Genomic DNA, 224,693 nt, shown 5'->3' with positions numbered 1-224,693 from the left:
CTCTTCGGCCGGGCGCAGGATCGTGCGTTCCACCTCTTCCGGGGTGGAGCCGTCGTACGGCAACTGGATGAACAGGAACGGCGCGGAAATGTCCGGCAGCGACTCCAACGGCAGCCGCACGGCCGCGATCAGGCCGATCACGAACATCGACACGAACAACATGATGGTCGTGATCGGCCGCTTGATGCTGATCTCGGCGACGCCGCTCATGTCAGTGCGCCTCGGTCAGCGGATCGTTGTCGTGGCCGATCTTGTCGGCCACCGCTTCGTCGCGGCGCCGGGCCTTGCGCACCCGTTCGCGGTAGTAGGCGTCGCCGCGGCGGTCGAGCAGGTCGTACACCACCGGGATCACCACCAGGGTCAGCAGGGTCGACACCAGCAGGCCGCCGATCACCGTGATCGCCATCGGCGAGCGCACTTCCGCGCCTTCGCCGGTGGCGATGGCCAGCGGCAGGAAGCCGAACAGGGTGCACAGCGTGGTCATGATGATCGGACGCAGGCGCGAGCGCGCGCCTTCGATCAGCGCCTCGCGCTTGGCCATGCCGTGCTCGCGCAACTGGTTGACCTTGTCGATCAGGATGATCGCGTTCTTCACCACCAGGCCGACGAGCAGGATCAGGCCGATGAACACCACCACCGACACGGTCGAGTTGGTCAGCAGCAGCGCCAGCACCGCGCCGACCAGGGCCAGCGGGATGGTGAACAGGATCACGAACGGGTGCAGCAGCGACTCGAACTGCGAGGCCATCACCAGGTACACCAGGAAGATCGCCAGCCCGAACGCGAACAGCAGCGAGTTGATCGATTGCTGCAGTTCCTCGCCCTGGCCGCCGATGTGCATGCGCACCTCCGGGCTCAGCGGCTGCTCGCGCACCATCTTCTCGACCTCGGCGATGGCGCCGCCCAGGTCGATGTCGCGCAGGTTCGAGGACACGATCGCCACCCGCACCTGGTCGGCGCGGTGGATCTCGCTGGGGCCGGTGGTGGCGATCACCTGCGCCACCGATTCCAGCGTCACCGGGCGGTTGCTGCCGGGATTGACGATCAGCCGGCGGATGCCCTCGATCGAGGCGCGGTCGGCGGCGCGCGCGCGCACCAGCACGTCGATCTTGCGGTCGCGGAAGCTGTAGCGGGTGGCGACGTCGCCGCGCACCTTCTTGACCACGATGTCGGCGATGTCGCGGGTGGCCAGGCCGAGCGCGCCGGCGCGGTCCTGGTCGAAGCGGATCTGGATCTCGGGGAAGCCCTGCTCCACCGTCGATTTGACGTCGGCGAAGTGGGCGTTGCCGCGCAGCAGCTTGGCCATGTGCTGGCCGGCGCGCTGGATGGTTTCCAGGTCCTGGCCGCGCAGCTCGATTTCCAGCGGCGTGGAGAAGCTGAAAAGCTGCGGGCGGGCGAAGTCGACCTGCGCGCCGGGATGCGCGCGCATGGTCTGGCGCAGGCGCTCGGTTTCCTCGGCCTCGACCTGCTTGCTGCCGCCGTCGGCCATCACCACGGTGATCTTGCCGATGTTCTCGCCGCTCTCGGTCGGGTTCGCGTCCAGCCGCGTGCCGCTGCCGCTGACGCCGAACCAGGCGCGGATGCCGGGGTCCTTCTCGTGCTTGGACTGGATCTCGCGCACCACCTTGTCGGTCTCGCGCAGCGGCGTGCCCGGCGGCAGCTTGACGGTCATGTCGAAGCGGTCCTGGGCCAGCTGCGGGATCAGGTCGGCGCCCAGCAAAGGCACCGCCGCGAGCGTGGCGACGAACGCCGCGCCGGCCAGGGTCAGCACCAGCCCGCGATGGGCCAGCGCCGCCGGCAGCAGCTTCAGATAACCGCGTTCGGCGCGGCCGTACGGCGCCATCGCGACGTCGCTGGCCTTGCCCATGACCGGGCCGAGCACCGCGCCGAGCAGGCGCCAGACCCGCACGATCGCCCAGGCGATGCCGAAGAACACGCTGCGCACGCCGATGGCGATGCCGCGCGGAATCCACGCCAGCGCGCGCAGCAGCCGGTTGTTCGGCTCCCAGCGCGGATGCGGCGCTTCTTCCTGGAAGCCCAGCGCCGGCCGCCCGCGCAACGCGCTGAGCATCGGGATCAGGGTCATCGACACGATCAGCGAGATGCCGATCGCCAGCGCCACCGTCAGCGCCTGGTCGCGGAACAACTGGCCGGCGATGCCTTCGACGAACACCAGCGGCAGGAACACCGCGATCGTGGTCAGGGTCGAGGCCACCACCGCCATGCTGACTTCGCGGGTGCCGGCGACGGCCGCCTCGAGCACGCCCAGGCCGCGTTCGCGCGCCTTGGCGATGGATTCCAGCACCACGATCGAGTCGTCCACCACCAGGCCGGTGGCCAGCGCCAGGCCGCCCAGCGACATCACGTTGAGGCTCAGGCCGAGCCGGTCCATGAAGAAGAACGTGGCCACGATCGACACCGGCAGCGACAGGCCGATCACGAACGTGCTCCAGCCGTCGCGCAGGAACAGGAAGATGATCAGGATCGCCAGCAGGCCGCCGATCACCGCGTCCTTCTTGACGTCGGCGATGGCGTGGCGGATGAACTGCGACTGGTCGTCGATGGTGGTCAGCTCGACGTCCGGCGGGATCTGCGTCTTGATCTGCTCCAGCCGCGCCTGCACCGCATCGGCCGTGGCCACGGTGTTGGCGTCGCCTTCCTTGTAGATCGCCAGCTCCACCGCTTCCTTGCCGCCCAGGCGGATGATCGCCTCGCGTTCCTTGTAGCCCTGGCGGACGTCGGCGATGTCCTTGAGCCGCACCGGCTTGCCGCCGGCGGGCGTGCTCTGGCTGCCGTCGTTGGCGCTCTGCACCGAGGCCGCCGCGGCCATCGCGTCGGCCGAACCCGAGGCCGCGGCCACCCGCGCCATCTCGGCGGCGGCGTCGGCGGCGGCGCTGCTGCCCTGGTTCTGGGTGGTGACCAGCATCTCGCGGATTTCCGGCACGGTCGCGAACTCGTTGACCGTGCGCACCAGATAGCGCTGCTGCCCTTCTTCCAGGCGGCCGCCGGAAATGTTGACGTTCTCGGCCTTGAGCCGCTGGATCACCGTGTCGATCGGCAGGTTGAGCTGGGAGATCTTCTGCTGGTCGATGTCGACCTGGATCTCGTCCTCGAGGCCGCCGCCGACCTTGACCGCGGCCACGCCCTCGACCGGCTCGAGCTTCTTCTTCAGGTCGTCGTCGGCGTAGCGGCGCAGCGCGGTGAGCTGGCGGATCGCCTCGGTCTCGCCGGCCGTGTCGCCCCCCTTGTTGGACAGGGCGATGCGCAGGATCGGCTCGGTCGAGGGATTGAAGCGCAGCAGCACCGGCTTCTTGGCCTCCAGCGGCAGCTGCACGATCTCCATCTTGTCGCGCACCTCCAGGCTGGCCTGGTCCATGTCGGTGCCCCAGGCGAACTCCAGCACCACGTCGCTCTGGCCGGTGCGCGAGACCGACTTGAGCTTGCGCAGGCCCTTGACCACGCCGACCGCCTCTTCCAGCGGCTCGGTGATCAGGGTCTCGATCTCGGTCGGCGCGGCGCCGGTGTATTCGGTGCGCACGGTCAGCGTGGGATAGCTGAGATCGGGCAGCAGGTTGACCTTCAGGCTGTTGAGCGCGATCACGCCGAACAGCAGGAAGGTGATGGTGACCATCGCCACGGTGACCCGGCGGCGGGTGGAAAACTCCACCAGGTTGAAGGACGTCGCGTCCGGAAGCTGAGCCACAGCCAGTCCTCAGTTTCGGTATTGGAGTTCGGTACGGACCGGCGCACGGCGCGGCCGGGGCGGCGCCGTGGCGGCAGGCGCCGCATGTCGCCTCCGCGCCGCGCCGGTCGCCCGGCGGCGGCGCGGCGGCCGCTTACTGCTTGATCGGCGCCTTCGCGGCCGGCGCGGCCGCGCTGGCGACCGGCTTGGCGTTGATCGGCAGCACTTCGCTGCCTTCGCGCAGCGCGGTCTTGCCGGCCACCACGACCTGGTCGCCGAGCTTCACGCCCTGGCGCACTTCGGCCCACGAGCCGTCGAGGTAGCCCAGCTTGACCGAGGTGCGCGCGACCTTGTTGCCGCGGACCACGAACACCGCCGGATCGCCCTCGTCGTCCAGCAGCGCCGCGCGCGGCACCACCAGCGCGTCGGCGCGGCTGTCGTAGTCGATGCGCAGGCGCCCGAACATGCCCGGCTGCAGCACGCCGCCGCCGACGAACGAGCAGATCACCCGGAAGGTGCCGCTGCCGGAATCCACCACCGGCGCGATCCGGTCGACCTTGCCCTCGAAGCTCTTGCCTGGCATCGCGTCGACCGTCATCTGCACCGGCTGGCCGGCCTTCAGCGTGGCCAGCTCGCGCTCGGGCACGTTGAGGGTGGCTTCCAGCATCGAGGTGTCGACGATGCGGATGATCGGCGAGTTGATCTGGACGAAGTTGCCGGCCTTGATCGAACGCGAGGCGACCACGCCGGAAATCGGCGCCTCGACCTTGGCGTAGGACAGTTCCAGGTTGGCCAGGCGATTGGCGGCGCGCGCGTTTTCCATGTCGTAGCGCAGCTGGTCGTTGTCGTTGGCGCTGAGCAGGCGCTGCTCGGCCAACTGGCGCGAGCGGGCGTAGTTGGCCTCGAGCTTGCGCAGGGTCGCGCCGGTCTGCGCCGCCTGCTGCTCGGCGCGGGCCGAATCCAGCCGCACCAGCACCTGCCCGGCCTTGACCTGCTGGCCTTCCACGACCATCACGTCGAGCGCCACGCCGGAGGTCTTGGCCACCACCTGCGACTCGGCGCGCGCCTCCAGCGGCGCGGTGCCGGTGTAGCTGGCGGCGATCGCGCGCCGGGTCGCCGCGGCGATCTCCACCGGTACGGCGTCCGATACCTTGTCCTTGCCTTCCTTGGCCTGCGCGTCGGCGGCGCCCGCGCCGCCCTTGCAGGCCGACAGGCCCAGCGCGCAGGCCAGCGCCAATGCAGCCACCGCTGCCGTGACGCGCACCGCCGGACCGCCCTCGCGGTTGTTGGTGAGTTGACGCATTCGAGACGACCCCAAAAGTGCTATTAAATTCGTCGGTTACCGGTCGTATGCCGGTGTTGTATATAGGTATATCACCGGCCCGGAGGAGCAACATCCGCCGAAGGTCATGATGACTGGAGCCATGGCATCGATCTGAGGCAGGGTAAGCGCGCAAGCCTTGTGGCGGTTGCGCTTGCGCCGCTTTCGCGATCCAGGTCCGGTCCTCGCCGGGGCGCCGCCGCGGTTCCGCGACCGGCGTCAGTATGGATGCATCCGGGGACGGCTTCGTTGCAATCGCCGCGCCGGCTATACTCGCGGACTTGTGCGCGGTCACGGCCGCGCAGAGCCAGCCACCACCTTTCGCTAGCCACTCGAGATTGCGGACTACGACATGATGCGACCGCTGACGATCGCCGCCTGCTTCGCCCTGACCCTGGCCGCCGCGAGCGCGGCTGCGCAAGACCCCGCCCCGGCCGCGACGGCGCCCGCCGCCGCCCCGGCCGCCGCAGCGCCCGCCGCGGCCGCGCCCAGCATCAAGGGCAATCCGCAGACCGGCCGCCAACTCACCTACACCTGCCAGGGCTGCCACGGCGTCACTGGCTACAAGAACGCCTACCCGAACTACCACGTTCCCAAGATCGTCGGCCAATCGCCGGAGTATCTGGCCAACGCGCTGAGCGAGTACAAGAAGGGCACGCGCAAGCACCCGACGATGCAGGCCCAGGCCCAGAGCTTCTCGGACCAGGACATCGCCGACATCGCCGCCTTCCTTTCCAGCGCCAAGTGAGCCGACGCCCCATGACGAATCCCAGCCTACTGCGCGGCCTCGCCATCGCCTCGCTCGCCTTCGCCCTGGCCGCCTGCTCCAACCCCGGCGACGCCCCGGCCGGCCATTCCTCGGCCGACCGCAACGAAGGCCACACCTCCTCGTCCTCGGGCCTGCCGGCCGGCACCGCGGCAGCCGGCGAGAAGCTCGCCAACACCAAGGGCCAGGCCACCGGCCAGTCCTGCGTGGACTGCCACGGCGCCAAGGGCAACGCCCCGATCGACGGGCTCACCCCGAAGCTGGCCGGCCAGTACCACGACTACATCGCCCACTCGCTGCAGATGTACCGCGACGGCGACCGCGAGCACTCGCTGATGTCGTCGCAGGCCAAGGCCCTGAACGACCAGCAGATCGCCGACCTCGCCGCCTACTTCGGCTCGATCCAGGAAGGCACCACGCTGCGCGACCTGCACGGCATCCACTGAGTCCCGCTGCCAGGCGCGAACCTCCGGACGGCCCGCGCATGCGGGCCGTTCGCGTTATGGGAAGGCGTCGGGGCCGGCGCCTTCGGCTCCCGGGCGATGCGGCTACAGAGCGAACCGATCGAACGGCGTCGGGGCTGAAGCCCCTCCCACAGCAACAGCAGACGAAGCCCGCGAGCGCTTTTGTGGGAGGGCCTTCAGGCCCGACGCTTTCGGTTCCGAGGCGACGAAGCTACCAAGGCGAACTGATCGAACAGCGTCGGGGCTGAAGCCCCTCCCACAACAACAGCAGACGAAGGTCGCGAGCGCTTTTGTGGGAGGGCCTTCAGGCCCGACGCTTTCGGTTCCGGCGCGACGAAGCTACAAGGCGAACTGATCGAACAGCGTCGGGGCTGAAGCCCCTCCCACAACGACAGCAGGCGACGGCCACAAGCACTTCTCGTGGGAGGGCCTTCAGGCCCGACGCTTTCGGCTCCGAGGCGACGAAGCTACAAGGCGAACGGATCGAACAGCTTCGGGGCTGAAGCCCCTCCCACTGCGGCCGCTGCATCGACGCGCTTGCTGCAGCCGCGCCCGCTGCGACACTTCGAAGCCAGGCCCCGCCCGCCAAACCACCCGCCCTGCCTGCGCCCTAGCCGCCCGGCGGCGGGCGCACGCTGCCGTTGTCTTCCTGCAGGTGCGGCTTGAACGGCACGTCCGGCGGCGGTCTCGCCTCGGCCGGTTGCTCGTTGAGGTTGGGGTCGCTGATGCCGCAGCCGCCGCCGAGCATCAGCAGCGCCACCGAGCACTGGATGCGCTTGCTGGTGCCCGGGATCGGGATCATCACGTTCTTGACGCTGCGCCGCACCCACTCGGCCAACAGGGTTTCGTTCGGCCGCCAGTACTTGTCCAGCGTGGTCGGCTCGTAATCGGTCGGCTTGCGCTTGAGCCAGGTGCCGGCGCGGTCGAGGTTCTTGATTTCCTCGGTGACCGTGCCCGGCGGGAAGCCCGGCGATGCCGAACCCGGCGCGTCGGCGATGCGCGGGCTGCCGTCGGCGTTGTACAGGCCCGGCCCGCCGCCGGGGCGGTTGCGCGCGGAATCGCCCCAGTCGTCGCCGCGCTTGGGCGTCGGCCAACTGCCTGGAGCCGCGGCCGGCTTGGGACCGGCGCCGGCGCTCGCCGTCGGCGGCGTCTGCGCGGCGGCGCTGGGGCCGGCCGCCGCCGGCGTGCGGGCCGCGGCCGGGCTCGAATTCGAAGGCGCCGGCGTCGCCGCCGTGGCGCTCGGCGCGGCCGGCGCGAAGGTCTGCGCGGGCGTGGCGGCCGGTTGCGCCGACGCCGCCGGGCTCGCGCTCGGCGCCGGCGGGGTCGGAATCTCGGCGACGCGCACCTGCGGCGTCGCGCTGCGCAGCTGCGGCGCCTCGACCGGCCGCTGCGGTAGCTCGCGCACGCTCGGCAGGGCCGGCGCCTGCACCGGCGCGGGCACCTCGCGCAGCGTCAGCTCGCGCTGGCGCACGTTCACGTCCGGCGCGGCGATCTGCCGTTGCGGCAGTTGCAGCGACGGCGGCTGCACCGGCGCGGGCACCTCGGCGCTGCGCAGCGGCTGCTCGGCCGCCTGGATCTGCGGCGCGCGCAGGCTCTCGTCGACGCGCTTGCGCGTCGGCGGCAGCACGAACACCTGCGGCGCGTCCGGCAGTTCCTTGCTGACCATCACCGGTTGTTCGACCGTCGGCGGCGGCACCTGCGGCTCGGGCACGTCGCGCACGGCGACGTCGGGCAACTGCGCCTGCAACTGCGGCGTCGGCGGCGCCGCCATCGCGACCTGGGCCGGCGGCGCCGGCTCGGCCTGCGCCGGCGCGGGTTCGGCCGGCGGCGCTGGCGGCGCGGGCGCCTGGCTGGACGGCTGCGGCTGTTCGCTGGGCTGCTGCGGGCCGCCGCCGGGTTCCTGCGGCGTGCCCTTACCGACGTACTCGATCATCGTCACCGTCTCGCCGCGCGGCGGCGGCTGGGTGGCGAAGTACTGCAGGTACATCAGCCACACCAGCAATCCGCCGAACAACAGGTGCCAGAACAGCGACACCACGCCCGCGCCCCAGCGCAGGCGGCGATCCTCGGGTTCCGGCGGCAGCCATTGCTGGCGCCACAAGGTGGCGAACGCCTGCCAGCGGTTCAGCGCCGGCGCGCGCCGCGGTGGCGCGGCCAGCGGACGCTCGACGAACACCGCGGTCCAGGCGTCGGAAGTCGCGCCGGTCACCGCGCCCGGACGCGCGCTCTGCGCGTCCAGCCAATGCTGCCAGCCGGCGGGAAACTGCCCGGGCTCGGGCGAATCGCGCCGCAGGCTCAGCCGCAACCGGCGCTGCAGGGCTTCGATGATCGATGCGGCGGTGGGCACAGGCGGCGCCGCGGCGGGGTCAGGCCGCGCTGTCGCGCGGGATGTACGGCGCCTGGCCGGTGTCGTGGTCGGTGGCGTCGCGCACGGCGGTCACGCCCGGCACCTTGCTCATCAAGGTGGTCTCGATGCCCTGCTTGAGGGTGACATCGGCCATGCCGCAGCCGTGGCAGCCGCCGCCGAAGCGCAGCAGCACCACGCCGTCGGCGGTGACTTCCTGCACCGACACGTGGCCGCGGTGCTGGGCCAGCTGCGGGTTGATCTCGTTCTCGACCAGCCAGTGCACGCGTTCGACCAGCGAGGCCGAATCGGCCGGCGCCTCGCCCTTGATCTTGGGCGCGCGGATCTGCAGCTGGCCGCCGGTGGCGCGGATTTCGTAATCGATCTCGGCGCCGTCGAGGTACTTCACGCTGTCGGCGCGCAGCCACAGGGTGAAGCCTTCGCAGTCGATCGCCCACTCGTCGCCGTCCAGGTCCGCCGGCTCGGCGAACTCCAGCCGCACGTCGGCGCGCGCCGTGCCGGGATGGACCGCCGACAGCCGCACGCCCAGGCCCGGCAAGGCCTCGCGTTCGATCAGCTTGCGGAAGTGCGCCTGGGCGGATTCGGAAATATTGATCATCGGGCTATTCTAACGGGGACGGCGCGGCGGGATGTCGCGCAGCACGCCTACGACCGCCGCGGATACGGTTCCGTTCACATGGGGCCGGCGCGGCCAGACGCAACGCCGCGGCGCCCGCGCCCGGCCGCCAGGAGTCCCCATGAACGACCTCATTCCCCTCGTCCAGGCCCATTGCGTGCCGCTGCGCGGCAGCGAGCACCGTCTCAGCGAAGCGCGCGTGCGCGAACTGCTGCCGCAGGTGCCCGGCTGGGAACTGGCCGAGGACGGCCACGCCCTCACCAAGACGTTCCGCTTCGACGACTACTATCGGACGATGGCGTTCGTGAACGCACTGGCGTTCATGGCCCATCGCGAGGATCATCACCCCGACCTCGGCGTGCACTACGACCGCTGCGTGGTGCGCTATTCCACCCACGACGTCGGCGGGCTGAGCGAAAACGACTTCATCTGCGCGGCCAAGGCCGAAGCCCTGATTGGTTGATCCCCTCATGAACCTCAAGCGCCGCCTGCTCGCCCCGTCCCTCGCTTTCGCCTTCGCCGCGACGGCGGCCGGCTGCGGCCAACGCGCCGCCGAGGAACCGATCGTTCCGTCCACCCCGCTGCGCGCGGTCGACACGCCGCCGCCGGACTATCCGCTGGAAATCGGCTGCGACCAGGTCGGCGGCAAGGTGGTGCTGCAGCTCACCGTCGGCCCCGAAGGCAAGCCGACCCGCGCCCGCGTGCTGACCGGCAGCGGCGTGCCCGAGCTCGATGCGGCCGCGACCAAGGGCGTGCAGCGCTGGCGCTTCGAGGCCGCGACCCGCAACGGCAAGCCGGTGGCGACCGACATCCAGGTGCCGGTGACCTTCCACGCGCCGGCCGAGCGGCCGGCGCATTGCGGGCAGGCCGGCGCCGCGGGCTGATCCGAGCCGCAGCGAAGGGTCGCCATGCAATTGCAGGAACTCGCCGCGCTGGCCGAATGGGACGACGGCGACGGCCTGGGCCGATTCGAGCGGTTCGTGCCGATGCTCGGCGAACGCGTCGGGTTCGTGCTGTTCCCGGCCCGAGGCGCCGCCATGGAAGCGACCGAAACCATGGCGCACACGGTGCGCGACATGCTGGCGCTGGGCCCGGCCGACCTCGCCGCGATCCAGGCGCTGCTGTGGGAAGAGTGCGATTTCTCGTTCCGGGTCGCCGACTACGGCGTCGACGCGCGGCCCGGCGAGAGTTCGCTCGACGCGCACCTGCGCGAATTCGCCGTGACCGGCCCGGCCGACGCGCTGGCCAGGGCGCGCCTGGGCGAGATCCATATCGACGACGGCCACAGCGCGCGCTTCGCCCGGCTGCAGTACCACACCGTCGCCGAAAACCTGATCAGCGTGATCGTCAAGGACGGCCGCATCGTCGACTATGACGACGACGGCACCCACCTGCCCTGGTTCGAACGCGACGAGCGCTACGCGCACCGGCGCCGGCGCAAGGTCCTGGGCTGAGCCGCGCTCAGCCGCCGAGCCGGTCCAGCACCTCGATCAACTCCGGCGCCAGCGGCGCGTTGAGCGAATAGCGCTCGCGCCCGCCGTCGAGGGCGAAGTCCAGGGTCGAGGCGTGCAGGAACAGCCGGCGCAGGCCGAACTGGTCGCGCAGCTTCTTGTTGACCTCGGCCTCGCCGTACTTGTCGTCGCCGGCCACCGGGTGGCCGATGTGCTGGGAATGCACGCGGATCTGGTGGGTGCGGCCGGTCTCGATCCGCACCTCGCAATACGACTGCCCGCCGCGCCGCTCCAGCACCTTGAAGTGGCTCAGCGACGCCTTGCCGTCGCGATGCACCTGGACGTGGCGTTCGCCGCCCTGGCGCAGGCCGATGTGCAGCGGCGCGTCGACGGTCATGACGCCGTCGGGCATGCGCCCGCTCAGCAGCGCCAGGTAGCGTTTGGCGATACCGCCCTCCTCGCGCATCAAGGCCTGCATCTCGGTCAGGGCCGAGCGCTTCTTGGCCACGATCAGCAGGCCCGAGGTGTCGCGGTCGAGCCGGTGCACCAGTTCCAGGGTCTGGTTCGGGCGCAGCGCGCGCAGGGTCTCGATCGCGCCGAAACTGATCCCGCTGCCGCCGTGGCTGGCCACCCCGGAGGGTTTGCTCAGGGCCAGCAGGCGCGCGTCCTCGAACACGATGGCGCGCTCCATCGCCTCCAGGAAGCCCTTCGGCGGCGCCGGCTTGTCGCCTGCCTCAGTGAGACGAACCGGCGGAATGCGCACCTCGTCGCCGGCTTCGAGCTTGCGCTCGGCCTTGGCCCGGCCCCCGTTCACGCGCACCTGGCCGGAGCGGACCAGCTTGTAGATCAAGGACCTGGGCGCACCTTTGAGTTGGCCGAGCAGGAAGTTGTCCAGGCGCTGGCCTTCGCGATCGTCGGGCACGCGCACGGTACGGGCGCCGGCATTGCCGGAGTTTGCTGATTGGGTCATCCCGAAGCGTTATCTGTTACACTCGCGACGCGAGATAAGGTTTTGATTTCGCTGGGAGTTGTACCCGACCCTCCGCCTTCGCGGCGTGCGGTCCGGTACGGGGCCGAAAGCCCCTCCCGCGATTCCGGTCCGCGTCTAACCACTGCCCACGGGGCAGCCATGTTAGCAGCGACGGACCGGCGGAGCCCGCCCTCGCCGATGGGTAACGCCATCGCGATGAACACCAGTGCGGCGCCAGAGTCCGTCCTCGAACACGAACGAGCAGACCACTCGAAGCAGCCGCCGCCCGTCCCGTGCGGCGTTCGCGCCGCCGGCCCGAAAGTTGAGTCAAAGGTATGAGAGCGCTCCCGCGGCGTGCCGTGGTGATGTAGCGCTGGTAGTGGAGGCCTCGCCGGCGCGGCGGGCGGCCCGGAAGCGGGCGCCGAACGCGACGGCGCGGACTCAGTTCCCAGATAGCGAAACGCCATGGCGTTCCGCGCGGTAGAGCGCGCGAGGAACGCAACAATGAAGCGCATGCTGATCAACGCGACGCAGGCCGAAGAACTGCGCGTGGCCATCGTCGACGGCCAGAATCTGTACGACATCGACATCGAACAGCCGTCGAAGGAACAGAAGAAGTCCAACATCTACAAGGGCCGCATCACCCGGCTCGAGCCTTCGCTGGAAGCGGCGTTCGTCGAATACGGCGGCGACCGCCACGGCTTCCTGCCGCTGAAGGAAATCTCCCGCGACTACTTCCAGCCGGGCGTCGACCACAACAAGGCCGGCCTGCGCGAACTGCTGCGCGAAGGCCAGGAAATCGTCGTCCAGGTCGACAAGGAAGAGCGCGGCAACAAGGGCGCCGCCCTGACCAGCTTCATCTCCCTGGCCGGCCGCTACATGGTGCTGATGCCGAACTCGCCCAGCGCCGGCGGCGTCTCGCGCCGGATCGAGGGCGACGACCGCGCCGCGCTCAAGGAGGCGATGGACAAGCTGACCATCCCGGCCGACATGGGCGTGATCATCCGCACCGCCGGCGTCGGCCGCGACGCCGAAGAGCTGCAGTGGGACCTGGACTACCTGGTCAGCGTCTGGACCGCGATCACCGACGAGGCGCTGGCGCCGAAGAAGCCGGCCCCGTTCCTGATCTACCAGGAATCGCGCCTGATCATCCGCGCCCTGCGCGACTACATGCGCCCGGACATCGGCGAGATCCTGATCGACACCGACGAGATGTACGCCGAGGCGCGCCAGTTCGTCGAGCAGGTGATGCCGCACAACCTGCGCAAGCTCAAGAAGTACGCCGACGACACCCCGCTGTTCAACCGCTTCCAGATCGAATCGCAGATCGAGAACGCCTACGAGCGCACCGTCCGCCTGCCGTCCGGCGGCGCCCTGGTGATCGACCAGACCGAGGCGCTGACCGCGATCGACGTCAACTCGGCGCGCGCCACCAAGGGCGGCGACATCGAGGAGACCGCGTTCAACACCAACCTGGAAGCGGCCGAGGAAGTCGCGCGCCAGATGCGCCTGCGCGACCTCGGCGGCCTGGTGGTGATCGACTTCATCGACATGTCGTCCAACCGCCACCAGCGCGAGGTCGAGAACCGCCTGTCGCACGCGCTCAAGCAGGACCGCGCGCGCGTGCAGATCGGCCGGATCTCGCGCTTCGGCCTGCTCGAACTGAGCCGCCAGCGCCTGCGCCCGTCGCTGGGCGAGTCCAGCCAGCTGGTGTGCCCGCGCTGCGAGGGCCACGGCCGCATGCGCAGCGTCGAGTCGCTGTCGCTGTCGATCCTGCGCGTGGCCGAAGAGCACGCGATGAAGGAGAACACCGGCCAGGTGCTGGTGCAGGCGCCGACCGAGATCGCCAACTACCTGCTCAACGAAAAGCGCCGCGCGCTGATGGAGATCGAGGCGCGCCACGACGCGCCGATCGTCATCGTCGCCGACGAGCATCTGGAAACCCCGCACTACGAAGTCACCCGGGTGCGCGAGAACGAGCTCGGCGAAGAGACCGCCAAGCCCAGCTACCAGCGCCACACCCAGCGCAAGCTGCCGGTGCACGCGCTGACCAAGGCCCACCTCAACGTGCCCGAGGCGCCGGCCGTCACCAACGTGCGCCCGGCCCAGCCGGCGCCGCTGCGCGAGCCGCGCGAAGTGCCGGCCGCCGCGCCGGCGCCCGCCCCGGCTCCGGCGCCCGCGCCCGTGGCCGCGCCGACCCACTCGGTCGGCCTGGTCGAACGCATCCTGCGCATCTTCCGCGGTACCCCGCAGCCGGCCCCGGCCGCGCCGGAACCGGCCGCGCGCACCCAGGACGGCCGCGGCAACGGCGGCCGCAACGAAGCGCGCGGCGAGCGCGGCAACGGCCAGCGCCGCAACGACCGCAACAACGGCAAGGGCGGCCGCGACGGCCGCCGCGACGAGTCGCGCCAGCAGGACCCGCAGCAGTCGCGCCGCGAGAAGCAGGACAAGCAGGCGCAGAACCCGCAGGGCCAGCAGCAGGCCGGCGGCCAGAGCCAGCAGCAAGGCCAGCAGAAGCAGAAGCAGGGCCAGCCGCAGAACCCGCAGTCGCCCAAGCAGGCGCAGCCGCAGCAGCCCAAGCAGGGCCAGGGTCCCGGCAAGCCGCAGGCCGCGGATGCGGCCGCCCAGGGCGGCAACGGCCAGACCGGCAACGGCCAGGCCAGCAACGTTCCGTCGCCGCGACCGCCGCGCGAGCCGAAACCGCCGCGTCCGGACGCCGACGCCGCCGCCGCGACCGTCGCTGCAGCCGCCGCGGTCGCCGCGCCGGCCGTCGCCGCTGCGAGCGCGGGCGCCGCGCCCCACGCCGAAGCGCCGCTCGACCATCCGCTGAAGAACGAAGTCGCCGACACCGTGCAGACCGATGACGTCGCCGCCGGCAACGTCGCTGCGACCGTGGGCGAAGCTGCGGCCGATGCCGCCGCGGGCGATGCCGCCGGCGAAGGCGGCGGGCGCCGCCGTCGCGGCCGTCGTGGCGGGCGCCGCCGCCGTCGCGGCAATGGCGAAGGCGCCGGCGCCGAGGGCGCCGTGGACGGCGCGCTCGACGGCGACGCCGGTTTCGACGACGAGGACGAGGCCGGCGCCGAGCCGGGCAGCGCTCCCGTCGCCGCGCACCGTTCGCAGCCGGAGTTCGACTTCGACGATGTCGTCGCGCCGCAACCGGCGCGGGCTGTCGTCGCCGAAACCGCGCCGGCCGCCGTCGCGGCCGCCGTGGTGGCGACCCAGGTCGCCGTCGGCCGGAACGAGTCCGCCGCGCCGGTCCGCAACGAAGCCGCTGCGTTCGACAACGCCGCACCGGCCCGCCGCGAAAGCGCGTTTGGCGCTGCCGCGGTCGGCGACGAGACGTCGGCGCACGCGGACCGTTCGCCCGTCGGGATCGACGCGCCTGCCCAGGAAACCCCTGCGCCGGCCGAAGTCGCGAACGACGTGGCCGACGCCGTGGCGCCGGTGAAGACCGCCGCGCCGGTCGCCGAGGCGCCCCAGCCGGCCGTCGAAGCCGTCGCGGCGCCCGCCGTCGAAGCCTCCACGGCCGACGAGGCCACCCCGGCCCAGGCGGCCGCCGAGCGCCTGGAGCCGATCCAGCCGCAGGCCGAAACTCAGGTCGAAACGCAGGCCGAAGCCAAGCCCGAAACCGCCGCACCGGTCGCCGCGACCGTGGTCGAAACCGAGGCGGTCGTCGCCGAAGTCGTGACCGCGCCGGCGCCGGTCGTCGAAACGGTCGTGGCCGAGGCCGACACCGTGCAGCCGGGCGAAGCCGAACTGGCCCAGGCCGAAGCCGCTGCCCGCGCCGCGATCGCCTCGCCGGCCGGCGAAGCCGCTCAGGCCGTGCCGGGCTTCAGCTACGCCGAGCCGCCGCAGGCCGCGCAACCGGTCGAACCCGCCGCGGCGCCGTCCGCGTTGGCCGAGACCGACGCCGCCGGCGAACCGGCTTCGCCGCTGCTGCCGCGCACCGGTGGTTTGTTCGACGGCCTGCCGCACCCGGTCGCACCGGCGCCGGTCGCCGGCGCCGCCGAGGCGGCGGTCGAGGGCGAAGCCAAGCCGGAAGACGGCGACCAGGGCGACGGCGACTCGCACGAGCGTCGCGCCTGAGTCCCCGGGCGGCGCGAGCCGCCCCCTCCGGCAACGAAAAACCGGCCGCTCGCGCGGCCGGTTTTTTTATTGCGCGCCCGATCCGCGAACCGCCTGGGCGTGGGAGGGAGGGCCTTCAGGCTCGATGCTGCTGTTCCGGTTGGCCCCGCGACCGGACCGGAAAGCGTCGGGCCTGAAGGCCCTCCCACGACAGCAAAGCACTCGGGCCTGCGGCGGGACCTTCGAGGCTTGCGTTGGCCGGTGCGAGGTCCAGACTTCATCCGCAATCGAGGCGAATTCGCCGATCGACTCGGTTCCCCACCGCCCGTTCCAGAACGGCCAGACCGAGGCACTCGTGGGAGGGCCTTCAGGCCCGATGCTCTTGTTTCAGTCCGTCGCGACCGGATCGAAAGGCGTCGGGCCTGAAGGCCCTCCCACAAGAGCAAAAAGGCCCCGGCGTGCGCCGGAGCCCTTCGCTCGATTCGATGCCCTATCCGAGGCTGCGACGGTCCGCCCCGCCTTGCAGGGCCCGAGTCTGCGTCCCCGCCCGCCTTACAGCGAATGCGCCGGATCGGCCAGGCCGTACTGCGCCGCCAGCCGCGCCAGGGCGATGGTGTCGGTGATCGTCAGCTTCTCGAACAAGCGGGTCTTGTGGGTGTTGACGGTCTTCGCGCTCAGGCTCAGGCGCTTGGCGATCTCTTCCTGGCGGAAGCCCTGCACCAGCAGCAAGGCGATCTCCAGTTCGCGCGGCGAGAGTTCGTCGAACGGCGAAGCGCCGCCGTCGAGGGTCGACAACGCCAGGTGCTGGGCGATGTTGCTGGCGAGGTAGCGCTTGCCGCGCGCCACGTCGCGGATCGCGCGCAGCAGTTCGCTGGCATCGCCGCCCTTGCCCACGTAGCCCGAGGCGCCGGCCTCGAGCAGGCGCTTGGGCATCGGCCCGTCTTCGAGCACCGAGACGATGATGACGCGGGTGCCATGGTCGCCCTTGACGATGCGCTCGGTGACCTCCAGCCCGCTCACGCCGGGCAGGTGCAGGTCGCACAGCACCACATCGGGCTTGAGCTTGCGGATCTGCGGCAAGGCTTCCTCGCCGCTTTCCACGTCGCCGAGCACTTCGATATCCGTCTCCGCCGAGAGGATCATGCGCATGCCCGTACGCACCAGCGCATGGTCGTCCACGATGAATACACGGATGGTCATACCGTCCCCAGAACTGCTTTCTTCACAAAGCCTACGCTGGCGAGGCTACGCGGCGCCCCGGGCACCGCGCAAGGCGATGCGATCCATGGGCTCAACGCCGGTGTCCGGCAATCGCACCGGGCCGGGCCCCGCGCGCGCCGAAAAGGCGCATGTCCGCGATAGCGGCGCCGGCAACCGATGAACTGGGTCACAACTTGCGAATCCCCAGGCTGAGTTGCCAGTGCAAGCGCGCGGCAATGGTATCCCAGCGGCGCGACGCTGAACGGACAAGCGGCGCAAATGGCGAAAAAAACCGCTCCCGCCGTCGCCGTGGGCGGTCGCCGACCGTGTCCGAAAACGGCCGGTCGGCGCGCGCGACGCATGCCATGCTGGGCGCCTTCCCACCGCGCAGACACCGCCATGACCCCGCAAAGCGAACGCGCCGAGCGCTTCCGCCGCCTCCACCACGACGACCCGCAGCGTCCGGGCCCGCTGCTGCTCGCCAACGCCTGGGACGCCGGCAGCGCGCGCCTGATCGAAAGCCTGGGCGCGCCCGCCGTCGCCACCACCAGCGCCGGCGTGGCCTGGGCGCACGGTTTCGCCGACGGCGACCATCTGCCGGTGCCGCGCCTGGTCGCCACCGTCGCCGACATCGTCCGCGCAGTGCGGGTGCCGCTGAGCGTGGACGTGGAAGGCGGCTACTCCGACGATCCCGACACCGTCGCCGACCACGTCGCCGGCCTGGTCGAGGTCGGCGCGGTCGGCATCAACATCGAAGACGGCGGCGGCGCGCCGGAGCTGCTGTGCGCCAAGATCGAGCGGATCCGGCGGGCGACCGCGACGCTGGGCGTGGCGCTGTTCGTTAATGCGCGCACCGACGTCTACCTGCGCGGCCTGGTCCCCGAAGCGCAGCGCGTGGACGAAACCCTGGCGCGCGCGGCGCGCTACCGCGAGGCCGGCGCCGACGGCCTGTTCGTGCCTGGACTGACCGACGAAACCCAGGTGCGCGCGATCGCCGCCGGCGCCGGCCTGCCGCTGAACCTGCTCGCGCGCGCCGCGCTGCCGCCGGCACCGCAGTTGCGCGAATGGGGCGTGCGCCGGCTCAGCGCCGGCTCCGACCTCGCCCAATCGGCGCATGCGCGGGTGCGCGCGCTGGCCGCGGACTTCCTGCGCGACGGCGATTCGCGCCCGCTGTCGGCGCAGGCCCTGCCCTACTCCGAACTCAACGCGCTGTTCTCGCCGCGCTGACCCGCGCCGCGGTCGTCGCGCCCGCCGTCGGTCGGGCGATACCGAGTCGGCCTGGCCTGAATCGGACGATGCCGCGTCGAACGCCGCGGCATCGATGAGCGCCGGCCGCCGCGCCAGCGCCCGGCGATCCGCGCGCGGCGTCAGCCCGAGCCGAGCCGTCGCGCCAGTTCGTCGAGGTCGGCGACGAACAACACCGTGCGTCCTTCGCCGCATTCGCGCACCCAGTCGCGCAAGGCCGAACTGCGTTGCAACTGCGCCTGGATGTCGCCGACCACCGCCAGGCGCAGGCGATAGTTCGCCGCCTTCTGCGCGATCTCGCCGGCCAGGCCGCTGGCGAGGCGGAAGAACGACGCGTCCAGCCGCTGCGCCGCGATCGCCAGCACCGTCGCGCCGGCGAACGAGGCTTCGCCGATCAGGTCGGTCGCCGCGCGCGCGTCGGCGATCGGCGCGCCGTCGGCCGGACACAGCAGCACCCGTTCATCGCCTAACGGCAACAGCGTGAACATCGGTGCATCGTCGGCGGCGGGATTGGCGTCGTTCATCGGCGAAGTCCTGTTCAGTCGCAGGCGCGACCATCGCCCGCGCCGCGCACCGATGCAAGCGCGCGCGTCTGCCGCGTTCTCAGGCCATGGGACGCGCGCCCGTCAAGCTCGGCGGCCATGACAACCATCACTTCGGAACCCGCGCATTCGTTGCCAGACTGCGCCGGCGCGGCCCGTGCGAGGCGCGCGCCGAACGTCGCCGGCCATCGTGAAAACGGGCGCCGGTCACGTTCGTTTCAACGCGAACGGATGCCCGTTGGTTCCGCGGCGATCGCGCCGCCCAAGCCGAGCCCCAGCCCTATTCGCCAGCGCGCCGCCATCGCGTCGCTTCCGCTTCCCGTTCACGAGTCGCCCGCGGCGACGTTGCGTGCTGTCCGTCGCCCCGCGACGCGGACGCCGGCGCGCGCCCCCGCCCGTCGATGATCCCGGAGTCCTCTGCGTTCATGCCTTCTCTCCACGATCCGCTTTCCAGCGCCGCCGCGCGCCGCGATCCCGGCCACGACGATGCGGTCGGCCTGCACCGCCTGTTCGAACGCCAGGCCGCGCGCCGGCCCGAGGCCGTCGCCCTGGTCCACGACGGCCAACGCATGCGCTACGCCGAACTCAACGCGCGCGCCAACCGGCTCGCGCAATGCCTGATCGACGCCGGCGCCGGTCCCGACCGCCTCGTCGCGTTCTGCGCGCAACGCGGCTTCGCCCTGCCGGTGGCCGCGCTGGCCGCGCTCAAGGCCGGCGCCGCCTACCTGCCGTTCGACCCCGCCCACGCGTCCGCGCGGCTGGCCTCGATGCTGGCCGACGCCGCGCCGACCCTGGCGCTGTGCGACGACAGCGGACGCCGCGCGCTCGGCGAGGCGGCGCTGGCGCGCATGCGCTGCTTCGATCCGCTGGCCGACTCCGTTTGCTCCGCCGCCGGCGACGACGACGAACCCGCCTGGGCCGCGCGCAATCCGCGCATCGCCGCGCTGCGCCCGCACCATCTGGCCTACGTCATCTACACCTCCGGCTCGACCGGCGCGCCCAAGGGCGTGATGGTCGAACACCGCAACCTGCTCTACCTCGCCGCGACCGAGACCGCCCGCTTCGGCGTGGACGCGCACAGCCGCATCGCCCAGTTCGCCTCGCCCGGCTTCGACGCCAGCGTGCTGGAGCTGGTCATGGCCCTGGCCAACGGCGCCGAACTGCACCTCGCCACGCCGGCGCAGCGCGCCAGCGCCGAAGCCTTCAACGAGTGGTTCGAACGCGAACGGCTGACCCATGCGCTGCTGCCGCCGGCGTTCCTGCAGGGCCGCGCGCTGCGCTTCGCGCATCGGCCGGTGCTGATGCTCGGCGGCGAGGCGCCGAGTCCGGCGCTGGTACGCGAACTCGCCGGGCAGGCGACCGTGATCAACGCCTACGGCCCGACCGAGATCACCGTCTGCGCGACCCAATGGATCGCGCCGCAGGCCGATGCCGGCGAATCCGCACCGGTGCCGATCGGCCGCGCGCTCGCCGGCGCCCGCGTGTACCTGCTCGACGCCGACGGCCGTCCGGTCGCGCGCGGCGAAACCGGCGAGATCCACATCGGCGGCGACGGCGTCGCGCGCGGTTATCTCGGCCGCCCCGAACTCAGCGCCGAACGCTTCCTCGCCGATCCTTTCGCCGCCGGGCGCGGCGCGCGCATGTACCGCAGCGGCGATCTCGCGCGCGAACTCGACGACGGCTCGCTGCTGTTCCTGGGCCGCAACGATCACCAACTCAAGCTGCGCGGCTACCGCATCGAACCCGGCGAGATCCAGGCGCGCCTGGGCGAGCATCCGCAGGTGCGCGAGTGCGCCGTGCTGGCGCGCGAGGGCGCGCCGGGCGAAACGCAGTTGGTCGGCTACTACACCGGCGACGCCGCGCCGGCCGCGTTGCGCGCGTTCCTCGCCGCGCGCCTGCCCGACTACATGCTGCCGGCCGCCTTCGTCGCGCTGCCGGCGCTGCCGCTGACCGGCAACGGCAAGCTCGACCGCGCCGCGTTGCCCGCGCCGGGCGAGGCCGACCGCGCGCGCGCGCGGTACCGGCCGCCGCAAGGCGAGGACGAACGCGCGCTGGCGCGGCTGTGGAGCGAGTTGCTCGGCCTGGAACGGATCGGCCGCGACGACGATTTCTTCGCCCTCGGCGGCCACTCGCTGACCGCCGCGCGGCTGCGCGTGCGCGTGCGCGAACGCCATGGCGTGGAGCTGCCGATGGCGGCGCTGTTCGATCATCCGACCCTGGCGGCGTTCGCCGCCGCGTTCGCCGGCTTGCGTGCGCAGGCGCCGGCGGACGCGCTGCCGCCGATCGAACCTGCGCCGGCCGACGCCGCGCCCGCGGTCTCCCACGCGCAACGGCGGCTGTGGTTCCTGCACCAGCTCGAACCCGATCAGGTCCGCTACAACATGCCGCTGCGCCTGGACCTGGACGGCGAACTCGACGTCGCCGCGCTGCGCCGCAGCCTCGACGCCTTGTTCGCGCGCCATCAGGCGCTGCGCACGGTGTTCGCATCCGTCGATGGCGAAGCGCAGGCGCGCTTGCTGCCGGCTCAGCCGGGGCCGGCCCTGGCTGAGCACGACTTGTGCGGCGCGGCCGACGCGGCTCAACGCTTGCACGAGCTGTGCGGCCTCGACGCGCGCACGCCGTTCGACCTGACCGCCGGGCCGCTGATCCGCGCGCGCCTGATCCGCACCGGCGAACGCGCGCATACGCTGATGCTGGTGCAGCACCACATCGTCTGCGACGGCTGGTCGCTGCATCTGCTGGGCCGCGAACTGGGCGCGCTCTACGCCGCGCACCGCGCCGGCGCGCCCGACCCGCTGCCGCCGCTGCGCGTGCAATATCCCGACTACGCCGCGTGGGAACAGCGCTGGCTGCACGGCGAGCGGCTGGCGCCGCAGGCCGATTACTGGCGCGATGCGCTCGCCGGCGCACCGGCGCTGCTGGCGCTGCCGACCGACCGGCCGCGTCCGCCGCGGCCGCCGCAAGCCGCCGGCAGCCTGCCGCTGCGCATCGACGCCGAACGCGTCGCGCGCTTGCAGGCGCTGTGCCGCGCCCACGGCTGCAGCCTGTTCATGGCCGTGGCCGCGGCCTGGTCGCTGGTGCTGGCGCGGCTGTCCGGGCAGGACGAAGTAGTCATCGGCACGCCCTCGGCCAATCGCGAACGCGCCGAGATCGAACCGCTGCTGGGTTTCTTCGTCAACACCCTGGCGCTGCGCGTCGATGTCGGCGGCGAGGCCGACGTCGCCCAACTGCTGCAGCGCGTGCGCGCCGCCGCGCTCGGCGCCCAGGCCAACCAGGACCTGCCGTTCGAGCAAGTGGTCGAAATCGCCCAGCCCGAGCGCCGGATCGACCGCACGCCGTTGTTCCAGGCGCTGCTGGCCTGGCAGAGCAACGAGACCGGACGTTTCGACCTGCCCGGCCTGCACGTGCGCGCGAGCCAGCCGTTCGCGGCGGTGCGCTTCGAGCTGGAACTGCACCTGCGCGAGCAGGACGGCGAACTGGTCGGCGAACTCGGCTATGCCAGCGAACTGTTCGATGCGGCCACCGTCGAGCGCCAGTTGCGCTATCTGCGTGCGGCGCTGGACGCGTTCTGCGCGCGGCCGCGGCAACCGGTCGCGCGCATCGACCTGATCGGCGCGGACGAACGCGCGCACCTGCTCGAACAGCTCGGCCGCGGCGAACCCGAGGCGCAGCCCCGGCCGCCCGAATGCGTGCATCGCCTGTTCGAACGCCAGGCCCGCGCGACCCCGCAGGCGACCGCGCTGATCCATGCCGGGCGACGCATGGACTACGCCGAACTCGACGCGCGCGCCGAACGCCTGGCGCGGCGGCTGCGCGCGCTCGGCACCGGTCCCGACCAGCGCGTCGGGCTGTGCGCGCGCCGTGGTTTCGGCGTCGTGGTCGGCGCGCTGGCCGCGCTCAAGGCCGGCGCCGCTTACGTGCCGCTGGACCTCGATCATCCGCGCGAACGCCTGGCCCAGGTGCTCGCCGACGCCGCGCCGGTGGCGGTGCTGGCCGACGCCGCGGGACGCGAAGCGCTGGCCGCGACGCCGGCGAACGCGACGCCGGCGCTGGACCTCGACGCGGCGTTGGCGGACGCGCTCGACGGCCACGTCGCGGAACCGGCCGAAATCGCGCCGCAGGCCGAACCCGACCCGCAACACCTCGCCTACGTGATCTACACCTCCGGCTCGACCGGCGCGCCCAAGGGCGTGGCGATGCCGCACGCGCCGCTGGCGCAGTTGCTGCACTGGCAACGCAGCGCGCTGGCGCCGGCGCGACGCGTGCTGCAGTTCGCCGCGCTCGGCTTCGACGTGGCGTTCCAGGAGATCTTCGGCGCGCTGTGCGGCGGCGCCGCGCTGGTGCTGCTCGACGCCGACCAGCGCCTGGACCTCGCCGCGCTGCCGGCGCTGTTGCGCGCGCAGCGCATCGACCGCCTGCATCTGCCCTACATCGCCGCGCAGGGACTGGCCGAAGCCGTCGAGGACGGCGGCGACGCGGCGCTGGACGCGCTGCGCGCGCACCTGCGCGAGATCGTCGTCGCCGGCGAACAGTTGCGCCTGACCCCGCAACTGCGCTGGCTGCTGCGGCAGTTGCCGGATTGCCGGCTGCACAACCACTACGGCCCGACCGAAACCCACGTCGCGGTCGCTTGCGCGCTGGGTCCCGACCTCGACGCCGAACCCGACCATGCGCCGATCGGACGGCCGGTCTCGGGCAGCCGCGTCTACCTGCTCGACCGCCACGGCCAGCCGGTGCCGCGCGGCGCCGCCGGCGAGCTGTACTTGGCCGGCGCCTGCGTGGCGCGCGGTTATCTGCACCGGCGCGAACTGGAGTCCGAGCGTTTTCTCGCCGATCCGTTCGCCGAACCGCTCGCCCAGCCGTCGGCCGGCGCGCGCATGTACCGCACCGGCGACCTCGCCCGCTTCCGCGCCGACGGGCGACTGGAGTTTCTCGGCCGCAACGACCAGCAGGTCAAGATCCGCGGCTTCCGCATCGAGCCGGGCGAAATCGAGGCGCGCTTAGCCGAACACGCGCAGGTGCGCGAATGCGCGGTGCTCGCGCGCGAACGTCCCGACGGACAGACCGCGCTGGTGGCCTATGCGGTGCCCGCCGGCGGCGAGGTCCACCACGGCGACGACAGCCGCGACTGGGCCGCCGCGCTGCGCGCGCACCTGGCCGCGCGCCTGCCCGACTACATGCTGCCTTCGGCCTTCGTCGCCGTGCCCGCGCTGCCGGTCACGCCCAACGGCAAGCTCGACGCGCGCGCTCTGCCGGCGCCGGACGCAGCCGCGTTCGCCCACGCCGCGTTCGAAGCGCCGCGCGGCGCCAGCGAAACCGCGCTGGCGAAGCTGTGGCAGGAATTGCTCGGGCTGGCCCGGGTCGGCCGCGGCGACCACTTCTTCGAACTCGGCGGCCATTCGCTGATCGCGGTGCGGCTGCTGAGCCGGATCGGCCGGACCTTCGCGATCGAGCTGCCGCTGGCCGAACTGTTCGCGCGCCCGCGCCTGGCCGATCTGGCCGCGGCCATCGACGCCCGCCTCGCCCAGGCGGCGCAAGGCGACGACGACGTACCGGGCGCGCCGTCCGAGCCGATCCTGCCGCGCGGCGAAAACGACGGCGCCGGCGACGGCGAACTGCCGCTGTCGCTGGCGCAGCAACGGTTGTGGTTCCTCTCGCGCTTCCACGGCGCCAGCGCCACTTACCACATCCCGCTGGCGCTGCGCCTGCGCGGCGCGCTCGATACCGCCGCGCTGCGCCGCGCCCTGGACCGGATCTTCGCCCGCCACGAAGGCCTGCGCAGCGTGTTTCCCGAGCGCGGCGGCATCGCCCACGCGCGCCTGCTCGATCCGCGCGGCGGCGTCGACTGGGTGCAGCGCGACCTGCGCGGCAGCGACGCTCAGGCGCGTCTGCGCGAACGCATGGACGAGGACGTCGACGCGCCGTTCGACCTCGCCCACGGGCCGCTGCTGCGCGCGCGCCTGTCGCGCCTGGACCAAGACACCCACGTGCTGTTGCTGGTGGTGCACCACATCGTCGCCGACGGCTGGTCGCTGGGCGTGCTGATGGACGAATTGAGCGCGCTCTACGCCGCCTTCGCCGCCGGCCGCGCCGATCCGCTGCCGCCGCTGCCGGTGCAGTACCCCGACTACGCGATCTGGCAACGCCGCCGGTTCGCGCCCGGGCGCCTGCGCGCGCAGGCCGACTACTGGCGCGGCGCGCTGGCCGGCGCGCCGGCGCTGCTGGAACTGCCGCTGGACCGGCCGCGCCCGCCGCAGCAATCCTTCGCCGCCGGGTTCGTGCCGCTGCGCCTGGACGCGGCGCTGACCACCGCGCTCAAGCGCGTCGCCCAACGCCACGGCGCGACCGTGTTCATGACCGTGCTGGCGGCGTGGAGCGCGGTGCTGGCGCGGCTGTCGGGCCAGGACGACGTGGTGATCGGAGCGGCCACCGCCGGCCGCAACCGCCACGAAACCGAGCCGCTGATCGGCTTCTTCGTCAACACCCTGGCGCTGCGCATCGACCTGTCCGGCGCGCCCGGCCCGGCCGCGCTGCTGGCGCGCGCGCGCAAGGCCACGCTCGACGCGCAGGCGCACCAGGACCTGCCGTTCGAGCAAGTGGTCGACGCGCTGCAATTGCCGCGCCGGCTCGACCGCACGCCGGTGTTCCAGGCGATGTTCGCCTGGCAGAGCGACGAGGACGCGTTGCCGCGCCTGCCCGGCGTGGAGGCCGGCGCCGAACCGCTGCGCCTGCACTGGGCCAAGTTCGACCTGGAACTGGTGCTGGGCGAGCGCGACGGCGGCGTCGAAGGCGGCCTCAACTACGCCTGCGCGCTGTTCGACCCGGCCAGCGTCGAGCGCCATCGCGATTACCTGCTGGCGGCGCTGGCCGCGCTCGCCGCGCAACGCCCCGATCCGGTCGCGCACTGGCCGCTGTTGCCGTCGCGCGAACGCGAGGCGCTGGTAAACGCGCGCAACCGCACCGAGATGGCGTTCGACCGCGACGGTCTGCTCGACCAGGCCTTCGCCCGCCAGGCGCGGCGCACGCCGCAGGCCGACGCCGTGGTCCACGGCGAGGCGCGGCTGAGCTACGCCGAACTCGACCGCCGCGCCGATCGTCTCGCCCACCGTCTGGTCGCGCGCGGCGTGGTCCGCGGCGACCGGGTCGCGCTGGGCGCGCAACGCGGCTTCGGCCTGATCGTCGGGATCCTCGCGATCCTCAAGGCCGGCGCGGCCTACGTGCCGTTCGATCCGGCCTATCCCTCGGCCCGGCTCGCGCGCATCCTCGCCGACGCCGCGCCGGCGCTGGCGCTGTGCGACGCCGCCGGCCGCGCCGCGCTGGAGGCTTGCGCGCGCCAGTGCGCGAGCCAAGACGCCGCGCCCGAACCCGGCGCCGCGCCGCGCGACCCGGCCTTGCCGCAGCTGGACCTCGACGACGAAACCCTGTGGTCGCAGGGCCCGACCCAGCCGCCGCAGGTCCCCGGGCGCGCGGCGTCGGACCTGGCCTATCTCATCTACACCTCCGGCTCGACCGGCGCGCCCAAGGGCGTGATGGTCGAACACCGCAACGCGATGCATCTGGCCGCGGCGCAGGCGCGGCGCCTGCGCACCGGCCGCCGCAGCCGGGTGCTGCAGTTCGCCTCGATCGGCTTCGACGCCAGCGTGTTCGACCTGCTGATGGCGTTCGGACGCGGCGGCGCGCTGTACCTGCCGGATCCGGCCGATCGCGAAAGCGCGCCGGCGCTGCTGGACTTCGTCCGCCGCCGCCGCATCACCCACGCGACCTTGCCGCCGGCGTTGCTGCAAGGCCACGCGATCGCGCCGTTCGCGCACCGCCCGACGTTCCTGCTCGGCGGCGAAGCGCCGAGCCCGGCCTTGGTGCTCGAGCTGTCGCGGCATGCGCGCGTGATCAACGCCTACGGCCCCACCGAGATCACCGTCTGCGCCAGCGCCTGGACCGCGCCGCGCGCGCAGGCGCCGCAGGTCGAAGCCGCCGACGCGCCGGTACCGATCGGCCGGCCGTTGCCGAACGTCCGCCTGTACCTGCTCGACGCGCAGCGGCAACCGGTGCCGACCGGCGCGGTCGGCGAGTTGTACATCGGCGGCGCCGGGGTCGCCCGCGGCTACTTCGGCCGCCCCGACCTCACCGCCGAACGCTTCCTCGCCGATCCCTTCGACCCGCGGCCGGGCGCGCGCATGTACCGCAGCGGCGATCTCGCCCGTTACCTGCCCGACGGCGAGCTGCTATTCCTCGGCCGCAACGACGAGCAGATCAAGCTGCGCGGCTTCCGCATCGAGCCGGCGGAAATCCAGGCCCACCTCGATGCGCATCCGGCGGTGCGCGAATGCGCGGTGATCGCGCGCCAGGACCGCGCCGGCGAGTCGTATCTGGCGGCCTACGTGGTCGCCGATCCGGATCGCGCGGAAACCGGCGATGAAGTCCTGGCCGCATCGCTGCGCGCGTACTTGAGCGAACGCCTGCCCGACTACATGCGTCCGGCCGCGTACGTGCGCGTGGACGCGCTGCCGCTGACCGCGCACGGCAAGCTCGACCGGCGCGCGCTGCCCGCGCCCGGCGGCGACCACTTCGCCCGCGCCGCCTACCAACCGCCGCGGCCCGGCGAAGAATCGCGCCTGGCCGAACTGTGGCGCGAATTGCTGGACGTGCAGCGGATCGGCCGCCACGACGATTTCTTCGAACTCGGCGGGCACTCGCTGCGCGCGGTGCAACTGGCCGCGCGGCTGGACGAGGCCTTCGGCGTGCGGGTGCCGGTGCGCGAGTTGTTCGCGCATCCACGCCTGGACGAAATGGCGGCGTTGCTGATCAGCGGCGCGCAGACGCGCGGCGGGTCCGGCGCTGCGCTCGATCTGGACGCCGAAGCGCGGCTGGAGCCGGACATCGACGGCGCCGGGCTCGCCGCGGCGACGCCGCCGGCGCGGTACCGCGAACTGCTGCTGACCGGCGCCACCGGCTTCCTCGGCGCCTTCCTGCTGCAGGCGCTGCTGCAACGCACCCAGGCGCGGGTGCATTGCCTGGTGCGCTGCGCCGATGCCGCCGACGGCCGGCGCCGGCTCGACGCCGCCCTGGCCGCGCTCGGCCTGCGCGCCAGCGACCCGACGCGCGTGGCGATCGTGCCGGGCGATCTGGCCGAACCGCGGCTCGGCCTGGACGCGCGCGACTTCGCCGCCCTGGCCGAACGCATCGACGCGATCTACCACAACGGCGCCTGGGTCAACTCGCTGCACGGTTACGCCGCGCTCAAGCCGGCCAACGTCGGCGGCACCCGCGAAGTCGTGCGTCTGGCATCGAGCGCGCGGCGCAAGCACGTGCACTACGTCTCGACCCTGAGCACCCTGCCCGCACCGGCGCAGGTGCGCGCGCTCGGCGAGCCCGCCGAGGACGAAGAAGCGCTGGCGCGCTGCTGGCGCGCGCTCGGCTCGGGCTACGCGCGCAGCAAGTGGGTCGCCGAACGCTTGCTGCGCGCCGGCGGCGAACGCGGCCTGCCGTTCACCGTCTACCGTCCCACCCATATCGCCGGCGCGGCCGACAGCGGCGCCTGCAACGCCAGCGACGCCTGGAGCCTGTTCGTGCAGGCCTGCTACCGGCTCGGCGCCGCGCCGGACATCGACCTGCGCATGAGCTCGCTGGCGGTGGACCGCATGGCCGCGGCGATCGTCGAACTGTCGCTGCGCGGCGACAGCGCCGGGCGCAGCCTCAACCTCGCCGATGCGCACGGTTACCGCCTCGCCGACTGGATCGACTGCGTGCTCGAACAACCCGGCATGGCCGCCGCCCGCCGCCCGTACGCGCAGTGGCTGCGCGATTGCGCGGCCGACCCGGCCACCGCCGCGGTCGCCTCGATCCTGCCGGCCGAACTGGCGCCCGGCGGCGGCGACGAGGACCGCGGCGACACCGTCGTCGGCAACGCCATGACCGAACTGCTCGACCCGGCCGCCAGCCCGCCGCTGGACCGCGAACACCTGCGCCGCTGCGCGCACTGGCTGTACCGCCATCGCGGCTGAGGCGCCGGGTCCCCCACCGATTCCCCCACCATCGCGACGAGACCATGGACGAGATCCGTACGAACCACCCGATTCCGGCGCCCACGGACGCCGGCCACGAAGACCCCGCCGAGCGCGGCAGCGTGCACGCGCTGTTCGAACGCCAGGCGCAACGCACACCGCATGCGCCGGCACTGGAACATGCCGGACGCACGTTGAGCTACGCCGCGCTCGACGCCTGCGCCGAGCGGCTGGCGCGGCGCTTGCGCGCGCTCGGCGTCGTCGCCGGCGACCGCGTCGCGATCTGCGCCGAGCGCGGATTCGCGCCGGTGGTGGCGATGCTGGCCACGCTCAAGGCCGGCGCCGCCTACCTGCCGCTGGACCCCGACTATCCGCGCGCACGGCTGCACCTGCTGCTGGACGATGCCGCGCCCGCTGCGCGCCTGTACGACGCAGCCGGACGGCGCGCGCTGGGCCTGGACGATGCGCGCGACGGCGACGATCGGTCCGGGATCGCCGTGGACGACTGCGCCGAACCGGCGCCCGATCCGGCACCCGCCGCGGTCGAACACGACGCCGGCTGCGCGCATAGTGACGACCCGCAACGCCCGGCCTACGTGATCTACACCTCCGGCTCGACCGGCCGCCCCAAGGGCGTGGCGATGGCGCACGCGCCACTGCTGAACCTGCTGCGCTGGCAGCGCGGCCAGTTCGGCGCGGGCTTGCGCACCTTGCAGTTCGCCGCGCTCGGTTTCGACGTCTCGTTCCAGGAAATCTTCGGCGCGCTGTGCGACGGCGCGACCCTGGTCGTCGCCGAATCCGAACTGCGCCACGACTTCGCCGCGCTCGCCCGCGCCCTGTACGAACGCAGGATCCAGCGCCTGCACCTGCCCTACCTGGCGCTGAGCGCGCTGGCCGATGCGTTGGCCGACGCCGACGACGCCACCGTCGCCGGCCTGCGCGAACACCTCGCCGAGGTGATCGTCGCCGGCGAGCAACTGCGCCTGACCCCGGCCATCCGCGCGATGTTCGCGCGCCTGCCGTCGACCCGCCTGCACAACCACTACGGCCCGACCGAGACCCACGTGGTCAGCGCGCACGTGCTCGGCCCCGGCGGCGCGCAGTCGGTCGCCGATGCGCCCGCGCACGTGCCGATCGGCCGCGCCGTCGCCGGCGTGCGGCTGTACCTGCTCGATCCGCAGCGCCGGCCGGTGCGCGACGGCGACAGCGGCGAACTGTGGATCGGCGGCGCGGCGCCGGCGCTGGGCTATCTGCACCAGGACGAACTCAGCGCGCAGCGCTTCCCCGCCGATCCCTTCGACCCGCGGCCGGGCGCGCGCATGTACCGCAGCGGCGACCTCGCCCGCCGCCTGCCCGGCGGCGAGCTGGAGTTCCTCGGCCGCAACGACGAACAGGTCAAGATCCGCGGTTTCCGGGTCGAACCCGGCGAGATCGCCGCGCAACTGGCCGCGCATCCGCGCGTGCGCGAAGCCGCGGCGGTCGCGCGCGCCGGCGCGGACGGCGCGCTGGAACTGGTCGCGTACGCCGCGCCCGCGCCCGGCGACGGCGGCGGCGCCGACTTCGCCGCCGCCTTGCGCGAACACCTGCGCGAACGCCTGCCCGAGCCGCTGCGCCCGGCCGCGATCGTCGTGGTCGCGGCGCTGCCGCGCAGCGCCCACGGCAAGCTCGACCGCGCCGCGCTGCCGCCGCCCGACGACGACGCCTACGGCCGCCGCGACTACCGCGCGCCGCGACCCGGCGGCGAAACCGAGCTTGCGCGGCTGTGGCAGGAACTGCTCGGCCGCGAACGCATCGGCCGCGACGACGATTTCTTCGCCCTCGGCGGGCATTCGCTGAGCGCGGCGCGCCTGCTCGGCCGGCTGCGCCGGCAATGGCGGGTCGAGCTGCCGGTCAGCGCGATCTGGCAACACCCGACCCTGGCCGCGCAGGCCGCCGCGCTCGACGCGCTGCGCGGCGCGGCCGCCGCTGCGGCGGAACCGCCGCAGCCCGGCGCCGGCGCCGCCGCCGCGACGCTGTCCTCGAATCAGCGCCGGCTGTGGTTCCTCAGCCAGCTCGACGGCATCGGCGGCGCGTACCACATCGCCTTGCCGCTGCGCCTGCGCGGCGCGCTCGACGTCGCCGCGCTGCGCGCCGCGCTGGACGCGCTGTCGGCGCGCCATGCCGGCCTGCGCTCGCGTTTCGTCGCCGTCGGCGGCGAACCGCGCCTGCAACTGGCGCCCGAGACGAGCGCGTTCGCGCTGCGCGAATGCGACCTGCGCGGCGCCGGCGACGCGGCATTGCGCGACGCGCTCCAACGCGAAGCCGAAACCACCTTCGATCTCGAACGCGGCCCGCCGGCGCGGGCGCTGCTGGCGCGCAGCGGCGACGACGAATTCCATCTGCTGCTGACCCTGCACCATCTGGTCGCCGACGGCGAATCGCTGCGGCCGCTGGCGCGCGACCTGAGCGCGCTGTACGCCGCCTTCGTCCAAGGCCGGTCCGATCCGCTGCCGCCGCTGCCGTGGCAGTTCCCCGACTACGCCGCCTGGCAGCAGCGCCGGCTCGACCAACGCGAGGCGGTGGATGCGCTGCAGCAGCACTGGCGCACCGCGCTGGCCGACGCGCCGGCATTGCTGGACCTGCCGACCCGACAGCCGCGCCCGCCGCTGCAGAGCTTCGACGGCGCGCTGCTGCCGCTGCGGATCGAACCGGCGCTGGCCGAGGCGTTGCGCCGGCGCGCGCGCCGCCACGGCACCAGCCTGTTCGCGCTGGTGCTCGCCGCGTGGGCGCTGGTGCTCTCGCGCCTGTCCGGACAAAGCGAGGTCGTCGTCGGCGCGCCCAACGCGCAACGCGACTGGGCCGGCAGCGAGGCGCTGATCGGCTTCTTCGTCGACACCCTGGCCCTGCGCATCGACCTGTCCGGCGAGCCCGACGCCGACGAGTTGATCGAGCGCGCGCGCCGCAGCGCGCTCGACGCGCAGGACCACGCGCTGCCGTTCGAGCGCGTGGTCGAAGCGCTGAACCCGCCGCGCCGCGCCGACCGCACGCCGCTGTTCCAGGCGGTGCTGGCCTGGCAGGGCGAGGACGAACCCGTCTTCGAGCTGCCCGGGATCGACGCGCAGGTGCTGGAGCTGGGCCTGGAATTGGGCTCGGAATTGGGCTTGGAATTGGGCGGCGCCAAGTTCGACCTGGAACTGCAACTGGGCGAACGCGCCGGCGCCGTGGTCGGCGGCTTGCGCTATGCCACCGCGCTGTTCGCGCCGGCGGCGATCGAACGCCATCGCGGCTACCTGCTCGCCGCGCTGCGCGCGCTGGCCGAGGACGCGCCCGGCCCGGTCGCCGGCTTCGAGCTGATCGGCGCGGACGAGCGCCGGCAGTTGCTGCACGACTGGAACCGCACCGACGCCGACTATCCGCGCGAAGCCTGCTTCCATCATTTGTTCGAACGGCAGGCCAAGCGCTCGCCCGAGGCGGTCGCGCTCGAACACGCCGGCGCGCGCTGGAGCTACGCCGCGCTCGACGCCGCCGCCAACCGCCTCGCCCATCGCCTGATCGCGGCCGGCGTCGGCCCCGACCGGCGCGTGGCGCTGTGCGCGCAACGCGGCGCCGACGCGATCGTCGCGATCCTGGCCGTGTTCAAGGCCGGCGGCGCCTACGTGCCGCTGGACCCGGCGCACGCCTCGGCGCGTTTCGCCCGCGTGCTCGCCGACGCCGCGCCGGTGTGCGCGCTGACCGACGAGGAAGGCCGCCGCGCCCTCACCGCGGCCGGCGCGCACGGCGATTGGCCGCTGTTCGCGCTCGACGATCCGGCCCTGGTCGAGGGCTGTGCCGACACCGCGCCGCAACGCGCCGATCTCGGTCCGCAGCATCTGGCCTACATCGTCTACACCTCCGGCTCCACCGGCGATCCCAAGGGGGTGATGGTCGAACACCGCCAGTTGGTCCAGTTCGCCCACAGCCAGGCCGAGCGCTTCGGCATCGGCGCGCACAGCCGCATCGCCCAGTTCGCCTCGCTGGGCTTCGACGCCAGCCTGATCGAGATCGGCCTGAGCCTGTCGCGCGGCGCCGCGCTGTGCGTTCCCGGCGACGACGAACGCGCCGACGCCGGCGCCTACCTGGAGTGGATCGCGCGCGAACGCATCGGCCTGAGCTACCTGCCGCCGGCGTTCCTGCAAGGGCGCGACGCCTTGCCGCGCTTCCAGACGCCGCCGCTGTTCCTGGTCGGCGGCGAAGCGGTGCCGCCGACGTTGCTGCGCATGCTGCAGCGCGGCGGCGCGCGCCCCGTGCACGTGTACGGCCCGACCGAGACCACGGTGCTGGCCACCGCCTGGGAACCGCCGCCGCACTGGTCCGGCGACGCGCCCGCACCCATCGGCCGCCCGCTCGCCAACACCCGCGCTTACGTGCTCGACGCCCAGCGCCGGCCGCTGCCGCTGGGTGCGCCGGGCGAGCTCTACCTCGGCGGCGCCGGCGTCGCGCGCGGCTACCTGGGCCGCGCCGAACTCGACGCCGAGCGCTATTTTCCCGACCCTTTCGATCCCCGTCCCGGCGCGCGCATGTACCGCAGCGGCGACACGGTGCGTTATCGCGAAGACGGCGAACTGCTGTTCCTCGGCCGCGACGATGGTCAGGTCAAGCTGCGCGGCTATCGCATCGAACTCGGCGAGATCCAGGCGCGCCTGCGCGAGCACCCGGCGGTGCGCGAAGCCGCGGTGCTGCTGCGCGAGGACGAACCCGGCCGGCCGCGCCTGGTCGCCTATGTCGTCGCCGCGGCGGATCGCGAACACGGCGAGGAATTCTTCGCCGCCGCGCTGCGCGCGCACCTGGCCGAACGCCTGCCCGACTACATGCTGCCGGCCGCGTACGTGCGGCTGCAGGCGCTGCCGCTGACCGCCGGCGGCAAGCTCGAACGCCGCGCCCTGCCCGCGCCCGCCGGCAACGCGTTCGCGCGCGGCGATTACGCGCCGCCGCAAGGCGAACTGGAAACCCTGCTCGCGCAGTGGTGGCAGGAGCTGTTGGCGGCCGAACGCATCGGCCGCGACGACGACTTCTTCGAACTCGGCGGCCACTCGTTGCTGGCCATGCGCCTGCTGGCGCGGCTGCGCGAGGAACTGGACGTCGCGGTGGCGCCGTCGCTGCTGTTCCGCCGCCCGCGCCTGGCCGGCTTCGCCGAGGCGGTGCTGGCCGCGGCGCTGCAGGACGCCGCCGCGCCGGAACAGGAGTGAGACGCCGCGATGACCACCGCCCATGAACAGCACGACCGCCGAACGGAATCGAACCGGAGCGCCGCGATGAACCCGATCAAGTCCCTGCTCGGCCGGCTCGACCCGGCCGAAACCGCGCGCCTGCGCGGCCTGCGCCGCGAACTCGGCCTGGCCGCGGGCGAGCCGGCCGCCGGCGACGAACCGCCGCTGGCGCCGCGCGCGCACGCGCCCGGCGCCGACCTGCCGCTGTCGCCGGCTCAGCAACGGCTGTGGTTCCTGGCCCAGTTGGAAGGCGTCAGCGCGACCTATCACGTACCGCTGGCGGTGCGCCTGCGCGGTGCGCTCGACCGCGCCGCGCTCGCGCGCGCGCTCGACGCGCTGTTCGCCCGCCATGAGGCCTTGCGCAGCGTGTTTCCCGCGCGCGAGGGCGAGCCCTGCGCGCGCCTGCTGCCGGCGTCGCACGGCCTGCCGTTGCGCGAGCACGACCTGCGCGACGCCGGCGACCGAGAAGCCGCGCGCGCCGCGCTCGCGGCCGAGGAACTGCACGCGCCGTTCGACCTCGCCGCCGGCCCGCTGATACGCGCGCGCCTGCTGCATCTGGCCGAAGACGACTACGAACTGCTGCTGACCCAGCACCACATCGTCTGCGACGGTTGGTCGTTGGACGTGCTGGCGCGCGAACTCAGCGCGTTTTACAACGCGTTCGCAGACCGCGACTTCGCCGCCGACGAACCCGATCGCGCCGACCCTCTGGCGCCGCTGGCACTGCAATATCCCGACTACGCCGCCTGGCAAAACCGCCTGTGCGATGGCGCGCGGCTGCGCGCGCAGGCCGACTATTGGCAACAGCGCCTGCGCGGCGCGCCGCCGCGGCTGGAACTGCCGAGCGACCGGCCGCGTCCGCCGCAGCAGTCCTTCGCCGCCGCGACCGTGCCGGTGCGGCTGGACGCGCACGCCACCGCCGCGCTCAAGCGCGTCGCCCGCGACCACGGCGCCAGCGTCTTCATGACCGTGCTGGCGGCCTGGGCGGCGGTGTTGACGCGGCTGTCGGGCCAGGACGAGGTGGTGATCGGCACGCCCGCCGCCAACCGCGGCCATGCCTTGCTGCAGCCGCTCATCGGCTTCTTCGTCAACACCCTGGCGCTGCGCATAGACGTGGCCGGCGCGACCAGCCTGGGCGGGCTGCTCGAACGCGCGCGCGACGCCGCGCTGGAAGCGCAGGACCGCCAGGAGCTGCCGTTCGAACGCGTGGTCGAGCGGCTGCAACCGCAGCGCCGGCTCGACGCCACCCCGCTGTTCCAGGCGCTGCTGGCCTGGCAGAGCAACGCGCCGCCGGCGTTCGAATTCGCCGGCCTGCGCGCCGATCCGCCGCGCCTGCACACCGACACGCTCAAGTTCGACCTGGAACTGCACCTGCACGAAGACGCCGACGGCATCGGCGGGACCTTGTACTACAGCACCGCGCTGTTCGACCAGGCCACGATGCTGCGCCAGGTCGGCTATCTGCGGGCGATGCTGCGGGCGATGATCGCCGACGCCGCGCGCGCGCCGGGCGAGGTCGAACTGGTCGATGCCGACGAACGCGAGTTGCAGCTGCGCGGTTTCCACGCGAACGCCGCGCCGCGGCCGCCGCACGAAGCCGCGCACCGCGCGTTCGAGCGGCTGGCGCGGGCGACCCCGGACGCGATCGCGGTCGCGCACGGCGAACGCCGCTGGCGCTACGACGAACTCGACCGCGCCGCGGACCGGCTGGCCGCGCGGCTGCGCGCGGCGGGCCTGCGCCGCGGCGGCATCGTGGCGCTGTGCCTGCAACGCGGCATCGGCCCGGTGGTGGCGATGCTGGCCACGCTCAAGGCCGGCGGCGCCTACCTGCCGCTGGACGCGGACTACCCGGCGGCACGGCTGGGCCAGATTCTCGACGACGCCGACGCGGCGGTGCTGCTCGCCGACGGCGCCGGCCGCGCCGCGCTGGCCGATTGCGGCGCGACGCTGCCGCCGACGCTCGATCCGGACGAGGACTCCGTGCCGACGGACGCCGTCGCCATCGATGATGTCGACAGCGATGACCCCGACATCGATGGTCCCGACATCGACGATCCCGACGCCCCGGCCTATCTGATCTACACCTCCGGCTCGACCGGCGCGCCCAAGGGCGTGCTGATGCCGCACCGCCCGCTGCTCAACCTGCTGCACTGGCAGGCGCGCGCCCTGCCCGCCGCACAGACCACGCTGCAATACGCCGCGCTCGGTTTCGACGTGGCGTTCCAGGAAATCTTCGGCTGTCTCGGCCAGGGCGGCACCCTGGTGCTGGTCGACGCGCCGCTGCGCTTCGACTTCCCGGCCCTGCTCGCGCACCTGTGCGAACACCGCGTACAGCGCCTGCACCTGCCCTACATCGCCCTGCAAGGGCTGGCCGAAACCGTCGCCGGCTGCGACCCGGCGCAGGCGCGAGCGCTCGACCGGCATCTGCGCGAGGTCGCCGTGGCCGGCGAGGCGCTGCGCATCACTCCGCAGATCCGGCGCATGTTCGAACGGCTGCCGCGCTGCCGCCTGCACAACCACTACGGCCCCAGCGAAACCCATGTCGCCACCGCGCTGACCCTGGACGGCCCGCCGCAGTCGTGGCCGGAACTGGCGTCGATCGGCCATCCCATCGACGGCGCCCGCGTGTACCTGCTCGATCCGCAGCGCCGGCCGGTGCCGCTGGGCGCAGCGGGCGAACTCTACGTCGGCGGCGCCGCGGTCGCGCACGGCTATCGCAACCAATCCCGGCTCAGCGCCGAACGTTTCCTCGCCGATCCTTTCGCCACGCCCGCCGACGGCGACGGCGACGGCACGCCGCCGCGCATGTACCGCACCGGCGATCTCGCCCGCTACCAGGCCGACGGCCGGCTGCTGTTCCTCGGCCGCAACGACCGCCAGATCAAGATCCGCGGCTTCCGGGTCGAGCCCGGCGAAATCGAGGCGCGCCTGGCCGCGCACCCGGGCGTGGCCGAAGTCGCGGTGATCGCACGCGAGGACCGTCCCGGCGAAACCCGCCTGGTCGCCTACGTGGTCGCCGCCGATCCGACGCGGCCGCACGCGCAGCTCGCCGCCGAGTTGCGCGCCGCCGCGGCCGCCGCCCTGCCCGAATACCTGCGCCCGTCGGCCTTCGTCGCGCTGCCGCGCCTGCCGCTGACGCCGAACGGCAAGCTCGACCGCGACGCGTTGCCGGCGCCGAACGGCAGCGACCTGGCCCGGCGCAGCGACGCTCCGCCGCGGCCCGGCGCCGAGAGCGAACTGGCCGCGATCTGGCGCGACCTGCTCGGCCTGCCGGACCCGCAAACGATCGGCCGCGACGATCATTTCTTCGAACTGGGCGGGCATTCGCTGCTGGCCGCGCGGCTGGCCGCGCGACTGGGCCGGCGCGCGGGCGCAGCGGTACCGGTACGCGAAGTGTTCGCGCGCCCGCTGCTGAGCGAGATGGCCGCGCTGCTGGCGCCGGCCGCACCGGCTGCCGTGCCGGCCGCGCTCGACCTGCCCGCCGAAGCGCGCCTGCCCGACGACGTGTCGGCGGCCTTGCGCGCCGCGTCGCTCGACCCGGCGCGCCGCGCCGGGCGCGAACGCGCGACGGCGGCGCCGCAGCGCGTGCTGCTGACCGGCGCCAACGGCTTCCTCGGTGCCTACCTGCTGCGCGAGCTGCTGCGGCGCACGCCCGCGCGCGTGCACTGCCTGTTGCGTTGCGACGACGCCGACCAGGGCCGCGCGCGCCTGCGCGCCGCGCTCGCCGCGTACGGGATCGAGCGCGACTGCGACCTCGAACGCGTCGAGATCGAACCCGGCGACCTGGCCTTGCCCGCGCTCGGCCTGGCCCCGGCGCGCTTCGACGCGCTCGGCGAATGCCTGGACGCGATCTACCACAACGGCGCCTGGGTCCACTCGCTGCATCCGTACCGCACGCTCAAGTCGGCGAACGTGCTCGGCACCATCGAAATCCTGCGCCTGGCCGCGCGCGGCGCGCCGAGCCGGGTGCATTACGTCTCCACCGTCGCCACCCTGCCGCCGCGCGATCCCGCCGTCGCCGGCCGCCTCGACGAGGAAACCCTGTTCGCGCGCTGGCAGGGACTGCTCACCGGTTACGCGCAGAGCAAATGGGTGGCCGAGCAGTCGCTGCGCGCGGCCGGCGCGCACGGGCTGCCGTTCGCGGTGTATCGCCCGACCCACATCAGCGGCGACAGCCGCACCGCGGCCAGCAACGACCGCGACACCTGGAGCCTGTTCGTCGACGCCTGCCTGCGCCACCGCTGTGTGCCGGAACTGGAGGAAACGCTGAACTGGCTGCCGGTGGACTGGATGAGCGCGTTCATCGTCGAACTGTCGCTGCGCGCCGATGCCGACGGACGCAGCCACAACCTGATCCATCCGCAGTCGTTCCCGCTGCGGCGGCTGACCGACGCCATCGCCGCCAGCGCCGGCGCGCCGGTACGGCGCCTGGGCTACCGCGACTGGCGCGCGCTGTGCGCGGCCGATCCGGGCAGCGCCGATATCGCCGCGATCCTGCCGGCCGAGCTCGCCGACGAACCCGGCCTCGCCGATGCCTTCGGCGAGGCGACGATCGGCAACGCGGTCAGCGAACGCATCGGCGCGCAACGCTGTCCGCCGCTCGACGACGCGCTGCTGCGCGCTTACGTCGAACGCCGCAACCGCGCGCTGGCTGCGGTACGCAGCGGTTGATGCGCGGCCGCACGCGGTCGCCGTTCGCGGCGGCCGCGCCGCGGCGACGCTCAGGCCTGCGCGCGCAACCACGCCGCCAGCAGCGCCGCCGGCGTGCCGGCGCGCGCCGGCGCCGGCGACAGCAGGAAATACGCGCTGCCGTCGGCGACGAAGCCGAACGGCGCCGCCAACACCCCGGCATCGACATCGTCGCGCACCAACTGCCACGGCCCGATCGCCACGCCGACACCGGCCGCCGCGGCCTGCAGGCTGAAATAGAAATGCTCGAAGGTCTGCGCCGGCGCGCGCGGCAAGCGGCGCCGCGCAGCGCGCGCCCACTGCGCCCAGGCGTCGGGACGGGTGGCGCTGTGCAACAACACCGCGCCCTCGCTCAACCGCGCGCCGCGGCCGGCGCCTTCGACCCGCGCATCGCGATAGGCCGGACTGCACACCGGCCCCACCCGCTCGTCGAACAGATGCTGCGCGTGCACCTCGCGGCCCCAGGAAAAATCGTTGCGGCGGATCGCCAGGTCGACCTCGCTGAACCCGACCGGGCCGCCGCCGGCGACCCATTGCAGGGCGATTTGCGGATGCGCGGCCTGGAACGCCGGCAGCCGCGGAATCAGCCAGCGCATCAGCAGGGTGGGTTCGCACGACAGCACCAGCGCCGGCTTGCGCGCAGGCTCGCGCAGTTCGCGCACGGTCGCCGCGAGCAGGTCGAACGCGGCGGCCGCGGCGTCGCGCAGGCGCTCGCCGGCCGCGGTCAGGTGCACGCGCTGGCTGCGCCGCTCGAACAGCGCCACGCCGAGCGCGTCCTCGATCGAGCGCACCGCACGGCTGATCGCGCCGTGGGTTAGATGCAGCTCCTGCGCGGCACGGGTGAAGCTGCCCAGGCGCGCGGCCGCTTCGAAGCAGCGCAGCGCGCCCAGCGGCGGCAGCGCGTCCAACGCGCGGCGCGCGGGCGACTGCTGCGAAGTTGGTGAGTCCGGCTCACCATCGTGGTGAGAATTCATCGTTTGCGGCTCCGCTGGCTTGCGCCTAATTTAGCCGCAAACCGTCCGGACTGCGCGCGCCGCCCATGCAGGAACTGTTAGCCATAGTCACCATCACCACCCTGGCGGTGATCAGCCCCGGCCCCGACTTCGCCATGGTCTCGCGCAACAGCCTGCTGCACTCGCGCCGCGCCGGCGTACTGACCGCGCTGGGGATCGCGCTGGGCGTGTGGGTACACGTCGGCTACACCCTGCTCGGGGTCGGACTGCTGATCCGCGAGTCGATCCAGCTCTATGCCGCGCTCAAGCTGCTCGGCGCGCTGTATCTGATCTGGCTCGGCGTGCGGATGCTGCGGTCGCGCGCGCACGACGCGCCGGCGCCGGACGCGCCGGTCGCCCGCGGCGACCTCGCCGCCCTGCGCGCCGGATTCCTGACCAATGCGCTCAATCCCAAGTGCACGGTGTTCGTGGTCAGCCTGTTCCTGCAGGTGGTCGGTCCCGACACCCCGCTGGCGATCAAGCTCGGCTACGGCGCGTTCGTCTCCGGCGCGCACCTGCTCTGGTTCGCCCTGGTCGCGCTGCTGTTCTCGCAGGGTGCGGTGCGGGCGCGGCTGTTGCGCTGGCGCGTCGCCATCGACCGCGCGTTCGGCGCGCTGCTGGTCGGCTTCGGCGCGGTGCTGGCGGGCTCGGCCCTGCGGCGCTGAGCCCGCCGCGCGCGCTCAGGCGGCGCGCAATTGCTCGACTTGCTCCAACGCTCCGGCGACCGCGCGCTCGGCCTGCTCTGGCCCCATCTTCAGGCCTTCGGCGCGCACGAACTCCAGTTGGGTCACGCCGAGGAAACCGAAGAACGCGCGCAGATAGTTCTCATGGTGCTCCAACGCCGCCATCGGCGTCTGCGGCGCGTACACGCCGCCGCGGCTGGAAGCGACGATCACGCGCTTGGCGCCGAGCAGCCCCTTGGGCGCGCCGTTCTCGTAGCCGAAGGTCTTGCCGGGCACCGCCAGCGCGTCGAGCCAAGCCTTGAGCGGCGCGGGAACGCTGAAGTTGTACATCGGCGCGCCGACGACGATCGCGTCGGCGGCCAACACCTGCGCCAGCGCGGCATTGAGCGCGCGCACCTCGTCGTTGTCGGCCGGCGCGGCCGGATCCAGCGCCGCGGCGTTGGCGGTGGTCAGCGCCGGCAGCGGCTCGCTGTTGAGATCGCGGTAGACCACGTCCGCGCCGGGCGCCAGCGCGCGCAGCTTGGACACGATCGCCGCCGACAGTTTGCGGCTGACCGATTGGTCCCCGAGGATGCTCGAATCGATGTGCAGTATGTTCATGGACAGGTCGCCTGATTAAGGAAGAGGGCCGCGAAAACCATGCAAACGCAGGCGTTTTCCGCTTGCCGGAAAATCTATTGGCGTATAGTGATCCTCACAAGAAGGATGATTTTCCGGACTAGGTATGCCCGACCATACTGACGACACCTGCAACGCCCACGCCGACCGCGTCGAAGAAGGCCACGCCGAAATCCGCGCCGCGTTCTCCGCGTTCGCGGGCAAATGGAAGCTGGAAATCCTGTGGTTGCTGAGCCGGCGCCTGCATCGCTTCAACGAACTCAAGCGCGCGATTCCCGGCGTGACCCAGCACATGCTGACCCAGCAACTGCGCGAGCTGGAGGCCGACGGCATGGTGCGCAGAACGGTGTATCCCGAAATCCCGCCGCGGGTGGAGTACGAGATCACCGAGGACGCGCGCCGGCTGCGTCCGGTGTTCGAGGCGATCTTCGCCTGGTCGCGCCAGCGCGGCGCAGCCGGCCGCGACACGGACGCGGCCGCCTGAAATTTGTTCTTGTGGGAGGGCCTTCAGGCCCGACGCTCTTGTTTCAGATCGAGGCGATCTGCACGAAGAGCATCGGGCCTGAAGGCCCTCCTACAAGAGCCTGGCCACCGCGCCGGCGATATTTGTATCCCAATGTATCCGCCCGTCCCCACGCCACATTAGGCGACAAAACCCCGCCTCCTCCGACACGCTGCCGATACCGCATCGCCGCGAAATAGCGCCACACCCACCGGGCGCCATTTCCAGGAGCGAATCATGCAGCCGTCCCCCGCCTCCACTCCCTTGTTCTCGCGCATCGACTCGGTCGGCGCCTGGGTCGCGCCGGCCGCGCTGCGCGCGTTGCTGGCCTGGGAGTTCATCGAATCCGGACTTGAGAAGCTACACGGCGAAAACTGGTTCGCCGAACTCGGCGATAAGTTTCCCTGGCCGTTGTCGCTGCTCGGCGCCGACGCGTCCTGGTTCGCCGCGACCTGGCTGGAGCTGATCGGCGGCGCCGCGCTGCTGCTCGGCCTGGGCACGCGCTACGCCGCGTTCGCGCTGTGGGTGCTGACCGTGGTCGCGATCTACGCCGTGCACTGGCCCGAGCAATGGTCGAGCCTGGCCGAGTTGTGGCAGGGCTATGCGATCAGCGACCAGGGCCACGGCAACTACAAGCTGCCGCTGATCTACCTGGTGATGCTGCTGCCGCTCGCGCTCGGCGGCGGCGGCCGGCTGAGCCTCGACTACGTGATCGCGCGCTGGCTCCGCAACGCCTCGCCCGACGCCGTCGCCGACGGCCGCAGCTGGGCCCTGGTCGCGCTCGGCTTCGGCCTGCCCAGCGCCTGGCTGCTGCCGTGGTTCGGCGGCGCGCTGGTCGCTCTGGCCGCGGCGCTGGCTGTCGCCGCGCTGTTGCGGCGCGACCCGTCATTGCGCAACGCCGCCGCACGGCGCGGCTGAAATCCGCGCGCCCCTCATTCGCTTCCGCGCCGTTACCCCGGCGCATTCCCCGCGGTCCGTCCGCACCTTCCCAGGAGTCACCTCATGTCGCGCAACCCCACCACCGCCCTTCCCGTCCGCACCCTCGGCCTGCTCGGCGTCGCCCTCGGCGGCGGCCTGCTGCTCGCCGGCCAGGCCTTCGCATCGCAACCGCTGGCGCAGGGCTATCTGGTCTCCGCCGGCCACGCCGCCAAGGCCGCCGAAGGCAAATGCGGCGAGGGCAAGTGCGGCGAAGAAAGCTTCGCCAAGACCGACGCCAACCACGACGGCAAGGTCTCGCGCGAGGAATTCGTCGCCCGCGCGCCCGACCGCGCCGCCGAGTTCGACGCCATCGACAAGAACCACGACGGCGCGATCTCGCTGCCCGAGGCGCTGGAATCGGTCAAGGCCGCGCGCAAGGCCGCCGGCAAGCCGGTCGGCGAAGGCAAGTGCGGCGAGGGCAAATGCGGCGGCAAGCGCTGATCGCGCGCTGACCGTCGTCCGAGCCGTACCGCCCCTTCCCTCTCCTCCCCGGGGAAGGGGCGCTTTGTCCACACGAGGCTTCGCCATGACCGCATCCCACGCTCCGCCGCGCGCCGCCGGCCTCGGCCTGCGCCGCGCGCTGATTCCGCAACTGCTGGCGATCGACGCCGGCGCCGTCGACTTCCTCGAATGCGCGCCCGACAACTGGATCGGCGTCGGCGGCCGCAACGGCGCGGCGCTGACGCAGTTGGCCGCGCGCTTCCCGCTCAGCGGCCACGGCCTGTCGTTGTCGCTGGGCGGCACCGCGCCGCTCGACCTGGAACTGCTGCGGCGCACGCGCGGGTTCCTCGACCGCTTCGACGTCGCGCTGTACAGCGAGCACCTGAGCTACTGCGCCGACGACGGCCACCTCTACGACCTGCTGCCGATCCCGTTCACCGAGGAAGCCGTGCGCCACGTCGCCGCGCGCATCCGCCAGGCCCAGGACGCGCTCGGCCGCCGCATCGCGGTCGAAAACGTCTCCTACTACGCCGCGCCGCACCAGGCGCTGGCCGAGGTCGACTTCGTCCTCGCCGTACTGGCCGAGGCCGATTGCGATCTGCTGCTCGATCTCAACAACCTCTACGTCAACGCCCACAACCACGGCTACGACGCGCGCGCGTTCCTGGCCCGGCTGCCGGCCGCGCGCATCGCCTCGATGCACATCGCCGGCCACCACGACGACGAGGGCGGACTGAAGATCGACACCCACGGCGCGCCGGTGCGCGACGACGTCTGGGCGCTGCTGGCCGAAGCCTACGCGCGCTTCGGCGTGCGCCCGACCCTGCTCGAACGCGACTTCGGTTTTCCGCCGCTGTCGGAGCTGCTCGCGGAAGTCGAACGCATCCGTTCGCTGCAAACCGCCGCCGCGCGCGCGCCGGCGCGCCCGGCCGAACGCGCGGAGCCGGCCCATGTCTGAGCGCCTGCGCCGCCAGCAGTTCGCCCTGACCCGGCACCTGCGCGACCCCAACCGCTACCCGCCGCCGCCGGGCATCGAGGAACGCCGCCTGCGGGTCTATCGCGAACTGCTGTTCGGTTCGATCGAAGGCCTGCTCGCCGGCGGCTTCCCGGTGGTGCGCGCGACTCTGGGCGAGGCCGACTGGCGCGCGCTGGTGCGCCGCTTCTATGCCGCGCACCGTTGCGCCACGCCCCTGTTTCCGCGGGTCGGCGGCGAGTTCGTCGACTTCCTGCAGCGCCCGCGCGGCTGCGTGCGCGGTGCGCCGTGGCTGGCCGAACTGGCGCATTACGAGTGGGCCGAAGCCGCGCTGCTGTCCTGCGACGACGCCGCGCCCGCGCACCGCGCCGACGGCGACCTGCTCGACGGCGTGCCGCTGCTGGCGCCGTGGGCATGGCCGCTGGCCTACCGCTGGCCGGTGCACGAGATCGGCCCCGCGCTGCGCCCGCGTCGCGCGCCGGCCGCGCCGACCTTGCTGCTGGTGCATCGCGACCGCGATGGCGATGTGCGTTTCGCCCGCTTGACGCCGCTGTCGTACCGCCTGCTCGCCGCCGTGCGCGCGCAGCCGCGCAGCGGCGCCGATCACCTGCGCGCGCTCGCCGTTGAAGCCGGCGCGCCGGCCGAGTCCTGGTTCGCCGAAGGCCGCGCCGCGCTCGCGCAATGGCGCGACCAGGGCGTGGTGCTCGGCACCGCCGCCGAAGCCGTTCCGCCTTCATCCGCCATCGCCAGGAGCCGTCCATGATCCCGTCCCGTTCCACTTTCAGCGGCTGGCCGCTGCTCGGCGTAATCGCCATCGCCGTGCTCGCCATGACCGGGCTGACCATCGCCGCGCAGGCCGACTTGGTCGACGGCGTGCACAGCGCGGTCCGCGCCACCGCGCGCAGTTCGTTCGCGCTGTTCCTGCTGGCCTTCACCGCCTCGGCCTTCGCCGTGCTGCTGCCGGGAACGGCCAGCGCGGCGCTGCTGCGCGAACGCCGCTACATCGGCCTGGGCTTCGCCTTCTCGCACCTGGTCCACGCCGTCCTCATCTACGCCTACGGCCGCCTGGCGCCGGAGTTCTGGCCCAGCCGCAGCGGCCTGGCCAACGTGCCGGGCACGATCGGTTATGCGTTCTTGCTGGCGATGACGATCACCTCGTTCAAGCCGGTCGCGCGGCGCATGAGCGCGACCGCGTGGAAGCGCCTGCACACCGCCGGCATGTGGGTGCTGGCCGCGGTGTTCGCACTGTCCTACTTCAAGCGGATTCCGATGAACCCGGCGTACGCGCTGCCGTTCGCGCTGCTGACCGCGGCGGTCGCGATCCGCGCGCTCGGCAAGCTCGCGCAGGCCAACAAGCGCCGGCAGCGCGATGCCCGCGCGCAAACCGTCGTGCTGCGTTCGTCCTGATTCCTTCGCTCATCGCTATCAACCGGAGACCAGACCATGTCCCGCACCGTCCTTGCGCAACCGCCGTTCGCGATCAAATCCCTGCTGCTCGCCCTGAGCCTGTGCCTCGGCGCGGTGGCCTGCACGCCCGGCGCCCAGGCCGAACCCGTGCAGCCTACCGCGCGCCAGCCGGCGCCGCCGGCGCCGGATTTCCAGGGCATCCACCGCTGGATCAACAGCCCGCCGCTGCGCATGAGCCAGTTGCGCGGCAAGGTGGTGCTGGTGGAATTCTGGACCTATGCCTGCATCAACTGCCTGCACGTGCAGCCGCACGTCAACCGGTGGCATGCGCGCTACCGCCACCAGGGCCTGGCCGTGGTCGGCGTGCACACGCCCGAGTACGACTACGAACACCTCACCGGCAACGTGCGCGCCGCGGTCGAGCGCCTGGGCATCGACTATCCGGTCGCGCAAGACAACGACTACGCCACCTGGAACGCCTACGGCAACCGCTTCTGGCCGGCGCTGTACCTGATCGACCGCGACGGACGCATCGTCTACAAGCACTACGGCGAGGGCGATTACGACAAGACCGAGGCGATGATCCGCGAGTTGCTGGCGGAGCGTTGAGCCGCGCGCTCGTCGGAGAACCGCGCGGGCCTGTCGAATGGCAGCCGTGCAGGACCTGCCCCGCTCCGTCGTTCCGGCGAAAGCCGGAATCCATTTTGACCTCGCTTCTCCCGGCAATCGCCATACAGCAAAAGCGACAACAAAATGGATTCCGGCTTTCGCCGGAATGATGGGGACGAGGCAAGTCAGTGCCGCCATCTCGTCCCGCCTCGCCCGCCGCGAACACCCACCCCCACCCACTTCGACGTGCATAATCGCCACGCACCGCCCCCAGGACCGGCCATGAAACCCAGCGACCACATCCTGATCGTCGACGACGACCGCGACATCCGCGACATGGTCGCCGATTACCTGCGCAAGAACGGCCTGCGCGCCAGCACCGCCGCCGACGGCCGCGAGATGCGCGCGGCGCTGGAGGCGCAGGACATCGACCTGATCGTGCTCGACCTGATGCTGCCCGGCGACGACGGCCTGGTGCTGTGCCGCAACCTGCGCGCCGGCCCGCACAAGGCGATCCCGGTGCTGATGCTGACCGCGCGCGACGACGCCACCGACCGCATCGTCGGCCTGGAAATGGGCGCCGACGACTACCTGGCCAAGCCCTTCGCGCCGCGCGAGTTGCTGGCGCGGATCAACGCGGTGATCCGGCGCACGCGCATGCTGCCGCCGAACCTGCGGGTCAGCGAGGCGACCCGGCTGATCGCGTTCGGCCACTGGCGCCTGGACACCACCGCGCGCCACCTGCTCGATCGCGACGGCACCGCCATCGCGCTCAGCGGCGCCGAGTTCCGCCTGCTGCGAGTGTTTCTCGACCATCCCCAGCGCGTGCTCAGCCGCGACCAGCTGCTCAACCTCACCCAGGGCCGCGACGCCGAGCACTTCGACCGCTCAATCGACCTGCTGGTCAGCCGCCTGCGCCAGCGCCTGCAGGACGACGCGCGCGACCAGAGCTACATCAAGACCGTGCGCAGCGAAGGCTACGTGTTCTCGCAGGCGGTCACCCTGGTCGGCGAAGACGCATGAACGCGCCGGCCGCCGTCGCCGCCAAACCCGTGCGCGGCTGGCTGCCGCGCAGCATGGCCTCGCGCCTGTACCTGATCCTGTTCGCCGGACTGGCGCTGGCGCATGCACTGTCGTTCTCGCTGCTGTTCTACGAACGCTACGTCACCGCGACCTCGATGATGCTCGGCAACCTCGAGCTCGACGTGCGCACCGCGGTGGCGGTGCTCGACCGCCTGCCCGCGGACGAGCGCGCGCAGTGGCTGCCGCAGTTCAAGCGCCGCACCTACCACTACCTGCTCGGCCCGGGCGAACCCGGCCAGGCGCGGCTCAGCGCGCGCGCCCAGGACATCGTCGGCATGGTCGGCGGCGCGCTCGGCGCGCGTTATCCGCTGCGCGCGCAAACCGTCGACACCCGGCCGGAGCGCTTCCAGATCCACCTCACCCTCAGCGACGGCCGGCCGCTGACGATCGAAGTGATCCCCTCGACCATGCCGATCGCGCAATGGCTGCCGTACGTGCTGGCCGCGCAGTTGGCGTTGCTGCTGCTGTGCGCGTGGCTGGCGGTGCGCCAGGCCGCGCGGCCGCTGGAACGGCTGGCCCAGGCCGCGCAATCGCTGAGCCCGGCCGGCGACGGCCAGCGCCTGGGCGAAACCGGCCCGACCGAAGTGGCCCAAGCCGCGGCCGCGTTCAACGCCATGCAGGACCGCATCGGCGCCTACCTGCGCGAACGCCTGCAGATCCTCGCCGCTATCTCGCACGACCTGCAGACCCCGATCACCCGCATGCGCCTGCGCACCGAAGCGATGGACGACTCGCCCGAACGCACCCGCCTGCTCGAAGACCTCGAACAGATCCAGCACCTCGTGCGCGAAGGCATCGCCTACGCTCGTAGCGCCCACGGCAGCGCCGAAAGCGCGATCAAACTCGACCTCGACGCCTTCCTCGACAGCCTGGTCTGCGACTATCAGGACACCGGCAAAGCTGTCTCCCTGAGCGGCCGCGCCGACGCCGCGCTGGTGACGCGCGCGCACGCGCTGCGGCGGGTGGCGACCAACCTCATCGACAACGCGGTCAAGTACGCCGGTGCGGCCGAAGTGCAGGTCTCGCGCGGCGTGGACGATGGTTTCCTGATCGAAGTGCTCGACCGCGGGCCGGGGATTCCGGCCGAGGAACTCGATGCGGTGATGCAGCCGTTTTATCGGCTGGAGGCTTCGCGCAATCGCGATACCGGCGGCACGGGACTTGGGTTGGCGATTGCGCAGCAACTGGCGCAGTCGTTGGGTGGGCGGTTGAGTTTGTCGCAGCGCGATGGCGGTGGGTTGCGGACGGCGTTGTGGTTGCCGGCGCAGTCCCAGAGCTGAGCCGGCGCGCGCGTCAATCCTCGCCCCGGTACAAACGCAACGGCTCCGGCGCCAGCGCCGCGAGAAAGTCCGCCGGATCGAAAGCAGCGCCGGCCGCCAGCGTTCCGCGGTCGCGGCAGCGCCCGTCGAGCAACCGCTCCATCGCCTCGACCAGCAACGGCGCGGTGACCGCATAAATATCGCGCCCGCGAGCGCCAAGCCGCCGCACGTCGCTGCCACGGCGCACCCTGGCTTCGATCGCGAACACCTGCGCCGAACGCCCGCCGGCGTCGGTCGCGACCGGTGCCGGCGTGTCCGCGTCGCGTACATCGCGCAACGAGCCCTGGTCCAGATACGCTACCGCGCTGCGCGTGCGCAGATGCCGCGACAACAACGCGATCTCGCTCATCGGCACCGCGGCGACCGCTTGCCTGCCGAACGGCTCGGGAAACGCCCAATCGCGCGACGGCGACGGGCTCGGGAGTTCGACCAAGCGTTCGTCCTCAATCACCAACCGCTTGGCCTTGTTGCGTTCGCCCGTGATGCGCGTGCCCACGGTCGGATGCCAGCGATCCAGCGCCACCGCGATCTCGACAGAATCGGCCTGGATCCAGTCGCCCAGTGCCGCGCTCGCAAGCAGATCGCCGAGGCCGCCGTAAAAGGCCATGGCCGGCACCACCGCAATGCCGGCCTCGCGCGCGGCCGCATCGTAGCGCTCGAACGCAGCCAACACCGGCTGCTGCTCGGCGGCGGTGTCGAGGTAGTGGATACCGGCGCGCAGAGCCGCTTCGATCAACGGCGCAGCGGTGTCGCAGAACGGTCCGGCGCAATTGAGCACGGCGGCGCAACCGGCCAAGGCAGCGTCGAGCGAAGCTGCATCATCGATGCTCGCCACACGAACTCCGGCACCCGGTTGAAACGCCGCGGCTTGCTCCAGCCGCAGCGCATCGCGCCCGCAAAAGCGCACGCGCCACCCGCGCTCGCGCAGGCACTCGACGACGAAGCGTCCCGTATGGCCGTAGGCGCCGAAAACGGCGACGACTCGATTGTCGATCATTACGAACAGTTCCTGTTGGATGAGAAATTCATTCCAACAGTTTCGAACGTTCGGCGCTGTCGAAATCTTATGCAATCGGAGCCGACGAGAGGACGCACACCGAAACATCGGGCCAGATGGCGCGGTAATCGCTGCTGACGCGAACAGGTTTGACCCGGCCGAGTTGTACGTACTGCTACTGGAGACCCAATTGCCACTCGCCGCTTAGAAATATGCGAAAAATAAGCGAAAGGTCATTCGCACCTTGAAGCACGCGAAGCTTACGAAAGATGCGTCGGACTTGAAAATCATGCGTAAAAAGTGATTTCACCGCACGAAAAACTGCGCAACAATGTCGCCAGAATGACAAGCACATGCATCGCGTCAGCGATGTATACTTTTCGAACGCGGACAAGGGGAAAGTGACGATGTCGCTGCGCGCAACGCTGTTTGGCGCAATATTGATTGCTGGCGCCGGGTGCGTCATCGGATGCAGCCAAGACAAAGAGGCTGTAGCTAAGCCAGTCGAAAGAGCCGGTATTTCTACTCAGAAAGAAATGACAGCAGTCGCTGCCGCATCCCCCACGGTAGAACGTCAATCTCAAAAGATCGCCCAACTGGTGGCGACGCGGAGAAAATTTTCCGATAGCTACGCAATACTAAAAGCGCAGGCAGATGCAGGAGACGCTGACGCTGCATATCAGCTGTCTCAGGACATTCACCATTGCGTATTCGCTAAAGATCGGCAGGAAATATTAGAGACGCATGCTGCGCAAGGCCAAATGTCAGTCGCAGATGTAACCAATCAAGTAGCCCAAGATCGAGCGTTGTGCGCAGGCTTGAGCGATGAACAACTGGGCACATTGGAATACTGGGTGACAAGAGCGGCCAGGCTCGGGCACACGAAAGCCCAGGTGCAATATTTCACAACCGCAACAGCCAAGTACGACACGCCCGAAAAAATAATTGCCAACTTCGACGAAATTGGACGCATCAGGGCCGAAGCGCTGACCCATCTAACGTCGGCTGCGTCCAAAAATGATCCAACAGCGATCTTCATGCTCGCGAATTCTTATCAAAGAGGAACTTTGACTAAGCGTGACCCCGTAAAGGCGTACGCATACATGCGCCTGTTGCAGCAGGAAGGGAGCGTGCGCTCATCCGCAAAAATTCTTGATACATGGCGTCGTGAAATGTCGCCCGATGAAATCAAGAGAGCCGAGGCCATGGTGGCCAGCAAAATGGAAACAGGAAGATGAAGTCGAGGGCGTTTAAGTCGAAAATGGTTGTTGGAATTCTGGCATTCGGGGTGATTGGCGCTGCTCTTGCCGCGCATTATGGCCAGTTTTTCTGCAACAATGGTTGCACTCTCCAAGGGACCAATCCCGATGGTGACACCGTTGCGTTCATTGCATCCACTGTCAATCTTGAGGTAAGTCGCTGAAATAATGGCGACACCGTAGAAATTTGTAACTCTAGCGCCTGCGTGACCTATAAAATGGTTTCGATCATGGCGAGACTCGAAGGCCTTGTAGCTGCGTCCCGGCGGGCGCGCCCCGGCGGAGGAAGCGGCGGCGGCGGCGCAGCGGGCATTGGTGGCGGGTTCAAGCCGCCCAGTGGCGGCGGCGAGGGACCGTCATCGTTGGAGAGGTTGAAATTACCAATTGAGGACGTGGGGAGTCCCCGTAAAGTGGCCTGTCATGTCCGCAGCCATGGCGCCATATCGCAGCCAGACAAACAAACAGCAAAGCCCGTTTAGGCGGGCTTTGCTGTTTGTTTTAGGCAAGCCAACTGCGCAGGTGTTTTTCAGGTATTGATAAATCCCTGTTTCCCCCCGGTCCAACGGCGGATAGCAGTTCTGCGCCAGAATTCCAGTCAGTTCGACTTCGGTGTAACTCCTGACATGATCGGTGTTCTGTGTTGACTTGTTTCCAGACACTTCGTGTTCGACATTTCACACCAGCCCTTATGCACGTTCTTCTTTCAGAACGCTTGCCAGGTCGAAAAGCGCACCGGCTACAAGCACTCGACCTTGTAAGATCGCGTCACAGCCGGATCGCGAAATATCAGGTGGCGGGTAGAGTTATGGGTAACCGCGCTCAGAAGACGAGAAAAACTTCGGCGCCAACCACCTAGAACTTAGAAGTGGCGGAGAGAGTGGGATTCGAACCCACGGAAGGTTTGACCCTTCGGCGGTTTTCAAGACCGCTGCCTTAAACCACTCGGCCATCTCTCCGTAAAAGAACCGCGAACCCGTTGGGTTCGCTAGGCCGCCATCCAAACCAAGCAGCCATCGCGCCCGGCCTTGCGCCGGGCGCGGCATTGTCTCACGCCTGGGCCGGGACGCCAGCGCCCTTGTCGGTCTTCTTGCCGGCCTTGGCGTCGCGCGCGGCGACGCTGTCCGGGCACGGTTGGCCGCCCTTGATGTCGCTGCACTGCAGGCGCGCGGATTCGACCAGCGACGGCGCCTTTTCGGCGAGGAAGTCGATGAATACCCGCACCGCCGGCAACAGGCCGCGGCGCGAGGCGAATACGGCGTGGAAGATGCCCTGCGGCAGGCGCCAGTTCGGCAGCACCACTTCCAGTTCGCCGCGGCGCACGGCTTCGGCGCAGACGGTTTCCGGCAGCAGGGTGATGCCGACGCCCTGCTCGGCCAGCGCCATCAGCATCGGGAAGTCGAAGCCCATGACCCGCGGCTTGAGTTCGACCTTGCGCACTTCGCCGTCGGGGCCGTGCAGCTCCCAGCGCTGGCGCGCGTCGTCTTCGCTGATGCTCAGGGTGACGTGCTCGGCCAGTTCGTCCGGGTTGCTCGGCCGGCCCATGCGGTTGAGGTACTTCGGGCTGGCCACCAGCAGTTCCTGGATCTGGCCGAAGCTGCGCATCACCAGGCTGCCGTCGTCGTCGAGCTTGGAGCGCACGCGCAGGGCCACGTCGACGCCTTCGTTGATGATGTCGACGCGACGGTTGCTGACGTTGAGCTGCACCCGCACCTGCGGGTACTTGGCCAGGAATTCCGGCAGCAATTTGGGAATCTGCTGCTGGGCCAGACCGACCGGGACGCTGACCCGGATCACACCGCGCGGTTCGGCGCTGAGCCGATCGACCACTTCGCGCGCGGCCTGGGCCTCGGCCAGCATCGACTGGGCGTGGCGATACACGCTGTTGCCGACCTCGGTGACGGCGAAGCGGCGGGTCGAGCGCTGCAGCAGGCGCACGCCGAGGTCGGTCTCCAGCTGACTGATGCGCCGGCTCAGGCGCGACTTGGGAATGCCCAGCGCGCGCTCGGCAGCGGCGAAACCGGCGTGGTCCACGACCATCGCGAAGTAGTACAGGTCATTCAGATCGTGCATGACGATAGTTCCAAAATTAGAACAGCGAGTGATATTGAACCAACTTTATCCCATGATCGCAACGATCCAGACTTTGCTTCAACGCGGCAAGGCCCGCATAGAACGACCCGACGAGGTCCCGACATGAAGCTTCTGCACATCGATTCAAGCGCTCTGGGCGCAAATTCCGTGACTCGCGAGCTGTCCGCGGCGGTTGCGGCGCGCTGGCAGGACGATCTGCCGGGCCTGGCGGTGGAGTACCGCGACCTCGACGCCGACCCGATCCCCCATCTTACCGGCCGTTCCCTGGCGAAGGACGATCCGGCCGAAAACGACCGATCCGAGCGTATCCTGCAACAATTCCTGCAAGCCGACGTGATCGTGATCGGCGCGCCGATGTACAACTTCGGCATTCCTTCGACGCTGAAAGCGTGGATCGACCGCATCGCGGTGGCCGGCAAGACGTTCCGCTACACCGCCGAAGGGCCGGAAGGCTTGGCCAAGGGCAAGAAGGCGATCATCGTCAGCGGTCGCGGCGGCCTGCACAGCGGCCAGCCCAGCGATTTCCAGGAGACCTATCTGCGTCACGTCCTGGGCTTCATCGGCGTGACCGATGTCGAGTTCGTGCGTGCCGAAGGTGTGTCTTACTCGCCCCAGCACCGTGCCGACGCGCTCGCCGCGGCGCACGCTTCGATTCCGCGGCCGCAGCGTCTGGCGGCCTGATCGCGATCTGAAACCGGAAGGCGCCGGCCTGGACGGCAGGCCGCCTCCGCGCGCAAGTCCGGCGCTCCCTCCCCCGCGCCGGCATTGGCCGGGCCCCGATGGGCCCGGCTTTTTTATTGCCGCGCCCGTGGCGGCCGGTGCCGGGCATCCGGGCCGCGGCGGCGAAGCCAGCCGCGATCCAGAAACCTACTCTTCGCCGGCCTCGCGCGCGGCCGGGCCGGATTCTGCAGGCGCCGGCGCGGCGCCGGGCTGCGCGCGCAACACCCAGCGGCGGGCCAGCCGGAACCCGCACACGATCGCCGCCACCGCACCGACCGGCAGCGACAGCAGGATCACGAAAAAGGCCGCATCGTCGAGTTCGCCTCCGATCGAGGCGACCGCACCCCACACCAGCGCGATCGCGGCGACGCCGGCCAATACGCCGGCACCGACGCCGAGCAGCGCGCGCGCGAACAGGCGCGCGTTCGCCAACGGCTGCGCGCGGCGGCGGTTGGCCGGGCCGAGCGCGGCGTACTGCAGCGCCGACCACAGCGCCAACGCCAGCAGGATTTTGGCGACGACCATGAACAGGAAGTACGAGTCCATGCCTCAACCCTCCGTGGTTGCCCGCTGCGCGCGGCCGCCGCGCTGTGCGCTCGCGTCCGCGCGGCTCAATTCAACTCAGTCCGCCCGGCGCCCGCGCGCTCAGGCCAGGACCTCGATCCCGCCCATGTAGCGACGCAGCGCCTCGGGCACGGCGATCGAGCCGTCGGCGTTCTGGTAGTTCTCCATCACCGCGATCATGGCCCGGCCGATGGCCACGCCGGAACCGTTGAGGGTGTGCACCGGCTCGGGCTTGCCGCTCGCCGGGTTGCGCCAGCGCGCCTGCATGCGCCGGGCCTGGAAGGATTCGCAGTTGGAGCACGAGGAGATCTCGCGGTAGCGGTTCTCGCTCGGCAGCCACACTTCCAGGTCGTAGGTCTTGGCCGCGGCGAAGCCCATGTCGCCGGTGCACAGCAGCATGCGCCGGTACGGCAGGCCGAGGGTTTCCAGCACCACTTCGGCGCAGCGGGTCATGCGCTCGTGCTCGGCGTAGCTCTCCTGCGGGCGGGAGATCGCGACCAGCTCGACCTTCTCGAACTGGTGCTGGCGGATCATGCCGCGGGTGTCGCGGCCGGCGCTGCCGGCCTCCGCGCGGAAGCACATCGAGTGCGCGGTCATGCGCAGCGGCAGCGCGGCGTCCTCGACGATCTCGTCGCGCACCACGTTGGTCAACGGCACTTCCGAGGTCGGGATCAGGTAGCGCTTGCTCGCCGCCTCGCCCTCGCCGACCACGGTCGCGAACAGGTCGTCCTCGAACTTGGGCAACTGGCCGGTGCCGCGCATCGAGTCGGCGTTGACCAGCAGCGGCACGCTGGTTTCCTGGTACTCGTGCTGTTCGACGTGCAGGTCCAGCATGAACTGGGCCAGGGCGCGGTGCAGCCGGGCCAGGCCGCCGCGCAGCACGGTGAAGCGCGCGCCCGACAGCTTGGCCGCGGTCTCGGCGTCGAGCCAGCCGTGGCGGGCGCCGAGCTCGACGTGGTCCTTGACCGCGAAATCGAACTCGCGCGGCGCGCCCCAGCGGTGTTGTTCGACGTTGCCGGCCTCGTCGGCGCCCAGCGGCACCGAGTCGTGCGGCAGGTTCGGGATCGCCAGGGCGACGGCCTCGATCTCGGCCTTGATCTCGTCCAGGCGCGCCTCGCCGCGCTTTTGCTCGTCGCCGGACGCGGACACCTGGGCCATCAGTTCGGCCACGTCCTCGCCCTTGCTCTTGCGCTTGCCGATCTCGCCGGACAGCTTGTTGCGCTGCGACTGCAGCTCCTGGGTGCGCACCTGCACCATCTTGCGTTCGGCCTCCAGCGACGCCAGCGCGTCCGCGTCCAGGGCGAAACCGCGGGTGGCGTGCAGGCGGGCGGCGACTTCGGCGGGCTGCTGGCGCAGCAGATTCGGATCGAGCATGGGGTGCCGGTATCGGGATGCGTGGCGGGAAGAACCGCAGATTATCGCGTCGCGCGGGCTTTTTCGCGAATCGCGCGCGCGCCGATGCGGCCGGCGCGCGCGATCGGGCCGGCGCGGCGCGGCGTTTCGATGCAGAATGCACGCCATCACGCATTGGACTTGCGAGCCTGCCGCCCTATGTCGACGCCCTCTCCCGCACCGCGCCGTTCCCTCAACCTCGCCGCCTGGCTGCCTTCGGGCAAGGCCTGGCTGTGGGTGGCCGGCGCGTTCGCGATCGGGCTGGCGCTGTTCGCCTGGGTCTGGCAGAGCAACCGCGGCAGCGGCGACGGCTTCTATCGCGCGCAGGGCACGCCGCCGACCAGCGAGCAACCGTTCTACGCGCCGCTGCCGGCGCCCGCGCCGGCCGACGGCAGCGCCGCCCCGGCGCCGGCGCCGCAGCAGCAATTGCCCGAAGCCGCCCAGCCGGGCGGCGACGAGCGCCCGCAACTGGTCGAGAACCCCAGCCCGCCGCCTCCGCCGCAGGCCTCGCCGAGCGCACCGGCGCCGGCTCCCGCCGCGCCGACCGGCGCCTATGTCGCCGCCGCGCCGCTGTCGGCCAATCGCGCGCCGCAGTATCCGCCCGCCTCGCTGCGCCGCGGCGAAGGCGGCACGGTGCGGGTGCAAGTGCGAGTCAACGAACAGGGCGAGGTCGACGACGCCGAAGTGGTCCAGGGCAGCGGCGTGCGCGCGCTGGACCGCGCCGCCGTGAGCGCCGTGCGCGCCTGGCGCTTCCGCCCCGCCACTCGCGGCGGCCGCCCGGCGGCGGATACGGTGATCGTGCCGATCACGTTCAATCCGAATCAGTGAAAGCGAGAAGTGAGCGTAGAGGAGTGAGGAGTGAGCGAAAGCGGCTCTTGCTCACTCCTCTACGCTCACTTCTGAATCTCTAAATCGGTGCTGAACCGAATCGACACGCCGTTCACCCACGGGTAACGCCGCCGCTCGGAAGCTCGCCCTCCACGAACCATCCCCCGGGTTCGTCGAAAGGAGGCCAGCATGAGCACTGCATCACACTCCATCGATTCCGACGCGCGCGAACACGAGGCGCCCGCCATCGCCACCGGCGAATCTCCCGGCCGCACCGGCCTGTGGCTGTTGCTGATCCTGCTCGGCGCCGCGTTCCTCGGTTGGTACTTCTACGGCAAGCGCCCGTTGCAGCAGGCGCCCGCGCCGTTGGCGCCGGTGTTGGCGCTGCCTCCGGTCGAACGCACGCCCGGCGCCGCCGCAGACCTCGACAAGGCCCAGGCCGCCGCGGCCAAGGCGGTAGCCAAGGGCGCGCGCGAGAAGTCCGCGGTCGCGGCCAAGCCGCGCGCGACCGACGCGCGCGCGCTGGCGCGCAACCCGCAACCGCAGTACCCGGCCGCGGCGCTGCGTCGCGGCGAAGGCGGCACCGTGGTGCTGCGGGTGAACGTCGGCGCCGACGGCAAGGCCGACCAGGTCGCCCTCGCCCGCCGCAGCGGCTCGCGCGATCTGGACCGCGCCGCGATGGTCGCGGTGCGCGATTGGCGCTTCAAGCCGGCCACGCGCAACGGCCGCGAGGTGGCGTCGGTGGTCGAGCAGCCGGTCGAGTTCCGGCCGATGCAGTGAAGTGAGCTTCGCGGCGATCTGAGCGCAAGGCGTCGGGACTGAAGTCCCTCCCACAGGAGCGGTCGCTTCTCTCACAACAGCGATTCTGCGTTCGCAGCCATCGGCTGTCGTGGGAGGGCCTTCAGGCCCGACGCTTTCCGGTCGGATCGCCGCGAACTGCACCGAAAGCGTCGGGATTGAAGTCCCTCCCACAGAAAAGCGGCCTTTCGGCCGCTTTTTCTTTGCCCATGGCGACGGCGGCGTCGAACCGCCGCAAGCCCGCCTCAGCCCGCGCCGACCCGCATCCCCGCCTGCGCCGCCAGCGCTTCGAAGCCCGGGAACGAGGTCGCCACATTGGCCACGTCGCCGATCCGCACCTCGCCCGACGCCAACTGCGCGGCCACCGCGAAACTCATCGCGATGCGATGGTCGCCGTGGCTCTCGACCGCGCCGCCGTTCAAGCCGCCGCCGTCGATGATCGCGCCGTCGGGCGTTTCCTCGATCGCGACGCCGAGCGCGCGCAGGCCGGCGGCCATGGTCGCGATGCGGTCGGATTCCTTGACCCGCAGCTCGGCCGCGCCGCTGACCACGGTGCGGCCCTGGGCCACCGCCGCGGCGACGAACAGCGCCGGGAACTCGTCGATCATGTCCGGGACCAGCGCCTGCGGCACCTCGATGCCGCGCAGGCGGGCGTGGCGCACGCGCAGGTCGGCGACCGGTTCGCCGCCTTCGCTGCGCGGGTTTTCCTCGACGATGTCGGCGCCCATCAAGCGCAGCGCCGACAGCAAGCCGGTGCGGCGCGGGTTCATGCCGACCGCTTCGAGCACCAACTCCGAGCCCGGCACCACGCTGGCGGCGACCAGGAAGAACGCGGCCGAGGAGAAGTCGGCCGGCACCGCGACGTCGGTCGCGCGCAGCGCGTGGCCGCCGCTCAGGCGCGCATGGCCGGGCGAGAATTCGATCGGCCAGCCGAACGCGGCGAGCATGCGCTCAGTGTAGTCGCGGGTCGGGTGCGGTTCGCGCACCACGGTCTCGCCCTGCGCGTACAAGCCGGCCAGCAGCAGCGCCGACTTCACCTGTGCGCTGGCGACCGGCAGGGTGTATTCGATTCCGCGCAGCTCGCGGCCGCCGCGGATGCGCAGCGGCGGCAGGCCGCCGTCCTCGCTGTCGATGCGCGCGCCCATCGCCGCCAGCGGCTCGGTCACGCGCCGCATCGGCCGCTTGGACAGCGACGCGTCGCCGACCAGCACGCTGTCGAACGCCTGCCCCGCCAGCGCGCCGGCGAGCAGGCGCATGCCGGTGCCGGCGTTGCCGCAATCCAGCGCCGCGTCGCTGCCGCGCAAGCCGTGCAGGCCGACGCCGTGGACGATGCGCTCGCTCGCGCTCGGCGTCTCGATGCGCACGCCCAACTGTTCGAACACGCGCGCGGTGGCGCGGGTGTCCTCGCCTTCGAGAAAACCGGTGACCCGGGTGACGCCCTGCGCCAACGCGCCGAGCATCACCGCGCGATGCGAGACCGATTTGTCGCCGGGCACGCGGATCGAACCGCGCAGGGCCGCGCCCGGACCGGCGGTCCAGGCCTGGGAGGATTCGCTCGCGCTCATGCCAGCACTTCGTCCAATGCCGCCAGCAGGCGGCGGTTCTCGTCGGCCGAACCGACGCTGATGCGGATGCAATCGGCCAGGCCGTAGCCGCCCATCGGCCGCAGGATCACCCCGCGCGCGACCAGCGCGGCCTCGACCTGCGGCGTGCGCGCGCCGAATTCGACCAGCACGAAATTGGTCTGCGACGGGAACACGCGCAGGCCGCGCCGGGCCAATGCTTCGGCCAGGGCGCCGCGTTGTTCGGCGTTGCGTGCGCAGGCCCAGCGCAGATGGTCTTCGTCGCCGAGCGCGGCCTCGCACGCGGCCAGCGCCGGGCCGTTGACGTTGAAGCTCTCGCGCAGGCGGTCCATCACCGCGATCAAGCCCGGCTGCGCGATCAGATAGCCCACGCGCAGCCCGGCCAGGCCATAGGCCTTGCTGAAGGTGCGGGTCACCGCGACGTTCGGATAGCGGTCCAGCACGTTCAGCGCGCTGGCGTAGTCCGGCGCGTCAGCCATCTCGGCGTAGGCCTCGTCCATGACCACGATGACGTGGGCCGGAATCTTGTCGAGGAAGGCGACCAGCGCGTCGCGGCCGAACCAGGTGCCGGTCGGATTGTTCGGGTTGGCGACGTACACCAGCTTGGTGTCCGCGCCCACCGCCGCGGCGATCGCGTCGAGGTCGTGCCCGCACGGCATCGCCGCCTCGCGCGGCAGCGCCTCGACGATGCGCATGCGCGCGCCGGCGGCCTGGGTCGACAGTGCGAACACGGCGAAGCCGTAGCGCGAGAACACCACCTCCTCGCTGGGTCCGGCGAACACCTGGCCGAGCTGCATCAGCAGTTCGTGCGAGCCGTTGCCGAGCAGGATCTGGCCGACCTCGACGCCGTGCTTGCGCGCCAGCGCGCGCTTGAGGTCGCCGCCGAGCGGATCGGGATAGCGGTGCAGCGCATGCAGCGAATCCAGGATCGCCGCGCGCGCGGCCGGCGACGGGCCGTACGGGTTCTCGTTGGAGCCCAGCTCGACCAGATGCGCCTCGCCGTACTGGCGGCGCAGCGCGACCAGGTCGTGACCCGGATCGTAAGCCTTGAGCCGCTGCACGCCCGGCTGGGCGCGCGCGGCGAACCAGGCTTCGTCGAACGCCGGCGCGGCGGCCAGCGGTGCCGGCTGGCTCATGCGATCGCCACCGGGTAGGAGCCGAGCACCTTGACCTCGTGGGCCAGTTCCTGCAGTTCCTCCAGCGCCTCGCGCATCGCGTCTTCCTGCACGTGGCCGCCGATATCGACGAAGAACGCGTACTGCCAGCGGCCGGTGTGGCCGGGACGCGACTCGATCCGGTTCATGCTCAGCCCGCGCTTGGCGAACGGCGAGAGCACGTTGTACAGCGCGCCGGGCTGGTCCTTGATGAAGATCAGCAGCGAAGTGCGGTCGTTGCCCGACGGCGAGAACAGTTCGCGGCCGACGACCAGGAAACGCGTCGTATTGTCCGGCCGATCCTCGATCGGCCCAGCCACGCTGCGCAGACCGTACACATTGGCCGCGGCGACGCCGGCGATGGCCGCGGCGTCGTCGGCGTTGCGCGCGCGGCGCGCGGCCTCGGCGTTGCTCGACACCGGGATCTTCTCGGCCTTGGGCAGGTACTGGCGCAGCCAGGCCTTGCACTGGGCGAAGGACTGTGGGTGCGAGTACACGCGCTCGATGTCCTCGATCCGGCCGCCGCGCGAGAGCAGGTGCTGGTGCACGCGCAGCTCGACTTCGCCGCTGATCTTGAGCTTCGAGGTCAGGAACATGTCGAGCGTGGACTGGATCGTGCCCTGGGTGGAGTTCTCCACCGGCACCACGCCGAAGTCGGCGTTGCCGGCTTCGACTTCCTGGAACACTTCCTCGATGCTCGACAGCGGCAGGCCGTGGATCGAATGGCCGAAATGCTTGTACACCGCCTGCTGCGAATGGGTGCCTTCCGGGCCGAGGAAGCCGATCTTCAGCGGCTCCTGCTGGGCCAGGCAGGCCGACATGATTTCGCGGAACAGCCGCACCAGCACTTCGTCGTTGAGCGGGCCGTCGTTGCGGTCGACGACTCGGCGCAGCACCTGCGCCTCGCGCTCGGGGCGGTAGTAGTCCACCGCCGCGGCCAGCTTGCCCTTGGCCTTGCCGACCTGGTTGGCGAACTGGGCGCGCTCGGCGATGAGCTGCTGGATGTGGCGGTCGATGCCGTCGATGCGCGTGCGCAGCGTGGCGAGGTCGGGGACGGCGGCGACGGGAGCGGCTGCCTCGACGGCGGCCTCGAGCTTGTCGGCGGCCTTCTTCTTGCCTGCGGGCTTGTCGGCGGCGGTCTTCGCGGCGGGCTTGGTCTTCGCGGCGGCCGACTTGGTCTTGGCGGGCGCGGTCTTGCTGGATTTGGTGGTCATATGCGTGTCGTTGTGTCCGAAGCAAGCGCGTTGCCGTCCATGGCGCCACTCGCTGCCTCCTCCGGATCGTCCGGCCCGGCCATCCCTGGCCGGGCGTTCGCGACCGCAGCCGATGCCGATAGGGCATCGGCTAAGCGCGGTCGCTCACCCATGTCTTTGTTGGAAGTCGCGCATGAACGAAGCCAGCGCCTGCACGCCTGCCTCCGGCATCGCGTTGTAGATCGACGCGCGCATGCCGCCGAGGGCGCGGTGGCCCTTCAGCGAGATCAGCCCGGCCGCTTCGGCCTCCTTGAGGAAGGGCTTGTCCAGCGCTTCGTCCTTGAGGAAGAACGGCACGTTCATGCGCGAGCGCGCGGCGGCGGCGACTTCGTTGCGGTAATAACCGCCGGAGTTGTCGATCACGTCGTAGAGCAGGCCGGCCTTGCGCGCGTTGCGCTGGGCGAACTCTTCCACGCCGCCCTCGGCCAGCATCCACTTGAACACCAGCCCGGCCAGGTACCAGTTCCAGGTCGGCGGGGTGTTGAGCATGGACTCGCCCTTGACGTGCGAGCGGTAGTCGAAGATGTCCGCGCGCGGCTGGCCGGCGCGTTCGAGCAGGTCGCGGCGCACGATGACGACGCTGACGCCGACCGGGCCGAGGTTCTTCTGCGCGCCGGCGTAGATCACCCCGAACTTGGACACGTCGATCGGCTCGGCGGCGATCGAGGACGAGAAATCGGCCACCAGCGGCACGTCGCCGACGTCCGGGATGTCGCGGAACTCCACACCGTGGATGGTCTCGTTGGCGGTGTAGTGGACGTAGGCCGCGTCCTTCGACAGGTTCCACTCGCTGCGCGCCGGGATGTCGCGGAAGCCGCCGGCCTCGCCGTTGGCGGCCACGTTCGCGCTGACGTAAGGCTTGACCTGCTTCAATGCGGTCTTGCCCCAGTGGCCGGTGACCACGTAGTCCACGGCCTGGCCCGGATTGGCGAAGTTCAGCGCGATCAGCGCCTGCTGCGCGGTCGCGCCGCCCTGCAGGAACAGCACGGCGTAGTCGTCGGGGATCGCCATCAGCGCGCGCAGGTCGCGCTCGGCCTCGGCGGCGACCTGGATGAACTCGGGGCCGCGGTGGCTGAGTTCGACGATCGAGGCCCCGGCGTTGTTCCACTCCAGAAGTTCCGACTGCGCCTGCAGCAGGACCGGTTCGGGCAGGGTCGCGGGACCGGCACTAAAGTTGAAAGCGCGGGACATCGGTAGCTCCGTGGCAGTTGGGGGTCGGCCCCTGAGTATGCCGCAGTGCAGCACCGTGTGTACGTGTCGTTACCCGCGCAACTTTTGCCGCGCTGGCTGCCTCTAGGGAATGAAACGGTCCGTAGTGCGTCATACGACCGTAGCCCCCTGCGCGCGCCGTCGCGCCGCCCCGCTGGACCCGTCCGGAGCCGTCCCATGTCGTTGCGCCAAGCCCTCACCCTTCCCGCCTCGCAGATCACCGACGAGGCCGTCTACCGCGAACGCCGGCGCCTGCTAGCGGCGCTGGCGATGAGCCCGGCTCTGGGCCTGGCCGGCTGCGCCGGCGCCGAGGCCCCGCCGCCCTCGGCGGCGCGGCCGGCCAGCCCGGAGCAGATCAAGGCCGGCCTGCGCACCAACGAGCCGCTGACCACCTACGCCGACGTCACCGGCTACAACAACTTCTACGAGTTCGGCACCGGCAAGGGCGACCCGTCCGCGGCCGCCAAGACCCTGCGCCTGAGCCCGTGGACGGTCGCGGTCGGCGGCGAATGCGCCAAGCCGGGCAAACTCTCGCTGGAGGACCTGATCAAGGGCCTAGCGCCGCAGGAGCGGGTCTACCGGCTGCGCTGCGTGGAGGGCTGGTCGATGGTGATCCCGTGGCTGGGGGTGCCGCTGGCGGACGTGCTCAAGCGCTTCGAGCCGACCGCCAAGGCCAAGTACGTCGCCTTCACCACCCTGGCCGACCGCAAGCAGATGCCCGGCATCGCCTATCCCTCGATCAGCTGGCCCTACCGCGAGGGCCTGCGCATCGACGAGGCCATGCACCCGCTGACCCTGCTCGCCACCGGCCTGTACGGCAAGCCGCTGCCGCAGCAGAACGGCGCGCCGCTGAGGCTGGTGGTGCCGTGGAAGTACGGCTTCAAGAGCATCAAGTCGATCGTCGCGATCACCTTCGTCGAGCGCCGCCCGGCCACCGCCTGGAATTCGCTGCAGCCCGACGAGTACGGCTTCTTCTCCAACGTCAATCCGGACGTGGACCATCCGCGCTGGAGCCAGAAGACCGAGCGCCGCATCGCCGGCACCGGCAGCAAGCTGTTCGCCGAGCGCATCCCGACCCGACTGTTCAACGGCTACGGCGAGCAGGTCGCGAGCCTGTACGCGGGCATGAACCTCAAGACCTGGTTCTGACGATGAGCGACGCCGTCCCCGCCGCGGCCGCGGCGCCCGCCGCGCGCCGCGCCGCGAGCCCGCGCAAGACGCCGCCCGGAGTCATCGCGGCCAAGGCCCTGGCCCACCTGCTGGCGCTGACCCCGGCGGCGATCCTGGGCTGGCAGGTCTGGGAGGAATTCAGCACCGGCCAGGGCGGCCTGGGCGCCGACCCGGTGGCCGAGATCGAACACCGCCTGGGCCTGTGGGCGCTGCGTTTCCTGATGATCGCGCTGGCGGTGACGCCGCTGCGCCAGCTCAGCGGACAGGCCGTGCTGCTGCGCTTCCGCCGCCTGCTCGGGCTGTACGCGTTCTTCTACGCCAGCCTGCATTTCGCCGCCTACCTGGTGCTGGACCTGCGCGGCTACTGGACCCAGGTGTTCGAGGAAATCGCCAAGCGCCCCTACATCACCGTCGGCTTCCTCGCCTGGCTGGGATTGGTGCCGCTGGCGATCACCTCCACCCAGGGCATGATGCGACGCCTGGGCCGGCTATGGGGGCGGCTGCACCAGCTCGTCTACGCCATCGCCGTGCTGGCGGTGCTGCATTTCTGGTGGCTGGTGAAATCGGACATCCGCGAGCCGGCGCTGTATGCCGGCATCCTCGCGGCGCTGCTCGGCTGGCGCGTGTGGAAGCGCCTGAGCAAGCGGCGCCCGAAGCCGTTGTAGGAGCGGCGCGAGCCGCGACCGCGAGGTGGCAGGTCGCGACGCAAGCGCAGCAGGTGCCGCAGTCGCGGCTTGCGCCGCCCTACAGCGAGCCAGCGGCCTTCAGCGCGCGCCGTAGAGCAGCAGCAGGCCAAGCAAACCGGCCATCACCACCGCCGCCAGCAACAGCCACGGCATGCGCCGCACCGAGGACGGCAGCGCCGACGGCGGAATCGGTTTGTCTTCGTTCGCCGCCTGCTCCTGCGCCAGTTGCGCCTGCAGCGCGTCGGCGGCGCTGAGCCGGCGGGTCGGCGCCTCGATCACGAAACGGTGCTGGCCGTCGAGCAGCAACTGGTCGCCCGGCTTGAGCAGCGCGTGCCGCACCGGCTGGCCGTTGACCACGCTGCCGTCGACCGAGCCGACGTCGCGCAGCACCACGCCGTCGGCATGCGCTTCCAGCCGCGCGTGGCGGTCGGCGAAGGCCGGTTCGTTGATGCGGATGTCGCAGTCGCCGGCGCGGCCGATCACCTTGGGCTGTTCCAGCGTGTAGCAACGGCCGTGGTGCACGCCGCCGACCCCGCGCACGACCATGCGCGAATCGGCCGGGATCTCGACCCCGAACGGCGGCGCCGGCTCGGGCTTGTCGGCCACCAGCAACAGTTCGACCCCGTCGATGAAGATCGCGTCGCCGGGCCGCAGCATCGCCATGCGCTTGACCGGGCGGCCGTTGACGTGCAGCCCGTGCAGGCTGTCGCGCACCTGCAGCCAGACCCCGCGGCGGTCGACGCTGAATTGCGCGATCGCGGCGTCGGCGTCGTCGACCAGCACGGTGCGGCCGGCCGCGTCGCGGCCGATGGCATGCACGCCCGGCTTCAACGCCAGGTCGCCATGCTCGCGGTTGGGGTATCGCAGTTTGAGGGCGCTCACCCGGCGGGAATCTAGCAGGTTGCAGCGCCAGGCACACCCGGCTGCGCCCGGTGGCGCATGAACGACGACAATGAGGGCGAGGCGGATGCGCGCGGCGCGCGTCCGCGCCGACGCCCGCGCAACGCCCGCAGGCTTGGATGCGCCCGCCCCTGCCCGCACAATAGCCGGCCTCCAGGGAGACCCAGACATGCCCAGCATCGACATCCGCCACCCGCACTCGCTGGCTCCGGCCAAGGCCCGCAAGGCGGTCGAGGACGTGGCCAAGAAGCTCGCCGAACGCTTCGACATCCAATACGAGTGGGACGGCGACGTGCTCAACTTCGCCCGCAGCGGCGTCGACGGCAAGATCGCGGTCTCGCCCGAGCACCTGCGCGTGACCGCCCAGCTCGGCTTCCTGCTCGGCGCGATGAAGGGCCCGATCGAGGCCGAAATCCGCCGCGTGCTGGAAGAGAAGTTCAAGTAAACCTGCGCGCGTGACCCGCGCCCGGCTGACCGAGCTCCAGCACGCCCTCGAACGCGAGGGCTGGCGGATCGACGGCGAATCCGGCGCGGACGCGTTGTTCCAGGTCGAACGCGAGCGCATCGTCTGGCACCTGCGCCGCGGCGATGCGCGCGAACGGCTCGACTTCTACCTGTTCGCGCCGCTCGGCGGCCCGACCGAACGGCTGGCCGACCTGTCCCATGTCGATGCGCTGACCAGCGGGCGCCGGTTGTATTTCGACAAGATCTTCAGCGCGCAGTGGCGCGAGGAGCTGCCGGCGTTCGTGGCCGCGCTGGGCTCTGTGTAGGAGCGGCGCGAGCCGCGACGAAGCGACGTCATGCCACATACCGTTCCGAAGCGGCATGCGCCAGGCCATGGCCTGGCTTCGGCCAGGCACGCTTTCGTTGCGTCGCTTCGGTTGGTCGCGGCTTGCGCCGCTCCTACAGGGGGCCGGTGAAACCACGCTTCAATCCAGGTCGGGAAACGGATCCGCGTCGCTATCGAACAGGCGCTGCGCGACCTCGCGTTCGTCCGAGCCGATCTCGGCGATGAACTCGCGCACATCGCCCAACTGCGCGAACGCGGCGAAGCCGCGCTCCAGGAATCCCTGCAGTTCCGCCAGTCCCGCCGCCTTGGCCGGGCCGCGCGAGAGCTTGAGCAGGGTCAGGATGCCCGGCATCCGCACCGCCTTGCCCAGGCCCAGGCCGACCGCCTCGATCAGTTCGATCTGATGCTCGCGCAGCCGCGGCAGGCCGCAGGCGCGATAGGCCTGCGCGTACAGCGGCCCGTCCAGCCGGCGCCGGCGCGGCGCCAGCGCGTGCAGCCGCTCGCTCATGCGCAGGTCGAAGGCCTGGGTCAGCAGGCCCAGTTCGATCGCATCGGCGACCGTCGCCAACAGCGGGCCGGGCAGCAGTTTCTGCATCATCGGCAAGACCCGGGCGATGTCGGCGTCGCGGCGGCTGAAATCGCGGTCGTTGTAGACGTCGCTGAGGAAGAACTGCGCCGCCGGGCGCCGGCGCGGGTCGCGCAAGAAACGGTCGAAACTCGCCTCCAGCCGCCGCGCCTGCCACTGCCGCAACTCCGGCAGCCAGCGCAGCGCGTTGCGCGGTTCGCGCGCGGGATCGTGCAGGGCCTGGTGGCGGGCCAGCAGGCAGGCCATGCGGCGGCTGAGGTCGGCGGTTCTGGACATCGGGCTCGATGATCGCGGCGGCCGCGCGCGGCCGCAAGACCGGCGCGCGCATGAGCCGCGCGCGCGAAACACTCGAGTCCGCGCACGCTCGGCGAGACCTGCCGCCGCCCCTCCAAGTCCGCAACAACCGCGCCCCTGGACCCGCACGCGCGGCGAAGCATCCGCGCCGCGCACGCTCCGGGAACTTGCCGCCATTCCAAGCCCGCCACAGCCTCATGCCCCCCACGAGAACAACGCCCCCACGAACCGCACGCGCGACGAAGCACCGGGGCCGGGGACGCTCCGGCGGGACTTGCCAAAGGCCCGGCCCGCCGGAGCGTCCCCGGCCCCGGTGCGTCCCGCCCGCCTCACATCCAACCGTCCTCCACCCTCTTCGACCTTCGTACACCCCCGCTGGACGCCCCGCCCCGCTCGGCTACACTCGGCCGACTACCGTCAGGGGCGTGCCGCCGATCACATGTTGTCACTCCATTCCGCCCGCCACCGGGCGAGCCGCAAGCCGGCGGCGAAAGGAAGCAAGAACACCGGCCCCCGCAAGAACGCCGCCCAGCGCAACGGCATCGCCGCGGACACCGCCCGGCGCGACCCGGCCGCAGCCCCGCGCATCGGCCTGGCCATCGCCGGCGGCGGCCCGATCGGCGGCATGTACGAACTCGGCGCCCTGCGCGCGCTGGACGAAGCCATCGACGGCCTCGACCTGACCCGGCTGGACTGCTACGTCGGCGTCAGCAGCGGCGCCTTCCTCGCCGCCGGCCTGGCCAACCGCATGGACACCGCCGAGATGTGCCGGATCTTCATCACCGGCGACAGCGGCGACGTGCGGTTCCGGCCCGAGACCTTCATGCGTCCGGCCTTCGTCGAATACCTCAAGCGCGCCGCCAGCTTCCCGCGCCTGGCCACCGAGTGGTGGCGCGAACTGCTGTTCTCGCCGCTGGAAGCGCGCTGGTCGGACCTGATCACCCGCTTCGGCGGCCTGATCCCCAACGGCCTGTTCGACAACAGCGAAGTCGAACGCTTCCTGCGCGAAGTGTTCACCCGCCGCGGCCGCAGCAACGACTTCCGCGAACTTGACGCCAAGCTCTACGTGGTCGCCGTCGACATCGACAGCGGCGACGCCGTGCGCTTCGGCGACGCAGGCTGGGACGACGTGCCGATCTCCAAGGCGGTGCAGGCCAGCGCCGCCCTGCCCGGCCTGTACCCGCCGGTGAACATCGAAGGCCGCCACTTCGTCGACGGCGCTCTGCGCCGCACGATGCACGCCTCGGTGGTGCTCGAACAGGGCATCGACCTGCTGATCGGCCTGAACCCGCTGGTGCCGTTCAACCACGGCCACGGCGCCGCGGTGGCCGAAGACAACAGCCTCGCCGCCGGCGGCCTGCCGGCGGTGCTGTCGCAGACCTTCCGCACCTTGCTGCAATCGCGCATGCAGGTCGGCCTGGCGCGCTACGCCCAGCAATACCCCGACATCGACCAACTGGTGTTCGAACCCAACGCCGAAGACCGCGAACTGTTCTTCACCAACGCCTTCAGCTTCTCCGCGCGCCGGCGCATCTGCGAGATCGCCTACCGCAACACCCTGGCCGACCTGCGCGCGCGCGCCGCGCAATTGGCGCCGATCCTGGCCGCGCACGGCCTGCGCCTGCGCGACGAGGTGCTGGCCGACCCCGAACGCTCGATCCTCGACGGCCTCGCCCCGCCCGCGCGCGACAGCGAGACCACCGCGCGGCTGCGGCGGGCGCTGGACGATGTGGACCGGCTGGTCGCGCGGCGGAAGGCCTGAAGCGAGGAGCGAGCGTAGAGGAGCGAGGAGTGAGCGAAAGCGCTTCTGCCTCTGCTCACTCCTCGCTCCTCTACGCTCACTCCTCGCTCCTCTGCGCTCGCCCCTCGCTCGTGCTGGTGTGAATACTCTAGACAGCGGGCCCATCGTGACGGCACAGCACTAACCCCAATCCACAGGACGTCCATGGCCGCCAAGTTCAAGAAGACCGCGAAGAAGACCTCGGGCAAGACCCGCTCCGCCGGCGCCGCCGGCAAGGGCGCGGGCGCGCAGGAACAGGCCGAGCGCCTGTCCAAGTCCCTGAGCGAATCGGCGCAGCAGATCTGGCTGGCCGGCGTCGGCGCGTTCGGCCGCGCCCAGGCCGAAGGCACCAAGCTGTTCGAAGGGCTGGTCAAGGAAGGCCTGACCCTGGAGCAGGCCACGCGCAAGTTCACCGGCGGCCAGGCCGGCGCCCTGCGCGACGCGGTCGAGTCCAAGGTCGGCCAGGCGCGCGAGCGCGCCGCCGACACCTGGGACCGCCTGGAAAAGGTGTTCGAGGAACGCGTGCAGCGCGCCCTGGTCAAGCTCGGCGTGCCGGGCCGCGAGGACCTCGCCGAACTCAGCGAACGCGTCGACGCGCTGACCGCCGAACTGCGCCGCCAGGGCGGCGCCGCTCCGGCGCGCAAGACCGCGCGCGCCGCCAAGCCCAAGGCCGCCAAGGCCGCGGACAAGCCGGCCAAGGCCAAGGCTCCGCGCAAGGCCGTGGCCAAGCCCAAGCCGCCGGTCGCGCCGTAATCCGGGTTCACGCGCCGGTCGCGCCAGCGTCCTAACCGCTGACACGAACCGGCGCTATCGATACACGTTCCAGGCCTCACCGTTGCATCGCGTCGCGCCGCCAGGCCGCGACGCCCGCTTAAGCCCGCCAGTCCGCGCTTCCGTATGCTCCCCTCCCCTTACGGTTTCGGACTGGCGGGCTTTCTTATTCCGGCGACGAGCGCTGCGCAGCGGGCAGCGGACCAGTCGCCGTCGCTTGCGCCGCAAGCGTTTCACCGCCGCGCCGCTGCCGCGTTCCCTGGTGAACGGCAGATTCCGCACACATCGATTTCGTGAATTGCGTCGCAATTCCTGCGGAATTCATGTGTCTGAAGCCGTATATCCTCAGCGTCTTTTATGGGCCTAGCGTTACATGTCGAGTTTCTCCCTGTGGGCTGCCGCCGCCGTTGCGCTGACGGTCGGGCTGGGGTCCACCGCTTACCTGTGGTCGTACCGCCGCCATCGCACTGAAGTCGCCACCGGCATCGCCGGGCTGGCCAAGATGCGCTGGCGCGAGTTCGCGCGCCTGATCGTCGAGGCGCTGCGCGAGCGCGGGTTCGAGGCCGAATCGGTGGAGGAATCGCTCGCCCGCGGTACCCAGGCCGAACTGAGACTGGTGCGCGCCGGCAAGCCCTGGCTGTTGTCGTGCAAGCTCGGCGACGGCGACTACAAGGTGCCGGCCGCGACCGTGGCCGAACTGGCCGACGCGGTGCGCTTCCACGGCGCCGCCGGCGGCCTGCTGGTCACCACCGGCCGCTTCGACACCCACTCCGACCGCGTCGCCGACGGCCTGGACCTGTACAGCGGCGAATCGCTGTGGGAACTGGTCGAGCCGCAACTGCCGGCCTCGACCCGGCACGAAATCATCGCCGCGGCGCAGAAGCGCAGCATCCAGACCATCGTCGGCGCCTGGGGCGCGGCGATCGCGCTGGCGTTGATCGCCGGCTTCGCCGTGCCGGCGCTGCTGCCGGCGCCGACGCCGGCGATCGACAGCGCACCGCGCGGCGACGAAGCCGCCGCGAACGACAGCGGCAAGGACCCGGCCGGCGACGACACCGCCGCCGCACCTGCCGCCACGCCGCCGGCCGCCGTTCCGGCGCCACCGGCGCCCGCCTCCGCCCCGCAGGCCGCCGCGCCGGTGCCATCGGCCTCCAGCGGCGATGCCGACGCCGACCGCGCCGAAGTGATCCGCACCGTCGGCGCGCTGTCGGGCACCGAACGCGCCGCCTGGTCGACCGCCTCGAACCTGCTGATCTACCGCCACACCGACGCGCAGAAACCGGACGTCGACGCGATCTGCCAGGTGCTCGAACGTTATCCCGAACTGCGCTCCTCGCGCGTGCAACTGCAACCGCCGCCGGGCAGCGACAGCCGGGTGCGGTTCTTCCAGTGCAAGGCCTACTGATTTAGCCGCAAAGCCCTGTAGGAGCGGCGCGCGCCGCGACCGCGGGGTTGCCTGGTTGCGTCGTCTGCGCGGTGACGCGGTCGCGACTTGCGTCGCTCCTACAGGGAGCCCGGCGGGATTCGCGGAGGCTGCAACGACGAAGCCCGGCGATGCCGGGCTTCGTGCTTTGGCAAGACGCAACGATGCGGCCGCAAGCCCCTGTAGGAGCGGCGCGAGCCGCGACCGGGGGTTGCCAGGTTGCGTCGTCGGCGCGGTGCCGCGGTCGCGACTTGCGTCGCCCCTACAGGGGGCACGGGCGGGATTCGCGGAGGCTGCAACGACGAAGCCCGGCGGTAGGCCGGGCTTCGTGCGTATGCGGACGGGGACCGGGGTTACCAGTGCACGCCGCGCATCAACGCCGCGAACGCGATCTGTTCGTTGCTGGCGTGCTCGTCCTTGAGCCCCTTGCGGTCGCCCTTGGCCGCGGCCGAGTCGGGGAACAGTTCGAACGCGGTGCTCATCACCACCTCGTAGGCCTTCGGCGCCACCGCGTTGACCACCGAGGCGAAGATGCCCAGGCGCGTGGCGATGCGGCTGGGCCGCTCGATGATGCCCTTGACCACCAGGTCGGCGGCCTCGTCCGGGCTCAGGGTCGGGATGCTGTCGTACATCTTGGTCGGCGCGATCATCGGCGTCTTCACCAACGGCATGTTGATCGTGGTGAAGCTGATGCCCTTGCCCGACAACTCGCCCTGCGCGCAGCGGCTGAACGCGTCCAGCGCGGCCTTCGACGCCACATAGGCCGAGAACCGCGGCGAATTGGCCAGCACGCCGATCGAGGAGATGTTGATGATGTGGCCCTTGCGGCGCTCGGTCATCTTCGGCATGAAGCCCATGATCAGGCGCAGGCTGCCGAAGTAGTTGAGCTGCATGGTGCGTTCGAAATCGTGGAAACGGTCGTAGCTGAGCTCGATCGAACGGCGGATCGAACGGCCGGCGTTGTTGACCAGGATGTCGACGTGGCCGTGCTCGGCCAGGATGGTCTTGACCAACCGGTCGCAGTCGGCCATGTCGGCCAGGTCGGCGGTGTAGGCGAACACCTTGCCGCCGGCGGCCTTCATCGCGTCGCGCGCCTTGAACAGCTCTTCCTCGCCGCGCGCGACGATGATCGTCACCGCGCCCGCCGCCGCCACCTTCTCCGCGGTCGCCAGGCCGATGCCCGAGGAACCGCCGGTGATCACCACCACCTTGTTGCGGACCTTGCCCTTGAGGGTGCGGTCGACGAACAGGTCCGGATCGAGGTGGCGCTCCCAGTAGTCCCACAGGCGCCAGGCGTAGTCGTCCAGGTGCGGCACCTTGATCCCGCTGCCGCGCAGCGCGCGCTCGGTCTCGCGGTTGTCGAAGCGGGTCGGATAGGTGATGAACTTCAGGGTTTCCTTGGGAATCTTGAAGTCGCGCAGCAGCATGCCGACGAAGCGCCGCACCGGCGGCAGGTTGCCGACCGCGCCGCGGATGCCGCTGGGCACGAACGCGAACATGCGCGCGTCGATGCGCATGGTCATCTCCGGCGTGTGGCCGGCGCGGGCGAAGGTGTTGAGCACCTCGCCGACGCGCTGCGGCTCCGGATCGGTCAGGTGGAAGCAATGCCCGTCGAGCTTGGGCTTGTGCGCGATGTGGTCCATCGCGTCGACCACGTAGTCGACCGGGATGATGTTGATCCGCCCGCCCTCGACGCCGAGCATCGGCATCCACGGCGGCAGCATTTCGCGCAGTTTCTTGAGGAAGGTGAAGAAGTAGTACGGGCCGTCGATCTTGTCCATCTCGCCGGTCTGCGAATGGCCGACGACCATGCCCGGGCGGTAGATCCGCCACTTGATCCGCTTCTCGGCGCGGACCAGGCCTTCGGAATCGTGCTTGGTGCGCAGGTAGGGATCGTCCAGGCCCTCGGCCTCGTCGAACATGTCCTCGCGGAACACGCCCGGATACATGCCCGCCGCGGCGATGGAACTGGTGTGGTGGAAGCAGCCGGCGTTGATCGCCGCGGCCAGGTCCAGCGCGTGCTGGGTGCCGTCGATGTTGGCCGCGCGCTGCGCCTGGGCGCTGGCGGTCAGGTCGTAGATCGCGCCGAGGTGGAAGAAATGCTTGATTTTCCCGCTCAACGCGCGGATCTGAGCCGCGCTCAGCCCGCACTTGGGCTGGGTCATGTCGCCCGCCACGGGGATCACCCGCTTGAGGTCCCACCCCATCTTCTTGGCCGTGGCCTCGAACTTCTTCTGCGAATCCTTGCGCACCAGCACGTGGATCGTGCCCTTGCGTTTCAGCAGGTTGCTGACGAGGAAGCGACCGATGAAACCCGTCGCGCCGGTGACGAAATAGCTCATACCCCTCTCCTGGATGGCCCCGATCGGCCGCCGTTGCGGCGGCATGACGCTACGGTGCCAGAGCGCGGGCGCGGTAACAATTCCTTTCCGTATTGACCCACCCGGGTACGCATGGTGTGATGCCGCCTCACCTAGGCGCCCAGGAGAGGCCCGCCGTGTCCGACATCCAAGCCGCATTCGAACAAGCCGCCAAGGACGTCCAGTCCCTGTCCGACCGCCCCGACAACGACACGCTGCTGCGCCTGTACGCGCTGTACAAGCAGGGCTCGGAAGGCGACGTCAACGGCCCCAAGCCCGGCTTCTTCGACTTCGTCGGCACCGCCAAGTACGAGGCCTGGGAGAAGATCAAGGGCACCGACCAGACCGAGGCCAAGAAGAAGTACGTGGACCTCGTCAAGAAACTGCGCGGCTGACGCCGCGTCCCGGCCCCGTCCCCCGCCCGGCCGCACGATGGCGAAGCAGACCCGACAGCGCATCCTCGATGCCGCGTTGATCATGTTCAACGCGCAAGGCGAGCCCAACGTCACCACCAACCACATCGCCGACGAGCTGGAGATCAGCCCCGGCAACCTGTACTACCACTTCCGCAACAAGGACGACATCATCGAGCAGCTGTTCGCTCGGTTCGAGGAGCGCATGGACGCCGCCCTGGCCGCGCCGCAGGGCCGCCTGCCGGGGCTGGAGGACATCTGGCTGCAGCTGCACCTGGTGTTCGAGTGCATCTGGGACTACCGCTTCCTGTACCGCGACCTGGTCGAGATCCTCAGCCGCAACCGCCGCCTGCGCATGCGCTTCGCCCGCATCCTCAAGCGCGCCGACGAGCAGGCCCACCTGGTCATGCGCGGGCTGTCGCAGGCCGGGGTCATGCGCGCCTCCGGCGACGAACTCGCCGCGACCGCGACCAACGTGCTGGTGATCGCGACCTTCTGGCTCAACTACGCCGCCGCGCGCGGCGACAAGGACGAGCACGCGGCGATCCGCGACGGCATCGTCCAGGTCATGATGCTGCTGTCGCCGTTCCTGCGCGACGCCGAGCGCATGCACCTGAACACGCTGATCCGCGCCTACCTCGACTGAGCGGCCGGGCCGGGACGCGGCCGGGGCGCGCGCCCGTTACGCGGCGGGCCTGAAGTCACGATCGCCCCGCCTGCGTCACAGATCGGCCGCGCGCCGCCGCGGCGGGCGCCGGTTCCGTCCTAGCCTGCGCGAACCGGCCGCGTCGCGGCCGGGCCGTGGGCCGCCGCTGCGCGCGCCCGCGCCATCACCCGCGCCACCAGGAGGGAAGCGCATGAACGCCATCGTCAACAAACTGCCGCTGCTGGCCGTACTGGCCATGAGCCTGGGCTACGCCTCGATCGTCGACGCCGCCTGCAAGCCCGATTACTGCATGCAGGTCTATCGCTACTGCGTCAGCCAGGGCGCGCCGGCGACGATCTGCGAGGGCCGGCTGCGCAAGTGCGAGCAGATGTGCGGTTTCGGCGGCTGAGGCCGGCCGGCGGCACCGCCGGCCGGCAAACGAACAGGGCGCCGCGAGGCGCCCTGTTTTCGTTCCTGTTTCGAACGCTCAGGCCTTGCGCGCGCGGCGCGCGGCCGGCTTGCGCGGGGCCCGGCGCGCGGCCGGCGCCTTACTCTTCGCCGCCGGCTTGCGGCCCTTGCGCTGCGCGCGCGGCTTGCGCTGGCCCTTCAGGCCGAGCTTGTCGAGCACCGGCGCCAGCCGCGCCTCGACCTCGGCGCTGAACTGCACCACCTTCGGCTCGACCTGGCCGCGCACGTTCTCGATCCCGTCGACGACGTTGCCGCGCGCGTCCGACGCGGCTTCGCGCACGCGCCGCTGCAGCGCCTCGACCTGCCCCGCCGCGCGGCCGGCACCGGCCAGCGCCTCGCGGCGCGCGACCGCGGCCAGGCCCAGTCCCGCCAGCCACAGGTGCCGCAGCGTCGTGGTCGGGGAGGCGGCCGGCTTCGCCGCGGCCTGCTTGTTGCGTTTGCCCACTGCCATGATTGCGCTCCGTCGACCGCCCGGAATGGACGGTTTCGCCCGCGCACTATCGCCAGCGGCCATCGAGCAATGGCACTAGCCGCTTCAGCTTGCGCACAGCGCGCGCGGCCGGCGCCGGCCCTCTTGCCAGCGTCGCGCCGCGGCGGGATGCTGCCGCTTCGATTCCCTTCCGCTCGACAAGGACAGTACATGGCCGCCAAGACCGCCTGGGCCGCGTTCCCGCACGATGCCAAGGCCTTCGCCTACGCCGGCGACGCCCTCAAGAAAGCCTGGCCCAAGCTGCACGCCGGCGATGCCGAGCCCTTCCCCGACGCCAAGCGCGCGGGCGCGCTGATCAAGGCCGCCGGCAAGGCCGCGCCCAAGGGCGTCGACGCCGACGCCTTGGCCGAAACGCTGCAGGAGGCCTGGCGCGCGTTCCATCGCGGCGACTTCAAAGCCGCCTTCGACGCTGGCGAAAAGCTCGGCCCGGTCGGCGCCTCGGTCGCGGTCAAGGCCTTGGGGATCCACGCGACCTATCTGGTCGAAGACGAAGCCGAGCAGCTCAAGCGCTACCAGCAGGCGGCCAAGCTGGCCGAAGCCGCGGTCGCCGCGCTGCCGGACGAAGCCAACAGCCACTACCGCTACGCCTTCGCCCTGGGCCGCTACAGCCAGGGCCTGAGCATCGCCAAGGCGCTCAAGGACGGCATCGCCGGCAAAGTCCGCGCGGCGCTCGACGCGACCCTGGAACGCGAGCCCAAGCACGCCGAAGCGCATACCGCGATGGCGCTGTACCACGCCGAGATCATCGACAAGATCGGCGGCATGATCGGCGGCCTCACCTACGGCGCCAAGGCCAGCGAATCGGAAAAGCACATCAAGACCGCGCTCAAGCTGACCCCGGATTCGCCCATCGCCCACATCGAGCACGGCAACGTGCTGATGCTGCTGCACGGCGACAAGCAGGAAGATGCGGCCGCGGCGGCGTACGAGAAGGCGGCCAAGCTCAAGCCGGCCGACGCGATGGAAACGCTGGACGCGGCGTACGCGAAGGCGCAGCTGGAGTAAGCGCGGCGGCGGCTCGGCAGGGTCGCTGAACCTGCCGCGGCGGCCTGTCTGCTGCGGTCTGTCTGCTGCCGCTTGGCTGCTGCGGCTTGGCTCTGGCGGGCTGGAGTCGGCGCGCGGGTTCGGCTACGATGCGCGCCCGCTTCGCCGCCGCCACGGCCGCAAGCGCCAGTCGCCGCCCCTGCCGGGCGCGCGCCGGGCGCACGGTTCGGATCGCAGCTGCGATGCGGGAGGACCGCCGCGCTCGCTACGCCGGTCCGGATCGTGGGGAACCCCTGTCGTACCGGTGTTTTCGCTTGAAAACCGGCGGCCGGGGGCTCCGGGCAACGAAGCGCCGCAAAGGCTTGTCAGCTCCCGATCTCGCGATTACAATTTGCGACCCGATTACATCGGGCGGTTAGCTCAGCGGTAGAGCATCGCCTTCACACGGCGAGGGTCGCAGGTTCGAACCCTGCACCGCCCACCAGTTGCAAGAAACGAGCCGGCGAAAGCCGGCTTTTTTCGTTGCGCGGCGCGGATTCGCCGCCGACGCATCGCGCGGCGACGCGGTTGCGCTGCACGATGCCCGCGCAGATCCGGCGCGACCTCGGCGCGAACCCGGCGCCCATCGCGGCACCCGCCGCCCCGCCTTCAGGAGCCCGCCCAATGTCCGACGCCCATCGCGCCCCTACCCGCCTCTACCACAACCCGCGCTGCTCCAAGTCGCGCGGCGCGCTGGAGTTGCTGCGCGAACGCGGCATCGAACCGGCCGTGGTCGCCTACCTGGAATCGCCGCCCGACGCGGCGGAACTGCGCGAACTGCTGGGCCTGCTCGGAATCGGCGCGCGCGAGCTGCTGCGCAGCGGCGAGGACGAATACAGGCAACTCGGGCTGGACGATGCTGCGCTGAGCGACGACGCGTTGATCACGGCGATGGTGGCGCATCCGCGCCTGATCGAGCGGCCGCTGTTCGTGCATGGCGGGCGCGCGACGATCGGGCGGCCGCCGGAGCGGGTGCTGGAGCTGTTGTGAAGCGACGGGTGTAGTACGTCGCTGCGCGGACGTACCTGCAAAGAGCGAAAGTCGAAATGGGTTCCGGCTTTCGCCGGAATGACGGGGGGCTGGGACGCTACGCAACTCCCCAACCCGTCATTCCGGCGAAAGCCGGGACCCATTTTGATCTTGCTCGCAACGATCGCCCCAAGACGTCGCGAACCGCCGCGCGCCGCCCCCCCTCAGAACGACTTGCTCGCCCGCATCGCCAGCACCCGCTCGGGCGCGGCGAAGGAATCGCTGCGCGCGCCGGCCCAGAACGACTGGAACACCGCGTGCGCCGGCACCTTGCCGAGCAGTTCGCCCGGGGCGAGGAAGTTGTACAGCGCGCCGAGCGAGCGCACTTCGGTCGGCGAGACCCGGCGCAGGATGTGCTCGGGGCCGATCTGCGAAGGATGGCTCAGGCCGGCCGCGCACAGCAGATCGCGCAATGCCTTGAGGGTGTTCTCGTGGAAGTGGAACACGCGCGTGGATTTGTCCGGCACGTCGAGCTTGTTCCAGCGGCTCGGGTCCTGGGTGGCGATGCCGGTCGGACAGCGGTCGGTGTGGCAGCTCTGCGCCTGGATGCAGCCCAGCGCGAACATGTAGCCGCGCCCGGCGTTGCACCAGTCCGCGCCCATCGCCAAGGTGCGGGCGATGTCGAACGCGCTGGTGATGCGGCCGGCGGCGCCGATCCGGATCTTGTCGCGCAGGTCCAATCCGACCAGGGTGTTGTGCACCAGCATCAACGCCTCGTGCATCGGCACGCCGACGTGGTCGATGAACTCCGCCGGCGCCGCGCCGGTGCCGCCTTCGGCGCCGTCGACGACGATGAAATCCGGCAGCAGCCCGCTTTCGTGCATGGCCTTGGCGATGCCGAACCATTCCCACGGGTGGCCAATGGCGAGCTTGAAGCCGACCGGCTTGCCGCCGGACAGCTCGCGCAGCCGCGCCACGAACTTCAGCAGGCCCAGCGGCGAATCGAACGCGGTGTGCGCGGCCGGCGAGACGCAGTCCTGGCCCATCGGCACGCCGCGCGTGGCGGAGATTTCCGCGCTGACCTTGGCCGCCGGCAACACCCCGCCGTGGCCGGGCTTGGCGCCTTGCGAGAGCTTGATCTCGATCATCTTCACTTGCGCGTCGCCGGCGTTGGCGACGAAGCGCTCTTCGCTGAAGAGCCCGCGCTCGTCGCGGCAACCGAAATAGCCCGAGCCGATTTCCCAGACCAGGTCGCCGCCGTTCTCGCGGTGATACGGCGAGATCGAGCCTTCGCCGGTGTCGTGGTAGAAGCCGCCGAGCTTGGCGCCCTTGTTGAGCGCGCGGATGGCGTTGGCCGAGAGCGAGCCGAAGCTCATCGCCGAGATGTTGAACACGCTGGCCGCGTACGGGTGGGCGGTGTTCTCGCCGATGGTCACGCGGAAGTCGTGGGCGACGTGCGCGGTCGGCGCCAGCGAATGGTTGATCCATTCGTAGTCCAGGCCGTAGACGTCGACCTGGCTGCCGAACGGACGCACGTCGTTGACCGACTTGGAGCGCTGGTAGACCAGCGCGCGCTGTTGCCGCGAGAACGGAACCTCGGCGGTGTCGGCCTCGATGAAGTACTGGCGCATTTCCGGGCCGATGGATTCCAGGCCGTAGCGGAAGTGGGCCAGCACCGGGTAGTTGCGGCGCAGGGTGCTGCGGGTCTGCAGCAGATCGGCGGTGCCCAGCGCGGCGATCGCGCCGAACGCGGCCAGGCCCCACAGCCAGTACGGGTGGTGCAGGACGACCAGGATCGCGCAGACCAGGGTCAGGACCAGGCTGGCGACGTAAGCGGCATAGCGCATCATGGCGATCGGAAGGTTCACGGGCTGGGGTCGAGCATACCCGCGGCCGCGTGCAAGGTCTGTACGGGCGCGGGCGGATCGCTGCCCTGCGAGGCTGGGTGCTGTCGTGGGAGGGGCTTCAGCCCCGATGCTTTCGTTTCCAGCGTTGCGCGGCGATCGGATCGAAAAGCGTCGGGCCTGAAGGCCCTCCCACGAACGCATCGCTTCGCATTGAGGTTCGGTGGCGCCGCCTTTGTGGGAGGGGCTTCAGCCCCGACGCTTTCCTTTCAGAAGCTGCGCAGCGAGCGGATCGAAAAGCGTCGGGCCTGAAGGCCCTCCCACGAGAACGCATCGCTTCGCCGTGAGGCTCGGTGGCGCCGCCTTTGTGGGAGGGGCTTCAGCCCCGACGCTTTCCTTTCAGAAGCTGCGCGGCGATCGGATCGAAAAGCGTCGGGCCTGCAGACCCCGCCACTACAACCGCGCGTCGACGTCTTCGCGCGGGTACAGGCTCTTGATGTCGTACAGCAAGGCGCCGGGCTTGCCGTAGGCGCGCGCACCGGCGGCGCCGAGGGTGCGGAACTGTTCGTGCGCGACCGCGATCACGACCGCGTCGTAGGCGCCGCGCTCGGGGGCCTCGACCATGTCCAGGCCGTACTCGCGCCGCGCTTCCTCGGCGTTGGCCCAGGGGTCGCAGATCTCCACCCGCGCGCGGTACTCGCCGAACTCGCGCGCCAGGTCGATCACCCGGGTGTTGCGCAGGTCGGCGCAGTTTTCCTTGAAGGTCAGGCCGAGGATGAGGATGCGCGAGCCGGCGATGGCGACGCCGCGCTGGATCATGCGCTTGATCACCTCCGCCGCGACGAAGCCGCCCATGGCGTCGTTGATGCGCCGGCACGCCAGCAGGATGTCGGGGTAGTAGCCCGCGCTCTGCGCCTTCTGGATCAGGTAGTACGGGTCCACGCCGATGCAGTGGCCGCCGACCAGGCCCGGGCGGAACGGCAGGAAGTTCCACTTGGTCCCGGCCGCTTCCAGCACTTCGGTGGTGTCGATGCCCAGGCGCTGGAAGATCAGCGCGAACTCGTTGACCAGGGCGATGTTGGCGTCGCGCTGGGTGTTCTCGATGACCTTCGAGGCCTCGGCCACGCGCAGGCTGGACGCGCGGTGGGTGCCGGCGGGAATGATGCTGCGGTAGAGCGCGTCGACCCGCTCCGCGGCGGCGGGACTGGAGCCGGAGGTGACCTTGGGGATGTCGACCAGGCGGCGCTGGCGGTCGCCCGGGTTGATCCGCTCGGGGCTGTAGCCGACGAAGAAATCGACGTTGCAGCGCAGGCCCGAGACGCGTTCCAGCTCGGGGATGCAGATCTCTTCGGTCGCGCCGGGATAGACGGTGGATTCGTAGATCACGGTGCCGCCGGCCTTGAGCACGCCGCCGAGCGCGCGGCTGGCGAGGATCAGCGGGGTGAAGTCGGGCCGCTTGTGCTCGTCCACCGGCGTGGGCACGGTCACCACGAACACGTCGCGGTCGTCCAGGTCTTCCAGCGCGGCGCTGAAGCGCAGGCGCGCGGCGGCGCGGATCTCGTCGGCGCCGTGCTCGTGGTGGCGGTCCTCGCCGGTGCTGAGCTGGGCCACGCGCACCGGGTCGATGTCGTAGCCGACGGTGTCGTAGCGCTTGCCGAATTCCAGCGCCAGCGGCAGGCCGACGTAGCCCAGGCCGATCACGCCGATGCGCGCGTGCGCGATGCTGTTGTCGTGCTGTGCCATGCCTCGCCTTGGTAGGGGGACCCAGTGCCGGCGCGGCGACGGCCGGCGGTGCTGGGATTCTAGAGAGCGGCGTCGCGCGCTGGCAAATACCGGCCGCCCGGTTGGCGCGGCGCGGGCGCCGGCCGGCGGCTCAATCGCCGGCCGGCGCCCGCGCGATCAAACCGAACGCCACGGTCGCGGCGAGGAAGTGTTCGAGCGCGCCGCCGCCGTTGGTCTGCAGCCCGGCGATGCGGTCGTCGCGATACACGATCGCGATCGCGCTGCCGTCGGCGCACCATTCCCAGACCGACAGCGACGGGAAACTCATGTTGTGCCACAGGCCCGCGGCTTCGGACACGCCGTCCAGGACCGCGTCCAACACCGCGGGCTCGTCGGCGTAGCCGTCCCAGCCGCCCGCCGGCGCCCACGAGGTCCAGTCCTCGTCCACGCCGCCGTCGCGCGGTCCCGGCGGCGCGCGCGTGGTTCGGTCGTTATCGTCGATGCTCATTCCGCCGCCTCCACCACCGCATTGCGGCCGTTTTGCTTGGCACGGTACAACGCCGCGTCGGCATGGCGCATCCACATCGTCGCGGTCAGGGTCCTGGCGCCGGTCGCGGCCACGCCGATGCTGACCGTGCAGCGCAGCTCCGGCGCCTCGTCGAAGCGCGCGTCCTCGACCGCGCAGCGCAGGCGCTCGGCGATCGCGCGGGCGCCGGCGCTGTCGATGTCCATCACGATCAGGGCGAACTCGTCGCCACCGATGCGGCTGGCGGTGTCGGTCATGCGCGCGGCGCGGTGCAGCACGTCGGCGATCCGGCGCAGCACCGCGTCGCCGACCTGGTGGCCGTGGTAATCGTTGATCTCCTTGAACCGGTCCACGTCGATCACCACCAGCGCCGCGCGCTTGTTGCTGCGCGCGCAGTGGGTCATGGTCGCGGTCGCCGAGTCGTCCCAGTGCAGGCGGTTCTGCAGCCCGGTCAGCGGGTCGGTGCGGCTGAGGTGGGCGAGCTGGCGGTTCTGCCGCACCACCTTGCGCGCCAGGCCGTAGGCGGCGCTGCTGATCGCCATCGGGTAGACGAACATGAAAGGCAGGCAGGCCAGGATCACCGTCATCGAGCTGTGCGGAGCGAAGCCGAAGCCGAGCGCGGCCCAGGCCAGCGCGCAGGCCAGGGCCTGGGCCGCGGCGGTGCGCAGCAGGAAGCGCCAGCCGCCGACGCCGATCTTGTCGGCCGAGAGCATCACCGCCAGCAGCGCGCTGGGCACCACGTTGAACTGCATGACCGCGATCCACACCCCGCCCACGGCCGAGTCGAGCAGCAGGTTGCGGTACTCGGCGTATTCGGGATCGCGGCTGCGCGAGGCGATCAGGTACGCCGCCGACGGCCACACGAAGCCGTTGCCGAACAGCGCCGCCCAGGTCCACCACGCCGCGCCCTGTTCGTAGAGCACGCCGGCGACGGCGAAGAAGCCGACCCCCAGGCCGAGGCTGCGCATGCGGTAGATGCGGCCGACGAAGCGCAGGTGTTCGCTGGCGCGGCCCGCTTCGTAGGCGCTGGGATCGGTTGCCGTCACGCACGCTCCATCGGGATCCGTAGCGACGCCGCGCGGACGCGGCGTGGGTGCGGCGCCGCGCCGCGCGCGGCGATGCTGCATACCCTGAGCCTTGGCCCGGCGCGGCGCAATATGCGCCGCGCAAACGCGGCCGGCCCGAACGCATGTGCGGCGATCCGTTCGGCCGTGCGCGCCCACCGGCATCGCCCGCGGCGGCGCCGCGCACGGCGTTGGCGGCGGCGTGCGACCGGGGCCCGCCGGCAGCGTCCAAGGGTGCGCGCGATCGCTAATCGCGCTTGTTCTCACCCGGTTCCGGCGATTTCCGGCCGCGGCCCGGGGCCGGGTCGGCGCGTATACCGCGGGGACCGCGGCGCAGGGCCGGTAACGACCGGCCGGCCCGTCTGTGCGCGCTCCGTCGCCTGCCGGAGTTGTCCCCGCCGGGCGGTTGCGTGCAGCAAATCGCTGCCCCATTCACAATTCACGCAACGCGAATCATTCGTAACGGACAACTAACGCCGTCGTGGGCTAGCTTTGCCCGCACAGGGGGTTCCCGAAGCGGAGCCAGAGCGATGACGACCACCCTGCAAGGCCGCCCCACTCCGACCACGCCCGGGCTGAGCTATTGGGCCAGCCACTATCGCGAGGCGGAGTTCTATCGCGAAGGACTGCATTTCAGCGACTACGCACCGGCGTTCTACGTCGGCATCTCCGTGCAACTCGAACACCCCGGCCGCGATTTCGACGACCCGGGGCTGGACCTGCGCGGGCGCTACCAGCGCATCCGCCTGGGTTCGGCCTTGAGCTGGGAACAGGCCCAGGGCGCCGCGCGCGCCTCCTGGGAGCGCGCGCGCGACAACGCCGCGGCGGCGCGGCAACGCATCGCCCAGCACATGGCGGAGTTGGCGGCGCAGGCTTGAACCGGCCCGACCGCAAGCGGCTTGCGCTGTCGCATGAATCCCGCGGTGCGCCGCACCGCGGGGATCGTCGCGATCCGAGGGAAAAGCATCGGGCCTGAAGACCCTCCCAGGCCGAGCCCGCTGTTGTGGGAGGGCCTTCAGGCCCGACGCTCTTCGATCCGGCCGCCACGCGACTTCAACCGGTGAACTCGACCAAGGTGTGGTCCTCACCCGCCAGCGCCTCCTCGATGATCGGCGCGATGACGCTCCAGTCGCCGCGCGCCAGCCCGGCGCCGAGCAGCGGGTAGCCGATCCGCTTGCCATGGAACTCGCGCGCGATCGCGCGCATCGCCCGGCCGATGGCCTCGTAGTCGGCGAGCACGCCCTCGCCCTGCCAATGGAACTGGGTGTAGGCGTTGACCACGACGAAGCGATGGCCGTTCTCTTCGACCTGCGCCTGGCTGTACGTGCCGAGCTTGCCGCGATCGGCCGGCACGGTGCGCCGGTCGGCTTCCCACGCGGCCGGGAAGCGTTCGCGGATGCTCAACGCGATGCCGCGGCCCATCCGGCACTGGCAGTTGCAGCCTTGCACGATCACGTCGAAACGGCCGTCGGCGGCGAGTTGCAGCAGATCGCCCTGGATGATCTTCATGCTCTTCCTTGGTTCGGGACGGTGGCGCGGGAGTTGGATCGAAAGTCGGTGGGCTCGCTGTAGGAGCGGCGCGAGCCGCGACCGCGACAACACAACTGCGCCGAAGCTTGCGCGACAGCCGCGTTGTCGCGGTCGCGGCTCGCACCGCTCCTACATAGAGCCGCAGGTTTTCAGAGTTTGAAGCGGCCGCCGTCGACGCGCAGGATTTCGCCGGTGACATAAGCCGCGTCGCGCAGGTACATCGCCGCGTCGACCACGTCATCGACCGCGCCGATGCGCCCGAGCAGGGTGCGCGCTTTGATCGCGTCTTCCTGTTCGGCGCGCTGGGCCGGATCGCGCACCGACGGCAGCACCGTGCCCGGCGCGACCGCGTTGACCCGGCACGGCGCCAGTTCGGCGGCCAGCGCGCGCACCAGGCCGGCGCCGGCGGCGCGGCTGACTTGATAAGCGGCATGGCCCGGGAACGAACGGTCCAGGTAGGTGTCGAGCAGCATCGTCACCGAGCGCAGCGGCCGCCGCGCGTTGAGCCGCACCGCCAGTTCCCACGGCGCCAGCAGGTTGACCTGCAAGTGGCGGGCGAAGCGCTCGCGTTCCTCGGCGCTGGCGCTGGCGGCGCCGCCGTCGGCCGACAGCGCGTTCCAGGCGTGGCCGCGCTCGAACAGCGAGGCGCTGAGGATCAGATGGTCGATGTCCTGCGCCGGCAGCGAATCCAGCGGCTGCAGCATGTCCCAGCACCACGCGTCCACCGGCGCGGCGAGCGGCTCCGGCACCGCGTCGGCGCTGCGCCGGTGCGCGACCACGCGCTCGCCGCGCGCCAGGCAAGCCTGCGCCAGGGCGCGGCCGATCCGGCGCGAGGCGCCGGTGACCAAGGTGGTGGTGTGCGCCTGATTCATCTGCTGGCCTCCCGTCATCAGCCGGCCTCCCGTTGCCCGGCGTCGCGCAACTGCGCGGCGCGTTCTAGCAGGTAGCGGCGCACGAAACCGACGCCGGCATAGGCGTAGAAGCCGTGCGCGTTGTCTTCGCCGCGGAAACCGCGCTGGCGCTGCAGCGCGTCCAGCGCGGCCTGCAGCGGCGCCAGCGGCAACTGGCTCAGGCCGTGGAACAGATAGCCGCGGCCGGGATCGTAGCGCGGTTGCCAGCGCGGGCCATCGGCGTCGAGCGCGCCGAGCAGGTCGATGTCCAGCGGCACCGGCATGCGCCGGCGCGGATCGCGCTGGCGGCCGAAGCCGGCTTCGATGCGCTTGAAGCGGCGCTCCAGCGCCTGCGGCTGCGGCGGGTCGCGCCAGTCCAGCGCCAGCACCAGGTTCAAGGTGGCGTCGCCGGTGTGCAGGTAGTGGCGATCGCCGTACAGCCCGGACACCGCCGCCAACGACGTGCCGGGTTCGGCCAGCAACTGCGCGCCGGCTTCGAGCAGATTCTCAGCGCGCGGGCCGTCGCTGGCGCCCAGGCAGATCAGCGCGGTCGCGCTCATGCGCGCGCTCGCGCGGCGGGCGGACGGTGTGCGGACTCGGACATGGCGGCGCTCCCTGGCATCGGCGGCTGCGTCGCCGCGGAACGGCGGCGCGCCCGGGCATTGTAGCCAGCCGCGGCCTCGCCGCCCGCGGCGACGCCCGGGCCGTCGCGATGCCCTAACCGGCCGCGGCGCGCGCCGCCGCAGGTTCACGCCACCGGATACGGCATGTCCTCGAAACGCTGCGCGTGATAGCCCTTGACCCCGACTTCGTGCGCCAGCGCGCTGCGGAAATCCAGACCGCGCTGCAGGCAATCGAGCACGTAGTCGAAACCATAGCGCGGCTCCCAGCCCAGGTCGCGGCGCGCGGCGTCGTTGACGTAGACCCGGTCCAGCCGCGGGAACAGGTTCCAGCCCTTGGCCGCGTACAGTTCGCCGCAGCGCGGGAACAGCCGCCGCACCACCGCTGCCGCATCGACGCTGAGTTCGGCCAGGTGCTCGCGCCGGAACGGCGTGGTCGCCGAGACGATGTAGCGGCCGAAGCCGAGCGCCGGCGCGCGTTCGATCGCGCACAGGTGGGCCTGGGCGACATCGTCGATGTCGGCGCGTCGGTACAGCAGTTCGTTGGCCTGGCTGTTGGCGGTGTCGTACTCGGCGCGGCGCGCCGCGTCGTCGTCGTCCTCGGGGAAGAAGCGCGAGGTGCGCAGCACCAGCACCGGCAACCGGTGGCGGCGGTGGAACAGCTCGCACAGGCCCTCGGCGGCGATCTTGGTGGTGCCGTAGATGTTCTTCGGGATCGGCGCCACGCCCTCGTCGATCCAGGCCGCCGGCTCGCCCGGCGCCGGCGTCAGCGCCGCGCCGAACGCGCTGGTGGTGCTGGTGAACACGAACGAACGCACGCCGCGTTCGTGCGCGGCCTGCAGCAGGTTCAGCGTGCCGGTGATGTTGGTGTCGACGAAATCCTGATAACGGTGGGTCGCCACATGCGGCTTGTGCAGGGTCGCGGCGTGGATCACCGCGTCCACGCCATGCATGGCCTCGGCGACGAAATCGGGATCGGCGATGGAACCGGCGAAGTCGGTGAACGCCGACGGCTTGAGGTCGAGGCCGCGCGCCGCGCGCCCCTGCGCGCGCAGCAGGCGCATCAGGCCTTCGCCGAGGTGGCCGGCGCTGCCGGTGACGAGAACGCTCATGCGGTGGACCCTGCGCTGGGAGGAAAACGCCGATGCGCCGGCGTTGCGGGCAACGTCGGCGCGGTCGGTCGCGTGTGCCGTCAGGGTACAGGCGCCCTCGCCGGCCGGCCACCGACGAATGTCACAGCGTGCTGCGCGCCAGTCGCGTGGGCCCCCCGGCAGCGATGCGCTCGAATGCCGAGTCCAGGGCCACGAACAAGGCCCAACGATCCGTCGCGCCTGCCGCCGCGGCCGCATCGATGAAGCGCTCTTCCAGTTCGCCGCGGCGCGCGCCCTTCCACAGCTTGTCGGCCAGGGCGACGGCGAGCTCCTGTAACCGGCAATCCATCGCCGCCCAGCGCGCATGCGAACGGCAGACCCGGGCCAGTTCCGGCGCGACTCCGGCCGCCAGCAGCATCGCTTCGCCGGCCGGCTCGTGTTCGCTGCCGGGCCCCTGCAGTTCGGCCGGATGCCGGATCTTGCCGGCGTCGTGCAGCACGATGCCGACGCGCACGAAGGTCTCGTCCACGACGACGCCCTGCTCGCGCAGCACGGCCAACAACGCCTCGCCCGCCTCGCCGACCAGTTCGACATGGCGTTGCAGGCGCGCGGGCGCGCCGAGGGAACGGATCAAGTCCAGGGCTTCGGCGGCGTCGGCGGGAAACATGCGCACCTCGATCGCGGGAAAGCCATCTTGACGCAAAACCGGCGCGATGCCGGCCAGGGTGTCGACCGGCCCCAACCCCCAACCCCCGCCCCCGCCCCCGCCCCCGACTGTCAAACATAGGTCATACATAGCCCATACGCTGGCAGCGAATAAGGAGGTTCGCCAATGAGGAAGATCCTCGGCCCCGCGATCGCGGCGGTGTTGCTGCTCGGCGTCGTCGCCGGCATCGTGATGTCCTTCAACGGCAAGCGCGCCGACGACCGCGCCGCCGCCGAAACGCGCAAACAGCAGGCCGACGCCGCCGCGCGGGTCAACGTGCGCGTGCTCACCGGTTCGGAGAAGCTCGAGTTCCTGCGCGATCCCGAGCTGGCCCAGGTCCTGCTCGCCGACAACATCGTGCTCGACGTGCAGAAGGCCGGTTCGCGCGAGATCGCCACCCGCCCGGACCTCAAGAGCTTCGACGCCGCCTACCCCGCCGGCACCGCCGCGGCGCGCAAGATCGCCGACGCCACCGGTTCGCGCCGCATCTACAACGGCTTCTACACGCCGATGACGGTGGCCAGCTGGAAGCCGCTGCTGCCGACGCTGGAAGCCAACGGCATCGTCGGCAAGCGCGGCGACGCCTACTTCATCGTCGACATGCGCAAGCTGGTGGCGCTGATGGAGAGCGGCGCGCGCTGGAAGGACCTGCAGCCCAACCCGAACTACGCGGTCGGCAAATCGGTGCTGATCACCAGCACCGATGTGCGCACCAGCAATTCGGCGGCGATGTACCTGGCCCTGACCAGCTACCTGGCCAACGGCGACGACGTGGTCGCCAGCGAAACCGCGGCCGATCAGGTCGCCGACCGGCTGGTGCACCTGTTCTCCAAGCAGGGCTACCAGGAATCGAGCTCGTCGGGGCCGTTCGAAGACTACGTCACCATGAAAATGGGCAAGTCGCCGCTGGTGATGATCTACGAACAGCAGTTCCTGGAGTACGCGTTCAAGCACCCGCGCGTGGACCCGGACATGGTCCTGCTGTATCCGCAGCCGACCGTGCTGACCAAGCACACCCTGGTCGCCCTCAACGACAAGGGCGCGCGCTTCGCCGAGGCCTTCGAGCGCAATCCCAAGGTGCGCGCGATCGCCGCGCGCTACGGCCTGCGCGGGCCCGACAACGCGGCGTTGTTCGCCGACGCCGGCAAGCGCGGCATCGACATGCCGCAGCAACTGGTCGATGTGGTCGATCCGCCGACCTACGACCTCCTCGAACGCATGATCGGCCGCATCGAATCGCGGCTGGGCCACTGAAGGAACGACGCCATGAGCACGACCCAAGCCCCGGGCACGACCACCCTCCTCGCCGAACCCGTCGCCCCGCTGACCCTGGACATGCCCGAGCCGGCGCTAACCGTCGCCGAGCCCGATCAGGCCGCGGCGATGATCCCGTTCAAGGACGAAACCCGCACCCAGGTGCTGAGCCAGGCCAACCAGTTCATCGCCGACCTGCTCGCGCTGGATCCGCACTCGGAGGACTTCCGCGGCCGGGTGGACAGCGCGTTCCGCCTGGGCCGCAAGGAGATCGGCGACAGCACCTTGCTGACCAACAAGTTCCTCGACCGCAACTTCGTCGCCGACGCCGACAGCCCGGCGTTCAAGGTCATGAGCGAGATGCGCATCCTGTTCGAGGACCTCAATCCGTCCAAGGAAGGCGATCTGCTGGCCGCGCACAAGCTGCTCGGGCTGATTCCGTTCGGCAACAAGCTGCGCGCCTATCTGCAGCGCTTCGACTCGGCCGGCGACTCGATCCGCAAGACCATCGACAGCCTCTACGGCGTGCAGGACGAACTGGCGCGCGACGATCAGGCGCTGTACGCGACCATGCAGAAGCTGCTGGAAGCGCTGACCCGGCTCAAGGCCGCCGACGTGTTCGCCGAGCAACTCGACGGCAAGCTCACCGCGGCGCTGGACCCGCTCAAGGCCAGCGACCCGGCGCGGGCCAAGGCGGTCGAGCAGGAAGTGCTGTTCTACGTGCGCCAGGCCAGCGTCGACATCAAGACCCAGATCCTGGTCTGCATCAACGGCTACAAGATGCTCGAAGGCCTGCGCAAGACCGGGCGCGAGCTGCGCAACGGCTGCGACCGCATGGCCACCATCGGCATGTCCAGCCTGTCGATCGCCGCGACCCTGGCGCGCGCGCAGGGCTACCAGTTGCAGGTGATGGACGCGCTGAAGTCGTCCTCGCGCGCGATCGAGGGCCTGATCGCCTCGACCTCGACCCAGTTCGGCCAGCACGTCGACCGCGTCGCCGAGTTCCAGAGCAACCCGCTGATCGGCGTGCAGACCCTGCAGAACGCCTTCGACACCACCTTCGCCGCGCTCGACCGCATGGACGAATTCCGCAGCAAGGCGATCGGCGCGATGGGCACCAACATCGAACAGTTGCGCGGCCTGATCGCCAAGGGCGAGGCGCGCATGAACCGCGAGCGCGAGGCGGTGGCGGCGGTGCGGCAGAGCATCGCCGCGCCGGCCGGACCGGTGGCGCTGTAACCCCGGCCGCGGCCCGCCCTACCCCGATGAACCCGCGCCACCCCCACCCCGTCATTCCGGCGAACGCCGGAACCCATTTTGATCTTGCCGTTGCTTCTCTCATCGCAAGCACGGACAAGAGCGACATCAAAATGGATTCCGGCGTTCGCCGGAACGACGGGATGGGAGATTCGGCGGCTCGTGTTCCCCCGCTTCGAACTTCCGCAACCACCCCGCCACAGGAAGGCCCACCGATGACCCGATTCCTGCGCCGCGCCCTGCCCGTCCTCGCCGCGCTGCTGCTCGCCGCCTGCGGCGGCGGCAACGGCTCCGCCGGCAGCCGCGCCGACGACGGCCGTGCCGCGCGCGGCGACGACGGCGCGGCCTTCACCGTGCTCGCCGGCTCCGAGCTCAAGGACGTCGACATCCAGCTCGGCGACGAGATCGCCCAGGCTACCGGCGTGCGTCTGCGCTTCACCTACGCCGGCACCCTGGACGCCATCGACCGCCTTGCTGCGGGCGAAAAATTCGACGCGGTCTGGGTCAGCCACGGCAAGTACCTGGCGATGAATCCCGCGCTCAAGCAGCGATTGCTCGCGCAGGAAAAAATCATGCTGTCGCCGGTGGTGCTGGGGGTGAAGACGTCCAAGGCGCGCGAACTGGGCTGGGACAAGACCGACCCGACCTGGAAGGACATCGCCGAAGCCTCGCGCGCGGGCCGCTTCAGCTTCGGCATGACCAACCCGACCTCGAGCAACACCGGCTTCACCGCGCTGATCGGCATCGCCTCCGCGCTGGCCGCGAACCCCGACGCGCTGACCGAGGCCGACGTCGCAAATCCCGCGCTCAAGGCATTCTTCCAGGGCCAGCGCATGACCGCCGGCTCCTCGGGCTGGCTGGCCGAGACCTACGCGCGCGAGCAAAGCAAGGTCGACGGCCTGATCAACTACGAATCGGTGCTGCTGAGCCTCAATCGCGACGGCCGCCTCGGCGAGCCGCTGGCCTTGGTGTATCCCAAGGAAGGCATCGTCACCGCCGACTATCCACTGATGCTGCTCGAGGCCGGCAAGCGCGCCGACTACGACAAGCTGGTCGCGTTCCTGCGTTCGCCCGCGTTCCAGACGCGTTTGTCGCAAACCACGCTGCGCCGTCCGGTCAATCCCGAAGCGCAGGCGGCGCCCAGCATCGCCCAGCGCACCCTGATCGAACTGCCGTTCCCGGGCCAGCCGCAGGTGATCGACAGCCTGCTGCAGGGTTTCCTCGCCGACGTGCGCATCCCGGCCAGCTCGCGCTACGTGCTCGACCTGTCCGGCTCGATGGGCAACGACGGCCGCATCGAAGCGATGAAGGCGGCAATGGACACCCTCGCCGGCGGCAACGCCGCCTCGCTGACCGACCGCTACGCGCGCTTCCAGAACCGCGAGCGCATCGGCGTGCTGACCTTCTCCAGCCAGCCCGAGCGCACCCGCCTGTTCGACATGGGCCGCGACGCCGCCGGCAACGCCGCCGCCTTGCGGGCGATCCGCGCCGAGATCGCGCCGATGCGGCCCGGCGGCGGCACCGCGATCTTCGACAGCGTGCGCCAGGCACTGACCGAACTGGCCGCGGAAAAGCGCGCCGCGAGCGAGCCGCGCTACTACACCGTGGTGCTGATGAGCGACGGCGAGAACACCGAAGGCAGCGACCTGCGCGCGTTCCTGGGCTGGTACGCCGCCCAGGACGAGGCGCTGCGCTCGATCCGGGTGTTCCCGATCCTGTTCGGCGACGCCGACCCGGAGGAGATGAAATCGCTCGCGCAGGCCACCGGCGGCCAGGTCTTCGACGCCAAGAGCAAGTCGCTGACTCTGGTGTTCAAGGACATCCGCGGATACCAGTGATGAACCTGCCGGTCGCGCCGCCGCCGACGACGCCGACGCTGGGCCAGCGCCTGCGCCTGTACCTCTACAGCAACCGCAACATCGCCGGCTGCGCGCTCGGCCTGGTCGGGCTGGGCCTGCTGTTCGCCGGGGTGATCGCGACCGGCTGGCCGCTGATCGTGCTCGGGCTGTACGGCGTCGGCGCGCTGGCGTGGCCGCGCGACCGGCTCGGCGAGCGCGTGGCCGAAGCCGAGTTGCCGGTGGAGGCGCTGATCGAACACCTCGACCGCCTGGTCGGCGAAGTCGCCAAGCGGGTGCCGGCCGAGGCGCTGGCGAGCCTGCGCAACATCCAGCAGACCCTCGGCGAACTGCTGCCGCGGCTGCACGAACTGCGCGGCTCCGGCGCGTTGTCGGCGTCGGCCGCGTTCGCGGTGCAGGAAAGCCTGCGCCGCTACCTGCCCGATATGCTCGGCGGCTACCTCAAGCTGCCGCCGGTGTTCGCCCGCACCCAGCCGCTCAAGGACGGCCGCACCGCGGCGCAGACGCTGTCGCAGCAACTGGACCTGCTCGACCAGTCGCTGCAGCGCATCTCGCGCGAAGCCTTCGCCGGCGACGCCGAATCGCTGCTGCTGAGCGAGCGCTTCCTCAAAGAAAAGTTCGACGCCGCCGCGGCGTTCGAACTGGCCTAGGCACGCGACGATGGCGACCGACCAGGACGCGTTGTGGCGGATCCGCCAGTCGCTGGCCGAGGAAGGCCGGCTGGGCGGCCCGCGCGGATCGCAGGAACGCATGCCGCTGGACCAGGGCCAACTCGACGACATCGCCTGGCGCATGCTGCGCGCCGGCGTCCAGCCCACCGTGGAAGCCATCCGCGCGGTCTACGGCAGCGGCTCGCCGAATCGACTGCACCCGATGCTGCGGCGTTTCTACGCCGGCCTGGCCACGCGCCTGCAACTGGCTCCGCTGGCCGACGAAGTGCCGATGCCGCTGCGCCAGCTGTGGCTGCAGGCGCTGGACCTGGCCAGCGACGCGGTGCGCGAGCGCCACGACGCCCAGGCCGAAGAACTGCGCCGGCGCGTGGCGGAACTGGAGCGGCGCGAAGCCGCGCTGGAACGCAAGCTCAAGCGGCTGCGGCGCGATGGCGCCGCGCCGCGCCCGCCAGCGGCGGCCGCCCAGGCCGAGCCCGCCGCGCCGGCGAATCCGCCCAGCGGCGACGAACCTTCGGCCCCGTAACCGTCGGCGCCGGCCTCGACCTCGCGCCTGGCGCGGTTGCGTCGGACCGCCCCAAGCAGGCGGCGCATGCGACACGCCATGTGGCCGGCATCGGCGTAAAACTCGCCCGCCAGTGCGCCGGGCTCGGCGGGTTCGCCGCGCGGACCGACATCGCGAGCGGATCGGCTAGACTAGCCGTGTCACCGCATCCTGCCCGGATGGCGAAATCGGTAGACGCAGCAGACTTAAAATCTGCCACCCGCGAGGGTATGCCGGTTCGAGTCCGGCTCCGGGCACCAGGCTTCGCAGCCGTTCGCACGACGACGGATCCCGAACCGCGCCGAAGTTGCGGCCGGCGCTGCACCAGCCGCCTTCTCCTCCTCCCGCGCCTCATTCGCCTGCATCCGCGCGCGTGTCGCGCGCCGACAGCGAACCGATCGCATGCACTGTGCACGGCCGTTCGCACACGCGCGCGTCGCGTTCGCGCTTGCGCACCACGACTGAACGCAGTGAACGCGTCTGCGTGACCGAACCCGCACAACGCAATTGCGAATCTCGTCCGCGCGCATCGCCGCGAAATTTTTCGCGCCTGCGCGGCCCGCGCGCATGCGCTCGAACATGGCCGCTGCCGATGCCGCATCGCCATTGTGCGGCTCGCTCCAGTTCGTAAAAAAGCCGCGTTCGTTCATGCTGCATCCACTGACATACGACGATGCGCTCGCTAGCATCGTTCGCGTTGTCTCTCGCCATGCCCGCCACGCATGAGCGCGCGCAGACCGCGTCTGCCGTATTCCCCCACGCCCTGGCCCTGAATGCAGTGAACAAGACCGTCGACGCGACGACGCCCGCCGATGCCGGGCCGATCCGCGTTCTCCACTTTGCGATGCGCGCGCGCCGCCACGACAACGCATGCGCGCGACGACTGCGCGCGTTGCGCCGGTCGGCGGCGCATTGCCTGTTGCTGTTGGCCTTGCTCGCCGACCTCATCGCGCTGCCGGCGTGGTCGATGGGTTTGCCGTTCGCGGCGCCGGCGGCGAGCGCGCGCTGCGAACGTGCGCCGTCCGCGGACGCGACGCTCGCCGCGGCAGCGCAAATGACCGCCGACTTCGGCGATCCGTCGCCGCACGCGCCGGATTTGCTCGATGCCGCTTCCGCCACCGGCGAACACGCCGAATGCGAACCCTGCGTGTTGCCGCCACCGCTGCGCACGCCCGCGCCCAGCCGCCATAACGCGGCGCTGCCGGAACTCCGCCAGGCCGCGCGCGCGACGCCGCACGGCCCCGATCCGCGCCCGCCCCTCGCCTGATCTACGTCGGCCCGCGCCAGCGCGAACGGATCGATACGATCCTGTCGCGCCGGGATTCGCCAGGCGCCCTCGCTCAACCGACACGCACTCGTAGACAGCGCTCGCGCAACCGGCGACCGCGCTGAAAGCGAGCTTGCAGCAGCGATCGCGCTGCGCGCGGTTGCGCGCCCCGCCGCACACCCAACGCTTCGCAACGCCAAGTTCGCCACGCGCGGGCACGGCCTGCCTGCGCCTGGATACGACCGCACGCCCGGCCGACCGCCGAGCGCGGCGCGCGCGTGCCCGCGCGGCGCGGTCGCGACACCGGCCCGCTCCGGTAAGCATCCTCTCCCCCACAGCAAGAGATCTCCCCCATGGACCGACTGATCCAAGGTTTCAACCGCTTCCGCCGCGAAGTCTTCCCGCATCAGCGCGAGCTGTTCCACAAGCTCGCCCAGGGCCAGCAGCCGCACACCATGTTCATCACCTGCGCCGACTCGCGGGTGATGCCGGAACTGATCCTGTGCGCGCAGCCGGGCGAACTGTTCGTCTACCGCAACGTCGGCAACATCGTCCCGCCCTACGCCCAGCACGTCAGCAGCGTGGTCGCCGCGATCGAGTACGCGGTGAAGGTGCTCAAGGTCCGCCACATCGTGATCTGCGGCCATTCCGACTGCGGCGCGATGAAGGCGCTGCAGGACCCCGAGCGCATCGCCTCGATGCCGTCGCTGTCGGCCTGGCTGCGCCACGCCGACGTCGCCCGCCACGTCGTCGCCGAGAACGGCCCCACGCTCGAAGGCGAGACCGGACTGCGCTGTCTGACCGAGGAGAACGTGGTCGGCCAGCTCGAACACCTGCGCACGCTGCCGGCGGTGGCCGCGGCGATCGCCAACGGCAGCCTGGCGATCCACGGCTGGATCTACGACATCGCCCACGCCGAGCTGCGCGCGTTCGATCCGGCGCGCGGCGGCTTCGTCGCGGTCCTGCCCGGCAGCGAGTCCGCGCCCGACGCCACCCCGCTGGCGCGCTTCGCCCTGACCGGCACCGACGCATGAGGACGCCGACATGTTGAACGCCGCTTGCGTCAAGAACTACTTCGCCCAGGGCCTGTTCGGCCGCGACCTGCTCGGCTCGGTCGTGGTGTTCCTGGTCGCGCTGCCGCTGTGCATGGGCATCGCCATCGCTTCCGACATGCCGCCGGCCGCGGGCCTGATCACCGGCATCGTCGGAGGCGTCGTCGTCGGCGCCATCGCCGGCTCGCCGCTGCAGGTCAGCGGGCCCGCCGCGGGCCTGGCGGTACTGGTGTTCGAACTGGTGCGCGAACACGGCGCGTCCGCGCTCGGCCCGGTGATCCTGCTGGCCGGCGCGATCCAGTTGCTCGCCGGCCTGTGCCGGGCCGGCGTTTGGTTCCGCATGACCTCGCCGGCGGTGGTCGCGGGCATGCTCTCGGGCATCGGCATCCTGATCGTCGCCTCGCAGTTGCACGTGCTGATCGACGCGGTGCCCAAGGCGCGCGGGCTGGAGAACTTCGCCGCGTTCCCGGCCGCGCTCGGCGCGGCGCTGTCCGGCAGCGGCGACGCCAACGCCACGGCCCTGCTGGTCGGCATCGCCACCATCGCGATCCTGCTGCTGTGGGACACACTGCGACCCGCGCGCCTGCGCTTCCTGCCCGGCGCGCTGCTGGCGGTTGTCGCGCTGACCGCGCTAAGCCAGTTGCTGGCGTTGGACGTCAAGCGGGTGCAGATGCCGTCGAACCTGCTCGCCGCGATCTCGCTGCCCAACGCGGACAGCCTGTCGCGGCTGGCCGAACCGGCGATGCTGGCGGCGGCCTTCACCTTCGCCCTGATCGCCAGCGCCGAGACGTTGCTGTCGGCGGCGGCGGTGGACCGCATGCACGACGGCCCGCGCACCGGCTACGACCGCGAACTCGGCGCGCAGGGCGTGGGCAACCTCATCTGCGGCGCGCTCGGCGCCCTGCCGATGACCGGGGTGATCGTGCGCAGCGCGACCAACGTGCAGGCCGGCTCGGCCACGCGCATGGCCACGATCTTCCACGGCCTGCTGATCCTGCTGTTCGCCGCGCTGCTGCCGTGGCTGGTGCGGATGACGCCGGTGGCGTGCTTGGCCGGCATCCTGGTCTACATCGGCGCGAAGATGATCAACCTGCGCCAGGCGCGCAGCTTCGCCGCGTTCGGCAAGGGCTGGGCGCTGATCTACTTCGCCACCGTCGCCGCCATCGTCGCCACCGACCTGCTGGTCGGCGTGCTGATCGGCTTCGCCCTGTCGCTGCTGCGCCTGGCGCTGCAGGCTTCGCGCCTGCAGGTGCGGCTGGTCCACGACGCCGACGGGCGCGCCTCGCTGCGCCTGGAAGGCTCGGCCACCTTCCTCAAGGTGCCGGCGATGGCGCGCGCGCTGGAGCGGGTGCCGCCGAACACCCGCGTCCGCCTCGACCACGACCGCCTGCACCATCTCGACCAGGCCTGCCTGGAACTGCTGCGCGACTGGGGCCGCAACGCTTCTGCGCGCGGCTGCGAGTTGGCGGTGGACTGGCAGGAATTGCAGCGCCGGGTCGAGGGCGCGCCGGCGCGCGGCTGAGGCGGATGCGTTCGTCGCGGCATCGACGATCGGAAGCTGATGCGATGCCGAAAGCAGATGCGACGAAACTCACCTACCGTCGTTCCCGCGAAGGCGGGAACCCATGGTTTCATCGCGACATGGCGCTGAAGTCTCTGGATCCCCGCGTTCGCGGGGATGACGATCTGGGGGAGTCGCGGCGAAAGCCGTCTGTCGTCGTTACACACCTGACGTCGTTCCCGCGAAGGCGGGAGCCCAGGGCTTCATCGCGACATGGCGCTGAAGTCTCTGGATCCCCGCCTTCGCTGGGATGACGATGGAAGGCCGACGCGGTGCCGGCAGCGGATGCCGAAAAACCGGTCTGCCGCGAGGCAGACGACGACGCGTGGGGCGCGATCCGGGAAACCCCGCAACGCTCACCAATCGCGCGGTGCGATCAGTTCCTCGATATCCGCCGCATCGAAGCCGTACGCGTGGGCGATCGCCTCGACGTCCTCGCCGATGTTCTCGCGCGCGGCGGTCTCGATCTCGCTGTCGTGGCGTTCGAACTCCTCGGCGAGGCGGTTGAATTCCTCGGTCGCGGCATGGGTCAGCGGGTACAGCGCGGCGAGCGATTGCGGCCGCTCCGCTTCGATCGCCTCGCACAGGCGGATCAGGATCTGCTGCCCCTTCGCCACCAGGAACGGTGGGAAATAGGCATCGGCCTGCATGTCGGCGAGAAAGTCGTATTGCTGCAGCTGCGTATTGGCGATGGTCACGGGGCGCTCCTTGCGTCGATGCGCCGATGGTACGTCACTGAAATCACGCGCCCCAAGACTTGCGGTGCGACGCGCGACAGGCCGGCGGCGCTGGCGCATGCGGATTTGCAGTCCGCTGCAGAACCACTTCGCCATCCGGCCCCGGTTTCCAGGCGAACGCACAAAGAAAAAGCGGCCGGCTTGCGCCGACCGCTTGGTTTGCTGCTGTGCGCCGCCATCGCGTCGCACCGGATTGGAGCGGGAAACGAGACTCGAACTCGCGACATCTACCTTGGCAAGGTAGTGCTCTACCAACTGAGCTATTCCCGCTGATTTGTCGCCGTTTCCACGACGCGGCCGAGCCCGTCGGGGAAACAAAAGGCGGCCGGCTTGGCCGGACGCCTTGGGTGCCGCGGATGCATCGCCAGGCGAGGCATCGATCTGGAGCGGGAAACGAGACTCGAACTCGCGACATCTACCTTGGCAAGGTAGTGCTCTACCAACTGAGCTATTCCCGCTGATCTTTTTCAACTTCGGCCATTGGTGAGGACCGATGTTGCGAATCTGGAGGCCGAGGTCGGAATTGAACCGGCGTACGCGGATTTGCAGTCCGCTGCATAACCACTCTGCCACCCGGCCGGTGACGTCCACACATGTTGCCTTAACACCACGATCGCTGGCAATCCCGAATGTCGCCGGGCGCCGGCTCCCGTCTTAAAAAAACAAACCCCCGCGAGGGGGTTTGATTTCAAGGCGCTTCGTCGCCGAAGACGCCTTCGAATCTGGAGCGGGAAACGAGACTCGAACTCGCGACATCTACCTTGGCAAGGTAGTGCTCTACCAACTGAGCTATTCCCGCTGAGGGAACCGATATTTTAGGCATGGAAAGAAAACTGTCAACTGCTTTCTTAACGGGGCTTCGGCGCCCTGCCCCGGCGCGCGCGCGTCGCGATCCGTCCCGGCGGCGCGCTTCAGCGCGGCCCGCCGGTGTCGGCGCGCATGATCGGCCAAGCCGCGCGCAGGTAGGACAGGCCCGACCACAACGTCAGCAGCGCCGCGGCCGCCAGCAGCCATTCGCCGATCTGGAACACCGGCAGGCCGAAGATGCGCTCCTGGTACAGCAGGCACACCAGCGCGACCATCTGCACGATGGTCTTGATCTTGCCGATCGCGGCGACCTTGACCGCCGCGCGCTGGCCCAGTTCGGCCATCCATTCGCGCAGCGCCGAGACCGCGATCTCGCGGCCGACGATGACCGCGGCCCACAGCGTCATCCACACGGTCGGGTGCTTCTGCACGATCAGCAGCAGGGCCACGGCGACCATGAGCTTGTCGGCGACCGGGTCGAGGAAGGCGCCGAACGCCGAGTACTGGTTGTAGCGGCGGGCGATCCAGCCGTCGAGCCAGTCGGTGACCGAGGCGAAGGCGAAGATGAACGCGGCCGCGAGGTTGGTCCACGGGTAATCGAGGAAGAACACCACCACCAGCACCGGGATCAGCACGATCCGCGCCAGGGTCAGCATGGTGGGTATGGTCAACTTCATCCTTCGCTCCGCTGGGGGTCCGGCTTGGCGGCCGCACGCTGCTTCTTGGCCTTCGACGCCTTGGGGGCGGCATCCGTTCCCGAAGAGATCGTGCCAGACGAGGCCGCCGCGGACGAGGCCGCTGCAGGACCCACGCCCGGCCCGCCGCCCGCCGACACCGCCTCTTCCGGCGCCTCCAGCCCGTGCAAGGCGGCGTAGATGCGCTCGGCCAAGGCATCGTTGACGCCTTCGACCCGGGAAATCTCTTCGATCCCGGCGGCCTTGAGCCCGCCCAATCCGCCGAAATGCCGCAACAGATTAGCGCGTCGGCGCGGGCCGATGCCGGGAATGTCCTCCAGCCTACTGCTGTTGCGCGTCTTCTGCCGCCGGCCGCGGTGGCCGGTGATGGCGAAACGGTGCGCCTCGTCGCGGACCTGCTGGACCAGTTGCAGCGCCGGCGACTCGGCGCCGGGGCGGACCGCCCGCCCGTCGGGCAGCAGCAGTTCCTCATCGCCGGGACGCCGCGCCGGGCCCTTGGCCACGCCGACCAGGATCACGCCCTCCACGCCCAGTTCGTCCAGCGCCGCGCGCGCCTGCGCGACCTGGCCGGCGCCGCCGTCGATCAACAGCACGTCGGGCATGACCCCTTCGTCTTCGACCGCGCGGCGGAAGCGCCGGGCGATGGCCTGGTTCATCGCCGCGTAGTCGTCGCCTTCGACGATGCCGGCGATGTTGTAGCGGCGGTACTGGCCGCGCACCGGGCCTTCCGAATCGAACACCACGCACGAGGCCACGGTGGCCTCGCCCATGGTGTGGCTGATGTCGAAGCATTCGATCCGCTGCGGCAACGCCGGCATCTTCAGCAGGTCGCGCAAGGCTTCGGCGCGGGCCAGCTGGGCGGCGTGGCTGGTCATCTCGGTGGCCAGCGCCATCTCGGCGTTGCGCCGGGCCAGGTCGAGGTAACCGGCGCGTTCGCCGCGCACGCTGCTCTTGATCTGCACCCGGCGTTCGCCGGCGGCGGAGAAAGCCTGTTCGAACAATTCGCGGTCGGGCAGGTCGCGGTCGAGCACGATCTCGCCCGGCGGGGTCTGTTCGCCGTAGTACTGCGAGATGAAGGCGGTCAGCACTTCCTCGGGATTGTCGCTGCCGCGGGTCTGCGGGAAGAACGCGCGGGTGCCGAGGTTGCGGCCGTCGCGGAAGGCCAGCAGCAGCACGCACGCGGCGGCTCCGCTCATCGCCAACGCCAGCACGTCGAGGTCGGCGGCGCGGCCGTCGACGTACTGGCGCGCCTGCAGGCTGCGGATGCTGGCGATGAGGTCGCGCAGGCGTGCGGCGTCCTCGAAGTCCAGGCGCGCGCTGGAGGCCTCCATGTCGCGGCCGAGTTCGTCGGTGAGCTCGTCGCTGCGGCCTTCCAGGAACAGGCCGGCGCGGCGCACGCTCTCGGCATAGTCGCGCGCCGGCACCAGGCCGACGCAAGGCGCGCTGCAGCGGCCGATCTGGTGCTGCAGGCACGGCCGCGAGCGGTTGCGGAACACGCTGTCCTCGCAGCTGCGCAAGCGGAACAGCTTGTGCATCAGGTTGAGCGTGTCGCGCACCGCGCCGACGCTGGCGTAAGGACCGAAGTAGCGCCCGGCGACCGCGCGCGGGCCGCGGTGCATGGCGATGCGCGGCCAGGCCTCGCCGGTCATCAGCACGTAGGGATAGCTCTTGTCGTCGCGCAGCAGCACGTTGTAGCGCGGCTTGAGCGACTTGATCAGCTGGTTTTCCAGGATCAGCGCTTCGGCCTCGGTGCGGGTGACCGTGACTTCCATGCGCACGGTCTGCGCCAGCATCGACATGATCCGCGCCGACTTGGGTGTGGCGTTGAAATAGCTGGAGACGCGGTTCTTGAGCGCGCCGGCCTTGCCGACGTACAGCGGTTTGTCGTCGGCGCCGATCATGCGGTAGACGCCGGGCGCGGTGCTGAGCCGCTTGACGAAGGCCTTGCCGTCGAACGGCGCCGGCTTGGCCGGAGCGGATTTGCCGGGCGCAGCTTCGGCGTGCGCTGCTTCGGCGGGTGCGGCTTCAGTGGGCGCGACCTCGGCGGGTGCGACCTCGGCGGGTGCGGCTTGCGCAGGCGCGGCCGCGTCGGGCACGGGCGTGGCGTTCGCGTCGGGCAGATCGGCGCTCATGCGCGCTCGCTCCGCGAGACCGCCCCAGCGCGCGCGCGCAACCACGCGGCCGCGGCGACGCGGCGGGACGAAGGGACGAAAACGATGGCGGGCGTCGCGGGGAAAAGCATCGGCGGCGGCTGGCGGCCGGCATCGCGGCCGGCGGATCGGGGCGTTAACTGAATTGGGTCGATTATGCGCGAGCGCAAGGGGCGGCGATGGGATGGGCGGCTGAATGCGCGGGCTTGAGGGCCCAGGCGATCGGGCCGAAAAGCGTCGGGGCTGAAGCCCCTCCCACAAAAGCCCGCACAGCGTCGCCCCTCTTGTGGGAGGGGCTTAGCCCCGATGCCTTTCTTTCAGCCGCCGCAAAACCTCAAACGGCCCGCTCAACGCAATTGCAACTCCCGCCGCAACCGCGCGATCGCGCCATCCGCGGCGCGATCCAGCAACTGGAACACATGCTCGAACTGGGCCGGCCCGCCGGTGTAGGGATCGGGAATCTCGCCGTCGGCGACGGTCCCGCACCAGTCCAGCAGCAACGCGCTTTGCGCGGTCGCGTCCTTGGGCGCGCGGGCGCGCACGTCGCGCAGGTTGGCGCGGTCGGCGCACAGCAGCCAGTCGCATTCGCGGTAGTCGGCGGCCGCCAGCTGGCGCGCGCGCAGGCCGGCGATGTCGACGCCGTGCTGCGCGGCGTTGGCGATCGAGCGCCGGTCCGGCGGCTCGCCGACGTGCCAGTCGCCGGTGCCGGCCGAATCCAGTTCGATCAGCCCGCGCAGCGACGAGGCCTCGATCCGCGCGCGCAGCACGCCCTCGGCGACCGGCGAGCGGCAGATGTTGCCCAGGCACACCACCAGCAAGCGCATGGCTTACGCGCCCTGACCGGCTGCGCCCTCGCCCGCCGCGCCCTGCGCGGCCAGGAAGGCCTCGGCGCGGGCCAGGTCCTCGGGCGTGTCGACGCCGGGCGGGAAGGCTTCGGGGGTAATGCCCACGGCGATGCGGTAGCCGGCTTCCAGCGCGCGCAGCTGTTCCAGCGATTCGATCTGCTCCAACCGCCCCGGGCGCATCTTGGCGAACTTGCGCAGGAAGCCGGCGCGATAACCGTAGATGCCGATGTGGCGCAGCCAGTCGCCGCCGCCGGGCATGCGCTCGCGGTCCTTGGCGAAGGCGTCGCGCGGCCACGGGATCGGCGCGCGGCTGAAGTACAGCGCGTCGCCGTTGGCCGCGCGCACCAGCTTGACCGCGTTGGGATCGAACAGGGTCTCGACCTCGGTCACCGCGACCGCCAGGGTCGACATCTCCGCGCCGCTGTCGCGCAGCGCGTCGGCGACGGCGACGATGCCGGCGGCCGGCGCGAACGGCTCGTCGCCCTGCAGGTTGACCACCACGGTGTCGTCGCGCCAGCCGGCGATGTCGGCGCATTCGGCCAGCCGGTCGGTGCCGGAGGCGTGGTCGGGCGAGGTCATCGCCACCTGCACGCCGCAGTCCTTGAGCGCATCGGCGATGCGCGCATCGTCGGTGGCGATCCACACCTCGCGCGCGCCGGCGGCCAGCGCGCGCCGGGCGACGTGCAGCACCAGCGGTTCGCCGGCGAGTTCGCGCAACGGCTTGCCGGGCAGGCGCGAGGCGGCATAGCGGGCGGGGATGGCGACGACGAAGTCCTGGCTCATGGTTGGCTCCGGAACGGTGGGGCGCGATGCGTGCGACGAGTATTGCGGACGCGGCGTGAGGATGGCGCTGGATTGCGGTGGTGGCGCGATAGGCGTCGTGTCGCGGTCGCAGCTCGCGCAGCTCCTACATGGGCTACCTATAGGAGCTGCGCGAGCTGCGACCGCGAAAGGCGGCTACGACGTCACTTGCGCTTGAACGCCTGCAGCTTGTCCAGCAACGACACCCAGAACGCCTCGGGCAGCTCCGCGCGCACCGGCACGCTGTAGTACGACTCCGGATCGAAGCCGCCCTGCCCGTCCAGCGGGATCTTGACCGCGTCCTTCTCGGTCAGCAGCACCGGCAGCTTGCTGCCGAACGCGAAATCGGCGGCGGCGTAGCGGTGATGGTCGGGAAACGCGTGCGGGACCACGGCGATGCCGACGCCGCGCAGCATGGCGAAGTAGCGCTCCGGGTCGCCGATGCCGGCGACCGCGTGCACGCGCTGGCCGGCGAAGGCTTCGAGCTTGAGCGGGCGCGCGCCGAGCAAGGGCTGGGCCTGGTCGGCGACCAGGCGCATCGGCCATTCGCCGAACCCCGCGCCGGGCGCGGCTTCGCCGCCGGCGGCCTGCGGCAGGTTGATCACCCGGAAATCGCAGCGCGCGCCGCGTTCGGGCGGCTCGCGCAAGGGGCCGGCCGGCAGCAACCGGCCGTTGCCGTAGCGGCGGCGGCCATCGACCACTTCGATCTCGATGTCGCGCGCCAGCCGGTAGTGCTGCAGGCCGTCATCGCAGACCACGATGTCGCAACCGGCCTCGGCCAGCGCGCGCGCGGCGCTGGCGCGGTCGCGATCGGCGCGGACCTTGGCGCCGGTGCGGCGCGCGATCAGCACCGGTTCGTCGCCGCCCAGGCGCGCATCGGTGTTGCGCTCGACCCACAGCGCGGCGGCGGCATCGTCGCGGCCGTAACCGCGGGTGGCGACGCCCGGAGTCCAGCCTTCCTGCTTCAGCCGCTGGACCAGGGCGATGGTCAGCGGCGTCTTGCCGGCGCCGCCGGCGGTGATGTTGCCGACCACGATCACCGGCACGCCGGGATGGCGGCGGCGCTTGAGGCCTCGGCGGTAGAGACTGCGGCGCAAGCCGGTGACCGCGCCGTACAGCGCGGCGAGCAGGCGCGCGTGCGCCGGCACCGAACTGTCGTCGTACCAATAAGCGGGCGGGCCGCCGCGGCGTTCGGCGCTCATCGGCGCGGGCCCGGGTTCGCGACGGCCTTCATTCGGCCTCGCGGAACTGCATGCGGTGCAGGTGCGCGTACAGCCCGCCCTGGGCAAGCAGTTCGCTGTGCGAGCCGCGTTCGACGATGCGGCCCTGGTCCATCACCAGCACCTGGTCGGCGTGTTCGATGGTCGACAGGCGGTGCGCGATTACCAGGGTGGTGCGGTCGGGCATCAACCGTTCCAGCGCGTCCTGCACCAGTCGCTCGGATTCGGTGTCGAGCGCGGCGGTGGCCTCGTCGAGGATCAGGATCGGCGCATCCTTGAGCATCGCGCGGGCGATCGCCAGGCGCTGGCGCTGGCCGCCGGAGAGCTTGCCGCCCTTGGCGCCGATCGCGGTGTCCAGGCCGGCGGGCAACTGGTCGACGAATTCGGCCGCGTTGGCGCCCTGGATCGCGCGCGCCAGCGCGTCGGCGCCGGCATCCTGCATTTCGCCGTAGGCGACGTTGGCGGCGATGGTGCCGTCGAACAGCATCACCTGCTGGCCGACCAGGGCGATCTGGCGGCGCAGGTCGGCGAGCTTGTAGTCGGCCAGGTCGTGGCCGTCGAGCAGGATCTGCCCGGCTTCGGGATCGTAGAAACGCGGGATCAGCTTGATCAGGCTCGACTTGCCGCTGCCGGAGCGGCCGACGATGGCGGTGACCGTGCCGGGCCGGGCGAGGAAGCTGACATCGGCCAGGGCCGGACGCTCCTGGCCCGGGTAGCGCGCGGTGACGCCGCGGAACTCGATCAGGCCCTGGCTGCGCGCGAGCGCGCGCTCGCCGCTGTCGGGCTCCTCGGCGGCGTCGAGCACCTCGAACAGGCGCTCGGCCGAGGCCACGCCGCGCTGGAGCATGTTCTGCACGTTGGTGAGCTGGCGCAGGTTCGGGATGATCGCCATCATCGACACCATCAGGGTCACGAACCCGCCGGCGTCCAGGCGCCCGGCGAAGGCCTCGCGCCCGGCCACGAACAGCAGCAGCGCCAGACCGACCGAACCCATCAGCTGGACCATGCCCGAGGCGATGGAACGCGTGGATTCGACCTTGAGGCTGAGCTTGAGATAGTGGTCGGCGATCGCGCCGTAACGGCCGAGTTCGGACTTCTGCGCGCCGTAGACCTTCACTTCCTGCTGGTTCGACAGCGCCTGGTCGGCGGCCAGCAGCAACTGCGCCCCGCTCTCCTGGATGCGGTGGCTGATGCGGCGGTAGCGGCGGCCGACCTTGTCCATGACCCAGGCCAGCGGCGGCGCCATCAGGAACACCGCGACGGTGACCTGCCAGCTCGTCCACAGCATCACCACCAGCAACGCCAGCGCCTGGGTCGATTGCTGCACCATCACCTTCATCGCATCGACCGAGGCCTGCGCGACCTGGTCGCTGTCCGAGCCCAGCCGCACCAGCATCGACGGCACCGGCTCGGTGTCGAAACGCGAGCCCGGCAGGCGCAGGTACTTGCCCAGCACCTGCACGCGCAGGTCGCGGGCGACGCCGCGGCCGGCCTTGGCCATGTAGTAGTCGGTGATGTAGCCGGCGATGCCGCGCAGCACGAACAAGCCGACGATCGCCGCCGGCAGCCACACCGCCACCGAGGTGTTCTTGGCGATGAAGGTCTGGTTGATGATCGGGTCCATCAACTTGGTGAAGCCCGCGCCGGCGACGGCCTCGATCAGCATGCCGATCCCCGCCAGCCACAACAGGCCGCGGTACGGCAGCGCGAAGCGCAGCAGCCGGCGGTAGGTCTGCCACGGCGAGGCGTCGGAATGCGCCGTCACCGGCTCGCCCCAACCGGCGCCGCGGCGGGCTTGGCGGCGGCGCCCGGCGGCGGCGCGGTCGCGCTCATGATCTTGCGGAAGCCGAGCTGGCCGAGCGCGTCGTAGACGGTGACCACCGCCTGGTACGGCGTGCGCGCGTCGGCGCGCAGCATCACGGTGCGGTCGCGGTCGCCGCCGGCGACCTCCGCTATCGTGGTCTTGAGCGACTCCAGATCGTCGCGCAGCACTTCGCGGTCGCCGACGAAATAGCGGCCCTCGGCGTTGACCAACACCACCAGCGCCTGGCGGGCGTCGCCGGACGGCTCGCCGGTGGCGCGCGGCAGTTCCAGCTTGAGCACCGAGCGGGCGTCGAAGGTCGCGGTGACCACGAAGAAGATGATCAGCACCAGGATCACGTCGATCAACGGGACCAGGTTGATCTCCGGCTCGTCGTCGGCGCGGCGGTCGCGGATGCGCATGCGGGCCGCGCCTCAGCCCTGGCCGCCGGCCAGGCGCACCGGACGCGGCTCGCTGGCGCGGCCTTCGCCGGGATGCTGTTGCAGCACGTCGACCAGGGCGATGGCCTCGTGCTCCATCGCCACGATGTACTCGGACACGCGGCCGCGGAACCAGCGGTGCGCGATCAGCGCCGGGATCGCCACGATCATGCCGGTGGCGGTGCACACCAGCGCCTTGCCGATGCCGCCGGCGAGCTGGTTGACGTCGCCGATGCCTTGGTCGTTGATGACCAGGAACATCTGGATCATGCCGACCACGGTGCCGAACAGGCCGAGCAGCGGGCCGGCCGCGGCGATGGTGCCGAGCGTGTTCAGGTAGCGCTCCATGCGATGGACCAGATGCCGGCCCACGTCCTCGATGCGTTCGCGGATTTCCTCGCGCGGGCGGCCGCGCACGTCGAGCGCGGCGGCCAGCAGCGCGCCCAGCGGCGCGGTCGCGCGCAACGATTCGATGTGGGCGGGGTCGAGCTTGCCGCCAGCGGCCCAGGCGCGCACTTCCTGGCCCAGGTTCGGCGGCAGCACCGCGCGCCGGCGCAGGGTCCACAGCCGCTCGATGATGATCGCCAGGGCCAGCGCCGACAGGATCAACAACGGAATCATCGGCCAACCGCCGGCCTTCACCAGTTCCAGCACTCGCGAACCTCCGGCCCATGGCCGACTTCAATCCGGGCGATAGGATAGCCCAGGCGCGCGCCGGGCCGCGTCCCACAGCCGCGGGTGTGCCTGGCGTCGCGATTCCAGGACCGGGCCGGCCCCGCTTTGGCGCCCGTGCGCCGGCGCGCCGAGCCTGATCCGCAGGGCGCCGTCCGCGGCGGTGTCGGCGACCGCCGCGCCGGCCCGGCGCCAACGCTCGAGCACGTCCGCGCGCGGATGGCCGAAACGATTGCCGTGGCCGCTGGACGCCAGCGCGTAGCGCGCGCCGGTCGCGCGCACGAACGCCGGATCGGAGGATTCGGCGCTGCCGTGGTGGGCGATCAAGACCACGTCGGCGCGCAAGCTGTCAGCCGGGGACAGCGCCGCGCGCCGGACCAGATCGCGCTCCACGACTTCGCCGATATCGCCGGTCAGAAGCGCGCTGCCGTGTTCGGTGTCGATGCGCAGCACGCAGCTGGACTCGTTGCGCAGATAGGGAAAGTGCGCGGGCGGATGCAGGAAACGCAGGCGCACGCCGTCCCAGCGCCATTCGCGGCCGGCCTCGCAGGTCCGCAGGCGCAAGCCGTGCAGCGCCGCGCCTTCGACGTCCGGCGGCGCGAACCGCAACGGCGCGGGAAACGCGCGCAGCACCGCGGGCAGGCCGCCGGCATGATCCTGGTCGCCGTGACTGGCGACCGCCGCATCGAGCCGGCGCACGCCCAGGGCGTGCAGCGCCGGCACCACCGCGCGCTCGCCGGCGTCGAAACCGTCGCGCACCGCCGGGCCGGCGTCGAACAACAGGCTGTGGTTCGCGGTGCGCACCAGCACCGACAGGCCCTGCCCCACGTCGATCACCACCAGTTCGGCCTCGCCCGGCGCGGGCAGGCGCCGATCCGGCCACAGCAGCGGCAGCCACAGCAACACCGCCAGCGCCTTGCCGGGAGTGCCGCGCGGCAGCAGCAACCAGAACGCGCCGAGCAAGGCCAACGGCAAGGCGAACCAGCGCGGCTCGGGCAGCCACCACAAGGCCAGGCGGCTGCCGGCCAGGGCCTGGAACCCGGGCCAACCGGGTTCGAAACAGGCCGCGGCCCAGCGCCAGGCGAACTCGCCGGCGCCCGCGTGCAGGGTTTCCAGGCCGGTGCCGACCAGCGCCAGCGGCACCACCAGCAGGCTCCACCACGGCACCGCGACCAGGTTCGCCAGCGGTCCGGCCAGCGAGGCCTGGCCGAACAGCGCCGCGCACACCGGCAGCAAGCCCAGGCTGGCCACGCCCTGGGCCGAGACGAAGCCGCCCAGGCGCTCGCGCCAGCCGCCTTCGCCCATCGCCGGCAGGCACCACAGCAACCAGGCCACGCCGAGGAAGCTGAGCCAGAAGCCGGCGCCGAGCACGGCCAGCGGATCGGCCAGCACGACCGCGATCGCGGCCAGGGCCAACGCGTCGACGCCATGGCCGCCGCGGCGCGCCAGCCGCAATCCGGCCACCACCGCGATCATCAGCCAGGTGCGCACGGTCGGCAGGGCGAAGCCGGCCGCGGCCGCGTACAACAGGCCGCCGAGCATCGCCGCCACCGCCGCCGCTGCCACCGCCGGCACGCGCCGGCCCAGTCCCGGCCACAGCCACCACAGGCCGCGCGCGCACAAGGCGAAGAAACCGGCGACCAGGCCGACATGGAAACCGGAAATCGCGATCAGGTGGGTGAGGCCGTTGGCGCGCAACACCTCCCAATCGGCATCGTCGAGGCCGCGGGTGTCGCCGAGCGCGAGCGCGCGCACGAAGCGCGATCCCGGCGTCGTCACCGCCGTGGCGATGCGCTCGCACATCGCCTCGCGCCAGGCGTCCAGGCCGGCCGGCGGCGCCAGCACGCGCGCCTGGGCGGCGGGATCGCGCAAGTAGCCGTTCGCGCCCAGGCGCTGCGCCAGCGCGTACTTCTCCGCATCCGGGCCGCCCGGGTTGCGCAGTCCGCGCGGCGCGCGCACCCGCGCCTGCAGGCGCCAGCGCTGGCCGGCCTTCAACGCCGCGCGCGAGCGCGGATCGTCGTCGTACCACGCCAGGCGCAGCAGGCGCCCGCGCAGCGGCGCCGGTTGCGCCGCATCGTCGTCGACGCGGAAGCGGAACTGGGTGCGGCGCGTTTCGTGCGTCGGCAGATCGACGATGCGGCCACTGACGGCGACGTCGCGCCGTTCCCAATCCGGCGGCAATTGTAGCGCCAACGCATGCGCCGCATGCAGGCTCGCCAATGCGAAGCCGAACGCGAACGCGGCCAGCGCGCGGGCGCGCCGCAAGCGCCACCAGCCGAGCGTCGCCGCCGCCAACAGCAGCGCCATCGCCGGCCAGGGAAGCAGCCGCGGCGACGCCAGTGCGGCGCCGATGCCGGCGAGCAAGGCGATCGCGACGAGTTTCCCGAAGGGCGGCGTCCTTGCCGCGTCGAACATGGCGTTGCTCCTTCGCCGCCAAATGGATGCGCCTGCGCGTGCCGCGATCCGTACGCTGGATCGCGGAGCGCGTCGGTCCGCGTGCAGAACCTTAGCGCTGTAGCGAAGGCGAGCGCATGGCTCGACAACTGGAGCGCGTGTAGGTCATGGGCGTAGCGGCGTGTCGGAAAACGACGGCGGGAGTGCGTCCGATGCTGCGGACACGACGTCGGCGCGACCGATGGCGCTGCGTTCGCATCCGCGTATTCGTCGTAGTTCTGTTGTCGCGGTCGCGGCTTGCGCCGCTCCTACAGTCGGATTGCGCAAGCGGCGCGGCAGGCTGGAAATGGCGCGGACCGCGGCCCGGGAGATGCCGCCCGTACCGGTGCGTTATCCATCTTCACGGTGTCGCGGCTGCGGCTGGCGCCGCTCCTAACTATCGGATCGCGGCGACGGCGCGGGCGCGGATCAGACCTCGCCCGGCGGCAATTGCCGCAGCTTGCCTTCGTGCAATTCCATCACCCGGTCCAGGCGCCGGGCCAGGCGGCGGTCATGGGTCACCATGACCAGGCTGGTGCCTTGGTCGCGGTTGAGTGCGAGCATCAGCTCGAACACGGTCGCGGCGGTCTTTTCGTCGAGGTTGCCGGTGGGTTCGTCGCCGAGCACGCAGGCCGGGCGGTTGACCAGGGCGCGCGCGACCGCCGCGCGCTGGCGCTCGCCGCCGGAGAGTTCGCCGGGCTTGTGATTGAGGCGATGGCCCAGGCCGACCGATTCGAGCAAGGCGGTCGCACGCTGGGTCGCTTCCTTCACCGGCGGCGAGCCGCGGCCGCCGAGCAAGACCGGCAGCATCACGTTCTCCAGCGCGGTGAATTCCGGCAGCAGGTGGTGGAACTGGTAAACGAAGCCCAGCGCCCGGTTGCGCAACAGGCCGCGGGCGCGATCGGACAGCGAGTTCATGCGCTGGCCGGCGACGAACACCTCGCCCGCGGTCGGCGTGTCGAGCCCGCCGAGCAGGTGCAGCAGCGTGCTTTTGCCGGCGCCGGACGCACCGAGGATGGCGACCGTCTCGCCCTTGTTCACGGCGAAGTCCAGGCCGTTGAACACCGGCGTGCGCAGCGTGCCTTCCGAGTAGGTCATCGCCAGCCCCTGGCAGCTGATCACGGTCTCGGCGGCGTGCGTGGCGGCGTTTGCGTGGTTCGTGGCAACGTTACTCATACCGCAGCGCCTCGGCCGGGGCCGTGCGCGCGGCGCGCCAGGCGGGATAGATGGTGGCCAGGAACGCCATGGCCAGCGCGACGCAGGCGATGACGGTCACGTCGCTCGTGCGCAGGTCGGTCGGCAGGCCGGTGATGTAGTAGACGTCCTCGGGCAGCAGCTGCACGCCGAGCACGGCCTCGATGGCCTTGAGGATGTGTTCCAGGTTCAGGGTCAGCACGATGCCGCCGATCACGCCGAGCACGGTGCCGATGATTCCGATCAGGGTGCCCTGGACCACGAAGATGCGCATCACGCTCATCGGCGTGAGGCCGAGGGTGCGCTGGATCGCGATGTCGGCCTGCTTGTCGGTGACCAGCATGACCTGCGAAGACACCAGGTTGAACGCGCCCATCGCGATGATCAGCGACAACAGGATCGCCATCACCGTCTTCTCCATCTTCAGCGCGCGGAACATGTTGGCGTTGTCGCTGCTCCAGTCGGTGACCCGGTACGGGCCGCCGAGGTTGACCGCGAGGTCGCGCGCCACGTCCCAGGCCTGGTCCATGTCGTGCAGCTTCAGGCGCACGCCGGTGACGCCCTCGCCCATGCGCAGCACCCGCTGCATGTCCTGCATGTTGGCGACCGCCAGGCCCTTGTCGTATTCGTTGTAGCCGGCCTCGAAGATGCCGCTGACGGTGAAGCGCTTGAGCTGCGGCATCGCGCCCATCGGCGTGCTACGACCGTCGGCGGTCATCACCACCACGCTGTCGCCGACCTGGGCGCCCATCCACAGCGCCAGCTCCTTGCCGAGCACGATGTTGAAGCTGCCCGGCGTCAGCGAATCGAGCTTGCCCTGGACCATCTTGTCGGCCAGCACCGAGACCCGCCCTTCCAGCGCCGGATCGACGCCGCGCACGATCGCCGGCTGCTGGCGCGCGGCCGAGAGCAGCGCTTCCTTCTCCACGTACGGCGCGGCGCCGGCCACGCGCTGGTCGGCGGTGGCCATCTCGACCGCGTGGCGCCAGTCCTGCAGCGGCTCGCCGTAGGCGCTGACGGTGGCGTGCGCGGCCATCTGCAGCATGCGGTCGCGGATTTCGCGCTGGAAGCCGCTCATCACCGCCAGGGTGGTGATCAGCGCGGTCACGCCCAGGGCGATGCCGGCGATGGAGGCGAGCGAGATGAAGGAGATGAAGCCGTTGCGGCGCTTGGCGCGCAAATAGCGCAAGCCGATGGCGACTGAGATGGGTTTGAACATGTAGCCGGGATTGGGGATTAGGGATTGGGGATTGGGCGGAAATCCGGGGCCGGCGCGGCGTGCCGCGTTCCTGTCCCGAGTCCCGGATCCCTAATCCCCGCTCATGGTGCCACCGAACGCGGTGCGGGCGCATCGATTGCGACCGCGGCGGCCAGCCGGAGTTCACGCCGGCCGTGGGCGTCGAGGCTGTCGGGCCACCACATCAGGCGCCCGCGGCGGCCCCGGGCGTCGCGAAACTCCAGCCGCGCCAGCGGCCCGCGCCAGTACAGGCGGGCGTGCGCGATCGGCGCATCGTCCAACCAGGCGCGGGCGCCGGCCAGGCGCAGGCGGCGCGGCGGGCGGCGCAGTTCGCGCCGGGCCAGGGCCGCGCCCCACCCCGCCGCCAGCGCGGCCACGGGCCAGCCCAGGTGCGCCGGCAGTTCGCTGGCGAGCGCGGCGACGCCGGCCAGCAGGCCGAGCGCGGCCAGCGCGGCGGCCAGCAGCCGCGAGGCGCGCCAATCGACGCAACCCGGCGCCGGCCCGGCGTGCGGCGCGGAGGCGAACGCCCGGGCAAGGCCCGACCGCAGCGACCGCAGCGATCCGGCCAGCCGTCCGCCGACCCGCGCGGCGACGCGCATCGCCGCCGCGACGGCATTCGCGCCCTCGTGGGCGTCCGCGCCATCGCAGGCAGTCGTGCCATCGCAGGCAGTCATGCCATCGCAGGCATTTGCGCCATCGCGCGCGCGATCCGATGCCGGCCTCGACGCTGGCTGCGATCCAGCCGTCGGCGCCGGCTCAGACCGGCAAGTTGCGGATCTTCTCCACCAGCGCCTGCAACTGCGCATCCTGCGCTTCCTCATGGCCCATGAACCAGTGCCAGAGCTTATCGTCCTCGGTTTCCAGCAGGCGTAGGAAAACCCCGCGCTCGTGTTCGGACGATGCGCGCCATGCGCGGTCGAGATAGCGCCCGAACAGTTGGTCGAGCTCGCGCATGCCGCGGCGGCAGCGCCAGCGCAGGCGGCGCAGTTTGAGCTCGTCGCGCTCGTCGGCGGAAGGGGTGTCGCTCATCCAGATCTCCTGCGATTGCAAAATCCGCGCCGGCGGCCGCGGCCGGGTTACGTCAGCAGGCCGACGCCGATGCGCGCCCACAGCAGCCACAGCGCCAAGCCGCCGGCGGCGTAGGCATAGAAGCGATGCATGACCTTGTTGTAGCCGCATTGGATCGCGCTGTGGGCGATGCGCAAGGCGACGAACAGCCAGGCCAGGGTCAGCGTCGCGGTGTCGGCCAGGCCGTTGAGCGCGGCCACCACCAGGGCCAGGTAGAACAACACCGGCAATTCGAACAGGTTGCGGAAATTGTCCGCGGCCCTGGACTCGGTCAGCTTCGCCACCGCTTGCGCGGAGGTCGCCACCGATTGCGGATGGATGCGATCGCGCTTCATCTGGCCGATGCGCACGTAGAACAGGCGCAGCCATACCGCGCAGGTCAGCACGGCCATCGCCAACGCCGGCAGGAAGATCGTCTTGGTGTCCATCGTGTCCATCGGATGCTGCGCTCCCTGGAAGGCCGCGCGCGGCGCGGCGCGCGAACGGGGCGCGGCGCCGGCCCATCGCCGGCGAGCGCCAGCGCGCATCCTCCGCCAAACCGCGCGCGGCCGCCACTGCACCTGTGGACGATGCGACGGCGCGAACGAAAACGCCGCCGCCCGCGGTGCGGACGGCGGCGTCGGCGACGCTGCGCTGTTCTCGACTCGAACGCTTGCGGCCCGAGCCCTCAGACCCGGCGCTGCAGCATCAGCTTCTTGATCTCGCCGATGGCCTGGGCCGGGTTCAAGCCCTTCGGGCAGGTCCGCGCGCAGTTCATGATGGTGTGGCAGCGATACAGCTTGAACGGATCTTCCAGATCGTCCAGGCGCGCGCCGGTGTCCTCATCGCGCGAATCGATGATCCAGCGATAGGCCTGCAGCAGGATCGCCGGGCCGAGGTAGCGGTCGCCGTTCCACCAGTAGCTCGGGCAGCTGGTCGAGCAGCACGCGCACAGGATGCATTCGTACAGGCCATCGAGCTTCTCGCGGTCGGCCGGCGACTGCAGGCGCTCGCGGTCCGACGGGGTCGGGCTCTGGGTGCGCAGCCACGGGCGGATCGAGGCGTACTGGGCGTAGAAGTGGGTCAGGTCCGGAACCAGGTCCTTGACCACGTCCATATGCGGCAGCGGATAGATCGGCACATCGTTCTTGGCGTCGCCGCAATCGGCGATGGCGCGGGTGCACGCCAGGGTGTTGGTGCCGTCGATGTTCATCGCGCACGAACCGCAGATGCCCTCGCGGCAGGAGCGGCGGAAGGTCAGGGTCGGGTCGATCTCGTTCTTGATCTTGATCAGCGCGTCCAGAACCATCGGGCCGCACGAGGCCAGATCGACCTCGTAGGTGTCGACGCGCGGGTTCATGCCGTCGTCGGGGTTCCAGCGGTAGACCTTGAAGGTGCGCGGCTGCTTGGCGCCCGGCGTCGCCCAGTGGCGGCCCTTCTGGATCTTGGAGTTCTTAGGCAGTGAGAATTGGGCCATGTCGGCGGCTCCTGATCAGTAGACGCGCTTGGCCGGCGGGATCGATTCGACATCCCCCGTCATCGGCTGCATGTGGACGGGGCGATAGTCGATGCGGGTATTGCCCTTCTCGTCCACCCAGCACAGCGTGTGCTTCTGCCAGTGCGCGTCGTCGCGCTCGGGGAAGTCCTCGTGCGCATGCGCGCCGCGCGATTCCTTGCGGTTCTCGGCCGAGACGATGGTCACCAGGGCCTGGTCGAGCAGGTTGGCCAGCTCGAAGGTTTCGATCAGGTCCGAGTTCCACACCATCGAGCGGTCGGTGACCTTGACGTCGGCGAACGACGCGTGGATGTCGCGCATCTTGGCCACGCCCTCGGCCAGGGTCTGGCTGGTGCGGAACACCGCCGCATCGGCCTGCATGGTGCGCTGCATCTTGTCGCGGATGACCGAGGTCGGGGTGCTGCCGCTGGCGTTGCGCAGCTTGTCCAGGCGCGCCAGGGCGATGTCGCAGGCGTCGGCGGCGAGCGGCGCCTGCTTGGCGTCCGGGGTGATGGTTTCCGCGCAGCGGTTGGCGACCGCGCGGCCGAACACCACCAGGTCGAGCAGCGAGTTGGAACCCAGCCGGTTGGCGCCGTGCACCGACACGCAGGCGGCTTCGCCGATCGCGTACAGGCCCGGCACGACCGCGTCGGGGTTGCCGTCGCGCAGCTGCACCACTTCGCCGTGGTAGTTGGTCGGAATGCCGCCCATGTTGTAGTGCACGGTCGGGATCACCGGGATCGGCTGCTTCTCGACGTCGACGCCGGCGAAGATGCGCGCCGATTCGGCGATGCCCGGCAGCTTCTTGTGGATCACTTCCGGGCCGAGGTGGGTCAGGTCGAGCAGGATATGGTCCTTGTGCTCGCCGACGCCGCGCCCGTCGCGGATTTCCATGGTCATCGCGCGGCTGACCATGTCGCGCGGGGCGAGGTCCTTCACGCTCGGCGCGTAGCGCTCCATGAAGCGCTCGCCGCTGCTGTTGCGCAGGATGCCGCCTTCGCCGCGCACGCCCTCGGTGATGAGGCAGCCGGCGCCGTAGATGCCGGTCGGGTGGAACTGCACGAACTCCATGTCCTGCATGCCCAGGCCGGCGCGCAAGGCCATGCCGCCGCCGTCGCCGGTGCAGGTGTGGGCCGAGGTGGCGCTGAAGTAGGCGCGGCCGTAGCCACCGGTCGCCAGCACCGTGCCTTGCGCCTTGAACAGGTGCAGGGTGCCTTCGGCCATGTCCAGCGCGAGCACGCCGCGGCAGGCGCCGTGCTCGTCCATGATCAGGTCGAGGGCGAAGTATTCGATGAAGAACTGCGCGTCGTGCGCCAGCGACTGCTGGTACAGGGTGTGCAGGATCGCGTGGCCGGTGCGGTCGGCGGCGGCGCAGGTGCGCTGCGCCGGCGGGCCCTTGCCGAACTTGGTGGTCATGCCGCCGAACGGACGCTGGTAGATCTTGCCGTCGTCGGTGCGCGAGAACGGCACGCCGTAGTGTTCCAGCTCGATGATGGCCGGAATCGCCTCGCGGCACATGTACTCGATGGCGTCCTGGTCGCCGAGCCAGTCCGAGCCCTTGACGGTGTCGTAGAAGTGGTACTTCCAGTTGTCGTCGCCCATGTTGGCCAGCGCCGCGGCCACGCCGCCCTGCGCCGCCACGGTGTGCGAACGGGTCGGGAACACCTTGGTGATGCAGGCGGTCTTCAGGCCCTTCTGGGCCAGGCCGAAGGTGGCGCGCAGGCCGGCGCCGCCGGCGCCGACCACGACCATGTCGAAGCTGTGTTCTTGGATCTTGTAGGCAGAGGCCACGGATCAGGCTCCCAGCGCGATGCGGATGATGGCGAGCACGCTGGCCAGGGCCGCGAGTGCGCAAACGAAAACGATGGCGATCTGCGAGGCCATCGCCAACAGCGGGGCGTGGACGTAGTCCTCGACGATGACCTGCAGGCCGAGCCGCGCGTGCCAGAACATCGCGATCACGAACGCGCTCAACAGCACCGCGTTGCACGGGTTGGCGACGCTGGCGCGGACGCTGGCGTAGTCGCCGCCGATCCACGACACGATCAGGCCGATGGTGTACAGGCTCAGGAAGATCAGCGCGATCGCGGTGACCCGCTGGACCACGAAGTGGTGGGTGCCGTACTGGGCCGAGCCCAGGCCGCGCGCCGACTTGAGCGCGGTGCGCGCTTCCTTCTGGCTGAAGATGCTCATGCGCCACCTCGCGACATCATGGCGACGATCCAGATCAGCGCGGTCAGCACGAGGCTGCCGATGACGCTGGTCCAGCTGCTGCGGATGAAGGTCTGGACCTTGAAGCCGAAGCCGGCGTCCTGGACCAGGTGGCGGATGCCGTTGAGCAGGTGATAGGCGAAGGCCCAGGTCCAGCCGAACAGGATCAGGAAGCCCAGCGGCGAGCGCGCGCAGGCGATGAAGCTCGCCCAGGCGTCGGGCCCCGCGGCCAGGGCGGTCAGCGCCCAGGCGATCAGCAGGGCGCCGATGGAGAGGATGACACCGGTCGCGCGGTGCAGGATCGAGGTCGCCATCTGTACCTGCCAGCGGTAAACCTGCAGGTGTGGCGACAAAGGTCGTTCGCGGTTCGCCATGAGGGTATGGCAATCTCGGCTGGGCGGCGGCGCCGCGTGGCGGGGAAGCGTGCGGGCACGCCGGTGTGGGGGTTTCGGGACGGTGCTTGAAAAGCGAACGACGCGGACCGATCAGCTAGAAATCGATGCAGCGTCCGTTCTTTTCCCAGTCGCCGTAGCGGGTCGGTTCGAGACCGTCGCGACCACCGTGCTCCTTGGGCGGCTGCGCTTGCGCAGCGGGCTCAACCGGAGCGTCCTTGGCGGAAGGCGATGCGCCTCCCGTCTCGGCCGCGCCGGACACGGGGGTCGCCGGGGTCTCGGACGCGTCGTCCGAACGTGCTTCCGGGGTGGTTTCGCCTATCATCACAGCGTTAAATATTAATTCCCGGCCCCCATGCCTGACAACCCGCACGCCTTGCCCGGACAGGCCTTCGCCCTGCCCGGTCAACGACTCATCGCCCTGGAGGGCCGCGACGCCGCGGCTTTCGCCCAGGCGCAATTCATGAACGACGTCAAGGGCCTGGCCGACGGCCACTGGCAATGGAGCGGCTGGCTGACGCCCAAAGGCCGCGCCGTGGCCCTGTTCGCGCTGCTGCGCCTGTCCGAACAGCGCATCTGGCTGGTCGTGCCCGATGCCGACGCCGATGCGCTGGTCGAGGCGCTCAAGCGCTTCGTGTTCCGCAGCAAGCTGGTCCTCGCCGTGCGTGAAGACCTCGTGATCGAAGGCCGCTTCGGCGCGCCCGAACGCGCATCGGGCGCGGCGGTCGGCGGCGAGGCCGACGGTATCGTCGAACTCGACTTCAGCGGCGCGGACGAAGCGCGGACTTTGCTGATCGTGCCGGCAGCGCAGGCCGCCGCGGCCGACGAGGCCCTGGCCGCGCGCTGGGCCCTGGCCGACCTGCGCCACGGCCTGCCGCGCCTGGCCGCCGCGCAGGCCGAGCAATGGACCCCGCAGCAACTGTCGCTGGACCGGCTGCGCGGCTACAGCGTCAAGAAAGGCTGCTACCCGGGCCAGGAGATCGTCGCCCGCACCCACTTCCTCGGCAAGGCCAAGCGCGGGCTGGCGCTGTTCGCCGCGGCCGCGCCGGTCGCGGCCGGCGCGGAAGTGCGCGGCGAAAGCGCGGCGCTGGGCACGGTGGCGGCGAGCGCCAGCGACGGCGCGACGCATCTGGCGTTGGCGGTGTTGCCGTTGGAGCGCGCGCAAGGCGCTGCGTTCATCGACGGGCAATCCGTACAGGAAATCCCGCTGCTCGACGGACTCGCCCGCTAGCTCCTTGTAGGAGCGGCGCAAGCCGCGACCGCGCCAATACGACTACGGCGCGATTGCCTATCGGGATCGTTCGGTCGCCCGCTACGGTGGGGACAGTTCCGTCGTGATCGCATTGCCGCGGTCGCGGCTCGCGCCGCTCCTACAGAGGGCGCCCGAAGCCGCGACGCGTCGGCTACAACCCGCCCTCGCCGCTGGTCGCCCGGATCAGCGCATCGCCCGCGCGGTCGCGCTGCGCACGCCAGTGTTCGTGCCAGGCCTGGAACATCAGCACGTTCCACAGATGCGTGTGCCAGCGCTTCTCGCCGTCGACGAAGGCGCGCCACAGGCCGTGGACGAGGTCGGCGTCGAAGTAACCCTGCGCGCGCAGCCGGTCCGGGGCGAGCAATGCCTCGGCCCACTCGCGCAGGTCGCCGCGCAGCCATTGCGAGACCGGCGCGCCGAAGCCGCGCTTGCCGCGGTCGACCATCGCATCGGGCAGATAGCGCCGCAGCACCCGCTTGAGCAGATGCTTGCTGCCGCCGTCGTCGCCGCGCTTGTAGTGCAGCGGCAGCGACCAGGCGAATTCGGCCACCTGGGTGTCCAGCAGCGGCGCGCGCGCCTCCAGCCCGACCGCCATGCTGGCGCGGTCGACCTTGCACAGCAGGTCGTCGGGCAGGTAGACGCTGTAATCGGCCAGCATCATCGCGTCGGCCGCGGTGCCGCGGCCGTCGAGCGGTTCGGCCAGGTCGTACAGCGTCGGCGGCAGTTGCGCGCCGGGCACCGCCGCCTGCGGAAAGCGCCAGCGCACGATCCGGTTGCGGTAGACATCGCCGATCCCGCGCGCGCCCATCTCGGCGGCGAACGCGGCGAAGCCGCCGGCGCGCGAGGCTTCGCCGTGGTCCTGGGCGCGCCCGGCCAGCCAGCGCCGCAGCGGCGCCGGCACCCGGTGCAGCAGGCTCAGGTTGCGCAAGGCGCGCTCGTAGCGCTTGTAGCCGAAGAACAGTTCGTCGCCGCCGTCGCCCGACAGCGCCACCGTGACCAGGTCGCGGGCGAGCTTGCAGACCAGCGCGGTCGGCACCTGCGAGGCGTCGGCGAAGGGTTCGTCGAACATCGCCGGCAGCCGCGGCACCACCGCCAGCGCGTCGCCACCGCTGACGTAGAGCTCGGTGTGCGCAGTGCCCAGGTGCCGCGCCACTTCGAGCGCGAGCGGCGCCTCGTCGTGGTGCGAGCCTTCGAAGCCGATGGTGAAGGTCTGCACCGGCTTGGCGCTGAGCGCCTGCATCAGCGAGGTCACCACCGACGAATCGGTGCCGCCGGACAGGAACACGCCGACCGGCACGTCGGCGACCATGCGCAGGCCGACCGCCTCGCGCAGCAGTTCGTCGAGGCGGTCCTCGGCGGCGTCGATGTCGCCGTCGAACGGATCGGCGATCGCCGCACGCATGCGCTCGGCGGCGTTCCAGTAGCGTTGCTGGTCGCGCGCCGGATCGTGCGCGCCGGGGCCGCGGGCGATGGCGGCCGCGTCCAGGCGCAGCAGCGCGCCCGGCGCCAGCTTCCAGGTATCGGCGTGGATGCAGTACGGCGAAGGCACGTAGTCGTAGCGCAGCAGCAACGCCAGCGCGTCGCGGTCGACGCCGTTGTCGAACTGCGGATGCCGCCACAGCGCCTTGAGTTCGGAGCCGAACACCAGGGTATCGCCGGCCCAGCCGTAGTACAGCGGCTTCTTGCCGACCCGGTCGCGCGCCAGCCACAGCTCGGCGCGCTCGCGGTCCCACAAGGCGATGGCGAACATGCCGTTGCAGCGCGCGATCGCCGCTTCCACGCCCCACTGCGACACCGCCGCCAGCAGCACCTCGGTGTCGGAATGGCCGCGGAAGCCGTGGCCCAGGCCGAGCAGTTGTTCGCGCAGTTCGGCGAAGTTGTAGACCTCGCCGTTGTAGGCGATCACGTAGCGCCCGTCGGTCGAGGCCATCGGCTGATGGCCCAGCGGCGACAGGTCGAGGATGCTCAGCCGGCGATGGGCGAGCGCGATGCCGGCCTGCGGATCCGCCCAGACGCCGCCGTCGTCGGGGCCGCGGTGGTGCAGCGCCTCGCCCATCGAAGCGGCGAGCGCGCACAGGTGCTCCTGGTCGAGATCGTTGCGCGGACGCAGCAGTCCGGCCAGTCCGCACATCGGCGTCAGCCCTGCGCCAGCGCGTCGGCGGCGCGGACGATGTCGTCGTCGCCCGGGATCACCAGGAACGCCGCGCCGGCCAGCGGGGTGTAGGTGTCCACGCCGACCACGCGCTGCAGCGGCACGCCGCCGAAGCCGGCCTCGGCCAGCGCGGTGATCACGCCCTCGCCCACGCCGGCGCTGCGGCGGCCTTCGTCGACCACGATCACGCGCTTGGCGCCGCGGGCCTGCTCGGCGATGTAGGCGTCGTTGAGCGGCACCAGCCAGCGCAGATCGACCACGCGCGCCTTCCAGCCGTGCGCCTGGTCGATCCGGCGCGCGGCGCGCAGGCTCATCGGAACGCCGTTGCCGTAGGTGAAGATCACCAGGTCGTCGCCTTCGCTGCCGTCTTCGGGCGCATACACCCTGCCCTCGCCCAGCGTCATGGCCTGGTCCGGCGACGGATACGTCGTCAGCCATTTGCCGTCGCCGGCTTCGTACAGGTCCTTGGTCATGTACAACGCGATCGGCTCCAGGAACACGGCCACGCGGCCGTCTACCTTGGCCAGCGCGGTCAGCGTGCGCAGCATGGTCGCCGCGTCGTCGCCGCGCGAGGGACAGCCGACCACCAGGCCGGGAATGTCGCGCAAGGCGGTGATCGAGTTGTCGTTGTGGAAGTGGCCGCCGAAGCCGCGCTGGTAGCCCAGGCCGGCGATGCGCACCACCATCGGGTTGCGGTACTGGTTGTTGCTGAAGAACTGCAGCGAGGCCGCCTCGCCGCGGATCTGGTCGCAGGCGTTGTGGAAGTACGCCAGGTACTGGATTTCCGGGATCGGCAGCAGGCCGACGTTGGCGAAGCCCTGCGCCAGGCCGAGGATCATGGTTTCGTCGAGCAGGGTGTTGAACACCCGGCGCGGGCCGAACGCCTTCTGCAGGCCCTTGGTGACGGTGTAGACGCCGCCCTTCTGCGCCACGTCCTCGCCGAACAGCAGGGTTTCGGGGTACTTGGCGAACAGGTCGTGCAGCGCGTTGTTGATCTGGATCGCCAGGTGCCGCGGCGGCTGCGCCTCGGGCAGCTTGGCTTCGCTGCCGAAGGCCTGCAGGCGGCGCTCGGCGTAATCGGCGCGCTGCGCTTCGGCCTGGACCGCGGCCGGCGTGTACGGCGCCAGCGGCGCGATCACGTGTTCGAGGGTCTCGATCTTGGGCCGGCGGTCGGCGTCCTCGGCCGCGGCGAAACAGCGCGCGCGCGTGGCCTCGTACAGCGCGAGCACTTCGTCCTTCGACATCAGCCCCGACTCCAGCGCGATCGCCGCCGAGCGCAGCAGCGGGTCGCTGGCTTCGACCGCGCACAGCTCCTCGACCGGACGCCATTCGATCTCGAAGTCGGTGCCGGCGTGGCCCATGATGCGGGTGGTGCGCAGGTGCAGGAAGGTCGGGCGGCGGGTGCCGCGGCAATGCGCGACCGCGCGCTGCACGTCGGCGTAGCCGCTGGCGAGGTCGAGGCCGTCGGCGGCGAAATAATCCAGCCCGTCCATGTTGCGGAAGCGGTTGCCGATCCAGCCGCCCGGGGTCTTCACCGAGATGCCGATGCCGTTGTCCTCGCACACGAACAGCACCGGCGCCGGCAGCTTCTGGTACGCGGTCCAGGCGGCTGCGTTGAACGCGGTCTGGGCGGTGGCGTGGTTGGCCGAGGCGTCGCCGAAGGAGCAGATGGCGATGCTGTCGTCGGGGATCGGCAGCGCATGGCCGAGGCGGCGCGCGGTCTCGATCGCCACGGCGGTGCCCAGCGCCTTGGGCAGGTGCGAGGCGATGGTCGAGGTCTGCGGCAGCACCCACAACGGCTTGCTGCCCCACACCTTGTGGCGGCCGCCGGACGCGGGATCCTCGGCGCTGGCGGCGAACGACAGCGCCGAATCCATCACCGGGTCCATGCCCGGCAGCTTGCGGAAGCGCTCGGCCATGAAGCCGCCGCTGCGGTAGTGCAGGAACGCCGGATCGGTGTGGCGCGCCGCGCGCGCGACCATCGCATTGCCTTCGTGGCCGCTGGAACCGATGGTGTAGAAGACCTTGTTCTGCACCCGCAGCACCCGCGCCATCAGGTCGAGATGGCGGCTGATCAGCTGCGATTCGAACAGCTCGCGGAAGCCGCGCGCATCCAGCGCGCTGCCGTCGAGGATCGCCTCTTCCGGCGCCGGGGGCGCGTCGCCGCGGCCGTTCCAGGCCTTCACGAACTCGACGAAATTGACGTCGCAGATCTCGGCCCGGTTGAGGCCCTTCATGCGCGCCGGGATCGGGCTCGCGACCGGGTTGAAGTTCGGCATCTGGCTGAAGATCGAAGACTGCGGTTGCGCTGACATCGGGGACTCCGCCGCCCTGTCCGGGCCGGCTCGACTAGGGGGAATTCAGAGGGAACGGTTGCTTTCGGCGATCCGCTGCGCGGCCTGCGCGTCGGGTTCGGGCAAGGCCACGAAGCGCGGCGTGGCGCGCACCCGCGCCAGCCACGACACGATCGCGGGATAGCCGTCCAGCGCGATGCCGCCGTGCGCGGCGACGTCGGTGTAGGCGAACAAGGCGATGTCGGCGATGCCGTAGCGCTCGCCGGTGAACCATGCGCGGTCCTGCAAGTGGCGCTCCATCACCGCCAGCGCCTGGTGGCCGCGCTCGCGCAGCGCCGGCAGGTCGGCGCGGCGCGGCGAATCCAGCGGCGTCCAGCCGGCGATGAAGCGGGCCACGGCGATGCTCGGCTCGTGGCTGTACTGCTCGAAGTTCATCCAGCTCAGCGCCTGCGCGCGCTGCCACAGGTCGGCCGGCAGGAATTCGCTGCCGTCGGCCAGGTAGTAGAGGATCGCGTTGGATTCGCTGAGCGTGCGCCCGTCGCCGAAATCCACCACCGGCACCTTGCCGTTGGGATTGAGCGCGAGGAACTGCGCGGTGCGGGTCTCGCCGCGGCTGCTGTCGACTTCGACCCAGCGATAGCGCTCGCCGAGCTGCTCCAGCAGCAGGCGCAGCTTGTGGCAGTTGCCCGAGGGCGAGAAGCCGTGGACGGTGATCATGCCTGCGCGGCCCCGGCCTTGCGCCGCGCGCGCCATTCCTCGCGGCTCTGGCCCCACACTTCCACTTCCTTCTCGTGGAAGGGTTCGGGCAGGCGGTCCTGGCGCAGGTAACGCGAGCCGAGCTTGCGCGCCACGCCCTTGGACGCGAGGTTGCCGGCGTCGATGGTGTGGATCACCTCGCTCCAGCCCAGGTGGTCGAACGCCCAGTCGATGCTCGCGGCCGCGCCTTCGCTGGCATAGCCCTGCCCGCCCGCGCTCTCGACGATGCCCCAGCCGACCTCGGTGCCCGGCCAGCCGTCCGGCTGCCACGGGCCGAGCCGGCCGATCCAGCGGCCCGAGGACTTTTCGAACACCGAGAAGAAGCCGTAGCCGAGCGCGGCCCAGGAGCCGATCACCGACATCAGCCCGCGCCAGGCCACCGGCCGCGGCTGCGGGCCGCCGATGTACCGCAGGTAGTCGCCGGCGCCCATGAACTGCGCCCAGGCGTCGAAATCCTCCAGCCGCGGCGGGCGCAGGAGCAGGCGCGGGGTTTCCAGTTCGATGTCGGCGATCGTCATCATGGATCGGTTCCCCGGAATGCTCTGGCTTGGCTTGGAAAGCCCCCGCCCCGCTTGCGGGACAGGGGTTGCGGCGAGGGCAACGCAGTTGCCGCGCGCGCGCCCATCCGGCCCTTCGGGCCACCTTCTCCCGCAGGAGGGAGAAGGAAACACATCGGGCTCCCGCAGGCGGGAGCGCGGGATCAGAACGCGTTGATGCCGGTCAATTCGCGGCCGACCACCAGCTGGTGCACCGTCTCGGTGCCCTCGTAGGTGATGACCGATTCCAGGTTCAGCGCATGGCGGATCGCGCCGTGCTCGGTGGTGATGCCGGCGCCGCCGAGCAGGTCGCGGCATTCGCGCGCGATATCGATGGCCATGCGGCAGTTGTTCCACTTCGCCAGGCTGACCTGGGTCGGCTGCATGTTGCCGGCGTCCTTGAGCCGGCCGAGCTGCACCACCAGCAACTGCGCCAGGGTGATGCGGCGGGCCATCTCGGCCATCTTGATCTGCGCCGACTGGGTCGCCGCGACCGGACGGTTGAACAGGATGCGTTCCTTGGTGTAGCCCAGCACTTCGTCGAGGCAGGCGATGGCGGCGCCGATCGGGCCCCAGGTGATGCCGTAGCGGGCCTGGGTCAGGCAGCCCAGCGGGCCCTTGAGGCCCTTGACGTTCGGCAGGCGGTTGGCGTCGGGCACGCGCACGTTGTCGAAGAACAGCGACGAGGTCACCGACGCGCGCAGGCTCATCTTGTGCTTGATCTCCTGGGCGGCGAAACCGGGCATGCCCTTCTCGACCACGAAGCCCTGGATGCCGTCCTCGGTCTGCGCCCAGACGATGGCGATGTCGGCGAGGTTGCCGTTGGTGATCCACATCTTGGAGCCGTTGAGGATCCAGTCGCCGCCGTCGCGCTTGGCGTTGGTCTTCATGTTGGCCGGATCAGAACCGCCGTGCGGCTCGGTCAGGCCGAAGCAGCCGATGATCTCGCCCTTGGCCATGCCCGGCAGCCAGCGCATGCGCTGCTCTTCGCTGCCGTAGGCGTAGATCGGGTACATGCACAGCGAGGACTGCACGCTGACGAAGCTGCGGATGCCGCTGTCGCCGCGCTCGAGTTCCTGGCAGATCAGGCCGTAGCTGACCGCGTTGAGGCCGGCGCAACCGTATTGCTCCGGCAGCGAGGAACCCAGCAGGCCGAGTTCGGCGATTTCCGGAACCAGTTCCTTGGGGAAGCGGCCCTGGTCGAAGGCGTCGCCGATGATCGGGATCACGCGCTCGTCGGTGAAGCGGGCCACGGTGTCCTGTACGGCGCGCTCCTCTTCGCTGAGCAGGGAACGGACGTCGAAGAGATCGTAGGGATGCAGGGCCATGGCGCGCCGGAGACCTGTTTTGGGCAGAAAGACGGCCATTGTAATGGGCGGGCGAAGCCGGGGTAAGGCCAGGGCTGGCGGCTGGCCGGGCGCGCGCCGCGCGAAAGCGGTTTCCGCGCGCGTCGGCGAAATCGGCGCCGAATCGACGCCGACGCGCGGCGCCTCTGTTTTCAAGCGGTTTTCGACGCGCCCGCGCGCCGCCGCGGAACCGCTACGGCATGCTCGGCGGGTGCGGCCGCGATGCGGCAACGCATGCCGCCACGTCCCGCCGCGCAGAAAATCCATTCTTTCTTGCAGCCCTTCGCGCAAAAAAAAACGGGGCCGGATGAACCGGCCCCGCTTCGGGTTGTCTGTCGCGCCCTGCGCGGGCTGCGCTCAACCGCGCCCCGGCGCCGCCAGCGAGGCGGTCTGGGTCACCACCTGGCCGTCGACCACCGGCAGGCGCTGGGTCGGGCGCTCGTCCATGCGCACGGTCTGCTCCTGGCCCTGGTAGCGGTAGGTCACGTTGTAGCCGACCACCTTGTTTTCCGAACCCAGCGAAATGCGGCTGCCGGGCTTGGACTCGGTGCGCGTGGTGCCGGTGGTGCCGTCCGGATTGCGGTAGGTCACGTTGTAGGCGACGACCTTGCTCGACTGCGAGGAGTCGGACACGGTGTGGCACTGGCGTTCGGTGCGGTTGACCACGCGGCCGCCGACATGGTTGCGGTCCACGCGGTTGCCGATGAAGCCGCCGGCCACGGCACCGGCCGCGGTCGCGGCCTTGCGGCCGTTGCCCTTGCCGACCTGGTTGCCGAGCAGGCCGCCGACCACCGCGCCGACCACCGTGCCGCCGACGTTGCCGTCGCGCTCGGGCAGGCGCTCCTGCACCACCACGTCCTCGCACACTTCGCGCGGGGTCGACACGGTGCTGGTCTCGCGTACCGGATCGGTGCCGATCACGGTCGCGTACAGCTTCTCCTTCTGGTTGATCGGCTTGACGTTGACCACGTCGGCGTAATCGACCTGCGGCTGGGTGTTGATCGCACCGCTGGCGGCGAGATCGCCGGCCGGGGTCGCGCCGTTGACCGCGTTCGGCATCTCCTGGCCGGGCGCCGGAGTCAGCGCCGCTACCGGAGCGGCGGGGCCGCGGAAGCTCTGGAAAGCCGCGACCGCCACGCCGCCGACCAGCAGCGACGCGATAGCGACAGCAATCATGTTCTTGTTCATTTGGAGCCTCCTGCAGCGGGGGAACCGCGGTGGTCGTCGGTACGATCCTTACCGGATGTAAAGATCGCGTTGGGCGGGGTCATTCCACCACCGGAAAGCTGAACCGGTGCCTATTGAATCGAGCCTTTTTAGCGCCAATCTGTCCCCTGCATAAACCCTTCCGCCGGCACGTGCTAGCGTGTTTGCCAACTGCATCACAACCCGTTCACCGCCATGGCCAATCCGCTGCTCGCTCCCCTGATGGGTTTTCTCGGCCGCCTGAGCTATCCGCGGCTGTTCGTGCTGACCGCGACGCTGTTCGCGGTCGACCTGGCGATTCCCGACCTGATCCCCTTCGTCGACGAACTCCTGCTCGGCCTGGGCACCTTGCTGCTGGCCAACTGGAAGAACCGCAAGCAGCCGCGGGCCGGCAGCATCGAGCCGCCGCCGCCGGCGCCGCGCTGAGCGCGGCTGTGCCGAGCAACGGCTTGATCGACAGCCACTGCCACCTCGACGCGCCGGAGTTCGACCCGGACCGCGCCGAAGTGGTCGCGCGCGCGCGCGCCGCCGGCGTCGCCGCGCAAGTGGTGCCGGCGATCGACGCCGCCGGCTGGCCCAAGCTGCGCGAGGTCTGCGCGGCCGCGCCGGGGCTGCATCCGGCTTACGGCCTGCATCCGATGTTCCTGGATTCGCACCGCCCCGGGCACCTGCCGCTGCTGGGCGAATGGCTGCAGCGCGAGCGCCCGTGCGCGGTCGGCGAATGCGGGCTGGACTACTACATCGAAGGGCTCGACCGCGAGACGCAGTCGCGGTACTTCGACGGCCAGTTGGAACTGGCGCGCGAGTTCGACCTGCCGGTGATCGTGCATGCGCGCCACGCGGTCGACGCTACCCTCGCCGCGATCCGCCGGGTCGGCGGGCTGCGCGGGGTGGTGCACAGCTATTCGGGCAGCGAGGAGCAGGCGCAGCAGTTGTGGAAACTCGGCTTCCTGCTCGGGCTGGGCGGTCCGGTCACGTATGAGCGCGCGCAGCGGCTGCGGCGGATCGTGGCGACGATGCCGCTGGAATTCCTGCTGCTGGAGACCGACGCGCCGGATCAGCCCGATGCGGAAATACGCGGGCAACGCAACGAGCCGGCGCGGCTGGCGGGGATCTGCGGGACCATCGCGCGGCTGCGCGGGGTGCCGGCCGAGGAAGTGGCGCGGGCGACGTCGGACAATGCGCGGCGGTTGTTCGGGCTGGATTCGTAAGCGCTGAAAGAAAAGCGTCGGGACTGAAGTCCCTCCCACAACAGCCGCGCTTGCCCAATACAGCGGCCCGCTGTTGTGGGAGGGACTTCAGTCCCGACGCCTTTCGATCCGCTCGCAGCGAACCGACAGGAATCAGTCCGCCTGCGCCTTCGGCTTCAACAGAATCTCCAGCGCCCGGCCCACCGCCGCGAACGCGAACACCCCGGTGATGTGCGTCGCCGCGCCCAGCCCCGCGCCGCAGTCGAGCTTGAGCGCGGCGTCGCCGTCGAGCTTGGGCCGCAGCCCGCACACCGTGCCGTCGGGCTGCGGGTACTTGACGTTCTCCAGCGAATAGATCGCCGACACGCCGAAGTAGCGGCTGGCGTTCTTGGGAAAGTTGAATTCGCTGCGCAGCTTCTTGCGGATCAACGCCAGCATCGCGTCGTGCTCGGTGCGCGAGAGGTCGCGCACCCGCACCAGGGTCGGATCGGTGCGGCCGCCGGCGGAGCCGACCGCGATCACCGGCAGCTTTCGCCGCCGGCACCAGGCGATCAGCTCGACCTTGCTGCGGAAGCTGTCGCAGGCGTCCAGGACCAGATCGAAGCCGCGGTCCAGCAATTCGGACAGGTTCGAGGGCGTCAGGAAGCTCTGCACCGCATCGACCTCGATCCCCGGGTTGATCGCGCGGCAGCGCTCGGCCATCGCCTCGACCTTGGCCCGGCCGTACTGGCCGGCCAGCGCCGGCAACTGGCGGTTGGTGTTGGACACGCACAGGTCGTCGGCGTCGATCAGGGTCAGGTGGCCGATGCCGGTGCGCGCCAGCGCCTCCACCGCCCACGAGCCGACCCCGCCCATGCCGACCACGGCCACCCGACACTGGCGGAAGCGGGCGACGGCGCCCTGGCCGTAGAGGCGGTCGATGCCGGCGAAGCGTTCTTGCCAGAGGGTGTCGGCGGATTCGGAAGCGATGGCGTTCATCGCGCCATTGTAAAGGCCGCGGCCGCGCGCGCCCGCCGCGACCGCGGAAAGCAGCGGGCCATCGGCGCGCCCGGCGGCGGCTTCGCGCGCCCCCACCCTGCCCGCGCGCGCCGGCAAGCGGCCGCTGCGCCCGCGCATCGCCGCTCGCCCGCGTGATCTCAAGCTCACATCCGTGCGTGCTATCGTGCCGCGATCTTGGATGGAGGCCAGGCAATGAGCGACACCCAGCCCACCGCCGCCGCGCCGAAGCGCAAAGGCAATGGTTCGAAGTATCTGTTCCTGTTCCTGATCGGCCTGGTCGGCGGCGTCGTCGCCACTGTGATGCTGATGAACGCCTGGAACCAACGTCAGGACAAATTCCCTGGCAGCGTCATGCAAGTACAACAGTGGCACCTGAATCAACTTAAAGACAGGGTCACACAGAATCGTTGCGCCGCTACCGACACCTTGCCGCATATCAGTGCGCTACGCATGATGGCCGATGATCTCGATCCTGCATTCCCCGGGCTGAAGGACGACCAGCGCTTTTCTCAGCATTCGGCAAAAATGCGCGCCGCGCTTGACAATGCTCGGACCAATCCGCCGGTCAGCTGCGCCGGCGTGACCACGGTGGCCGAGCAGATCGGCGAAGCCTGCAAGGCCTGCCATCAGGATTTCCGCGGCTGAGCCGCACCGGCATCGGCGGTCGAATCGCAAACGACGAACGGCGCGGCCCTGGCGGGTCGCGCCGTTCGCTTGTGCGCCGGCCGCGACGCGCCGCGGCCGCCCGCTTCAAGCTGAACGCGTACTCGAACCGGCACCGGCGAGGCGCCGAAATTGAACACCTGTTCACGTGGCGGCTTTTAGCTTGGCAAGCGCGTGGCGACGGTCGCCACATCGCATGCACAAAGCGCAGGAGCCTGGAATGAATACCAAGAACATCCGTTTGCTGGGCGTCGCAGCCGCGGCTTCGCTCGCCCTCGCCGGTTGCGCGACTTCGCCGGGCTATGGTGGTGGCGGTTACGGCGGCGGCGGCGGTTACAACAACTACCCGCAGCAGCCGCAGCCGGGCTACGGCGATCAGAACCGCTGCTACGACTGCGGCGTGGTCACCCGGATCGAGCAGATCAGCACCCAGGGCACCGCGCCCAGCGCCACCGGCGCGGTGCTCGGCGGCCTGGTCGGCGCGGTGGCCGGCCGCAAGATCGCCGACGACCACACCGACAGCAAGGGCCGCAAGAACAGCGCCACCGTGGCCGGCGCGGTCGCCGGCGCGGTCGCCGGCAACGCGATCCAGAACCGGGTCGGCGCGCCGAGCTACAACGTCTATGTGCGCATGGACGACGGCCGCACCCAGGTGGTCACCCAGAAGGACCTCGACGGCATCCGTGAGAACACCTACGTGCGCGTCGCCAACGGCCGCGCCTACATCCGCTGACGCGGCGCGCGCCGCCGCGGCGCGCGATGAAACAATGTAACGAAGAAAAACGGCCCGCATCACGGGCCGTTTTTCTTGTGCGTCCGCGACGTTTCCGGTTCACCACGGCCATCACGATTGGCCGCGGAACTAATGCACCAAACGCTCTCTTCCCGGATGGGCGCCTGCGCTAGCGTCGTGCGGTCCGCGCCGCGGGCCCAGCCAACGCAAGTCAACGCATCACCGGGAGAGTCGGAATGAAACTTCGCATCGTGCATGTGGTTTCCGTGGGCGCCGTGCTGTCCGGCGCGATCGCCGCCGCCGTCGCCACGCCGCCTTCGGCGACGCAGAACAACCCGCTGCGCATCGGCATGGTCGCGGTGACCGGCAACGCCGACGATTTCCTCGGCGCGGTCGAGGTCAGCGTCACCAACACCAGCAAGAAGGCGGTGCGCCTGCCCAAGTGGCAGCTGCCCTCGGACGAGTTCGACGCCAAGCTGTTCTCGATCAGCTACAACGGCGAGGCGGTCGCCTATGAAGGCAAGATGGTCAAGCGCGGCCTGCCGTCCGCGGCGGACTTCGCGATCCTGCAGCCGGGCGAAACCGTGCGCCGCATCGTCGACCTGTCGGCCGGCTACGACCTCTCGCGCACCGGCCAGTACGTGGTGACCTTCCGCGCGCCGCTGCAGCACGCCTCCACGTCCGACCGGGTCATGCTGCACCAGGCCAACGGCCTGCCGATGAGCGCGCAGAGCGCGCCGCTGCAGTTGTGGGTGGACGGCATCGACCAGCTCGGCGGGACCAAGGTCGCCGCGGCGAAGAAGCCGGTCGGCCCGACCGCGGTGGTCAACGGCGTCAACTACGTCGGCTGCACCACCGCGCGCACCAGTTCGGCCGGCCAGGCCGTGGTCCAGGCGCGCGCCTATTCCGAGAACGCCAAGGGCTATCTCAACGCCGGCACCGTCGGCCCGCGCTACACCACCTGGTTCGGCGCCTACACCGCCAGCCGCTACTCGACCGCGCGCTCGCACTTCCAGGCCATCGACGCCGCGCTGGACCAGAACAACGGCCAGATCACCATCAACTGCGGCTGCACCAGCAGCGCCTACGCCTACGTGTACGCGAACCAGCCGTACCAGATCTACGTGTGCAACGCGTTCTGGAACGCGCCGCTGACCGGCACCGACTCCAAGGCCGGAACCCTGGTCCACGAGATGAGCCACTTCACCGTCGTCGCCGGCACCGACGATCACGCCTACGGCCAGGCCGCGGCCAAGAATCTGGCGACCAGCAACCCGACCAACGCGCTCGACAACGCCGACAACCACGAGTACTTCGCCGAGAACACTCCCTTCCAGAACTGAGTCGTCCCGGACAGGCCACGCGCGACGGGCGGCATCAGACGCCCATCGCGCCCAGGCTGCCAGCGGCCCGCCCGGTGCGGGCCGCTTTTTTTATGCCTGGGCTCAACCCCGATGCGCAGTACCGGACGTTGGATTTCCACGAGCCGGCGCAGGGATGCGCACACTCCGCAGGAGGCGGCGGGAACGGCGCGGGAAACGAGGCCCGCGACGTGCCCGAAGACAGGCTCGGCGTGCAAGCGAGGGCACGCAGCGGTACCGGTGCGGGGCGAGGACGGGTCGCCGGAACCGCATTGAGCGGCACAAGGAAGGTGCTGGCGGCCACGGACGGCCGCCGCGGCGCCGGGGGATCGGGACGGTCCCCGGCGCTTTTTGTATTTACGGCGCGGCGCGCCGGGCATCGCGAGCGGCCGCGGCAGCTCGCGACGAAAACCGGGACCGCGGCAGCGCGCGCAATCGCCTCGCGAATGCGGCGTCGACGCGACGACTGCCGGCCGCGGGATTCGCATTTGTGATAACGATCAAAAGTATACGAAAAGAAAAACCCGGCCGTAGCCGGGTTTTTCCGAGTTGCGCGCCGATCGTGCGGCAGCGCAGCATCGCACGCAGTGCGATTTACATCGGCTCGACCGCGTCGGCCTGCAGGCCCTTCTGGCCCTGGACCACGGTGAACGAGACCTTCTGGCCTTCCTTCAGGCTCTTGAAGCCCTGGGACTGGATCGCGCGGAAATGCACGAACACGTCCTCGCCGTTTTCGCGGCTGATGAAGCCAAAACCCTTGGCGTCGTTGAACCACTTGACGGTTCCGATCTCTTTACCGGACATCGCTACTCTCTCCTTGAAACGTGGTGTGTTGGCGCGAACGCTCGCGTGCTGGTTGCAAGGAGGAAGCGAGGTGCAACGATGTAGCGGATCGGTGGATCAACCGCATCGGGCCACGATTCACGGTGACCCTTGGCAAACGCAGCGCCCGCAACGTACCCCGACATGGGCCAAAATGCAAACCACGCCGGACCGCCCGTCCGCTTAGGGATTACACATGGATTTGGATGGCTTTTATTACATTCTCGCCGCGTTTCTGGTGCTGCTCGGAATCGCCGGAACGGTCCTGCCGGCACTGCCCGGCCCGCCGCTGGTGTTCGTCGGCATGCTGCTGGCCTCGTGGGTGTCCAAGTTCGAAAAAGTGGGCTGGATCACACTGACGATCCTGGGTCTGCTGACGCTGCTGTCGATGGTGGTCGACTTCGCCGCGACCGCGATGGGAGCCAAGCGGGTCGGGGCCAGCAAGCTTGCGATCGTGGGTTCGGTGATCGGCACCTTCGCCGGCTTGTTCTTCGGCCTGATCGGGGTGTTCATCGGCCCGTTCGTGGGAGCGCTGGTCGGCGAGTGGATCCACACCCACCAACTCGACCAGGCCACCAAGGTCGGCGTCGGCACCTGGGTCGGCATCGTCGTGGGCACGGTGTTCAAGCTCGGGCTGGCCTTCGCCATGGTCGGGGCCTTCGCGATCGCCTGGTTCGTGTAGGCGCGGCCCGCGTCGACGGCCCGCATCGACGCTCCGCTCCATTAACGGTTCACACCGCATTCGCGCGGCAGTGCAAGACTCCTGCACCGCAGGCCCGGCGCCTGCGTACGAACGCCTCGCACGCTTGCCTATCGGACGTCCTTGCTTATGTTCTATTCCCGCTCCCTCCTGACGACCGCGCTGGCCGCCGCGCCGCTGCTGGCCTCCGCGCAGACCGCGCCGCAACCGGCCACCGCGCAGGCCTGCGTGGCGATCAACGGCGACGCCGACCGCCTGGCCTGCTACGACGCGGCGCTGGGCCGGCAAGGCGGCGACGTGCGCAACGCCGACATCGCCGCCAAGGAAGCCAAGGCGATCCAGCGCAACCTCGAACTCGGCGACGAGCTCGCCGGCCAGCCCAAGCCCGGGGTGGTCGAGCGCGCGCGCCAGGCCGCCGGCGGCGGCGTGTTCGCGCACGACGCGCCGCTCGCCGATGCCATCGCCAACGCCGGCAAGGGCGGCCTGCTCGACAGCCGGTGGGAACTGGCCAAGGACTCCAAGCTGGGCCTGTTCAACTTCCGCGCCTACAAGCCGGTGTACCTGCTGCCGGTGTTCTGGAACAACGATCCGAACACGCGCCCTCACTCGCCCAACCCGCGCAACACGGTCAGCGAGCCGCAGTCGCTGGACAGCGTCGAAACCAAGTTCCAGATCAGCTTCAAGACCAAGGCGGTGGAGAACCTGTTCGGCGACAACGGCGACGTGTGGATGGGCTACACCCAGTCCTCGCGCTGGCAGGTCTACAACGCCGAGAATTCGCGTCCGTTCCGCGAGACCAACTACGAGCCGGAAGTGTTGCTGGTGTTCCGCAACAACTACCGCATCGGCGATTGGAAGGGGCGCATGTTCGCAGTCGGCCTCAACCACCAGTCCAACGGCCGCGCCGATCCGCTCTCGCGCAGTTGGAACCGGGTGATGTTCAACATCGGCCTGGACCGCGAGGACTGGGCGCTGACGCTGCGGCCGTGGTACCGCGTCTCCGACGGCAACGACGACGACAATCCCGACATCGAGGACTACATGGGCCGCGGCGACCTGACCCTGGTCCACCGCCGCGGCGGCCACGAGTTCTCGCTGATGGCGCGGCATTCGCTGCGCGGCGGCGACCGCTCGCACGGGGCGCTGCAGTTCGATTGGGGTTTCCCGATCCACAACCAGCTGCGCGGGCATCTGCAGATCTTCGACGGCTACGGCGAGAGCCTGATCGACTACAACCACAAGGCCACCTACATCGGCCTGGGCATCTCGTTGCTGGAGTGGTACTGAACCGGCCGTAGCCCGTGCAGGAGCGGCGCGAGCCGCGACCGCGACAACGCAGCTGCGACGACAGTTGCGGCGTGGTTGATTTGTCGCGGTCGCGGCTCGCGCCGCTCCTACAGGGGAGCGTCCTTCGACGCCGGCGAACGATCGCCGCCGCGCGGACAAAACACGGGAACTGCGACACCGTCGGCCCTGCCGCGCAGGTAGCCCGCGCTACCCTGCCCCGCCCTGACGGAAATCCCGATGAAGATGCGGCGCATCCTCTGCCTGGACGGCGGCGGCATCCGCGGTCTGGTGAGCTGCCACTGGCTGGCCGGCGTCGAGCAGGCGCTGGCGCAGGCGGGAAAACCGCCGGCGGGCAAGGCCCGGGCCGAAAACGCCCGCGACGCACCGGCCCCGAGCGCCAAAACCACGGGCGGCAAACACGGCCTGCTCGATCGCTTCGACCTCCTCGCCGGCAGTTCGACCGGCGCGCTGGTGGCCTGCGGGCTGGCGGCCGGCTTCTCGCCCGACGCGCTGGCGCAGCTGTACCGCGACCAGCGCCATACGATCTTTCCCAATCTCGCCGGGCGGCTGTGGTCGCGCGCCAACCGTTTGGTCAGCGACGGCTTCTCGGCGCCGCGCTACGACGGCAGCGGGATCGAGCAGGTGCTGCGCAAGGTGTTCGGCAAGACCACGCTGGGCCAGCTCAAGGCGCCGGTGCTGGTGACCAGTTACGACACGATCTCGCGCACGCCGGTGATCTTCAAAAGCTTCGACCCCAAGCACCGCGACCTGCCGGTGTGGGAGGTCTGCCGCGCCTCGACCGCGGCGCCGACCTATTTCCCGGCGCATCCGATGAAGGTGGAAGGCAAGCACTGCGCGCTGATCGACGGCGGCGTGGTCGCCAACAATCCCACCGCCTGCGCGATCGCCGAAGCGCTGCGCAAGGACGCGAAAGTGGACAACAGCCGCGACCTGGTGGTGCTGTCGGTCGGCACCGGCGAGCGCACCCGCAGCATCAGCCTGGAATCGGCGCGGACCTGGGGCGCGCTGGAGTGGGCGGTGCCGATCATCGACGTGCTGTTCGACGGCAATACCGATTCGGTCGATTACATCGCCCGGCAGTTGGTCGGCGACGGGTATTACCGGATGCAGGCGGAGCTGTTGGTCGGGTTGGACGACCTGGACGACACCAGCGAGACGAACGTGCTGGCGTTGGAGACGCTGGCGAAGGAATACCTGACGCGGCCTGCGACGAAGAAGATGTTGGCGCAGCTGGTCAAGAAGCTCTGAGCCAAACGTTCGGCGCGCAACCGCATGGGCTACCTGTAGGAGCGGCGCGAGCCGCGACCGCGGCAACGCAACTGCGTCGATGCTTGCGTCGTTATTGCGTTGTCGCGGTCGCGGCTCGCGCCGCTCCTACAGGGGCTTCGGCCGAAACGCAGACGCCCGGCCGGAGCCGGGCGTCTTGGGGTCGCAGCGCGATGCAGGCCGAGGCTTACTCGACCACCACCGGGATCTTTCCGATGCGCGCCTGCCATTCCTTAGGCCCGGTCTTGTGCACCGATTCGCCGGCGCTGTCGACCGCGACCGTCACCGGCATGTCCTGCACGGTGAATTCGTAGATCGCTTCCATGCCCAGGTCGGCGAAGCCGACCACGCGCGAGGCCTTGATCGCCTTCGACACCAGATAAGCCGCGCCGCCGACCGCCATCAGGTAAACCGACTTGTGCTTCTGGATCGCCTCGATCGCGGCCGGGCCGCGCTCGGCCTTGCCGACCATGCCGAGCAGGCCGGTCTGCGCGAGCACCTGTTCGGTGAACTTGTCCATGCGCGTGGCCGTGGTCGGGCCGGCCGGGCCGACGACTTCGTCGCGCACCGGATCGACCGGACCGACGTAATAAATGAAGCGGCCCTTGAAGTCGACCGGCAGCGGCTCGCCCTTGTTGAGCATGTCGACGATGCGCTTGTGCGCGGCGTCGCGCCCGGTCAGCAGCTTGCCGTTGAGCAGCAATACCTCGCCGGGCTTCCAGCTCGTCACGTCTTCGGCGGTGACCCTGTCGAGATCGACGCGGCGGCCCTTGGACGAGTCGTAGGTCAGCTTCGGCCAGTCTTCCAGCGACGGCGGGTCGAGCATGACCGGGCCGCTGCCGTCGAGGGTGAAGTGGGCGTGGCGGGTCGCAGCGCAGTTCGGGATCATCGCCACCGGCAGGTTGGCGGCATGGGTCGGGTAGTCCTTGACCTTGATGTCGAGCACCGTGGTCAGGCCGCCGAGGCCCTGCGCGCCGATGCCGAGCGCGTTGACCTTCTCGTACAGTTCCAGGCGCAGTTCCTCGGCGCGATTGCTGGCGCCGCGCGCCTGCAGCTCGGTGATGTCGATCGGTTCCATCAGCGATTCCTTGGCCAGCAGCATCGCCTTCTCGGCGGTGCCGCCGATGCCGATGCCGAGCATGCCCGGCGGGCACCAGCCCGCGCCCATGGTCGGCACGGTCTTGAGCACCCAGTCGACGATGGAATCGGACGGGTTGAGCATCGCGAACTTCGACTTCGCCTCCGAACCGCCGCCCTTGGCCGCGACGATGACGTCGACGGTGTTGCCCGGCACGACCTTGACGTTGACGACCGCGGGCGTGTTGTCCTTGGTGTTGGCGCGCTTGCCGGCCGGATCGGCCAGCACGCTGGCGCGCAGCTTGTTGTCGGGGTGGTTGTAGGCGCGGCGCACGCCTTCGTTGACCATGTCCTCCACGCCCATGGTCGCGCCGTCCCAGCGCACGTCCATGCCGATTTCCAGGAACACGGTGACGATGCCGGTGTCCTGGCAGATCGGCCGGTGGCCCTCGGCGCACATGCGCGAGTTGATCAGGATCTGGGCGATGGCGTCCTTGGCCGCCACGCTTTCCTCGCGCTCGTACGCGGCGGCGAGGTTCTTGATGTAGTCGACCGGGTGGTAGTAGCTGATGTATTGCAGGGCGTCGGCGACGGACTGGATCAGGTCGTCCTGGCGGACGACCACGGGGCCGCGGGAAGCGGCCGAAGACGGAGTTGCGGTCACGGCGGGCGATAAGGCTGGCGGTGGGGACGGCTATTCTACCCCTCCCGGCCCGGCCGGCGGCCGCGGCCGCGACGCCGCCCCCTCCATCGGGCCGACCTGCCAGGGCGAACCGCATCCGATGAGCCTCCGACCGCCGAAATCGCCGCCGCCCGGCCCCGCCGCGCCGCCGTTCAACCCGCTGTGGCTGCTGGCCGGCCTGGCGTTCCCGTCGCTGGCGGCGATCGCCGCGCTGGCACTGGCGCCGCGGTTCGAGGCGGCCTATGCCGGCCTGGGCGCCGAACTGCCCGCGCTGACCCGCCTGGTCTTCGATTACGCCTGGGCGCCGTGGCTGTTGGATGTGGCGGTGTTGGCGCTGTGGCTGGCCGCGCCGCAGGCGCAGCGCGACCGCTGGGCCGGCCGGTTCGGCGTGGTCGCGGGTCTGGCGGCGATCGCGGTCCTGGTGGTCGCGCTGTATCTGCCGTTCTTCGGCCGCGCCGCCGCGCTGTAGCGCCGCTCGCGCGAGCGGCCCGCCCCGACGGAGCGGGCCGCCCCGACGGAGCGGGCCGCGCCGGCATTACTGCGGGCAGGCGTCGAGCACGCAGGAGCGCCACTGCAGCTCGCAGTAGTACGCGCCGGCGCCGTGTTCCTGCTCGCACTCGCGCTGCAGGTCGTAGCAATAGACGCCGCCGGCGCAGACGATCAGGTCGCGCGGCGTGGCGGTCGCGCCGAACGCGAACGCGAAGGCGAACAGGGCCAGGGCGAGGCCGGCGCGGCGGGTCTTGAGCATGGCGAACGATTTCATTCGAACTCTCCTTTTCGATGGCGGTTGCGGTTGCGGTTGCGGTTGCGGATCGGGCCGGGCTCGGGCTCGGCCGCGACGTTCCGGACTTACTGCGGACAGGCGTCGAGCACGCAGCCGCGCCACAGGCGGTCGCAGAACGCCGCGCTCTTGCCCGAATCCAGGCACGGCTGGCGCACTTCGGCATCGCAGTAGACGCCGCCGCCGCAGACGATGATGTCGCGCGAAGCCGCGGTCGCGCCGAACGCGAACGCGAAGGCGAACGCCGCCAGCGCGGCGGTCGCGCGCCAGCGCTTGAGCGGCGCGGGCAATTGCTTGAAGGTCATGCGAATTCTCCTTTTCGTGGCGAACCGGCCGTGCCGCGGCCGGGCGCTCCGCGCGGAGCGCGCAGTTACCTTACCCGCGCGTCCGCCGGCCGCGACCTGTCAGTAACCACAGCGCAAATGTTCGAAACCGCGACGGCGCGCATGAAGGCCGCGCGCGCCGCGTCGTCGCCGGCCGCCACGGCGCCGTGACGCCGCCGCGCCGCGGGAGTTGGCAGAATCGCCGCATGAGCCGACCCGATCCCGCCACTCCCGCGCCGTCCGATCCGGCCCGCGCCGCCGGCCACGCCGGCAAGCCCAGCCTGCGCGAGCGCTTCGACGCGCTGCGCAACCTGCCGCCGTTCCTGCGCCAGATCTGGGCCACCAGCCCGGCGCTGACCCTGGTCACCCTCGGCCTGCGCCTGGTCCGCGCGCTGCTGCCGATCGCGACCTTGTACGTCGGCAAGCTGATCATCGACGAGGCGGTGCGCCTGGTCGCCTCCGGTGTGCACGTGGATTCGCTGGCCCAGGCCTGGCACGGCGGCCAGCTCGACACCCTGGCCGCGCTGCTGTTGCTCGAATTCGGCCTGGCGGTCGGTTCCGACCTGCTCGGGCGGATCATCAGCTACGGCGACCAGCTGCTGTCGGAACTGTTCACCAACGCCACCAGCGTGCGCCTGATGGAGCACGCCGCGAACCTGGACCTGGAGGACTTCGAAGACCCCGACCTGCAGGACCGCCTCGACCGCGCGCGCCGCCAGACGGTGGGGCGGATGAGCCTGATGAGCCAGTTGTTCGGCCAGGTCCAGGACACCGTCACCGTGATCAGCTTCGCCGTCGGCCTGCTGGTCTACGCGCCGTGGCTGATCGCGCTGCTGGCGGTGGCGCTGATCCCGGCCTTCGTCGGCGAGGCCCACTTCAACGCGCTGGGCTATTCGCTCAACTACGCCTGGACCCCGGAACGGCGCCAGCTCGAATACGTGCGCCAGATGGGCGCCAGCGTGGAAACGGCCAAGGAGGTGAAGATCTTCAACCTCCACCGCTTCCTGATCGCGCGTTATCGCCAGCTCGCCGACAAGTTCTTCAAGGCCAACCGCGCCCTCGCCCGCCGCCGCGCGTTGTGGGGCACGGTGCTGGCGGGGCTCGGCACGCTGGGCTACTACGTCGCGTACGGCTACATCGCCTGGCGCACGGTGAAGGGCGATTTCAGCATCGGCGATCTGACTTTTCTGGCCGGCAGCTTCCGCCGCCTGCGCCAATTGCTCGAAGGGCTGTTGGTCGGCTTCTCCCAGGTCGCCGGACAGGCGCTGTACCTCGACGACCTGTTCTCGTTCTTCCGGATCGAGCCGGAGATCGCCTCGCCGGCCGACGCCGCGGCGGTGCCGAAGCCGATCCGCACCGGCTTCGTATTCGACAACGTCGGCTTCCGCTATCCCGACGCCGAGCACTGGGCGCTGCGCGGGCTGAGCTTCGAACTGCGCGCCGGCGAAGTGCTGGCCCTGGTCGGCGAGAACGGCGCCGGCAAGACGACCCTGGTCAAGCTGCTGGCGCGGCTGTACGACCCCGACGAGGGCCGCATCCTGCTCGACGGCCGCGACCTGCGCGAATACGACCTGGACCAGCTGCGCGCGAGCATCGGCGTGATCTTCCAGGACTTCGTCCGCTACCACCTCACCGCCGGCGAGAACATCGGCGTCGGCCAGATCGACGCGATGGACGATGGCGAGCGCATCCGCGAGGCGGCGCGGCGCTCGATGGCCGACGAAGTCATCGAATCGCTGCCGATGGGTTACGACCAGCAGATCGGCCGGCGCTTCAAGACCGGCGTGGACCTGTCCGGCGGACAGTGGCAGAAGATCGCGATCGCCCGCGCCTACATGCGCGACGCGCAGGTGATGATCCTCGACGAACCGACCGCGGCGCTGGACGCGCGCGCCGAGTTCGAGGTGTTCCAGCGCTTCAAGGAACTGTCGCAGGACAAGACCGCGGTGCTGATCTCGCACCGCTTCTCCAGCGTGCGCATGGCCGACCGCATCCTGGTGCTGGCGCAGGGGCGGCTGGAGGCCAGCGGCACCCACGAGGAGTTGTTGGCGCAGGGCGGGCGCTATGCGGAGTTGTTCGAGTTGCAGGCGGCGGGGTATCGGTGAGCGGCGGCATGCGGTCGTGCGCGCGGCCGTTGCGGCGGCACGGGCATAGACGGATGGCGACGTAGGCGAAGGTTCGCGGTCGCGGCTCGCGCCGCTCCTATAGGGAGCCCATGTAGGAGCGGCGCAAGCCGCGACCGCCATGTTCAGGCCTCTGCGCGAGCTACAAACGCAAACACAAGTCGAATTGTCGCGATCACCGCATCGGGCTATGGTCGAACGCATGTCCCCGCCCAGGAACGATGCATGACTTTCGACCTACGCCGCGGCGCGCTCGCCGCCGCCCTGCTGCTTAGCCTGGCCGCCTGCCAGCAAGGCAACGACGCCGCGGCCGCGGCCGCCGCGCCCAAGCCGGCGCCGAAGCAAGCCACCACCCACGCCGTGCCGAGCGAACTGGGCGAGCTGCAGGTGACCGAAGTCGCCAGCGGCCTGGAGCATCCCTGGGCGGTGGCGCTGCTGCCCGACGGCGGCTTCCTGGTCACCGAACGCCCCGGCCGCCTGCGCCGGGTCGGCGCCGACGGCGCGATCTCCGCGCCGCTGAAGAACGTGCCCGAGGTCTGGGCGCAGGGCCAGGGCGGCCTGCTCGACGTGGTGCTGGCGCCGGACTTCGCCAGCAGCCAGCGCATTTATCTCAGCTACGCCGAACCCGGTCCCGACGACAGCGCCGGCACCGCGGTGGCGACCGCCACGCTCGGCGCCGACGCGCTGAGCGATGTGAAGCGGATCTACCAGCAGCAGCCGAAACTGGTCGGTCCCAATCACTTCGGCTCGCGCATCGCCTTCGACGACAAGGGCCACGTGTTCATCACCCAGGGCGAGCGCCAGCAGCGCATGGCCTCGCAGGAACTGGACAAGCTGCAGGGCAAGCTGGTGCGGCTGAATCTCGACGGCAGCGTGCCGGCCGACAATCCGTTCGTGGGCCGTAACGACGCGCGCGCGGAAATCTGGAGCTACGGCCACCGCAACATGCAGTCGCTCGCGATAGACCCGCGCACCGGCACCGTGTGGGAAGCCGAACACGGCCCGCGCGGCGGCGACGAGATCAACCTGCCGCAAGCGGGCAAGAACTACGGCTGGCCGATCGTCACCCACGGCATCGACTACAGCGGGCTGAAGATCGCCGAGGCCGAAGGCAAGGAAAAGCCCGGGATGGAGCCGCCGTACCACGTGTGGGAGAAATCGCCGGCGCTGTCGGGCATGGCCTTCTACACCGGGCACGCCGGCTCGGGCTGGAACGACAGTCTGTTCCTGGGCGCGCTGTCGGACGGCAGCCTGATCCGGCTGAGCCTCGACGGCGACAAGATCGTCGGCGAAGAACGGCTGCTCAAGCCGCTCGGCTGGCGCATCCGCGACGTGCGCGTGTCGGCCGACGGCAAGGTGTATGCGCTGACCGACGACAGCGATGGCAAGTTGTTGCGGATCGAGCCGCCCAAGGCGAAGTGATGGCGGCGGCGCGGTAGGACGGGTTCGTCGCTGTTGAAGGTTCGCGGTCGCGACTCGCGTCGCTCCTACAGGTAGCCCATGCAGGAGCGACGCGAGTCGCGACCGCGCCGATGCAACCACCGCGAAAACCACCCGCAACCCGATAACGAAAAAGCCGCCCGACGGCGGCTTTTTCTTTGCATCGCTACGCGCGAATCAGGACTTCTGCTTGGCCCGCGCGAACGCATCCGCCAGCGCACCGCCCAGCGGCGCCGAGCCCTTGCCCGGCGGCGCGAACGAACCGCCGCGCTGCTGCGGCTGATCTCGGCGACCGCCGCCGCGCGGACCGCCACGGTCGTTGCGCGGCTCGTTGCCGCCGCCGCGTTCGCCGGGCGCGCGCGGCGCCGGCACCGGGTCGTCCAGGCGCCGGGTCAGGGCGATGCGCTTGCGCGGGATGTCCACTTCCAGCACCCGCACTTTGACCACGTCGCCGGCCTTGACCACGTCGCGCGGGTCCTTGACGTACTTGTCCGACAACGCCGAGATGTGGATCAGGCCGTCCTGGTGCACGCCGATGTCGACGAACGCGCCGAACGCGGCGACGTTGCTGATCACCCCTTCCAGGATCATGCCGACCTGCAGGTCCTTGAGGTCCTCGACGCCGTCGGCGAACTTGGCCGCCTTGAACTCCGGACGCGGATCGCGGCCGGGCTTTTCCATTTCCTTGAGGATGTCGCGCACGGTCGGCACGCCGAACTTGTCGTCGGTGTAAGGCTCCGGCTTCAGGCTGCGCACGAACTGCGGATCGCCGAGCAACTGCTTCACCTCGCGCCCGCACTGCTTGACGATGCGCTCGACCACCGGATACGCCTCCGGGTGCACGGCCGAGGCGTCCAGCGGCTCGTCGCCGTCGACGATGCGCAGGAAGCCGGCGCATTGCTCGAAGGTCTTCTCGCCCAGGCGCGGCACCTTGAGCAGGTCCTTGCGGGTCTTGAACGGGCCGTTTTCGTCGCGGTGGCGCACGATGTTCTCGGCCACGGTCGAGGACAGGCCCGACACCCGCGCCAGCAGCGGCGCCGAGGCGGTGTTGACCAGCACGCCGACCGCGTTCACGCAGTCCTCCACGCGCGCGTCGAGCGCGCGCGCCAGGCGGTACTGATCGACGTCGTGCTGGTACTGGCCGACGCCGATCGCCTTGGGTTCGATCTTGACCAGTTCGGCCAACGGGTCCTGCAGGCGCCGCGCGATCGACACCGCGCCGCGGATGCTCACGTCCAGATCCGGGAACTCCTTGGAAGCGAATTCCGACGCCGAATACACCGACGCGCCGGCTTCGCTGACCACGGCCTTGGTCAGCTTGGCATCGGCCATGAGCTTGATCAGATCGCCGGCGAGCTTGTCGGTTTCGCGCGACGCGGTGCCGTTGCCGATCGCGATCAGCTCGACCCCGTGCTTGACGCACAGCGCGCGCAGCGTATGCAGCGACTGGTCCCACTGCTTGCGCGGCTCATGCGGGTAGATGGTGTCGTGGGCGACGAACTTGCCGGTGGCGTCGACCACCGCGACCTTGACCCCGGTGCGCAGGCCCGGATCGAGCCCGAGCACCGCGCGCGGACCGGCCGGCGCGGCCAGCATCAGGTCCTTGAGGTTGTCGCCGAACACTTCGATGGCTTCGGCTTCGGCCTTTTCGCGCGCCTGGCCGAACAGGTCCAGCAACAGGTGCAGGTGCAGCTTGGCGCGCCAGGTCAGGCGGCAGCAGTCCAGCAGCCAGCGATCGGCCGGGCGGCCCTGGTCGCTGATGCCGGCGTTGACCGCGACGCGGCCCTCGCCCTGCTGGTGGCCGGCTTCGGCGTCGCTGCCCGGATCGAGGTCGAGGAACAGGATTTCCTCGCGGCGCGCGCGGAACAGCGCCAGCAGGCGGTGCGAAGGAATCTTGGCCAGCGATTCGACGTGGTCGAAGTAGTCGCGGTACTTGGCGCCTTCGTTCTCCTTGCCCTCGGCCACGCGCGCGCGGATCATCCCGACTTCGCCGAGCCAGGTGCGCAAGCCGCCGACCAGGGTCGCGTCCTCGGCCCAGCGCTCCATCAGGATCGCGCGCGCGCCGTCGAGCGCGGCCTTGACGTCGGCGACCTGCTTTTCCTCGCTGACGAAACCTGCGGCGAACTCGTCCGGCTTGAGCGTCGGATCGGCCAGCAACGCATCGGCCAGCGGCTCCAGCCCGGCCTCGCGCGCGATCTGGGCCTTGGTCCGGCGCTTGGGCTTGTACGGCAGGTACAGGTCTTCCAGCCGCGCCTTGCTGTCGGCGGCCTCGATGTCGGCGCGCAGCTCGTCGCTGAGCTTGCCCTGCTCGGCGATGCTCTCCAGCACCGCGGCGCGACGGTCCTCCAGCTCGCGCAGATAGCGCAGGCGCGATTCCAGATCGCGCAGCTGGATGTCGTCGAGCCCGCCGGTGACTTCCTTGCGGTAACGGGCGATGAACGGAACCGTGGCGCCTTCGTCGAGCAGGCCGACCGCGGCCTGGACCTGCGAGGTTTGGGCGCTGATCTCGCCGGCGATGAGCTGGGCGATCTTGCGGGCGATCTGTGCGGACTGCGCGTTCTGGTCTTGCATCGTTTCCAATCGTCTAGCCCCGACCGCGGGGCGCGCGTGGATTGTCGCAATGCTGGGGGGATGGGGGAACCCGTTGACAGGACTAGGGTTTTGGGGTCCGGGAGGGGGGAGGAGTGAGCGGAGAGGAGTGAGGAGTGAGCGAAGGCAGGATTCCGCCCTTGCTCACTCCTCACTCCTCTCCGCTCACTTCTCCAAGATAAGAATCGATCTCATCCAATCGAGTACAATACCCGTCCGCCCCGCTCCACAGCCCACCGCGCAATGTCCTCCGCCTTTGGCACCGAGACGGTGCTGGACGTCCGTCACTGGACCGACGACTACTTCAGCTTTACCACCACCCGCGACGACGGTTTCCGCTTCGACAACGGCCAGTTCGTGATGATCGGCCTGCAGGTGCAGAACGAGAACGGCGTGGTCAAGCCGCTGCTGCGCGCGTATTCGATCGCCAGCGCCAACTGGGAAGAGCAGCTCGAGTTCTTCAGCATCAAGGTGCCCAACGGCCCGCTGACCTCGCGGCTGAAGTCGATCCAGCCCGGCGACAGCGTGCTGGTCGGGCGCAAGCCGACCGGCACCTTGCTGATCCACGACCTGCATCCGGGCCGCAACCTGTATCTGCTCGGCACCGGCACCGGCTTCGCGCCGTGGCTGTCGGTGATCAAGGACCCGGAGACCTACGAACGCTTCGAGAACGTCGTGCTCTGCCACGGCGTGCGCAGCGAGCAGGACCTGGCCTACCGCGACTACATCGTCAACGAATTGCCGCAGCACGAGTTCCTCGGCGAACAGATCGCGGCCAAGCTCAAGTACTACCCGGCGGTGACCCGCGAGGACTTCGTCTTCGACGGCCGCGACCAGCGCGGCCGCTTGACCCAGATGATGGACAGCGGCCGGATGACGGACCAGCTCGGCCTGGCGCCGCTGGACGCCGAACACGACCGCGCGATGATCTGCGGCAGCCCGCAGATGCTCGCCGACTTCCGCGAGATCCTCGACCGCCGCGGCTTCGTCGCCGCGCCGCGCATCGGCACGCCGGGGCAGTATGTGTTCGAGCGCGCCTTCGTCGAGAAGTGAAGCCTTGCGCCGGCTGAGGCCGCTGGCCGGCCTGCTCGTGGCGCTCGCCTGCGCGGGCGTCTACTCGAGCACCTACGCGGGCACGTCGGCGCAAACGCCCGCCCCCGCCGCGCCCCCTGCGGCGGCGCAACCCGCGCGTGCCGCGTCCGCCGCGCCCGCGCTCGGCGATCCCGCGCCCGACTTCCTCGGACTCGACCGCAGCGGCCGACCGGTCAAGGTCAGCGACTACCGCGGCAAGCCGGTGGTCATCAGCTTCTGGGCCGGCTGGTGCGCGCCGTGCCGGCGCGAGCTGCCGATGCTGTCGACCCTGCAGCGCTCGGTCGGCCGCGAGCATCTGCAGGTGATCGCGGTCAACCTCAACGAACCGCGGCACGACTACGAAGAATTCCTGCGCCTGAACCCGGACCTGGACCTGGATTTCATCCGCGACCCCGGCAGCGCCGCGCGCTACTACGGCGTGCGCACGGTGCCGAACCTGTTCGTGGTCGACCGCGACGGCAAGCTGGTGCAGGCGCACCGCGGCTATTCGCCGGAGAAGATCGAGCAGTTCGTGCGCGAACTGGCGCCGCTGCTGCCGCCGCGGGCCGCGCGCAAGCCCGGCGGATGAAGCGCCGGCGCGGCGGTTGCGCCCGCCGCGCGCCGGCTCACCCCGCCCGCCGCTCGCGCCGCAACGCCGCGCGATAACGCCGGCTGCACGGCACCTGGCTACCGTCGCGCATGGTGATGCGCGCGTCGCCGCTCTCCAGCGGTTCGATTTCGCCGACGCAATCCAGGTTCACGATGTAGCTGCGGTGCACGCGCGCGAAGCGTCCCGGATCGAGCTGGCCCTCGATCGCCGCCATCGTGCTGCGCAGCGGATAGTCGCGGCCGCGCACGCGCAGGTTGACGTAGTTGGACGACGCCTGCAGCCACTCCACTTCGTTGGCCGCGACCAGGAACTCCTTGCCGAGCTTGCGCACCAGGAAGCGCTCCGGGCGCTCGGGCTGGGCCGGCTCGGGCAGGTCGTCGGGCGGCGCCAGCACGCTGGCTTCGCCCTGCAGGCGCCGCAGCAGCAGCCGGTAGCCTTCGATCCACAGCACCATGTAGCCGTAGGAGCGCGCGTCCTTGAGGTACTCGTAGACCAGGTTGATGCCCCAGCCGCCCAGTTCGTAGCGTTCGCCGACGCTGGCGTAGACCGCCTGCCGGATCGCGACCATGCCGACCACGTGCAGGACCGACCAGACCACGCTGGCGAGCAGGTGCAGGGCCAGCGTCCGGCGCCAGCCGTCGAGCTGCAGCGGCACCGCGCGGGTGAACCAGACCAGCGCCGGCACCAGCGCCAGCGCGGTCGCGCAACTGCTGGTCTCCCACACCAGCGGCGCCCAGTCGGGGATGTCCAGGCCGTAGCGGTGGATGTCGATGATCGAAGTCAGGGTGCCGGCGGCGGCGTTGATCGCGAACAGCACGACCCAGAAAGCGATCTCGACCGGCCGGCGCCAGGGTCGATAGCGGTCCCAGGCGCCGCGCTCGGGCTCGGCGGCGGTGGCGGGCGGGACGGCGGCGAGGGCCGCGGAAGCATCGGCGTTCATGCCGCGCATTCTCGCCCGCGCACGACCCGGGACGGCAACCGATCGTCCCCGCGGGCCGCGTTCCGTCCCCGCCGCGCCCCGTCCGGTCACCCCGCCGCGCCACGCAAGTGATTGAACCGGCAAGGTTCGTCCCTCCTCCCAGCGCGAACCGACCATGCAACGCCGCTACGACATCGACGCCCTGCGCGCCCTAGCCTTCTGCCTGCTGATCCTCTACCACTGCGCCATGCTCTACGTCGCCGACTGGGGCTGGCACCTCAAGAGCCCGCACCTGTCCGAGGGCCTGCAGTGGCCGATGCTGCTGGTCAACCGCTGGCGCATGGATCTGATCTTCCTGATCTCCGGCCTGTCGGTGCACTTCCTGCTGCGCGGCACCGGCGCGGGCCGGTTCCTGGCCCAGCGCAGCTGGCGCCTGCTGCTGCCGCTGACCTTCGGCTGCCTGTTCGTGGTGCCGATCCAGCCGTACGCCCAGGGCGTGGCCAACGGCCTGGTCGAACCCGGCTTCGGCGCCTTCCTGCTGCGCTACTACCAGTTCAAGCCGTGGCCGCAGGGCGCGTTCGACGGCTGGCAGTACGGCTTCACCTGGAACCATTTGTGGTACCTGGCCTACCTGTGGGTCTACACCGTGGTCCTGACCGCGTTGCTGCCGCTGCTGCGCAGCCGCGCCGGACTGCGCCTGCAGGGCGCGTTGGCCTCGTTGCGCGGCTGGGCGCTGCTGGTCTTGCCGGCGTTGCCGCTGGCGCTGTTCTCGATCCTGCTGCAGCCGCACTTCGCGGACACCGGCGACCTGATCCACGACTGGCATCGCCACGCGATCTATTTCACCGTGTTCCTCTACGGCTACTGGCTCGGCAACGACGCCGGCCTGTGGGCCGAGCTGACCCGGCTGCGCCGGCGCACGCTGACCTTGGCGCCGCTGCTGTTCGCCGCCTACCTCGCGCTGCTGAAGCTGCTGCCCGAAGACGTGCCCGACGCCGTGCAATACCTGATCTGGACCTTGCGCAGCGCCTATATCTGGACCGCGCTGTGCGCGATCCTCGGTTGGTCGCACCAGTTGTTGAACCGGCCGCTGCACTGGTTGCCGTGGGCGACCGAGGCGGTCTATCCCTGGTACGTGCTGCACCAGAGCCTGATCGTAATGATCGCCTACTGGATCCTGCCGCTGAAGTTCGGCGCGGTCGCGGAACCGGCGATCGTGCTGGCCGGCACGGTGGCGGGCTGCTTCGTGCTGCACGAGATCGTCCGGCGGGTGCCGCTGTTGCGGCCGTGCTTCGGCTTGAAAGCGCGCAAGCGGCGCGTGCCGGCGGGCTTGGGCCCGGCTTCGGCGCCGGCGCCGAAGCCGGCTTGAGGCGCGCAAGTTTTCAGGGCGCGCGCAACCTTCGTGCGTCGCGCCTGGCCGCCGTCATGCCCGCGGAGGCGGGCATCCCGGGTTTTACCGAAGCATGACGCTGAAGTCTGTGGATCCCCGCTTTCGCGGGGATGACGGTTTGGCGGAGTCGCGACGAAACCCACCTGCCGTCATGCCCGCGAAAGCGGGCATCCAGGGCGTCGTCCAGGCATCTCGCTGAAGTCGCTGGATCCCCGACTTCGCGGGGATGGCGGTTTGCAGCAGGCGCCAGCTCTGGCGGGAGGGCCTTCAGGCCCGCCGCTCTCGTTTCGGATCGCGGCGATCGGCAACAAAAGCGTCGGGTCTGAAGCCCGTCCCACAGGCGTCAAGCCGCCAGCGCTTTCTCGATGTCCGCCGCGATCGACTCGGGCTTGTCGGTCGGCGCATAGCGCTTGAGCACGCGGCCGTCGCGGCCGACCAGGAACTTGGTGAAGTTCCACTTGATCGCGTCGATGCCGAGGAAGCCGCCCTTCTCGTCCTTGAGCCACTTCCACAGCGGGTGCGCCTTGTCGCCGTTGACGTCGACCTTGCTGTACATCGGGAAGCTCACGTCGTAGGTCAGCGCGCAGAATTCCTTGATCTCGGCCTCGTCGCCCGGCTCCTGGTGGCCGAACTGGTCGCAGGGGAAGCCGAGCACGTCGAAGCCGCGGCTCTGGTAGTCGCGCTGCAGCTTTTCCAGGCCGGTGTACTGCGGGGTGAAACCGCACTTGGAGGCGACGTTGACGATCAGCAGCACCTTGCCGCGGTAACGGTCGAGCGACTGGTCGCGGCCGTCGATGTCGACGGCGGAGAAATCGTAGGCGATGGTCATGGCGAAGCTCGCGCTCGCTGGGGAGGTGGCGCAACGATAGCGCGTCGGCGCGGGCTTCGCCCGGCGCGGCGCGCGGACGGCCACTGCGGTCACGGTTCGCTTCGGTGACGGCAGTCGGCTCCCGCAGGACCGTTGCGGGCTCTTGTGGGAGGGCCTTCAGGCCCGATGCTCTTGTGCCAGATCGCGGCGATCCGAGCGAAAGGCATCGGGCCTGAAGGCCCTCCCACAAGAGCGGAGCCGGGCCTCGCGGATACCGTCCCCGCAAAAAAAACGGCCCGCCGAAGCGGGCCGTTCGATGCGATCGCTCGCGGACGCCGGGACGCGGTCAGAACTGCGCCTTGAACTCCACGCCGACGATGCGCGGGTCGTTGACGAAACCGACCAGGTTGTTGAAGTCGATGCCGCCGACCGCGCGCACATCGTCGAGGATGTTGCGCCCGTACACGGCCACGTCGTAGCGGCCGTTGTCCCACATGTAGCCCACGCGCAGGCCGCCTTCGGTCAGCGACTTGCCGCGGAACTCGCGCGCCTCGTACAGGAAGAAGTTCACTTCGCTGCGGTAGGCCCAGTCGGTGAACACGTAGAACTCGTTGCCGTTGGCCAGCGGCACGCTGTAGCGCGCGGTCAGGTTGTAGACCCACTTGGGCGCCTGCGGCAGCGGGTTGCCGTCGATCGCCGCGAGTGTCTGGCCGTTGCGCACCACCAGCGGATCGGTGACGGTGCAGCCGCCGCCGCACGGGGCCACGAACAGGTTGGCGTCCTTGATCTCGGTGTCGTTGTAGCTGGCGCCGAAGGTCACCATCAGGTTGTCGGTCACGTAGGCGTCGAAGTCGACTTCCACGCCCTGGCCGACGGTCTTGTCGGCGTTGAGCAGGATGGTCTGGTTGAGCGCGCCGCCGACGGCGTTGATCTGCTGGTTGTCGACGTTGTAGCGGAACAGCGCCACGCCCAGGCGCGCGCGCTTGTCGAACAGGTCGGCCTTGATGCCGGCCTCGTACGAAATCACCTTCTCCGCGTCGGCCACCGAGGGCTGCGGCGGGGTCTGGAACAGCAGGCGGCCCTGGATGCTCGGCGCGCGGAAGCCCTTGGCGACGCGGGCGTAGAGGTTGATCTCGTCGGTCGCCTGGAACACGCCGCTGACGTCCCAGCTGACGTCGTCGACGTCGGTCTTGACCTTGAACGGACCCGACACCGGCGCGCCGAACGGCGCGCTCTGCAGCACGCTGGCGGCGAAGTCCTTCTCGTCCTGGGTGTAGCGCAGGCCGCCGCGCAGCTTGAAGCGGTCGGTGACCGCGTACTCGACCGAGCCGAACGCCGCCCAGGCCTTGTTGCGCTGCTTCTGCTGGGCGTGGCCGGCCTGGATGCCGCCGGCGAGGGTGTCGTAGTTGAGGCTGTCGACGGTGATGTCTTCGTCGAAATAGAACAGGCCGGCCTGCCAGTTGAACGGGCCGCTGTAATTGGATTCCAGGCGGAATTCCTGGGTCCACTGGCGGTGGTCGGGCAAGCCGTCGGCCGATTCGGCGGTGAACGGAATGCCGGCCGGGGTGCTGCCGCCGGGCAGGAACGCCGCGCCGATGCCGCCGTCGATGTCGCCGCGGCTCAGCGATTCGGCCGACTCGTAGCCGGTGATCGAATACAGGGTCAGTTCGTTCGACAGGTCCCAGCTCAGCTTGGCGCTGGCGCCGTGGGTCTTGAGGTTCTGGAAGTTGCGCCCGTCGATGCCGACCTTGTCGACGTCGAAACCGTCGAACAGATCGTTGGTGCCCTTCTTGAACAGCATCGCGCGGAACAGGCGCGCGGTGCCGTTGAGGCGGCGCGCGTGCACGTTGAACAGCGCGTGGAAGGTGTCGCTGCCGTCGTACTGCAGCTGCAGGCGCAGCGCGGACTCGTCGTAGCCCTCCAGCTTGCGGTCGGGGCCGTTGGGATTGGTGTTGTCGACCCAGTCGTCGCGGCGCTGGTACATCGCCGAGGCGCGGCCGGACCAGTTCTCGCTCAGCGGGCCGCTGATCGCGCCTTCGAAGTTGGTGGTGCCGTAGGTGCCGTAGGAGATCTGGCCGTAGCCGGTCAGCTCGCGGGTCGGCTTGGCCGATTCGAACTTGACCACGCCGGCCGGGGTGTTGCGGCCGAACAGCGTGCCCTGCGGGCCGCGCAGCAGTTCGACGTTCTCCAGGTCGAACACCGGGAAGCCCTTGAGCAGCGGGTTCTCGAGCACGATGTCGTCGTACACCAGCGACACCGGCTGCGACGCGTTCAAGTCGAAGTCGGTGTTGCCCAGGCCGCGGATGTAGAAACGCGGGAACGCACGGCCGAACGAGGATTCGATGTTGAGGCTGGGCAGGCGGCCGGACAGGAAGCGGATGTCGCCGCCGCCGGAGCCGAGCACGTGCAGCTTCTCGCGATCGACGGTGGTCAGCGCGACCGGGACGTCCTTGGCGCGCTCGACCTTGCGCTGGGCGGTCACCATCAGCGCGTCGAGGGTCTTGGCCTCGCCTTCGGCCGGCGCCGCGGCGGCGGGCTGGGCGTCCTGGGCGAAGGCGACGGAGGAGGCGAAGGTCAGGCCGACGGCGAGCGCGAGCTTGTGGCTGCGCAGGGTACGGCGGCGGAGAGCACCAAGGTGCTTGGGCATGGTCGGGTTTCTCGGTGGACGGCGCATGGGGCGCCAGTGCTTGGGAAACCGCCGCGACGTCGCTCCCTGGCTTCGGGGGATGGGACGCGAGCGCTGGACGGCGAAGGTCGATCGGACCGCCCCTTGGCGGTCGTGACGCGGATCGGCCCGCGCCGTGGTCGGCTCATTGACGGCGCGAATGTTACCAAATCATTAAAGAGCCTGTGCTCGAACGGGCGGAGGGCGATGAAAAGCCGAGCCGGATCAGCGACTTGCGGGGGCGAAGACAACGCGAAAGGCAAAATGGATTCCGGCTTTCGCCGGAATGACGGCGTGGCAGCGGCGACGGCTGCTGGCGTGGACCTGGCCGCGGGCTTGGCGATAGACCCAACCGCAGGCTTGGCCTTGGCCGCAGGCTTAAGCGCAGGCTTGGCTTAGACCTAGCCGCAGGTTTGGCTAAGGCCTAAGCGCAGGCTTCCCAGTGGACCCGCCGGCGGCGGGCAGCGCTAGCGCTGCCTCCTGCCTCCCACTTCCGTCATTCCGGCGAACGCCGGAACCCATTTTGATCTTGCTTGCAGCCGCGCGGCCGCCTGCCCCGCCGCGGCCCGGATCGGGCCGCGGGGAGCAAGCAAAGCGACGCTGTCGCCGCGCACGCCAACCGCGCTTACTTCGCCGCCGTCACCTTCGCCGCCGGCGCGAACGGCTTCACTCCCAGCTCGGCGTACACCTCGCTCGGGTAGTACGCGGTCTGCCCTTGCAGCACCAGCGAGATCTTGCGGATGTCGCCGATGTCGCGGGTCGGGTCGCCGTCGACCAGGATCAGGTCCGAGCGCTTGCCCGCGCTGACCGAGCCGCGGTCGCCGTCGACCCGCGCGACCTTGGCCGCGTCGCGCGTGGCCACCTGCAGCGCCTGCGCCGGAGTCAGGCCGGCGCGCACGTACAGCGCCAACTCGTGCTGCAGGGTGAAGCCGGGGACTTCGTCGGTGCCGGCCAGCAGCGGCACGCCGGCCTTGTAGGCGCGGCCGACGAACTCGACCAGCTTGTCGTAGGACTTGTTGTAACGCTGCCAGGTCGCGTCGTCGGGGATGTTCATCTCCGCCGCGCGGCGGCCGCGCTGCACGTCCGGCGGCAGGTGGGTGTCGACCGCGGTGAAGATCGGCGACAGCTCGCCCTCGCGCTGGTGCAGGAACTCGAAGGTCGCCAGGGTCGGGTCGATCGCGATCTTCTTGCTCGCCAGGGTCTGGATGAAGTCCTGCACCGGCTTGGAATCCAGGTCCAGGTCGGCGGTCTTCTCGGCGACGAGATAGAAGCGCTGCAGCGTGCGCGTGTCGGTCTTGTCGTCGACGAAGAAGTTCAGCATCAACTGGTTGATGTGCTGGATTTCGTCGAAGCCCTGGTCGACCACGTCCTGCGCGCGCAGGAACGCCGGCACGTGGCCGCTCACCCGCAGGCCCTTGCCGTGGGCGTAGGCGACGGTGTCGCGCAGCACCGCCTTGGGGAAGGAGTTGTAGATCTTGATCTGCGGGTAGCCGTGTTCGGAATACCAGTCCACCGCCTTCTTGGCTTCGTCGAGGTTCTTGATCACGAAGCCGTTGCGCGCGGAGTAGTCGCTCTCGCCCTCGATGAAGCCGGCCGGGACCACGTTCGGCGACATCAGCGTGCCGCCCTGGATCTCGCCGATCATCTGCTGCAGCGTCGCGTTGTCGTTGCCCATGTCGCGCACCGTGGTCACGCCGGCGGCGATGTTGAGCCCGCCGTCCCAGCGCGAGACGTGGCCGTGCATGTCGAACAACCCCGGCAGCAATGTCTTGCCCTTGCCGTCGACGGTGCGCGCGGCCTGCACGTCCTTGCCGGCCTTGCCGACCGAGACGATCCTGCCGTCGCGCACCAGCACGTCGGTCGGCGCGCCCAGCGCCGCCTTCTCGCTGTCGAACACGCGCACGTCGCGGATCAGCGTGGCGCCGGCGAAATCGTGGCCGAGCTTCTTGCGCAGGTCGACCAGCAGCTCGCCCTCGGCGGCCTTCTGCCGGGTTTCCAGGTCGTTGGCGTTGGCCTGCCAGCCGTCCTGGATCAACTGCAGGAAGCCCGGATAGATCAGCGCGAACACGCGCGGCTGCGCTTCGACCGTGGCCCAGACGAAGTTCGGAGTGAAGCCCTGGCCGGTCAGCGCCAGCAACTGCACGGTCTGGCGCTTGCCGTCGCTCGCGACGCTGGCCTCGCCGAGCTTGCGCGAGCTCAGGCTGCCGCCCGGCAGCAGCGGCAGCCGGCCGTCGCTGCGCTTGGCCAGCGCGCCCAGCGCCACCGACAGCCCGGCCGGGGCGCCGCCGAGCGGCGAATACAGCGCGGTGCCCGACACCGGCATCTCGCCCTGGTCGGACTTGGTCTTCCAGCGCACCCGGTCGCCGTCGCGCTGGAAGCTTTCTTCGACCTTGGCGCCGAAGGTCGAGGTGCCGGTCACCGAGTACGTGCGGTAGGTGCCGTCCTCGGCCAGGGTGTAGGTCTCTTTCAGCTCGGGGCCGCGGCCGTTGTCCTTGAACACGAACTCGACCGTGGTGGTGCCGTCGTCGGCGACCGACACCACTTGCTGGCCGGCCTGCTTGCCGCCGTCGACCAGGGCCAGGTAACGCGTGGTTTCGGCGGCCAGCGCGCTGGCGCTGAAGCTCAACAGCAGGCCCAGGGCCAGGCTGCGTGCGGCGATCGAGGTCGGACGGGGATTACGCGGGCGCACAAGGGTCATCGGCACGGACTCGGCTGAGTGTTGCGGTGGAAGATCGGGGAAGCAAACGGGAAAGCCGCGACGGACCGGCGCAGGCGCTCAGTCGTCCTGGCTGTGGGTGATCATCAGCACATAACCGTCCGGATCGCGCGAGCGGAACTCGCCGCGCGGTCGATAGAACGGATAGCCCATCGGGCCGGCTTCGAAGCCGGCGGCGCGCACGCGTTCGCGCATGCCGTCGACATCGTCGCAATAGACGTAGAACAGCACCGCCTGGACGCCGTCGTCGACCGGGCCGTCCGCGCGCACCAGCATCATCTGCGCGCCGGCGGGGCTTTGCATCCAGGCCCACACCGGCTCGTCGCCGCATTCGGGCACGCGGTGGACGTTGCCGACGGCGAAGCCGAGCAGTTCGTAGAACCCGATCGAGCGCGCCACGCTGGCGACGTGGATCATCGGCACGAACGCCTGCGCGACCGGCGCGCCCGCGCCGCCTTGCGATGACTGATTCATCCGCTGCTCCCGCGTGAAGTGCCCGGAGTGTAAACCGCGCCGGTCGGCGCCGGCCCGGGCGGTTGGTCATGCGCGATCTGCCGGTTCGCCCGCGCCGCGGCCCGCGCCGGCGCCGGTCTATGCCTTTCGTCATGGGCTGGCCCCGGGCCCATGGGGTAGGCTTCGGGGTTCCCTTTGACGAGGTTGAAGACATGAAGCACCCGCTCGCCGCAGCGCTGGCCGTGGCCCTGTTCGCCACCCTTCCCAGCCTGGCCCACAATGCCCAGGCCCAGGCCAAGACCGGAACCGCCGTGACCCAGACCGCCCCCAACGCCCAGCCGAGCGCCAACCCGTTCTTCCAAGCCAGCCCGCTGCCGCTGCACTACCCGCAGTTCGACAAGATCAAGGACGCCGACTTCGCGCCGGCCTTCGATCGCGGCATGGCCGACCAGCTCAAGGAAATCGCGGCGATCGCCGACAACCCCGAGCCGGCCAGCTTCGACAACACCATCCTGGCGATGGAGCGCTCGGGCCAGATCCTGACCCGCGCGATCTCGACCTTCTTCAACCTCACCGGCACCGACACCAACCCGACCCGCGAGAAGCTGCAGCAGACCTACGCGCCGAAGCTGTCGGCGCACCGCGACGCGATCTCGCTGAACCCGAAGCTGTTCGCGCGGATCAAGGACCTGTACGAGAAGCGCGCCTCGCTCGGCCTCGACCCCGAAAGCGTGCGCCTGATCGAGCGCTACTACTCCGACTTCGTCCGCTCCGGCGCCAACCTGACCGAAGCGCAGAAGACCAAGCTCAAGGCGATCAACGCCGAGCTGGCCGAGCTGGGCGCCAAGTTCAGCCAGAACGTGCTGGCCGAGGTCAAGGAATCGGCGATCGTCGTCGACACCAAGGAAGAGCTGGCCGGCCTGTCCGACGAGCGCATCGCCGCCGCCGCCGAAGCGGCCAAGGCGCGCGGCCTCAAGGACAAGTACCTGCTGACCCTGCTCAACACCACCGGCCAGCCGCCGGAAACCGACCTGACCAACCGCGCCCTGCGCGAGAAGCTGCACAAGGCCTCGGTGATCCGCGGCAGCCGCGGCAACCAGTACGACAACACCGCCATCGTCTCCAAGGTGGTGGGCCTGCGCGCCGAGCGCGCCAAGATGATGGGCTACCCGAACTACGCGGCCTACGTGCTGGAAGACGAGACCGCCAAGTCGCCCGAGGCGGTCAACAAGATGCTCGGCCAGCTCGCCCCGGCCGCGGTCGCCAACGCCAAGCGCGAAGCCGCCGACCTGCAGGCGATGATCGACAAGGAACAGGCCGCCAAGGGCGAGAAGAGCTTCCAGCTCGAGCCGTGGGACTGGGCGTTCTACGCCGAGAAGGTGCGCAAGGAGAAGTTCGCGTTCGACGAAGCCGAGCTCAAGCCCTACTTCGAGATGAAGAACGTGCTGGAGAACGGCGTGTTCTACGCCGCCGGCCAGCTCTACGGGCTGAAGTTCAAGCAGCGCACCGACCTGCCGCTGTACCACGCCGACACCAGCGTCTACGACGTGTACGACGCCAACGGCAAGCAGCTGGCGATCTTCATCGCCGACATGTACGCGCGCGATTCCAAGCGCGGCGGCGCGTGGATGAACTCCTACGTGGAGCAGTCCGAGCTGTTCGGCACCCTGCCGATCGTGGCAAACCACCTCAACATCCCCAAGCCGCCGGCCGGCAAGCCGACGCTGATGACCTGGGACGAGGTCACCACCATGTTCCATGAGTTCGGCCATGCCCTGCACGGCATGTTCTCGGACGTGAAGTACCCCTACTTCTCCGGCACCAGCGTGCCGCGCGACTTCGTCGAGTTCCCCTCGCAGGTCAACGAGATGTGGGCCGACTGGCCGTCGGTGCTGGCCAACTACGCCAAGCACTACCAGAGCGGCCAGCCGATGCCGAAGGAACTGCTCGACAAGGTGCTGGCGGCGTCGAAGTTCAACCAGGGCTTCACCACCACCGAGTACCTCGGCGCGGCGATGCTGGACCAGAACTACCACCAGATCGGCGACGTGTCGCAGGTGCCGGCGCCGAAGGACGTGATGGCGTTCGAGACCGCCTCGCTGAAGAAGGACGGCATCTACTACCCGCCGGTGCCGCCGCGCTACCGCACCCCGTACTTCAGCCACATCATGGGCGGCTACGCGGCCGGCTACTACGCCTACATCTGGTCGGAAGTGCTCGACGCCAACACCGTGGAATGGATCAGGCAGCACGGCGGCCTGACCCGCGAAAACGGCGACCGTTTCCGCGCCACCCTGCTCTCGCGCGGCGGCAGCAAGGACGCGCTGCAGCTGTTCCGCGACTTCGCCGGCCACGAGCCGAAGATCCAGCCGCTGCTGGAACGCCGCGGCTTGACCGCGCCGGCGCCGGCCAAGCCGGCCAAGTAAGCCGGGCGGCGGTCGTCTCTCCGGGCCGGCATGAGGCCGGCCTGGAGGACGCCCCGAAACCCACGCGACACCCGCCGGACCGGCCTTGCGCCGGCCCGGCGCAAGAAGGGCGGCGTACCGTGTCCGGTGCGCCGCCCTTCTTGCGTTGGAGCGCACATGGGCCACATTCAATGCGTTATCACGATCTAAATATTGAGCATTAATTGACTGTTTTTAGAGGACTTTTGGCGAATAAAGATTTATGTCACATTAGATTCCAATGGACCCCCACTAACCTGATATTGGATATCGACGGCACTGTTTCTACTTAAGAAAACAGCTTGAAGTTCGATCAACAGGGGACATCAGGATGGCCGCCATTTCAGCAGTCCACCCCGGCTCCGGCCTCAACGGCGCCGACCACCGCAACAGCCGCCGGGTCGCCGTGGTCGAGCGCGACCCGAACCTGCGCCAACAGATCCAGCATTCGCTGCTGACCCGCCAGTTCGCCGTGGTCGAGTGCGCCAACGCCACCGCGCTGTACCGCAACCTGCTGAGCGCGCCGTGCGACATCGCGGTGATCGCCAGCGACCTGCCCGACGACAATCCGCGCAACGTCGCCCTGCACCTTCGCCAGCATTCGGACATCGGCATCATCGTGCTCGACGCCGAAGCCGGTTACGGCGGCCCGTCCGACGGCTATCACGAGATCGCCGACGCCTGCTTCCGCAAGCCGGTCGACCTGGACGGACTGGCGACGGTGGTGACCGCCATGCACAGCCTGCAACACCACATGCGCGCGCTGCCCGCGCGCGCCGGCAGCGGCCAGGCCGAATGGGAACTGGCCCTGGACGGCTGGACCCTGCGCACGCCCGACGGCGCCAGCATCGACCTCAGCGCGCCCGAGCGCAGCGTATTGCTGCGCCTGGTCAACACCGGCGCCGGCGGCCACCCGGTCTCGCACGACAGCCTGATCGGCTCGCTGACCAACGACGTCTACGACTTCGACCCGCACCGGCTGGAGATGCTGATCTACCGCCTGCGCAAGAAGGTCGCGGTGATGAGCCCGCTGCCGTTGCCGCTGCGCGCGGTGCGCGGGATGGGCTACCTGTGCACGATCGTGCGCGCGAGCAACTGAGGCGCGCGCCATCGCGACGCGGAACGACGGCGGCTGCGGCCGCCGTCGCTGTTTCGGGCGTGCGGTGCGTTGGGGGCTCGCGGTCCTGCCTCGATGAAGCCCTGGATGCCCGCCTTCGCGGGCATGACGACAGGTGGGAGACGCAGCAACTCTTTCCCTGCGCGAAACAGCAGCCGACACCCGCGCAATCCCCACGCTCACGCACGCCCACCGCGCGACTGCCAACGTGATCACACGTGAGCCAGGGTGAAGCAGCATGAGTGCTTTGTCCGCGCGCGCTGCCTAGCCTGCAATCGCCGATGCGTCGTCCGCGCCAGCGAACCCGGACGACCGCGGCATCGGGGGATTCAGGACAACTTCGACGACGGCCGCGAGGCGGCCGCGCTGTGCGCCTGGCGCCTGCGATGCCGGTCGGCTTGCGCCGATTCCGACGGAGGCTGCCATGACCCTGCGCCAACTGCGCCACCCGCGTCACACCCGTGCCTTCCCCGCCACCCCCGCCACCCCCGACCGCCGCCGCGCCGCCGCGCTGCTGCGCGCCTCGCTGCTCGCCGGCTGCGTCGCCCTGGCCCTGCTCGCGCGTCCGGCCGCCGCGGCCGCACCGGGCGCGGCCGACGCCGAGGCGACGTCGGCACTGGGCGAATCCGCGCCGATGACCGGCGCCGAGGAATCCAGCGACAGCGCGCTGGCCGAAGCCGATCCGTTCGCCGCTCCCGCGCCGCTGCTGCCGCTGGTGTTCGACGGCGTCCCCAACCGCGACACCTGGCGTTCGGCCAGCGCCTTCGACGGCGGCATGGTCTCGCCGATGAGCATCATCGAGCCGCCGCCGGCGCTCAACAACACCCTGCCCGGCCTGCTCGGCTACCTGCAGAACTGGCTGCTCGGCAACGACTACCAGTCCTGCGGCCTGCTCGGCACCGGCTGCCTGACCATCGACCGCGCCAATTTCAACTACTCCTACCTGTCGCTGATCCTCAACCTGGTGCAGTTGCCGAACGCGGTCGACCTGGACGGCAACCAGCCCGCCAACCACCTCACCCTGATCGGCGCGGTGCACTCCGACAGCTACATCCAGTTCCAGGACAGCAACTACACCGGCAACAACAACAACGCCTCGTGCGTGGTGATCGGCGTGGCCTGCACCTGGCGCACCAACGCCGCGCAGAACAACCAGGTGCTGATCGGCGACGGCAGCTACGCCAACGGCTCCAACACCATCGTCATGGGCACCAACGCCCGCCACCAGCTGCCCACCATCAGCGCGGCCGCGGCCGGCTTCACCGGCGGACCGGACACCAACTACGCCGCGCGCCTCGGCAATTCGGTGGTGATCGGCGACAACAGCTTCGGCAACGCCAACCGCCAGACCATCCTCGGCTTCGGCGCGACCTCCACCCACGCCAACAGCGTGGCGCTCGGCGCGGGTTCCTCGACCGCGGTCGGCGCGCAGACCGGCTACGCCGCGTTCGGCCTGGCGGCGCCGCAGACCTCGTCCGGCGAAGTGTCGATCGGCGCGGCCGGCGCGACCCGCAAGCTCAGCAACGTCGCCGCCGGCAGCGTCGGCACCGACGCGGTCAACCTGGCCCAGTTGCAGGGCGCGCTGGCCACCGCCGCGAGCGATCCGTTCGCGGTCAAGTACGACGACGCCGGCGGTTCGCCGAACCTGCAGAGCGTCACCCTGCAGGGCGCCGGCGGCACCACCCTCGCCAACGTCCGCGCCGGCGCGGTCAACGCGGCCAGCACCCAGGCGATCAACGGCGCGCAGGCCTTCGCGATCAGCCAGTCCAACGCCCAGCGCCTGGGCGGCGGCGCCGCGGTCGCGGCCGACGGTACGGTGACCGCGCCGAACTACGTCATCGCCGGCAACGGCTACGCCAACGTCGGCGCCGCGCTGGCCGCGCTCGACGGCAATGCGCAGGCGCTGGACGCGTTCGCGGTGCAGTACGACGACGACGGCGCCGGCAACCCGGACTACGCCGCAATCACCCTGCGCGGGCCGGCCGGCACCGGCACCGTGCTCGGCAACCTCGCCGCCGGGCAGATCGCCGCGGGCAGTTTGCAGGCGGTCAACGGCGGCCAGGTGTTCGGCATCGGCACCGGCATCGCCAATCTCTTCGGCGCCGGCGCCGCGTTCAACGCCGGCGGGACCTTTACCGCGCCGAACTACGTGATCGGCGGCAACGCGTACAGCAACGTCGGCTCGGCGTTGGCCGCGCTCGACCTCGGCGCGCAAAATGCGGATGCGTTCGCAGTGCAGTACGACGACGACGGCGCCGGCAACCCGAACTACGCCGCGATCACCCTGCGCGGGCCGGCCGGCACCGGTACGACGCTCGGCAACGTCGCCGCCGGGCAGATCGCTGCCGCCAGTTTGCAGGCGATCAACGGCAGCCAACTGTTCAACCTCGGCACCGGCATCGCCGACATCTTCGGCGGCGGCGCGACATTCAATGCCGGCGGCACGTTCACCGCGCCGAACTACGTCATAGGCGGCAACGCCTACACCAACGTCGGCGCCGCGTTGAGCGCGCTCGACAGCAACCTCAGTAGCGGCAACGCCTTCGCCGTGCAGTACGACGACGACGGCGCCGGCAACCCCAACTACGCCGCGATCACCCTGCGCGGGCCGGCCGGCACCGGCACCGTCGTCGGCAACGTCGCCGCCGGCCAGATCGCCGCCAACAGTCTGCAGGCGATCAACGGCGGACAGCTCTTCAACCTCGGCACTGGCATCGCCAACATCTTCGGCGGCGGCGCCGCGTTCAATGCCGGCGGCACGTTCACCGCGCCGAACTACGTCATCGGCGGCAATGCCTACACCAATGTCGGCGCCGCGTTGAGCGCGCTCGACAACGGCCAGAGCGCCGGCAATGCCTTCGCGGTGCAGTACGACGACGACGGCGCCGGCAACCCGGACTACGCCGCGATCACCCTGCGCGGGCCGGCCGGCACCGGCACCGTGATCGACAACGTCGCTGCCGGACAGATCGCCGCCGCGAGCCTGCAGGCCGTCAACGGCGGGCAGCTGTTCGACCTCGGCAGCGGCGTCGCCGGCCTGTTCGGCGGCGGCGCGGCGTTCAACGCCGGCGGGGCCTTCACCGCGCCGAGCTACTCCATCGGCGGCACCGCGTACCACGACGTCGGCGCGGCGCTGAGCGCGCTCGACGGCAACCAGAGCGCCAGCAACGCGTTCGCGGTGCAGTACGACGACGACGGCAGCGGCAATCCCGACTACGCCGCGATCACCCTGCGCGGCCCGGCCGGCACCGGCACGGTGCTCGACAACCTCGCCGCCGGGCAGATCGCCGCCGGCAGCCTGCAGGCGGTCAACGGCGGGCAGATCCAGACGATGGGCGACTCCATCGCCGCTGTCTTCGGCGGCGGCTCGCTGTTCAACGCCGGCAGCTTCGGCGCGCCGAACTACACCGTGCAAGGCGCCGGCTACAGCAACATCGGCGCCGCCTTCGCCGCGGTCGACGCCAGCCTGACCAACCTCAACAACCGCATCGACAACCTGCCGCCGGCGACCACGCCCGATCCGCGCGTGGCCATCGACGGCACCGGCAACGCCTCGGTCGCGGCCGGTTCGCGCGGGGTCGCGGTCGGCGCCAGCGCCAGCGCCGGCGGCAACCGCGCCACCGCGATCGGCGGCGACAGCTACGCGGCCGGCGCCAACGACACCGCGGTCGGCGGCAACGCGCGAGTGAACGCCGACGGCAGCACCGCGGTCGGCGCGAACTCGAGCATCGCCGCCGGCGCGACCAACGCCGTCGCGGTCGGCGAAAGCGCCAGCGCGACCGCGTCCGGCGCGGTCGCGCTGGGCCAGGGCGCGGTCGCCGACCGCGCCGACAGCGTGTCGGTGGGCAACGCCAGCCAGCAGCGCCAGGTGGTCAACGTCGCCGCCGGCACCCAGGACAACGACGCGGTCAACCTCGCCCAGCTCAAGGCTTCGCAGTCCGGCACCGTGCGCTACGACGGCAATCCCGACGGCAGCGTCAACACCACCCAAGTCACGCTCAACAACGGCGGCGCGGCGGTGACCGTGCGCAACGTCCGCGCCGGCACTGCCAACACCGACGCGGTCAACGTGCAGCAACTCAACGACGGGGTGAACCGCGCGATCAACACCTCCAACCAGTACACCGACCACTGGGGCAACCAACTGCGCCGCGACATCGGCCAGCTCGACGACAAGGCCAGCGCCGGCGTCGCTTCGGCGATGGCGGTGGCCGGCCTGCCGCAGTCGTACATGCCGGGCAAGAGCATGGCGGCGATCGCCGCCAGCAGTTTCCGCGGCGAAAGCGGCTTCGCCGTCGGCATCTCCACCATCAGCGAGGACGGGCGCTACGTGTACAAGCTGTCGGGCAACAGCAACTCCAAGGGCGACGTCGGCGTGACCGTCGGCGCCGGCATCGTGTGGTGAGCGCGACGGCCGCAGGACGCGCGCCGTCGCCGCATCGCTGAGCATCACTGGGACCTCCCCCCGGCGACCCGCGAGCGCCCCGCGCGCGGGAAGCCAGGCCGCCCGGAGCGATCCGGGCGGCCTTTTTGTTTGGAATCAGGAATCAGGAGCCGCGGTTCAGCGGTCGCAGGCAAGCCCTGTGCGTTTGCAAAGCGACCGGGCTTGGCGTCTGCTACATCCGCCCCCCGAATCCCGAGCGCCGAGCCCGCATGTTCTACATCGGCCTGTCCGCACAGCCCCACCCCGACGCGGTCGCAGCGGCGTTCGCCGCGCACGCGCCGCAGGCACGGCTGCGCTGGGGCGAGTTCGACGACGACTGCGCCGGCGTGGTGTTCGTGCAGCTGCATCGCAACGCCAGCGAGTTTCCGTTCGCCCTGCACGCCACCAACCTGGCCGGCGGCGACGACTACGAGTTGGGCCTGGCGATCGCGCGCACGCTGTCGCTGGCGCTGGATTGCCGCAGCGTCTGCGACGGCACCCGCCACGGGCCCACCCAGGCGCCGGGCTGGTGCGTGGTCTGGGACCGCGGCCAGGCCTATCTGGGCGACGACTACCACAGCCGGTTCTACGACGACTCGCCGGACCTGAGCGCGGACGAACGCGCGCAGCTCGGGCCGATCCGGATCCTGCATCGGCTCGAACTCTAGGCCGGCGCGTCCCGCACCGCCCGCGGACCGATCTTGGATTGGCCCCCGGCCGCACCCATTTCCTGCTCAGCCCACCGCCACGCCCCTGCCCGCGCATGACCGCCCAAGCCCCCGCCACCGACGATGCCGCCCAACGCCTGCGCGACTGGCTGCGCCCGCACCGCCGCGTGTTCGTGCTGACCGGCGCGGGCATCAGCACCGGTTCGGGCATTCCGCATTACCGCGACGAGAGCGGCGCCTGGCAGCGCAAGCCGCCGATCGATTTTCGCGCCTTCACCGGCGATGCCCGCGCGCGCTCGCGCTACTGGGCGCGCAGCTTCGTCGGCTGGCCCTCGTTCGACCGCGCCCAGCCCAACGCCGGCCACCGCGCGCTGGCGCGCTGGCAGCAGCGCGAGCCCGCGCATGCGCTCGTCACCCAGAACGTCGACGCGCTGCACAGCCGCGCCGGCAGCCTCGACGTGGTCGATCTGCACGGCCGCCTCGACGAAGTCGTCTGCCTGGACTGCGGCGCGCGCCGCCCGCGCGCGCAGCTGCAGGAGGAACTGGCGCAGCGCAATCCGGACTGGCGCGACCTCGACGCCGCCGCCCTGCCCGACGGCGACGCCGACCTGGAAGGGCTGGCGTTCGAACGCTTCCAAGTCCCGCCCTGCGCCGCCTGCGGCGGCCTGCTCAAGCCCGACGTGGTGTTCTTCGGCGAGAACGTGCCGCGCGCGCGCGTAGCCGCCGCGCAGCAGTCGCTGGCGCAGGCCGACGCGATGCTGGTGGTCGGCTCCTCGCTGATGGTCTATTCCGGCTTCCGCTTCGCCCGCGCCGCGCGCGAAGCCGGGCTGCCGCTGGCGCTGCTCAACCGCGGCGTGACCCGCGCCGACGCCATCGCGACCTTGAAGCTGGAAGCCGACTGCGGCGAAACGCTCGATGCCGCCCTGGCGTAGCCGCGGCCACTTCCTGTAGGAGCGGCGCAAGCCGCGACCGCGGCAACGCAACCGCGGCGCAAGTTCCGGCGTAGTTGGTTTGTCGCGGTCGCGGCTTGCGCCGCTCCTGCAGGGGCTTACCGCTTTACTTCGCGATCGGGGCGATCTTGCTCTGTTCCAGGAACAGGTTGCGCGCGGCCACGCCGATGTCGGGGTTGTCGATGAAGAAGCCCTGCACGCCCAACCCGTATAGCTGCAGCGCTTCGCCGAGCGCGCTCTGGTCGATGCCGTTGGCGGTCTGGGTCAGGAACGGCTCCTCGGCGCGCACGGTGTAAGGATGCACCTGCAGGCCCAGCGCCAGCGCGCGCGCGAGCACGGGGTGGACGATCCCGGTGTTGCGCGTGGCCAGCAGCGCATGGCCGTCGCCGTCGGCGTCGCGCTTGGCCGGCAACGGCGCGCGCTCGATCAGGCTGGCCTTGTACGGGCCCAGGCCGGACGCGTAGTGCGCCTGCATCCAGCGCAGCGCCGCCGGTTCGGTCAGCGCGCCGTAGCGGGCCGCGGCCAGGCCGCCGGGGATGGCCTGGGCGAGGTCGCCGTAGATGCGCGCCAGATCCGCGCCGCTGCGCCGGTTGTAGACGATGTCGTACGGCGTGTCGCGCTCGAAATCGCCGTACAGCTGCACCAGCGGCAGGTCGATCCCGGCCTTGGGCAGGATGCGCTGCTTGAGCTCGATCAGGTTGCCGACCTCGAAGCTCTGGATATAGACCCGACGCGGATCGGTGAAGCCCTCGGCGACCAGGGTGTCGACCAGCTTCTGGCCGAGCGAGATCCCGATCCGGCTGCCGTCCAGGTGCCGGCCCTCGCTGGCGAACCAGGTCGGGTGCTTGGTTTCCGGATAGATGCCGACGACCCGGCCGTCGCGGCTCTCCTGCTTCGCCAGCGCGATCACTTCCTTCAGCGTCGCGATCGGGAACTGGCCGTCGTAACGGGTGTTGCCGGGACGCACCTGCGGGATGCGCTCCTTGGCCCGCAGGGTCTTGAGTTCGGCGAGGGTGAAGTCCTCGGTGAACCAGCCGGTCAGCGACTCGCCGTCGATGGTCTTGGTGGTCTTGCGGTCGGCGAATTCGGGATGCGCGGCGACATCGGTGGTGCCGGAGATTTCGTTCTCGTGGCGCACCACCAGTTCGCCGTCGCGGGTGGCGACCAGATCCGGCTCGATGAAGTCCGCGCCCTGGGCGATCGCCAGCCGGTAGGCCTCCAGGGTGTGCTCGGGGCGGTAGCCGCTGGCGCCGCGGTGGGCGATCACGATCAGGCCCTGCTGGCCCGGCGCGGCGGAGGTCGGAGGCGAAGCGTGGGGCATGGACGGCTTCCGTTCGGGCGCGGCGGCGCCGGCGGCGGCGGCGAACAACAGCAGCGCGAGCGCGGCCAGCGGGCGGCGCGGGAGGTTCGGGTGCGGCATCGGGGGAATCCTAGATCGTACGCAAGCGGGATGCACGGCCACGCGGCCGTGGCCCCAGCCTGCCGGACGCCGATGACAGCCGTTGGGGCGGTCGCTCGCGGCCGCGGCCGCGAGGCCAGCGCGCGCGGGCCCGCTTGGAGCGTGCGGCGGGCGCAGCCGACGCGCGCCGCTTGCGCGCAGCAGGACGGGCTCACCCGACCCGCCTCACTGCGCCGGCAGACGCAGCTCGAACGCCGATCCCGGCGCGGCCGGCGCCCAGCCCGCTTCAAGGCCTAGCCGAATCGCCGCGGCCACTTGCGCCGGCGCGATCGTGGTTACCGGCTCGCCGAGCCAATGGTCCGGCCGCGCCGCGGCCGCGACGACGTGCAGGATCTGGCCCTCGCCGGCCCCGACCTGCTGCACCGCGAACGTCAGCGCCGCGCCCAGGCCCTGGGCGTAGGTCGGCCGCGGCCGGACCGCCCAGCGGTACGCCTGTCCGTCGACGACGATGCGGCGGCTGCCCTTGCTTGCGATGGCCATGCGCGGCGCGGCCTCCTGCCGGCGCGGGGGAAGCGCACAGCCTAGGAGCTGCCGGCGCCGCGGCCAAGAGCAGCGCGAGAGCAGCTCGAACACAGCGCAAGAGCGGCGCGGTCGCCGCCGGCGGCGCTGCCGTCCGGCCAGACGCGTCGCGCGCGGCCCGGCCAGGCTACGTGCCGGCCTTCCACCGCCGCCCGGCCCGTCCGCTGGCCTGCGAGCGCAAACCCATCCTTGCGCGCAAACAGCCGCGAACGCCGCGCGGGGCGGCGGACCGGCCACCCGCCCGCCGCCCCGCGCCGACGCCCCTGCAAGCTCAGTGGCTGGCCGCGCCGACCGCGACGATGGTCACCTTGCCGTCGTCCACGGTCATGAAGATCCGGTCCGGCTCGCGCTTGCCGCCCGGATAGATCTCGATCATGTCGTGGCTGCTCTTGACCTTCTGCGCCACGATCGGCGCGTCGGCGAGCAACCCCAGCCACTGGTTGACCTGGTCGCCGTCGACCGGCTCGGTCATCCCGGCCAGGGTCGAGACGGTCTGCAACACCGCCTGGGCCTGTTCGGGGTCGGCGAGCTTCTGGATCTTCTTCGGGTTGACGTCGTTCTGGTACTCGTACGGCATGCGGGCACTCCTGGCGGCGCGCGATCGGCGACCGCCGCGCGACGGCGGCGGCGGGGTCCGGCGCCGCCCACGGCGGACGCCTCGATTGCGATAACGACCGGCCGGCCGCGGCGTGAACCCCGCCGCCGCGCCGCCGCGCCGGCCGACCATGCGCCGGCGTCCGCCGCCGGCCCGCGCAGCCGCTATGATTCGGCGGTCATTCGTATCGGAGCGCTCGATGAGCCTGGTCGCCAAGATCCTGCGGCACAAGTCGGTGGAACAACTGCAGGCGGAGGCCGGCAAGCGCTCGGACTTCCGCCGCGTGCTCGGGCTCTGGCAGCTCACCGCCATCGGCATCGGCGGCATCATCGGCGTCGGCGTGTTCGTGCTCGCCGGCCACGAGGCCGCCACCAACGCCGGCCCCGCAGTCGCCCTGGCCTTCCTGATCGCCGGCATCGCCAGCGCCGCCGCGGCGCTGTGCTACGCCGAGTTCGCCGGCATGATCCCGGTCACCGGCAGCGCCTACACCTACAGCTACGCCACCCTCGGCGAGTTGGCGGCGTGGCTGATCGGCTGGGACCTGCTGCTGGAATACGCGCTGATCGTGGCGGTGGTGGCGATCGGCTGGTCCGGCTATGTGCAGGTGCTGCTGGAAGGCGCCGGCATCCACCTGCCGGTGTGGGCGCAGGGCGCCTACGGCACCGGCGAGGGCCGGGTGTTCAACGTCATCGCCGCCGCGGTCACCCTCGCGGTCTCGGCGCTGCTGGTGTTCCGCACCGAATGGGGCGCGCGCTTCAACACCCTGATCGTGGCGATCAAGGTGCTGGCGGTGGTGCTGGTGATCGGCGTGGGCGTGTTCTACATCAACACCGCCAACTGGGTGCCGTTCATTCCCGAGCGCATCGTCGGCGAAGACGGCGTCGGCCATTTCGGCTGGAAGGGCGTCGGCACCGCCGCGGCGGTGGTGTTCTTCGCCGTGTTCGGCTACGACACCCTGACCACCGCGGCGGAGGAATCCAAGAACCCGCAGCGCGACCTGCCGCGCGCGGTGCTGCTGTCGCTGGGCGTGTCGATGGTGCTGTACCTGGCGGTGTCGCTGGTGCTGACCGGCATCGCCCACTACTCCACCCTCGGCGGCGACGCGCCGGTGTCGGACGCCTTCGCCGCGCTGGGCCTGCCGTGGATCGCCAAGGCGATCGCGTTCTCGGCCGTGGTCGGCATCGCCAGCGTGCTGTTCGCCTTCATGCTCGGCGCGGCGCGCATCTGGTTCTCGCTCTCGCGCGACGGCCTGCTGCCGGGCTGGTTCGCCAAGATCCACCCGAAGTACGGCACCCCGCACCGCCCCACCGTCGCGCTGGGCGTGTTCACCGCGCTGGTCGCCGGCTTCCTGCCGATCGGCGAGGTCGCCAAGCTGGTCAACATCGGCGTGCTCTCGGCCTTCATCATCATCTGCGCTTCGGTGTGGGTGCTGCGCGTGCGCAAGCCGCACCTGGAACGCAGCTTCCGCACCCCGCTGGTGCCGCTGATCCCGATCGTCGGCATCGCCTTCTCGATCTGGCTGCTGGCCGAGCTGGCGGCGATCACCTGGCTGATCTTCCTGATCTGGGTGTCGCTGGGGCTGCTGGTGTATTTCGCCTACGGCATCCGCCATTCGAAGCTGGCGCAGGAACAGTAGCCAGGAGTGAGCGCAGAGGAGCGAGGAATGAGCGAAAGCCGCTTTCGCTCACTCCTCTTCGCTATTTTCTCGCGTTCAACGCGGCGCGACGTACCCACCGGGCACCCCGTCCGGCGACAGCACCAACTGCCACAGCTGCGCATGCCGGGTGCGGAAGGTCGCCATCGACGCGGCCAGGTAGAACCGCCACATCCGCCGGAAGCGTTCGTCGTAGCGCGCATCGAGCCGGTCCCAGGCGGCTTCGACGTTGTCGCGCCAGGCCTGCAGGGTCAGGTCGTAGTCGGCGCCGAAGTTATGCCAGTCCTCGATCACGAAGCGGTCTTCGGCGTGCTCGGCGATCTGCCGCGCCGAGGGCAGCATCGAGTTGGGGAAGATGTACTTGGCGATCCACGGGTCGGTGTGGCTCACCGACTTGTTGCCGCCGATGCTGTGCAGCAGGAACAGGCCGCCGTCGTCGCTGGCGCGGTCCAGGCAGCGCCGGGCGACGTCGAAATACGCGGCGTAGTTCTTGACCCCGACGTGCTCGAACATGCCCAGCGAGAAGATCCGGTCGAAGCGCTGGTCCAGGTCGCGGTAGTCCTGCAGGCGGATCTCCACCGGCAGCCCACGGCACAGCTCGCGCGCGAACTCGGCCTGCTCGTGCGAGACGGTCACGCCGACGCCGACGATGCCGTAGCGCTCGGCGGCGAACTTCAGCGCCTCGCCCCAGCCGCAGCCGATGTCGAGCACGCGCATGCCGGGCTTGAGCCGCAGCTTGCGGCAGACCAAGTCCAGCTTCGCTTCCTGGGCCGAGTCCAGGTCGTGCAGCGCCTGCCCGTTGCGATCGCGCCAATAGCCGCAGCTGTAGACCAGCCGCTTGCCGAGCATCGCGCGGTACAGATCGTTGCCCAGGTCGTAGTGGCGTTCGCCGACGGTGAAGCTGCGGCGGTGGCTCTGCAGGTTGATCAGGTGCGCGCGCAGGCCGTCGAGGATCGCCGCCCAGCCGTGCACCTGTTCGTCGATGTGCGCGCGCATCAGCCGTTCCAGCAAGCCGTCGAGCGACCGCGCATGCCAGGCGCCGTCCATGTAGGTCTCGCCCAGGCCGAGCGAGCCCTGCGCGATCACCCGCGAATAGAACGACTCGTCCTCGACCTGCAGGTCCCAGGGCCGGTCGCCGCCGACGCGCACGTCGGCCTGTTCCAGCAATCCTTCGACCCGTTTGTGCAGCGACGCAAGCGACATGGCGACCTCGTGCTCGGGGCGGGGGCGCCCGGAGGATGCTCGACCTGCTGATGTGGAGTGCGGACTCGGACGACGCGTCGTCGTGCGCCCGTCACGCTCGTCCTGAGACGGCTGGCGACCCGCTGCGGGCCGCCTGCGGCGCGTCCGTCGCGCCGCGGATCGACGATAGCAAAGCCGCGCCGGCGCGCGATGCCGATTCGGTCGCCTGCGGCGAACGCTGCGTTGCCGCAGCGATGCGGCTCTTCTGTGGGAGGGCCTTCAGGCCCGATGCTTTTCGCTCAGGTCGCGGCTATTTGGAACAAAAGCGTCGGGCCTGAAGGCCCTCCCACAAAAGCTCCCACGCGTCGCTCATGGGCCCGAAGGCCCTGCGCGGCGGCTCAGACGCCGCCGAGGAACAGCCCGCGATAGGCCGGGGCCAGATGCGGCAACAACACCGCGGCCGGCACTTCCACTGTCTGAGTGCCGTCCGAGTACGGGCCGACTTCGTACGGCGCGAACACGAACTTGAGCGCGCTGAGCTTGCCGTCGGCGCCGCGCACCGGCTCGAACATGGCGAAGTTGGCCGGGTCGGCGCCGGTGCCGTCGTCGATCATGCGGCCGCCGGTCTCGATCTGTTCGGCGCGTACCGCCGGAGCCAGGTCGTCGGCGTCGATGCGCTGCGACAACGCCGAGTGCAGCTGCTCGCGCACGTACTGCGAGACCGCGGCCCAGCCGCTCTTGTCCGGGATCAGCTCCTGCGCGGTCAGCAGCTTGTTCTGCCGCGGCAGCCAGACGAAGCGGGCGATCAGCGGCGCGGCGTGGGCGCCGCCGGTGTAGCTGCTGCCGTCGGCGGAGACCGCGACCAGCTCGGGCGTGTCGACCACGTCGTCGAAGGTCAGCGACAGCTCGTACGGCGAGGGGTTGTCCTTGGCGGTGCGGCCGTTGGCGGCGTCGATGAGTTCGGCGCGGGCGCCGTCGGCATAGCGCTTGAGCTCGCGCGCCAGGCCCGGGTACTTGGCCGCCTGGGTGGTGTAGGTGATGCCGACCACGTAGCCGGGCGTGGTCTCGACCACTTCCTTGAGCTCGACCGGCGCATCGGCGGCGTCGGCCACCGGCGCCGGCAACGCCGCGGTCGGCGCCGGCGCGGCCGACTGGCTGGTGGCGGGCGTGTCGGCTTCCTTCTTGCAGGCCGCCAGGGCCAGGGCCAACACGCAGACGGCGGCGGTGACGCGCTTCATGCAGCGATCCTTTTCGGGGCGTCCATGGGAGTTTCGCGCGACATTATCGCCCATGGCGTGACGCCTGCATCTAGGCCGCGGCGTCCTCGCGGCCGGCCGCGCCGCGCCGCGGCGCGCGCGTTTTCCCGGCGTTCACCACTGCGTGCGTTGCGGCAGCAGGCCTTGCAGTTCGGCGTCGGTGAGATTGCGCCATTGGCCGGGCTTGAGCCGGCCCAGCTTGACGTTGCCGATGCGCGCGCGCAGCAGCTGCTTGACCCGGAAGCCGAAGTGCGCGGCCATCAGCCGGATCTGCCGGTTCAGGCCCTGCACCAGCACGATGCGGAAACCGAAGCGGCCGAGCTTGCCGGTCTTGCACGGCAGCGTGGTCTGGCCGTGGATCGGCACGCCGCGGCCCATGCCGCGCAGGAATTCCGGGGTGACCTCGTGGTTCACCGCGACCAGGTATTCCTTTTCCAGCTTGTTCTCGGCGCGCAGGATCTCGTTGACGATGTCGCCGTTGCTGGTCAGCAGGATCAGCCCTTCCGAGTCCTTGTCCAGGCGGCCGATCGGGAAGATCCGGCGCTCGTGGCCGACGAAGTCGACGATGTTGTCCTTGACCCCGGACTCGGTGGTGCAGACCACGCCGACCGGCTTGTTGAGCGCGATATAGACGTGCTGGCGCTTGCCCTTGGCGGCGACGCGCACGCGCAGGACGTCGCCGTCGATGCGGACCTCGTCGCCCTCGCCCACTTCGCTGCCGACCCGGCCGCGCACGCCGTTGACGGTGACCCGGCCCTCGGCGATGAGGCGGTCGGCCTCGCGGCGGGAGCAGAAACCGGTGTCGCTGATGTGTTTGTTCAGGCGCATGGGCGAAGCATGCCGGAAAACCGGCCTGCGGAAGGCGTGGGGGGCGCGTAGGCTGGCACAGTCGCGCGGCGAAGGCGAGTGCGGCGGCGGAGGCGGGCCACGAACGGGGCCGCGGTGGCTGTGTTTTCAGGGGCCTCGGCGCCTGTGAGAGGGATGGCCTCGGCGCTTGATGGCAGGTGTCCAGGCGTAGGCGCCTGGCGGGAGCCACCCAGCGCTCGGCTGTTGTGGGAGGGGCTTCAGCCCCGACGCTGTCCGATCGGATCTCGGCGATCCGGCACAAAAGCGCCGGGGCTGAAGCCCCTCCCACAACAGCCCTCCGACCCCGGCCCCCAATCATCGGGCCGGCCCGGGGCGACTGCGGCCTCAGCCCAGCAGTTGCGAATACTCCGGATGCCGCTCGGCCCAGGCCGCCGCGTACGAGCACGCCGGGCGCACCTTGTAGCCGGCCTGGCGCGCGTATTCGAACGCGGCCCGGACCAGATCGCTGGCGATGCCGCGCCCGCCGATGGCCTCGGGCACGCCGGTGTGGGCGATGACGAGCTGGTCGCCGCGCAATTGGTATTCCAGTTCCGCCTCGACGCCGTCGACGACGGTGCTGAAGCGCTGCTGCGCGGGGTCGTGGGTCACGGTGACGGGCATGGTCGGGTCCTGTGCGGGTCGGGGCGGCGGCGGATCGCTCCGCCGCGGCCGCGGCGCGCCGCAGGGGCGCGCCGGGATCGATATCGACGCGAGCCGATACCGACGAAGTCCGTCGCCGCCGTAGCGACGCCGGCGACGGGCTCAGCGGTTGTCGCGCTTGCCCTGGTTGTGGCGGTCCTGGCTGCCGATCTCGCCCTGGATCGCGTCCATCCGGCTCTCGGCCGCGTGCAGTTCGCCGGCCTTGTGCGCGGCGCTCTCGGACTGCGGGCCCGGTGCCGGCACGTGGCCGTGGCCCGGGTCGAGCTGCTGCCACGGCTGCGGCTCGCGCGCGGCGTCCTGCTTGGCCTGGAGCAGGCGACGGGTGTTTTCCAGCGCCTGTTCCGGGGTGATGTGCGCGGTCGGCGCGTCGCTGGAATCGTCCGGCTCGGCCGCATCGCCCTGCGGCGGCGCGACGGTCTCGGCGGCCGGGGCCTGGCCGGCATCGCGGTCGGCCACGGTTTCGGCTTCCAGCGCGGTTTCCGCCGCGCCCTGCGCGACCGCGCTCGGCGCGGCGGCGGGTTCGGCAGGTTGCTGCGACTCGGCCTGCAACGCGGGCGCGGCAGCCGGCGCGGCGGCGCCGGCCGCGATCAGCGAACCGGCCGGAACCGACGAGTGCGCCTCGACGGCCGGCGCCGGCTTGGCCTTGGGCTTGCGCTCGGCCTTGGGCTTGGCCGGCGCGGACGCCGGTTCGGCGAACAGTTCGCCCGTACGCTGCGGCTCATCCTGGGTCGGCGCGCTGTGCGCCGGCTTCGCAACCGCGGGCTTCTTCTTCGCGGCGGGCTTGGGCGCGCTCGCGGCTTCGGTCTTGGGCGGCGCAGGCTGGGCCGGTGCGGAAACCGGAGCGGATGCGGGCTTGGGCGCGGATGCAGGCTTGGCCGCCGCAGGCTTCGCAACCACCGGCTTGACCGCGGCCGGCTTGGACGCAGCGGGCTTGGACGCAGCGGGCTTGGTCGCTGCGGACTTCGCGATAACGGGCTTCGCGACCGCGGGCTTCGCCGCCGGCTTGGTTGCCGCCGCGGCCGCAACCGCGGGCTTCCGCTGCACCGGCGCCGCGGCGACCGGCGCCACACGCACGGCCTTCTTCGGCGCCGCCGGCTTGGCCGCCGACTGCTTGGTCGCCTTCTTGAGCGCGGCCTGCCGGGCCGCGACCGGCGAGCCCGACGTCTTCGTGGCCGCGGCCTTCTTCGCAACAGGCTTCTTAGCGACCGGCTTCTTCGCAATCGGCTTCTTCGCCGCCGCGACCTTGCCGGCGGACTTCTTCACGGCCGGCTTGCCGGCCACCACTTTCTTGGCCAGCGACTTTTTGGCGGCCACCTTCTTGCTCGCCGCCTTCTTGCTCGCTGCCTTCGTCGCGGCCGCCTTGTTCGCCGCCGTCTTCTTCGCCACCGGCTTTTTGGCCGCAGGCTTGGCCGCCTTCTTCACGATCTTGCCGGCCGCGGCCTTCTTGCCCGCGACCTTCTTGCCGGCCGCCTTCTTCGCGCCCTTGGCGGCGGCAACCTTCGTCGCCTTCTTGACGATCTTGCCGGCGGACGCCTTCTTCGCGACCTTCTTCGCCGCGACCTTTTTCGCGGACTTCGCCGCCGCGGTCTTGTTCGTCGCCTTCTTCGCCGGCGCCGGCTTGACCGCGGCCTTCTTCGCTTTCTTGACCGCGCCCTTGCCGGCCTTGGCCGCTCGCTGGGCTACGGTCTTCTTGCCCGCGGCGCGGGTGCGCGCCGGCTGGGCCGATTTGCTTGCGGACTTGCCCGCCTTCTTGCTCGCCATGCTTGACTCCTCGTCGAGTGTTTGCGAATGCGCGAATGATAGCGGCTGCCCCCGTGACTACATCAGCCTTGTGCTGTCGACAACACGCGTCCGTGTTAGCACGCGCCACCTTCATGACGGGTGAGCGGACGTGAGACTGCGCCGCGTTGCGTCAGGCGACTGATGCGGGCCGACCTGTGTTGACGCCTCGCGTCACTTTTCGGCCATGGAACCTAGGGAAAACCCTGGCATGGAACCTGCGTGGAACTGTGCGTAAGTCCACAGTTACGACGAAGGGGAATTCCAATGGCTCGCCACATCGACCCAGACCGAAAAGACATGCGCAGCGACGACGCGCACAGCAATGCCGTCATCGCCCGCCTGTTCGACCTCGCCCGCAACGGCGAAGGCGACGATGCCGAGCTGCGCGAACTCGATGCGCAGATCCAGGCCGGACTGGCCGCGGCCTACGGCGAGGGCGCGCTGGAACTGGAAAACCCGCTGGCGGCCTGAGCCCCGCTCCGCCGCAACGCAGCAAAAACTTGGGCCCGAAGTCCGTCCCGCCGATGCGGGAGGCCTTCGGGCCCGATGTTTTTGGGGCCGGCATCGCCCGGCCTTTGTGGCGGGGACTTCAGCCCCGCTGCTTTCGTGCCGGACCGCTGCGACTTGAGCGAACAGCGTCGGGGCTGAAGCCCCTTCCACCCAGGCGCATCGATCCGTCGACGCGCTGCGACCTCAACCCAGGAAGCCCGGCCCGCGCGGGCTGGCCAGGCGCTCCAGGAAGAACCAGAACAGCGCCGGCTTCATCATCAGCATGAACAGCAGGCCGTAGATCGCCCCGGACAGGTGCGCGTTGTGGTTGATGTTGTCGCCGCCGCGCTTGTCCATCCAGTACGAATAGCCGACATAGGCGATGGCGTAGACCACGGCCGGCACCGGTATCACGAACACGATGATCCAGTTCCACGGGTCCACCAGCACGAACGCGAACAGCACCGCCGAGACCGCGCCGGACGCGCCCAGGCTGACGTAGCCGCCGTCCTTGCGATGGCGCAGGTAGCTCGGCAGGATCGCGACCACGATCGCCGAGAGGTAGAACAGCGCGAACATCCCCGGCCCGGCCAGCTGCGCGAACACCCCTTCGACCGCGCGGCCGAAGAAATACAGGGTGATCATGTTGAACAGCAGGTGCATCCAGTCGCCGTGCACGAAGCCGTGGGTCAGCAGCCGGTCGTACTGGCGGAAGCGCGCCACCCCCGGCGGCCACAGCACCAGCCGCTCGTACAGGCGGCGCTTCTCGAAGGCTTGCCACGACACCAGCACGGTCACGGCGATCAGGACGAAAGTGATCATGGTCGGGGCGGGCTCGCGACGGGGAGAGGCTCAGGAAAGGCGCGCGGCGAGACGGTTCAGGCCGCGCGGTAGTGGTCCTGCATCGGGTAGCGCCGCGCGTACAGGCCGAAGGCCGCCGCCGCCACGAATGCGAAGCCGGCGAAGAAGAACATCAGGAACGCGTTCTCGCTCAGCCCGGTGGCGGCGATGTGCGAGGTCACCGCCTCGTTGCGCACCGCCGCGTTGGTCAGCATCACCCACAGGTTGCCGAACGTGCTGGTGAGGTACCACAGGGCCATGATCACGCCCTTCATCGACTGCGGCGACTGGCTGTAGGCGAACTCCAGCGCGGTCGCCGAGACCAGCACCTCGCCGAAGGTCAGCAGGATGTAGGGAACGATCTGCCATGCCAGCGACATGGGGTGGCCGGCGTCCATATACAACTGCAGCACCGCCGCGACGATCCACGACAGGCCCGAGACCGCGATGCCGAAGCCCATCCGCCGCAGCGGCGTGGGGTTGATCCCGATCCCGCGCAGCGCCGGGTACAGGACGAGGTTGTTGAACGGGATCAGCAGCATCACCAGCAGCGGGTTGATCGCCTGCATCTGCGAGGCCGCGGCCTTGGCCCCGCCCTCGCCGGAGATCAGCCAGCTCGGCCACCACCACAGCTCGGTCGGCACCACCATGCGCTGGCCCTGCAGCACCCAGGTCGAGGCCTTCTGGTCGAACAGCGACCAGAACGGGGTCACGAAGGCGAACACGATCAGGATCCGCAGCACCGCGCGCACGCCGTCCACGGCCGCGTCGGGGTGGACGCCGCGCGCGCGTTCGAGCTGCAGCGAGATGCCGTAGCCGCCGAAGCCGATCAGCAGGCCCAGCGCCATGCACGCGCTCTTGACGAAGCCCAGGCTCGGGATCAGCGCCAGCGCGCCGGCGGCCAGGGCCACGCCGACCGCGGCCACCGCCACGCCCGGATTGCCCTGCCCCGGCGCCTTGGCGCGCAGCGCGGTGCGGGCGACGTTGAAGAACGAATCCGGATCCGGCGCGTTGCGGGTCGGCGGCACCATCACGTAGCGCTTGCGCCCGAGCCAGAAGATGAACGTGGCCAGGAACATCAGCGCGCCGGGGATGCCGAACGCCACCGAGGGGCCGTACTCGCGCAGGAAGATCGGCATCAGCAAGGACGCGAACAGCGAGCCGAAGTTGATCGTCCAATAGAACGCGTCGAACACCAGCTTGGCCTTGTGCTTGTTGCTCTGGTCGAACTGGTCGCCGCAGAACGACACCACCAGCGGTTTGATGCCGCCCGCGCCGAACGCGATCAGGAACAGGCCGGTGTAGAAGCCGGTCTGGTTGTGTTCGAACAGCGCCAGGCAGGCGTGGCCGGCGCAGTACACCAGCGAGAACCAGATGACGGTGTTGTACTTGCCGAAGTAGCGGTCGGCCAGCCAGCCACCGAGCAGCGGGAAGAAATAGGTGCCGATCATGAACGTGTGGAACACGTCCTTGGCCATGCGCTCGCGCTCGGCGAGGTCGCCGGTGGACGCCATCAGCAGGGTCCCGACCAGGAACGCGGTCAGGATGTTGCGCATGCCGTAGAAACTGAAGCGCTCGGCCGCCTCGTTGCCGATGATGAAGGCGATCTGGCGGGGCATCTTGCCCTGCGAATCGGCGGGGGCGGTGGCGGCTTGGGTCATGCGGCGGTCCTGGTCGTCGGTCGAATCGCGCGTCCTTCGCGGGACCCGGCGCATGCGCCGGGCGGTCCAGCCCCACAGACTACCCCATCGTCCGCGCCGCCGGCTTGGCCGGCGCGGTCGCGACGCCGCCGCACGCGCGACGCACCGGCACCGCGAACGGTCGTGCGGATCGCCCCGAAGCGGCCGTCCGCGGGCGCGATCGACCGGCGCGGGGCCCGGGGCGGCGGCGTCGCCCGCTTCGGCTCGGCCACGATTCGGCCACGATTCGGCCCGGCGCGGGTCCGCGGCCCGGCCGCCCCGCGACGGGCCGTGTTCACTCCATGAGCGCGACGCCAGCCAGCGGCTGGCGCTTCCCGTTCAGGCCCACTCTTCCAGGCCTTCGCGCCGGTACAGCTCGGCGAAGCTCGGCCGCGCCTTCATCCGCCGCGCCAGCGCGCCCAGGTGCGGCCAGTCGTGCGCGGGACGCGGCAGGTTGCGGCTCCAGCGCATCAGCATGGTCAGGTAGAAGTCGGCCGCGCTCAAGCGCTCGCCGAGCAGGTACGGCCCGTGCGCGCCCAGGTGCGCGTCCAGGCGTTCGCAGGCCGCCTCGAACCGGGCCTGGGCGCCGCGGCGCACGGCCTCGTCGTCGCACTGCAGGTCGCCCGGATACCACCACAACCGCAGCGGCGCCTGCAGGGTGGCGGTGAGGTTGAACATCCATTGCAGGTACTCGGCGCGCTGCGGGTCCGCGGGCGCCGGCGCGAACGCACCGTCGCCGTGGCGGTCGGCCAGCAGCATCGCCAGCGCCGCGGCCTCGTAGCGCGGCTGGCCGTCGACCAGCAAGGTCGGCACCACGCCGTTGGGATTGAGCGCGAGGTAGCTGGCGTCCTTGTGCTCGCGCGCGGCGATGTCGACCGCGCGCAGTTCGTGCGGCTGGTCCAGTTCGAGCAACAGCCAGTGGACGACCAGACTGGCGGCACCGGGCGTGTAGTACAGCGCGTACATGCGGACTCCTGGGATTGAGAGCTGGGATTGAGAGCGGGGGTTGAAAGCGGGAGTTGAAAGCGGCGGTTGAAGGCGAACGCGCGGGCGCGGGGCTCGCGGGCTCCGCAGTCTAGGCGACGGCGACGGCGTGCGGCCGCCGCGCGGCATGACTGCTGTCATCTCTCGACAGCAGGCCGTTTCGCGCACAGGCGCGGGCCGGCGCGATCCCTTACATTTAGCCGGCCCCATCGCCGGCCGGCTGTCGCCACGGCCGGCGCCCGCGCCGCGGCGCGACCTCACCGCAACCGCGGCGCCATCGGCATTCGCCGCACTCACATCCGGATTACGCAATGACCCGCCAGCCCGAGTTCCGCGCCGCCCTGCCCTCCGCCCTCGCCTTCGCGCTGGCCCTCGCCGGCGGCTATGCCGCGCCGGCGCCCGCTGCCGATGCGCCGATCACCACCGTGTCCGAGCGCAGCGGCTTCCTCAAGACCGGCCGCTACGAGGAAGTGATCGAGCTGTGCGCGCGCTTCGCCGAGCGCTATCCCGACGCGGTGCGCTGCGAGGAGTTCGGCACCACGCCGGAAGGCCGGCCGATGAAGGTGCTGGTGGTCACCCGCAGCGGCGCGTTCGCGCCCGAACAGGCGCAGGCCAAGAATCTGCCGGTGCTGCTGATCCAGGGCGGCATCCACGCCGGCGAGATCGACGGCAAGGACGCCGGCTTCCTGGCCCTGCGCCAGGCGCTCGACGGCGAAGCGGCGAAGGGCGCGCTGGCCAAGCAAGTGCTGCTGTTCGTGCCGGTGTTCAACATCGACGGCCACGAGCGCTTCGGCGCCTGGAACCGCCCCAACCAGCGCGGTCCGGAGGAAATGGGCTGGCGCGTCACCGCGCAGAACTACAACCTCAACCGCGATTACCTCAAGGCCGACGCACCGGAAATGCAGGCCATGCTCAAGCTGGTGCAGCGCTGGGATCCGCTGGCCTACGTCGACCTGCACGTCACCGACGGCGCCAAGTTCGAGCACGATGTGTCGATCCAGGTCGAGCCGGTGCACGCCGGCGACGAGGCCCTGCGCAAGGCCGGCGCGGCGCTGCGCGACGGCACCATCGCCCGGCTCGCCAAGCAGGGCTCGCTGCCGCTGCCGTACTACCCCTCGTTCGTCGAATCCGACAACCCGGCCTCCGGCTTCGAGGACGGCGTGCCGCCGCCGCGCTTCTCGCACGGCTATTTCTACCTGCGCAACCGCCTGGCGATGCTGGTGGAAACCCATTCGTGGAAGGACTACCCGACCCGCGTGCGGATCACCCGCAACACCATCGTCGACCTGCTCGACCTGGTCGCCGCCCACGGCGCGCAATGGCGCGGCGAGGCGCTGGCCGCCGACGGCCGCGCCAAGCGGCTCGGCGGGCAGGACGTGGCGCTGGACTACAAGACCAGCGACAAGAGCCGCACCGTCGCCTTCCGCGGCTATGCGTACACGCGCACGCCGTCGGACGTGTCCGGCGCGCTGATGACCCGCTACGACGAAACCAAGCCGCAGGTGTGGAACGTGCCGCTGAAGTACGACATCCAGCCGGGACGGCAGGTGCCGGCGCCGCGCGGCGGCTACCTGGTGCCGGCCGCGCAGGCGGCGTGGGTCGCGGCCAAGCTCGACCAGCACGGCATCGAGTACCGCCGCCTGGATGCGGCGCTGGCCGGCGCCCAGGTCGAGGCGTTCCGCGCCGACAAGGCCGAGCTGTCGGCGCAGTCCAGCGAAGGCCACCAGCGCAATACGCTGAGCGGGCAATGGAAGAGCGAAACCCAGGACCTGATCGCCGGCGCGCTGTTCGTGCCGATCGCCCAGGCCAAGTCGCGTCTGGCGATGGCGCTGCTGGAGCCGCAGGCGCCGGATTCGCTGGCGGCGTGGGGCGAGTTCAACAACGCCTTCGAGCGCAAGGAGTACATGGAGGACTACGTCGCCGAGGACGTGGCGCGCGAAATGCTCAAGGACCCGCAGGTCAAGGCCGAATTCGAGGCCAAGCTGCGCGACGATCCCGCCTTCGCCAAGAGCCCGCAGGCGCGGCTGGACTTCTTCTACCGCCGCCACACCGCCTGGGACGAGCGCTACAACCTGTATCCGGTGCTGCGCACGCAGACCGTCCCGCGCTGACCGCGCGATCCGTCCGCAGGAGCGGCGCGAGCCGCGACGACGCGACTGCGGCGAGAGTCTCGACGTAGTTGCGATGTCGCGGTCGCGGCTTGCGCCGCTCCTACAAGGGGCGGCCGCCGCGCGCGGGCGGCTGCAAGGGCTTCGCGTTATCCTCGGCGCGTCGTCGGTTTCAGGAAACGCCGCATGCGCCGTCTCGCCTTCGTTCCGCTCGCCGCGCTCTGGCTCGCGGCTTGTTCCGCGCCCGCGCCGGGCGCGCGCGAGGCCACGCCCGCGGCCGCGCCGGCTCCGACGCCGGCCGGCCCGGCGTTGCGCGCGGTCGGCACCGAGCCGGGCTGGCTGGCCGAAGTCGGCCCGGGCGAGTCGCCGACCATCCGGCTGGAACTGGACTACGGCGAACGCAAGCTCGTCGTGCGCGACGCCACCCGCCTGGAGGACGTCTCCGGCTATACCGGCTACACCGCCGACGGGGTGTGGGTGTCGCTGAACTACCGGCGCGAGCAGTGCAGCGACGGCATGAGCGACCGCGACTACATCGCCAGCGTGGAGCTGCAGGTCGGCGACCGCCACTACCGCGGCTGCGCCGCGTCGCTGGCGCCATGAGCGGCGCGCGCGCGCGATGGCGCGCCGGCGTGTGCGTGATGCTCGCCGCCTCGTTGGCCGCCTGCGCGGCGCCGCAGCGCGCGTCCGCGCCGCAGGCCGCGCAAGCGAACGACGCGCAGGCGAGGGAAGTGCGCGTGCTGACCCTCAACCTGTGGCACGACAAGGGCGACTGGCCGCGCCGGCGCGCGCTGATCCTGGCCGAGGTCGCGCGCTTGAAACCTGACCTGATCGCGCTGCAGGAAGTGCTGCAACGGCCGGGCCTGCGCAACCAGGCCCAGGACCTGGGCGAGGCCCTGGGCTATCGGGTCGGCTTCGTTTCGGTCGATCCGCCCGATGCGCCGCGGCGCTACGGCAACGCGATCCTGATCGCCGGCACCGGCTCCGACGCGCAGCAACGCAAGCTCGAACCGCTCGACGACTACCGCAGCGCCGCGCACGTGCGCAGCGACAAGGCGGACGTGGACTTCTACGCCACCCACCTGCACAACGAACGCGGCGGCGGCGCGATCCGCGCGCGCCAGGTCGCCAGCCTGCTGGCCTTCGTCGACGCCAGTGCGCACGGCGCGCGCACGCTGATCGCCGGCGACTTCAATACCGAGGCCGACGCTCCGGAACTGGCCGCGCTGCGCGCGCGCTACGCCGACGCCTTCGCCACCGCCCATCCCCGCCTCGCCGCCGATCCGGCGCGCGCCAGCACGCTCAACCCGGCCTACCTGCCGGCGCAGCGCATCGATCACGTGTTCTACGACCGCCGCGGCTTCGCGGTGAAGGAAGCGCGGATCGTGCTGAACGAAAGCCGCGACGGCGTGTGGCCGTCGGATCACTTCGGTCTGTTCGTGCGCCTGCAGCCGCTGCCGCCGCAACGCTGAAGCGCACGCGGCGGCCTCAGCCGTCCAGCGGCCACTCGCCCAGCAGCGAATACTCGTTGCGCTTGCCGAGCACGCTGTGCAGCAGCACGAAGCGGTCGATCCGCCAGATCACCGGATCGATCGCCAGCGGCGCGCTCAACCCGTGCCCCGCCTCGCGCACGACAGTGACGTGCGGCGCGTGCGCGCGGTGGCTGGCGACGACCTTGACGCCCTGCTTGGCCAGGGCCACGCCGAGCCGGTCCCACAGCGCCGCCAACGACGGATTCTGTTCGGCACTACCCAGCCACCAGGGAATGTCGCGGTTGGCGAAGCTGCCGGCGCGGTCCAGCGCGAAATCGAAGGCGTCGGCGCGCACCGCGGCGGCCGCGGCGCCGGCGCGCTGCGCCAGCGTTTGCGGCAGTTCGGCGAAATCGCCGAGGAATTGCAGGGTGAGGTGATAGCGATGGGCGCCGATCAGGCGCCCGCCGGGTCGCTGCGCCGCCTCCAGCGCCAGCGCGCGCTCGCGGATCCGCGCGCGCACGCCGGCGTCGGGCCACAGGGCGAAGAACAGGCGGTGCAATTCGGCGGGCTGGCGCGGCGCGGGATCGCCGAACAGGGAAGACTGATGCATCGCGGCAGTCTAACCGTTGCCCGCGCCGCGCCGCGCGCTCAGGGCCTGCCTGCGGGCTTGCTCGCAGGCTTGTCCGCGGGCTTGTCCGTGGGCTTGTCCGTGGGCTTGGCTTGCGGCCACGCCGCGGGCTTGGCCTCGCCCTTGGCCGGCTCGGCGTAGGTTCCCGCCGGTTCGCTTTCGAGCTTGCGCGTATCGGCCAGCAAAGCCTCGGCGGCGACCCGGCGCAGCGCGGCCGGGTCGGCCTTGCGCAGATCGGCGTCCGCGCCCAGTCCCAGCGCCTTGGCGGCGTCGGTCAGCACGCGCTTGTTGGCGTAGGGATGCGGGTGGTCGAGATCGTCGTCCTGGGCGCGATAGAACCGGTCGAGAAGCTTCTCGCGGCTGCTGTCGGCCTGGGCCAGCTCGACCAGCTTGGCCCGGTACTCCAGCCGCCACGGCGGCAGCTTCGGCCAGCGCGCGAGGTCGGCGAAATGCTGGGCCTCGTGGCCGAGGAAACTGACCTTGAAGTCTTCGCCCTGCAGGTCGCCGTAGGACTCGCGCACCGCGTACAGGCCCTCGGGCTTGACCCAGCCGGCCGCGCCGGTCTTGCCGCAGGCGGTGTAGTGGCTCCAGCCGCGGCTGATCCAGCCGTCCATCACGAACACCTTCACCGGCTGGGCGACGCCGCCGGGCAACGCGACGGTGTAGTCGCGCTGTTCCTGGCCGCCCCACAGGAACAGGTCGTACAGCGGCGGGGTGCGGCCCTGCAGCGGATGCAGCCCGCTCTCGCGCAGGCGCGCGTCGAGCTTGGCGTAGAGCGCTTCGAACGCTTCCTCGCCGTCGCCCGGCGCCGGCTCGCCGATCGCCGCGGCCAGTTCGGCCTTGAGCGTGCGTTCGAGTTCGCCGCGCCGCTGCGGTTCGCGCACCGCATGCCACCAGTAGCGCTGGTAGATGCCCAGCACTTGCGTAGCGAACGCATCGCGCGGCGCGGTCGCGGTCGCCGCCACGACCGGCGGCGGCGCCTTGCGCTCGTGGCGTTCGAGCATGCATTGGCGGAAGTCCGCGTCCTTGCCCTGGAACTGCTCGGCCGGCGCGTGCTTGAGCGCGGCCAGCGCCGCGGGTGCGTCGGCGCGCAGCGCCGCGCCGAGCGCCTGGCTGACCGCGCTGGCGGCCTGCGGGCCGCTGGCCGGCGCGGCGGCCGGCGGCGCGGCGGTGGCGCCGATCGCCCAGCCGATCAACAGCGGCAGCGCGGCGGCCGGCAACAAGAACAACAACGGGGAACGGTGGCGCATGGGAGGGCTCCGGAGTCGCGCGGCGCGCGTCGGGGCCATTAGGCGGCGCGCGCGGCGTGCGGGTCTTGTACGCACTTGATCTTCGCTTCGACCCGGCATTCCGCCGGCGCCAGCACCTGCCGCCGCAGCTGCAGCGGCGTGCAGCCGGCATGCGCGACCACGACCTTGTGCAGGTGGCTCTGGTCGGCGAATCCGGCCGCGGCGGCGACGTCGGCCAACGCCATCGGCGCGGCCAGCAGGCGCAGCGCGCGGCGCCAGCGCGCCTCGCGCCGCAGCGCGCGCGGCGACATGCCGAAGCTGCGGCCGAGCGCGCGGCTGGCGTGCTCGGCCGAGACGCCGAGTTCGCGCGCCAGTTCGGCGATCTCGCGCTCGTCCTGGTCCATGCGCCGCAGCAGTTCGCCTTGCCAGTCCGGCAGCGCTGCGGCTTGCAGCGGCTGCGCGCAGGTCAGCAGTTCGGCCAGACGCCGCGGCGCGCGTTCGAACACTTCGCGCGCTTCGTTCAGATCGTGTACGCGCCAGGCGCGGGCGGCGAAGGCCGGATCGGCGGTCACACCGGGAGTCGCTGCCGGGCTGAGTTCCAGATTGATCGCGCTGGCGCCGCTGCGGCCGAAACGGTCGCCGTGGGCGTGGAAGGCCGGATGCAGGACCAGCGTTCCCGGCGCGCACGGCAGCGGGCCGTCGAGGCTGGCTTCGGTGTAGTCGCCGTCGAGCACCAGCGCGGCGTACGGCTCGCGGTGGCGGTGCGTGGCCAGGGTGGCGTTGCGTTCGTGGCGGGTGCGGTAGGCGGCGGTCATGCGGGTTGCGGCACGGCGGCGGGCGGGCGGACGCGCGCCTCGGGCGCGGGACGCGATGCGGCGTGGGCGTTGCGGGCGGCGCGCATCGGGGCTCCTGCGCCGGTGGGCGGCGTCGATGCGGCGATTACGGGCCCGCGGCGGGGGCGGCGCAATGGCCGGAAGTTGGGGGTGCGGGGTTGGGGTGCGCACTCCGCTGCGTTGGGCCGGCGCCGCGTCCGGCGGTGTGTCGTGGCGGAGCGGAAGGCGTCGGGGCTGAAGCCCCTCCCACGACAGCCGGGGCCTTCCCACAACAGCGGGAGTCCTGCCATGACAGCTGCAGCCCTGCCCAAAACAGCCGGAGCCCTCCCGCAACCAGCGGGTTGTGGGGCGCGGGATCGGTACGGGCAAGTTTCAGTCCGGTGGTGTGTCGCGGCGGAGCGAAAGGCGTCGGGGCTGAAGCCCCTCCCACGACAGCCAGAGCCCCTCCCCAAAACGGCCGGAGCCCTGCCCAAAACAGCCGGGGCCCTCCCGCAACCAGCCGGTTGTGGGGCGCGGGATCGGTACGGGCGAGTTTCAGTCCGGTGGTGTGCCGTGGCGGAGCGGAAGGTATCGGGCTGAAGCCCCTCCCACAGCCGGCGCCCGCGCAGGGCGCCGGCTTCGGCTCAGCCTTCCAGTTCGGACCAGCGCGAATAAGCGTGATCGAGCTCGGCCTGGGACTTGGCCAGTTCGGCGTTGTGCGCGGCCATCGCGGCGGCGTCGCGCTGGTAGAAGGCCGGGTCGTTCATCTGCGCGGTCAGGTCGGACACGCGCGTTTCCAGCGACTCGATCCGCGCCGGCAACTGCTCCAGCTCGCGCGCGTCCTTGTAGCTGAGCTTGCGCTTGGCCGCGGCGGGCTCGGGCGCCGGCGCGACGGCGGCGGGCTTGGCCATCGCCGCGGCGGTGGCCTTGGCCGGCGCGGCCCCGGCCGGACGCTGGCGCAGCCAGTCGCTGTAGCCGCCGACGTACTCGCCGACCCCGCCCTCGCCTTCCATCACCAGCGTCGAGGTCACCACGTTGTCGAGGAAGTCGCGGTCGTGGCTGACCAGCAGCAAGGTTCCCGGGTAGTCGCCGAGCAGTTCTTCCAGCAGCTCCAGCGTTTCCACGTCCAGGTCGTTGGTCGGTTCGTCCATCACCAGCAGGTTGGACGGCTGGGCGAACAGCTTGGCCAGCAGCAGGCGGTTGCGCTCGCCGCCGGACAGGCGGGTGATCGGCGCGCGCGCGCGCTCGGGGGTGAACAGGAAATCCTGCAGGTAGCCGATGATGTGCTTGCTCTTGCCGCCGACCTCGACGTACTCGCGGCCCTCGGCGACGTTCTCGATCGCGTTCCAGTCCTCGCGCAGGGTCGCGCGGTACTGGTCGAAATAGGCGATCTGCAGGTTGCTGCCCAGGCGCACCTCGCCGGCCTTCGGCGCCAGTTCGCCCAGCAGCACCTTGAGCAAGGTGGTCTTGCCGCTGCCGTTGGGGCCGATCAGGCCGATCCGGTCGCCGCGGAACACGGTGCCGGAGAACCCGCGCAGCATCGGCTGGCCGCCGTAGTCGAAGTCCACGTCCTTGGCCTCGAGCACCTTGCGCCCGGACTGCTCGGACTGGGCGAATTCCATGCGCACGTTGCCGACGTTGTCGCGGCGCTGGGCGCGCTCGTTGCGCATCGCCTTGAGCCGGCGCACGCGGCCTTCGTCGCGGGTGCGGCGGGCCTTGATGCCCTGGCGGATCCACACCTCTTCCTGCGCCAGCAGCTTGTCGAAGCGCGCGTTTTCCTGCGCCTCGGCGTTCAGCCGCTCCTCGCGCCGGCGCAGGTAGTTGTCCCAGTCGCCGGGCCAGCTGGTGACGCGGCCGCGGTCGATCTCGACGATGCGGGTCGCCAGCGCGCGCAGGAAGCGGCGGTCGTGGGTGACGAACAGCAGCGCGCCGCTCCAGGACTTGAGGAACTGTTCGAGCCAGTCGATGGCTTCGATGTCGAGATGGTTGGTCGGCTCGTCGAGCAGCAGCAGGTCGGGCGACGAAACCAGCGCGCGCGCCAGCAGCACGCGCCGCTTCATGCCGCCGGACAGGCCCGAGAACGCGGCTTCGCCGTCGAGGCCGAGCCGGGTCAGGGTCTCTTCGACGCGCTGGTCCAGGCCCCAGCCCTGGGCGTCCTCGATCTTGGTCTGGACCTTGGCCACCGCGTCGGCGTCGTAATGCTCGGCGTGGCTGAGGTGGTGGAATTCGGCCAGCCAGTGGCCGAGTTCGCCGAGGCCGTCGGCGACCACGTCGAACACGCTGCCGCTGGCGCCGGCCGGGACCTCTTGTTCGAGCCGGGCGACGCGCACCCCACCCTCGCGACGGATCTCTCCATCGTCGGGGACGAGCTCGCCCGCCAGCAGCTTCATGAGCGTGGACTTGCCCGCGCCGTTGCGGCCGATCAGGGCGATGCGTTCGCCCGGTTCGATGGCCAGTTCGACGTTTTCGAGCAGCAGCGGGCCGCCGACGCTGTAGTCGGCGTTCTGTACGGTGATCAAAGGCATGCGCGCATTCTACCCGGGGCCGCGGCCCAGCGCCGCTTTCGCGCCGCCTTTGCGCCGCGGCCGCGACGGCGCCCGATCAGGTCCGCGCCAGCAAAGGGAAGCGGCTGTGCGGCCCCAACCGGGCCGGGTCGATGCCGCGCAGGAACAAGCCGGCTTCGTCGTCCGGCCCGGCCGGGCCGGCCTGCGGCCACAGCGCGCACGGGTCGAAACCGAAGCGCAGCGTCTCGACCGGGCCGACGATCAGGCGCGGCAACGCGGCCGCCAGGGCCGCGTGCGACGGCGCCACCGCGAACACGTCCTCGATGGTCAGCGCTCCGTCCTGCTCGTGGGCGAACACCCAGGTATCGGCATCGATTTCGAACAGCGGCGCGGCGTATCCGTTGGCCGCGTACCAGGTCGCGGTGCGGCCGTAATCGCGGCTGGCGAAGCGGCGCCCCAGCGGCGCCGCGCGCGCGGCCACGGCCAGGAAGCGTTCGCGCACGTCCGCATCGGCCAGATCCCGTTGCGGCGCGCGCTGCGGCGCGGGCGCGAGGGCGTGCGCGGCCTCGAACAGGCTTTGCGGCGCCGGCGCGAAACCGAAGCGCGGATAGAAGTCCAACACGCGGTCGTTGGCGAACAGCAACGCCGGCGCGTCGCCGCCGCCGGCCAGCGCGGCCTGCATCGCCCGCCGCGCCAGCCCGCGGCCGCGGTGCTGCGGCAGGCTGCCGACCGCGCCGAACTGGAACGCCAGGATCTCCTCGCCGTCGACGATCAGCCGCTGGCGCATCGTCGAGGCATTGGCGACGACGCGGCCGTCTTCGAACAGGCTGTAGGCGAGGTAGCCGGGCGCCCACTGGCCCCACTCGCACCAGCGGCGGAAATCGGCCTGGGAGAACACGCGCGCGACGTACTCGCAGTACGCCGGATGCAGCTCGGTGTCGGTGTGGTCGAGGACGCGCAATATCGGTTGTTGTGGCATGGCGCGATTGTGCGCCGATTCGCATCGCGCACGGGTTTCGTTTTGTATCGGGGCCCACCCGTAGGAGCGGCGCGAGCCGCGACCGCTACAACGCAACTACGCCGCAGGCTCCGCAGCGGTTGTGGTGTCGCGGTCGCGGCTTGCGCCGCTCCTACAAGGGGATTGCGGGAATCAGGAGCTGCAGGAAAGCATCGAACACCCGGCCCGCTCGCGCGCCCAGTCCGGCCGCTTGGCCGCGAACGCCTCGCGCCCGGGCTGGTCTTCGTAGGGCCGGCGCATGACCTCGAGCAAGTCGCGCACGCCGGCCGGATCGCCCTGTTCGGCGCGGTCGATCGCTTTCTGGGCCAGATAGTTGCGCAGCACGTAGCGCGGGTTGGCCGCGTTCATCCGCGCCACGCGTTCGGCCGCGGACGAACCGTCCTCGCGCGAACGCGCGGCGTAGCGCGCCAGCCAGTCGCGCAACGCCGGCTCGGCCTCGACGGCGCGCGTCGGGTCGTAATAGGCCTCGGCCAACGGCGACGGATCGGGCGCCGCGGCCGCCACATCGATATCGGCCAGCGCGCGATAGAAGATCGTCATGTCGACTTCGTTGGCCTGCAGCCAGCCGCGCAGTTCCTGCATCAGCGCCACGTCCTCGTCGCCGCACTCGCGCAGGCCCAGCTTGCGCGCGATGGCGTCGCGCTCGGCGTCGTTGTAGGCCTCGACGTAACGCCGCAAACCGTCCTGCAAGAGCTCCGTCGCGATCAACGGCGACAGCGCCCCGGCCAGCCGGCTCAGGTTCCAGTACGCCACCTGCGGCTGCTGGCCGTAGCGGTAGCGGCGGCGACCGGCGTCGGTGGTGTTCGGGGTCCAGTCCGGGTCGTAATCGTCGACCCAGCCGTACGGGCCGTAATCGATGGTCAGGCCGAGGATCGACAGGTTGTCGGTGTTCATCACCCCGTGCACGAAGCCGACCCGCATCCAGTGCGCCATCAGCGTCGCGGTGCGCTGCGCCACCTCGGCGAACCACTGGCCGTACACGCGTTCGCCAGGCTCGCCCAGATGCGGGAAATCGCGACGGATGCAGAAGTCCACCAGCGTCTTCAACAACGCGGTGTCGCCGCGCGAGGCCGGCAGTTCGAAGTTGCCGAAGCGGATGAACGACGGCGCGGCGCGGCATACGATCGCGCCGGGCTCGGCCTGCGGATGGCCGTCGTAGAACATGTCGCGGACCACCGCCTCGCCGCTGCCGACCAGGCTCAGCGCGCGCGTGGTCGGCACGCCGAGGTGGTGCATGGCCTCGCTGCACAGGAATTCGCGGATCGAGGAACGCAGCACCGCGCGGCCGTCGGCGCTGCGCGAGTACGGCGTGGGACCGGCGCCCTTGAGCTGCAGCTCCCAGCGCCGGCCGTCGTCGGCGAGGACTTCGCCCAGCGAGATCGCGCGGCCGTCGCCGAGCTGGCCGGCCCAGGCGCCGAACTGGTGGCCGCCGTAGTTGGCCGCGTACGGCTGCATGCCCGGCAGCAAGACGTTGCCGGCGAACACCTGCGCGAACTCGGCGCTGGTTATGTCGGCCTCGCTGAAGCCCAGCGCCGCGGCCATTTCGGCCGAATGCGCCAACAGCGTCGGCGCCGCCACCGGGGTCGGATCGACCCGCGAGTACAGCGCGCCGTGGACCTGACGCACGCCCGGCGCGGTTTCCGGGTCGCCGGGCAGATCGCGGACGAAGGCGTTGTCGAAGCGCAGTGCGTGCATGGGCGGCGGGAATCGGTCGGGGATGCGGGGGAGATGGGTGCCGATGGTGGCGAATCCAAGCGGAGGATGGGTTTCGCCGCCCCTCCCCAACCGTCATTCCCGCGAACGCGGGAATCCAGAGACTTCGGCGCCATGCCTGGATAAAGCCCTGGGTTCCCGCTTTCGCGGGAACGACGAAGGTGAGGTTTCGCCGCGCCGCCTCAACCGTCGTCAGGCACGCGAATGCGGGAATCCAGAGACTTCGGCGCCATGCCTGCATGACGCCCCGGATGCCCGCGTTCGCGTGCATGACAACAGGTAGATTTCGCGGCGACCCGCCCGTCTCAACCCGGCAACGAATACGGCCCGCCCTTCTCCAACGCCCGCTGATACGCCGGCCGCGCGTGGATGCGCTCGACGAAGGCCTGCATCCGCGGCCGCCCGGCGCCGGCACGCGCGGCGGCGGCCTCGACTGGGAAGCTCATCTGGATGTCGGCGGCGGTGAAACGCTCGCCGGCGAACCATTCGTGTTTGCCCAGCTCGCTCTCGATATAGCCCAGGTGCAGCGCCAGCTGCGGCCCGACGAAGGAGCTCATGGCCTTGTCGGCGATGCCGCGCGCGATCGGTTTGACGAAGAACGGCATCGGCGCGGACTTGATCCGCGAGAACACCAGGCTCAGCAGCAACGGCGGCATCGCCGAGCCTTCGGCGTAGTGCATCCAGTAGCGGTAACGGCGGCGTTCCTCGCCATCGAGCGGTTGCGGCGGCGGCGACAGCGCGTGGCCGCGGTCGTAGCGCTCGCACAGGGTCTCGATGATCGCCGCCGACTCGGCCAGCACCTGCCCGTCCAGTTCCACCAGCGGCGACTTGCCGAGCGGATGGATCGCGCGCAGTTCCGGCGGCGCCAGCATGGTCTTGGGGTCGCGCTGGTAGCGCACCACCTCGTAAGGCAGCGCCAGTTCCTCCAGCAGCCACAGCACGCGCTGGGAGCGGGAATTGTTGAGATGGTGGACCTTGATCATGGCCGGCGCCGTCGCTGGGGATACGCGCATGGTAGCCGGCCTCGCGCGGGCGCGCCGGCCTCAGCCGCGGCTGAACACCAGTTGCGCCGCCAGCCGCCGCTTCCAATCCTCCAGATCGCCTTCCACCCACGGATACTCGGCGCGGAAGTTGTCCCACTCGATCTCCCAGGCGGCGATGTCCGGCAGGGCGTCGTCGGCCCAGTCGGCGTGGTCCGCGTTGCAGCGGATCGCATCGACGAACAGGCGCAGCGGCATGTTGCAATGCTCGGCCAGCAGCACCGCGTCGTAGAGGTCCTTGCCCTGCGGCCACATGTCGGTCTGCAGCCACACCAGCTTCCACGCCAGCGACAGTTCCGCGCTGGTGCCCAGCAGCGACACCGGCTCGCCTTCGCTCAACGGGATCCCGACCGGCACCGGCGGCTGCGGCAGGCGTTCGCAGAACACGAAGTCGAACTGGGCCTGGCCCTCGGGCAGGCCGTCCAGCGACCAGACGATGGTCATGCGCCGGCCTTCGGCGCGCTCGTAGGTCCAGATGTCGTCGTGGCCGACGCGGTCGAAATGGATCCGCACCGGGCCGATGGTTTCGCGCTCGGTCAGCAGGCGTGCCAGGTCCTTCAGCATCTCGCGCGCGGCTTCGTCGGCGGGCTTGAGCGTGTCCGGCAGCACCACCCAGTCGATGTCGCCCGGCGCGCGCGCCCGCTCGCCGAGGTAGGCGTGCAGCAGCACGCTGCCGCGCAGGACCAGCCGGTCGCGCCACGGCGAGCGGGCGATCGCGCGCAGCATCTGCGCCTGCACCGAGGCGCGCGCGGCGTACCAGCGCTCGCGCTCGTCGTCGCTGGCGAAAGCCGGATCGCCGGTGCGGAAAGCGTCGCTGCGGTGCTTGAGCGCCGGGTCGAACAGGTCCGGCCGGCCCTGGCCGCTGAGCTGGGTGCTGTCCGGGTAACGGATCGTGCGCGACGCACGCTGCGCCGCGCGCTGCGCTATCGCGAACGCCCGCGCCCGCTCCATCTCAGCGGCCTGGTCGGCCCGGCTATCGCCCTGCGCGCCGAGCCAGCGGGTCATCCGTTCCCATATCGATCCAGCCATCGTCCACCGCCAGGTTGTCGTCGTACACCACGTATTCGGTTTCCGCGCCGAGCCGGCGCAGGTCCATCGCATCGAGTTCGTCGAGCAGCGCGCGCAGTTGCGCGTACGCCCGCTCCAGGCCGCCGCGGCTGCGCTGGGTGACGAAGCGCTCGTCCAGCCCGTCCTCGCGCGTGCGCAACGCGTTGCGCGACAGGTGCGCGCCGTGGCCCGCGACCCGCGCGGCCAGCGCCGCCAGGTCCGCGCCGGCGGGCAGCAGCAGCTTGATGTGGCTCTCGAAATAGCGGCCGGCTCCGGCGTCGGCATCGTCCCGCGGCACGCCGCGGTTGCCCGGCGCGGCCTCGATCTTGATCCGCACCGGCGCCAGGCCGGCCGCGCGCAACTGCGCCGCGATCGCCTCGGCGCGTGCGCGCTGCTGCGCGAATTCGCCGCGGCCGCGCCAGCTCAGCATCGGTTGCAGCGGTTGCGCGCCGCGCGCCAGTTCGATGTGCAGGCACTTCAGGCCGTGCGCCGCGGCGAAACGCTGCAGCGCGCCGTCGCGGTCCGCAACCACGGTCAGGTGGGTTTCGAATTCGCCCGCGAAGTCGGCCGCCTCGCGCTCGCAGCCGGCCGCATCCCGGCCTGCGGCGGCGGGCGGCACGGCGGGCGGGGTCGGCGGGCGACGCTGGGCGGAGTCGGTGTCCATCGGGGCGGTTTCGCGGCGGGCGCCGTGGGGCGCGGGCCATCCATGCGGCGAGCGAGCATAGCAGCGCTGGGCGGCGTTTCCGCGTCGCAACGCGGCCGTTTGCGCGCCATGCATCGGCCGACCGACGGCGGCGCGCGACCGGCGGCGGATGCGCGCAGCGCGCGCCAGCATGACGGCGCGCACCCGGCGGCCGCACAATGCGCATCGCCTCCTCGCCTGCCCGCCATGACCGACACCTCCGCCGCGCCGCCCGCCGCTCCGCAGATCTGGGTCGACGCCGACGCCTGTCCCGTCGTGATCAAGGACATCCTGTTCCGCGCTGCCGAGCGCGCGCAGATTCCGCTGACCCTGGTCGCCAACCAATGGCTGCGCACGCCGCCCTCGCGCTGGATCCGCGCGATCCAGGTCCCGTCCGGCGCGGACGTGGCCGACACCGAGATCGTGCAGCGGCTCGCCGCCGGCGACCTGGTGGTGACCCAGGACATCCCGCTGGCCTCGCTGGCGCTGGCCAAGGGCGCGGTCGCGCTGAACCCGCGCGGCGACCTCTACACCCGCGACAACATCGCCGAGCGCCTGTCGATCCGCAATTTCATGGAAGAACTGCGCGGCGCCGGCGTCCAGACCGGCGGCCCGCCAGCGCTGCACGCGCGCGACCGGCAAGCGTTCGCGGCGCAACTGGACCGATGGCTGGCGCGGCGGCCGCGGTGAGTGGCTAAAGCCACGAGCACGAGCAAAATCAAAATGGATTCCGGCTTTCGCCGGAATGACGGGAGATGAGAGCGCCCCCCACTGCCGTCATTCCGGCGAAAGCCGGAATCCATTTTGATTTTTCCGTTGCCGTTGCCGTTGCTTCTTGCTTGGACGCGACCACAAGCGAAGCCCATGTTCCGCAGCCCCGCAGGGCGTGCGCATGGATGCGCACGCGCGCCATGGGGCAGGATGCCCCTTATGGCGCGGCCCCGCGCAAGGTTCTGGACCTGGTGGCTCTTGACCCGAAAAAACAAGGCCTTTTCTTTGGTTACTTTCTTTGTGGCTTAAGACAAAGAAAGTGACCCGGCCGCTTGCGGACGGAAGCTCCTGATCTTCGCTGGTCCTCACTCATAGCCTCGGCAGAGGCAGAACCAACACCAAGTCAAAATGGATTCCAGCGTCCGCTGAAATGACGGCCTGGAAAGATTCCCGGCTTCGCGGCATTCCTGCCTCCACCGCAACGAAAAGCGCAGCCAACGCGAATCGCCACCCAACACCCAGCCCCCTCAACCCTTGCGCGCAGCCACCAACTTCGCGCTGGCCGCCACCGCCACCAACCCCACGCCCAGCACCGCGAACGCGACCGGCAGACTGCTGATCTTCGCGATCCAGCCGATCCCGGCCGGTCCGATCAGGATGCCGGCATACCCCAACGTGCTGACCGCCGAGATCGCCGCGCCGGCCGGCATCGCCTTCTGCGCGCCGGCGGCGGTGAACAGGATCGGCACGATGTTGGAGCAACCCAGCCCGACCAAGGCGAAGCCCAGCAACGTCGTGCCGATCCAGGGCAGCGTCGCCGCCAGCGCGAAACCGGCCGCCGCGCATACCCCACCCAGCGCCAGCACCGGCCGCGCGCCGAAGCGCTGGACGATGCGGTCGCCGCTGAACCGGCCCACGGTCATCGCCAGCGCGAACACCGCATAGCCCAGGCCGCCGGCGCTGGCCTCGGCGCCGCGCTGCGCGACCAGCAGCAGCGCGCTCCAGTCCAGCATCGCGCCCTCGGCCAGGAACACCACGAAGCACAGCGCGCCGACCAGGATCACGATCCCGTGCGGCAGCACGAACGTCGCGCCGCCGTGGCCGTCGTCGCCGTAGCGCAGCAGCCCGCGGCTGCCGGCCAGCATCAACAGCGCCAGCAACACCGCCACGCTCAAGGCGGCGACCAGCGGCGTCGCCTGCAGCCACAGCAAGGCGCTGACCACGGCCGCGCCGGCGATGCCGCCGACGCTGAAAAACCCGTGGAACCCCGACATCAGCGGCCGGCCGCTGGCTTTTTCCACGATCACCGCCTGGATGTTGATCGCCACGTCGATCGCGCCGATGGCGGCGCCGAACGCGAACAGCGCCGCGGCCATGCCGGCGACGGTGTCGAGCTGGGCCAGTAGCGGCAGCACCGCGGCGACCGCGGCGCTGGCCAGCAGGATCACTTTGCGGCAGCCGATCCGCGCGGTCAGCGCGCCGGTCAGCGGCATGGTGGTCATCGAGCCGGCGCCCAGCGCCAGCAGCAACAGGCCGAGCGTGCCTTCGTCGACCCCGGTGCGGGCCTTGGCGTACGGCACCAGCGGCGCCCAGCCCGCCATCGCCAGGCCGGCGATGAAGAAGGCGATGCGGGTGGAGAGACGTTCGAGCGCGCCGATGGGGCCGCCGCGGGCGGCGGGGTCGGAGGCTGCGGCGGGGTGCGGATCGCTCATTGGAATCTCTTCGGGTTCAAAGGTCGGTTGCCGGCGATCGGGGACAACAGCGTCGGGACTGAAGTCCCTCCCACGAAAGCCAAAGCGTCGGGGCTGAAGCCATTTCGCAGAAGCTGAAGCGTCGGGACCGAAGTCCTTCCCGCAAAGGTCGAAGCGTCGGGACTGCCGTCCCTGCCGCAAAAGCCGAAAGCGGCGGAGCTGAAGGCCCTCCCACGGTGGAGGGGGTGCAGCGCGAGCGCTGCCGTGGGAGGGCCTTCAGGCCCGACGCCTTCGGTTCCGCAACCGCGCCGCCGCGGCCGCGCTCACTGCGCCGGCCCGGCGCGCAGCACCCGCGCGCCCTTGGCCGCGAACGCGCGCGCTTGCGCGGCGTCGCCGTCGTGCTCGATCACCAGCGCCGCCACCGCGTCGGCGGCGAGCACGGTGTACGGCGCGGCGGTGCCGAACTTGTCGTCGGTGACCAGCACCGCCACCGCGCGCGCGGCGTGGGCGGCGGCCTGCTTGAACTGCGCGTCCTCGTAGTCGCGCGCGCTGATGCCGGCCGCGTGGTCGGCGCCGCACACGCCGAGGAAGTACCAGTCGCTGCGGATCGCCTCGACCTCGCGCAGCGCGCCGGCGCCGAGCGCGGCGCCGATGCGCGGCTCGATCCGGCCGCCGATCGCGATCAGTTGCAGGTCCTCGCGCGGCGCCAGCAGCGCGGCGATGGCCGGGGCGTTGGTGGCCACGGTCAGGCCGTAGTCGGCCGGCAGCGCCTGGGCGATGGCGATGTTGGTCGAACCGGCATCGAGGAACAGCACCTGGCCGCGCTCGATCAGCCCGATCGCGGCGCGCGCCAGCGCCGCCTTGCGCCCCGGCGCCTGGGCCTGGCGCTGGACCAGGGTGCCGCGGTCCGGCGCCAGCGGCAGCGCGCCGCCGTAGACCCGCCGGCACTGCCCCGCCGCGGCCATCTCGCGCAGGTCGCGGCGGATGGTGTCGTGCGACACCTCCAGCTCGCGCGCCAGGTCGACCGCGATCACCCGGCCCTGGGCCAGCAGGCGCTCCAGGATCAGGCGGTGGCGTTGCTGCGGCAGCAGTTCCTCGACGGACATCGGGGCTCCGGATCGTTCACGATTGAAGCTAATCGTGCACAAACGTGCAAATACGTGCAAGTCCGGGTCGCACGGAATCCGTCATCGGGCCGATCCGGCACAGTCGTCGCCGACGCCCCGTGACGGCCGCGGGCCCTGGCCGACCTGGCCCGCGCGCCGCTTCAGCCGGCCTAGCACGCCCGCCCATGCCTGGCCGGCCTGACGAATCCGCGCACTTTCGCGCCGCCATCGGTTCGGTCCCGCCGCCGCCGCGAGCCCGCGAGCCCGCCACGACGGCCTCGCCGCGCCGCCGGACGCATCCGAGCCGTAGCTCCACCCGCATCGGAGTAAACTGGTCGGTCATCCGACCGGCCCTGCCGGCGCTGCTAGAGCCTCGACATGAGCGCCGACACCCCCACCGACGCGCCCTCCTCCCCCAAGTTCACCGACCTCGCCCTGTCCGAGCCGCTGCTGCGCGCGCTCGCCGACGTCGGCTACGAATCGCCCTCGCCGATCCAGGCCGCCACCATCCCGCCGCTGCTGGAAGGCCGCGACGTGCTCGGCCAGGCCCAGACCGGCACCGGCAAGACCGCCGCGTTCGCGCTGCCGATCCTGGCCAGCATCGACCCGGCCCAGGCCAAGCCGCAGGCGCTGGTGCTGGCGCCGACGCGCGAACTGGCGATCCAGGTCGCCGAAGCGTTCCAGAAGTACGCCACCCACCTGCCCGGCTTCCACGTGCTGCCGATCTACGGCGGCCAGAGCTACTACCCGCAGCTGCAGGCGCTCAAGCGCGGCGTGCAGGTCGTGGTCGGCACGCCCGGCCGCGTCATCGACCATCTCGAACGCGGCTCGCTGGACCTGTCCCAGCTGCGCTGCCTGGTGCTCGACGAAGCCGACGAAATGCTGCGCATGGGCTTCATCGACGACGTCGAGAACGTCCTCAAGAAGACCCCGGAATCGCGCCAGGTGGCGCTGTTCTCGGCGACCATGCCGGCGCAGATCAAGCGCATCGCCCAGACCTACCTGAAGAATCCGGTCGAGATCGCGATCAAGTCGACCACCACCACCTCGGCCAACATCCGCCAGCGTTACTGGTCGGTCAGCGGCGTGCACAAGCTCGACGCGCTGACCCGGATCCTGGAGGCCGAGACCTTCGACGCGATGATCGTGTTCTCGCGCACCAAGCTCGGCACCGAGGAACTGGCCGAGAAGCTGCTGGCGCGCGGCATCTCGGCCGCGGCGATCAACGGCGACGTACAGCAGGCGCAGCGCGAGAAGACCATCGCGAACCTCAAGGACGGCAAGATCGACGTGCTGGTCGCCACCGACGTGGCCGCGCGCGGCCTCGACGTGGATCGCATCAGCCACGTGCTGAACTACGACATTCCCTACGACACCGAGAGCTACGTCCACCGCATCGGCCGCACCGGCCGCGCCGGACGCAAGGGCGAAGCGATCTTGTTCGTGACCCCGCGCGAGCGCGGCATGCTGCGCGCGATCGAGCGCGCCACCCGCCAGCCGATCGAGCCGATGGAGCTGCCGAGCGTGGAGACGGTCAACGAGCAGCGCGTCTCGCGCTTCCTCGGCCGCATCACCGAGGCGCTGGAAGGCGACGAGCTGGGCATGTTCCGCGACCTGGTCGAGCGCTACGAGCGCGAGAAGAACGTGCCGGCGGTGGAGATCGCCGCGGCGCTGGCCAAGCTGGTGCAGGGCGACAACCCGCTGCTGCTGACGCCGCCGCCGGCGGCGCCCAAATACGCGCGCGAGGAGCGCGACGGCCCGCGCGAGCATCGCGGCCAGGCCACGCGCAAGTTCATCGAGCGCGACAACGCCTCCAACTCGGGCGCGCACCGGCGCGAGTTCCGCGACGACAACCGTCGCGACACCGGCGGCCGCGACGCGCGGCCGCCGCGCGACGAGCGTCCCGCGCACCGCCACGAGGATCGCCAGTACACCCCGCCGGGCGCCGCGCGCCCGCCGGCCAACCGCGCCGAGGCGTTCTTCGACGACGACGCGCCCGCGCCGCGTCCGCCGCGCGCCGAGCGCGCTGAGCGCCCCGAGCGCGCGCCGCGCGAGAGCGAGGTCGGCATGGAGACCTTCCGCATCGAGGTCGGCCACAGCCACGGCGTGCAGCCGGGCAACATCGTCGGCGCCATCGCCAACGAGGCCGATCTGGAAAGCCGCTACATCGGCCGCATCGACATCCGCGACGACTACACCCTGGTCGACCTGCCCGAAGGCATGCCGCGCGAGTTGATGGAACACCTGAAGAAGGTGCGCGTGGCCGGGCAGCCGCTGCGCATCCAGCGCGCCGGGCCGGGCGACGCCGAAGGCGGCCGCAGCGGTCGCGGCGCCGGCCGTCCGGGCGGTCCGGGTCCGCGCGGGCCGAAGCCGCACGGCGGCGGGCCGCGCAAGCCGCCGTTCAAGCCGCGCGGGCCGCGCTGAGGCGGGACGCGCAGCGGGCGCGGCACGGCAGCGCCCGCCGCACATCCGCCAGAACGTCCTCCCCGCGAACGCGGGGATCCGAAGACCTCGGGCGTTCTCGCACGAAAAGCCCTGGATCCCCGCATTCGCGGGGATGACGGTGGGAAGCGGCGCGGGCAACGTGGATCCCCGCATTTAGGGGATGACGGCAGAAGCGGTGCGGGCAGCGTGGATCCCGGCATTTAGGCGATGACGGTGGGAAGCGACGCGGGCAAACCGCGCTAGCGCCCGACGCAAAAAACCAGAATTCATAAGCCGCGACGCCCCACAACCGCGCGCGCTTTGGCATAGTCGCAAGCGTAAGCCGACGCCACGCCGCTCATGTCCCGCATCCTGGTCTTCCAACACGTCGCCGCCGAACCGCTCGGCACGCTCGATCCGCTGATCCGCCGCCGCGGCCACCGCATCCGTTTCGTCAACTTCGACCGCGACCCCGGCGCCGCGCCCAATCTGGAGCGCTATCGCGGGCTGATCGTGCTCGGCGGCCCGATGAACGTCGAGGACCGCGCCGCGCGCCCGCACCTGACCACCGAGCTGCGCGCGATCGAGTCCATGCTCGAACAGGGCAAGCCGGTGCTCGGCATCTGCCTGGGCGCGCAGTTGCTCGCGCACGTGCTCGGCGCGCCGGTGCGCAAGCATCACGTGCCCGAGATCGGCTGGTACCCGCTGCACAGCACCGACGCCGGCCGCACCGACCCGGTGCTGGCGCCGCTGGCCGGCAGCGCGCCGGTGTTCCAGTGGCATCGCTACAGCTTCGAAATCCCGCACGGCGCCCACCACCTGGCCCGCACCCAGACCTGCGAACAACAGGCCTTCCGCTGGGGCGACAACGCCTACGGCTTCCAGTTCCACCTGGAGATGGACGTGCCGCTGATCGAGCGCTGGCTGGCCAATCCGGCCTATCGCGCGGAACTGGCCGAACTCGGCCACGACACCAGCGAAGCGGCGATCCGCGCGCTGACCGCGCAGCACATCGCCGGCATGCAGCAACGCGCCGACGCGGTGTTCAACAACTTCCTCGACCTGATCGGCCGGCCGCAACGGCGCTATACCCTGCCCTCGCGCGAATGGGTGTGAGGGCCGCGGCGGCGACGAAACTTTCGGCGCGGGCGGACCCTCCGCGGTCGCGACTTGCGTCGCTCCTACATGGGCTCCATGCAGGATCCGCGGGACGACTGTAGGAGCGGCGCAAGCCGCGACCGCGAACCCGCAGCCGCGTCGGATCCGGCAACGCGCCCGCGGACGGCCCCGGCCGCTACAACGCCAGCCCGCTCTCGAACCAGCGTTCGCGTCCGTCCAGCGGATCGACGAAGCGCAGCGACTGCGCCAGCAGCTTCAGCGGCCGCGAGAAATCCTCGTCGTCCGCCTCGCTGCGCGCCTGCAACGGATAGAAACGGTCGCCGAGGATCGGCGCGCCGAGCGCGGCCATGTGCACGCGCAGTTGATGCTTGCGGCCGGTGACGGGATGCAGGGCGTAGGTCCAGGCCCGCGGCCCGCGGGAAACCACCTCGACCGTGGTTTCGCTGTTGGCCTCGCCCGCCGCCTCGCGCATCAGGAAGAACGGCTCGCCCGGCTCGATCCGCGAGCGCCGCAGCAGCGGGAACGCCAGCGCCGGCAACGGCGGCGCCAGCGCAAGGTAACGCTTGTCGATGCGGCGTTCGCGGAACAGCGCCTGGTAAGCGCCGCGGCTGGCGCGCTCGCGCGAGAACAGCACCAGCCCGGCGGTGGCCGCGTCGAGCCGGTGCAGCGGCGCCAGATCCGGCTCGCGGTAGCGGCGCTGCAGCCGCGCCAGAAGGGTTTCGGCGACGAAGCGGCCGGCCGGCGCGACCGGCAGGAAATGCGGCTTGTCGACCACCAACAGACGCTCGTCGGCATGGACGATGCGTTCTTCGAACGGAATCCGCGGTTCGCGCTCGACTTCGCGGAAATACAGGATTTCCAGGCCGACCTTGTACGGCTCGGCAGCGTCCAGCGCCCGCCCGTCGCGCGCATCGAGCACGCGGCCGCGGGCGAAACGCTCGCGCCAGCGTTCGCGGCCGATCGCCGGGAAGCGCGCGCACACGCCGTCGAGCAGGTTCGTCCACGGGCCCGGCGGCAGTTGCAGGCGGCTGGGCGCAGGCGCGTGCGGCGCGGATGCGTCCGGCGCGGACGCCTGCGGCAAGCCTAGGTCGAATGGCGCATCCGGCGGCGGAATCGGCATGCGACCATCATCGCTCGTTTCGCCCGCAGGCGCCGGGGCGGAACCGCTCCCGCCAACGACGAAGACGACGATGCCGATCGCCAACGCCCCAACCGCGGACCTCCCCGCCGAACAGCGCCTGGACGTGATCGACGCCCTGCGCGGCTTCGCCCTGGCCGGCGTGCTGCTGTCGAACCTGCGCGACTTCAGCCTCTACACCCTGATCGAGGAGAGCACGCAAGCCCGCGGCGAACGCTGGCTGCAGATGCTCCTGGCCGCGCTGCTCGACGCCAAGGCGATGACCGTGTTCGCGTTGTTGTTCGGGGTCGGCTTCGCCCTGCAATTGGAACGCGCCGACCGCGGCAGCGCCGCCGACCGCGCCCAGGCGCGCCGCCGCTACGCCTGGCGGCTGTGCCTGCTGCTCGGCTTCGGCCTGCTGCACGCGGCGTTCTGGTACGGCGACATCCTGCGTTACTACGCCGTGCTCGGCCTGTTGCTGCTGCCGCTGGCGCGCTGCCGGCCGGCGACGCTGGCGATGCTCGGCGTGCTGGTGGCGGTGTTCGCCACCGCGCTGCTGCAGCCGTTCATGCGGCCGTGGAGCGCGCAGTTCGCGCCCGCCGCGCAAGCCGCCGCGGCCGCACGCGCCGCGTTCGAATCGCCGCAGTGGGCGAGCATGCTGGCCGGCAACCGCGACTACGACCTGTGGCTGCACGCCACCGCCTGGAGCCTGCCGTTCTTCACCCTCGGCCGGCTGCTGCTGGGCATGGCGATCGGCCGCGCCGGCTGGCTGCAACGGCCGCAGCAGCACCTGCGCGCGTGGCGCCGCCTGCTCGCCTGGAGCCTGCCGACCGGCCTGATCCTGGCGGTGTATTTCCTGTTCCGCGATTTCGGCGGCCTCGGCCCGGAGCTGCCGGGCATCCGCGGCGACGCCGCGCGCGCGCTGAGCCGGCTGCTGCGCAATCTCGCCTACCTCTCGCTCGGCCTGGGCTACGTGGCCGGCTTCGTGCTGCTGTTCCAGCACCCGCGCGCGCGCCGCTGGCTGGGCTGGCTGGCGCCGGTCGGGCGGATGGCGCTGAGCAACTACCTGGCCCAGACCGCGTTCGGCCTGGCGCTGTTCTACGGCATCGGCGCGGGCCTGGGGCCGCGCTACGGGCTGGCCGGGGTGCTGGTCGCGTTCGCCGCCGTGTTCGCCGCACAGGCCGCGCTCAGCCATTGGTGGCTGCGGCGCTTCCGCTACGGGCCGCTGGAATGGGTCTGGCGCTGCCTGACCTACCGTCGCGTCTTGCCGCTGCGGCGCGCGGCAGCGGCCGCCGCCGCGCCGGAGCCGGCGCGCGGGTAGAATGCGCGCTGTTTTCCCGCAGGCCCCGCCCATGGCGCTCAACGCCACCATCGTCAAGATCGAACTGCAAATCAGCGACATGGATCGGCACTACTACGCCGCCCACGCCCTGACCCTGGCCCAGCATCCGTCCGAAACCCAGCAGCGGCTGATGGTGCGCACGCTGGCGTTCGCCCTGAACGCGCACGAACGCCTGGAATTTGGCCCCGGCCTCAGCGCCGAAGGCGAGGAACCGGAGATCGCGCTGCGCGACTACACCGGCGACATCGAGCTGTGGATCGACGTCGGCCAGCCCGACGAATCGCGCATCCGCAAGGCCTGCGGGCGCTCGCGCCAGGTGGCGGTGGTCAACTACGGCGGCAACGCCGCCGACATCTGGTGGGACAAGAACGCCAACGCGCTGCAGCGGCTGAAGAACCTCAGCGTGATCGACATCGACAGCACCTCGGTCGAGGCGATGGCGGCGATGGTCGAGCGCAGCTTCCGCCTGGACTGCCAGATCCAGGACGGCGAAGTGACGCTGACCACCGACAAGGCCAGCCTGAGCCTGGTTCCGCGCCGGCGCCTGGACGCGGGCGTGCGGGTGGCCTGAAGTGGCCGAGCGTTTCGACGCGCTGGTCGTCGGCGCCGGCGCCGCCGGGCTGATGTGCGCGCTGACCGCCGGCCGCCGCGGCCGCCGCGTGCTGGTGATCGAGCACGCCAACAAGGTCGGCAAGAAGATCCTGATGTCCGGCGGCGGGCGCTGCAATTTCACCAACACCGGCACTACGCCGGCGAATTACCTGTCGGCCAACCCGCACTTCTGCAAGTCGGCGCTGGCGCGCTACACGCCGTGGGATTTCATCGCGATGGTCGAGCGCCATCGCATCGCGTACCACGAGAAAGTACTCGGCCAGCTGTTCTGCGACGTGTCGTCCAAGCTGATCGTGAAGATGCTGGTCGACGAATGCCTGGCCGCGGGCGTGCGCATCGAGACCGACTGTTCGATCGAGCGCATCGCCCACGAAGACGGCGGCGACTTCCGCGCGCACACCGCGCGCGGCGCGTTCGCCGCGCCGGCGCTGGCGGTCGCCAGCGGCGGCCTGTCGATCCCGAGCATGGGTGCGAGCGGCTTCGGCTACGAAATCGCGCGGCGCTTCGGCCACGACGTGCTGCCGACCCGCGCGGGCCTGGTGCCGCTGACCCTCAGCGGCAAGCACCAGGAGCGCCTGGCCGATCTCAGCGGCCTGTCGCTGCCGGTCACCGCCAGCTGCAACGGCCGCGACTTCAGCAACCAGATGCTGATCACCCACCGCGGCGTCAGCGGCCCGTCGATCCTGCAGATTTCCTCGTACTGGCAACCCGGCGACGACCTGCGCCTGGACCTGCTGCCCGGCCGCGACGCGCTGGACTGGCTGCAACGGCAGCAGCGCGAACGCGCGGCGGCCGAGCTCAAGACCGCGCTCGGCGAAACCCTGCCCAAGCGCTTCGCCCAGCGCCTGTGCGAGCACTGGCTGCCGAACAAGCCGCTCAAGCAATACAACCTGCCCGAGCTCAAGCAACTGGCGGCGACCCTGTCGGCGTGGCCGCTGGTGGCGAGCGGCACCGAGGGCTACCGCACCGCCGAGGTGACCCTGGGCGGGGTCGATACCGACGGCGTGTCGTCGAGCACGATGCAGTCCAAGCGCGTGCCGGGGCTGTACTTCATCGGCGAAGTGCTGGACGTGACCGGATGGCTGGGCGGCTACAACTTCCAGTGGGCCTGGGCGTCGGGCAATGCGGCCGGGTTGGCGATATAGGCGGCGTTTTAGGCAGCGATATAGGCGGCGATTTAGGCGCTGGCCGGAAAGCGTGGGGCCTGAAGGCCCTCCCACAAAAGAAGACCCGCCGATAAAAGAAGGCCCTTCCACAAAAGCGGCGAGCATCGAAACCCGCACCGCTTCTTGTGGGAGGGCCTTCAGGCCCGACGCTCCTCGCTCCGCCGTTGCGCGCCCGCCGGCGACAACCGCCGCTCAGTCGTTCTCGACCGCCTCGCCGAACAGGTCGTGTTCGTCGCTGCCCATGATCTCGACATCGACGAACTGGCCCACGCGCAAGCCTGCGCTTTCGCCGTTCTGGATCTGCACCAGCCCGTCGATCTCCGGCGCGTCGGCCATCGAGCGCGCGATCGCCAGTTCGCCGTCGATCGCATCGACCAGGCAACGCTGCACGCTGCCGACCTTGGCTTCGAGTTTGGCCGCGGAAATCTCCGCCTGCCGCTCCATGAACCGCGCCAGCCGCTCCTGCTTGAGTTCTTCCGGCACCGGGTCGGGCAGGTCGTTGGCCTTGGCGCCGTCCACCGGCGAATAGGCGAACGCGCCGACGCGGTCGAGCTGGGCTTCGTCGAGGAAGTCCAGCAGTTCCTCGAACTCGGCGTCGGTCTCGCCGGGGAAACCGACGATGAAGGTGCTGCGGATCGCGATGTCCGGCGCGATCGAGCGCCAGCGCTGCACGCGCTCCAGAGTCTTGTCGACCGCGCCCGGGCGCTTCATCAGCTTGAGCACGCGCGGACTGGCGTGCTGGAACGGGATGTCCAGGTACGGCAGCAGCTTGGGCATGCCGTTGGCGCCGTTCTCCGCCATCAGCGCAATGATTTCGTCGACGTGCGGATACGGATACACGTAATGCAGACGCGTCCAGATGCCGAGTTCGCTGAGTCCCTCGCACAGCGCCTTCATCCGGGTCTGGTAGCTCTTGCCGCGCCACTGGCGCTCGGCGTACTTCACGTCCACGCCGTAGGCCGAGGTGTCCTGCGAGATCACCAGCAGTTCCTTGACCCCGCCCATGGCCAGTTTTTCGGCCTCGCGCAGCACGTCGTCGACCGGGCGCGAGACCAGGTCGCCGCGCATCGACGGGATGATGCAGAAGCTGCAGCGGTGATTGCAGCCTTCGGAAATCTTCAGGTACGCGTAGTGCTTCGGGGTCAGCTTGACGCCGATGCCGTCGTCGCGGCGCGGCACCAGGTCGAGGAAGGGATCGTGCCTGGGCGGCAACGCCGAATGCACCGCGCTCATCACGCTGCCGTAGTCCTGCGGGCCGCTGATCGACAGCACGTCCGGATGCGCCTCGCGGATCAGTTCCGAACGCTTGCCCAGGCAGCCGGTGACGATGACCTTGCCGTTCTCGGCGATCGCCTCGCCGATGGCGTCCAGCGATTCGGTCACGGCCGAGTCGATGAAGCCGCAGGTGTTGACCACCACCACGTCGGCGTCGTCGTAGCTCTGGACGATGTCGTAGCCCTCGACCCGCAGCTGGGTGAGGATGCGCTCGGAATCGACCAGGGCCTTGGGACAGCCCAGGCTGACGAAACCGACTTTGGGATTGGCGGGGGCGCTGGCGGACATGCTGGCGGCGGAACCTGATGAATGGACCTGAACGAACGCGGCGGGCCCGCGCGGGCGGGCTGGGCGTGCGGCGGTGCGGGAGACGGCGGGAAAACCCGTAGGGGCGCGGATTATAGCCTGCGGGGCTAAACTGCCTGCGAATCGGTTTCATCCGCACGGTTTCACCTGGACGGTTTCGTCCGTACGGTTCCATTCGCACAAGGAGCATCCCCCCATGGCTCATTGGATCGACCTGGACACCCCCGCCGGCCCGGTGCGGGCCTGGCGCGCCGACCCCAGCGGCGTGCCGCTCGGCGGCGTGGTGGTCCTGCAGGAAATCTTCGGCGTCAACGAGCACATCCGCGCGGTGACCGAGCGCTTCGCCGACGCCGGCTACGTCGCCCTGGCCCCGGCCCTGTTCGACCCGGTCGAGCGCGAGGTCGAGCTGGACTACGACAAGGACGCCACCGCCCGCGGCGTCGAACTGCGCAACGCGGTCGGCTTCGACCGCGCCAGCGACATCGTCGGCGCCGCCGCCCACCTGCTGCAAAGCGAAGGCCTGCGCACCGGCGCGGTCGGCTTCTGCTGGGGCGGTTCGCTGGCGTTCCTGGCCAACGCCCGCCACGGCCTGCCGGCGGTGAGCTATTACGGCGCGCGCACCCTGCCCTTCCTCGGCGAGCCGCTGCGCGCGCCGATGCTGTTCCACTTCGGCACCCGCGACGCCAGCATTCCGCCGGAAGCGATCGAGCGCCACCGCGAGGCGCTGCCGAACGCGCCGATCCATCTCTACGACGCCGACCACGCCTTCAACCGCGACGTCGGCGACCACTACGACGCCGGCAGCGCCGCGCTGGCCTGGACCCGCACCCTGGACTTCCTCGCGGACGCGCTGAAATGAATCCCTGGCACCTGCATCCGCAACTGGCCGACGACACCCATCCGGTCGCCCAGTTCGAACTGTGCGAACTGCGGCTGATGGACGACGCCAACCATCCCTGGCTGATCCTGGTGCCGCGGGTCGACGGCGCGACCGAACTGGTCGATCTCGACGAGGCCCAGCAGCAGACGCTGACCCGCGAGATCGCCAGGGTCAGCCGCGCCCTGCAGGCCGGGTTCGCGCCGCACAAGCTCAACGTCGCCGCGCTCGGCAACCTGGTGCCGCAACTGCACGTGCACGTGATCGCGCGCTACCGCGAGGACATCGCCTGGCCGCGGCCGGTGTGGGGCATGGCCAGCGCCCAGCCGTATTCGCCCGAGGCGCTGGTGCAGCGCCTGCACCTGCTGCAGCGCGCGCTGGCGCAGTGAACGATCCGCCAGCGAATCCGGCCGGCGCCGACCGGCGCCCGCGCGAGGGCGCCGCCGCGGTGGAGTTCGAAGCGCTGGCCGACGACGCCTGGCTGCTGCGCCTGGGCGAACGCATCGACGACGCGCTCAACGCGCGCGTGCACGCCTTGGCCGCGCGGGTGCGCGCGCCGGCGCCGCCTTGGCTGCGCGACCTGGTGCCGGCCTACGCCAGCCTGGCGGTGTTCTTCGATCCCGCCCGGACCGACGCCGCGACGGTGCGCGACTGGCTGCTGCAGCGCTGCGGCGAAAGCGCCGACGGCGGCGACATCGCGGCGGAGGGGACCGCGCGCGTGGTCGAGATCCCGGTCGCCTACGGCGGCGAGTTCGGTCCGGACCTCGATGAAGCGGCCTCGCAATTGGGCCTGACCGCTCCCCAGTTGGTCGAGCGCCACAGCGGCGGCGACTATCGCGTGGCGATGATCGGCTTCGCGCCCGGATTCCCCTACCTGTCCGGCCTCGACCCGGCGCTGGCGCTGCCGCGCCTGGCCAGCCCGCGCACCCAGGTCGCGGCCGGCAGCGTCGCCATCGGCGGCGCCCAGACCGGCATCTATCCGCGCCCGGGTCCCGGCGGCTGGCGCCTGCTCGGGCGCACGCCGCTGCGCCTGTTCGATGCGCGGCGCGAGGCGCCGAGCCTGCTCCAGCCCGGCGACCGCGTGCGCCTGCGCGCGATCGGCGCCGACGAATTCCACGCGCTGAGCGATCCCGCGCGGGCGACGCCCGCATGAGCCCGGCGCGCCGCACATCCAGCGTTCGCGCACGCTTCGGCCAGGCGGCCGCCGGCGGCCCGGCGAGCGCGCGGCCATGACCGCCGCGCTGCCGGACGAGGACTGGATCGAGGTGATCGCGCCCGGCGCGCTCAGCTGCGTGCAGGACCTCGGCCGCAGTGGCTGGCGCCACCTCGGCGTCGGCCGCGGCGGCGCCCTGGACCCGCGCTGCGCGCGCCTGGCCAATGCCCTGGTCGGCAATCCCGCCGAGGCCGCGGTGCTGGAACTGACCCTGCACGGCCCGACCCTGCGTCTGCGCGCGCCGACCCGGCTGGCCCTGCTCGGCGCACCCTGCGAACTGCGCTTCGACGGCCGCCCGCTGCCCGCGGCGCGGCCGCTGGAGCTGCCCGCCGGCACCGTGTCGATCGGCGGCATGCGCGCCGGCGTGCGCGCGTGGCTGGCGGTGGCCGGCGGCTTCGCGGTCGAAGCCGCGCTCGGCAGCCGCGCCACCGACCTGCGCGGCGGCTTCGGCGGCCTGGATGGGCGCGCGCTGCGCGCCGGCGACCGCTTGCCGCTGGGGCCCGTGCGGCCGCCGCGGCGCGTCGATGCGCCGCGCGTGCCGGGCTGGTGGATCGATCCCGACGCCGGCCTCGACCCGCACGCGCCGATTCGCTACGTCGCCACCGCCGCGCCGGCGTTGGCCGCGGCCGCGCAGCGCTTCGGCGACAGCGGCTGGCGGGTCGACCCGGCCAGCAACCGGCAAGGCCTGCGCCTGGGCGGCGAGGCGCTGGACACGCCCGCCGCGGCTGGCGCCGGCGTGTCCGAACCGGTCGCGCCGGGCACCATCCAACTGCCCGCCGACGGCCAACCGATCGTGCTGCTGGCCGACGCCCAGACCGTCGGCGGCTATCCGCGCCTGGGCCGGATCATCGCCGCCGACCTGCCGCGGCTGGCGCAGGCGCGACCCAACGCCAAGTTGTATTTCCGCGCCTGCGACGAAGACGAGGCGCGCGAAGCGCGGCGGCGCATGGACGCCGACACCGCCCGGCTGCGCTGGGCCATCGCCGACCGCCTCGCCGGCCGCTGAAACCGGGTCGCGCACCCGCGCGGCCTCGCCGTACGCCTGGGAATTCGCTGAAAAATCCGCCGACGTCGGCGGATCGATGCGTCGTCGACGCGTATCTGCGCGCGCCAGAAAGCGCGGAAAAACTACACGCGCTTCGGGCCAAAACCGCGTGCGTTAAAGCCCCCAACCACACATCTCTAGTGCCAACCCGCAATTGCACGCCCCCCTACATGACGATATGCAATGTCGATGGCACGTTCTTTCGGGGCCTGCGTTATCGACAAGTCCACACGTTTGGCGTAATCATTTCGAAAATTGGACAAGGTTTGGCGGTTCAGGCCAACGAAATCCCATCGTCTCGTCGAAGCTAAACCGGACATGACTCAAGAGAGCCCACCGCCCGATTCGACGGCCGCACCCGCCGGGCCGGACGCGTTCGAGTTTCCGCAGGCGACCCTGGATTCGGTCACCCAACTCATCGCCGCCGCGCAGGGCGGACAGCCCGGCGCCTGGGACCGGGTCTACGCGCTGCTCTACAACGACCTGCACGAAGCCGCGTCGCTGCAGATCCGCCGGCGCTGGCGCCGCGGCAGCAAGCGTTCGCCGACCTCGCTGATCAACCGCACCTGGCTGCGCCTGAACCAGGACAAGCTCACCCTCAACAACCGCCAGCACCTGCTCGCGGTGCTGTCGCAGGCGATGCGCTACGCGCTGCTGGACGAGGTGCGCCGGCTCAAGCGGCTCAAGTACGAAGAAAGCTATCTCGCCGACAAGGCCGATCCGCACTACGAGCCCTCCTACGATCCCGACCTCGACCAGTTGCTGTCGATCGACCGCGCCCTGGAAGCGCTCAGCGCGGTCGAGCCGCGGCTGACCCAGTTGGTGGAAATGCGTTACTTCGCCGGCATGAGCGACATCGAGATCGGCGAGGCGCTGGGCCTGACCGACCGCACCATCCGCCGCGACTGGCGCAAGGCGCGCGCGTTCCTGGCCGCGCACCTGCGCGTGGGTCCCGACCTGGACGGCGAGGACGACGCCGCCTGAGCGCGTCCCTCCGTCCTGCCCGCCGCCCCCGGCCCCGCGCATGAACGCCATTTCGGCCCGCGCCCTGCAGCGGTTCGACGAGTTCGTCGAACTGCCCGCCGAGGAGCGCGAACGCCGGTTGGCCGAACTGGCCGCGACCGAGCCCGACCTGCACGCCGCCTTGTGCGCGTTGCTGCGGGCCGACGCCGAGGCCGGCGTGCTCGACCGCTCGCCGGTGCAAATCCTCGCCGAACACCGCGACCGCGCCGCCGTGCCGGCATCGTCGCCGACGCCGGCGCCCGACCTGCGCGTCGGCGCGCGCCTGGGGCCGTGGCGGATCGACCGCGAGATCGGCCGCGGCGGCATGGGCACGGTCTACGAAGCGCACCGCGACGACGGCCAGTACCAGCAGCGGGTCGCGCTCAAGTGCGTGCGCGCCGAACTGGATTCGCCGCAACTGATCGCGGCGATGCGCGAAGAGCGCAACCTGCTCGCGCGCCTGGACCACGCCGGCATCGCCGCACTGGTCGACGGCGGCGTCGACGAGAACGGCCGGCCCTGGTTCGCCCTGCGCTATGTCGAGGGCGAACCGATCGACGCCTGGTGCGATCGCCACCGCCTCGATGTCGCCGCGCGCGTGGATCTGCTGCTGCAGGTCTGCGACGCGGTCGTCTACGCCCACGCCCAGGGCGTGCTGCACCGCGACCTCAAGCCGTCCAACGTGCTGGTCGCCGGCGACGGGCGCGCGCAGTTGCTCGACTTCGGCATCTCCGCGCAGATCGGGCCGTTGCGCGAAGCCTTGCCTCCGGCGATGTCCGCGCTGACCCCGCAGTACGCCGCGCCGGAAGCGCGCGGGCACGGCGCGCAGGGCCCCGCCACCGATCTGTACGCCCTGGGCGTGCTGGGCTATCGCCTGCTCAGCGGCCAGTGGCCGACTCCGCTGCACGGCCTGCGCGATCTGCTGCCCACAGCCGATTCGGGCGAACCGATGCCGATGGAGCAGTCGCTCGAAGGCGCGCCCGACGCGGCCGCGCATGCGCGCGGCGCCGCCGACGCCGCGACGCTGGCCCGGCGGCTGCGCGGCGACTTGTCCGCGATCCTGCTCAAGGCGGTCGCCACGCGACCGCAGGACCGCTACGCCAGCGTCGCCGAGTTCGCCGACGAACTGCGGCGCTGGCGCCAAGGGCGGCCGGTACGGGTGCGCCCGGGCAGCGGCTTGTCGCGCGCGCGCAAGTGGCTGCGGCGCAATCCGACGGCGACCGGCCTGAGCGCGGCGCTGATCCTGGCCCTGGCCGCGGGCCTGGGCGCGGCGTGGTGGCAGCATCGCCAGGCCCTGCGCGAAGCCGCGGCCGGCGAGCAGGTCGGCCGCCTGTTCGCCTCGACCCTGGGCACGGCGACGCTGTCGGGCCTGGGCAGCACCCGGTTTTCTTCGCGCGCGCTGCTGGAACGCACCGAACGCGAGCTGCGCGCGTTGCCGCTGGCAGACCAGCCGGCCTTGCGCGCGCACGCGCTGGCGACCCTGGCGCGCGGCTATATCCAGATCGGCGACTATCTGCGGGCCGCCAAGCTGGCCTCGGAAGCCTCGCGCATTTCCGACCGCGCCGGCGACCGCGACGAAGATGGCTTCATCGCCGCCACGCGCTTGTCCGCGCTCAATTACCAGGGACGCCACAACGAAGCGCTCGCGCTGGCGCGGGCGCGCCTGGATGCGCTGGCCGCCTCCGACGCCCCCAATGCGCGCAACGCAGGCGTCGCCATCGGCCTGGAGCGGGCGCAGACGCTGTGGGACATGGGCCGCACCGCAGAAGCATTGAACAGCGTCGACGCGCTGCTGCGCCAGACGCGAGCGAACGAGCCCGGCAGCCGGGCGCTCCAGGTCCAGGCGCTGATCCTGCGCTCGAACTTTCTGCGCCAACTCGGCCGACTGGCCGGCGCCGAGGACGACGCGCAACGCGCGCGCGCGCTGGCCACACCGATCGACCCGGTGCTGGCGGACAACGCGCTCGAGCGTCTGGTCGACGTCCAGCGGGTGCGGCAAAGCCCGGCCTACCCCGACAACGCGCAGCGCTTGTACGACGAGCGCAAGCAAAACCTCGGCCCGAGTCATCCGCAAACCGCGTTGGCCGAGGTCTACCTCGCGCTCAGCCGCTTCCCGCGGGTGTCTCGCGGCTCCGCGCTCGCCATATTGGGTCGGCTCGAGGTCGGCTACGGCCGCGATCATCCGGTCTACGCCTTGGCGCTGTCGCGCCTGGCCTGGACAGCGGCGCGCGATCCCGAGGAAGAACTGCTTTTGCAACGCGAAGCGGTCGCCATCCTGGAGCGCACCCGTCCGCGCAGCGAAATGTTGTTCAACGCGCGTAGCAATCTGGCCAAGGTCCTGCTCGGACGCGGCGACGACGAGCGCCCGCCGCCGGACTTCGACCGCGGCGTCTCGTTGTTCCGGCGCAACGTCGCCGAGCGCGAGCGCGCCGGATTGCCGGGACAGAACGACCGCTACTGGCTGGCGTTCAACCTGGTCCGGCGCGGCGACGAAGCGAGCCGGCCGTTGGCGCGGCAGACGCTCGCCGACGCGCTACGCAACGCACCGAACTTCTATCGTCCGGGCGATATCGAATGGCTGAACTTGCGCGGCCTCGACGCCATGCTGCGCTATCGGGAGGGACAGTACTCCAGCGCCGACCAACGCTTCGCGCAACTGTTGCGCGAGCTGGATCTTGCGCCCAACACGTCCGGCTGGATGCTGGGCCTGGCCAACGACTTGCGGGCGATGGCGCTGCTGTATCGCGGCATCCACGCCTTGCGCAACTGCCGCGGCTCCCAGGCGAATGCATTCGCGAACGCGGCCGCCCGCTTGGCCGACAAGCCGCACGCTGCGATTTCGCCCGTATCGGTCAACGAGGCCCGCGTGCTCCAGCGTGCCGTTCGCCTCGGCCGGCTGCCGCCGCGGCCGCCGCTGTGGTTTCCGGCCGACCCAAGGGCCGTTCCCGCCGCTGTCGGCGTACCCGCTTGCCCGGCGCCCACGGATGCCGCAACCGTCAGCGCCGCGCACCGATGAGCGCCGTGCTCGCCCAAGCGCTGCACCTGTTCGAAGAATACGTCGATCTGCCCGCGCCGGAACGCGAGCGCAGGCTCGCGGCTCTGGCGGCTCGCGACCCTTCGTTGCACGCGGCCTTAAGCGCGCTGCTCGCTTGCGACGAAGCCGACGCCGGCGTGCTCGACCGCTCGCCGGCGCAGATCGTCGCCGAACGCCAACCGCGGGCCGACGAGTCCGCCGAGGACGACGAAAACGAGCCGGACCGCCGCATCGGCGGCCTGCTCGGCGCGTGGCGGATCGAGCGCATCCTCGGCCGCGGCGGCATGGGCACGGTCTACGAAGCGCGCCGCGACGACGGCCAGTTCCAGCAGCGCGTGGCGATCAAGTGCATCCGCACCGGGCTGGAATCGCCCGAGCTGGCCGCGGCGTTCCGCGAGGAACGCAATCTGCTCGCGCGCCTGGACCATTCCGGCATCGCCGGCGTCGTCGACGGCGGCATCGACGCCGACGGCCGGCCGTGGTTCGCCCTGCGCCGGGTCGAGGGCGAACCGATCGACGCCTGGTGCGAGCGCCGCCGGCTCGGCCTGGGCGCGCGCGCGGACCTGCTGCTGCAGGCCTGCGACGCGCTCGCCTACGCGCATGCGCAGGGCGTCCTGCACCGCGACATCAAGCCGTCCAACCTGCTGGTGACCGCCGACGGCCGCGTGCAGTTGCTCGACTTCGGCATCTCCACCCGTTTCAACGGCCCCGCCGACGGCGATGCCGGCGCGCACCTGGCGATCACCCCCGACTACGCCGCGCCGGAAGCGCGCCAGCACGGCACCCAGGGCCCGGCCACCGACCTGTACATGCTCGGCGTGCTGAGCTACCGACTGCTGTGCGGGCACTGGCCGAGCCGTCTGCACAGCCTGCGCGAACTGGTGCCGATCGCCGCCGCCGGCGAGCCCGAACCGATGGACCGGCTGATCGGCGACGACGACGACGCGCTCGCGCGCCAACGCGGCTTCGACACGCCCGACGCGCTGCGCCGCGCGCTCGCCGGCGACCTCGCCGCGGTCGCGCTCAAGGCGGTGGCGGCGCGGCCGCAGGACCGCTACCCGAGCATCGCCGAGTTCGCCCGCGATTTGCGCGCCTGGCGCCAGCATCGTCCGGTCGGCGTGCGCCGCGGCGGCTGGCGCGAACGCGCGCGCAAATGGCGCCGGCGCAACCCCGCCGCCGGCGCCATGTTCGCCGCGCTGGCCGTGGTGGTGCTGGCCGGCGCCGGCGCGATCGTCTGGCAGCACCAGCGCGTCCAGCGCGAGGTGCGCGCCAGCCAGGGCGTCGCCCGCCTGTTCGCCGCGACCCTGGGCAGCGCGACCCAATCGGGCCTGGGCAGCGCGCCGTTCTCTTCGCGCGCGCTGCTGGAGCGCACCGAGCGCGAACTGCGCGCGATGCCGCTGGACGAGCAGCCCGGCCTGCGCGCGCGCAGCCTGGCGACGCTGGCGCGCAGCTACGCCGTGCTCGGCGACTACCGCCGCGCCGAGACGCTGGCCGAAGAGGCGCAACGCGCGCTCGGCGCGGAAGACGACCGCGACGGCTTCGTCGCCGTCACCCGGCTGTCCCTGCTCAACACCCAGGCGCGCTACGCCGAAGCGATGCGGCTGGCGCGCGAACGCCTGGACGAACTCGACGGGCGCGACGACGAACTCGCGCGTACGTCGCAGGTGACCGTTGGCGCCGAACTGGCGCGCGCGCAGTGGTACCTGGCCCGGCCGCGCGACGCGCTGGCCACCGCCGACGGCCTGGTCGCGCAGGCCCGCGCGCTCGGCCGCGGCCACGAGGAACTGCTGGCGCAGGCGTTGATCCTGCGCGCCGGCCTGAGCTACCGGTTGCACCGCGCCGCGCCGGCCGAGGCCGCTGCGCGCGAAGCCATCGCCCTGGCCCGGCCGATCAATCCGGTACTCGCCGACGACGCGCTGGAAACGCTGATGCGCGCGGTCCAGTTGCAGCCCAACCTGAGCGCCCGCGAACTGGCCCGCGAACTGGTCCGGCGCCGCACCGCCACGCTCGGCCCCGCGCATCCCAAGACCGCCTACGCGCAGGTGCGGCTGAGCATCTTTCCCGATTCGGGCCTGTCGCGGCAGGACGTCGCCGCCGCGCTCGCCGCCATCCGCCGGGCCTACGGCGAAGACAATCCGCAATACGCTTCCGCGGTCTCCAGCGGTTACTGGGCGGTCGCCGACAGCCGCGGCGAAAAGATCGCCCTGCTGCGTCAGGCCATCGGCGTGCTCGATCGCCGCCTGCCGGTCGGCAGCGAATGGCGCATGGCCGCCCGGTACAACCTCGCCCTGCTGCTGTTGTACGACGATCCGGCGCCGACGCCGGACGAAGTCGCACAGGGTCTGAACGCGCTGCGCGAGACCATCGCCGCCCAGCACAGGGGCGGCCTGCCGGCCAACAGCGACGAACTGCTGCTGGCGAATTACCTGATCGACCGCGGCAGCCCGGCGCAGCTACCCGAGGCCGCGCAGGTGCTGGCCAGCCTGCGCGCGGAAACCATCGCCTTGTTCGGCGCCGACAACTACCGCCTGCAGGACATCGACTACTTCCAGGCCAAATGGCTGTTCCGCCAGGGCCGGCACGCCGAGGCCGACGCCGCGTTCGCGCGCCTGCTCGCCGCCGACCGCGCCTTCATCGACAGCGGAGGCACCGGCCAGGGCGCGCTGGTCGACTTCCAGACCCGCAGCCTCTACCTCACCCGGTCGCTGCTTTACCGCGGCTTGTACGCGCTGCGGACCTGCCGGCGCCGGCAGGCCGAAGACTTCATGCAGCAAGCGGCGCGGCTGAGCTCGACCGCGCCGCTGATCGACGCCGAAGAGCGCGCGGCGGTGCGCGCCTACCTCGAGGGCGCGCGCCGCGGCGAGGTCGCGCAGGCCGGCCGCGACCTGCTCGCTCCCGGCGAACGCGAAGCCCTCGGCCAGGCCGCGCGCCGCTGCGGCCGCGTGGCGTCGCCGTGACCGCGCGGGCGCGGCCCCGACGCTCGCGCCGCACATGTCGAAAGTCACTGTGCAAGCGCCGCGCAAGCGCCGAGGATGGTCGGCCGTACCGCCCCGCGAACCGGCCATCCCGCCGCGTCCGCCCTGGCCATCCGGAGACCCCCGCAATGCGTCGTAGCCTGCGCCTGCTGTCCCTGTCCGCCTGTGTCGCCGCCGCGCTCGCCGCCGGCTGCAAGTCCGAGACCGCCCCGCCCGCCGACGGCGCCGCCGCCGCGCCGGCCGCGGCCAAGCCCGCCGCCGCGGCCGAATGGAACGCCGCCGTCGACGCCTTCCTGCAGGGCTATTTCGAACGCAACCCGGTCGCCGCCGCCAACGCCGGCAAGCACGAGTTCGACGGCAAGCTGCCCGACTACTCGCCGCAGGCGCTGCAGGCCAACATCCAATGGCTGCGCCAGCAGCGCGAGGCGGGCGCCGCCTTCGGCGACGACCGCCTCGACGCCGGCCAGCGCTTCCAGCGCGACTACGTGCTGTCGACCATCGACGGCCAGCTGTTCTGGCTGGAAGACTCCGGCTTCGCCGCCAAGAACCCTTCCTTCTACCTCGGCGACCTGTCGCCGAGCATGTACCTGACCCGCCCCTACGCGCCGCTGCAGCAACGCATGGCCGCGTTCGTGGCCTACCAGGAAGCGCTGCCCAAGGCCGCCGAACAGATCCGCGGCAACCTCAAGGGCCCGCTGCCGGCGACCTATATCGACCTGGGCACGATGGGCTTCGGCGGCATGGCGCAGTTCTTCAAGAACGACGTGCCGCAGGCCTTCGCCGAAGTGAAGGACGAAGCGCTGCAGAAGCGCTTCGCCGCGTCCAACGCCAAGGCGATCGAGGCGATGCAGGGGCTGGCCGACTACCTGACCCAGCAGAAGCCGCAGGCGACCCAGGACTTCGCCCTGGGCGCGGACAAGTTCGCGCGCATGCTCAAGGCCACCGAGGGCGTCGACCTTCCGCTCGACCAGCTCAAGGCCGCCGGCGAAGCCGATCTGGCGCGCAACCTGGCCGCGCTCAAGAGCGCTTGCGAGGCCTTCGCCAAGGGCCAGACCCTGCAGGCCTGCGTCGACAAGGCCGGCGCAGACAAACCGGTCGGCGGCGCGGTCGAAGGCGCGCGCGCGCAACTCGCGGGGCTGCGCCAGTTCGTGGTCGACAAGGACCTGGTCTCGATCCCCGGCACCGAGCAGGCCAAGGTCGAGGAAGCGCCGCCGTTCAACCGCAGCAACTTCGCCTACATCGAGATTCCCGGGCCGTACGAGAAGAACCTGCCCTCGGTCTACTACATCGCCCCGCCCGATCCGAACTGGCCCAAGGCCGAGCGCGACGCGTACGTGCCGGGCAAGGCCGACCTGCTGTTCACCTCCGCGCACGAAGTCTGGCCGGGGCATTTCCTGCACTTCCTGCACGCCAACCGCTCGCAGTGGAAGTTCGCCCAGTTGTTCGTCGGCTACGCCTACACCGAGGGCTGGGCGCACTACACCGAAGAGATGATGTTCGACGCCGGCCTCGACGGCGCCACCCCGGAGATCCACATCGGCCAGCTGACCAACGCGCTGCTGCGCGACGTGCGCTACGTGTCGGCGATCGGCCTGCACACCGGCGGCATGACCGTGGCCCAGTCCGAGCAGCTGTTCAAGGACAAGGCGTTCCAGGACCCCGGCAACGCGCGCCAGCAAGCCGCGCGCGGCACCTACGACCCGGGTTATCTGAACTACACCCTGGGCAAGCTGATGATCCTGCAGCTGCGCGAAGACTGGACCGCCAGCCGCGGCGGCCGCGGCGCGTGGAAGGCGTTCCACGACCAGTTCCTGAGCTACGGCGGGCCGCCGGTGCCGCTGGTGCGCGGGCAGATGATGGGCGGCAAGGCCGAGACCAAGCTGTGGACGGCGCCCGCCGTCGGCACGCCGACGACTGCGCCGGCTGCGGCGCCGGCCGGTGCGCCGGAGGCTGCCGCGCCGGCTGGGGGCGCGGCCAAGTAAATGTCGCGGTCCGCGGGTGCGGGCTGCGCAGGGATCGATTTGGCGAGATCTTTCGCTTGGAACACGGGGCCGTTCGCGGCCCCGATTTTTTGTCTGCGGGTTTGATGCTGGCTGCGCTGGCTGGCGCTGCGTCGCTTCAGCTGGGTTGCATCTGCTGCGGCGCTTTAGCTGCGAATCCTTCCGTAATTCCGGTGAACGCCGAAATCCATTCTGGCTTTGCTGTTGCTTACTGCTTTTGCTGCTGCAGCGAGCGACGACAAGCCAAGATCAAGGGCTTCCGTCCGCAAGCGGCCGGGTCACTTTCTTTGTCTGAAGCCACAAAGAAAGTAACCAAAGAAAAGGCCTTGTTTTTTCGGATCAAGAGCCACTATGGCTCGACAGGGGCGCGGGGCCGCGCCATAAGGGGCATCCTGCCCCATGGCGCGCGTGCGCATCCATGCGCACGCCCTCCGGGGCTGCGAAGCATTGGCCTCAGGTGACGTTGCGGCACAGCAAAGGGCAAGAGCACAACAGCGGCAGCAATAGCAACAGTGACGGCGACGGCGACGGCGACGGCGACGGCAAGATCAAAATGGATTCCGGCTTTCGCCGGAATGACGATGGCTGAGGGCACAACGCCCGTCGCCGTCATTCCGGCGAAAGCCGGAATCCATTTTGCTGTTGCTGTAGCTTTGGCTCGGACGCAACCGCGCCAGAGGCCCTTGCTCCGCAGACCCGGAGGGCGCGCGCATGGATGCGCGCGTGCGCCGTAGGGGCAGGATGCCCCTTACGGCGCATCCCCGCGAAAGGTGCTGGACCTAGTGACTTGTGACCTTAAACAAGCGTTTTTCTTTGGCTACTTTCTTTTGTCGCGCTGACAAAAGAAAGTAGCTCGGCCGCTTGCGGACGAAAGCATTTGATGGTGGCTTGTCGTCGCGCGACACATCGGTAGCGGCGAAAGCAGCAGCAACGTCAACATGGGTTCCGGCTTTCGCCGGAATGACGGGCGTGGGGTCGCGTATCCGACTGTAGGAGCGGCGCGAGCCGCGACCGCGACAACGCATTCGCGACGAAAGTTTCGTCGTAGTTGCGTTGGCGCGGTCGCGGCACGCGCCGCTCCTACAGCGGGCGTACCGCGGCAAGATCGGCCTCGCATGCAAGCACGAGCGAAGGCCCCCCGCTCCAAACCCGCACCGGCAAACCGCCGAATCGCCGAATCGCCGAGTCGCCGCCCCGCCGAACCGCCACTCAGCCGACGCAGACTTCCACACCGACACAACACCCAATCGCCACATCGCCCCACCCACCCCACAACCGCGCCCCACCCGCGCCCACCTCCCCATTCACCCATCCCCCCATAGTCCCGCCGCCCCAACCCGACTAGACTCGTCCCCGTCCCGGGCCCAGGCGCCCCCGCATCGCAGCGAGACCGCAACAGCATGAAATCCCACGTCGTCGGCGCCCTGATCCTGATCGTCATCGGTACCTTGTTCCTGCTCAACAACCTGGGCTTCACCAACCTCAGCGTGACCAAGCTGCTGGTGACCTGGTGGCCGGCGATCCTCATCGCGGTCGGCCTGGGCCTGCTGTTCAAGCGCAACTGAGCGCCGCCGGCTTCCTATTGCATCGCACCATGTCCGGACGCATCGACTTCAACTGCGATCTCGGCGAAGGCTGCGGCGACGACGCCGCGATCCTGCCCTACGTCACCTCGGCCAACATCGCCTGCGGCGGCCATGCCGGCGACGAGGCCAGCATGCGCGAGACCCTGCGCCTGTGCCGCGCCCACGGCGTCGCCACCGGCGCGCATCCGGGCTATGAGGACCGCGAGCATTTCGGCCGCCGCGCGCTGGCGCTGGCGCACGACGAGGTCGTCGCGCTGGTGACGCGCCAGCTCGCGCGCCTGGCCGCGATCGCGGACGAGGAAGGCGTCGCGCTGACCCACCTCAAGCCGCACGGCGCGCTCTACAACCTCGCCGCCGACGACCGCGGCGTGGCCGAGGCCATCGCCGGCGCGGTCGCGCAGTGCGATCCGCGCCTGATCGTGTTCGGCCTGGCCCAGTCCGAACTCACCGACGCCGCCCAGCGCCTGGGCCTGCGCGTCGCCCATGAAGTGTTCGCCGAGCGCGGCTACGCGGCCAACGGCCGGTTGCTGCCGCGCGGCCAGCCCGGCGCGGTGATCGAATCGCTCGACCAAGCCATCGCCCAGGTGCGCGAACTGGCGCTGCACGGGCGCGTGCGCGCCGCCGGCGACGAGACCGTGGCGCTGCGCGCCGACACCCTGTGCCTGCACGGCGACCGCAGCGACGCCGCGCAGTTCGCGCGCGCAGTGCGCGCCGCGCTCGAGGCCGACGGGGTGAGGGTCGCCGCGCTGTGACGGCGGCGGCGCGCGAGGCGAAGGATCGCCGCCCGGTTCCCGCCGAGCCCCGCTTCGATCCACGCTCCGCCCCGCCCTTCCTTTCGCCTCGCAAGGACGCTGCCGCATGAACTATTGGCCCCTGATCGGCGTCGCCGCGCTCGCGCTCGGCTTCGTGCTGCGGCTCAACCCGGCCCTGGTGGTGGTCGCCGCCGGCTTCATCACCGGGCTGGCGGCGAAAATCTCGCCGCTGGAGGTGCTCGACGTGCTCGGCAAGGCCTACACCGAGAAGCGCTTCCTGCTGCTGTTCCTGCTGACCCTGCCGGTGATCGGCCTGCTCGAACGCCACGGCCTGAAAGAACACGCGCAACGCTGGGTCGCGCGCCTGCGCGGGGCGACCATGGCGCGGCTGCTGATCGCCTACCTGTTGATGCGCCAGTTGGCCTCGGCGGTGGGCCTGACCAGCCTCGGCGGCCATCCGCAGACGGTACGCCCGCTGCTGGCGCCGATGGCCGAGGGCGCTGCCCAATCCAACCACGGCGATCTCGACGAGGACACCCGCCAGCGCATCCGCGCGATGGCCGCCGGCACCGACAACGTCGGCCTGTTCTTCGGCGAGGACATCTTCATCGCGTTCGGCGCGGTGCTGCTGATCCAGAGCTTCTTCGCCGAGCACGGGTTCAAGCTCGATCCGCTGCACATCGCGCTGTGGGGCATCCCGACCGCGATCTGCGCGTTCCTGATCCACTGCATCCGGGTGCTGCGCTTCGAGCGCGCGATGATCCGGCGGCTGGCGCAGCAGCGCGCGGCCGAGCTTGCGGCGGTCGCCGATCCGGCGCGCGACGCATGATCGGCCTGGACTTCGTCTATTGGCTGATGGGCCTGTACTTCGGCGCGCTGGCCTGGCGCGGCGCGCGCGATGCGGCCAATCCGCGGCGCTGGACCACCGCGCTGTTCTGGGGCCTGATCGCGGCGCTGATGTTCCTCGCCGAGCACCTGCCGAACAAGGTCGTCGGTGCCTGCGTGGTCGCGCTGGCGCTGCTGGCCGGCTTCGGCGGCCTCGGCCGCGGCGGCTACGCCGAGACCGGCGAAGCGGAAAAGCAGCGCGAATCGCAACGCCTGGGCAACCGCCTGTTCTGGCCGGCGCTGCTGATTCCGGCGGTCACCCTGGCCGCGGCGCTCGGCCTCAAGCACGTGCGCATCGGCGGCACGCCGCTGCTGGAGCCGGCCAACGTCACCCTGGTCGGTCTGAGCCTGGCCTGCCTGGTCGCCCTCGCCGCCGCGGGCAGGCTGACCCGGCAGACGCCTTGGAGCGGCGTGGAGCAATCGCGCCGGCTGGTCGACGCGATCGGCTGGGCCGCGCTGCTGCCGCTGCTGCTGGCCACGCTCGGCAGCGTGTTCGAGGCCGGCGGCGTCGGCCAGGCGGTCGCCGGCGTGGTGCGCATGGCGATCCCGGTCGACAACGCCTTCGCCGTGGTCGCGGCGTATGCGCTGGGCATGGCGCTGTTCACCGTGATCATGGGCAACGCCTTCGCCGCGTTCCCGGTGATGACCGGCGGCATCGCCCTGCCGCTGCTGGTCGGCCACCACCACGCCGACCCCGCGCCGCTGGCCGCGATCGGCATGCTCTCGGGCTACTGCGGCACCTTGTTCACGCCGATGGCGGCGAACTTCAACCTGGTGCCGGCGGCGCTGCTGGAACTCAAGGACCCTTACGGCGTGATCCGCGCGCAGTGGCCCACCGGCGCGACCCTGCTGGCCTGCAATGTGCTGCTGATGTACTGGATCGCGCTGCGATGAACGCCGACTTCGACCAGGCCCCGGTGCTGCTGACCGGCTTCGCGCCGTTCGGCGGCGAGGCCAGCAACCCCAGTTGGGAAGCGGTGCAGCGCCTGCACGGCGAGCGCATCGGCGGCCGTCTCGTGGTCGCCCATTGCCTGCCGGTGGCCTACGCCGGCTGCCTGCCGCAGCTGCGCGAACGCCTGGACGCGCTGCGCCCGGCGCTGGTGCTGTGCATCGGCCAGGCCGGCGGACGCGCGCAACTGTCGATCGAACGCATCGCGATCAACGTCGACGACGCGCGCATCCCCGACAACCAGGGCCGCCAACCCATCGACGAGCCGGTGATCGCCGGCGGCCCGGCCGCGTACTTCAGCTCGCTGCCGATCAAGGCCCTGCGCGCGGCCCTGCACGAGGCCGGCATTCCCGCCGAGATCTCGCAAAGCGCCGGCACCTACCTGTGCAACCACGTCTTCTACGGGCTGCTGCACGAACTGCACCTGCGCGGCGACGCGCGGGTTCGGGGCGGCTTCATCCACATCCCGTATTCTCCCGCGCAAGCCGCGCGCCACGCCGGCGCGCCGAGCCTGGACAGCGAACACGTGGTCCGCGCGCTGCGCGTCATGGTCGAGACCGCGCTGTCGACGCACGTCGACCGCCGGCTTGCCGGCGGCGCCGAGCACTGACCGCCGGCTCGCCGGCGGCGCCGAGACAACGATCGCCACCGCGCCTGCGCCATCGGACTTCGACCGATGGTTTGCCGTATCGCCACCCCATGACCGCGGCCGCCGCCGGCCGCACCGCCGGAGACCGCCATGCATCGCCCCCTGACCGCCGCCCTGCTCGCCTTCGCCCTTGCCGCGGGCGTCGCCGCGCCCGCCCGCGCCGGCCTGTTCGACAAGAATCCCGACCAGGTCGCGCAGGACGCGGTGACCAAGGACCTGCGCGCGGTGACGCTATGGGTCGACGCCAGCTGGGGCTTCCGCAACCAGGGCGCCGCCAATGCCCTGAGCCGCGCGCACCAGGCCTTCGTCAGCCGCGGCTACGACGTGGTCAGCGTGGAGCCGTATATCGAGAACGGCGACTTGCAGGGGTTCTTCGTCACTTACCAGAAGCCGCGCGGCTGATTCGCAGCGGCGGCGCGACATCGGGCTTGCGGCGCGAGCGCGGTGTCGCGGTCGCGGCTTGCGCCGCTCCTACAGGAAGCGGCCGGAGCGACCCGAGGCTCGGGCGCAAGCCGCGAGCGCGATCCTGCCGCCTCGACGCCCGCCCAACGCGACCGCGTCTTCGCCGCCTGCGCGGGTCGCCGTCGCCTTTGCGGCGGGCATAAAAAAACGCGCCGGCGCATCGCGCCGGCGCGTTCTTATCGTTGCGTGCTACGCCGCGCTCAGCGCGCGACCACCACGCGGGTACCGGCGATCTGGTCGTGCAGGCAACGACGGTCCTGGCGGAAGATCATCAGGACGTCGACCAGCGAGATCAGGCCGCCCAGGCACGGAATCAGGCCGATGCCGTTCTGGAACAGGTAGCGCTTGCCCATCAGCGTGACCAGGTCGGGCTTGTTGCCGTCCTGGTCGACGATCTTGATCTTCATGACCTTCTTGCCCCAGGTCTGGCCGTTCTGGCTCAGGGGCAGGTACTGCACGGCGAAGAACAGCAGCAGGGCGCCGACGCCCCAGGCGATCTGCAGGCCGTAGGGCTGCTGGCCGGTCTGCGCGGCTTGCATCACCGCGTCCATGTAGCCGCCGATGAACATCAGCGGCACCAACAGCACCATCAAGATCACACCGTCGATGATCGCGGCGACCAGGCGGATGCCGCGGTCGGCCAGCTCCTGCTCGCCGCCGTTCGGGGCGATCAGCGGCGACTGCGGGCTCTGGTAAGGGTTTTGCGGGTCCATTCGTCTACTCCTTGGTGGGATGGGTCCGGGCGATTCCCCGTCGCGCCGGCCCAGGTTGAGGCACGGGAAAGATAACAGGGACGGCGCCGATTCAACGCATCCGAATGCGTTCTTTTTCTTGGCCGCGACCACGCTCGCGGCGCGTCCGCGGCCTCGCCGCGCCGATCCGCGCGGGCCCGCGCGCGCCGGCGGGCCGCGACGGCGCACGCGCGAACGGGGCCGACGGGTACGCGAAAACGACCGAGGGCGCGCAATGCGCGCCCTCGCAAGCCGGCGGCGGCCACACGCGCCGGTGGAACCGTGGCGCCGCCGCAGCGGCGCCGGCCGCGGCTCAGGTGCGCGGCAGGGTCACGCCGGTCTGGCCCTGGTACTTGCCGCCGCGGTCGCGGTAGGACGTGTCGCAGACCTCGTCGGACTGGAAGAACAGCATCTGCGCCACGCCCTCGTTGGCGTAGATGCGCGCCGGCAGCGGCGTGGTGTTGCTGAATTCCAGGGTCACGTGGCCTTCCCACTCCGGCTCCAGCGGGGTCACGTTGACGATGATGCCGCAGCGCGCGTAGGTGCTCTTGCCCAGGCACACCACCAGCACGTCGCGCGGAATGCGGAAGTACTCGACCGTGCGCGCCAGCGCGAACGAGTTCGGCGGGATGATGCACACGTCCGATTCCACGTCGACGAAGCTGCCGCTGTCGAAATGCTTGGGATCGACGATGGTCGAGTTGATGTTGGTGAACACCTTGAACTCGCGCGAGCAGCGCACGTCGTAGCCGTAGCTGGAGGTGCCGTAGCTGACGATGCGCTGGCCGTCGGCGGACTGCTTGACCTGGCCGGGTTCGAACGGCTCGATCATGCCGCCGGGCTGCTCGGACATGCGGCGGATCCAGCGGTCGGACTTGATGCTCATGCGGTGTTCCTTCGGGGGCGCGGCCGGGCCGCGCGATGAACTCGGGAGGACGCGGGCGCCGGCGGCGCCCGATCCGGGATTGTACGGGCTGCCGCGGCGGCCCTGGCGCGAGCGGCGCGGCGCCGCGCGGTTACAGCAGCGAGGCGGAAATCGACGGCGCCACCCGCGGGCGCCGCGCCAGTTCCACCGCCAGCCGGCGCGCGGTGCCGCGGTAGGCGCGCGCGGCGGCCGAATCGGGCTGGGCCGCGACCACCGGCACGCCGGCGTCGCCCTGCTCGCGGATCGCGATCTCCA

At 70.7% G+C, this 224,693-nt stretch carries 191 protein-coding genes, 7 tRNA genes and 13 pseudogenes (2 of these 211 cut by a window edge); 103 read left to right on the top strand and 108 right to left on the bottom strand.

Annotation, left to right across the window (positions count from 1 at the left end):
• From RDV84_RS17750 to RDV84_RS17740, 3 genes are all read right to left on the bottom strand, one after another.
• Positions 1 to 210: the 5' portion of an efflux RND transporter permease subunit gene (locus RDV84_RS17750; protein WP_309151092.1), read on the bottom strand. It extends 2,886 nt beyond the left edge of the window; only the first 210 of its 3,096 coding nucleotides appear in the window; its start codon is at positions 208 to 210; the stop codon falls past the left edge of the window.
• A 1-nt stretch (position 211) separates the two neighbouring features.
• Positions 212 to 3,709, bottom strand: coding sequence for an efflux RND transporter permease subunit (locus RDV84_RS17745; RefSeq protein WP_425606371.1), 3,498 nt, complete (start codon positions 3,707 to 3,709; stop codon positions 212 to 214).
• 127 nt (positions 3,710 to 3,836) lie between these two features.
• Positions 3,837 to 4,985: an efflux RND transporter periplasmic adaptor subunit gene (locus tag RDV84_RS17740; protein WP_250449897.1), complete on the bottom strand. Its 1,149-nt coding sequence runs from the start codon at positions 4,983 to 4,985 to the stop codon at positions 3,837 to 3,839.
• Between the two features lie 373 nt (positions 4,986 to 5,358).
• Between RDV84_RS17740 and RDV84_RS17735 the strand changes: the two genes are divergently transcribed.
• Both RDV84_RS17735 and RDV84_RS17730 read left to right on the top strand, forming a co-directional pair.
• Complete coding sequence (locus RDV84_RS17735) at positions 5,359 to 5,751, top strand: c-type cytochrome (RefSeq protein ID WP_309153748.1); 393 nt, start codon at positions 5,359 to 5,361, stop codon at positions 5,749 to 5,751.
• A gap of 11 nt (positions 5,752 to 5,762) precedes the next feature.
• Positions 5,763 to 6,215, top strand: a complete 453-nt coding sequence (locus RDV84_RS17730; protein WP_078995797.1) for a c-type cytochrome — start codon at positions 5,763 to 5,765, stop codon at positions 6,213 to 6,215.
• 628 nt (positions 6,216 to 6,843) lie between these two features.
• On the opposite strand, the gene RDV84_RS17725 is transcribed toward RDV84_RS17730, so the two are convergent.
• Together RDV84_RS17725 and RDV84_RS17720 are read right to left on the bottom strand one after the other, a co-directional pair.
• On the bottom strand, positions 6,844 to 8,580 hold the full coding sequence (locus tag RDV84_RS17725) for a hypothetical protein (RefSeq protein WP_309151091.1): 1,737 nt from the start codon (positions 8,578 to 8,580) through the stop codon (positions 6,844 to 6,846).
• Positions 8,581 to 8,599: 19 nt separating this feature from the next.
• The gene (locus RDV84_RS17720) at positions 8,600 to 9,196 is read right to left on the bottom strand and encodes an NfuA family Fe-S biogenesis protein (protein ID WP_309151090.1); all 597 of its coding nucleotides are present in this window, start codon (positions 9,194 to 9,196) and stop codon (positions 8,600 to 8,602) included.
• A gap of 139 nt (positions 9,197 to 9,335) precedes the next feature.
• On the opposite strand from RDV84_RS17720, the gene RDV84_RS17715 reads away from it, so the two are divergent.
• The 3 genes from RDV84_RS17715 to RDV84_RS17705 are packed head-to-tail and all read left to right on the top strand — an operon-like array spanning position 9,336 to position 10,668.
• Positions 9,336 to 9,677, top strand: coding sequence for a 4a-hydroxytetrahydrobiopterin dehydratase (locus RDV84_RS17715; RefSeq protein ID WP_207525032.1), 342 nt, complete (start codon positions 9,336 to 9,338; stop codon positions 9,675 to 9,677).
• Positions 9,670 to 10,098, top strand: coding sequence for an energy transducer TonB (locus RDV84_RS17710; protein WP_309151089.1), 429 nt, complete (start codon positions 9,670 to 9,672; stop codon positions 10,096 to 10,098). Before RDV84_RS17715 ends, RDV84_RS17710 begins: the two co-directional genes overlap by 8 nt.
• Before the next feature lie 24 nt (positions 10,099 to 10,122).
• Entirely contained in the window at positions 10,123 to 10,668 is a 546-nt protein-coding gene (locus tag RDV84_RS17705; protein ID WP_309151088.1) for a hypothetical protein, read from the top strand.
• Between the two features lie 7 nt (positions 10,669 to 10,675).
• Here RDV84_RS17705 and RDV84_RS17700 read toward each other — a convergent pair whose 3' ends face one another.
• A complete protein-coding gene (locus RDV84_RS17700) occupies positions 10,676 to 11,635 on the bottom strand; it encodes an RluA family pseudouridine synthase (RefSeq protein WP_309151087.1) in 960 nt (319 codons plus the stop codon).
• Positions 11,636 to 12,139: 504 nt separating this feature from the next.
• On the opposite strand from RDV84_RS17700, the gene rne reads away from it, so the two are divergent.
• Positions 12,140 to 15,721 (top strand): ribonuclease E, encoded by a 3,582-nt coding sequence (gene rne, locus RDV84_RS17695; RefSeq protein WP_309151086.1) that lies wholly within the window; start codon positions 12,140 to 12,142, stop codon positions 15,719 to 15,721.
• Between the two features lie 124 nt (positions 15,722 to 15,845).
• Positions 15,846 to 16,139, top strand: a pseudogene (locus tag RDV84_RS26790) (DUF6053 domain-containing protein); the annotation flags it as partial.
• Between the two features lie 113 nt (positions 16,140 to 16,252).
• Here the strand turns inward: RDV84_RS26790 and RDV84_RS17690 are convergent.
• The gene (locus RDV84_RS17690) at positions 16,253 to 16,900 is read right to left on the bottom strand and encodes a response regulator (protein WP_057947935.1); all 648 of its coding nucleotides are present in this window, start codon (positions 16,898 to 16,900) and stop codon (positions 16,253 to 16,255) included.
• 399 nt (positions 16,901 to 17,299) lie between these two features.
• Between RDV84_RS17690 and RDV84_RS17685 the strand changes: the two genes are divergently transcribed.
• The gene (locus tag RDV84_RS17685) at positions 17,300 to 18,127 is read left to right on the top strand and encodes an isocitrate lyase/PEP mutase family protein (protein ID WP_309151085.1); all 828 of its coding nucleotides are present in this window, start codon (positions 17,300 to 17,302) and stop codon (positions 18,125 to 18,127) included.
• A gap of 140 nt (positions 18,128 to 18,267) precedes the next feature.
• Here RDV84_RS17685 and RDV84_RS17680 read toward each other — a convergent pair whose 3' ends face one another.
• Positions 18,268 to 18,669 (bottom strand): DUF4180 domain-containing protein, encoded by a 402-nt coding sequence (locus tag RDV84_RS17680; protein WP_309151084.1) that lies wholly within the window; start codon positions 18,667 to 18,669, stop codon positions 18,268 to 18,270.
• Between the two features lie 443 nt (positions 18,670 to 19,112).
• On the opposite strand from RDV84_RS17680, the gene RDV84_RS17675 reads away from it, so the two are divergent.
• From RDV84_RS17675 to RDV84_RS17665, 3 genes are all read left to right on the top strand, one after another.
• Positions 19,113 to 28,688, top strand: a complete 9,576-nt coding sequence (locus tag RDV84_RS17675) for a non-ribosomal peptide synthetase (protein ID WP_309151083.1) — start codon at positions 19,113 to 19,115, stop codon at positions 28,686 to 28,688.
• Between the two features lie 44 nt (positions 28,689 to 28,732).
• Entirely contained in the window at positions 28,733 to 33,892 is a 5,160-nt protein-coding gene (locus RDV84_RS17670) for a non-ribosomal peptide synthetase (protein WP_309151082.1), read from the top strand.
• Positions 33,893 to 33,958: 66 nt separating this feature from the next.
• Positions 33,959 to 38,584: a non-ribosomal peptide synthetase gene (locus RDV84_RS17665; RefSeq protein ID WP_309151081.1), complete on the top strand. Its 4,626-nt coding sequence runs from the start codon at positions 33,959 to 33,961 to the stop codon at positions 38,582 to 38,584.
• A gap of 50 nt (positions 38,585 to 38,634) precedes the next feature.
• Here RDV84_RS17665 and RDV84_RS17660 read toward each other — a convergent pair whose 3' ends face one another.
• The gene (locus RDV84_RS17660; protein ID WP_309151080.1) at positions 38,635 to 39,576 is read right to left on the bottom strand and encodes a LysR family transcriptional regulator; all 942 of its coding nucleotides are present in this window, start codon (positions 39,574 to 39,576) and stop codon (positions 38,635 to 38,637) included.
• Positions 39,577 to 39,641: 65 nt separating this feature from the next.
• Between RDV84_RS17660 and RDV84_RS17655 the strand changes: the two genes are divergently transcribed.
• Positions 39,642 to 40,259, top strand: a complete 618-nt coding sequence (locus RDV84_RS17655; RefSeq protein ID WP_309151079.1) for a LysE family transporter — start codon at positions 39,642 to 39,644, stop codon at positions 40,257 to 40,259.
• 15 nt (positions 40,260 to 40,274) lie between these two features.
• On the opposite strand, the gene RDV84_RS17650 is transcribed toward RDV84_RS17655, so the two are convergent.
• Entirely contained in the window at positions 40,275 to 40,877 is a 603-nt protein-coding gene (locus RDV84_RS17650; protein WP_250449884.1) for an FMN-dependent NADH-azoreductase, read from the bottom strand.
• Positions 40,878 to 41,001: 124 nt separating this feature from the next.
• On the opposite strand from RDV84_RS17650, the gene RDV84_RS17645 reads away from it, so the two are divergent.
• The 10 genes from RDV84_RS17645 to RDV84_RS17605 all read left to right on the top strand — a co-directional run bounded on the left by RDV84_RS17645 (position 41,002) and on the right by RDV84_RS17605 (position 48,168).
• The gene (locus tag RDV84_RS17645) at positions 41,002 to 41,379 is read left to right on the top strand and encodes a winged helix-turn-helix transcriptional regulator (RefSeq protein ID WP_057947943.1); all 378 of its coding nucleotides are present in this window, start codon (positions 41,002 to 41,004) and stop codon (positions 41,377 to 41,379) included.
• An 11-nt stretch (positions 41,380 to 41,390) separates the two neighbouring features.
• Positions 41,391 to 41,597 (top strand): DUF6053 domain-containing protein, encoded by a 207-nt coding sequence (locus RDV84_RS26785; RefSeq protein WP_425606238.1) that lies wholly within the window; start codon positions 41,391 to 41,393, stop codon positions 41,595 to 41,597.
• A 37-nt stretch (positions 41,598 to 41,634) separates the two neighbouring features.
• Positions 41,635 to 42,315 carry an HvfX family Cu-binding RiPP maturation protein gene (locus RDV84_RS17640; RefSeq protein WP_309151078.1) on the top strand — a complete coding sequence of 227 codons (681 nt, stop codon included), beginning with the start codon at positions 41,635 to 41,637 and terminating at the stop codon, positions 42,313 to 42,315.
• 84 nt (positions 42,316 to 42,399) lie between these two features.
• Positions 42,400 to 42,816 carry an HvfA family oxazolone/thioamide-modified RiPP metallophore gene (locus tag RDV84_RS17635; RefSeq protein ID WP_309151077.1) on the top strand — a complete coding sequence of 139 codons (417 nt, stop codon included), beginning with the start codon at positions 42,400 to 42,402 and terminating at the stop codon, positions 42,814 to 42,816.
• Positions 42,817 to 42,901: 85 nt separating this feature from the next.
• Entirely contained in the window at positions 42,902 to 43,774 is an 873-nt protein-coding gene (locus RDV84_RS17630) for an HvfB family MNIO-type RiPP peptide maturase (protein WP_309151076.1), read from the top strand.
• Positions 43,767 to 44,552: an HvfC family RiPP maturation protein gene (locus tag RDV84_RS17625; protein ID WP_309151075.1), complete on the top strand. Its 786-nt coding sequence runs from the start codon at positions 43,767 to 43,769 to the stop codon at positions 44,550 to 44,552. The genes RDV84_RS17630 and RDV84_RS17625 overlap by 8 nt, the downstream gene beginning before the upstream one ends.
• Positions 44,549 to 45,196, top strand: a complete 648-nt coding sequence (locus RDV84_RS17620) for a ferric reductase-like transmembrane domain-containing protein (RefSeq protein WP_309151074.1) — start codon at positions 44,549 to 44,551, stop codon at positions 45,194 to 45,196. The genes RDV84_RS17625 and RDV84_RS17620 overlap by 4 nt, the downstream gene beginning before the upstream one ends.
• Positions 45,197 to 45,232: 36 nt before the next feature.
• A complete protein-coding gene (locus tag RDV84_RS17615; RefSeq protein ID WP_309151073.1) occupies positions 45,233 to 45,805 on the top strand; it encodes a thioredoxin family protein in 573 nt (190 codons plus the stop codon).
• Positions 45,806 to 46,087: 282 nt separating this feature from the next.
• Complete coding sequence (locus RDV84_RS17610) at positions 46,088 to 46,828, top strand: response regulator (RefSeq protein WP_057947949.1); 741 nt, start codon at positions 46,088 to 46,090, stop codon at positions 46,826 to 46,828.
• Positions 46,825 to 48,168: a sensor histidine kinase gene (locus RDV84_RS17605; protein WP_309151072.1), complete on the top strand. Its 1,344-nt coding sequence runs from the start codon at positions 46,825 to 46,827 to the stop codon at positions 48,166 to 48,168. Before RDV84_RS17610 ends, RDV84_RS17605 begins: the two co-directional genes overlap by 4 nt.
• Positions 48,169 to 48,181: 13 nt before the next feature.
• Here the strand turns inward: RDV84_RS17605 and RDV84_RS17600 are convergent, their stop codons facing one another.
• Positions 48,182 to 49,204, bottom strand: a complete 1,023-nt coding sequence (locus RDV84_RS17600; RefSeq protein WP_309151071.1) for a saccharopine dehydrogenase family protein — start codon at positions 49,202 to 49,204, stop codon at positions 48,182 to 48,184.
• Between the two features lie 353 nt (positions 49,205 to 49,557).
• Between RDV84_RS17600 and RDV84_RS17595 the strand changes: the two genes are divergently transcribed.
• Positions 49,558 to 50,442 (top strand): SEL1-like repeat protein, encoded by an 885-nt coding sequence (locus tag RDV84_RS17595; RefSeq protein ID WP_309151070.1) that lies wholly within the window; start codon positions 49,558 to 49,560, stop codon positions 50,440 to 50,442.
• A gap of 887 nt (positions 50,443 to 51,329) precedes the next feature.
• On the opposite strand, the gene RDV84_RS17590 is transcribed toward RDV84_RS17595, so the two are convergent.
• Positions 51,330 to 51,419 (bottom strand) — tRNA-Ser (locus tag RDV84_RS17590).
• Between the two features lie 91 nt (positions 51,420 to 51,510).
• On the bottom strand, positions 51,511 to 52,533 hold the full coding sequence (locus RDV84_RS17585) for a LysR family transcriptional regulator (RefSeq protein ID WP_082644516.1): 1,023 nt from the start codon (positions 52,531 to 52,533) through the stop codon (positions 51,511 to 51,513).
• Positions 52,534 to 52,656: 123 nt separating this feature from the next.
• On the opposite strand from RDV84_RS17585, the gene RDV84_RS17580 reads away from it, so the two are divergent.
• Positions 52,657 to 53,235: an FMN-dependent NADH-azoreductase gene (locus RDV84_RS17580; RefSeq protein ID WP_078995818.1), complete on the top strand. Its 579-nt coding sequence runs from the start codon at positions 52,657 to 52,659 to the stop codon at positions 53,233 to 53,235.
• 186 nt (positions 53,236 to 53,421) lie between these two features.
• On the opposite strand, the gene RDV84_RS17575 is transcribed toward RDV84_RS17580, so the two are convergent.
• Both RDV84_RS17575 and serS read right to left on the bottom strand, forming a co-directional pair.
• The gene (locus RDV84_RS17575) at positions 53,422 to 53,820 is read right to left on the bottom strand and encodes a hypothetical protein (RefSeq protein ID WP_309151068.1); all 399 of its coding nucleotides are present in this window, start codon (positions 53,818 to 53,820) and stop codon (positions 53,422 to 53,424) included.
• A 99-nt stretch (positions 53,821 to 53,919) separates the two neighbouring features.
• Complete coding sequence (gene serS / locus RDV84_RS17570) at positions 53,920 to 55,212, bottom strand: serine--tRNA ligase (RefSeq protein ID WP_057947953.1); 1,293 nt, start codon at positions 55,210 to 55,212, stop codon at positions 53,920 to 53,922.
• A gap of 177 nt (positions 55,213 to 55,389) precedes the next feature.
• Between serS and RDV84_RS17565 the strand changes: the two genes are divergently transcribed.
• The 3 genes and pseudogenes from RDV84_RS17565 to RDV84_RS26780 form a co-directional block, all read left to right on the top strand.
• Positions 55,390 to 56,058, top strand: a complete 669-nt coding sequence (locus tag RDV84_RS17565; protein WP_250449871.1) for an energy transducer TonB — start codon at positions 55,390 to 55,392, stop codon at positions 56,056 to 56,058.
• A 189-nt stretch (positions 56,059 to 56,247) separates the two neighbouring features.
• Entirely contained in the window at positions 56,248 to 56,838 is a 591-nt protein-coding gene (locus RDV84_RS17560; RefSeq protein WP_309151067.1) for an energy transducer TonB, read from the top strand.
• Positions 56,839 to 56,947: 109 nt separating this feature from the next.
• Positions 56,948 to 57,019 (top strand): annotated as a pseudogene (locus RDV84_RS26780) (DUF6053 domain-containing protein); the annotation flags it as partial.
• 82 nt (positions 57,020 to 57,101) lie between these two features.
• Here the strand turns inward: RDV84_RS26780 and aroA are convergent.
• From aroA to serC, 4 genes are all read right to left on the bottom strand, one after another.
• Positions 57,102 to 58,421 carry a 3-phosphoshikimate 1-carboxyvinyltransferase gene (gene aroA, locus RDV84_RS17555; RefSeq protein ID WP_309151066.1) on the bottom strand — a complete coding sequence of 440 codons (1,320 nt, stop codon included), beginning with the start codon at positions 58,419 to 58,421 and terminating at the stop codon, positions 57,102 to 57,104.
• Positions 58,418 to 59,575 carry a histidinol-phosphate transaminase gene (gene hisC, locus RDV84_RS17550; protein ID WP_309151065.1) on the bottom strand — a complete coding sequence of 386 codons (1,158 nt, stop codon included), beginning with the start codon at positions 59,573 to 59,575 and terminating at the stop codon, positions 58,418 to 58,420. Before hisC ends, aroA begins: the two co-directional genes overlap by 4 nt.
• Positions 59,572 to 60,807, bottom strand: coding sequence for a prephenate dehydratase (gene pheA, locus RDV84_RS17545; protein ID WP_309151064.1), 1,236 nt, complete (start codon positions 60,805 to 60,807; stop codon positions 59,572 to 59,574). The genes hisC and pheA overlap by 4 nt, the downstream gene beginning before the upstream one ends.
• Before the next feature lie 144 nt (positions 60,808 to 60,951).
• The gene (serC, locus tag RDV84_RS17540) at positions 60,952 to 62,037 is read right to left on the bottom strand and encodes a 3-phosphoserine/phosphohydroxythreonine transaminase (RefSeq protein ID WP_309151063.1); all 1,086 of its coding nucleotides are present in this window, start codon (positions 62,035 to 62,037) and stop codon (positions 60,952 to 60,954) included.
• A gap of 195 nt (positions 62,038 to 62,232) precedes the next feature.
• On the opposite strand from serC, the gene msrP reads away from it, so the two are divergent.
• Entirely contained in the window at positions 62,233 to 63,204 is a 972-nt protein-coding gene (gene msrP, locus RDV84_RS17535; protein WP_078995825.1) for a protein-methionine-sulfoxide reductase catalytic subunit MsrP, read from the top strand.
• Between the two features lie 2 nt (positions 63,205 to 63,206).
• Positions 63,207 to 63,890, top strand: a complete 684-nt coding sequence (gene msrQ, locus RDV84_RS17530; protein WP_309151062.1) for a protein-methionine-sulfoxide reductase heme-binding subunit MsrQ — start codon at positions 63,207 to 63,209, stop codon at positions 63,888 to 63,890.
• A gap of 99 nt (positions 63,891 to 63,989) precedes the next feature.
• On the opposite strand, the gene RDV84_RS17525 is transcribed toward msrQ, so the two are convergent.
• Positions 63,990 to 64,793, bottom strand: a complete 804-nt coding sequence (locus RDV84_RS17525) for an FHA domain-containing protein (RefSeq protein WP_057947961.1) — start codon at positions 64,791 to 64,793, stop codon at positions 63,990 to 63,992.
• A 187-nt stretch (positions 64,794 to 64,980) separates the two neighbouring features.
• Between RDV84_RS17525 and RDV84_RS17520 the strand changes: the two genes are divergently transcribed.
• Both RDV84_RS17520 and RDV84_RS17515 read left to right on the top strand, forming a co-directional pair.
• The gene (locus RDV84_RS17520; RefSeq protein ID WP_057947962.1) at positions 64,981 to 65,256 is read left to right on the top strand and encodes a polyhydroxyalkanoic acid system family protein; all 276 of its coding nucleotides are present in this window, start codon (positions 64,981 to 64,983) and stop codon (positions 65,254 to 65,256) included.
• Between the two features lie 10 nt (positions 65,257 to 65,266).
• Positions 65,267 to 65,581 carry a hypothetical protein gene (locus RDV84_RS17515; RefSeq protein WP_309151061.1) on the top strand — a complete coding sequence of 105 codons (315 nt, stop codon included), beginning with the start codon at positions 65,267 to 65,269 and terminating at the stop codon, positions 65,579 to 65,581.
• 159 nt (positions 65,582 to 65,740) lie between these two features.
• Here RDV84_RS17515 and RDV84_RS17510 read toward each other — a convergent pair whose 3' ends face one another.
• Positions 65,741 to 66,463 (bottom strand): DUF8198 family protein, encoded by a 723-nt coding sequence (locus RDV84_RS17510; RefSeq protein ID WP_057947964.1) that lies wholly within the window; start codon positions 66,461 to 66,463, stop codon positions 65,741 to 65,743.
• A gap of 460 nt (positions 66,464 to 66,923) precedes the next feature.
• On the opposite strand from RDV84_RS17510, the gene RDV84_RS17505 reads away from it, so the two are divergent.
• The 3 genes from RDV84_RS17505 (at position 66,924) to RDV84_RS17495 (ending at position 70,437) form a co-directional block, all read left to right on the top strand.
• Positions 66,924 to 68,243, top strand: a complete 1,320-nt coding sequence (locus tag RDV84_RS17505) for a patatin-like phospholipase family protein (RefSeq protein WP_309151060.1) — start codon at positions 66,924 to 66,926, stop codon at positions 68,241 to 68,243.
• Between the two features lie 183 nt (positions 68,244 to 68,426).
• Positions 68,427 to 69,014: a phasin family protein gene (locus tag RDV84_RS17500; RefSeq protein WP_309151059.1), complete on the top strand. Its 588-nt coding sequence runs from the start codon at positions 68,427 to 68,429 to the stop codon at positions 69,012 to 69,014.
• Between the two features lie 391 nt (positions 69,015 to 69,405).
• A complete protein-coding gene (locus RDV84_RS17495; RefSeq protein WP_309151058.1) occupies positions 69,406 to 70,437 on the top strand; it encodes a restriction endonuclease in 1,032 nt (343 codons plus the stop codon).
• A 371-nt stretch (positions 70,438 to 70,808) separates the two neighbouring features.
• Here RDV84_RS17495 and RDV84_RS17490 read toward each other — a convergent pair whose 3' ends face one another.
• Positions 70,809 to 72,797 carry an SDR family oxidoreductase gene (locus tag RDV84_RS17490; RefSeq protein ID WP_078995831.1) on the bottom strand — a complete coding sequence of 663 codons (1,989 nt, stop codon included), beginning with the start codon at positions 72,795 to 72,797 and terminating at the stop codon, positions 70,809 to 70,811.
• 155 nt (positions 72,798 to 72,952) lie between these two features.
• Here RDV84_RS17490 and RDV84_RS17485 point away from each other — a divergent pair, with 155 nt between their 5' ends.
• From RDV84_RS17485 to RDV84_RS17475, 3 genes are all read left to right on the top strand, one after another.
• Positions 72,953 to 73,210, top strand: coding sequence for an acyl-CoA-binding protein (locus tag RDV84_RS17485; RefSeq protein WP_057947968.1), 258 nt, complete (start codon positions 72,953 to 72,955; stop codon positions 73,208 to 73,210).
• 37 nt (positions 73,211 to 73,247) lie between these two features.
• Entirely contained in the window at positions 73,248 to 73,874 is a 627-nt protein-coding gene (locus RDV84_RS17480; protein ID WP_057947969.1) for a TetR/AcrR family transcriptional regulator, read from the top strand.
• A 211-nt stretch (positions 73,875 to 74,085) separates the two neighbouring features.
• Complete coding sequence (locus RDV84_RS17475; RefSeq protein ID WP_057947970.1) at positions 74,086 to 74,283, top strand: hypothetical protein; 198 nt, start codon at positions 74,086 to 74,088, stop codon at positions 74,281 to 74,283.
• Positions 74,284 to 74,361: 78 nt separating this feature from the next.
• Here the strand turns inward: RDV84_RS17475 and RDV84_RS17470 are convergent, their stop codons facing one another.
• The gene (locus RDV84_RS17470; RefSeq protein ID WP_057947971.1) at positions 74,362 to 74,793 is read right to left on the bottom strand and encodes a hypothetical protein; all 432 of its coding nucleotides are present in this window, start codon (positions 74,791 to 74,793) and stop codon (positions 74,362 to 74,364) included.
• A gap of 189 nt (positions 74,794 to 74,982) precedes the next feature.
• On the opposite strand from RDV84_RS17470, the gene RDV84_RS17465 reads away from it, so the two are divergent.
• From RDV84_RS17465 to arsC, 3 genes are all read left to right on the top strand, one after another.
• Positions 74,983 to 75,837, top strand: coding sequence for a hypothetical protein (locus RDV84_RS17465; protein ID WP_078995833.1), 855 nt, complete (start codon positions 74,983 to 74,985; stop codon positions 75,835 to 75,837).
• A 388-nt stretch (positions 75,838 to 76,225) separates the two neighbouring features.
• Positions 76,226 to 76,300, top strand: a tRNA-Val gene (locus RDV84_RS17460).
• A 179-nt stretch (positions 76,301 to 76,479) separates the two neighbouring features.
• Entirely contained in the window at positions 76,480 to 76,845 is a 366-nt protein-coding gene (gene arsC / locus RDV84_RS17455) for an arsenate reductase (glutaredoxin) (protein WP_309151057.1), read from the top strand.
• A gap of 203 nt (positions 76,846 to 77,048) precedes the next feature.
• Here arsC and RDV84_RS17450 read toward each other — a convergent pair whose 3' ends face one another.
• The gene (locus RDV84_RS17450; protein WP_078995834.1) at positions 77,049 to 78,674 is read right to left on the bottom strand and encodes an FMN-binding glutamate synthase family protein; all 1,626 of its coding nucleotides are present in this window, start codon (positions 78,672 to 78,674) and stop codon (positions 77,049 to 77,051) included.
• A 47-nt stretch (positions 78,675 to 78,721) separates the two neighbouring features.
• Here RDV84_RS17450 and RDV84_RS27390 point away from each other — a divergent pair.
• A pseudogene (locus tag RDV84_RS27390) lies at positions 78,722 to 78,871 on the top strand (DUF6053 domain-containing protein); the annotation flags it as partial.
• Here RDV84_RS27390 and RDV84_RS27385 read toward each other — a convergent pair.
• A pseudogene (locus tag RDV84_RS27385) lies at positions 78,808 to 79,002 on the bottom strand (DUF6053 domain-containing protein); the annotation flags it as partial. The pseudogenes RDV84_RS27390 and RDV84_RS27385 overlap by 64 nt on opposite strands.
• Here RDV84_RS27385 and RDV84_RS26770 point away from each other — a divergent pair.
• Positions 78,940 to 79,197: pseudogene (locus RDV84_RS26770) on the top strand (DUF6053 domain-containing protein); the annotation flags it as partial. The pseudogenes RDV84_RS27385 and RDV84_RS26770 overlap by 63 nt on opposite strands.
• Here the strand turns inward: RDV84_RS26770 and RDV84_RS17445 are convergent.
• The 3 genes from RDV84_RS17445 to RDV84_RS17435 all read right to left on the bottom strand — a co-directional run bounded on the left by RDV84_RS17445 (position 79,122) and on the right by RDV84_RS17435 (position 81,962).
• On the bottom strand, positions 79,122 to 80,411 hold the full coding sequence (locus RDV84_RS17445) for a nucleotide sugar dehydrogenase (RefSeq protein WP_057947974.1): 1,290 nt from the start codon (positions 80,409 to 80,411) through the stop codon (positions 79,122 to 79,124). The pseudogene RDV84_RS26770 and the gene RDV84_RS17445 sit on opposite strands and share 76 nt — an antisense overlap.
• A 130-nt stretch (positions 80,412 to 80,541) precedes the next feature.
• On the bottom strand, positions 80,542 to 80,898 hold the full coding sequence (locus RDV84_RS17440) for a hypothetical protein (protein WP_309151056.1): 357 nt from the start codon (positions 80,896 to 80,898) through the stop codon (positions 80,542 to 80,544).
• Entirely contained in the window at positions 80,895 to 81,962 is a 1,068-nt protein-coding gene (locus tag RDV84_RS17435) for a diguanylate cyclase (protein ID WP_309151055.1), read from the bottom strand. Before RDV84_RS17435 ends, RDV84_RS17440 begins: the two co-directional genes overlap by 4 nt.
• A gap of 548 nt (positions 81,963 to 82,510) precedes the next feature.
• Between RDV84_RS17435 and RDV84_RS17430 the strand changes: the two genes are divergently transcribed.
• Entirely contained in the window at positions 82,511 to 82,858 is a 348-nt protein-coding gene (locus RDV84_RS17430) for a hypothetical protein (RefSeq protein WP_057947976.1), read from the top strand.
• A gap of 175 nt (positions 82,859 to 83,033) precedes the next feature.
• On the opposite strand, the gene RDV84_RS17425 is transcribed toward RDV84_RS17430, so the two are convergent.
• The 5 genes from RDV84_RS17425 to RDV84_RS17405 all read right to left on the bottom strand — a co-directional run bounded on the left by RDV84_RS17425 (position 83,034) and on the right by RDV84_RS17405 (position 86,778).
• Positions 83,034 to 83,489: a macro domain-containing protein gene (locus RDV84_RS17425; protein WP_078995838.1), complete on the bottom strand. Its 456-nt coding sequence runs from the start codon at positions 83,487 to 83,489 to the stop codon at positions 83,034 to 83,036.
• A gap of 170 nt (positions 83,490 to 83,659) precedes the next feature.
• Positions 83,660 to 84,382 carry an SDR family oxidoreductase gene (locus RDV84_RS17420; RefSeq protein ID WP_309151054.1) on the bottom strand — a complete coding sequence of 241 codons (723 nt, stop codon included), beginning with the start codon at positions 84,380 to 84,382 and terminating at the stop codon, positions 83,660 to 83,662.
• Positions 84,383 to 84,399: 17 nt separating this feature from the next.
• Positions 84,400 to 84,960: a 2-amino-4-hydroxy-6-hydroxymethyldihydropteridine diphosphokinase gene (locus tag RDV84_RS17415; RefSeq protein WP_309151053.1), complete on the bottom strand. Its 561-nt coding sequence runs from the start codon at positions 84,958 to 84,960 to the stop codon at positions 84,400 to 84,402.
• Positions 84,961 to 85,148: 188 nt separating this feature from the next.
• Positions 85,149 to 86,132, bottom strand: a complete 984-nt coding sequence (locus RDV84_RS17410) for an NAD-dependent epimerase/dehydratase family protein (RefSeq protein WP_309151052.1) — start codon at positions 86,130 to 86,132, stop codon at positions 85,149 to 85,151.
• Between the two features lie 121 nt (positions 86,133 to 86,253).
• Positions 86,254 to 86,778 carry an HD domain-containing protein gene (locus tag RDV84_RS17405; protein WP_309151051.1) on the bottom strand — a complete coding sequence of 175 codons (525 nt, stop codon included), beginning with the start codon at positions 86,776 to 86,778 and terminating at the stop codon, positions 86,254 to 86,256.
• Between the two features lie 165 nt (positions 86,779 to 86,943).
• Here RDV84_RS17405 and RDV84_RS17400 point away from each other — a divergent pair, with 165 nt between their 5' ends.
• The 6 genes from RDV84_RS17400 (at position 86,944) to RDV84_RS17375 (ending at position 92,656) form a co-directional block, all read left to right on the top strand.
• The gene (locus RDV84_RS17400) at positions 86,944 to 88,071 is read left to right on the top strand and encodes a hypothetical protein (protein ID WP_309151050.1); all 1,128 of its coding nucleotides are present in this window, start codon (positions 86,944 to 86,946) and stop codon (positions 88,069 to 88,071) included.
• 12 nt (positions 88,072 to 88,083) lie between these two features.
• Positions 88,084 to 89,310, top strand: coding sequence for a toxic anion resistance protein (locus RDV84_RS17395; RefSeq protein WP_309151049.1), 1,227 nt, complete (start codon positions 88,084 to 88,086; stop codon positions 89,308 to 89,310).
• 233 nt (positions 89,311 to 89,543) lie between these two features.
• Complete coding sequence (locus RDV84_RS17390; RefSeq protein ID WP_309151048.1) at positions 89,544 to 91,166, top strand: substrate-binding and vWA domain-containing protein; 1,623 nt, start codon at positions 89,544 to 89,546, stop codon at positions 91,164 to 91,166.
• Positions 91,166 to 91,834, top strand: a complete 669-nt coding sequence (locus tag RDV84_RS17385; protein ID WP_250449848.1) for a hypothetical protein — start codon at positions 91,166 to 91,168, stop codon at positions 91,832 to 91,834. The genes RDV84_RS17390 and RDV84_RS17385 overlap by 1 nt, the downstream gene beginning before the upstream one ends.
• Positions 91,835 to 91,844: 10 nt before the next feature.
• A complete protein-coding gene (locus RDV84_RS17380) occupies positions 91,845 to 92,378 on the top strand; it encodes a DNA-binding protein (RefSeq protein WP_309151047.1) in 534 nt (177 codons plus the stop codon).
• A gap of 191 nt (positions 92,379 to 92,569) precedes the next feature.
• Positions 92,570 to 92,656: transfer RNA gene (locus RDV84_RS17375), tRNA-Leu, on the top strand.
• A 91-nt stretch (positions 92,657 to 92,747) separates the two neighbouring features.
• On the opposite strand, the gene RDV84_RS17370 is transcribed toward RDV84_RS17375, so the two are convergent.
• Positions 92,748 to 93,107, bottom strand: a complete 360-nt coding sequence (locus tag RDV84_RS17370) for a hypothetical protein (protein WP_309151046.1) — start codon at positions 93,105 to 93,107, stop codon at positions 92,748 to 92,750.
• On the opposite strand from RDV84_RS17370, the gene RDV84_RS17365 reads away from it, so the two are divergent.
• From RDV84_RS17365 to RDV84_RS17355, 3 genes are all read left to right on the top strand, one after another.
• Positions 93,106 to 93,663, top strand: a complete 558-nt coding sequence (locus tag RDV84_RS17365) for a hypothetical protein (protein ID WP_309151045.1) — start codon at positions 93,106 to 93,108, stop codon at positions 93,661 to 93,663. The two genes, RDV84_RS17370 and RDV84_RS17365, sit on opposite strands and share 2 nt — an antisense overlap.
• Before the next feature lie 353 nt (positions 93,664 to 94,016).
• Positions 94,017 to 94,697 (top strand): carbonic anhydrase, encoded by a 681-nt coding sequence (locus RDV84_RS17360; RefSeq protein ID WP_123648557.1) that lies wholly within the window; start codon positions 94,017 to 94,019, stop codon positions 94,695 to 94,697.
• A gap of 13 nt (positions 94,698 to 94,710) precedes the next feature.
• Positions 94,711 to 96,237, top strand: coding sequence for a SulP family inorganic anion transporter (locus tag RDV84_RS17355; RefSeq protein ID WP_309153747.1), 1,527 nt, complete (start codon positions 94,711 to 94,713; stop codon positions 96,235 to 96,237).
• Positions 96,238 to 96,632: 395 nt separating this feature from the next.
• Here RDV84_RS17355 and RDV84_RS17350 read toward each other — a convergent pair whose 3' ends face one another.
• From RDV84_RS17350 to RDV84_RS17235, 24 genes and pseudogenes are all read right to left on the bottom strand, one after another.
• A complete protein-coding gene (locus tag RDV84_RS17350) occupies positions 96,633 to 97,109 on the bottom strand; it encodes a DUF5713 family protein (protein WP_309151044.1) in 477 nt (158 codons plus the stop codon).
• 98 nt (positions 97,110 to 97,207) lie between these two features.
• Positions 97,208 to 97,283: transfer RNA gene (locus tag RDV84_RS17345), tRNA-Gly, on the bottom strand.
• Between the two features lie 112 nt (positions 97,284 to 97,395).
• Positions 97,396 to 97,471 (bottom strand) — tRNA-Gly (locus RDV84_RS17340).
• A 47-nt stretch (positions 97,472 to 97,518) separates the two neighbouring features.
• Positions 97,519 to 97,592, bottom strand: a tRNA-Cys gene (locus RDV84_RS17335).
• Between the two features lie 144 nt (positions 97,593 to 97,736).
• Positions 97,737 to 97,812, bottom strand: a tRNA-Gly gene (locus RDV84_RS17330).
• Between the two features lie 112 nt (positions 97,813 to 97,924).
• Positions 97,925 to 98,497, bottom strand: coding sequence for a CDP-diacylglycerol--glycerol-3-phosphate 3-phosphatidyltransferase (pgsA, locus tag RDV84_RS17325; RefSeq protein ID WP_057947990.1), 573 nt, complete (start codon positions 98,495 to 98,497; stop codon positions 97,925 to 97,927).
• 158 nt (positions 98,498 to 98,655) lie between these two features.
• A pseudogene (uvrC, locus tag RDV84_RS17320) lies at positions 98,656 to 100,647 on the bottom strand (excinuclease ABC subunit UvrC); the annotation flags it as partial.
• Between the two features lie 365 nt (positions 100,648 to 101,012).
• Positions 101,013 to 101,489 carry a low molecular weight protein-tyrosine-phosphatase gene (locus RDV84_RS17315; protein ID WP_057947991.1) on the bottom strand — a complete coding sequence of 159 codons (477 nt, stop codon included), beginning with the start codon at positions 101,487 to 101,489 and terminating at the stop codon, positions 101,013 to 101,015.
• 3 nt (positions 101,490 to 101,492) lie between these two features.
• On the bottom strand, positions 101,493 to 102,293 hold the full coding sequence (gene kdsB / locus RDV84_RS17310) for a 3-deoxy-manno-octulosonate cytidylyltransferase (RefSeq protein WP_309151043.1): 801 nt from the start codon (positions 102,291 to 102,293) through the stop codon (positions 101,493 to 101,495).
• A 182-nt stretch (positions 102,294 to 102,475) separates the two neighbouring features.
• On the bottom strand, positions 102,476 to 103,513 hold the full coding sequence (gene lpxK, locus RDV84_RS17305) for a tetraacyldisaccharide 4'-kinase (protein WP_309151042.1): 1,038 nt from the start codon (positions 103,511 to 103,513) through the stop codon (positions 102,476 to 102,478).
• Positions 103,514 to 103,541: 28 nt separating this feature from the next.
• On the bottom strand, positions 103,542 to 105,296 hold the full coding sequence (gene msbA, locus RDV84_RS17300) for a lipid A export permease/ATP-binding protein MsbA (RefSeq protein ID WP_241833743.1): 1,755 nt from the start codon (positions 105,294 to 105,296) through the stop codon (positions 103,542 to 103,544).
• Positions 105,293 to 105,754, bottom strand: a complete 462-nt coding sequence (locus tag RDV84_RS17295; protein WP_309151041.1) for an ExbD/TolR family protein — start codon at positions 105,752 to 105,754, stop codon at positions 105,293 to 105,295. Before RDV84_RS17295 ends, msbA begins: the two co-directional genes overlap by 4 nt.
• Before the next feature lie 12 nt (positions 105,755 to 105,766).
• Positions 105,767 to 106,426: a MotA/TolQ/ExbB proton channel family protein gene (locus RDV84_RS17290; protein ID WP_057947995.1), complete on the bottom strand. Its 660-nt coding sequence runs from the start codon at positions 106,424 to 106,426 to the stop codon at positions 105,767 to 105,769.
• Between the two features lie 27 nt (positions 106,427 to 106,453).
• The gene (locus RDV84_RS17285) at positions 106,454 to 108,859 is read right to left on the bottom strand and encodes a DNA internalization-related competence protein ComEC/Rec2 (RefSeq protein ID WP_309151040.1); all 2,406 of its coding nucleotides are present in this window, start codon (positions 108,857 to 108,859) and stop codon (positions 106,454 to 106,456) included.
• Positions 108,860 to 109,306: 447 nt separating this feature from the next.
• Positions 109,307 to 110,053, bottom strand: a complete 747-nt coding sequence (gene lolD, locus RDV84_RS17280) for a lipoprotein-releasing ABC transporter ATP-binding protein LolD (RefSeq protein WP_309151039.1) — start codon at positions 110,051 to 110,053, stop codon at positions 109,307 to 109,309.
• A complete protein-coding gene (locus tag RDV84_RS17275) occupies positions 110,046 to 111,290 on the bottom strand; it encodes a lipoprotein-releasing ABC transporter permease subunit (RefSeq protein WP_078997541.1) in 1,245 nt (414 codons plus the stop codon). Before RDV84_RS17275 ends, lolD begins: the two co-directional genes overlap by 8 nt.
• A gap of 101 nt (positions 111,291 to 111,391) precedes the next feature.
• Positions 111,392 to 112,114 carry a hypothetical protein gene (locus RDV84_RS17270; RefSeq protein ID WP_309151038.1) on the bottom strand — a complete coding sequence of 241 codons (723 nt, stop codon included), beginning with the start codon at positions 112,112 to 112,114 and terminating at the stop codon, positions 111,392 to 111,394.
• Positions 112,065 to 112,337: an FAD assembly factor SdhE gene (locus RDV84_RS17265; protein WP_309151037.1), complete on the bottom strand. Its 273-nt coding sequence runs from the start codon at positions 112,335 to 112,337 to the stop codon at positions 112,065 to 112,067. Before RDV84_RS17265 ends, RDV84_RS17270 begins: the two co-directional genes overlap by 50 nt.
• Positions 112,338 to 112,384: 47 nt before the next feature.
• Positions 112,385 to 112,804: an MAPEG family protein gene (locus RDV84_RS17260; protein WP_309151036.1), complete on the bottom strand. Its 420-nt coding sequence runs from the start codon at positions 112,802 to 112,804 to the stop codon at positions 112,385 to 112,387.
• Between the two features lie 239 nt (positions 112,805 to 113,043).
• On the bottom strand, positions 113,044 to 113,832 hold the full coding sequence (locus RDV84_RS17255) for a succinate dehydrogenase iron-sulfur subunit (RefSeq protein ID WP_057948001.1): 789 nt from the start codon (positions 113,830 to 113,832) through the stop codon (positions 113,044 to 113,046).
• Positions 113,833 to 113,847: 15 nt separating this feature from the next.
• The gene (gene sdhA / locus RDV84_RS17250) at positions 113,848 to 115,602 is read right to left on the bottom strand and encodes a succinate dehydrogenase flavoprotein subunit (protein WP_057950151.1); all 1,755 of its coding nucleotides are present in this window, start codon (positions 115,600 to 115,602) and stop codon (positions 113,848 to 113,850) included.
• Positions 115,603 to 115,644: 42 nt separating this feature from the next.
• A complete protein-coding gene (gene sdhD, locus RDV84_RS17245) occupies positions 115,645 to 116,043 on the bottom strand; it encodes a succinate dehydrogenase, hydrophobic membrane anchor protein (protein WP_057948002.1) in 399 nt (132 codons plus the stop codon).
• The gene (gene sdhC / locus RDV84_RS17240) at positions 116,040 to 116,435 is read right to left on the bottom strand and encodes a succinate dehydrogenase, cytochrome b556 subunit (protein ID WP_057948003.1); all 396 of its coding nucleotides are present in this window, start codon (positions 116,433 to 116,435) and stop codon (positions 116,040 to 116,042) included. Before sdhC ends, sdhD begins: the two co-directional genes overlap by 4 nt.
• A gap of 115 nt (positions 116,436 to 116,550) precedes the next feature.
• On the bottom strand, positions 116,551 to 116,778 hold the full coding sequence (locus RDV84_RS17235; protein WP_078997545.1) for a DUF1674 domain-containing protein: 228 nt from the start codon (positions 116,776 to 116,778) through the stop codon (positions 116,551 to 116,553).
• A 30-nt stretch (positions 116,779 to 116,808) separates the two neighbouring features.
• Here RDV84_RS17235 and ygfZ point away from each other — a divergent pair, with 30 nt between their 5' ends.
• Positions 116,809 to 117,684, top strand: a complete 876-nt coding sequence (gene ygfZ / locus RDV84_RS17230; protein ID WP_309151035.1) for a CAF17-like 4Fe-4S cluster assembly/insertion protein YgfZ — start codon at positions 116,809 to 116,811, stop codon at positions 117,682 to 117,684.
• A 172-nt stretch (positions 117,685 to 117,856) separates the two neighbouring features.
• Here ygfZ and asnB read toward each other — a convergent pair whose 3' ends face one another.
• The 6 genes from asnB to RDV84_RS17200 all read right to left on the bottom strand — a co-directional run bounded on the left by asnB (position 117,857) and on the right by RDV84_RS17200 (position 125,977).
• Complete coding sequence (gene asnB / locus RDV84_RS17225) at positions 117,857 to 119,836, bottom strand: asparagine synthase (glutamine-hydrolyzing) (RefSeq protein WP_309151034.1); 1,980 nt, start codon at positions 119,834 to 119,836, stop codon at positions 117,857 to 117,859.
• A gap of 5 nt (positions 119,837 to 119,841) precedes the next feature.
• Positions 119,842 to 122,136, bottom strand: a complete 2,295-nt coding sequence (locus RDV84_RS17220) for a thiamine pyrophosphate-dependent enzyme (RefSeq protein WP_309153746.1) — start codon at positions 122,134 to 122,136, stop codon at positions 119,842 to 119,844.
• Positions 122,137 to 122,217: 81 nt separating this feature from the next.
• Positions 122,218 to 122,868 (bottom strand): glutathione S-transferase family protein, encoded by a 651-nt coding sequence (locus tag RDV84_RS17215; protein ID WP_078997572.1) that lies wholly within the window; start codon positions 122,866 to 122,868, stop codon positions 122,218 to 122,220.
• Entirely contained in the window at positions 122,865 to 123,425 is a 561-nt protein-coding gene (locus RDV84_RS17210) for a GNAT family N-acetyltransferase (protein ID WP_057948008.1), read from the bottom strand. The genes RDV84_RS17215 and RDV84_RS17210 overlap by 4 nt, the downstream gene beginning before the upstream one ends.
• Positions 123,426 to 123,607: 182 nt before the next feature.
• Complete coding sequence (locus RDV84_RS17205) at positions 123,608 to 124,771, bottom strand: acyl-CoA dehydrogenase family protein (protein WP_078997549.1); 1,164 nt, start codon at positions 124,769 to 124,771, stop codon at positions 123,608 to 123,610.
• Positions 124,772 to 125,146: 375 nt separating this feature from the next.
• On the bottom strand, positions 125,147 to 125,977 hold the full coding sequence (locus RDV84_RS17200) for a glycine zipper 2TM domain-containing protein (RefSeq protein WP_309151033.1): 831 nt from the start codon (positions 125,975 to 125,977) through the stop codon (positions 125,147 to 125,149).
• 213 nt (positions 125,978 to 126,190) lie between these two features.
• Between RDV84_RS17200 and RDV84_RS17195 the strand changes: the two genes are divergently transcribed.
• Together RDV84_RS17195 and RDV84_RS17190 are read left to right on the top strand one after the other, a co-directional pair.
• On the top strand, positions 126,191 to 126,421 hold the full coding sequence (locus RDV84_RS17195) for a DUF6116 family protein (RefSeq protein ID WP_309151032.1): 231 nt from the start codon (positions 126,191 to 126,193) through the stop codon (positions 126,419 to 126,421).
• 23 nt (positions 126,422 to 126,444) lie between these two features.
• Positions 126,445 to 127,206, top strand: coding sequence for a TatD family hydrolase (locus tag RDV84_RS17190; protein ID WP_309151031.1), 762 nt, complete (start codon positions 126,445 to 126,447; stop codon positions 127,204 to 127,206).
• A 65-nt stretch (positions 127,207 to 127,271) separates the two neighbouring features.
• Here the strand turns inward: RDV84_RS17190 and RDV84_RS26760 are convergent.
• Both RDV84_RS26760 and tcdA read right to left on the bottom strand, forming a co-directional pair.
• Positions 127,272 to 127,328: pseudogene (locus tag RDV84_RS26760) on the bottom strand (DUF6053 domain-containing protein); the annotation flags it as partial.
• Positions 127,329 to 127,338: 10 nt separating this feature from the next.
• Entirely contained in the window at positions 127,339 to 128,163 is an 825-nt protein-coding gene (tcdA, locus tag RDV84_RS17185) for a tRNA cyclic N6-threonylcarbamoyladenosine(37) synthase TcdA (RefSeq protein WP_309151030.1), read from the bottom strand.
• Between the two features lie 213 nt (positions 128,164 to 128,376).
• Here tcdA and RDV84_RS17180 point away from each other — a divergent pair, with 213 nt between their 5' ends.
• The 3 genes from RDV84_RS17180 (at position 128,377) to RDV84_RS17170 (ending at position 130,923) form a co-directional block, all read left to right on the top strand.
• Positions 128,377 to 128,829, top strand: coding sequence for a hypothetical protein (locus tag RDV84_RS17180; protein ID WP_309151029.1), 453 nt, complete (start codon positions 128,377 to 128,379; stop codon positions 128,827 to 128,829).
• A 238-nt stretch (positions 128,830 to 129,067) separates the two neighbouring features.
• Positions 129,068 to 129,580 (top strand): glycine zipper 2TM domain-containing protein, encoded by a 513-nt coding sequence (locus RDV84_RS17175; protein ID WP_078997553.1) that lies wholly within the window; start codon positions 129,068 to 129,070, stop codon positions 129,578 to 129,580.
• A gap of 236 nt (positions 129,581 to 129,816) precedes the next feature.
• Complete coding sequence (locus RDV84_RS17170; RefSeq protein ID WP_309151028.1) at positions 129,817 to 130,923, top strand: M35 family metalloendopeptidase; 1,107 nt, start codon at positions 129,817 to 129,819, stop codon at positions 130,921 to 130,923.
• 612 nt (positions 130,924 to 131,535) lie between these two features.
• Here the strand turns inward: RDV84_RS17170 and RDV84_RS17165 are convergent.
• Positions 131,536 to 131,745 (bottom strand): cold-shock protein, encoded by a 210-nt coding sequence (locus RDV84_RS17165; protein WP_057948016.1) that lies wholly within the window; start codon positions 131,743 to 131,745, stop codon positions 131,536 to 131,538.
• A 214-nt stretch (positions 131,746 to 131,959) separates the two neighbouring features.
• Between RDV84_RS17165 and RDV84_RS17160 the strand changes: the two genes are divergently transcribed.
• The 3 genes from RDV84_RS17160 to RDV84_RS17150 all read left to right on the top strand — a co-directional run bounded on the left by RDV84_RS17160 (position 131,960) and on the right by RDV84_RS17150 (position 135,019).
• On the top strand, positions 131,960 to 132,445 hold the full coding sequence (locus RDV84_RS17160; protein ID WP_309151027.1) for a DUF456 domain-containing protein: 486 nt from the start codon (positions 131,960 to 131,962) through the stop codon (positions 132,443 to 132,445).
• Between the two features lie 147 nt (positions 132,446 to 132,592).
• A complete protein-coding gene (locus tag RDV84_RS17155; protein WP_078997567.1) occupies positions 132,593 to 133,750 on the top strand; it encodes a phospholipase A in 1,158 nt (385 codons plus the stop codon).
• A gap of 237 nt (positions 133,751 to 133,987) precedes the next feature.
• Positions 133,988 to 135,019 carry a patatin-like phospholipase family protein gene (locus tag RDV84_RS17150; protein ID WP_079000006.1) on the top strand — a complete coding sequence of 344 codons (1,032 nt, stop codon included), beginning with the start codon at positions 133,988 to 133,990 and terminating at the stop codon, positions 135,017 to 135,019.
• A gap of 205 nt (positions 135,020 to 135,224) precedes the next feature.
• On the opposite strand, the gene RDV84_RS17145 is transcribed toward RDV84_RS17150, so the two are convergent.
• Entirely contained in the window at positions 135,225 to 136,739 is a 1,515-nt protein-coding gene (locus RDV84_RS17145; protein WP_309151026.1) for a fumarate hydratase, read from the bottom strand.
• A 157-nt stretch (positions 136,740 to 136,896) separates the two neighbouring features.
• On the opposite strand from RDV84_RS17145, the gene RDV84_RS17140 reads away from it, so the two are divergent.
• On the top strand, positions 136,897 to 137,265 hold the full coding sequence (locus RDV84_RS17140; protein ID WP_309151025.1) for a hypothetical protein: 369 nt from the start codon (positions 136,897 to 136,899) through the stop codon (positions 137,263 to 137,265).
• A 66-nt stretch (positions 137,266 to 137,331) separates the two neighbouring features.
• Here RDV84_RS17140 and RDV84_RS17135 read toward each other — a convergent pair whose 3' ends face one another.
• Together RDV84_RS17135 and RDV84_RS17130 are read right to left on the bottom strand one after the other, a co-directional pair.
• Positions 137,332 to 137,559: a hypothetical protein gene (locus RDV84_RS17135; RefSeq protein WP_309151024.1), complete on the bottom strand. Its 228-nt coding sequence runs from the start codon at positions 137,557 to 137,559 to the stop codon at positions 137,332 to 137,334.
• A gap of 86 nt (positions 137,560 to 137,645) precedes the next feature.
• Complete coding sequence (locus tag RDV84_RS17130) at positions 137,646 to 137,882, bottom strand: hypothetical protein (RefSeq protein WP_078999987.1); 237 nt, start codon at positions 137,880 to 137,882, stop codon at positions 137,646 to 137,648.
• A gap of 224 nt (positions 137,883 to 138,106) precedes the next feature.
• Here RDV84_RS17130 and RDV84_RS17125 point away from each other — a divergent pair, with 224 nt between their 5' ends.
• The gene (locus RDV84_RS17125) at positions 138,107 to 140,005 is read left to right on the top strand and encodes an ABC transporter ATP-binding protein (RefSeq protein WP_309151023.1); all 1,899 of its coding nucleotides are present in this window, start codon (positions 138,107 to 138,109) and stop codon (positions 140,003 to 140,005) included.
• A gap of 243 nt (positions 140,006 to 140,248) precedes the next feature.
• Positions 140,249 to 141,445, top strand: a complete 1,197-nt coding sequence (locus RDV84_RS17120) for a PQQ-dependent sugar dehydrogenase (RefSeq protein ID WP_309151022.1) — start codon at positions 140,249 to 140,251, stop codon at positions 141,443 to 141,445.
• Positions 141,446 to 141,640: 195 nt separating this feature from the next.
• Here the strand turns inward: RDV84_RS17120 and RDV84_RS17115 are convergent, their stop codons facing one another.
• A complete protein-coding gene (locus RDV84_RS17115) occupies positions 141,641 to 144,034 on the bottom strand; it encodes a Tex family protein (protein WP_425606239.1) in 2,394 nt (797 codons plus the stop codon).
• A gap of 261 nt (positions 144,035 to 144,295) precedes the next feature.
• On the opposite strand from RDV84_RS17115, the gene RDV84_RS17110 reads away from it, so the two are divergent.
• Positions 144,296 to 145,105: a ferredoxin--NADP reductase gene (locus RDV84_RS17110; protein ID WP_309151021.1), complete on the top strand. Its 810-nt coding sequence runs from the start codon at positions 144,296 to 144,298 to the stop codon at positions 145,103 to 145,105.
• A 4-nt stretch (positions 145,106 to 145,109) separates the two neighbouring features.
• A complete protein-coding gene (locus RDV84_RS17105) occupies positions 145,110 to 145,712 on the top strand; it encodes a TlpA family protein disulfide reductase (RefSeq protein WP_309151020.1) in 603 nt (200 codons plus the stop codon).
• Positions 145,713 to 145,749: 37 nt separating this feature from the next.
• On the opposite strand, the gene RDV84_RS17100 is transcribed toward RDV84_RS17105, so the two are convergent.
• The gene (locus RDV84_RS17100) at positions 145,750 to 146,673 is read right to left on the bottom strand and encodes a LytTR family DNA-binding domain-containing protein (RefSeq protein WP_309151019.1); all 924 of its coding nucleotides are present in this window, start codon (positions 146,671 to 146,673) and stop codon (positions 145,750 to 145,752) included.
• Positions 146,674 to 146,827: 154 nt separating this feature from the next.
• Here RDV84_RS17100 and RDV84_RS17095 point away from each other — a divergent pair, with 154 nt between their 5' ends.
• The gene (locus RDV84_RS17095; RefSeq protein WP_309151018.1) at positions 146,828 to 148,021 is read left to right on the top strand and encodes an acyltransferase family protein; all 1,194 of its coding nucleotides are present in this window, start codon (positions 146,828 to 146,830) and stop codon (positions 148,019 to 148,021) included.
• Positions 148,022 to 148,191: 170 nt separating this feature from the next.
• Here the strand turns inward: RDV84_RS17095 and RDV84_RS26755 are convergent.
• Positions 148,192 to 148,368 (bottom strand): annotated as a pseudogene (locus tag RDV84_RS26755) (DUF6053 domain-containing protein); the annotation flags it as partial.
• On the opposite strand from RDV84_RS26755, the gene RDV84_RS26750 reads away from it, so the two are divergent.
• The gene (locus RDV84_RS26750) at positions 148,295 to 148,456 is read left to right on the top strand and encodes a DUF6053 domain-containing protein (RefSeq protein WP_425606374.1); all 162 of its coding nucleotides are present in this window, start codon (positions 148,295 to 148,297) and stop codon (positions 148,454 to 148,456) included. The pseudogene RDV84_RS26755 and the gene RDV84_RS26750 sit on opposite strands and share 74 nt — an antisense overlap.
• Here RDV84_RS26750 and RDV84_RS17090 read toward each other — a convergent pair.
• Both RDV84_RS17090 and RDV84_RS26745 read right to left on the bottom strand, forming a co-directional pair.
• A complete protein-coding gene (locus RDV84_RS17090) occupies positions 148,386 to 148,871 on the bottom strand; it encodes a glutathione peroxidase (protein WP_078999176.1) in 486 nt (161 codons plus the stop codon). The two genes, RDV84_RS26750 and RDV84_RS17090, sit on opposite strands and share 71 nt — an antisense overlap.
• A gap of 89 nt (positions 148,872 to 148,960) precedes the next feature.
• Positions 148,961 to 149,086: pseudogene (locus tag RDV84_RS26745) on the bottom strand (DUF6053 domain-containing protein); the annotation flags it as partial.
• On the opposite strand from RDV84_RS26745, the pseudogene RDV84_RS26740 reads away from it, so the two are divergent.
• Positions 149,028 to 149,213: pseudogene (locus RDV84_RS26740) on the top strand (DUF6053 domain-containing protein); the annotation flags it as partial. The pseudogenes RDV84_RS26745 and RDV84_RS26740 sit on opposite strands and share 59 nt — an antisense overlap.
• Here RDV84_RS26740 and RDV84_RS17085 read toward each other — a convergent pair.
• From RDV84_RS17085 to RDV84_RS17075, 3 genes are all read right to left on the bottom strand, one after another.
• Complete coding sequence (locus RDV84_RS17085) at positions 149,197 to 151,497, bottom strand: TonB-dependent receptor (RefSeq protein WP_425606240.1); 2,301 nt, start codon at positions 151,495 to 151,497, stop codon at positions 149,197 to 149,199. The pseudogene RDV84_RS26740 and the gene RDV84_RS17085 overlap by 17 nt on opposite strands.
• Before the next feature lie 643 nt (positions 151,498 to 152,140).
• Positions 152,141 to 154,213: an amidohydrolase family protein gene (locus RDV84_RS17080; RefSeq protein WP_309151017.1), complete on the bottom strand. Its 2,073-nt coding sequence runs from the start codon at positions 154,211 to 154,213 to the stop codon at positions 152,141 to 152,143.
• 78 nt (positions 154,214 to 154,291) lie between these two features.
• Complete coding sequence (locus RDV84_RS17075) at positions 154,292 to 154,705, bottom strand: VOC family protein (protein ID WP_250449820.1); 414 nt, start codon at positions 154,703 to 154,705, stop codon at positions 154,292 to 154,294.
• Positions 154,706 to 154,896: 191 nt separating this feature from the next.
• Between RDV84_RS17075 and RDV84_RS17070 the strand changes: the two genes are divergently transcribed.
• The 5 genes from RDV84_RS17070 (at position 154,897) to RDV84_RS17050 (ending at position 164,268) form a co-directional block, all read left to right on the top strand.
• Entirely contained in the window at positions 154,897 to 157,110 is a 2,214-nt protein-coding gene (locus RDV84_RS17070; RefSeq protein WP_309151016.1) for a M3 family metallopeptidase, read from the top strand.
• Positions 157,111 to 157,459: 349 nt separating this feature from the next.
• A complete protein-coding gene (locus RDV84_RS17065) occupies positions 157,460 to 158,227 on the top strand; it encodes a response regulator transcription factor (protein ID WP_057948034.1) in 768 nt (255 codons plus the stop codon).
• Positions 158,228 to 158,669: 442 nt separating this feature from the next.
• Entirely contained in the window at positions 158,670 to 162,650 is a 3,981-nt protein-coding gene (locus RDV84_RS17060) for a YadA-like family protein (RefSeq protein ID WP_309151015.1), read from the top strand.
• Between the two features lie 248 nt (positions 162,651 to 162,898).
• Positions 162,899 to 163,336 (top strand): hypothetical protein, encoded by a 438-nt coding sequence (locus RDV84_RS17055; RefSeq protein ID WP_057948036.1) that lies wholly within the window; start codon positions 162,899 to 162,901, stop codon positions 163,334 to 163,336.
• A 95-nt stretch (positions 163,337 to 163,431) separates the two neighbouring features.
• A complete protein-coding gene (locus RDV84_RS17050; RefSeq protein WP_057948037.1) occupies positions 163,432 to 164,268 on the top strand; it encodes an NAD-dependent protein deacetylase in 837 nt (278 codons plus the stop codon).
• Positions 164,269 to 164,392: 124 nt separating this feature from the next.
• Here the strand turns inward: RDV84_RS17050 and RDV84_RS17045 are convergent, their stop codons facing one another.
• From RDV84_RS17045 to RDV84_RS17035, 3 genes are all read right to left on the bottom strand, one after another.
• The gene (locus tag RDV84_RS17045; protein ID WP_078999211.1) at positions 164,393 to 165,607 is read right to left on the bottom strand and encodes a glycerophosphodiester phosphodiesterase family protein; all 1,215 of its coding nucleotides are present in this window, start codon (positions 165,605 to 165,607) and stop codon (positions 164,393 to 164,395) included.
• Positions 165,608 to 165,910: 303 nt separating this feature from the next.
• Positions 165,911 to 166,225 carry a hypothetical protein gene (locus RDV84_RS17040; RefSeq protein WP_309151014.1) on the bottom strand — a complete coding sequence of 105 codons (315 nt, stop codon included), beginning with the start codon at positions 166,223 to 166,225 and terminating at the stop codon, positions 165,911 to 165,913.
• 310 nt (positions 166,226 to 166,535) lie between these two features.
• Positions 166,536 to 166,841: a hypothetical protein gene (locus RDV84_RS17035; protein WP_078999158.1), complete on the bottom strand. Its 306-nt coding sequence runs from the start codon at positions 166,839 to 166,841 to the stop codon at positions 166,536 to 166,538.
• A gap of 217 nt (positions 166,842 to 167,058) precedes the next feature.
• On the opposite strand from RDV84_RS17035, the gene RDV84_RS17030 reads away from it, so the two are divergent.
• Positions 167,059 to 168,495, top strand: a complete 1,437-nt coding sequence (locus RDV84_RS17030) for an amino acid permease (RefSeq protein ID WP_309151013.1) — start codon at positions 167,059 to 167,061, stop codon at positions 168,493 to 168,495.
• Positions 168,496 to 168,570: 75 nt separating this feature from the next.
• On the opposite strand, the gene cfa is transcribed toward RDV84_RS17030, so the two are convergent.
• The gene (gene cfa / locus RDV84_RS17025; protein WP_309151012.1) at positions 168,571 to 169,716 is read right to left on the bottom strand and encodes a cyclopropane fatty acyl phospholipid synthase; all 1,146 of its coding nucleotides are present in this window, start codon (positions 169,714 to 169,716) and stop codon (positions 168,571 to 168,573) included.
• A 189-nt stretch (positions 169,717 to 169,905) separates the two neighbouring features.
• Here cfa and RDV84_RS26735 point away from each other — a divergent pair.
• Positions 169,906 to 170,010, top strand: a pseudogene (locus RDV84_RS26735) (DUF6053 domain-containing protein); the annotation flags it as partial.
• Here the strand turns inward: RDV84_RS26735 and RDV84_RS26730 are convergent.
• From RDV84_RS26730 to RDV84_RS17000, 6 genes and pseudogenes are all read right to left on the bottom strand, one after another.
• Entirely contained in the window at positions 169,995 to 170,045 is a 51-nt protein-coding gene (locus tag RDV84_RS26730) for a DUF6053 domain-containing protein (protein ID WP_425608218.1), read from the bottom strand. The pseudogene RDV84_RS26735 and the gene RDV84_RS26730 sit on opposite strands and share 16 nt — an antisense overlap.
• A gap of 48 nt (positions 170,046 to 170,093) precedes the next feature.
• On the bottom strand, positions 170,094 to 170,933 hold the full coding sequence (locus tag RDV84_RS17015) for a DUF3298 and DUF4163 domain-containing protein (protein ID WP_057948044.1): 840 nt from the start codon (positions 170,931 to 170,933) through the stop codon (positions 170,094 to 170,096).
• Positions 170,934 to 171,065: 132 nt separating this feature from the next.
• Entirely contained in the window at positions 171,066 to 171,779 is a 714-nt protein-coding gene (locus tag RDV84_RS17010; protein WP_078999146.1) for a pseudouridine synthase, read from the bottom strand.
• Between the two features lie 223 nt (positions 171,780 to 172,002).
• Positions 172,003 to 172,116: pseudogene (locus tag RDV84_RS26725) on the bottom strand (DUF6053 domain-containing protein); the annotation flags it as partial.
• A gap of 26 nt (positions 172,117 to 172,142) precedes the next feature.
• On the bottom strand, positions 172,143 to 172,418 hold the full coding sequence (locus RDV84_RS17005; protein ID WP_078999143.1) for a GNAT family N-acetyltransferase: 276 nt from the start codon (positions 172,416 to 172,418) through the stop codon (positions 172,143 to 172,145).
• A 141-nt stretch (positions 172,419 to 172,559) separates the two neighbouring features.
• Positions 172,560 to 173,354 carry a hypothetical protein gene (locus RDV84_RS17000; RefSeq protein ID WP_309151010.1) on the bottom strand — a complete coding sequence of 265 codons (795 nt, stop codon included), beginning with the start codon at positions 173,352 to 173,354 and terminating at the stop codon, positions 172,560 to 172,562.
• Between the two features lie 34 nt (positions 173,355 to 173,388).
• On the opposite strand from RDV84_RS17000, the gene RDV84_RS16995 reads away from it, so the two are divergent.
• Both RDV84_RS16995 and RDV84_RS16990 read left to right on the top strand, forming a co-directional pair.
• Complete coding sequence (locus RDV84_RS16995; RefSeq protein ID WP_309151009.1) at positions 173,389 to 174,342, top strand: hypothetical protein; 954 nt, start codon at positions 173,389 to 173,391, stop codon at positions 174,340 to 174,342.
• Between the two features lie 194 nt (positions 174,343 to 174,536).
• Positions 174,537 to 174,710, top strand: coding sequence for a hypothetical protein (locus RDV84_RS16990; RefSeq protein ID WP_157490394.1), 174 nt, complete (start codon positions 174,537 to 174,539; stop codon positions 174,708 to 174,710).
• A gap of 105 nt (positions 174,711 to 174,815) precedes the next feature.
• Here the strand turns inward: RDV84_RS16990 and RDV84_RS26720 are convergent.
• The 4 genes and pseudogenes from RDV84_RS26720 to RDV84_RS16975 form a co-directional block, all read right to left on the bottom strand.
• Positions 174,816 to 174,899: pseudogene (locus RDV84_RS26720) on the bottom strand (DUF6053 domain-containing protein); the annotation flags it as partial.
• 33 nt (positions 174,900 to 174,932) lie between these two features.
• Positions 174,933 to 175,550: a rhomboid family intramembrane serine protease gene (locus tag RDV84_RS16985; protein ID WP_309151008.1), complete on the bottom strand. Its 618-nt coding sequence runs from the start codon at positions 175,548 to 175,550 to the stop codon at positions 174,933 to 174,935.
• Between the two features lie 56 nt (positions 175,551 to 175,606).
• Positions 175,607 to 177,229: a POT-type proton-dependent oligopeptide transporter gene (locus RDV84_RS16980; RefSeq protein ID WP_309151007.1), complete on the bottom strand. Its 1,623-nt coding sequence runs from the start codon at positions 177,227 to 177,229 to the stop codon at positions 175,607 to 175,609.
• A gap of 357 nt (positions 177,230 to 177,586) precedes the next feature.
• Entirely contained in the window at positions 177,587 to 178,213 is a 627-nt protein-coding gene (locus RDV84_RS16975; RefSeq protein WP_309151006.1) for a glutathione S-transferase family protein, read from the bottom strand.
• Between the two features lie 359 nt (positions 178,214 to 178,572).
• Between RDV84_RS16975 and RDV84_RS16970 the strand changes: the two genes are divergently transcribed.
• The 3 genes from RDV84_RS16970 (at position 178,573) to RDV84_RS16960 (ending at position 181,811) form a co-directional block, all read left to right on the top strand.
• Positions 178,573 to 180,342: a M14 family metallopeptidase gene (locus RDV84_RS16970; RefSeq protein ID WP_425606376.1), complete on the top strand. Its 1,770-nt coding sequence runs from the start codon at positions 178,573 to 178,575 to the stop codon at positions 180,340 to 180,342.
• Positions 180,343 to 180,525: 183 nt separating this feature from the next.
• The gene (locus tag RDV84_RS16965) at positions 180,526 to 180,942 is read left to right on the top strand and encodes a hypothetical protein (RefSeq protein WP_057948053.1); all 417 of its coding nucleotides are present in this window, start codon (positions 180,526 to 180,528) and stop codon (positions 180,940 to 180,942) included.
• The gene (locus RDV84_RS16960) at positions 180,939 to 181,811 is read left to right on the top strand and encodes an endonuclease/exonuclease/phosphatase family protein (RefSeq protein WP_309151004.1); all 873 of its coding nucleotides are present in this window, start codon (positions 180,939 to 180,941) and stop codon (positions 181,809 to 181,811) included. The genes RDV84_RS16965 and RDV84_RS16960 overlap by 4 nt, the downstream gene beginning before the upstream one ends.
• A gap of 16 nt (positions 181,812 to 181,827) precedes the next feature.
• Here RDV84_RS16960 and thpR read toward each other — a convergent pair whose 3' ends face one another.
• The 9 genes from thpR to RDV84_RS16915 form a co-directional block, all read right to left on the bottom strand.
• The gene (gene thpR, locus RDV84_RS16955; protein WP_309151003.1) at positions 181,828 to 182,421 is read right to left on the bottom strand and encodes an RNA 2',3'-cyclic phosphodiesterase; all 594 of its coding nucleotides are present in this window, start codon (positions 182,419 to 182,421) and stop codon (positions 181,828 to 181,830) included.
• Between the two features lie 38 nt (positions 182,422 to 182,459).
• Complete coding sequence (locus RDV84_RS16950; RefSeq protein WP_309151002.1) at positions 182,460 to 183,689, bottom strand: hypothetical protein; 1,230 nt, start codon at positions 183,687 to 183,689, stop codon at positions 182,460 to 182,462.
• Between the two features lie 38 nt (positions 183,690 to 183,727).
• Positions 183,728 to 184,483, bottom strand: coding sequence for a helix-turn-helix domain-containing protein (locus RDV84_RS16945; protein WP_309151001.1), 756 nt, complete (start codon positions 184,481 to 184,483; stop codon positions 183,728 to 183,730).
• Between the two features lie 641 nt (positions 184,484 to 185,124).
• On the bottom strand, positions 185,125 to 187,005 hold the full coding sequence (locus RDV84_RS16940) for an ATP-binding cassette domain-containing protein (protein ID WP_309151000.1): 1,881 nt from the start codon (positions 187,003 to 187,005) through the stop codon (positions 185,125 to 185,127).
• Positions 187,006 to 187,081: 76 nt separating this feature from the next.
• Positions 187,082 to 187,963, bottom strand: a complete 882-nt coding sequence (locus RDV84_RS16935; RefSeq protein WP_309150999.1) for a GNAT family N-acetyltransferase — start codon at positions 187,961 to 187,963, stop codon at positions 187,082 to 187,084.
• A gap of 171 nt (positions 187,964 to 188,134) precedes the next feature.
• Positions 188,135 to 189,697 (bottom strand): protein adenylyltransferase SelO, encoded by a 1,563-nt coding sequence (locus RDV84_RS16930; RefSeq protein WP_309150998.1) that lies wholly within the window; start codon positions 189,695 to 189,697, stop codon positions 188,135 to 188,137.
• Between the two features lie 323 nt (positions 189,698 to 190,020).
• Positions 190,021 to 190,698, bottom strand: a complete 678-nt coding sequence (locus RDV84_RS16925) for a glutathione S-transferase (RefSeq protein ID WP_309150997.1) — start codon at positions 190,696 to 190,698, stop codon at positions 190,021 to 190,023.
• Between the two features lie 60 nt (positions 190,699 to 190,758).
• Positions 190,759 to 191,760 carry a nucleotidyl transferase AbiEii/AbiGii toxin family protein gene (locus RDV84_RS16920; RefSeq protein ID WP_309150996.1) on the bottom strand — a complete coding sequence of 334 codons (1,002 nt, stop codon included), beginning with the start codon at positions 191,758 to 191,760 and terminating at the stop codon, positions 190,759 to 190,761.
• The gene (locus tag RDV84_RS16915; protein ID WP_309150995.1) at positions 191,729 to 192,466 is read right to left on the bottom strand and encodes a hypothetical protein; all 738 of its coding nucleotides are present in this window, start codon (positions 192,464 to 192,466) and stop codon (positions 191,729 to 191,731) included. The genes RDV84_RS16920 and RDV84_RS16915 overlap by 32 nt, the downstream gene beginning before the upstream one ends.
• A gap of 225 nt (positions 192,467 to 192,691) precedes the next feature.
• Here RDV84_RS16915 and RDV84_RS16910 point away from each other — a divergent pair, with 225 nt between their 5' ends.
• On the top strand, positions 192,692 to 193,174 hold the full coding sequence (locus RDV84_RS16910) for a YaiI/YqxD family protein (protein ID WP_057948063.1): 483 nt from the start codon (positions 192,692 to 192,694) through the stop codon (positions 193,172 to 193,174).
• A 65-nt stretch (positions 193,175 to 193,239) separates the two neighbouring features.
• Positions 193,240 to 193,518, top strand: coding sequence for a hypothetical protein (locus RDV84_RS16905; protein ID WP_309150994.1), 279 nt, complete (start codon positions 193,240 to 193,242; stop codon positions 193,516 to 193,518).
• A 204-nt stretch (positions 193,519 to 193,722) separates the two neighbouring features.
• Here the strand turns inward: RDV84_RS16905 and RDV84_RS16900 are convergent, their stop codons facing one another.
• Both RDV84_RS16900 and RDV84_RS16895 read right to left on the bottom strand, forming a co-directional pair.
• On the bottom strand, positions 193,723 to 194,907 hold the full coding sequence (locus tag RDV84_RS16900) for an MFS transporter (protein WP_309150993.1): 1,185 nt from the start codon (positions 194,905 to 194,907) through the stop codon (positions 193,723 to 193,725).
• 302 nt (positions 194,908 to 195,209) lie between these two features.
• A complete protein-coding gene (locus RDV84_RS16895; protein WP_309150992.1) occupies positions 195,210 to 195,992 on the bottom strand; it encodes a DeoR/GlpR family DNA-binding transcription regulator in 783 nt (260 codons plus the stop codon).
• 378 nt (positions 195,993 to 196,370) lie between these two features.
• On the opposite strand from RDV84_RS16895, the gene RDV84_RS16890 reads away from it, so the two are divergent.
• On the top strand, positions 196,371 to 198,416 hold the full coding sequence (locus RDV84_RS16890; RefSeq protein WP_309150991.1) for a DEAD/DEAH box helicase: 2,046 nt from the start codon (positions 196,371 to 196,373) through the stop codon (positions 198,414 to 198,416).
• Positions 198,417 to 198,776: 360 nt separating this feature from the next.
• Positions 198,777 to 199,532, top strand: coding sequence for a type 1 glutamine amidotransferase (locus RDV84_RS16885; RefSeq protein ID WP_057948066.1), 756 nt, complete (start codon positions 198,777 to 198,779; stop codon positions 199,530 to 199,532).
• A 178-nt stretch (positions 199,533 to 199,710) separates the two neighbouring features.
• Here the strand turns inward: RDV84_RS16885 and RDV84_RS16880 are convergent, their stop codons facing one another.
• Positions 199,711 to 200,655, bottom strand: a complete 945-nt coding sequence (locus RDV84_RS16880; RefSeq protein ID WP_309150990.1) for a pseudouridine synthase — start codon at positions 200,653 to 200,655, stop codon at positions 199,711 to 199,713.
• A 70-nt stretch (positions 200,656 to 200,725) separates the two neighbouring features.
• Here RDV84_RS16880 and RDV84_RS16875 point away from each other — a divergent pair, with 70 nt between their 5' ends.
• From RDV84_RS16875 to RDV84_RS16865, 3 genes are read left to right on the top strand one after another with little or no spacing between them, the layout of a single operon-like run.
• Positions 200,726 to 201,973, top strand: coding sequence for a DUF418 domain-containing protein (locus RDV84_RS16875; protein WP_309150989.1), 1,248 nt, complete (start codon positions 200,726 to 200,728; stop codon positions 201,971 to 201,973).
• 31 nt (positions 201,974 to 202,004) lie between these two features.
• Complete coding sequence (locus RDV84_RS16870; protein WP_309150988.1) at positions 202,005 to 202,565, top strand: YaeQ family protein; 561 nt, start codon at positions 202,005 to 202,007, stop codon at positions 202,563 to 202,565.
• Positions 202,566 to 202,617: 52 nt separating this feature from the next.
• A complete protein-coding gene (locus RDV84_RS16865) occupies positions 202,618 to 203,751 on the top strand; it encodes a BaiN/RdsA family NAD(P)/FAD-dependent oxidoreductase (RefSeq protein ID WP_425606377.1) in 1,134 nt (377 codons plus the stop codon).
• A 213-nt stretch (positions 203,752 to 203,964) separates the two neighbouring features.
• Here the strand turns inward: RDV84_RS16865 and rimO are convergent, their stop codons facing one another.
• Positions 203,965 to 205,335 carry a 30S ribosomal protein S12 methylthiotransferase RimO gene (gene rimO / locus RDV84_RS16860; protein WP_309150986.1) on the bottom strand — a complete coding sequence of 457 codons (1,371 nt, stop codon included), beginning with the start codon at positions 205,333 to 205,335 and terminating at the stop codon, positions 203,965 to 203,967.
• 214 nt (positions 205,336 to 205,549) lie between these two features.
• Between rimO and RDV84_RS16855 the strand changes: the two genes are divergently transcribed.
• The 15 genes from RDV84_RS16855 (at position 205,550) to RDV84_RS16785 (ending at position 222,722) form a co-directional block, all read left to right on the top strand.
• On the top strand, positions 205,550 to 206,212 hold the full coding sequence (locus RDV84_RS16855; RefSeq protein ID WP_309150985.1) for a dienelactone hydrolase family protein: 663 nt from the start codon (positions 205,550 to 205,552) through the stop codon (positions 206,210 to 206,212).
• Positions 206,209 to 206,619 carry an HIT domain-containing protein gene (locus tag RDV84_RS16850; protein WP_057948072.1) on the top strand — a complete coding sequence of 137 codons (411 nt, stop codon included), beginning with the start codon at positions 206,209 to 206,211 and terminating at the stop codon, positions 206,617 to 206,619. The genes RDV84_RS16855 and RDV84_RS16850 overlap by 4 nt, the downstream gene beginning before the upstream one ends.
• Complete coding sequence (pxpB, locus tag RDV84_RS16845) at positions 206,616 to 207,383, top strand: 5-oxoprolinase subunit PxpB (protein ID WP_309150984.1); 768 nt, start codon at positions 206,616 to 206,618, stop codon at positions 207,381 to 207,383. Before RDV84_RS16850 ends, pxpB begins: the two co-directional genes overlap by 4 nt.
• 76 nt (positions 207,384 to 207,459) lie before the next feature.
• Positions 207,460 to 208,449, top strand: a complete 990-nt coding sequence (locus tag RDV84_RS16840; protein ID WP_309150983.1) for a 5-oxoprolinase subunit C family protein — start codon at positions 207,460 to 207,462, stop codon at positions 208,447 to 208,449.
• Between the two features lie 357 nt (positions 208,450 to 208,806).
• On the top strand, positions 208,807 to 209,472 hold the full coding sequence (locus RDV84_RS16835; protein WP_309150982.1) for an ECF-type sigma factor: 666 nt from the start codon (positions 208,807 to 208,809) through the stop codon (positions 209,470 to 209,472).
• A 40-nt stretch (positions 209,473 to 209,512) separates the two neighbouring features.
• Positions 209,513 to 212,506: a serine/threonine-protein kinase gene (locus tag RDV84_RS16830; RefSeq protein ID WP_309150981.1), complete on the top strand. Its 2,994-nt coding sequence runs from the start codon at positions 209,513 to 209,515 to the stop codon at positions 212,504 to 212,506.
• Complete coding sequence (locus tag RDV84_RS16825) at positions 212,503 to 215,481, top strand: serine/threonine protein kinase (protein ID WP_309150980.1); 2,979 nt, start codon at positions 212,503 to 212,505, stop codon at positions 215,479 to 215,481. The genes RDV84_RS16830 and RDV84_RS16825 overlap by 4 nt, the downstream gene beginning before the upstream one ends.
• A gap of 146 nt (positions 215,482 to 215,627) precedes the next feature.
• Positions 215,628 to 217,481: a DUF885 domain-containing protein gene (locus RDV84_RS16820; RefSeq protein WP_309150979.1), complete on the top strand. Its 1,854-nt coding sequence runs from the start codon at positions 215,628 to 215,630 to the stop codon at positions 217,479 to 217,481.
• 436 nt (positions 217,482 to 217,917) lie between these two features.
• A complete protein-coding gene (locus RDV84_RS16815; protein ID WP_309150978.1) occupies positions 217,918 to 218,088 on the top strand; it encodes a hypothetical protein in 171 nt (56 codons plus the stop codon).
• A gap of 811 nt (positions 218,089 to 218,899) precedes the next feature.
• Entirely contained in the window at positions 218,900 to 219,064 is a 165-nt protein-coding gene (locus RDV84_RS16810) for a LiaI-LiaF-like domain-containing protein (RefSeq protein ID WP_091793749.1), read from the top strand.
• Between the two features lie 29 nt (positions 219,065 to 219,093).
• Entirely contained in the window at positions 219,094 to 219,837 is a 744-nt protein-coding gene (locus RDV84_RS16805) for a LamB/YcsF family protein (RefSeq protein ID WP_309150977.1), read from the top strand.
• Between the two features lie 106 nt (positions 219,838 to 219,943).
• Positions 219,944 to 220,666 (top strand): DUF969 domain-containing protein, encoded by a 723-nt coding sequence (locus RDV84_RS16800; protein ID WP_078999937.1) that lies wholly within the window; start codon positions 219,944 to 219,946, stop codon positions 220,664 to 220,666.
• Entirely contained in the window at positions 220,663 to 221,616 is a 954-nt protein-coding gene (locus RDV84_RS16795; RefSeq protein WP_309150976.1) for a DUF979 domain-containing protein, read from the top strand. The genes RDV84_RS16800 and RDV84_RS16795 overlap by 4 nt, the downstream gene beginning before the upstream one ends.
• Positions 221,613 to 222,281, top strand: a complete 669-nt coding sequence (gene pcp, locus RDV84_RS16790; RefSeq protein WP_309150975.1) for a pyroglutamyl-peptidase I — start codon at positions 221,613 to 221,615, stop codon at positions 222,279 to 222,281. Before RDV84_RS16795 ends, pcp begins: the two co-directional genes overlap by 4 nt.
• Before the next feature lie 129 nt (positions 222,282 to 222,410).
• Complete coding sequence (locus RDV84_RS16785) at positions 222,411 to 222,722, top strand: hypothetical protein (RefSeq protein ID WP_057948083.1); 312 nt, start codon at positions 222,411 to 222,413, stop codon at positions 222,720 to 222,722.
• A 260-nt stretch (positions 222,723 to 222,982) separates the two neighbouring features.
• Here the strand turns inward: RDV84_RS16785 and RDV84_RS16780 are convergent, their stop codons facing one another.
• The 3 genes from RDV84_RS16780 to apbC all read right to left on the bottom strand — a co-directional run.
• Positions 222,983 to 223,495, bottom strand: coding sequence for an RDD family protein (locus RDV84_RS16780; protein WP_057948084.1), 513 nt, complete (start codon positions 223,493 to 223,495; stop codon positions 222,983 to 222,985).
• 331 nt (positions 223,496 to 223,826) lie between these two features.
• Positions 223,827 to 224,399 carry a dCTP deaminase gene (gene dcd / locus RDV84_RS16775; protein ID WP_057948085.1) on the bottom strand — a complete coding sequence of 191 codons (573 nt, stop codon included), beginning with the start codon at positions 224,397 to 224,399 and terminating at the stop codon, positions 223,827 to 223,829.
• A gap of 130 nt (positions 224,400 to 224,529) precedes the next feature.
• Positions 224,530 to 224,693, bottom strand: partial view of an iron-sulfur cluster carrier protein ApbC gene (apbC, locus tag RDV84_RS16770; RefSeq protein ID WP_250449773.1) — the final stretch only. It continues 913 nt past the right edge of the window; 164 of the gene's 1,077 nt are visible here — the last part of the coding sequence; the start codon falls outside the window, past its right edge; its stop codon occupies positions 224,530 to 224,532.

It is taken from the genome of Lysobacter yananisis (assembly GCF_031199375.1).
Lineage (GTDB): Bacteria > Pseudomonadota > Gammaproteobacteria > Xanthomonadales > Xanthomonadaceae > Lysobacter > Lysobacter yananisis.
The sequence above is the reverse complement of the archived record's forward strand: the minus strand, read 5'-3'. Positions and strand labels throughout refer to the sequence as shown.

What these genes read in the sequence shown, in the direction of transcription:
- RDV84_RS16825 (WP_309150980.1), top strand. Translation starts at nt 212,503, where the DNA reads ATGAGCGCCGTGCTCGCCCAAGCGCTGCACCTGTTCGAAGAATACGTC.
- RDV84_RS17030 (WP_309151013.1), top strand. Translation starts at nt 167,059, where the DNA reads ATGAGCCTGGTCGCCAAGATCCTGCGGCACAAGTCGGTGGAACAACTG.
- RDV84_RS17640 (WP_309151078.1), top strand. Translation starts at nt 41,635, where the DNA reads ATGCAGCCGTCCCCCGCCTCCACTCCCTTGTTCTCGCGCATCGACTCG.
- RDV84_RS17175 (WP_078997553.1), top strand. Translation starts at nt 129,068, where the DNA reads ATGAATACCAAGAACATCCGTTTGCTGGGCGTCGCAGCCGCGGCTTCG.
- RDV84_RS17660 (WP_309151080.1), bottom strand. Translation starts at nt 39,576, where the DNA reads ATGAATTCTCACCACGATGGTGAGCCGGACTCACCAACTTCGCAGCAG.
- RDV84_RS17045 (WP_078999211.1), bottom strand. Translation starts at nt 165,607, where the DNA reads ATGCCCCACGCTTCGCCTCCGACCTCCGCCGCGCCGGGCCAGCAGGGC.
- RDV84_RS17350 (WP_309151044.1), bottom strand. Translation starts at nt 97,109, where the DNA reads ATGGCGAAGTGGTTCTGCAGCGGACTGCAAATCCGCATGCGCCAGCGC.
- pgsA (WP_057947990.1), bottom strand. Translation starts at nt 98,497, where the DNA reads ATGAAGTTGACCATACCCACCATGCTGACCCTGGCGCGGATCGTGCTG.
- RDV84_RS17195 (WP_309151032.1), top strand. Translation starts at nt 126,191, where the DNA reads ATGGCCAATCCGCTGCTCGCTCCCCTGATGGGTTTTCTCGGCCGCCTG.
- pheA (WP_309151064.1), bottom strand. Translation starts at nt 60,807, where the DNA reads ATGACCACCAAATCCAGCAAGACCGCGCCCGCCAAGACCAAGTCGGCC.
- ygfZ (WP_309151035.1), top strand. Translation starts at nt 116,809, where the DNA reads ATGCCTGACAACCCGCACGCCTTGCCCGGACAGGCCTTCGCCCTGCCC.
- RDV84_RS16805 (WP_309150977.1), top strand. Translation starts at nt 219,094, where the DNA reads ATGTCCGGACGCATCGACTTCAACTGCGATCTCGGCGAAGGCTGCGGC.
- RDV84_RS16900 (WP_309150993.1), bottom strand. Translation starts at nt 194,907, where the DNA reads ATGAGCGATCCGCACCCCGCCGCAGCCTCCGACCCCGCCGCCCGCGGC.
- RDV84_RS17575 (WP_309151068.1), bottom strand. Translation starts at nt 53,820, where the DNA reads ATGGACTCGTACTTCCTGTTCATGGTCGTCGCCAAAATCCTGCTGGCG.
- RDV84_RS17735 (WP_309153748.1), top strand. Translation starts at nt 5,359, where the DNA reads ATGCGACCGCTGACGATCGCCGCCTGCTTCGCCCTGACCCTGGCCGCC.
- RDV84_RS17210 (WP_057948008.1), bottom strand. Translation starts at nt 123,425, where the DNA reads ATGACGATCGCCGACATCGAACTGGAAACCCCGCGCCTGCTCCTGCGC.
- RDV84_RS17180 (WP_309151029.1), top strand. Translation starts at nt 128,377, where the DNA reads ATGAGCGACACCCAGCCCACCGCCGCCGCGCCGAAGCGCAAAGGCAAT.
- RDV84_RS17470 (WP_057947971.1), bottom strand. Translation starts at nt 74,793, where the DNA reads ATGGCAGTGGGCAAACGCAACAAGCAGGCCGCGGCGAAGCCGGCCGCC.
- RDV84_RS17315 (WP_057947991.1), bottom strand. Translation starts at nt 101,489, where the DNA reads ATGCGCTTGCTGGTGGTGTGCCTGGGCAACATCTGCCGCTCGCCGGTC.
- RDV84_RS17115 (WP_425606239.1), bottom strand. Translation starts at nt 144,034, where the DNA reads ATGCAAGACCAGAACGCGCAGTCCGCACAGATCGCCCGCAAGATCGCC.
- RDV84_RS17155 (WP_078997567.1), top strand. Translation starts at nt 132,593, where the DNA reads ATGTTCTATTCCCGCTCCCTCCTGACGACCGCGCTGGCCGCCGCGCCG.
- RDV84_RS17400 (WP_309151050.1), top strand. Translation starts at nt 86,944, where the DNA reads ATGAGGAAGATCCTCGGCCCCGCGATCGCGGCGGTGTTGCTGCTCGGC.
- RDV84_RS17605 (WP_309151072.1), top strand. Translation starts at nt 46,825, where the DNA reads ATGAACGCGCCGGCCGCCGTCGCCGCCAAACCCGTGCGCGGCTGGCTG.
- RDV84_RS17625 (WP_309151075.1), top strand. Translation starts at nt 43,767, where the DNA reads ATGTCTGAGCGCCTGCGCCGCCAGCAGTTCGCCCTGACCCGGCACCTG.
- RDV84_RS17425 (WP_078995838.1), bottom strand. Translation starts at nt 83,489, where the DNA reads ATGAAGATCATCCAGGGCGATCTGCTGCAACTCGCCGCCGACGGCCGT.
- RDV84_RS16985 (WP_309151008.1), bottom strand. Translation starts at nt 175,550, where the DNA reads ATGATCACTTTCGTCCTGATCGCCGTGACCGTGCTGGTGTCGTGGCAA.
- RDV84_RS16830 (WP_309150981.1), top strand. Translation starts at nt 209,513, where the DNA reads ATGAACGCCATTTCGGCCCGCGCCCTGCAGCGGTTCGACGAGTTCGTC.
- RDV84_RS17390 (WP_309151048.1), top strand. Translation starts at nt 89,544, where the DNA reads ATGACCCGATTCCTGCGCCGCGCCCTGCCCGTCCTCGCCGCGCTGCTG.
- msrQ (WP_309151062.1), top strand. Translation starts at nt 63,207, where the DNA reads ATGAGCGACGCCGTCCCCGCCGCGGCCGCGGCGCCCGCCGCGCGCCGC.
- RDV84_RS16980 (WP_309151007.1), bottom strand. Translation starts at nt 177,229, where the DNA reads ATGACCCAAGCCGCCACCGCCCCCGCCGATTCGCAGGGCAAGATGCCC.
- RDV84_RS17035 (WP_078999158.1), bottom strand. Translation starts at nt 166,841, where the DNA reads ATGCCGTACGAGTACCAGAACGACGTCAACCCGAAGAAGATCCAGAAG.
- msrP (WP_078995825.1), top strand. Translation starts at nt 62,233, where the DNA reads ATGTCGTTGCGCCAAGCCCTCACCCTTCCCGCCTCGCAGATCACCGAC.
- RDV84_RS17165 (WP_057948016.1), bottom strand. Translation starts at nt 131,745, where the DNA reads ATGTCCGGTAAAGAGATCGGAACCGTCAAGTGGTTCAACGACGCCAAG.
- RDV84_RS17440 (WP_309151056.1), bottom strand. Translation starts at nt 80,898, where the DNA reads ATGAGCATCGACGATAACGACCGAACCACGCGCGCGCCGCCGGGACCG.
- RDV84_RS17510 (WP_057947964.1), bottom strand. Translation starts at nt 66,463, where the DNA reads ATGTCCAGAACCGCCGACCTCAGCCGCCGCATGGCCTGCCTGCTGGCC.
- RDV84_RS16975 (WP_309151006.1), bottom strand. Translation starts at nt 178,213, where the DNA reads ATGTACGCGCTGTACTACACGCCCGGTGCCGCCAGTCTGGTCGTCCAC.
- RDV84_RS17655 (WP_309151079.1), top strand. Translation starts at nt 39,642, where the DNA reads ATGCAGGAACTGTTAGCCATAGTCACCATCACCACCCTGGCGGTGATC.
- RDV84_RS17060 (WP_309151015.1), top strand. Translation starts at nt 158,670, where the DNA reads ATGACCCTGCGCCAACTGCGCCACCCGCGTCACACCCGTGCCTTCCCC.
- RDV84_RS17620 (WP_309151074.1), top strand. Translation starts at nt 44,549, where the DNA reads ATGATCCCGTCCCGTTCCACTTTCAGCGGCTGGCCGCTGCTCGGCGTA.
- RDV84_RS16885 (WP_057948066.1), top strand. Translation starts at nt 198,777, where the DNA reads ATGTCCCGCATCCTGGTCTTCCAACACGTCGCCGCCGAACCGCTCGGC.
- RDV84_RS17445 (WP_057947974.1), bottom strand. Translation starts at nt 80,411, where the DNA reads ATGGCACAGCACGACAACAGCATCGCGCACGCGCGCATCGGCGTGATC.
- RDV84_RS17010 (WP_078999146.1), bottom strand. Translation starts at nt 171,779, where the DNA reads ATGCGCCTGAACAAACACATCAGCGACACCGGTTTCTGCTCCCGCCGC.
- serS (WP_057947953.1), bottom strand. Translation starts at nt 55,212, where the DNA reads ATGCTCGATCCGAATCTGCTGCGCCAGCAGCCCGCCGAAGTCGCCGCC.
- RDV84_RS17050 (WP_057948037.1), top strand. Translation starts at nt 163,432, where the DNA reads ATGACCGCCCAAGCCCCCGCCACCGACGATGCCGCCCAACGCCTGCGC.
- RDV84_RS17520 (WP_057947962.1), top strand. Translation starts at nt 64,981, where the DNA reads ATGCCCAGCATCGACATCCGCCACCCGCACTCGCTGGCTCCGGCCAAG.
- RDV84_RS17380 (WP_309151047.1), top strand. Translation starts at nt 91,845, where the DNA reads ATGGCGACCGACCAGGACGCGTTGTGGCGGATCCGCCAGTCGCTGGCC.
- RDV84_RS17415 (WP_309151053.1), bottom strand. Translation starts at nt 84,960, where the DNA reads ATGAGCGCGACCGCGCTGATCTGCCTGGGCGCCAGCGACGGCCCGCGC.
- RDV84_RS17360 (WP_123648557.1), top strand. Translation starts at nt 94,017, where the DNA reads ATGGACCGACTGATCCAAGGTTTCAACCGCTTCCGCCGCGAAGTCTTC.
- RDV84_RS16865 (WP_425606377.1), top strand. Translation starts at nt 202,618, where the DNA reads ATGTGCGCGCTGACCGCCGGCCGCCGCGGCCGCCGCGTGCTGGTGATC.
- RDV84_RS17705 (WP_309151088.1), top strand. Translation starts at nt 10,123, where the DNA reads ATGCAATTGCAGGAACTCGCCGCGCTGGCCGAATGGGACGACGGCGAC.
- RDV84_RS16850 (WP_057948072.1), top strand. Translation starts at nt 206,209, where the DNA reads ATGAATCCCTGGCACCTGCATCCGCAACTGGCCGACGACACCCATCCG.
- RDV84_RS17690 (WP_057947935.1), bottom strand. Translation starts at nt 16,900, where the DNA reads ATGACCATCCGTGTATTCATCGTGGACGACCATGCGCTGGTGCGTACG.
- RDV84_RS17095 (WP_309151018.1), top strand. Translation starts at nt 146,828, where the DNA reads ATGCAACGCCGCTACGACATCGACGCCCTGCGCGCCCTAGCCTTCTGC.
- asnB (WP_309151034.1), bottom strand. Translation starts at nt 119,836, where the DNA reads ATGTGCGGACTGGCCGGACTGCTGCGTCCGCGCAACGATCTCGACCAG.
- RDV84_RS17090 (WP_078999176.1), bottom strand. Translation starts at nt 148,871, where the DNA reads ATGACCATCGCCTACGATTTCTCCGCCGTCGACATCGACGGCCGCGAC.
- RDV84_RS17560 (WP_309151067.1), top strand. Translation starts at nt 56,248, where the DNA reads ATGAGCACTGCATCACACTCCATCGATTCCGACGCGCGCGAACACGAG.
- RDV84_RS16990 (WP_157490394.1), top strand. Translation starts at nt 174,537, where the DNA reads ATGCGCAGCGACGACGCGCACAGCAATGCCGTCATCGCCCGCCTGTTC.
- RDV84_RS16800 (WP_078999937.1), top strand. Translation starts at nt 219,944, where the DNA reads ATGAACTATTGGCCCCTGATCGGCGTCGCCGCGCTCGCGCTCGGCTTC.
- RDV84_RS17365 (WP_309151045.1), top strand. Translation starts at nt 93,106, where the DNA reads ATGCCCGCCACGCATGAGCGCGCGCAGACCGCGTCTGCCGTATTCCCC.
- RDV84_RS17450 (WP_078995834.1), bottom strand. Translation starts at nt 78,674, where the DNA reads ATGATGCGCTATGCCGCTTACGTCGCCAGCCTGGTCCTGACCCTGGTC.
- RDV84_RS17645 (WP_057947943.1), top strand. Translation starts at nt 41,002, where the DNA reads ATGCCCGACCATACTGACGACACCTGCAACGCCCACGCCGACCGCGTC.
- RDV84_RS17370 (WP_309151046.1), bottom strand. Translation starts at nt 93,107, where the DNA reads ATGGCGAGAGACAACGCGAACGATGCTAGCGAGCGCATCGTCGTATGT.
- RDV84_RS16935 (WP_309150999.1), bottom strand. Translation starts at nt 187,963, where the DNA reads ATGCCACAACAACCGATATTGCGCGTCCTCGACCACACCGACACCGAG.
- arsC (WP_309151057.1), top strand. Translation starts at nt 76,480, where the DNA reads ATGTCCGACGCCCATCGCGCCCCTACCCGCCTCTACCACAACCCGCGC.
- RDV84_RS17685 (WP_309151085.1), top strand. Translation starts at nt 17,300, where the DNA reads ATGACCCCGCAAAGCGAACGCGCCGAGCGCTTCCGCCGCCTCCACCAC.
- RDV84_RS17135 (WP_309151024.1), bottom strand. Translation starts at nt 137,559, where the DNA reads ATGAAATCGTTCGCCATGCTCAAGACCCGCCGCGCCGGCCTCGCCCTG.
- RDV84_RS16870 (WP_309150988.1), top strand. Translation starts at nt 202,005, where the DNA reads ATGGCGCTCAACGCCACCATCGTCAAGATCGAACTGCAAATCAGCGAC.
- RDV84_RS16890 (WP_309150991.1), top strand. Translation starts at nt 196,371, where the DNA reads ATGAGCGCCGACACCCCCACCGACGCGCCCTCCTCCCCCAAGTTCACC.
- RDV84_RS16875 (WP_309150989.1), top strand. Translation starts at nt 200,726, where the DNA reads ATGCCGATCGCCAACGCCCCAACCGCGGACCTCCCCGCCGAACAGCGC.
- RDV84_RS17585 (WP_082644516.1), bottom strand. Translation starts at nt 52,533, where the DNA reads ATGCACGATCTGAATGACCTGTACTACTTCGCGATGGTCGTGGACCAC.
- RDV84_RS16880 (WP_309150990.1), bottom strand. Translation starts at nt 200,655, where the DNA reads ATGCCGATTCCGCCGCCGGATGCGCCATTCGACCTAGGCTTGCCGCAG.
- RDV84_RS17275 (WP_078997541.1), bottom strand. Translation starts at nt 111,290, where the DNA reads ATGTTCAAACCCATCTCAGTCGCCATCGGCTTGCGCTATTTGCGCGCC.
- RDV84_RS17475 (WP_057947970.1), top strand. Translation starts at nt 74,086, where the DNA reads ATGAACGCCATCGTCAACAAACTGCCGCTGCTGGCCGTACTGGCCATG.
- dcd (WP_057948085.1), bottom strand. Translation starts at nt 224,399, where the DNA reads ATGAGCATCAAGTCCGACCGCTGGATCCGCCGCATGTCCGAGCAGCCC.
- RDV84_RS17465 (WP_078995833.1), top strand. Translation starts at nt 74,983, where the DNA reads ATGGCCGCCAAGACCGCCTGGGCCGCGTTCCCGCACGATGCCAAGGCC.
- RDV84_RS16815 (WP_309150978.1), top strand. Translation starts at nt 217,918, where the DNA reads ATGCGCACGCCCTCCGGGGCTGCGAAGCATTGGCCTCAGGTGACGTTG.
- RDV84_RS17100 (WP_309151019.1), bottom strand. Translation starts at nt 146,673, where the DNA reads ATGAACGCCGATGCTTCCGCGGCCCTCGCCGCCGTCCCGCCCGCCACC.
- RDV84_RS16835 (WP_309150982.1), top strand. Translation starts at nt 208,807, where the DNA reads ATGACTCAAGAGAGCCCACCGCCCGATTCGACGGCCGCACCCGCCGGG.
- RDV84_RS17015 (WP_057948044.1), bottom strand. Translation starts at nt 170,933, where the DNA reads ATGAAGCGCGTCACCGCCGCCGTCTGCGTGTTGGCCCTGGCCCTGGCG.
- RDV84_RS17260 (WP_309151036.1), bottom strand. Translation starts at nt 112,804, where the DNA reads ATGGACACCAAGACGATCTTCCTGCCGGCGTTGGCGATGGCCGTGCTG.
- RDV84_RS16925 (WP_309150997.1), bottom strand. Translation starts at nt 190,698, where the DNA reads ATGATCAAGGTCCACCATCTCAACAATTCCCGCTCCCAGCGCGTGCTG.
- RDV84_RS17075 (WP_250449820.1), bottom strand. Translation starts at nt 154,705, where the DNA reads ATGAATCAGTCATCGCAAGGCGGCGCGGGCGCGCCGGTCGCGCAGGCG.
- RDV84_RS17615 (WP_309151073.1), top strand. Translation starts at nt 45,233, where the DNA reads ATGTCCCGCACCGTCCTTGCGCAACCGCCGTTCGCGATCAAATCCCTG.
- RDV84_RS17160 (WP_309151027.1), top strand. Translation starts at nt 131,960, where the DNA reads ATGGATTTGGATGGCTTTTATTACATTCTCGCCGCGTTTCTGGTGCTG.
- RDV84_RS17730 (WP_078995797.1), top strand. Translation starts at nt 5,763, where the DNA reads ATGACGAATCCCAGCCTACTGCGCGGCCTCGCCATCGCCTCGCTCGCC.
- RDV84_RS17285 (WP_309151040.1), bottom strand. Translation starts at nt 108,859, where the DNA reads ATGTTCGACGCGGCAAGGACGCCGCCCTTCGGGAAACTCGTCGCGATC.
- RDV84_RS17120 (WP_309151022.1), top strand. Translation starts at nt 140,249, where the DNA reads ATGACTTTCGACCTACGCCGCGGCGCGCTCGCCGCCGCCCTGCTGCTT.
- RDV84_RS17565 (WP_250449871.1), top strand. Translation starts at nt 55,390, where the DNA reads ATGTCGACGCCCTCTCCCGCACCGCGCCGTTCCCTCAACCTCGCCGCC.
- RDV84_RS17005 (WP_078999143.1), bottom strand. Translation starts at nt 172,418, where the DNA reads ATGCCCGTCACCGTGACCCACGACCCCGCGCAGCAGCGCTTCAGCACC.
- RDV84_RS16855 (WP_309150985.1), top strand. Translation starts at nt 205,550, where the DNA reads ATGGCTCATTGGATCGACCTGGACACCCCCGCCGGCCCGGTGCGGGCC.
- RDV84_RS17715 (WP_207525032.1), top strand. Translation starts at nt 9,336, where the DNA reads ATGAACGACCTCATTCCCCTCGTCCAGGCCCATTGCGTGCCGCTGCGC.
- sdhC (WP_057948003.1), bottom strand. Translation starts at nt 116,435, where the DNA reads ATGGCGAACCGCGAACGACCTTTGTCGCCACACCTGCAGGTTTACCGC.
- RDV84_RS17235 (WP_078997545.1), bottom strand. Translation starts at nt 116,778, where the DNA reads ATGATAGGCGAAACCACCCCGGAAGCACGTTCGGACGACGCGTCCGAG.
- RDV84_RS17410 (WP_309151052.1), bottom strand. Translation starts at nt 86,132, where the DNA reads ATGAGCGTTCTCGTCACCGGCAGCGCCGGCCACCTCGGCGAAGGCCTG.
- RDV84_RS17385 (WP_250449848.1), top strand. Translation starts at nt 91,166, where the DNA reads ATGAACCTGCCGGTCGCGCCGCCGCCGACGACGCCGACGCTGGGCCAG.
- RDV84_RS17490 (WP_078995831.1), bottom strand. Translation starts at nt 72,797, where the DNA reads ATGAGCTATTTCGTCACCGGCGCGACGGGTTTCATCGGTCGCTTCCTC.
- lolD (WP_309151039.1), bottom strand. Translation starts at nt 110,053, where the DNA reads ATGAGTAACGTTGCCACGAACCACGCAAACGCCGCCACGCACGCCGCC.
- RDV84_RS17635 (WP_309151077.1), top strand. Translation starts at nt 42,400, where the DNA reads ATGTCGCGCAACCCCACCACCGCCCTTCCCGTCCGCACCCTCGGCCTG.
- rne (WP_309151086.1), top strand. Translation starts at nt 12,140, where the DNA reads ATGAAGCGCATGCTGATCAACGCGACGCAGGCCGAAGAACTGCGCGTG.
- RDV84_RS17600 (WP_309151071.1), bottom strand. Translation starts at nt 49,204, where the DNA reads ATGATCGACAATCGAGTCGTCGCCGTTTTCGGCGCCTACGGCCATACG.
- RDV84_RS17650 (WP_250449884.1), bottom strand. Translation starts at nt 40,877, where the DNA reads ATGAACATACTGCACATCGATTCGAGCATCCTCGGGGACCAATCGGTC.
- RDV84_RS17220 (WP_309153746.1), bottom strand. Translation starts at nt 122,136, where the DNA reads ATGCCGAACTTCAACCCGGTCGCGAGCCCGATCCCGGCGCGCATGAAG.
- RDV84_RS17070 (WP_309151016.1), top strand. Translation starts at nt 154,897, where the DNA reads ATGAAGCACCCGCTCGCCGCAGCGCTGGCCGTGGCCCTGTTCGCCACC.
- RDV84_RS16905 (WP_309150994.1), top strand. Translation starts at nt 193,240, where the DNA reads ATGAGAGCGCCCCCCACTGCCGTCATTCCGGCGAAAGCCGGAATCCAT.
- RDV84_RS17130 (WP_078999987.1), bottom strand. Translation starts at nt 137,882, where the DNA reads ATGACCTTCAAGCAATTGCCCGCGCCGCTCAAGCGCTGGCGCGCGACC.
- RDV84_RS17205 (WP_078997549.1), bottom strand. Translation starts at nt 124,771, where the DNA reads ATGGCCCTGCATCCCTACGATCTCTTCGACGTCCGTTCCCTGCTCAGC.
- RDV84_RS16820 (WP_309150979.1), top strand. Translation starts at nt 215,628, where the DNA reads ATGCGTCGTAGCCTGCGCCTGCTGTCCCTGTCCGCCTGTGTCGCCGCC.
- RDV84_RS17480 (WP_057947969.1), top strand. Translation starts at nt 73,248, where the DNA reads ATGGCGAAGCAGACCCGACAGCGCATCCTCGATGCCGCGTTGATCATG.
- RDV84_RS17265 (WP_309151037.1), bottom strand. Translation starts at nt 112,337, where the DNA reads ATGAGCGACACCCCTTCCGCCGACGAGCGCGACGAGCTCAAACTGCGC.
- RDV84_RS17085 (WP_425606240.1), bottom strand. Translation starts at nt 151,497, where the DNA reads ATGCCCAAGCACCTTGGTGCTCTCCGCCGCCGTACCCTGCGCAGCCAC.
- RDV84_RS17200 (WP_309151033.1), bottom strand. Translation starts at nt 125,977, where the DNA reads ATGAACAAGAACATGATTGCTGTCGCTATCGCGTCGCTGCTGGTCGGC.
- RDV84_RS17140 (WP_309151025.1), top strand. Translation starts at nt 136,897, where the DNA reads ATGAGCCTCCGACCGCCGAAATCGCCGCCGCCCGGCCCCGCCGCGCCG.
- cfa (WP_309151012.1), bottom strand. Translation starts at nt 169,716, where the DNA reads ATGTCGCTTGCGTCGCTGCACAAACGGGTCGAAGGATTGCTGGAACAG.
- RDV84_RS16840 (WP_309150983.1), top strand. Translation starts at nt 207,460, where the DNA reads ATGACCGCCGCGCTGCCGGACGAGGACTGGATCGAGGTGATCGCGCCC.
- RDV84_RS17720 (WP_309151090.1), bottom strand. Translation starts at nt 9,196, where the DNA reads ATGATCAATATTTCCGAATCCGCCCAGGCGCACTTCCGCAAGCTGATC.
- RDV84_RS17055 (WP_057948036.1), top strand. Translation starts at nt 162,899, where the DNA reads ATGTTCTACATCGGCCTGTCCGCACAGCCCCACCCCGACGCGGTCGCA.
- RDV84_RS17700 (WP_309151087.1), bottom strand. Translation starts at nt 11,635, where the DNA reads ATGACCCAATCAGCAAACTCCGGCAATGCCGGCGCCCGTACCGTGCGC.
- RDV84_RS16940 (WP_309151000.1), bottom strand. Translation starts at nt 187,005, where the DNA reads ATGCCTTTGATCACCGTACAGAACGCCGACTACAGCGTCGGCGGCCCG.
- pcp (WP_309150975.1), top strand. Translation starts at nt 221,613, where the DNA reads ATGAACGCCGACTTCGACCAGGCCCCGGTGCTGCTGACCGGCTTCGCG.
- RDV84_RS16950 (WP_309151002.1), bottom strand. Translation starts at nt 183,689, where the DNA reads ATGCGCCACCGTTCCCCGTTGTTGTTCTTGTTGCCGGCCGCCGCGCTG.
- RDV84_RS16930 (WP_309150998.1), bottom strand. Translation starts at nt 189,697, where the DNA reads ATGCACGCACTGCGCTTCGACAACGCCTTCGTCCGCGATCTGCCCGGC.
- thpR (WP_309151003.1), bottom strand. Translation starts at nt 182,421, where the DNA reads ATGCATCAGTCTTCCCTGTTCGGCGATCCCGCGCCGCGCCAGCCCGCC.
- RDV84_RS17670 (WP_309151082.1), top strand. Translation starts at nt 28,733, where the DNA reads ATGGACGAGATCCGTACGAACCACCCGATTCCGGCGCCCACGGACGCC.
- lpxK (WP_309151042.1), bottom strand. Translation starts at nt 103,513, where the DNA reads ATGAGCGCCGAACGCCGCGGCGGCCCGCCCGCTTATTGGTACGACGAC.
- RDV84_RS16895 (WP_309150992.1), bottom strand. Translation starts at nt 195,992, where the DNA reads ATGTCCGTCGAGGAACTGCTGCCGCAGCAACGCCACCGCCTGATCCTG.
- tcdA (WP_309151030.1), bottom strand. Translation starts at nt 128,163, where the DNA reads ATGAACGCCATCGCTTCCGAATCCGCCGACACCCTCTGGCAAGAACGC.
- serC (WP_309151063.1), bottom strand. Translation starts at nt 62,037, where the DNA reads ATGTCCCGCGCTTTCAACTTTAGTGCCGGTCCCGCGACCCTGCCCGAA.
- RDV84_RS17150 (WP_079000006.1), top strand. Translation starts at nt 133,988, where the DNA reads ATGAAGATGCGGCGCATCCTCTGCCTGGACGGCGGCGGCATCCGCGGT.
- RDV84_RS16910 (WP_057948063.1), top strand. Translation starts at nt 192,692, where the DNA reads ATGACCGACACCTCCGCCGCGCCGCCCGCCGCTCCGCAGATCTGGGTC.
- RDV84_RS17665 (WP_309151081.1), top strand. Translation starts at nt 33,959, where the DNA reads ATGAACCCGATCAAGTCCCTGCTCGGCCGGCTCGACCCGGCCGAAACC.
- RDV84_RS16785 (WP_057948083.1), top strand. Translation starts at nt 222,411, where the DNA reads ATGCATCGCCCCCTGACCGCCGCCCTGCTCGCCTTCGCCCTTGCCGCG.
- RDV84_RS17405 (WP_309151051.1), bottom strand. Translation starts at nt 86,778, where the DNA reads ATGTTTCCCGCCGACGCCGCCGAAGCCCTGGACTTGATCCGTTCCCTC.
- sdhD (WP_057948002.1), bottom strand. Translation starts at nt 116,043, where the DNA reads ATGAGCATCTTCAGCCAGAAGGAAGCGCGCACCGCGCTCAAGTCGGCG.
- RDV84_RS16965 (WP_057948053.1), top strand. Translation starts at nt 180,526, where the DNA reads ATGCGCCGTCTCGCCTTCGTTCCGCTCGCCGCGCTCTGGCTCGCGGCT.
- RDV84_RS17675 (WP_309151083.1), top strand. Translation starts at nt 19,113, where the DNA reads ATGCCTTCTCTCCACGATCCGCTTTCCAGCGCCGCCGCGCGCCGCGAT.
- RDV84_RS17395 (WP_309151049.1), top strand. Translation starts at nt 88,084, where the DNA reads ATGAGCACGACCCAAGCCCCGGGCACGACCACCCTCCTCGCCGAACCC.
- RDV84_RS17080 (WP_309151017.1), bottom strand. Translation starts at nt 154,213, where the DNA reads ATGACCCTTGTGCGCCCGCGTAATCCCCGTCCGACCTCGATCGCCGCA.
- sdhA (WP_057950151.1), bottom strand. Translation starts at nt 115,602, where the DNA reads ATGGTCGTGGTCGGCGCCGGCGGCGCCGGCCTGCGCGCCACCTTCGGC.
- RDV84_RS17295 (WP_309151041.1), bottom strand. Translation starts at nt 105,754, where the DNA reads ATGCGCATCCGCGACCGCCGCGCCGACGACGAGCCGGAGATCAACCTG.
- hisC (WP_309151065.1), bottom strand. Translation starts at nt 59,575, where the DNA reads ATGAGCCAGCCGGCACCGCTGGCCGCCGCGCCGGCGTTCGACGAAGCC.
- rimO (WP_309150986.1), bottom strand. Translation starts at nt 205,335, where the DNA reads ATGTCCGCCAGCGCCCCCGCCAATCCCAAAGTCGGTTTCGTCAGCCTG.
- RDV84_RS17420 (WP_309151054.1), bottom strand. Translation starts at nt 84,382, where the DNA reads ATGAATCAGGCGCACACCACCACCTTGGTCACCGGCGCCTCGCGCCGG.
- RDV84_RS17740 (WP_250449897.1), bottom strand. Translation starts at nt 4,985, where the DNA reads ATGCGTCAACTCACCAACAACCGCGAGGGCGGTCCGGCGGTGCGCGTC.
- RDV84_RS17630 (WP_309151076.1), top strand. Translation starts at nt 42,902, where the DNA reads ATGACCGCATCCCACGCTCCGCCGCGCGCCGCCGGCCTCGGCCTGCGC.
- RDV84_RS17610 (WP_057947949.1), top strand. Translation starts at nt 46,088, where the DNA reads ATGAAACCCAGCGACCACATCCTGATCGTCGACGACGACCGCGACATC.
- RDV84_RS17110 (WP_309151021.1), top strand. Translation starts at nt 144,296, where the DNA reads ATGTCCTCCGCCTTTGGCACCGAGACGGTGCTGGACGTCCGTCACTGG.
- aroA (WP_309151066.1), bottom strand. Translation starts at nt 58,421, where the DNA reads ATGAGCGCGAGCGAATCCTCCCAGGCCTGGACCGCCGGTCCGGGCGCG.
- RDV84_RS17580 (WP_078995818.1), top strand. Translation starts at nt 52,657, where the DNA reads ATGAAGCTTCTGCACATCGATTCAAGCGCTCTGGGCGCAAATTCCGTG.
- RDV84_RS17500 (WP_309151059.1), top strand. Translation starts at nt 68,427, where the DNA reads ATGGCCGCCAAGTTCAAGAAGACCGCGAAGAAGACCTCGGGCAAGACC.
- RDV84_RS17125 (WP_309151023.1), top strand. Translation starts at nt 138,107, where the DNA reads ATGAGCCGACCCGATCCCGCCACTCCCGCGCCGTCCGATCCGGCCCGC.
- RDV84_RS16795 (WP_309150976.1), top strand. Translation starts at nt 220,663, where the DNA reads ATGATCGGCCTGGACTTCGTCTATTGGCTGATGGGCCTGTACTTCGGC.
- RDV84_RS17255 (WP_057948001.1), bottom strand. Translation starts at nt 113,832, where the DNA reads ATGGCCCAATTCTCACTGCCTAAGAACTCCAAGATCCAGAAGGGCCGC.
- RDV84_RS16945 (WP_309151001.1), bottom strand. Translation starts at nt 184,483, where the DNA reads ATGACCGCCGCCTACCGCACCCGCCACGAACGCAACGCCACCCTGGCC.
- RDV84_RS16920 (WP_309150996.1), bottom strand. Translation starts at nt 191,760, where the DNA reads ATGACCCGCTGGCTCGGCGCGCAGGGCGATAGCCGGGCCGACCAGGCC.
- RDV84_RS17680 (WP_309151084.1), bottom strand. Translation starts at nt 18,669, where the DNA reads ATGAACGACGCCAATCCCGCCGCCGACGATGCACCGATGTTCACGCTG.
- RDV84_RS17270 (WP_309151038.1), bottom strand. Translation starts at nt 112,114, where the DNA reads ATGCGCAGTTGCAGGCGCTGGTGGAGAAGATCCGCAACTTGCCGGTCT.
- RDV84_RS16810 (WP_091793749.1), top strand. Translation starts at nt 218,900, where the DNA reads ATGAAATCCCACGTCGTCGGCGCCCTGATCCTGATCGTCATCGGTACC.
- RDV84_RS16915 (WP_309150995.1), bottom strand. Translation starts at nt 192,466, where the DNA reads ATGGACACCGACTCCGCCCAGCGTCGCCCGCCGACCCCGCCCGCCGTG.
- RDV84_RS16780 (WP_057948084.1), bottom strand. Translation starts at nt 223,495, where the DNA reads ATGGACCCGCAAAACCCTTACCAGAGCCCGCAGTCGCCGCTGATCGCC.
- RDV84_RS17040 (WP_309151014.1), bottom strand. Translation starts at nt 166,225, where the DNA reads ATGGCCATCGCAAGCAAGGGCAGCCGCCGCATCGTCGTCGACGGACAG.
- RDV84_RS17065 (WP_057948034.1), top strand. Translation starts at nt 157,460, where the DNA reads ATGGCCGCCATTTCAGCAGTCCACCCCGGCTCCGGCCTCAACGGCGCC.
- RDV84_RS16960 (WP_309151004.1), top strand. Translation starts at nt 180,939, where the DNA reads ATGAGCGGCGCGCGCGCGCGATGGCGCGCCGGCGTGTGCGTGATGCTC.
- RDV84_RS17495 (WP_309151058.1), top strand. Translation starts at nt 69,406, where the DNA reads ATGTCGAGTTTCTCCCTGTGGGCTGCCGCCGCCGTTGCGCTGACGGTC.
- RDV84_RS17215 (WP_078997572.1), bottom strand. Translation starts at nt 122,868, where the DNA reads ATGATCACCGTCCACGGCTTCTCGCCCTCGGGCAACTGCCACAAGCTG.
- RDV84_RS17170 (WP_309151028.1), top strand. Translation starts at nt 129,817, where the DNA reads ATGAAACTTCGCATCGTGCATGTGGTTTCCGTGGGCGCCGTGCTGTCC.
- RDV84_RS17595 (WP_309151070.1), top strand. Translation starts at nt 49,558, where the DNA reads ATGCATCGCGTCAGCGATGTATACTTTTCGAACGCGGACAAGGGGAAA.
- kdsB (WP_309151043.1), bottom strand. Translation starts at nt 102,293, where the DNA reads ATGAGCCAGGACTTCGTCGTCGCCATCCCCGCCCGCTATGCCGCCTCG.
- RDV84_RS17430 (WP_057947976.1), top strand. Translation starts at nt 82,511, where the DNA reads ATGACGACCACCCTGCAAGGCCGCCCCACTCCGACCACGCCCGGGCTG.